211 protein-coding genes and 3 tRNA genes (2 of these 214 cut by a window edge) are annotated in these 229127 nt (G+C 59.7%); 107 read left to right on the top strand and 107 right to left on the bottom strand.

Annotated elements, in window-relative coordinates:
• Positions 1 to 852, bottom strand: partial view of an anion permease gene (locus IPK79_06880; protein MBK8190160.1) — the 5' portion only. The gene continues 621 nt to the left of window position 1, outside the view; only the first 852 of its 1473 coding nucleotides appear in the window; it begins with the start codon at positions 850 to 852; its stop codon lies beyond the left edge, outside the window.
• Between the two features lie 145 nt (positions 853 to 997).
• On the opposite strand from IPK79_06880, the gene IPK79_06875 reads away from it, so the two are divergent.
• The 3 genes from IPK79_06875 (at position 998) to IPK79_06865 (ending at position 4727) form a co-directional block, all read left to right on the top strand.
• On the top strand, positions 998 to 1378 hold the full coding sequence (locus tag IPK79_06875) for a hypothetical protein (GenBank protein ID MBK8190159.1): 381 nt from the start codon (positions 998 to 1000) through the stop codon (positions 1376 to 1378).
• Between the two features lie 39 nt (positions 1379 to 1417).
• Positions 1418 to 4093, top strand: a complete 2676-nt coding sequence (gene recJ, locus IPK79_06870) for a single-stranded-DNA-specific exonuclease RecJ (GenBank protein MBK8190158.1) — start codon at positions 1418 to 1420, stop codon at positions 4091 to 4093.
• 91 nt (positions 4094 to 4184) lie between these two features.
• Positions 4185 to 4727 (top strand): adenine phosphoribosyltransferase, encoded by a 543-nt coding sequence (locus IPK79_06865; protein ID MBK8190157.1) that lies wholly within the window; start codon positions 4185 to 4187, stop codon positions 4725 to 4727.
• A gap of 3 nt (positions 4728 to 4730) precedes the next feature.
• Here the strand turns inward: IPK79_06865 and IPK79_06860 are convergent, their stop codons facing one another.
• On the bottom strand, positions 4731 to 4940 hold the full coding sequence (locus IPK79_06860) for a hypothetical protein (GenBank protein MBK8190156.1): 210 nt from the start codon (positions 4938 to 4940) through the stop codon (positions 4731 to 4733).
• 100 nt (positions 4941 to 5040) lie between these two features.
• Here IPK79_06860 and IPK79_06855 point away from each other — a divergent pair, with 100 nt between their 5' ends.
• Positions 5041 to 5901, top strand: coding sequence for a hypothetical protein (locus IPK79_06855; protein ID MBK8190155.1), 861 nt, complete (start codon positions 5041 to 5043; stop codon positions 5899 to 5901).
• Between the two features lie 14 nt (positions 5902 to 5915).
• Here the strand turns inward: IPK79_06855 and IPK79_06850 are convergent, their stop codons facing one another.
• The 7 genes from IPK79_06850 to rpmE all read right to left on the bottom strand — a co-directional run bounded on the left by IPK79_06850 (position 5916) and on the right by rpmE (position 15346).
• Complete coding sequence (locus IPK79_06850) at positions 5916 to 8225, bottom strand: pilus assembly protein N-terminal domain-containing protein (GenBank protein MBK8190154.1); 2310 nt, start codon at positions 8223 to 8225, stop codon at positions 5916 to 5918.
• A gap of 96 nt (positions 8226 to 8321) precedes the next feature.
• A complete protein-coding gene (cpaB, locus tag IPK79_06845; GenBank protein MBK8190153.1) occupies positions 8322 to 9359 on the bottom strand; it encodes a Flp pilus assembly protein CpaB in 1038 nt (345 codons plus the stop codon).
• Between the two features lie 78 nt (positions 9360 to 9437).
• Positions 9438 to 12020, bottom strand: coding sequence for a hypothetical protein (locus IPK79_06840; protein MBK8190152.1), 2583 nt, complete (start codon positions 12018 to 12020; stop codon positions 9438 to 9440).
• Between the two features lie 10 nt (positions 12021 to 12030).
• Positions 12031 to 12408, bottom strand: a complete 378-nt coding sequence (locus tag IPK79_06835) for a hypothetical protein (GenBank protein ID MBK8190151.1) — start codon at positions 12406 to 12408, stop codon at positions 12031 to 12033.
• 184 nt (positions 12409 to 12592) lie between these two features.
• The gene (locus tag IPK79_06830) at positions 12593 to 13660 is read right to left on the bottom strand and encodes a class I SAM-dependent methyltransferase (protein ID MBK8190150.1); all 1068 of its coding nucleotides are present in this window, start codon (positions 13658 to 13660) and stop codon (positions 12593 to 12595) included.
• A gap of 98 nt (positions 13661 to 13758) precedes the next feature.
• On the bottom strand, positions 13759 to 14847 hold the full coding sequence (gene prfA / locus IPK79_06825; protein MBK8190149.1) for a peptide chain release factor 1: 1089 nt from the start codon (positions 14845 to 14847) through the stop codon (positions 13759 to 13761).
• A gap of 76 nt (positions 14848 to 14923) precedes the next feature.
• A complete protein-coding gene (rpmE, locus tag IPK79_06820; protein MBK8190148.1) occupies positions 14924 to 15346 on the bottom strand; it encodes a 50S ribosomal protein L31 in 423 nt (140 codons plus the stop codon).
• 172 nt (positions 15347 to 15518) lie between these two features.
• Between rpmE and IPK79_06815 the strand changes: the two genes are divergently transcribed.
• Entirely contained in the window at positions 15519 to 15974 is a 456-nt protein-coding gene (locus tag IPK79_06815; protein MBK8190147.1) for a hypothetical protein, read from the top strand.
• A gap of 89 nt (positions 15975 to 16063) precedes the next feature.
• Positions 16064 to 17455: an asparagine--tRNA ligase gene (asnS, locus tag IPK79_06810; GenBank protein MBK8190146.1), complete on the top strand. Its 1392-nt coding sequence runs from the start codon at positions 16064 to 16066 to the stop codon at positions 17453 to 17455.
• Here asnS and IPK79_06805 read toward each other — a convergent pair.
• Positions 17452 to 17907, bottom strand: coding sequence for a hypothetical protein (locus IPK79_06805; protein ID MBK8190145.1), 456 nt, complete (start codon positions 17905 to 17907; stop codon positions 17452 to 17454). The two genes, asnS and IPK79_06805, sit on opposite strands and share 4 nt — an antisense overlap.
• 140 nt (positions 17908 to 18047) lie before the next feature.
• On the opposite strand from IPK79_06805, the gene IPK79_06800 reads away from it, so the two are divergent.
• Entirely contained in the window at positions 18048 to 18548 is a 501-nt protein-coding gene (locus IPK79_06800; GenBank protein MBK8190144.1) for a hypothetical protein, read from the top strand.
• Here the strand turns inward: IPK79_06800 and pyrE are convergent.
• On the bottom strand, positions 18484 to 19053 hold the full coding sequence (gene pyrE / locus IPK79_06795) for an orotate phosphoribosyltransferase (protein ID MBK8190143.1): 570 nt from the start codon (positions 19051 to 19053) through the stop codon (positions 18484 to 18486). The genes IPK79_06800 and pyrE overlap by 65 nt on opposite strands.
• Complete coding sequence (locus IPK79_06790) at positions 19016 to 21871, bottom strand: tetratricopeptide repeat protein (GenBank protein MBK8190142.1); 2856 nt, start codon at positions 21869 to 21871, stop codon at positions 19016 to 19018. Before IPK79_06790 ends, pyrE begins: the two co-directional genes overlap by 38 nt.
• A 121-nt stretch (positions 21872 to 21992) precedes the next feature.
• On the opposite strand from IPK79_06790, the gene rsmG reads away from it, so the two are divergent.
• From rsmG to IPK79_06765, 5 genes are all read left to right on the top strand, one after another.
• Positions 21993 to 22691 carry a 16S rRNA (guanine(527)-N(7))-methyltransferase RsmG gene (gene rsmG / locus IPK79_06785; protein MBK8190141.1) on the top strand — a complete coding sequence of 233 codons (699 nt, stop codon included), beginning with the start codon at positions 21993 to 21995 and terminating at the stop codon, positions 22689 to 22691.
• Between the two features lie 135 nt (positions 22692 to 22826).
• Positions 22827 to 23111 (top strand): hypothetical protein, encoded by a 285-nt coding sequence (locus IPK79_06780; protein ID MBK8190140.1) that lies wholly within the window; start codon positions 22827 to 22829, stop codon positions 23109 to 23111.
• A 144-nt stretch (positions 23112 to 23255) separates the two neighbouring features.
• Entirely contained in the window at positions 23256 to 25583 is a 2328-nt protein-coding gene (locus IPK79_06775; protein MBK8190139.1) for a HAMP domain-containing protein, read from the top strand.
• Between the two features lie 137 nt (positions 25584 to 25720).
• Positions 25721 to 27577, top strand: a complete 1857-nt coding sequence (locus IPK79_06770; protein ID MBK8190138.1) for a ShlB/FhaC/HecB family hemolysin secretion/activation protein — start codon at positions 25721 to 25723, stop codon at positions 27575 to 27577.
• A 30-nt stretch (positions 27578 to 27607) separates the two neighbouring features.
• Complete coding sequence (locus IPK79_06765) at positions 27608 to 27850, top strand: hypothetical protein (protein MBK8190137.1); 243 nt, start codon at positions 27608 to 27610, stop codon at positions 27848 to 27850.
• Here the strand turns inward: IPK79_06765 and IPK79_06760 are convergent.
• Both IPK79_06760 and IPK79_06755 read right to left on the bottom strand, forming a co-directional pair.
• Complete coding sequence (locus IPK79_06760) at positions 27847 to 28887, bottom strand: WYL domain-containing protein (GenBank protein MBK8190136.1); 1041 nt, start codon at positions 28885 to 28887, stop codon at positions 27847 to 27849. The two genes, IPK79_06765 and IPK79_06760, sit on opposite strands and share 4 nt — an antisense overlap.
• Positions 28877 to 29890: a WYL domain-containing protein gene (locus IPK79_06755; protein MBK8190135.1), complete on the bottom strand. Its 1014-nt coding sequence runs from the start codon at positions 29888 to 29890 to the stop codon at positions 28877 to 28879. Before IPK79_06755 ends, IPK79_06760 begins: the two co-directional genes overlap by 11 nt.
• Positions 29891 to 30071: 181 nt before the next feature.
• Here IPK79_06755 and IPK79_06750 point away from each other — a divergent pair, with 181 nt between their 5' ends.
• The 8 genes from IPK79_06750 (at position 30072) to IPK79_06715 (ending at position 37712) form a co-directional block, all read left to right on the top strand.
• Positions 30072 to 30767, top strand: a complete 696-nt coding sequence (locus tag IPK79_06750) for a biotin--[acetyl-CoA-carboxylase] ligase (GenBank protein MBK8190134.1) — start codon at positions 30072 to 30074, stop codon at positions 30765 to 30767.
• Between the two features lie 87 nt (positions 30768 to 30854).
• Positions 30855 to 32204, top strand: coding sequence for a hypothetical protein (locus tag IPK79_06745; protein MBK8190133.1), 1350 nt, complete (start codon positions 30855 to 30857; stop codon positions 32202 to 32204).
• Positions 32150 to 33427 carry a glycosyltransferase family 4 protein gene (locus IPK79_06740; GenBank protein MBK8190132.1) on the top strand — a complete coding sequence of 426 codons (1278 nt, stop codon included), beginning with the start codon at positions 32150 to 32152 and terminating at the stop codon, positions 33425 to 33427. The genes IPK79_06745 and IPK79_06740 overlap by 55 nt, the downstream gene beginning before the upstream one ends.
• Positions 33393 to 34145, top strand: a complete 753-nt coding sequence (locus IPK79_06735; GenBank protein ID MBK8190131.1) for a WecB/TagA/CpsF family glycosyltransferase — start codon at positions 33393 to 33395, stop codon at positions 34143 to 34145. The genes IPK79_06740 and IPK79_06735 overlap by 35 nt, the downstream gene beginning before the upstream one ends.
• A 71-nt stretch (positions 34146 to 34216) precedes the next feature.
• Complete coding sequence (locus IPK79_06730) at positions 34217 to 34624, top strand: hypothetical protein (GenBank protein ID MBK8190130.1); 408 nt, start codon at positions 34217 to 34219, stop codon at positions 34622 to 34624.
• A gap of 65 nt (positions 34625 to 34689) precedes the next feature.
• A complete protein-coding gene (locus tag IPK79_06725; GenBank protein ID MBK8190129.1) occupies positions 34690 to 36054 on the top strand; it encodes an ATP-dependent endonuclease in 1365 nt (454 codons plus the stop codon).
• Positions 36051 to 36953, top strand: coding sequence for an aminotransferase class IV (locus IPK79_06720; protein ID MBK8190128.1), 903 nt, complete (start codon positions 36051 to 36053; stop codon positions 36951 to 36953). The genes IPK79_06725 and IPK79_06720 overlap by 4 nt, the downstream gene beginning before the upstream one ends.
• Before the next feature lie 21 nt (positions 36954 to 36974).
• Positions 36975 to 37712 carry a class I SAM-dependent methyltransferase gene (locus IPK79_06715; GenBank protein MBK8190127.1) on the top strand — a complete coding sequence of 246 codons (738 nt, stop codon included), beginning with the start codon at positions 36975 to 36977 and terminating at the stop codon, positions 37710 to 37712.
• Between the two features lie 33 nt (positions 37713 to 37745).
• Here the strand turns inward: IPK79_06715 and IPK79_06710 are convergent, their stop codons facing one another.
• Together IPK79_06710 and trxA are read right to left on the bottom strand one after the other, a co-directional pair.
• Positions 37746 to 37946, bottom strand: coding sequence for a hypothetical protein (locus IPK79_06710; protein ID MBK8190126.1), 201 nt, complete (start codon positions 37944 to 37946; stop codon positions 37746 to 37748).
• 998 nt (positions 37947 to 38944) lie between these two features.
• Positions 38945 to 39274 (bottom strand): thioredoxin, encoded by a 330-nt coding sequence (gene trxA / locus IPK79_06705; protein MBK8190125.1) that lies wholly within the window; start codon positions 39272 to 39274, stop codon positions 38945 to 38947.
• 83 nt (positions 39275 to 39357) lie between these two features.
• On the opposite strand from trxA, the gene IPK79_06700 reads away from it, so the two are divergent.
• From IPK79_06700 to IPK79_06690, 3 genes are all read left to right on the top strand, one after another.
• The gene (locus IPK79_06700; protein MBK8190124.1) at positions 39358 to 40569 is read left to right on the top strand and encodes an LptF/LptG family permease; all 1212 of its coding nucleotides are present in this window, start codon (positions 39358 to 39360) and stop codon (positions 40567 to 40569) included.
• Between the two features lie 124 nt (positions 40570 to 40693).
• Entirely contained in the window at positions 40694 to 41089 is a 396-nt protein-coding gene (locus tag IPK79_06695; protein MBK8190123.1) for an Hpt domain-containing protein, read from the top strand.
• Positions 41090 to 41109: 20 nt separating this feature from the next.
• A complete protein-coding gene (locus tag IPK79_06690; protein MBK8190122.1) occupies positions 41110 to 41508 on the top strand; it encodes a response regulator in 399 nt (132 codons plus the stop codon).
• Positions 41509 to 41551: 43 nt separating this feature from the next.
• Here the strand turns inward: IPK79_06690 and IPK79_06685 are convergent, their stop codons facing one another.
• On the bottom strand, positions 41552 to 42421 hold the full coding sequence (locus tag IPK79_06685) for a peptidylprolyl isomerase (GenBank protein ID MBK8190121.1): 870 nt from the start codon (positions 42419 to 42421) through the stop codon (positions 41552 to 41554).
• 316 nt (positions 42422 to 42737) lie between these two features.
• Here IPK79_06685 and IPK79_06680 point away from each other — a divergent pair, with 316 nt between their 5' ends.
• Positions 42738 to 43712 carry a DnaJ domain-containing protein gene (locus IPK79_06680; GenBank protein MBK8190120.1) on the top strand — a complete coding sequence of 325 codons (975 nt, stop codon included), beginning with the start codon at positions 42738 to 42740 and terminating at the stop codon, positions 43710 to 43712.
• A gap of 31 nt (positions 43713 to 43743) precedes the next feature.
• Here the strand turns inward: IPK79_06680 and IPK79_06675 are convergent, their stop codons facing one another.
• Together IPK79_06675 and IPK79_06670 are read right to left on the bottom strand one after the other, a co-directional pair.
• Complete coding sequence (locus IPK79_06675; protein MBK8190119.1) at positions 43744 to 44844, bottom strand: acyltransferase; 1101 nt, start codon at positions 44842 to 44844, stop codon at positions 43744 to 43746.
• Positions 44845 to 44927: 83 nt separating this feature from the next.
• Entirely contained in the window at positions 44928 to 46610 is a 1683-nt protein-coding gene (locus IPK79_06670) for a putative transporter (GenBank protein ID MBK8190118.1), read from the bottom strand.
• A 430-nt stretch (positions 46611 to 47040) separates the two neighbouring features.
• On the opposite strand from IPK79_06670, the gene IPK79_06665 reads away from it, so the two are divergent.
• Positions 47041 to 49164 (top strand): ShlB/FhaC/HecB family hemolysin secretion/activation protein, encoded by a 2124-nt coding sequence (locus IPK79_06665; protein ID MBK8190117.1) that lies wholly within the window; start codon positions 47041 to 47043, stop codon positions 49162 to 49164.
• Positions 49165 to 49388: 224 nt separating this feature from the next.
• Here IPK79_06665 and IPK79_06660 read toward each other — a convergent pair.
• Together IPK79_06660 and IPK79_06655 are read right to left on the bottom strand one after the other, a co-directional pair.
• Positions 49389 to 49462: transfer RNA gene (locus IPK79_06660), tRNA-Arg, on the bottom strand.
• A 121-nt stretch (positions 49463 to 49583) separates the two neighbouring features.
• Complete coding sequence (locus IPK79_06655; GenBank protein ID MBK8190116.1) at positions 49584 to 51140, bottom strand: hypothetical protein; 1557 nt, start codon at positions 51138 to 51140, stop codon at positions 49584 to 49586.
• A 353-nt stretch (positions 51141 to 51493) separates the two neighbouring features.
• On the opposite strand from IPK79_06655, the gene IPK79_06650 reads away from it, so the two are divergent.
• Positions 51494 to 52825: a tetratricopeptide repeat protein gene (locus tag IPK79_06650; GenBank protein MBK8190115.1), complete on the top strand. Its 1332-nt coding sequence runs from the start codon at positions 51494 to 51496 to the stop codon at positions 52823 to 52825.
• A 42-nt stretch (positions 52826 to 52867) separates the two neighbouring features.
• Here IPK79_06650 and IPK79_06645 read toward each other — a convergent pair whose 3' ends face one another.
• Together IPK79_06645 and IPK79_06640 are read right to left on the bottom strand one after the other, a co-directional pair.
• Positions 52868 to 53752 (bottom strand): carbohydrate ABC transporter permease, encoded by an 885-nt coding sequence (locus IPK79_06645; protein MBK8190114.1) that lies wholly within the window; start codon positions 53750 to 53752, stop codon positions 52868 to 52870.
• The gene (locus IPK79_06640) at positions 53749 to 54657 is read right to left on the bottom strand and encodes a sugar ABC transporter permease (GenBank protein MBK8190113.1); all 909 of its coding nucleotides are present in this window, start codon (positions 54655 to 54657) and stop codon (positions 53749 to 53751) included. Before IPK79_06640 ends, IPK79_06645 begins: the two co-directional genes overlap by 4 nt.
• 303 nt (positions 54658 to 54960) lie before the next feature.
• On the opposite strand from IPK79_06640, the gene IPK79_06635 reads away from it, so the two are divergent.
• Entirely contained in the window at positions 54961 to 55455 is a 495-nt protein-coding gene (locus tag IPK79_06635; protein ID MBK8190112.1) for a hypothetical protein, read from the top strand.
• A gap of 9 nt (positions 55456 to 55464) precedes the next feature.
• On the opposite strand, the gene IPK79_06630 is transcribed toward IPK79_06635, so the two are convergent.
• The 4 genes from IPK79_06630 to IPK79_06615 all read right to left on the bottom strand — a co-directional run bounded on the left by IPK79_06630 (position 55465) and on the right by IPK79_06615 (position 59157).
• Positions 55465 to 57120 carry a radical SAM protein gene (locus tag IPK79_06630; protein ID MBK8190111.1) on the bottom strand — a complete coding sequence of 552 codons (1656 nt, stop codon included), beginning with the start codon at positions 57118 to 57120 and terminating at the stop codon, positions 55465 to 55467.
• Between the two features lie 119 nt (positions 57121 to 57239).
• Entirely contained in the window at positions 57240 to 57710 is a 471-nt protein-coding gene (locus tag IPK79_06625; GenBank protein ID MBK8190110.1) for a hypothetical protein, read from the bottom strand.
• 65 nt (positions 57711 to 57775) lie between these two features.
• Positions 57776 to 58534: a L,D-transpeptidase gene (locus tag IPK79_06620; protein MBK8190109.1), complete on the bottom strand. Its 759-nt coding sequence runs from the start codon at positions 58532 to 58534 to the stop codon at positions 57776 to 57778.
• 71 nt (positions 58535 to 58605) lie between these two features.
• Positions 58606 to 59157 carry a hypothetical protein gene (locus IPK79_06615; GenBank protein MBK8190108.1) on the bottom strand — a complete coding sequence of 184 codons (552 nt, stop codon included), beginning with the start codon at positions 59155 to 59157 and terminating at the stop codon, positions 58606 to 58608.
• A 288-nt stretch (positions 59158 to 59445) separates the two neighbouring features.
• Here IPK79_06615 and IPK79_06610 point away from each other — a divergent pair, with 288 nt between their 5' ends.
• The gene (locus IPK79_06610) at positions 59446 to 59883 is read left to right on the top strand and encodes a heavy metal-responsive transcriptional regulator (protein MBK8190107.1); all 438 of its coding nucleotides are present in this window, start codon (positions 59446 to 59448) and stop codon (positions 59881 to 59883) included.
• 337 nt (positions 59884 to 60220) lie between these two features.
• Here the strand turns inward: IPK79_06610 and IPK79_06605 are convergent, their stop codons facing one another.
• Positions 60221 to 60724 (bottom strand): cell division protein SepF, encoded by a 504-nt coding sequence (locus tag IPK79_06605; protein MBK8190106.1) that lies wholly within the window; start codon positions 60722 to 60724, stop codon positions 60221 to 60223.
• Between the two features lie 63 nt (positions 60725 to 60787).
• Complete coding sequence (locus IPK79_06600; protein ID MBK8190105.1) at positions 60788 to 61507, bottom strand: YggS family pyridoxal phosphate-dependent enzyme; 720 nt, start codon at positions 61505 to 61507, stop codon at positions 60788 to 60790.
• Positions 61508 to 61687: 180 nt separating this feature from the next.
• On the opposite strand from IPK79_06600, the gene eno reads away from it, so the two are divergent.
• The 3 genes from eno to IPK79_06585 all read left to right on the top strand — a co-directional run bounded on the left by eno (position 61688) and on the right by IPK79_06585 (position 64157).
• Entirely contained in the window at positions 61688 to 63016 is a 1329-nt protein-coding gene (eno, locus tag IPK79_06595; GenBank protein ID MBK8190104.1) for a phosphopyruvate hydratase, read from the top strand.
• A 138-nt stretch (positions 63017 to 63154) separates the two neighbouring features.
• Entirely contained in the window at positions 63155 to 63649 is a 495-nt protein-coding gene (gene raiA / locus IPK79_06590; GenBank protein MBK8190103.1) for a ribosome-associated translation inhibitor RaiA, read from the top strand.
• A gap of 145 nt (positions 63650 to 63794) precedes the next feature.
• Positions 63795 to 64157 (top strand): DUF4870 domain-containing protein, encoded by a 363-nt coding sequence (locus tag IPK79_06585; GenBank protein ID MBK8190102.1) that lies wholly within the window; start codon positions 63795 to 63797, stop codon positions 64155 to 64157.
• A 23-nt stretch (positions 64158 to 64180) separates the two neighbouring features.
• On the opposite strand, the gene IPK79_06580 is transcribed toward IPK79_06585, so the two are convergent.
• On the bottom strand, positions 64181 to 65965 hold the full coding sequence (locus tag IPK79_06580; GenBank protein ID MBK8190101.1) for a VWA domain-containing protein: 1785 nt from the start codon (positions 65963 to 65965) through the stop codon (positions 64181 to 64183).
• A gap of 321 nt (positions 65966 to 66286) precedes the next feature.
• Here IPK79_06580 and IPK79_06575 point away from each other — a divergent pair, with 321 nt between their 5' ends.
• From IPK79_06575 to IPK79_06565, 3 genes are all read left to right on the top strand, one after another.
• Positions 66287 to 67564, top strand: coding sequence for a hypothetical protein (locus IPK79_06575; protein ID MBK8190100.1), 1278 nt, complete (start codon positions 66287 to 66289; stop codon positions 67562 to 67564).
• A 116-nt stretch (positions 67565 to 67680) separates the two neighbouring features.
• Positions 67681 to 68121, top strand: a complete 441-nt coding sequence (locus IPK79_06570) for a hypothetical protein (protein MBK8190099.1) — start codon at positions 67681 to 67683, stop codon at positions 68119 to 68121.
• A gap of 448 nt (positions 68122 to 68569) precedes the next feature.
• Complete coding sequence (locus tag IPK79_06565) at positions 68570 to 70609, top strand: tetratricopeptide repeat protein (GenBank protein ID MBK8190098.1); 2040 nt, start codon at positions 68570 to 68572, stop codon at positions 70607 to 70609.
• A 571-nt stretch (positions 70610 to 71180) separates the two neighbouring features.
• On the opposite strand, the gene IPK79_06560 is transcribed toward IPK79_06565, so the two are convergent.
• From IPK79_06560 to IPK79_06550, 3 genes are all read right to left on the bottom strand, one after another.
• On the bottom strand, positions 71181 to 72344 hold the full coding sequence (locus IPK79_06560; GenBank protein MBK8190097.1) for an endonuclease/exonuclease/phosphatase family protein: 1164 nt from the start codon (positions 72342 to 72344) through the stop codon (positions 71181 to 71183).
• The gene (locus IPK79_06555; GenBank protein ID MBK8190096.1) at positions 72335 to 73387 is read right to left on the bottom strand and encodes a glycosyltransferase family 4 protein; all 1053 of its coding nucleotides are present in this window, start codon (positions 73385 to 73387) and stop codon (positions 72335 to 72337) included. Before IPK79_06555 ends, IPK79_06560 begins: the two co-directional genes overlap by 10 nt.
• 71 nt (positions 73388 to 73458) lie before the next feature.
• Positions 73459 to 75162: a glycosyltransferase family 39 protein gene (locus IPK79_06550; GenBank protein ID MBK8190095.1), complete on the bottom strand. Its 1704-nt coding sequence runs from the start codon at positions 75160 to 75162 to the stop codon at positions 73459 to 73461.
• Between the two features lie 341 nt (positions 75163 to 75503).
• On the opposite strand from IPK79_06550, the gene groES reads away from it, so the two are divergent.
• Together groES and groL are read left to right on the top strand one after the other, a co-directional pair.
• Positions 75504 to 75815 carry a co-chaperone GroES gene (groES, locus tag IPK79_06545; GenBank protein MBK8190094.1) on the top strand — a complete coding sequence of 104 codons (312 nt, stop codon included), beginning with the start codon at positions 75504 to 75506 and terminating at the stop codon, positions 75813 to 75815.
• Between the two features lie 62 nt (positions 75816 to 75877).
• Positions 75878 to 77509: a chaperonin GroEL gene (groL, locus tag IPK79_06540; GenBank protein ID MBK8190093.1), complete on the top strand. Its 1632-nt coding sequence runs from the start codon at positions 75878 to 75880 to the stop codon at positions 77507 to 77509.
• Positions 77510 to 77581: 72 nt separating this feature from the next.
• Here groL and IPK79_06535 read toward each other — a convergent pair whose 3' ends face one another.
• The 3 genes from IPK79_06535 to IPK79_06525 all read right to left on the bottom strand — a co-directional run bounded on the left by IPK79_06535 (position 77582) and on the right by IPK79_06525 (position 79854).
• A complete protein-coding gene (locus IPK79_06535; GenBank protein MBK8190092.1) occupies positions 77582 to 77926 on the bottom strand; it encodes a hypothetical protein in 345 nt (114 codons plus the stop codon).
• 136 nt (positions 77927 to 78062) lie between these two features.
• Positions 78063 to 78926, bottom strand: a complete 864-nt coding sequence (locus IPK79_06530) for a type III pantothenate kinase (GenBank protein ID MBK8190091.1) — start codon at positions 78924 to 78926, stop codon at positions 78063 to 78065.
• A gap of 4 nt (positions 78927 to 78930) precedes the next feature.
• Positions 78931 to 79854, bottom strand: a complete 924-nt coding sequence (locus IPK79_06525; GenBank protein MBK8190090.1) for a tetratricopeptide repeat protein — start codon at positions 79852 to 79854, stop codon at positions 78931 to 78933.
• Between the two features lie 132 nt (positions 79855 to 79986).
• Between IPK79_06525 and recG the strand changes: the two genes are divergently transcribed.
• The 6 genes from recG (at position 79987) to IPK79_06495 (ending at position 85128) form a co-directional block, all read left to right on the top strand.
• Positions 79987 to 82470 carry an ATP-dependent DNA helicase RecG gene (gene recG, locus IPK79_06520; GenBank protein ID MBK8190089.1) on the top strand — a complete coding sequence of 828 codons (2484 nt, stop codon included), beginning with the start codon at positions 79987 to 79989 and terminating at the stop codon, positions 82468 to 82470.
• A 210-nt stretch (positions 82471 to 82680) separates the two neighbouring features.
• Positions 82681 to 83172 carry a hypothetical protein gene (locus tag IPK79_06515; protein MBK8190088.1) on the top strand — a complete coding sequence of 164 codons (492 nt, stop codon included), beginning with the start codon at positions 82681 to 82683 and terminating at the stop codon, positions 83170 to 83172.
• On the top strand, positions 83150 to 83467 hold the full coding sequence (locus IPK79_06510; GenBank protein ID MBK8190087.1) for a hypothetical protein: 318 nt from the start codon (positions 83150 to 83152) through the stop codon (positions 83465 to 83467). The genes IPK79_06515 and IPK79_06510 overlap by 23 nt, the downstream gene beginning before the upstream one ends.
• 73 nt (positions 83468 to 83540) lie before the next feature.
• The gene (locus IPK79_06505; GenBank protein ID MBK8190086.1) at positions 83541 to 83687 is read left to right on the top strand and encodes a transposase; all 147 of its coding nucleotides are present in this window, start codon (positions 83541 to 83543) and stop codon (positions 83685 to 83687) included.
• Between the two features lie 136 nt (positions 83688 to 83823).
• Entirely contained in the window at positions 83824 to 84654 is an 831-nt protein-coding gene (locus IPK79_06500; GenBank protein MBK8190085.1) for an IS3 family transposase, read from the top strand.
• A gap of 204 nt (positions 84655 to 84858) precedes the next feature.
• The gene (locus IPK79_06495; protein ID MBK8190084.1) at positions 84859 to 85128 is read left to right on the top strand and encodes a hypothetical protein; all 270 of its coding nucleotides are present in this window, start codon (positions 84859 to 84861) and stop codon (positions 85126 to 85128) included.
• A 6-nt stretch (positions 85129 to 85134) separates the two neighbouring features.
• Here the strand turns inward: IPK79_06495 and IPK79_06490 are convergent, their stop codons facing one another.
• Positions 85135 to 87786 carry a valine--tRNA ligase gene (locus IPK79_06490; GenBank protein ID MBK8190083.1) on the bottom strand — a complete coding sequence of 884 codons (2652 nt, stop codon included), beginning with the start codon at positions 87784 to 87786 and terminating at the stop codon, positions 85135 to 85137.
• Between the two features lie 227 nt (positions 87787 to 88013).
• On the opposite strand from IPK79_06490, the gene IPK79_06485 reads away from it, so the two are divergent.
• On the top strand, positions 88014 to 88703 hold the full coding sequence (locus IPK79_06485; GenBank protein MBK8190082.1) for a LysM peptidoglycan-binding domain-containing protein: 690 nt from the start codon (positions 88014 to 88016) through the stop codon (positions 88701 to 88703).
• 20 nt (positions 88704 to 88723) lie between these two features.
• On the opposite strand, the gene IPK79_06480 is transcribed toward IPK79_06485, so the two are convergent.
• From IPK79_06480 to IPK79_06460, 5 genes are all read right to left on the bottom strand, one after another.
• On the bottom strand, positions 88724 to 89215 hold the full coding sequence (locus IPK79_06480) for a type II secretion system protein (GenBank protein ID MBK8190081.1): 492 nt from the start codon (positions 89213 to 89215) through the stop codon (positions 88724 to 88726).
• Positions 89212 to 89877 (bottom strand): hypothetical protein, encoded by a 666-nt coding sequence (locus IPK79_06475; protein MBK8190080.1) that lies wholly within the window; start codon positions 89875 to 89877, stop codon positions 89212 to 89214. The genes IPK79_06480 and IPK79_06475 overlap by 4 nt, the downstream gene beginning before the upstream one ends.
• Positions 89878 to 90003: 126 nt before the next feature.
• On the bottom strand, positions 90004 to 91086 hold the full coding sequence (gene rpoD / locus IPK79_06470) for an RNA polymerase sigma factor RpoD (GenBank protein MBK8190079.1): 1083 nt from the start codon (positions 91084 to 91086) through the stop codon (positions 90004 to 90006).
• Between the two features lie 54 nt (positions 91087 to 91140).
• Entirely contained in the window at positions 91141 to 93294 is a 2154-nt protein-coding gene (dnaG, locus tag IPK79_06465; GenBank protein ID MBK8190078.1) for a DNA primase, read from the bottom strand.
• Entirely contained in the window at positions 93291 to 94340 is a 1050-nt protein-coding gene (locus IPK79_06460; protein ID MBK8190077.1) for a deoxyguanosinetriphosphate triphosphohydrolase, read from the bottom strand. The genes dnaG and IPK79_06460 overlap by 4 nt, the downstream gene beginning before the upstream one ends.
• A 339-nt stretch (positions 94341 to 94679) precedes the next feature.
• Here IPK79_06460 and IPK79_06455 point away from each other — a divergent pair, with 339 nt between their 5' ends.
• Positions 94680 to 94874 (top strand): hypothetical protein, encoded by a 195-nt coding sequence (locus IPK79_06455; protein MBK8190076.1) that lies wholly within the window; start codon positions 94680 to 94682, stop codon positions 94872 to 94874.
• Positions 94875 to 94926: 52 nt separating this feature from the next.
• Here the strand turns inward: IPK79_06455 and IPK79_06450 are convergent, their stop codons facing one another.
• Together IPK79_06450 and IPK79_06445 are read right to left on the bottom strand one after the other, a co-directional pair.
• Complete coding sequence (locus IPK79_06450; protein ID MBK8190075.1) at positions 94927 to 96393, bottom strand: tetratricopeptide repeat protein; 1467 nt, start codon at positions 96391 to 96393, stop codon at positions 94927 to 94929.
• Between the two features lie 83 nt (positions 96394 to 96476).
• On the bottom strand, positions 96477 to 97694 hold the full coding sequence (locus tag IPK79_06445) for a peptidoglycan DD-metalloendopeptidase family protein (GenBank protein ID MBK8190074.1): 1218 nt from the start codon (positions 97692 to 97694) through the stop codon (positions 96477 to 96479).
• A gap of 341 nt (positions 97695 to 98035) precedes the next feature.
• On the opposite strand from IPK79_06445, the gene IPK79_06440 reads away from it, so the two are divergent.
• From IPK79_06440 to IPK79_06415, 6 genes are all read left to right on the top strand, one after another.
• A complete protein-coding gene (locus tag IPK79_06440; protein MBK8190073.1) occupies positions 98036 to 98191 on the top strand; it encodes a hypothetical protein in 156 nt (51 codons plus the stop codon).
• Positions 98192 to 98269: 78 nt separating this feature from the next.
• Positions 98270 to 98746: a hypothetical protein gene (locus IPK79_06435; GenBank protein MBK8190072.1), complete on the top strand. Its 477-nt coding sequence runs from the start codon at positions 98270 to 98272 to the stop codon at positions 98744 to 98746.
• A gap of 163 nt (positions 98747 to 98909) precedes the next feature.
• Positions 98910 to 99740, top strand: a complete 831-nt coding sequence (locus IPK79_06430) for a hypothetical protein (protein ID MBK8190071.1) — start codon at positions 98910 to 98912, stop codon at positions 99738 to 99740.
• Between the two features lie 58 nt (positions 99741 to 99798).
• Positions 99799 to 101454, top strand: coding sequence for a leucyl aminopeptidase family protein (locus tag IPK79_06425; protein ID MBK8190070.1), 1656 nt, complete (start codon positions 99799 to 99801; stop codon positions 101452 to 101454).
• A gap of 101 nt (positions 101455 to 101555) precedes the next feature.
• Positions 101556 to 102803, top strand: coding sequence for an AI-2E family transporter (locus IPK79_06420; GenBank protein MBK8190069.1), 1248 nt, complete (start codon positions 101556 to 101558; stop codon positions 102801 to 102803).
• On the top strand, positions 102800 to 104569 hold the full coding sequence (locus IPK79_06415; protein ID MBK8190068.1) for an AI-2E family transporter: 1770 nt from the start codon (positions 102800 to 102802) through the stop codon (positions 104567 to 104569). Before IPK79_06420 ends, IPK79_06415 begins: the two co-directional genes overlap by 4 nt.
• Here IPK79_06415 and IPK79_06410 read toward each other — a convergent pair.
• Positions 104474 to 105712 carry a YkgJ family cysteine cluster protein gene (locus IPK79_06410; GenBank protein ID MBK8190067.1) on the bottom strand — a complete coding sequence of 413 codons (1239 nt, stop codon included), beginning with the start codon at positions 105710 to 105712 and terminating at the stop codon, positions 104474 to 104476. The genes IPK79_06415 and IPK79_06410 overlap by 96 nt on opposite strands.
• Here IPK79_06410 and IPK79_06405 point away from each other — a divergent pair.
• Positions 105711 to 106499, top strand: coding sequence for a prolipoprotein diacylglyceryl transferase (locus IPK79_06405; GenBank protein MBK8190066.1), 789 nt, complete (start codon positions 105711 to 105713; stop codon positions 106497 to 106499). The genes IPK79_06410 and IPK79_06405 overlap by 2 nt on opposite strands.
• Positions 106496 to 107632, top strand: a complete 1137-nt coding sequence (locus IPK79_06400; protein ID MBK8190065.1) for a ribulose 1,5-bisphosphate carboxylase large subunit — start codon at positions 106496 to 106498, stop codon at positions 107630 to 107632. The genes IPK79_06405 and IPK79_06400 overlap by 4 nt, the downstream gene beginning before the upstream one ends.
• A gap of 49 nt (positions 107633 to 107681) precedes the next feature.
• Here the strand turns inward: IPK79_06400 and IPK79_06395 are convergent, their stop codons facing one another.
• Positions 107682 to 108296 (bottom strand): TetR/AcrR family transcriptional regulator, encoded by a 615-nt coding sequence (locus IPK79_06395; protein MBK8190064.1) that lies wholly within the window; start codon positions 108294 to 108296, stop codon positions 107682 to 107684.
• Positions 108297 to 108533: 237 nt separating this feature from the next.
• Between IPK79_06395 and IPK79_06390 the strand changes: the two genes are divergently transcribed.
• Complete coding sequence (locus IPK79_06390; protein MBK8190063.1) at positions 108534 to 109016, top strand: hypothetical protein; 483 nt, start codon at positions 108534 to 108536, stop codon at positions 109014 to 109016.
• A gap of 142 nt (positions 109017 to 109158) precedes the next feature.
• Positions 109159 to 110079: a hypothetical protein gene (locus IPK79_06385; GenBank protein MBK8190062.1), complete on the top strand. Its 921-nt coding sequence runs from the start codon at positions 109159 to 109161 to the stop codon at positions 110077 to 110079.
• A gap of 215 nt (positions 110080 to 110294) precedes the next feature.
• Here IPK79_06385 and IPK79_06380 read toward each other — a convergent pair whose 3' ends face one another.
• From IPK79_06380 to IPK79_06365, 4 genes are all read right to left on the bottom strand, one after another.
• Entirely contained in the window at positions 110295 to 110969 is a 675-nt protein-coding gene (locus IPK79_06380; GenBank protein ID MBK8190061.1) for an aspartate/glutamate racemase family protein, read from the bottom strand.
• Between the two features lie 123 nt (positions 110970 to 111092).
• Positions 111093 to 111350: a hypothetical protein gene (locus tag IPK79_06375; GenBank protein ID MBK8190060.1), complete on the bottom strand. Its 258-nt coding sequence runs from the start codon at positions 111348 to 111350 to the stop codon at positions 111093 to 111095.
• 19 nt (positions 111351 to 111369) lie between these two features.
• Positions 111370 to 112257 (bottom strand): hypothetical protein, encoded by an 888-nt coding sequence (locus IPK79_06370; GenBank protein MBK8190059.1) that lies wholly within the window; start codon positions 112255 to 112257, stop codon positions 111370 to 111372.
• Between the two features lie 151 nt (positions 112258 to 112408).
• Complete coding sequence (locus IPK79_06365) at positions 112409 to 112849, bottom strand: hypothetical protein (protein ID MBK8190058.1); 441 nt, start codon at positions 112847 to 112849, stop codon at positions 112409 to 112411.
• Between the two features lie 307 nt (positions 112850 to 113156).
• On the opposite strand from IPK79_06365, the gene IPK79_06360 reads away from it, so the two are divergent.
• On the top strand, positions 113157 to 113891 hold the full coding sequence (locus IPK79_06360) for a hypothetical protein (protein ID MBK8190057.1): 735 nt from the start codon (positions 113157 to 113159) through the stop codon (positions 113889 to 113891).
• Positions 113892 to 114056: 165 nt separating this feature from the next.
• Here the strand turns inward: IPK79_06360 and IPK79_06355 are convergent, their stop codons facing one another.
• The 3 genes from IPK79_06355 to IPK79_06345 all read right to left on the bottom strand — a co-directional run bounded on the left by IPK79_06355 (position 114057) and on the right by IPK79_06345 (position 117244).
• Entirely contained in the window at positions 114057 to 115040 is a 984-nt protein-coding gene (locus IPK79_06355; protein MBK8190056.1) for a hypothetical protein, read from the bottom strand.
• Between the two features lie 187 nt (positions 115041 to 115227).
• A complete protein-coding gene (locus IPK79_06350; protein MBK8190055.1) occupies positions 115228 to 115890 on the bottom strand; it encodes a hypothetical protein in 663 nt (220 codons plus the stop codon).
• A 223-nt stretch (positions 115891 to 116113) separates the two neighbouring features.
• The gene (locus tag IPK79_06345) at positions 116114 to 117244 is read right to left on the bottom strand and encodes a hypothetical protein (GenBank protein ID MBK8190054.1); all 1131 of its coding nucleotides are present in this window, start codon (positions 117242 to 117244) and stop codon (positions 116114 to 116116) included.
• A gap of 30 nt (positions 117245 to 117274) precedes the next feature.
• Here IPK79_06345 and IPK79_06340 point away from each other — a divergent pair, with 30 nt between their 5' ends.
• The 4 genes from IPK79_06340 to creD all read left to right on the top strand — a co-directional run bounded on the left by IPK79_06340 (position 117275) and on the right by creD (position 120140).
• Positions 117275 to 117427, top strand: coding sequence for a hypothetical protein (locus IPK79_06340; protein MBK8190053.1), 153 nt, complete (start codon positions 117275 to 117277; stop codon positions 117425 to 117427).
• Between the two features lie 182 nt (positions 117428 to 117609).
• Entirely contained in the window at positions 117610 to 118158 is a 549-nt protein-coding gene (locus IPK79_06335) for an ACT domain-containing protein (protein ID MBK8190052.1), read from the top strand.
• Positions 118159 to 118193: 35 nt separating this feature from the next.
• Complete coding sequence (gene def / locus IPK79_06330; GenBank protein MBK8190051.1) at positions 118194 to 118754, top strand: peptide deformylase; 561 nt, start codon at positions 118194 to 118196, stop codon at positions 118752 to 118754.
• Positions 118755 to 118766: 12 nt separating this feature from the next.
• Positions 118767 to 120140: a cell envelope integrity protein CreD gene (gene creD, locus IPK79_06325; GenBank protein MBK8190050.1), complete on the top strand. Its 1374-nt coding sequence runs from the start codon at positions 118767 to 118769 to the stop codon at positions 120138 to 120140.
• Between the two features lie 129 nt (positions 120141 to 120269).
• Here the strand turns inward: creD and IPK79_06320 are convergent, their stop codons facing one another.
• Together IPK79_06320 and IPK79_06315 are read right to left on the bottom strand one after the other, a co-directional pair.
• Entirely contained in the window at positions 120270 to 121250 is a 981-nt protein-coding gene (locus tag IPK79_06320; GenBank protein ID MBK8190049.1) for a 2-oxoacid:ferredoxin oxidoreductase subunit beta, read from the bottom strand.
• On the bottom strand, positions 121240 to 123105 hold the full coding sequence (locus tag IPK79_06315) for a 2-oxoacid:acceptor oxidoreductase subunit alpha (GenBank protein MBK8190048.1): 1866 nt from the start codon (positions 123103 to 123105) through the stop codon (positions 121240 to 121242). The genes IPK79_06320 and IPK79_06315 overlap by 11 nt, the downstream gene beginning before the upstream one ends.
• Positions 123106 to 123357: 252 nt before the next feature.
• On the opposite strand from IPK79_06315, the gene IPK79_06310 reads away from it, so the two are divergent.
• Entirely contained in the window at positions 123358 to 124647 is a 1290-nt protein-coding gene (locus IPK79_06310; GenBank protein ID MBK8190047.1) for a hypothetical protein, read from the top strand.
• Here IPK79_06310 and IPK79_06305 read toward each other — a convergent pair.
• Together IPK79_06305 and IPK79_06300 are read right to left on the bottom strand one after the other, a co-directional pair.
• On the bottom strand, positions 124644 to 125981 hold the full coding sequence (locus tag IPK79_06305; GenBank protein ID MBK8190046.1) for a dihydroorotase: 1338 nt from the start codon (positions 125979 to 125981) through the stop codon (positions 124644 to 124646). The two genes, IPK79_06310 and IPK79_06305, sit on opposite strands and share 4 nt — an antisense overlap.
• Positions 125982 to 126027: 46 nt before the next feature.
• Entirely contained in the window at positions 126028 to 126984 is a 957-nt protein-coding gene (locus tag IPK79_06300; GenBank protein ID MBK8190045.1) for an aspartate carbamoyltransferase catalytic subunit, read from the bottom strand.
• A 317-nt stretch (positions 126985 to 127301) separates the two neighbouring features.
• On the opposite strand from IPK79_06300, the gene IPK79_06295 reads away from it, so the two are divergent.
• Positions 127302 to 127718: a hypothetical protein gene (locus IPK79_06295; GenBank protein MBK8190044.1), complete on the top strand. Its 417-nt coding sequence runs from the start codon at positions 127302 to 127304 to the stop codon at positions 127716 to 127718.
• 94 nt (positions 127719 to 127812) lie between these two features.
• Here IPK79_06295 and IPK79_06290 read toward each other — a convergent pair whose 3' ends face one another.
• Complete coding sequence (locus tag IPK79_06290) at positions 127813 to 128631, bottom strand: hypothetical protein (GenBank protein MBK8190043.1); 819 nt, start codon at positions 128629 to 128631, stop codon at positions 127813 to 127815.
• Positions 128632 to 128935: 304 nt separating this feature from the next.
• Between IPK79_06290 and IPK79_06285 the strand changes: the two genes are divergently transcribed.
• Entirely contained in the window at positions 128936 to 129916 is a 981-nt protein-coding gene (locus IPK79_06285) for a hypothetical protein (protein MBK8190042.1), read from the top strand.
• Positions 129917 to 130039: 123 nt separating this feature from the next.
• Here the strand turns inward: IPK79_06285 and IPK79_06280 are convergent, their stop codons facing one another.
• The 4 genes from IPK79_06280 to IPK79_06265 form a co-directional block, all read right to left on the bottom strand.
• On the bottom strand, positions 130040 to 130525 hold the full coding sequence (locus tag IPK79_06280) for a hypothetical protein (GenBank protein MBK8190041.1): 486 nt from the start codon (positions 130523 to 130525) through the stop codon (positions 130040 to 130042).
• Between the two features lie 134 nt (positions 130526 to 130659).
• The gene (locus IPK79_06275) at positions 130660 to 132591 is read right to left on the bottom strand and encodes an arginine--tRNA ligase (protein ID MBK8190040.1); all 1932 of its coding nucleotides are present in this window, start codon (positions 132589 to 132591) and stop codon (positions 130660 to 130662) included.
• 21 nt (positions 132592 to 132612) lie between these two features.
• Entirely contained in the window at positions 132613 to 133050 is a 438-nt protein-coding gene (locus IPK79_06270; protein ID MBK8190039.1) for a BlaI/MecI/CopY family transcriptional regulator, read from the bottom strand.
• Between the two features lie 268 nt (positions 133051 to 133318).
• Positions 133319 to 134206, bottom strand: a complete 888-nt coding sequence (locus tag IPK79_06265; GenBank protein MBK8190038.1) for an ABC transporter substrate-binding protein — start codon at positions 134204 to 134206, stop codon at positions 133319 to 133321.
• 129 nt (positions 134207 to 134335) lie between these two features.
• Between IPK79_06265 and IPK79_06260 the strand changes: the two genes are divergently transcribed.
• Positions 134336 to 135808, top strand: coding sequence for a cytochrome c biogenesis protein ResB (locus tag IPK79_06260; protein MBK8190037.1), 1473 nt, complete (start codon positions 134336 to 134338; stop codon positions 135806 to 135808).
• A gap of 106 nt (positions 135809 to 135914) precedes the next feature.
• A complete protein-coding gene (gene ccsA, locus IPK79_06255; GenBank protein MBK8190036.1) occupies positions 135915 to 136814 on the top strand; it encodes a cytochrome c biogenesis protein CcsA in 900 nt (299 codons plus the stop codon).
• A 433-nt stretch (positions 136815 to 137247) separates the two neighbouring features.
• On the opposite strand, the gene IPK79_06250 is transcribed toward ccsA, so the two are convergent.
• Positions 137248 to 137730: a PaaI family thioesterase gene (locus IPK79_06250; GenBank protein MBK8190035.1), complete on the bottom strand. Its 483-nt coding sequence runs from the start codon at positions 137728 to 137730 to the stop codon at positions 137248 to 137250.
• A 182-nt stretch (positions 137731 to 137912) separates the two neighbouring features.
• On the opposite strand from IPK79_06250, the gene glmU reads away from it, so the two are divergent.
• The 6 genes from glmU to pyk all read left to right on the top strand — a co-directional run bounded on the left by glmU (position 137913) and on the right by pyk (position 144483).
• A complete protein-coding gene (gene glmU / locus IPK79_06245; protein ID MBK8190034.1) occupies positions 137913 to 139361 on the top strand; it encodes a bifunctional UDP-N-acetylglucosamine diphosphorylase/glucosamine-1-phosphate N-acetyltransferase GlmU in 1449 nt (482 codons plus the stop codon).
• Between the two features lie 107 nt (positions 139362 to 139468).
• Positions 139469 to 140266, top strand: a complete 798-nt coding sequence (surE, locus tag IPK79_06240; GenBank protein ID MBK8190033.1) for a 5'/3'-nucleotidase SurE — start codon at positions 139469 to 139471, stop codon at positions 140264 to 140266.
• 131 nt (positions 140267 to 140397) lie between these two features.
• Positions 140398 to 141312 carry a dihydroorotate dehydrogenase electron transfer subunit gene (locus IPK79_06235; protein MBK8190032.1) on the top strand — a complete coding sequence of 305 codons (915 nt, stop codon included), beginning with the start codon at positions 140398 to 140400 and terminating at the stop codon, positions 141310 to 141312.
• Positions 141309 to 142259, top strand: a complete 951-nt coding sequence (locus tag IPK79_06230) for a dihydroorotate dehydrogenase (GenBank protein ID MBK8190031.1) — start codon at positions 141309 to 141311, stop codon at positions 142257 to 142259. Before IPK79_06235 ends, IPK79_06230 begins: the two co-directional genes overlap by 4 nt.
• A gap of 121 nt (positions 142260 to 142380) precedes the next feature.
• Positions 142381 to 142977: a hypothetical protein gene (locus IPK79_06225; protein ID MBK8190030.1), complete on the top strand. Its 597-nt coding sequence runs from the start codon at positions 142381 to 142383 to the stop codon at positions 142975 to 142977.
• 9 nt (positions 142978 to 142986) lie between these two features.
• Complete coding sequence (gene pyk / locus IPK79_06220) at positions 142987 to 144483, top strand: pyruvate kinase (GenBank protein ID MBK8190029.1); 1497 nt, start codon at positions 142987 to 142989, stop codon at positions 144481 to 144483.
• Positions 144484 to 144657: 174 nt separating this feature from the next.
• Here pyk and IPK79_06215 read toward each other — a convergent pair whose 3' ends face one another.
• From IPK79_06215 to IPK79_06170, 10 genes are all read right to left on the bottom strand, one after another.
• Positions 144658 to 144861, bottom strand: a complete 204-nt coding sequence (locus tag IPK79_06215; GenBank protein MBK8190028.1) for a hypothetical protein — start codon at positions 144859 to 144861, stop codon at positions 144658 to 144660.
• Between the two features lie 745 nt (positions 144862 to 145606).
• Positions 145607 to 146002 carry a hypothetical protein gene (locus tag IPK79_06210; protein MBK8190027.1) on the bottom strand — a complete coding sequence of 132 codons (396 nt, stop codon included), beginning with the start codon at positions 146000 to 146002 and terminating at the stop codon, positions 145607 to 145609.
• A 140-nt stretch (positions 146003 to 146142) separates the two neighbouring features.
• On the bottom strand, positions 146143 to 146481 hold the full coding sequence (gene fliE / locus IPK79_06205; protein MBK8190026.1) for a flagellar hook-basal body complex protein FliE: 339 nt from the start codon (positions 146479 to 146481) through the stop codon (positions 146143 to 146145).
• A gap of 21 nt (positions 146482 to 146502) precedes the next feature.
• Positions 146503 to 147141, bottom strand: a complete 639-nt coding sequence (locus IPK79_06200) for a lytic transglycosylase domain-containing protein (protein ID MBK8190025.1) — start codon at positions 147139 to 147141, stop codon at positions 146503 to 146505.
• A gap of 20 nt (positions 147142 to 147161) precedes the next feature.
• The gene (gene flgC, locus IPK79_06195) at positions 147162 to 147608 is read right to left on the bottom strand and encodes a flagellar basal body rod protein FlgC (protein MBK8190024.1); all 447 of its coding nucleotides are present in this window, start codon (positions 147606 to 147608) and stop codon (positions 147162 to 147164) included.
• 7 nt (positions 147609 to 147615) lie between these two features.
• Positions 147616 to 147972 (bottom strand): hypothetical protein, encoded by a 357-nt coding sequence (locus IPK79_06190; protein ID MBK8190023.1) that lies wholly within the window; start codon positions 147970 to 147972, stop codon positions 147616 to 147618.
• 28 nt (positions 147973 to 148000) lie between these two features.
• Positions 148001 to 148708, bottom strand: a complete 708-nt coding sequence (locus IPK79_06185; protein MBK8190022.1) for a flagellar hook basal-body protein — start codon at positions 148706 to 148708, stop codon at positions 148001 to 148003.
• Positions 148709 to 149009: 301 nt separating this feature from the next.
• Positions 149010 to 149714 (bottom strand): flagellar hook basal-body protein, encoded by a 705-nt coding sequence (locus tag IPK79_06180; GenBank protein MBK8190021.1) that lies wholly within the window; start codon positions 149712 to 149714, stop codon positions 149010 to 149012.
• Between the two features lie 183 nt (positions 149715 to 149897).
• Positions 149898 to 152321, bottom strand: coding sequence for a DEAD/DEAH box helicase (locus IPK79_06175; protein ID MBK8190020.1), 2424 nt, complete (start codon positions 152319 to 152321; stop codon positions 149898 to 149900).
• Positions 152318 to 153220 carry a purine-nucleoside phosphorylase gene (locus tag IPK79_06170; protein ID MBK8190019.1) on the bottom strand — a complete coding sequence of 301 codons (903 nt, stop codon included), beginning with the start codon at positions 153218 to 153220 and terminating at the stop codon, positions 152318 to 152320. Before IPK79_06170 ends, IPK79_06175 begins: the two co-directional genes overlap by 4 nt.
• 102 nt (positions 153221 to 153322) lie before the next feature.
• Between IPK79_06170 and IPK79_06165 the strand changes: the two genes are divergently transcribed.
• The 4 genes from IPK79_06165 (at position 153323) to IPK79_06150 (ending at position 159321) form a co-directional block, all read left to right on the top strand.
• Positions 153323 to 154630 (top strand): thymidine phosphorylase, encoded by a 1308-nt coding sequence (locus tag IPK79_06165; protein ID MBK8190018.1) that lies wholly within the window; start codon positions 153323 to 153325, stop codon positions 154628 to 154630.
• Positions 154631 to 154749: 119 nt separating this feature from the next.
• Positions 154750 to 155970: an alpha/beta fold hydrolase gene (locus tag IPK79_06160; GenBank protein MBK8190017.1), complete on the top strand. Its 1221-nt coding sequence runs from the start codon at positions 154750 to 154752 to the stop codon at positions 155968 to 155970.
• Between the two features lie 100 nt (positions 155971 to 156070).
• Positions 156071 to 158314, top strand: a complete 2244-nt coding sequence (locus IPK79_06155) for a bifunctional (p)ppGpp synthetase/guanosine-3',5'-bis(diphosphate) 3'-pyrophosphohydrolase (GenBank protein MBK8190016.1) — start codon at positions 156071 to 156073, stop codon at positions 158312 to 158314.
• A gap of 317 nt (positions 158315 to 158631) precedes the next feature.
• Positions 158632 to 159321 carry an aminopeptidase P family protein gene (locus IPK79_06150; protein ID MBK8190015.1) on the top strand — a complete coding sequence of 230 codons (690 nt, stop codon included), beginning with the start codon at positions 158632 to 158634 and terminating at the stop codon, positions 159319 to 159321.
• Between the two features lie 298 nt (positions 159322 to 159619).
• Here IPK79_06150 and IPK79_06145 read toward each other — a convergent pair whose 3' ends face one another.
• Positions 159620 to 160849, bottom strand: coding sequence for a methyltransferase domain-containing protein (locus tag IPK79_06145; GenBank protein MBK8190014.1), 1230 nt, complete (start codon positions 160847 to 160849; stop codon positions 159620 to 159622).
• Positions 160850 to 160895: 46 nt separating this feature from the next.
• Positions 160896 to 161936: a GNAT family N-acetyltransferase gene (locus tag IPK79_06140; protein MBK8190013.1), complete on the bottom strand. Its 1041-nt coding sequence runs from the start codon at positions 161934 to 161936 to the stop codon at positions 160896 to 160898.
• A 5-nt stretch (positions 161937 to 161941) separates the two neighbouring features.
• Between IPK79_06140 and IPK79_06135 the strand changes: the two genes are divergently transcribed.
• Positions 161942 to 164131 (top strand): hypothetical protein, encoded by a 2190-nt coding sequence (locus tag IPK79_06135; protein ID MBK8190012.1) that lies wholly within the window; start codon positions 161942 to 161944, stop codon positions 164129 to 164131.
• A 26-nt stretch (positions 164132 to 164157) separates the two neighbouring features.
• On the opposite strand, the gene IPK79_06130 is transcribed toward IPK79_06135, so the two are convergent.
• Positions 164158 to 164970 carry a DUF881 domain-containing protein gene (locus IPK79_06130; GenBank protein ID MBK8190011.1) on the bottom strand — a complete coding sequence of 271 codons (813 nt, stop codon included), beginning with the start codon at positions 164968 to 164970 and terminating at the stop codon, positions 164158 to 164160.
• 137 nt (positions 164971 to 165107) lie between these two features.
• Here IPK79_06130 and IPK79_06125 point away from each other — a divergent pair, with 137 nt between their 5' ends.
• A complete protein-coding gene (locus IPK79_06125) occupies positions 165108 to 166028 on the top strand; it encodes an HDOD domain-containing protein (protein ID MBK8190010.1) in 921 nt (306 codons plus the stop codon).
• A 4-nt stretch (positions 166029 to 166032) separates the two neighbouring features.
• On the top strand, positions 166033 to 166536 hold the full coding sequence (locus tag IPK79_06120; GenBank protein MBK8190009.1) for a chemotaxis protein CheD: 504 nt from the start codon (positions 166033 to 166035) through the stop codon (positions 166534 to 166536).
• Between the two features lie 22 nt (positions 166537 to 166558).
• On the opposite strand, the gene IPK79_06115 is transcribed toward IPK79_06120, so the two are convergent.
• The 3 genes from IPK79_06115 to glgX all read right to left on the bottom strand — a co-directional run bounded on the left by IPK79_06115 (position 166559) and on the right by glgX (position 170859).
• Positions 166559 to 167422 (bottom strand): shikimate dehydrogenase, encoded by an 864-nt coding sequence (locus tag IPK79_06115; protein MBK8190008.1) that lies wholly within the window; start codon positions 167420 to 167422, stop codon positions 166559 to 166561.
• Positions 167419 to 168636 (bottom strand): aminotransferase class I/II-fold pyridoxal phosphate-dependent enzyme, encoded by a 1218-nt coding sequence (locus IPK79_06110; GenBank protein ID MBK8190007.1) that lies wholly within the window; start codon positions 168634 to 168636, stop codon positions 167419 to 167421. The genes IPK79_06115 and IPK79_06110 overlap by 4 nt, the downstream gene beginning before the upstream one ends.
• Before the next feature lie 90 nt (positions 168637 to 168726).
• Positions 168727 to 170859, bottom strand: coding sequence for a glycogen debranching protein GlgX (gene glgX / locus IPK79_06105; GenBank protein ID MBK8190006.1), 2133 nt, complete (start codon positions 170857 to 170859; stop codon positions 168727 to 168729).
• A 317-nt stretch (positions 170860 to 171176) separates the two neighbouring features.
• Between glgX and IPK79_06100 the strand changes: the two genes are divergently transcribed.
• A complete protein-coding gene (locus IPK79_06100) occupies positions 171177 to 171506 on the top strand; it encodes a hypothetical protein (protein MBK8190005.1) in 330 nt (109 codons plus the stop codon).
• Positions 171507 to 171584: 78 nt separating this feature from the next.
• Here IPK79_06100 and IPK79_06095 read toward each other — a convergent pair whose 3' ends face one another.
• Complete coding sequence (locus IPK79_06095; GenBank protein ID MBK8190004.1) at positions 171585 to 173852, bottom strand: aconitate hydratase; 2268 nt, start codon at positions 173850 to 173852, stop codon at positions 171585 to 171587.
• Positions 173853 to 173936: 84 nt separating this feature from the next.
• Positions 173937 to 174497, bottom strand: coding sequence for a hypothetical protein (locus IPK79_06090; GenBank protein ID MBK8190003.1), 561 nt, complete (start codon positions 174495 to 174497; stop codon positions 173937 to 173939).
• Between the two features lie 210 nt (positions 174498 to 174707).
• Between IPK79_06090 and IPK79_06085 the strand changes: the two genes are divergently transcribed.
• On the top strand, positions 174708 to 175547 hold the full coding sequence (locus IPK79_06085; GenBank protein ID MBK8190002.1) for a methyltransferase: 840 nt from the start codon (positions 174708 to 174710) through the stop codon (positions 175545 to 175547).
• A 30-nt stretch (positions 175548 to 175577) separates the two neighbouring features.
• Here IPK79_06085 and IPK79_06080 read toward each other — a convergent pair whose 3' ends face one another.
• Both IPK79_06080 and IPK79_06075 read right to left on the bottom strand, forming a co-directional pair.
• Positions 175578 to 175835 carry a hypothetical protein gene (locus tag IPK79_06080; protein ID MBK8190001.1) on the bottom strand — a complete coding sequence of 86 codons (258 nt, stop codon included), beginning with the start codon at positions 175833 to 175835 and terminating at the stop codon, positions 175578 to 175580.
• A gap of 57 nt (positions 175836 to 175892) precedes the next feature.
• Positions 175893 to 175966, bottom strand: a tRNA-Met gene (locus IPK79_06075).
• Between the two features lie 238 nt (positions 175967 to 176204).
• Between IPK79_06075 and IPK79_06070 the strand changes: the two genes are divergently transcribed.
• Entirely contained in the window at positions 176205 to 176606 is a 402-nt protein-coding gene (locus IPK79_06070) for a hypothetical protein (protein ID MBK8190000.1), read from the top strand.
• A gap of 353 nt (positions 176607 to 176959) precedes the next feature.
• On the top strand, positions 176960 to 177883 hold the full coding sequence (locus IPK79_06065; GenBank protein MBK8189999.1) for a filamentous hemagglutinin N-terminal domain-containing protein: 924 nt from the start codon (positions 176960 to 176962) through the stop codon (positions 177881 to 177883).
• On the opposite strand, the gene IPK79_06060 is transcribed toward IPK79_06065, so the two are convergent.
• Complete coding sequence (locus tag IPK79_06060; GenBank protein MBK8189998.1) at positions 177855 to 179141, bottom strand: MFS transporter; 1287 nt, start codon at positions 179139 to 179141, stop codon at positions 177855 to 177857. The genes IPK79_06065 and IPK79_06060 overlap by 29 nt on opposite strands.
• On the opposite strand from IPK79_06060, the gene IPK79_06055 reads away from it, so the two are divergent.
• Together IPK79_06055 and IPK79_06050 are read left to right on the top strand one after the other, a co-directional pair.
• Entirely contained in the window at positions 179140 to 179373 is a 234-nt protein-coding gene (locus IPK79_06055; GenBank protein MBK8189997.1) for a hypothetical protein, read from the top strand. The genes IPK79_06060 and IPK79_06055 overlap by 2 nt on opposite strands.
• A gap of 356 nt (positions 179374 to 179729) precedes the next feature.
• Positions 179730 to 181376, top strand: a complete 1647-nt coding sequence (locus IPK79_06050; GenBank protein MBK8189996.1) for a hypothetical protein — start codon at positions 179730 to 179732, stop codon at positions 181374 to 181376.
• 197 nt (positions 181377 to 181573) lie between these two features.
• Here IPK79_06050 and IPK79_06045 read toward each other — a convergent pair.
• Positions 181574 to 181648, bottom strand: a tRNA-Val gene (locus IPK79_06045).
• Between the two features lie 84 nt (positions 181649 to 181732).
• Entirely contained in the window at positions 181733 to 182317 is a 585-nt protein-coding gene (locus IPK79_06040) for a DUF4112 domain-containing protein (protein MBK8189995.1), read from the bottom strand.
• A gap of 28 nt (positions 182318 to 182345) precedes the next feature.
• On the opposite strand from IPK79_06040, the gene IPK79_06035 reads away from it, so the two are divergent.
• From IPK79_06035 to rmuC, 4 genes are read left to right on the top strand one after another with little or no spacing between them, the layout of a single operon-like run.
• Positions 182346 to 182735 (top strand): hypothetical protein, encoded by a 390-nt coding sequence (locus tag IPK79_06035; protein MBK8189994.1) that lies wholly within the window; start codon positions 182346 to 182348, stop codon positions 182733 to 182735.
• Positions 182736 to 182740: 5 nt separating this feature from the next.
• Complete coding sequence (locus tag IPK79_06030) at positions 182741 to 184624, top strand: penicillin-binding protein 2 (GenBank protein ID MBK8189993.1); 1884 nt, start codon at positions 182741 to 182743, stop codon at positions 184622 to 184624.
• A 20-nt stretch (positions 184625 to 184644) separates the two neighbouring features.
• Entirely contained in the window at positions 184645 to 186192 is a 1548-nt protein-coding gene (locus tag IPK79_06025) for a UDP-N-acetylmuramoyl-L-alanyl-D-glutamate--2,6-diaminopimelate ligase (protein ID MBK8189992.1), read from the top strand.
• Between the two features lie 35 nt (positions 186193 to 186227).
• Positions 186228 to 187508 (top strand): DNA recombination protein RmuC, encoded by a 1281-nt coding sequence (gene rmuC / locus IPK79_06020; GenBank protein MBK8189991.1) that lies wholly within the window; start codon positions 186228 to 186230, stop codon positions 187506 to 187508.
• Between the two features lie 13 nt (positions 187509 to 187521).
• Here rmuC and IPK79_06015 read toward each other — a convergent pair whose 3' ends face one another.
• Genes IPK79_06015 through purE form a run of 3 tightly spaced genes read right to left on the bottom strand, consistent with a single transcriptional unit; the run spans position 187522 to position 190048 of the window.
• Positions 187522 to 188322, bottom strand: coding sequence for a M24 family metallopeptidase (locus IPK79_06015; GenBank protein ID MBK8189990.1), 801 nt, complete (start codon positions 188320 to 188322; stop codon positions 187522 to 187524).
• Positions 188319 to 189542: a 5-(carboxyamino)imidazole ribonucleotide synthase gene (locus IPK79_06010; protein ID MBK8189989.1), complete on the bottom strand. Its 1224-nt coding sequence runs from the start codon at positions 189540 to 189542 to the stop codon at positions 188319 to 188321. Before IPK79_06010 ends, IPK79_06015 begins: the two co-directional genes overlap by 4 nt.
• Complete coding sequence (purE, locus tag IPK79_06005; protein ID MBK8189988.1) at positions 189542 to 190048, bottom strand: 5-(carboxyamino)imidazole ribonucleotide mutase; 507 nt, start codon at positions 190046 to 190048, stop codon at positions 189542 to 189544. Before purE ends, IPK79_06010 begins: the two co-directional genes overlap by 1 nt.
• 532 nt (positions 190049 to 190580) lie before the next feature.
• Here purE and IPK79_06000 point away from each other — a divergent pair.
• Positions 190581 to 191444: a WecB/TagA/CpsF family glycosyltransferase gene (locus tag IPK79_06000; GenBank protein ID MBK8189987.1), complete on the top strand. Its 864-nt coding sequence runs from the start codon at positions 190581 to 190583 to the stop codon at positions 191442 to 191444.
• 10 nt (positions 191445 to 191454) lie between these two features.
• Here IPK79_06000 and IPK79_05995 read toward each other — a convergent pair whose 3' ends face one another.
• Positions 191455 to 192687, bottom strand: a complete 1233-nt coding sequence (locus tag IPK79_05995) for an MFS transporter (GenBank protein ID MBK8189986.1) — start codon at positions 192685 to 192687, stop codon at positions 191455 to 191457.
• Between the two features lie 154 nt (positions 192688 to 192841).
• On the opposite strand from IPK79_05995, the gene IPK79_05990 reads away from it, so the two are divergent.
• The gene (locus IPK79_05990) at positions 192842 to 193408 is read left to right on the top strand and encodes a DUF366 family protein (protein MBK8189985.1); all 567 of its coding nucleotides are present in this window, start codon (positions 192842 to 192844) and stop codon (positions 193406 to 193408) included.
• A 2-nt stretch (positions 193409 to 193410) separates the two neighbouring features.
• Positions 193411 to 194115: a hypothetical protein gene (locus IPK79_05985; GenBank protein ID MBK8189984.1), complete on the top strand. Its 705-nt coding sequence runs from the start codon at positions 193411 to 193413 to the stop codon at positions 194113 to 194115.
• Here the strand turns inward: IPK79_05985 and mqnC are convergent.
• Together mqnC and IPK79_05975 are read right to left on the bottom strand one after the other, a co-directional pair.
• On the bottom strand, positions 194112 to 195206 hold the full coding sequence (gene mqnC, locus IPK79_05980; protein ID MBK8189983.1) for a dehypoxanthine futalosine cyclase: 1095 nt from the start codon (positions 195204 to 195206) through the stop codon (positions 194112 to 194114). The genes IPK79_05985 and mqnC overlap by 4 nt on opposite strands.
• A gap of 124 nt (positions 195207 to 195330) precedes the next feature.
• Entirely contained in the window at positions 195331 to 195651 is a 321-nt protein-coding gene (locus IPK79_05975) for a hypothetical protein (protein MBK8189982.1), read from the bottom strand.
• 286 nt (positions 195652 to 195937) lie between these two features.
• Between IPK79_05975 and ruvX the strand changes: the two genes are divergently transcribed.
• Entirely contained in the window at positions 195938 to 196399 is a 462-nt protein-coding gene (gene ruvX / locus IPK79_05970) for a Holliday junction resolvase RuvX (protein MBK8189981.1), read from the top strand.
• On the opposite strand, the gene IPK79_05965 is transcribed toward ruvX, so the two are convergent.
• From IPK79_05965 to IPK79_05955, 3 genes are all read right to left on the bottom strand, one after another.
• Complete coding sequence (locus IPK79_05965; GenBank protein MBK8189980.1) at positions 196392 to 197156, bottom strand: SIMPL domain-containing protein; 765 nt, start codon at positions 197154 to 197156, stop codon at positions 196392 to 196394. The genes ruvX and IPK79_05965 overlap by 8 nt on opposite strands.
• Positions 197157 to 197302: 146 nt before the next feature.
• Positions 197303 to 198202, bottom strand: a complete 900-nt coding sequence (locus tag IPK79_05960) for an enhanced serine sensitivity protein SseB C-terminal domain-containing protein (protein MBK8189979.1) — start codon at positions 198200 to 198202, stop codon at positions 197303 to 197305.
• Positions 198203 to 198354: 152 nt separating this feature from the next.
• On the bottom strand, positions 198355 to 198957 hold the full coding sequence (locus IPK79_05955; GenBank protein MBK8189978.1) for a TlpA family protein disulfide reductase: 603 nt from the start codon (positions 198955 to 198957) through the stop codon (positions 198355 to 198357).
• Between the two features lie 81 nt (positions 198958 to 199038).
• Between IPK79_05955 and IPK79_05950 the strand changes: the two genes are divergently transcribed.
• The 3 genes from IPK79_05950 to IPK79_05940 all read left to right on the top strand — a co-directional run bounded on the left by IPK79_05950 (position 199039) and on the right by IPK79_05940 (position 200668).
• Positions 199039 to 199551 carry a DoxX family membrane protein gene (locus tag IPK79_05950; GenBank protein ID MBK8189977.1) on the top strand — a complete coding sequence of 171 codons (513 nt, stop codon included), beginning with the start codon at positions 199039 to 199041 and terminating at the stop codon, positions 199549 to 199551.
• Between the two features lie 353 nt (positions 199552 to 199904).
• Positions 199905 to 200234 carry a hypothetical protein gene (locus IPK79_05945; GenBank protein ID MBK8189976.1) on the top strand — a complete coding sequence of 110 codons (330 nt, stop codon included), beginning with the start codon at positions 199905 to 199907 and terminating at the stop codon, positions 200232 to 200234.
• Positions 200235 to 200302: 68 nt separating this feature from the next.
• Positions 200303 to 200668, top strand: a complete 366-nt coding sequence (locus IPK79_05940; GenBank protein MBK8189975.1) for a hypothetical protein — start codon at positions 200303 to 200305, stop codon at positions 200666 to 200668.
• 109 nt (positions 200669 to 200777) lie between these two features.
• On the opposite strand, the gene recR is transcribed toward IPK79_05940, so the two are convergent.
• From recR to IPK79_05925, 3 genes are all read right to left on the bottom strand, one after another.
• Positions 200778 to 201395, bottom strand: a complete 618-nt coding sequence (recR, locus tag IPK79_05935) for a recombination protein RecR (protein ID MBK8189974.1) — start codon at positions 201393 to 201395, stop codon at positions 200778 to 200780.
• A gap of 29 nt (positions 201396 to 201424) precedes the next feature.
• Positions 201425 to 201742: a YbaB/EbfC family nucleoid-associated protein gene (locus IPK79_05930; protein MBK8189973.1), complete on the bottom strand. Its 318-nt coding sequence runs from the start codon at positions 201740 to 201742 to the stop codon at positions 201425 to 201427.
• 112 nt (positions 201743 to 201854) lie between these two features.
• A complete protein-coding gene (locus tag IPK79_05925; GenBank protein ID MBK8189972.1) occupies positions 201855 to 202892 on the bottom strand; it encodes a hypothetical protein in 1038 nt (345 codons plus the stop codon).
• Between the two features lie 139 nt (positions 202893 to 203031).
• On the opposite strand from IPK79_05925, the gene IPK79_05920 reads away from it, so the two are divergent.
• Positions 203032 to 203736, top strand: a complete 705-nt coding sequence (locus IPK79_05920) for a hypothetical protein (GenBank protein ID MBK8189971.1) — start codon at positions 203032 to 203034, stop codon at positions 203734 to 203736.
• A gap of 21 nt (positions 203737 to 203757) precedes the next feature.
• On the opposite strand, the gene IPK79_05915 is transcribed toward IPK79_05920, so the two are convergent.
• Entirely contained in the window at positions 203758 to 205965 is a 2208-nt protein-coding gene (locus tag IPK79_05915) for a transglycosylase SLT domain-containing protein (protein MBK8189970.1), read from the bottom strand.
• 202 nt (positions 205966 to 206167) lie between these two features.
• On the opposite strand from IPK79_05915, the gene IPK79_05910 reads away from it, so the two are divergent.
• Both IPK79_05910 and IPK79_05905 read left to right on the top strand, forming a co-directional pair.
• Positions 206168 to 206689: a hypothetical protein gene (locus IPK79_05910; GenBank protein MBK8189969.1), complete on the top strand. Its 522-nt coding sequence runs from the start codon at positions 206168 to 206170 to the stop codon at positions 206687 to 206689.
• 4 nt (positions 206690 to 206693) lie between these two features.
• Positions 206694 to 209486 carry a PilZ domain-containing protein gene (locus IPK79_05905; GenBank protein ID MBK8189968.1) on the top strand — a complete coding sequence of 931 codons (2793 nt, stop codon included), beginning with the start codon at positions 206694 to 206696 and terminating at the stop codon, positions 209484 to 209486.
• Here the strand turns inward: IPK79_05905 and IPK79_05900 are convergent.
• From IPK79_05900 to IPK79_05890, 3 genes are all read right to left on the bottom strand, one after another.
• On the bottom strand, positions 209483 to 209812 hold the full coding sequence (locus IPK79_05900) for a hypothetical protein (GenBank protein ID MBK8189967.1): 330 nt from the start codon (positions 209810 to 209812) through the stop codon (positions 209483 to 209485). The genes IPK79_05905 and IPK79_05900 overlap by 4 nt on opposite strands.
• A 658-nt stretch (positions 209813 to 210470) precedes the next feature.
• Positions 210471 to 210980, bottom strand: coding sequence for a hypothetical protein (locus IPK79_05895; GenBank protein ID MBK8189966.1), 510 nt, complete (start codon positions 210978 to 210980; stop codon positions 210471 to 210473).
• 424 nt (positions 210981 to 211404) lie between these two features.
• Positions 211405 to 211683: a hypothetical protein gene (locus IPK79_05890; GenBank protein ID MBK8189965.1), complete on the bottom strand. Its 279-nt coding sequence runs from the start codon at positions 211681 to 211683 to the stop codon at positions 211405 to 211407.
• A 1002-nt stretch (positions 211684 to 212685) separates the two neighbouring features.
• On the opposite strand from IPK79_05890, the gene IPK79_05885 reads away from it, so the two are divergent.
• From IPK79_05885 to IPK79_05875, 3 genes are all read left to right on the top strand, one after another.
• A complete protein-coding gene (locus IPK79_05885) occupies positions 212686 to 214668 on the top strand; it encodes a glycogen/starch synthase (protein MBK8189964.1) in 1983 nt (660 codons plus the stop codon).
• Between the two features lie 180 nt (positions 214669 to 214848).
• A complete protein-coding gene (locus IPK79_05880) occupies positions 214849 to 216207 on the top strand; it encodes a UDP-glucose/GDP-mannose dehydrogenase family protein (GenBank protein MBK8189963.1) in 1359 nt (452 codons plus the stop codon).
• A gap of 30 nt (positions 216208 to 216237) precedes the next feature.
• A complete protein-coding gene (locus tag IPK79_05875) occupies positions 216238 to 217197 on the top strand; it encodes an SDR family oxidoreductase (GenBank protein ID MBK8189962.1) in 960 nt (319 codons plus the stop codon).
• Positions 217198 to 217202: 5 nt separating this feature from the next.
• On the opposite strand, the gene IPK79_05870 is transcribed toward IPK79_05875, so the two are convergent.
• Positions 217203 to 217904, bottom strand: a complete 702-nt coding sequence (locus tag IPK79_05870) for a hypothetical protein (GenBank protein MBK8189961.1) — start codon at positions 217902 to 217904, stop codon at positions 217203 to 217205.
• A 42-nt stretch (positions 217905 to 217946) separates the two neighbouring features.
• On the bottom strand, positions 217947 to 218189 hold the full coding sequence (locus IPK79_05865; GenBank protein MBK8189960.1) for a hypothetical protein: 243 nt from the start codon (positions 218187 to 218189) through the stop codon (positions 217947 to 217949).
• Positions 218190 to 218894: 705 nt separating this feature from the next.
• Between IPK79_05865 and IPK79_05860 the strand changes: the two genes are divergently transcribed.
• The 5 genes from IPK79_05860 (at position 218895) to rbfA (ending at position 224259) form a co-directional block, all read left to right on the top strand.
• Positions 218895 to 219437: a hypothetical protein gene (locus tag IPK79_05860; GenBank protein ID MBK8189959.1), complete on the top strand. Its 543-nt coding sequence runs from the start codon at positions 218895 to 218897 to the stop codon at positions 219435 to 219437.
• Between the two features lie 40 nt (positions 219438 to 219477).
• Positions 219478 to 220821 carry a transcription termination/antitermination protein NusA gene (nusA, locus tag IPK79_05855; protein ID MBK8189958.1) on the top strand — a complete coding sequence of 448 codons (1344 nt, stop codon included), beginning with the start codon at positions 219478 to 219480 and terminating at the stop codon, positions 220819 to 220821.
• A 65-nt stretch (positions 220822 to 220886) separates the two neighbouring features.
• Positions 220887 to 221162 (top strand): YlxR family protein, encoded by a 276-nt coding sequence (locus tag IPK79_05850; protein MBK8189957.1) that lies wholly within the window; start codon positions 220887 to 220889, stop codon positions 221160 to 221162.
• Between the two features lie 14 nt (positions 221163 to 221176).
• Entirely contained in the window at positions 221177 to 223861 is a 2685-nt protein-coding gene (gene infB, locus IPK79_05845) for a translation initiation factor IF-2 (GenBank protein MBK8189956.1), read from the top strand.
• A 20-nt stretch (positions 223862 to 223881) separates the two neighbouring features.
• Positions 223882 to 224259, top strand: a complete 378-nt coding sequence (rbfA, locus tag IPK79_05840; GenBank protein ID MBK8189955.1) for a 30S ribosome-binding factor RbfA — start codon at positions 223882 to 223884, stop codon at positions 224257 to 224259.
• Positions 224260 to 224337: 78 nt separating this feature from the next.
• Here rbfA and IPK79_05835 read toward each other — a convergent pair whose 3' ends face one another.
• Entirely contained in the window at positions 224338 to 225843 is a 1506-nt protein-coding gene (locus IPK79_05835) for a hypothetical protein (GenBank protein MBK8189954.1), read from the bottom strand.
• Positions 225844 to 226019: 176 nt separating this feature from the next.
• Between IPK79_05835 and IPK79_05830 the strand changes: the two genes are divergently transcribed.
• Complete coding sequence (locus IPK79_05830) at positions 226020 to 227177, top strand: KamA family radical SAM protein (GenBank protein ID MBK8189953.1); 1158 nt, start codon at positions 226020 to 226022, stop codon at positions 227175 to 227177.
• 30 nt (positions 227178 to 227207) lie between these two features.
• Here IPK79_05830 and IPK79_05825 read toward each other — a convergent pair whose 3' ends face one another.
• A complete protein-coding gene (locus tag IPK79_05825; protein ID MBK8189952.1) occupies positions 227208 to 228257 on the bottom strand; it encodes a hypothetical protein in 1050 nt (349 codons plus the stop codon).
• The gene (locus IPK79_05820) at positions 228238 to 228465 is read right to left on the bottom strand and encodes a hypothetical protein (protein ID MBK8189951.1); all 228 of its coding nucleotides are present in this window, start codon (positions 228463 to 228465) and stop codon (positions 228238 to 228240) included. The genes IPK79_05825 and IPK79_05820 overlap by 20 nt, the downstream gene beginning before the upstream one ends.
• 153 nt (positions 228466 to 228618) lie before the next feature.
• Here IPK79_05820 and IPK79_05815 point away from each other — a divergent pair, with 153 nt between their 5' ends.
• Positions 228619 to 229127 carry the beginning of an ATP-dependent helicase gene (locus IPK79_05815; GenBank protein ID MBK8189950.1) on the top strand. It continues 3760 nt past the right edge of the window, so 509 of the gene's 4269 nt are visible here — the first part of the coding sequence; the start codon lies at positions 228619 to 228621; the stop codon falls past the right edge of the window.

Below are 229127 nucleotides of genomic sequence, written 5' to 3'. Positions count from 1 at the left end.
CGCCTCGCTGAGCGCATCCAGAGCCGGGTCCAGATTCGCCACATCAATAGGAAAGAACAGCCGCAAAACGCCATAACCCGCCACGCCCAAGGCCAGCGCCAGGGGCGCGCCAATCGCGGCCAGCTCCCAGAAGCCAATCGAGGCGCCGCTTGCCTGATGCAGAATCGCATCGGCGATTAAGGCGCGATTTCCGCCCAGATAGGTCGCAATCCCGCCAATGACCGCGCCCCATGCCATCGCCACCAGCAAAAACGCCGGATAGCGCGAACCGGGACGAATCTGGGCGATGTCATCGGCCAGACTCAGGACGATGGGGAACATCACGGCGACGACAACATGTTCTTGCACCACAAAGCTGGCCAGCAGGCCCATCGCAAAAATCAGGGCAGGCAAGCGCGCCGGGGTCGATCCCGCGCGGTGAATCAGACTCAGCGCCAGGACCTCGGACAGTCGCGTCTCTTTAACCGCCGTCCCCAGCATAAAAGCGCCAATCAGAAACAGCACCGCATGGTGCGTAAAGGCCGCCCCAATCACTTCCGGGCGACTCACGCCCAGCAGCAGCAGGGCCCCGACCACCAGCGCACTGGTGATATGCGGCGGGGTCAGATTGGTCATCCACAGCAGCACCGCGACGCTAAAGACCGACAGCGCCCCCCAGCCCGCCGCGCTCAAGCCCGCCGGCGGATGAAACAAGCCAAAAGCCAGCAGCGCCAAGCCAATCACGATCGCTGCCAGCGGCTGGGCCTTCAGGGTATCCAGAATCCGCGCGGGGAGCTGACGCGCACAGGCGCCTGTCTGGCCTGCGAGCGTCCGCCAGAGCGGCGCGCCGGGAGCGGAGAGGATATGGGTCATAAGAGACTCCTTTAAAAAAGGAAACAGGCGATAACGAAAACCGCCTCCCGGCGATTGGCGCGAGGGAGGCGGCGGTGGCAGTCTGAAGAAGCTGGAAGACTACGACGGTCGGCGATTCCCATCACGCGCGGGCGAGGCCATACACATGGCCGACATCATCGTCATCATAGAGGTCTCAAAACAAAGCTGCGACAAGATGTCATCCTTCCAGAAGGCTACAAAACGCCTGCAAACACGCCGGATTCCCGATCGGTCCGCGCAGGTGACGCCTGCCGGGGATCGCAATTCCAGAGTGATCGAGATTGTAGTACGCGCGGGCCATCTGTCAAGCCATGGAAAACGACGCAAGCCGGAGCCGGGCGGCCCTTCTCGACACGGGCTTCTTATGAACAAAAACGCGCAGCAGGTCCGAATTGATCGCCGTGCCGGAGGCAACAGCCGCCCCGGGCCGTCATGTAACTGTTACATGCCACGCAGACAGCCGTTTCGTGCGGATTGGGCTACAATAAGCGCGTGGCATCGTTAAGGATGAGAGAGCGTCTGTGACAACGCGCGGGATACTGTTATGACGGCGCGCGCGCACTGGCGTTTTCGCGGAGGCGAGGCGCCGCACCTCAGCCCGGCGCTGATTAAGGCGGCGGGCGATTCGCGCATTCTGGCGCGCCTGCTGTTGAATCGCGGGCTTCAGACGCCGCAAGCCATGCGCGCGTTTCTGGACATGGACGCCTACGCGCCAACGGATCCCGCGCAACTGCCCGACTTTGCGCCCGCGCTGGCGCGCCTGCGGCAGGCCATCGACGGGGGCGAGGCGATTCTGGTCTTTGGCGACTTCGACGTCGACGGCCAGACGGGAACCGCCATTTTTACGGACACGCTGCGTCATCTGGGGGCGAATTTCAGCGCGTACATTCCCGATCGCGCCAGCGAAGGCCACGGGCTCAACGCCACGGCCCTGTGTCGGCTCGTGAGCGCGCGCGGCCTCAAGCTGGTGGTGACAACCGACACTGGCATTACCAATTTCAAGGAAGTCAGCCTGTTACGAGGTCTTGGCGTCGACACGATCGTCACCGATCACCACGATCCGCCGGAGCAGATCCCGCCCGCCGTTGCCAACGTGAATCCGAAGCTGTTGCAGGACGCGCAGCACCCGCTTTATCACATGTGCGGCGCAGGCGTGGCGTACAAGCTTTGTCAGGCGCTGCTGTCGTCATACGAACAGGCCGATTTCGCCGAAACCCTGCTGGATTTAGCCGCTCTCGGCACCGTCGTCGATATGATGCCGCTGCTTCAGGAAAACCGCTGGCTCGTCTGGCGCGGCCTGCAAGTGATGAACGCCAATCGCCGTCCCGGCATCGCCGCGCTGCTGGCGCAAGCCGGGGCGTCCCCTGAGGCGAGCGTCACCAGCGAGACGCTCGGCTTTACCATTGGCCCGCGTCTCAACGCCGTCGGACGTCTGGAGCGCGCCGATGAAGCCGTCGAGCTGCTGACGTCTGCGGATCCCGAACGCTGTCGTATCATTGCGGCGCGCTTTGAGGCGCTCAACCGCAAGCGTCAGGAGTTATGCGAGCGTACCGTTCTGGACGCCGAGCGCTATGTGGTTTCCCATGGGGCGCTCGATGGTCAGCGCGCGCTGATTCTGGCGAACGCCGACTGGCATCCGGGGATTATCGGGCTGGCGGCCACGCGGCTGAAAGAGAAGTTCAGCGTCCCGGTGTTCCTGCTGATTCCAGACGCCGCCAAGCGCGAAGCCCGCTGCTCGGCGCGCAGTATCGACGGATTTCCGCTGATGGAGCGCCTGTCAGAGTTGAGTCATTACTTCCTGCACGCGGGCGGTCATGCGGGCGCCGGCGGCTTCGCCCTGCCGCTGGATCGGCTGGAGGCCTTCAAAAACGACCTCTACGCACTGGCTGCGCGTACGATTACCGACGAGATGCTACGCCCGACGCTGGAAGTCGACGAGCGGCTCGACTGGGAGCATCTGACGCCGGGGCTGATCACGATCATTGATCGGATGCGTCCCTTCGGGCAAGCCAATCCTTCGCCCCTGTTTCTGGTAGAAAACATCGCCATCGCCGGGCAAAAGACGCTGGGCGAGTCAGGCGACCACCTCAAGCTGATTCTCGCTCCGAGCGACGCGCCAAGCCGGACCGGCCCCCCTGCGCCCAATCAACAGAACCGCATCGAAGGCCTGATCTGGGGATTCGGACGCAGCGGCGCGGGCGCGCGTCTGGACGCCAGTCATCCATGGTCGCTGGTGGCCTCAGCCGAGCAGAACGACTGGCGCGGCCAGCAGCGGCTTCAGTTGATTATCCGCGACTATGCGCCCGCCGGATCCACCGATGCGCGCGCCCAGCGCAGCCAGAGCGCAGCCATTGCGCCGAACGCCGAGGGACCGCCCGCGCAGCGCAATGGCCATGAACGCAACGCCTCTTCGCAAAGCCCGGCTGTGACGGCCCCTGCTCGCGCTCAGACGGAAAAAATGAGCGCACAAGAGGAGGAAGGCCCCACAATCTGGCTGGATCACCGCAGCCGCGAGGGCGTCGAAAGCTTCGTCGGGCAATTGATGCTGCCCCTACAGGAGGGCCGCTCCGTTGCGCTCTACCACGAAGGCCGCGCGCCTCAGATTCCCTTTCTGGACGAGGGCATTCTCTGCGGGCGTGAGACGCTGCGGGCCGCCCAGGAGCTGGTATTCTGGGACTTACCGCCCGATCCGGCGACGTTTCGCCACGTGATGGAGAGCGTTCAGCCGTCGATGGTCCATCTGGTGGGCGGAAAATATCAATCTGCGCCGGTGTTTCCACCCGCGCGGGATCTGGCGCGGCTGACGGCGATGGCGATTCGGCATCTGGCCGGCGAGCGTCCGGGCGACCCCATTGCCCTTTCGACGCCGGAACTCGCTCAACGCCTCGCCACGACCCCGGCGGTGATTGTCGGCGCGGTTGCGTTGCTGGCGCGCCTGAATCAGCTTGTCGTCGCGCCCTTGGGCGAAGACGGGCCAAAAACGCTGTCGTTACAAGCCCTCCCGACGCTGGACCCGGCGAGTATCCCGGAGGGAGATACGCTGACATCGTTGCTGGAGTATCACGCCTTGCGTCACAGCCTCTCTCAGGTCAGTCGTTACCGACACTGGCTGCTCAGCGCGCCGATGGAAGCCATCAAGACGCTGGGACCGCTGGCGCCCGACCTGTTTTCGCTCGCCGCGCGCGAGCCCGCCCAGACCGTCAGCGCGGCGCGGGCGTGACCCATCGCCTTGCGCGTCGTACAATCGGCTTGTCTTCCCCACCTCCCGGATAGAAGGATCCCTCGTTATGGCCACCACCACGCAGATTCCGATGCCGCGTCAAGAGATCTCCGTCTCGCAGATTCAGGCCGCCATCCGTGACGTCCCGGATTTCCCCAAGCCGGGCATTATTTTCAAGGACATCACCACGGTTTTGCGCGATCCACGGCTGTTTCGCCAGACGATTGACTATTTTCACTACTATCTGGGCGATAAACCCGTCGACTACGTGGTTGGCATCGAGTCGCGCGGCTTTATTCTGGGTTGCGCGCTGGCGTATTCGCTGGGCGCGGGCTTTGTGCCGATCCGCAAGGTTGGCAAGCTGCCGGGGCTGGTCGAGCGCCATGAGTACGATCTGGAATACGGCTCAGACACGGTCGAAATTCACAAAGACGCCATCGAACCCGGTTCGCGCGTAGTCTTAATCGACGATCTCCTCGCCACCGGCGGCACGGCATCGGCCGCGGCGACCCTGCTGACCCGTCTGGACGCGCGGCTGACGGCGACTCTGTTCATGGTCGAGTTGGGCTTTCTCAACGGGCGCGCCAAGCTGCCCGCCGGGCTCGACGCGCATGCGATGATTGTCTATCCCTAGGGCTCAACGCTCGTCTATACGGGCGATCACGCCCTTCAGCCAGCAGGATTTTCGCTTACACGCACGCGTTTTCAGAAGAAAATCGCCTGAAAATCTTACTGAAACAGAAAAATCGTCTTCCCGCGAGCCTGAAACTGCCTTGAGAAAGGCGCGTTTAGCCTTTCTGACGAAACGCGCCCGGTAATCCCTCGCGTTAAAAATGGCTTTTTTCAAGCCCAGAGCGGCTTCTGAAAAATCGTAAATATTGATCTCTATGCTTTTTAAAAACATGCGCTAAGGTGAGGATAGCGTTCTTCAACCGAGGCGTTTTTCCATGACAGACCGGGTTTCTCGGCCTCAGGCCCTGTTTTTTACGCTGATGGACAACCTCGCGTTATTCGAGGAAGTCATTGACGCGGCGCTGTCCTCGGGCAAAACCTGGATCGGACTGTGGGGCGTGCATTTTCTGACGCGATACGACGCCTTTATCCAGAAATGGCTACGCTGGCCGCTTTACGATCCCGCGACGCAGGCGCGCCCCAAGCCGATGGCCGACGTCTTGCGGCGCATGCTGACGATTCTGGAGCGCCCGATCGCTGAACTGAGCGCATATGCAACGCCCCCGCTGCGCCCTGCGCCCCGATGCCCCGTCGCGCCCGCGGGTCGCTCGTCGAATACGCCAGAGGGGCTTTTGTCATCTTCGTTTTCATTTTCTCCAGAACCTAAAATAACAGCGCCGCGCTTTCCCCGACGATTTCTGCTTGCGTTTGCCCGTCGCCGGCTGGCGGAACTGGAGGGGACATCAGCTGAAGCGCCGGTTCAGAAAACGTCCAGCGCGTTAGAGCGCACGCAAACCCTTTCGCCAACAGGCGAAAGCAATAGAGACGATCGCTTTGTCATCCGGCCCGCGTGGCGCGCCGCCGATCTCCCGCCGGATTATCAGTGGTCGTCTTATACCCCATGGGGGGAAGGCCTGATGCTGGCGCGGCGCTGCCGTTTTGGCCGCCGCCTGAAAGAAAGGCCCGCGCAGTTTTCCGATGCGCGCCTTGATGCCATCCTCGCGCGTCAATGGCGAGCGATGCCGCCCTGGGTGACGTATGAGGGCAAGCCCCCGCCACGGTTTCGCTGCGATCTGCCGGGCTATGACGCCCCGCAGGTCCCGTCGTCTCGGCGCCAGGCGCGCGGGTCTCCTTGAGACGAGGCTGTTTCTTAAGGACGCAAGGTCCGAAGGCCTCTCATATCAGGGCTCATAGCGCTGCTATCGGGCTTAATCACCACTTCCGGCTGGAGGATGACGACCATCTCATGGTCGCGCCGGTCGGTGTACTTGCTGCGGAAAAACGCGCCGATAAAGGGAATCGAGCCCACGCCGGGCAGATGGCTGGCCGACTCGGTTTCTTCCTGATTGAACAGGCCGGCCATCACGAAGCTCTCGCCGTTCATCAGCTCGACGGTCGTCTGAAAGCGCCGCGTCGCGAAGGCGGGCACCGAAACCGCGTTGGTCGTAATCGCGTTGGCATTGTCCACCGTGCTGACCTCGGGGGCGATCTGGAGGTGAATCTTGCCGTCGTCGTCCACCGTGGCAATGAGGTTCAGTCGGATGCCAAACTCGTGATATTCAATGCTAATCTGGCCATTGGTCCCGGTGACCGGGATGGGAATCTCGCCCCCGGCCAGAAAACTGGCCTTTTCGCCGCTAAGCATCACCAGCGTTGGTTCCGCCAGCGAGCGGGCCTTGCGTTTTTCCACCAGCGCGCTGATGGCCAGCGAATGCTTCTGCTTCAGCGTGAGAAACTGCGTCACCCCGTCGCCGAAGACAGGATTCACGCCGCTGGCGAACTTGACGGTTCCCGAGCGGGCTTTTTCCGCCGCGTTTTCGAGAATCAGGCTGCCGGAGTCTTCGGGATCGAGCGTGGCCACGGTCTTACCCGCCGCCGGCGACTGCGAGCCGCTGAAGCTGCCCAGCGTCACATCGTTATAGTTGCCCAGATAGTTGCTGCCCAACTGCTTGAGCGCCGCGCGGTTCACGTCCAGCACCTTCACCCGGCACAGGATTTGCGGGCGCTGGGACACTTCCATCATGCTGACCACATTGCCCGAGGCGTCGGTGACAATCGAGCCCTGCAGGATATTGATGTCCATGTTGTCGTTAAACGCTTCGGCGCCCTGGAAATCGGCCTTGCCCGTCTGGCGGATCGCGTTGCCGCCGGGGCCGGTCAGCACCGTCAGGCCAGGTTTGCCGTAGAAGACGCTGGTCAGATTGATAGCGCGGCTGATAACGTTCGCGCTTCGGACCTTTCCGGTCAGAATAACCTTCTCCGCGCCGCCCAGACCGGGGGCGACATCCATACGAATATTCGGATCGATATCGCGGAGCTTGAGCCGCACAGCCTCCGCCTTGGTGGAAGGCTCTCCCTGAATGCGAATCAGGTTAATAATGTTCGGGACTTGCCCCGGAGCAGCCGATCCCGGGCTCATGCTGTTGGCGTCCTTATCGCCCGCCGCGCCGGAAGCGCCGCCAGCAGCCGCCGAAACCCCGCCGCTTTTGCCGGTGAAGTAGGCTTTCGCGATTTCCACAGCCAGTTGCGCCTGTTCGCGCGACGCGGCGGCGCCGGTCAGAATGACGGAATCTTCAGCCGCCATGGGCATCACGACGATTTGCGGGTCAATCATGCGAATCTGGCGCGAGAGCGTGGTCACGTCCCGCTGAACCGTGATGTCTACGACGCTATAGCGATCCGCATGGGCGTCATCCCAGATAAGCAGGTTGGCGACGCCGACCTTCGAGCCGACAATCTGCACCTGCTTGGGCGACAGGACCACCACCGAGGCGACATCCGGGTTGCTGAGCGAGACTCGGCTCGCAGGATATTGCAGATTCACGATGCGGGCCTTGCCCAGGGTGACTTCCAGCGACTGGGCGGCCACGCGGGCTTCGGCTTTGGCGACGACCGGCGTCGACACGGCTTTGGGCGCACGCTTGATGGTCGACGCAGACGCAATCACCGATGCAGGCAAAGGCATCGGCGGGATCACGGACAGCGCATTGTCAGAAGCCGCCGCGCTCGCGGGGATTTCAGGCCGGGCCACAGGAGCGGGCAAGGCCAACTGAAACAGGTTGAGCGCCTCTTGCGGCTCGGGGATGGCGCGCGCCTCCGGGGCGGCGGCAACGCTCAGCGGCGGGCGGTTCTTGGCCACGCGCCAGGCGACGTCATCCGCCAGGACCTGCTCGGGATTATCCAGAAAGGAGAACGCCGGCTTGGGCGCGGCCTTCTCGGGCGCAGCTACGAGGGGAGCGGCAGGCGACGCCGGGGGCGGCGTGATTTTGGACGCTGTGGGAATCATCACGGGCGCACTGGCGGGCGCACGCTTGCTTGGGGGCATAGGGGCTGGCGTCTGGGCGGGATGCAGCAAGGATTGGGCCTTTTCGCCCCACATCACGGGCATGGGGCCCCCGACGAGCGCGCCAATCATCAGCCCGCTCAAGCTCACGGCGATTCCGCCTCTGAAGTTCATCACGTCGTTTCCTCCACCCGTTTGCTCGTTAGAATGCGCTTGCCAGCGTCTCGCTATCCAGAATGCCACTCTCAGAGAGGTGTCCAGCGCCCGGCGCCGCTAGAAGTTCACCGTCGACTTACTGCCACCCTGAATCAGCTCGACAGTCCGGCCCGAACTCCCCGGACGCGGGGTTGCGGGCGTTACGGGATCCGCCGATCTCGCAGCAGGTCTGGCAAAAGGCCACGCGCCAGGAGCCGGGGCGCCGGCGCCGAGAATCAACTGACGGCTTTCCGCGCTGCCCAGCGTTGTGGTTTTGGTATCGCCTTCGCCGCGCAGCGTCAGGTGAATCTCGCTGGCTTCTTCCAGCAGCGCGGCCTGTTCGGCTTGCGACGGGCTCAGGGCCAGCGTGACGCTGGAGGTGGTCTTGGCCCGCTTCTCAGCATCCTTCTGGGATTTCTCGCGCTGGCGCTGCTCGCGCTCGATATCTCGGGCCGATTTCTTGGCTTCCTGTCCGGGTTTAGCCTTCGGGTCGCGCTCGGCGTCCAGCAGCGCAGGCGGTTTTTCGGCCTGCGGCTCGGCGTTGTTAATCATGGTTTGGGCCGTGGCCAGCACCAGGACGTTTTGCAATACTGTGCGAGACAGGCGCAGCTTATCAGTCGGGGCATCCTCTTCCTGAGAACGCAACTGGAACGTGGCGATGACGTCGACATGATCGCCGGGCTTGACGAAACCCGCCACGCTCTTGACCTCGTTGACGCTAATCGACACGGCCCGCAAGCCATTGGGAATCATCACCGGCAGGCCGCCGCGCGATTTATCGCCCGCCAGCTTCTGACGGTAGACAATCTCGCCGGGGATAAGGTCGCCGCGAATCGTACGGCCGATCAGCTCGCCGGGGCGGGTAAAATACGAACCGGGCGACAGGTAGCGCTTGGGAAAGGCCAGCCGCTTGAGCTGAACCCCGTTCAGGGCCGTGCCCGCCGGGATGTACTGCGCCGCAACCATCACGCCTTCGGTCTCAACGACCGCCGTCTTCTTGCGATCAGCGCCCTTGACGGCGTTGTTAAACACCACCGCCGTGATAATCGCCATCACAATCGCCCCTGCCAGAAACAGAGCGCCTGTTTTACCGGGGCCGCCGGGTTTGCTCGCCATCGTTTCGCCGCCCTGACGCGTTCACGCGCCGCCGATTTGAACTCCCTTCCACTCTATCCATCGACGGGGGCGATGGGATCATCCAAGGCGAGGATCTTGCGCGATTCCCTCCAGAAGCAGCGTCCGCAGCGCATGAGGCGCAAAGGACTGGGGTTTCGCAAGGTCTACCGGCGAGACATCGGCCAGCGGCTCATGATTCAAATCCGCCCAGCGAGCGCGCTCATAGCGAAGCCCCACGTTCAGGAGCAGCGTTTGCGGGGCCGACGTCACATTCAACAGACGAAGCGCCAGAACGCGCGGGCTCGATGCGGCCATCACGCACGCCATATTCACAATGGCCGGGTTGTCCCAGCTCAGCAGCGAACGGGACACAGCCGCTGGCGGGCGCGTCAAGCTCGCAGCGCCGCCTTGCCAGCCATTCACAACGCCATAGAAGCGCGTCGCCGCCTCATAAGCCCAAGGGACAGGATCGTCCGCCGTTGGGGTCGGGGCCCAGGCATAGGTCAGCGTCATTGCGCCGTTCGACGCCTCGGGCGTTGGCAGGGGCGGGCCCGCATGCGCGCCCCGCGCGCCGGTGTCGTCTCTGGAAAGGCGTTCAAAGGTTCGAAACAGAGTCAGATTCAGGCGGGATTGGGCAATTTCATACTCGCAGCCGCCTTTTACAAGCCAGCACTGACCATTAGCCAGAATAAAGCGCTGAATCGGCCCGGTATGCGTGGGAAGTTCACGGCCTTTTTCGGCTGGCGGCTGCGCCTGCAAGCAATAAGCCGGGTCATACGAGCGGCTCACCGCGCTCAGATGGCTTTCTGCCGTCACCGTTGTCAGCGGCGCGCCTGTCTCAAAGCTGGCCTGAAACGTGGCGTCGCGCCAATCGGCCGCGTCGGGCGTTACCACGATGTCGGTTTGCATAACAAGCCAAGGACTTTGGGTCGTCAGCGTCAGGCGAGTTCGCCGAAAGGGAAGCGCCCCGCTGGTCAGAACCAGCGATGCACAGAAAGCATCCTGTTCAGTCACAGCCTGCCAATCCGAAGAATCCGGCCAGAAAACAGGCGGCGCATCTGGGCGCGGGCGATAGTTATAGGCGTCGCCGCGCTGCGGTTGAGCAACCCAGCGAATCAGATCACGATAGAGCTTCTGAGTTTGCCTGTCCAGAACATCAATGCGCCCATCCTCTCTTACAGAGAGTCTCAAAAAGGCATTTTCGATAGCATTTCGCTCGCCGTCAGTGGGTTTCAGGATGCGGGCGTCACCCGGGGGCTTTCGCGCAAGCGTTTTCGGGAGAACCGTGGCCGAAAAGGGAGGGAGATCCTCAGCCCAAATGGCTCCAGTCGCCCGGCGCACAAGGCGATGCGCCTGCGGGACGTCGCAGAAGTCGCTGCGGTAAGCGTCTCGCAAGGCGTCTGGCTCGATTTCGCAGTCAGAAAGACCTGCCTGCGCAGCCTCTCCCTCGGCGCTTACGCGAACCGGGCCGGTGTAGGGACGGTCGCCCGTGTTGACGATCAGCCAGCAATCGGCTGGAACTCCCTGCAAGGCAATGCGATCCAGGGCGCGAGCGTCGCGAATCGCCACAGCGTCAAGCAATTGATGGGCCTGCTCGTAGCGATGGGCATTCTCACGATGAACCGCGTCAATCGAGCAGCCGCCAATGCCATCATGCGCCTGATTCAGCAGCAGGAGCTCCCAGGCTTTGGCGATTTCAGCGTGATAGAAGGGGGCGGCGCAATCCGGCGGCGTCAACAACTGGGTGATGGCGGCCAACGGCTCGGCAATACGCGCAAGACGATGTTCCAGCAGGCGATTCTCGCGCTTAAGCGCCATTCGCGCCGAGTAGACGCCGGGGAGAATGAAACTGGCCGCGCAATCGCGCAGCTCGCCGCTGATCACGGGGCCGTCGTCCCGGACAGCCTGAGGGGGCAGGCGTTCAAACCAGTCGGCGGGATGAATCGTCTCCAGCGGGCCGAGCGTCTCGTTCAAGAGCTGCCAGTGAGCCGCAGAGGGCGGGCCCAGATGATCCCCCCCCAATGGAATCAGCGCAGGATAGGGCGCTGCGGCGGCGGCGAGCTTGCTTTTAAGAGCCCGCAAGGCGTCTACGCGCTCGGATTGCGTCAGGAGCGGGTCGTGAAGCATATTCTGGAAATAACCATCGGTGAGATGCAGCGTCTGGACACGGGCGCCCGACGGCGATTCCCACCAGAACAGCGCCGAAGAGGGATTCACCCCGCGCCAGAGCATGGCAGAATCCAGCCCGAAACCTTGCAGGATCGTCGGCATATCGCCGCTATGGCCGAAGGTATCGGGCAGGTAGCCGGTAAAGCGCCGACAGCCCCACGTCCGGGCTTCCTGCAAGCCGCGTTGCAGGTTACGAATCAGGCTTTCGCCGCTGACCAGGAAGGAATCAGGGGCCACAAACCACGGACCGACGCTCAGGCGGCCGTCATGAATGCGCGAGGACAGGCGTTCCCGTTGATGGGGACGCAGTTCAAGGTAATCGGCCAGCAGACAGGTCTGTCCATCCAGCGTAAAGGCGGGCAGATCGCCCGCGTCGAGGCGGTCCAGCACGGCGTCAACAACGTCGGCCAGGCGCACCTGATACTCGCGAAAGGGCGCGTACCATTCGCGATCCCAATGGGTATGAAGATACGTCAGCGTCGCAGGCGGCATAGAAGCGCCCCTAGTCGATTTTCAGGTAGATATTACCTACGACGGCTTTGTAGCGTCTTAAATCGTCTTCATGCGAGGCCAGCATCGCTTCCAGTTGCTTCTTTTCGCGAAGCAGGTGCTTCACTTGCGAAGCCAGCAGCTGATTATCGCGCTGCAATTCACGCGCGCGCAGGAATTTATCGAGAAATTCGTCATCGCGCAGGCGGGCCAGAATGTTATCAGAGATGCGACGGGCAAGATCATCTGAAACCACGCGCGCGCCGGGCGAAACAGGCGCAGGCGTCGCAGCGGCGGGCGCCATCGCGGGCCCGATGGTCTTCTCTAAAGCTGCAATCTCTTGCTCGAGGTTCAATTCGTCCGTCCAGCCGTCAAACGTTCGATGCGCCAAGGCATGCGCGCTCCTGTCTCTCTGAAAACCAACTGTCGCGCCGCTCTCTGGCATGCAGCGTCTCTATCCGCCGAGCCGGCCGCCCTGAACGCGACGCCCCTGAAGGGCCAGCGTCATTATACGGGGAGCCCGGCGGCGACGTCCGGCATCGTTGCGCAGTTGCAACAATTCTTATCGCGTCTTGTTACCGAGGGGCGGGCGCGGCGCAAAGCAACGCGGTGAGAGGCGGCTCCAGCGCAATCGCCTCGCTGGCGGCGAATCCCAGCACCGAAAGCCAGGCGTCGCACTGGGCTTGGGTCAGGACGTCGCCCTCGTCGGTGCTGACCAGCATATTCACGCCGAAAATCAGGGGCCAGCCGGGCTGGGCGCGCTGGACGTCCGCCAGAGACTCGACAATAATCAGCGAGCCGCCGGGCGCAAGGGCTTGTGCGGCCTTCTTGAGCGCTTCTTGCGCGGCGCTGGGGCCGATTGCATGGCAAAGATTGGCGAGAATCACCACATCGTAAGCCATCGGGTCAAACGAGAGTTCTTCGAGATCGCCGGCGACAGTCGTAACGCGATCGGACAGGCCGTGTTGGGCCATATAGCGCGCTGCAACCTCAATCACGCGGCGAAAATCCACCAGCGTCGCCACGCTTGCCGGAAACGCCCGTAACAGCGCAGCCGACCAATGCCCGGTGCCGCAGCCGATATCGAGAATCCGCAGGCCGTTTGCGCCCGGCGCAGGCGTCAACTCTCGTTGCGAGAGCGCTTGGGCCAGTTGTTCCGCAGACGCCTCGTGCAGGATAGCCATACCGCTGACCAGCTCAGCAAATTGCTCTTCCACCACCGTCAGCGCTTGCGCGCGACCGCTTGGACGCCCACGGCGCAAGACTTCTGTCAGGGCGCCCCAGGCGTCTGACAGGCGCCGGCCGTGAACAATCAAGCCGCCGAGATAATGCGGCGCGCCCTGAACGAGATACGGGGCATACGCCGCCGGGATCGTATAGGCATCCGGCGATTGCGGCGATTTCTGCAGAAGCCCGGCCCCCACCAGTCCATCCAGAAAAATCCGCATGGCCCTGAGATCGGCTCCTACCGCCTTGCTCAGCGCCGGGGCCGCGTCGCAGCCCTGCGCAATGCGGGTAAAGATGTCCAGCTCGATGGCGGAAAACAGCAGGCGGCCCTGCGTAAAGCCAAAAATCGTCTGATACAGCGCCGCGCAGGGATCCACGCCATCCAGAACAGGCGAAGCAGGCGATGAAACGGACATAGACAGGACTCCCGGTTGATAATCAGCGCAGAGTGAGAACAGAAGGACATCCAGAGCAGAGATAAGGCGCTAGCCAGAAGGCAAGCAGCCGACAGGCCCTAGCCAGACGATTGCAGGGCCAGCTTTTCGAGTTTTGCCTTTTGATCGGCCAGCGTCAATTGTTCGATCAGATCATCGAGCGCGCCCTCGATAACCGGGCTCAGCGAGAAGTTTTGGCCGATCCGGTGGTCTGTTAGACGGTCCTGTGGATAATTATACGTTCGAATGCGCTCGCTACGGTCGCCAGTGCCGACTTGAGAGCGTCGCAAATCGGATACTTCCTTGTTTTGGCGCTGCATTTCGAGATCAAAGAGTTTCGCTTTTAGCAGCTGCATGGCCAATTCCCGGTTCTGATGCTGGCTACGCTCCTGCGTACAATGAATTTGAATGCCGCTGGGCTTGTGAAACAGGCGGACGGCGGTTTCAACCTTGTTGACGTTTTGCCCGCCCGCGCCGCCACTGCGGATGGTCATGATCTCAATATCGCCGGGGTTGATATCGATCGACACGTCGTCGATTTCCGGCATGACGGCCACGGTGGCGGTGCTGGTATGGACGCGGCCCTGAGATTCCGTCACCGGGACGCGTTGCACGCGGTGAACGCCAGATTCGTACTTCAGGCGGCGATAGACCTGATCACCGCTGATTTGAATAAACGCCTCGCTCACGCCGCCGAGATCGCTGTCAGAAACGTTCATGATCTTGGCCTTCCAGCCGCAGCGATCGGCGTAGCGCAGGTACATGCGCATCAGGTCGGCGGCGAAGATGTTGGCCTCGTCGCCCCCGGCGCTGCCGCGAATCTCAAGCATGATGTTGCGATCGTCGTTAGGGTCGCGCGGCAGGAGCATCAGGCGCAGGGCTTCCTGCTGGGCGAGGCGCTCGTCGGCGAGGCGTTCGAGTTCTGCGTTGAGGAAGTCGCGCATCTCGTCGTCAGTTTCGCCGCGCAGCAGGTCTTGCGAGTCCTGCCAGTCACGGTCGATGCGCTTCCAGTTGGCAAAAGCGGCCATGGTTTCTTCGAGAGCGGCGCGCTGCTTGGCGAGTTCTCGCAAGCGATTAGGGTTTGCCAGCACCTCGGGCTGCGAAAGCTGCTCCCCCAGGGATTCATACGTGCGCTGAAGGTCTTCCAATTTCTCGAAAAGGGTTTCCATGACGATCAGATACCCGCGTCAAACGGCGAGAAGCCGATCGGCGCTTTCAAAACGACAGGCGGGCGCGGCAAACGGCCTACTCGGCGGCGGGCGCTTCTGGCGCAGCGGCTTCAGGCGCAGGGGCGGCTTGCGGCTCAGGCGCAGGAGCCTCGGCGGCGGCAGGTTTTGCCCCCGGATTAGCCGCAGCGCGCGGCTTTGGCTGAGACGCGGCCATGGCCTGGGCGCGACGCTTCTGCTGGCGCTCCATGGCCTCGGCCTTTTCTTTGGCTTTCTTTTTGGCGTCGAGCCTGGTGGCAGGGGCCACATCGGCGTAGCGCTTGTTGAAGCGCTCCACGCGGCCTTCGGTGTCCACAATCTTTTGCTGGCCCGTATAGAACGGGTGGCAGTTTTCGCAAATCTCAACAGAAATGGCTTGCAGCGTCGTACCGGTCAGCAGGCGGTGTCCGCACACGCAGACGGCTTCAACGACGTTGTACTGGGGATGGGTTTTCTCTTTCATGGGGGGAGGCGTCTCCAGTGGGCGGGGAAAGGCGACGGGCGCGCAGGGCGCTCTCAGGCCGCCGACGATGAATCGCCATTTTAGGGCCCTCAAGGGCGAAAATCAAGCGCGATGACTGTCGCATTCTCCTTGAGTATACTCACAAGGAGACCCTTCGTCTGGAGTCCTGTATATGATGACTTTCGCGCGGTTTCGCCTCGCGTTCGCCCTGTTGCTGCTGCTGGTGGCGGCGATGGCGGGCCGTTTCGCGCCGGGACGCGCCTGGGGGCAGGTTCCGGGGGACACCGCGCCCGAGGACGCGGACAAACAGCCCGCCGCCATCACCGACGGGCCGCCGGGCGTTTCCGCGCCCAACCCGGCGCTATCGCCGAATCGCGCCTATACGTTTTACCTCAGCGGCGATCGCATCTGTCGGCGCTGTTATTGGCGGATGATACCGCCTGACGCCATTGAACTGCGCAACGCGACGGGCGTCAGCGCTTGCTATGCGGCGCGCGAGATACTGGGCGTGGACCGGCATCCGGTTTGGCGGCGGCTCGTGGGCAAGGGCATTCGCGGAACGGGTCTGGCCGGACGCGCGATTGTCCCGCAGGCCTTCGACGACGAGGCGCATCTGGACTACCCGTAACGCCTTGAAGACGCGCAAGCGCGCTATCGCAGTCCGGAGAGGGCTATAATAAGAGATTACATTCCCCCGAGCAAGGATCCCCGCCTGTGATGACCGATTCAGACGCCTCGATTTCTTCAGACGCTTCACTCTCTTCAGACGCCTCGATTTCTTCAGGCCCGATTGCCGCCGCCGACGGCGGGCCTCTGGCCCTGCGGCCCACGATTGAACGCATTGCGCAATACGACGGCCAGCGCGTGACACTCTATGGCTGGCTGTATAACAAGCGCTCCAGCGGCAAACTGCACTTTTTACAGGTGCGCGACGGCACCGGGGTGATTCAGTGCGTGATGTTTCGCGGCGACGTGGCGCCGGCGCTCTTTGAAGCCGCCGATCGCGTCTCGCAGGAGTCCTCGGTGCGCGTGAGCGGCGTGGTTCGAGCCGATACGCGCTCAGCGCTGGGATACGAGCTGTCGGTCAGCGATTTTGAAGTGTTGGGCGCGGCTCAGGAATACCCCATCACGCCGAAAGATCATGGCGTGGCCTTTCTCATGGATCATCGTCACCTGTGGCTGCGATCCAGCCGTCAGCATGCGATTCTACGCATCCGCGCCGAAATTATCGCGGCGATTCGCGATTATTTTGACGGCCAGGGCTTTACGCTAGTGGATTCTCCTATTTTCACGCCCAACGCCTGCGAAGGGTCTTCCAATCTGTTTGAAACCCAGTATTTTGACGGCAAGGCCTACCTCACCCAGAGCGGGCAACTTTACGCCGAAGCCGCCGCCGCCGCGGTCGGGCGCGCGTACTGCTTCGGGCCGACGTTTCGGGCTGAGAAATCCAAAACGCGCCGTCACCTGACGGAATTCTGGATGGTGGAGCCGGAAGTGGCCTTTCTGGATCTGGCGGGCGACATGGATCTGGCTGAAGACTTCGTCTGCGCCATTGTTCAGCGCGTGTTGAAACGCCGGCGGCCTGAACTGCTCGCCCTGGAGCGGGACATCACCAAGCTCGAAGCCATCCAGAAGCCGTTTCCCCGGATTTGCTATGATGAAGCGCTGGCGATTCTCAAGACCGAAGGCCATGATGTCCCGTGGGGAGAGGATTTTGGCGGCGACGAAGAAACCGTCATCTCACAGCGCTTTGATCGCCCGGTCCTGATTCACCGCTATCCGCGCGAGGTGAAGGCGTTTTATATGAAAGCCGACCCCGAAAATCCCAAGCTGGCGCTGAATGTGGATATGATCGCCCCGGAAGGCTACGGCGAAATCATTGGCGGGGGGCAGCGCGAGGACGATTTCGACGTCCTGCTGCGCGGGATTCACGCCCATGAGTTGCCGCAAGAGGCGTTTGGCTGGTATCTGGACCTGCGCCGTTACGGGACGTTTCCGCATGCGGGCTTTGGCCTTGGCGTTGAACGCACCGTGGCCTGGATCTGCGGGTTGCATCACGTCCGCGAGACGATTCCCTTCCCGCGTCTGATGGACCGGCTGAGCCCCTAGGCGACGGGCGGCGGGGCCGTCAGCTTTTCAAGCAGATCGTCTGGCAGGCGGCGCAGAGGTTTCCAGCGACTGTCGAGAATCACGCAAGTGGTGAGAGCTTCCATCACCACGCGCGAAGGCGCGGCGATCGGCGGCGCTTCTGGCGCGCGGCCTGTGTCCTGCTGGCGAAACGTCTGCGAGAACAGGAGTTTTCGGCCCTCAATCGCCAGCGTCGTTTCCAGCGCCAGAACGTCCGCCATGCGCGCGGGCGAGCGAAACGCGAATTGCTGGGCCACCACCGGATACACGAGCCCGTCCGGCTCTCCGGGCTTTGAGAGCAGGACGCCGCGACGCTTGAGATAGGCCACGCGAGCCATTTCCAGCCATTTGGTGTAAGCGCCGTGCCACATCACGCCATAGCAATCGGTATCGAAAATCTGGACGTCGAGCAGCAGGCAGTCGGCGGCGGTCACGGGCGAAGGTCCTGAAGACAACGAAAAGAGCACAGACGGCGGCAGCCGGGGATTCGAGAGAATCCGAAACAGAGCGACGCCAAGGCCGGATTCTAACAAAAAAGTGAAAAGCGTGGCCGGTGGCCCAAGCGGGCGCTATAATGGAAACAGTCAACCGGGCTGGGCAATCGCGACGCGTCGTGGCAGCCGTCCGCCGGTTTCTCCGTAGCGTCTGCGAGAAGATGGAAGCGTTTCGGATGGATACGTTCGGTATTATTCAGCATTTCTTCACGCGCATGGAATGCAATTTCTGTCAGGAAGCGTTCGAGCCCGAAGACGTCGAGCTGGTGGGCGAAGGCGATGGCATGTACATCGTCAGCGTGCATTGCCACCACTGCGGACGCCATAACGGCGTGGCCGCCGTGGGCGTGGAATCTGCGCCGCACTCGCGGGCCATTCAGGATGCCAAGCGCTTTAAAGACCCGGAATTCACCGACGACGATCGCCAACGCCTCGCCCAGTCGCCGGTGATCGACGAAGACGCCGTATTAGAAGCGCATGAATTCATTCAATCGATGGGCGCCGACTGGCAGCGCTTCATCCCCGAAGAAATTCGTCAACGCTATACAACGCCTGACACGGAATCGATTCCGCCTCAATAGCCTCGCGACCGCCGTCGCCGCGATCAATCAGGGCGTAGACGCCCGTGATTTTGATATCGGGCAGGCTGCGGCGCAGGGTTTCGATGCCTTGCAGGACGGATCGCCCCGTGGTGATAACGTCTTCGACAATCGCCACGCGCATCCACGGGTCGATGGGGCCTTCGACCAGACGATCCGCGCCATGGCCCTTGCCCTGTTTGCGAATCAGGAAGCCGTGCATGGGATTGCCCGCCTGAGCGCTGCGCGCCGTAATCGCGCTGACCATGGGGGCGGCGCCCAGCACCACGCCGCCAACGGCGTCCAAGTGTAGCGGTTCAAGCTGTTCGTAGAGCAATTGGCCGATGAGATGCGCCCCGCGCCCGTGGAGCGTGACCAGACGGCAGTCTAGGTAAAACGAGGCGCGCTTGCCAGAGGCCAGAATAAAGTCGCCGCGCCGGAAAGCCAGCCGCTTGAGCAGCTCGAAGAGTTCATCCCGTTGGGTCTGAAGAAGGGCGCTGGATAGCATAAAGGGTCTCCTTGATTTGCTGATCGAGATAAGACAGACTGTCGGCGGACACTTCGCCGGGATCGATGCTGGCGCGGGCCGACTGATAATGCACCAGCGCGCGCTCGGCCTCGCCTGAGGCCAGATACAGCCGCGCCAGCTTGAGGTAGACGTTGGCCTTCCACAGCGAGTTCTCTTCGCGGATGGCGTTGGCCAGCGCCTGACGGTAGCACTCTTCGGCGCTGGCGGTTTCGCCCAGGCGCAATTGGGCCATGGCCATCAGCATCAGGGTCTGGTGCGCGCCTTCAGCGTTTTCGGCGCGGCGATCGAACTCCAGCGCGGCTTTAAACGAGGCCAGCGCCTCTTGCGGACGCTCGCGCTCCAGTTGCAGCGCGCCGATGTTGGTCAGCGTCGCGGCGCACGACAGCGCCGAGCCCATTTCGCGGTCCAGCGACAGGCATTGCTCATAGTACGTGAGGGCGTTATCGGGCATGGCGAGGTCGTCGTAAAGCTGCGCGATCTTGAAATAGCGCTCGGCATAGGCCGCCTGGCGCTCGCGGGCGGTTTCCGGGGCGGGTTGCAGGTCAAGCGCCTTGAAGTAGGCCGCCAGCGCCTCGTGCGGACGCCCTTGCAGGGCCAGCAAATCGCCGGTCTGATCGTAAATGCGGATGCGGGTCTCTGCGCTAGCGGCGTCTGCCCCCGGCGCGTCTGCGGCCTCGGGCGCCGCATCCAGAGCCGTCAGGGCCTTTTCGAGAGCCTCCAGCGCCTCGCGCGGGCGAAAGGTTTCGACGCAAAAGCGCGCCCAGCGTTGATGCAGATTCACCCGCGCCGACGGCGGAATCTCATGCGCATGGGAAAGCGCCGCCCGCAGGCAGGCTTCGGCGTCTTGCGAGCGCCCGGCGCTCTGGCGACACTCCGCAAGCGCCAGCAGGGACTCGACCACGGCGGGCTGATCGCGCCGCGTCACAGCATCGGCAAGGCGTTGCTGAATCTCCCGCGCCGGGGCGTCGGCGGCCAGAGGGGCGGACGGCGGCGGGAGGTCAGGGCCCGCGCCGGATGAAACGGCGTCATCGGTAAAAGCAGGCGTCTCGGCGCGCGTCGGCAGGGGAGGCGCATTAGAGCGAGAGGGCGTTTCTTCTGGCGTTTTTTCCCATGATTTCGATTCTCTGGGCGGGGCCGCTTCCAGCGGCGGCAGACTGGCGGCGGCCAGCGCATCGCGAAAGCGCGGCGTCGCCCCAGAGGGCGCCAGCCCGGAATCAAGCGCGGCGGCATCCGTCGAAGCGGGCGCGGAAGCGGCCTGAAAGGACAGCGGGGCTGATGTTGCAACGGCAGGCGGCGTCTTGACGACAACGGCAGGAGATTCTGTGCGAAAGATAGCGCTCTGCGCGTCGCGCGCCGCGCCGGTTCGCCGCTGACGGGCCAGCGTCGCGTGGCGGGCGGCCTCTTCCGCCAGAATCCGGGTTTTGACGGGATAGGCGCGGCGACTCTGCGGTAAATCGCGCTCGCGCAGATAAAAAGCCTCCAGCGCGCGACGCAACTGGATTTGCTCCGCTTCCGGGATCAGCGGCATCAGGAGTTTGCGCGCCTGGCGGTAAAACTCGTAACTCGGCAGAAAGGTCGATGGCGGCTCATGGCGCTTTCGGATATGCGCCATCACCGCCTGCGGCGAGAAAATCCGCTTCATGAGCGGCGTCAGCAGCGAATGATCGAGCATGGCGGCGGCGGCCTCGCGATCTTCGGGCAGCAGACCCGGAAACATCGCGCCGAGCACGACAATATCGACCGGATGGCGGATCAACGCCAGCGCATGGGTAAGTTTTCGTTCGCCGGGACTGAGACGGCGGTAAATAAAATGGATAATCGGCTCCACGGGGGAAGCCGCCTCCAGCCCGTCGAGATCGTCAACGCCCGCAGGCGTGGCGGCGGCGGCGCGATCGTCGAGAAAGGCGGTCAGTTCCTGCAAAAAGGCCGCATGGCGCTCGGGGTCGCTGGCCAGCTTCTTTTGCAGGTAAAAGGCGAGCTTCAGCAGCCACGGACGGCCCTGGGTCTTGCGGCACAGCGCCATCATGCGGCGCTCTCCCAAGGGCGGGAAGGACGATTCGGCAATCAGCGCCTGCACTTCTTTGAGCGACAGGCCCGCCAGTTGCAGGTGCGTCATGGCCGGGCCGCGCGCGCGGATATCGGCATACGGCATCCGCTCGCCGCACAGGATGACCTTGAGATTGGGAAAGGACAACAGGTAGTTGAGCGTCTCTTTCAGCGGCTGCGACATCAACTGATGTTCGCTGTTGACCAGGTACTCGATGTTATCGATCACGATGAGCAGCGGCACGTCGTTGACCCGATCGATGAGACGCTCCAGATGCATGAAGGGATCCGGCGGCGCGCCCGTGGGCGTCAGGATGCGCCCTTCTTCCGGGGCCGACAGGCTCAAGGCGGAACATAGCGTGGTGATGGACTGGATGAGAAAGCCGATGACTTCTTCGAAATCGGTATGGACGTTGACGTCAAACCAGAGCAATTGCTCGCGCCCGCCGCCCATTAACTCGACAATGCCGCGAATCAGGCTGGTTTTGCCGCAGCCTTGCGGGCCGCTGACCATGGCGAGCTTCTTGGCGGGATCGTTCAGGCTTTCGGCGAGCTGGATAATCAGCGGCGCGCGGTTGGCGAACACATGGTGGTCGTAGCGCACGCAGCGCTTGGTGACCGCCAGCGGCGAAAGCGTGTCGCGGCGATCGCGCAGACGCAGCGCGCCAGGATTCGATCGCCGATCGGCGACAAACGTCCCGGACTTCAGGCGTTCGAGAACCGCCTGACTGATATAGGGCGCAAGCGTCATGAGGTCTCTTTCCTGAGATGTCTTTCGCGAGATGGCTTTTGCGAGATGTCTTTCCCGACCCGCGGCGGCGGGCGACTGTGGGACAATAGCGCTGTCTAGAGATTGTACACCGAAACCCGCCATGCCCGACCCTTGCGATGACGCCCCGCCGCCGCCCCTGAACTGGGACGAGTGGCTTGACGCGGCGCGCGCGCTCAACGCCGCCCCGGACAATTTCGATGCGTTTCAGGCTGACTGCCAGCGACTCTATCACGCCCTGATTGAGGCCAATCGGACGATGAATCTGACGCGGCTGACCGCGCCGGAGGATTTTCTGCGCCGCCATGCGCTGGATTCGCTGACGGTTCTGCCGTTTATCCCGCACGGGGCGCGCGTGGCCGACGTGGGCAGCGGCGCGGGATTCCCAGCGTTGCCGCTGGCGCTGGCGCGACCCGATCTGAGCGTCGTCGCCATTGAGGCCACCGGCAAGAAATGCCGCTTTATCGAGGCCATGCGCGAGGCGCTCGCGCTGGAATCGCGCCTGACGGTGGTCAACGCCCGCAGCGAAGACCTCACGCGCCATCCCGATTTTGCCGGACGATTTGACGTCGTGACCGCTCGCGCAGTGGCCGCCCTGCCCAAGCTCGCGCCCTGGACGCTGCCGCTGTTGAAGCCCGGCGGGAGGCTGCTTGCCATTAAAGGCCGCCCCACGGCCCGCCAGGAGCTAACGGCCGCCAAAGACGCGCTGCGACGTTTTGCAGGCGTCCGCGCGCAGATTCACGAGCCGCCGCACGACTGGACGGCGCAGACGGCGGTGATTATCCTGGAAACGCCCCTGTAAGACGCCACTTGAAAGACAGCGCACAAACGCGCAATCTTTCAAATTGCTATCAAAATAGCACTTGTCAAGTGGCATATGTTTTATATATAATAAAAGCAGTATGCAGCAGTCGGCTTTCAACTACAGGAGACGATCATGATGCGTTCCTCCCGTTGGGTAATGGCCCTGTCGCTCGGGGCGCTTTCGCTTTGCGCGTGTCTGATAATAGCAGGCGCCCACGCCGCCGAGCGCCAGTTTGTCCCCTTGCCGCAAACGCTGGGCGACGATACCACGGCCTTCAACATGCTCGAGGTCGGCGACCCTCAGAAATCGCCCGCCATTCGCTCGTCTGAAGCCGCAAACGAAGCGAGCGAAGCCTCTCCTTCACAGATTAAGCGCATCCGCTGCAACCTGAGCGGGCGCTACCGAACCTGCTTTTAACGGCGGTTCTCGCCGCTCAAACCTGAGAATTCTCGTCTAAATGCCGGGACGGGATAAGCCATTGGCGCCAATTTCCTTCATTCAAACGGGGCGCCGCGTCTTGCTGGCTTGCTTTAATCAAAGCAACAGGAGGGCCGCCCCCGTATGTCGCATCTGCGGATTTTGGAGCTGTTTCATGGCGCTTGCCGACGCTTGCGCCTGGGATCGATTAAGTCGCGCATTATTGTATCAATGGCGCTTTCCACCGTGGTGGCGGGCGGGCTGATCGGCGGCATCAGCGCATGGCGCAGCGAAGCCTTTATGCGGGATCAGGTCGCCCGCAACATGGAATTGGCCACGCATAACGAAGCGTCGGACATCAACGAAGCGCTTCAGCGCGTGGAAAGCGCCACGCAGACGCTGAGCGCGTATCTGGCCGCCACGATGCCGGGACCCGGCGGCGCGATTGTAGGGTATCAGGACCAGGCCGCCCCGGTGCTGTATCACGCGGTGCGCCAGCTTCCGGGCGCGATGAGCGTGTATTTTTACCCCAATATCGCTTTGTACAAAGGCATTTATGGCGCTTGGTACGTCGACGAGAATCATGGCAAAAACCCGGCGCGCTTTGAGCGCAATCGCGATATGGGCGTCATGAGCGACTTCGTGGCGTCTGACCCCGCCATGGCGTATTACTTCGCCCCGCTTGAGAAAGGCGCCGGGCTGTGGAGCGCGCCCTACGAAGACAAAGACCTGAAACTCCAGATGGTCACCTACTCCGCGCCCATTCGCCGTAACGGGCGCTCGATGGGCATCGTGGGGATGGATATTTCGTTTGACAATCTGATTGCCATGGTTCGCCGGATTCGCCTCTATGAGACGGGATACGGCATGTTGGTCAGTGGCGACGGCGCGATTCTGGCCAGCCGCCAGTACGCGATGGGAGAAAAACTGGCCGCCGCCAGCAAAGGCGCGTACCGCGATCTTGCCGCGCTGATTCAGCGTCAGGACGCGGGCCTGAGCGAAATAACGATAAACGGTCAAGCCCAGATGACGGCCTTCACGCGACTGCCGTCGGGTTATGTTTTGATTACACAGGCCCCTAAAGCCGAAGCTTTTGCCCAGATGTACGCCCTGCTCTATCTTATTGCGGGACTGACGCTGGGGTGTCTGATCCTCTCGGTGATTCTGGCCGTGGGCGTCGGCATCAAGCTCGCTGCGCCGACGCAGCGGATGATTGACTACATCCAGCGCCTGGCGGGCTACGATCTCACGCTGGAGATCCCGCAAGACGCCTCGCAGTCGGAAATCGGCGAATTAAATCGCTCGGTGCGCCAATTTTCGGGCCAACTGCGCCGGGCGATGAGCGAAATCCAGCGCAACGCGGCCTCGCTGTCCGGCGCCGCGCAACGCCTGCTGCAATCGTCAGATTCGCTGGTGGAGAATGCCGACGGAGTCTCGCGCCTCTCGGACGAAACCAGCCAGTCGACCCGGATTCTCACCGACAGCCTGCAATCCATCGCCAGTTCGGCGCGCGACTCCAGCGATCATATTCGGCAAGTGATGGAATCCAGCGAAGCGATTCGCGGCAACGCCCAGCAGATGGACGGGGCCGTGCAGACCATTACGCAAACGCTGCAGAGCGTCGCGCTGAGCGCGGGCGACATGACCGACGTGGTGACCTCGGTCGCCGCTTCTGCCCAGGAGATTAACGCGTCGCTGGGCGACGTCTCCGCCTGCGCGGATCAAGGCATGGCCATCGTGCGCGAAGCGCGACAGGACGCCCAGACCACCGAAACGATCGTCAGCGAACTGTCGGGGGCCGTCGCCTCGATCGATGAAGTCATCGGCATGATTGGCGATATCGCGCGCAAAACCCATCTGCTGGCGCTCAACGCCTCGATCGAAGCCAGTCGCGCGGGCGACAGCGGGCGCGGATTCGCCGTGGTCGCCAATGAAGTCAAGCTGCTGGCCGGACAATCGGAGAGCGCCACCGGCGAGATTCAGGACAAGATTGAGCAGATGCGCGAGATTACGCTCAAGGCCGCCCAGACGCTGCAACGCATTGTAGGATCCATTGACGACGTGTATCAGGCCAACGAGAATATCGCCAGCGCCGTGCAGCGGCAAAGCGCCACGGCGCGCGAAGTAAGCGGCCATATGGGCAAGGCGGCCGGAATCGCCCGCAACGTCTCGGGCCGCGTCAGCGACGCTTCCGGCGCGATGCAGTCGATTGCCTCGGATGCGCGCAACACGGCCAGCCGCATTCAGGACATGGCGACCTTTATGACATCGATTTTGCAAGGGGCGGGACAAATTCGCGACAACAGCCAGCACGCAGCGGCGGAAGCGAAGAAGGTCTCCGGCGGCATCTCGATGGTGACCCGTTCGGCGGGCGACTCGTCTCAAAGCGCCAGCGCCGTCGCGGTGATTTCCAACGATCTGGAACAGTTGTCGCAACAACTGACGCAAATGGCGGGCCAATTCAAAGTGTAACGCCTGCGCGACGTAATCTCCTGCAATCGGAGCATGCGCCCGCGCCTGCCACAAGCGTATTCTGAGACATTCCCGCAATGCGCCGGCTTACGGCCACACCAGTCTCCTCGTACATGAGTCAGAAAGGAAATCCGCCCGTGCCCCACGTGACGCTGTTGAGTCCCCGTCTTTTCGCTATTTCTGCGTTTTTAGGGTTGCTGGCGGCCAGCGTGTGCGGCAACGCGCGCGCAATGCAACCTAACCTGCCCGACGCCCCGCGTCCGCAAACCGGCGGCGAGTGGGCCCAGGTGTATACGCCGGTGGATGAAAGCTTTTCCGCACTCGGGCCGCAGACCTTTCTGGACCCGATTGATATTAAATGGGAAGGCGACAGCGCCTTTATCGACAAGCCCCTGCTCGACACGCTAAAAGCGGGACAAACCCCGTCCTTCTCAACTATCGCGGCCTCTGGTGCGGACGCCCGACAAACCGAAGCGATGCAAGCCGCCGCCCAGCCGTTTGTGGGCAAACCGCTGAGTCTGGAAGACTATCAAGCGCTGGCCAAAGCCATGGGGCAGGCCTGCGAGCAGCGCCATCGCCTGTGCAAAATCTTCTTCGCCGCAGACGGCGACGCGCTGGAAGCGGTCGCCAAACCGCTGATGCTGGACAAAATCTCGGTCAATCATTCCCGGTATTTTCGGGCGGGGGCCATTCGCTATCAGTTGGGCCTGCGCCCCGGCGATCCGGTGAATCTCGCCAAAATTGAAAAGCGCCTGCGGCTGATTCAGGACAACCCGGATATCCATCTTCAGGCGCAGCTCAAGCCGGGGCCGACCCCGGAAACGGTGACGCTGGATCTCGACGCTGACAATCATCTGCCCGCGCACCTGACCGGCTACTGGAACAATCTGGACCAGTACTATTACGGGACGCATCAAGGCATCGTCGGCATTACCGCCGGGCTTAACAATACGCTGGGCCTCAACGACTCGACCCTGGTCGGCGTCATTCCCGGGGGACGCGCAAGCGGCGTGTTTTTGCAGTATCAGGCGCCGTTGAACGCTCACGGCACAAGGCTGATGGTAAATTTCTCCAAAATGAAAGCCGATCCCGCCGGAGAAGACTACGAGGCCTTTCGCCAGACCGGTTCGGCGTGGACGCTCTCTCCTGGCATTTCGCAAGTGCTGTACAACGGCAAAACAGCTCGCTGGAGCGCAGACCTGAATCTGGACATCCAGCAGTTCAAGACGCTGGTTAAAAAGAGCATCCCCATCGAGAAAGAGCAGCTTCGCACCCTGCGCGCCGGCTTGCAGTTCGATCAGGTCAGCGAGCAGCAGGAGCTGTCGATTCGCAACGAGGTCAGCGTCGGGCTGGATATTCTGGGGGGCACGCCCAGTTCGTATCCCAATCTGGGCAATCCGGGCGGCGGAAGCCAGTTCTTTAAATATCTGGGCGCGTTCTATTATTTACGGAACCTGCCGCATGCGATGTCAGCCGTGCTGAACGGCACCGTGCAGTGGAGCCCCGACACCCTGCCCTCTCCACATTTGGGGGCCATCGGCGGTACGTACTACGGACGGGGATATCGCGAAGCGCTGATTTCGGGCGATACGCTGATGTTTGTCAGCGGCGAGCTGCGTTTTCCGTGCCCGCTGATTCCCAGAAAGTGGAAACTGCCGTATTCGGACGCGTCGTTGCGCGATAAAATCCAACTGCTGACGTTTGCCGACTATGGATATGCCAAAATCAACGATCGCACGCTGGCCGACGACCCGACCAATTATCTGGTGAGCGTGGGCGTGGGCATTCGCGCCGAAATCACGCGCTTTCTGGACGGCTGGATCTCGGCATCCCGCTGGCCAAGCAGGAATCGTCTCACTTTTCGCCGCGCATTCACTTTGCGCTTCAGGCAACGCCTTTTTAGCGAACGCATTTTCAGACAGGGTGGAATCTTGCTTTCCTTAAAAACGTTTTTATACTCTCAAGCAGACAAGCAGTTAGCACGGGCTTGCTGAGGGAGACGACTTGAGGGAGGTTACGCTGCGATGAGTTTACAGTTTGGCAAACTTCCGGGTTCGCCCGCCAACGTGGCGGCGCCCGCGTTCGCCGCCGTGCAACTGACTCGCCCCACCGGCGCAGGCAACCCCTTTATGGCCGCAATGGATAGCGCAGCCCCGCAATTCATGGCCACCTATGGCGTCAATCGCCCGCTGAGCAAGCCCATGTTTGTGGGCTATCATGGCGATAAGGCGGTCATTGGCGGCAGTCGCCTCTTTGTCTTGTGTTAATCGGCCTCGTCCGGCGCGTCCGGGGGTAAGACGTCTGTCACCGGGCCCAGCGCGGCCAGCAGGCGCGCCACTCGCTCGGCCATAAACCGGCGCGCATCGGCGGGAGAGAGGACTTCGCACAGGTCGCCGTATTTAAACAAACGGCGCAGGAGCGCAGGCACATCGTCGGTACGCGCGCGCACCAGCAGCGTATCGGGATGCGCGTCGTCAGGGCGCACGGTTTCGTCTTTATAAGGCCGGTAGGTCTTGCTCAGGCGCCCGCTCAGGCGAAACATGACGGTAGTGAGGCGCACCCGCCGCTCGCACTTGAGCGGGAGCTGGCGGACCTCCAGGATTTTATCGAGATTCAGCTTGATTTTTTCGTAGTGGTTGCGGTCATAGGCCATTAAATACAGGCGCCCGTTCTCGTGAAGCGTCTGAAAGGGTTCGACGAGCAATTGCAGCGGTTCGGCGGCGTCGGAGGCGTAGGTAATCGACAGAACCTGAGCGTCTTTGCAGAGTTCGCGGAATTTGGCGGCCAGCGCGCGCCGCCGTTGAAGGCTTTCTTCGCGGCAGGCTTCCTGCGGTTCGCAGAGCAATTGGGTTTGATGCGCCTCGCTCAACGACCAGGCGATTTTACAGAGCGCCTGATAATAGCGTAAATACAGGGTTTCATCTGGCAGGGCGGAAAGCAGGGCGAGCAGGCGCTGAGCGGCGGCTAATTCCGCTTCGGAAACCGGGATGGGAAAGGGGCTGCGCTGGAGCGCGTATTGAAAGGCGTCTCGCACGTTGGGTCGCGGAATCTGGCAGCCGACGCGGCGCAGCGTGTTGACGTATTTTGTAATCGTCTCGCCGTTATAAGCCTGGCCGACGGACGCATTGGCAATCAGCTCGCGGTTAATGTCTTCCAGCGACAGCGATCGCTGGCGCATCAGCAGCAAGAGGATAAACAGGACGCGATAGGCGGAAACATTATATTTACGGGTTTCGCCGGCATCTGCCGAGATCTCCTCCTTTTGAGGGCCGTTTTGCGGGCACCCACTGGGGTCATCGGCCATGCGCGGCGTCCCCTTTCGCTGCGTCGTCCTGATACAGGCGCGCCATGGCCGACAGCGTGCGGTGCGCCGACTGGCGAAAATCGTCGGGCTCCAGCACCTTAAAGGGACGCGCCAACTGAAACAGGCGTTGCAGCACCGCAAAGCGGTCGCGCGTCTCCAGGGTGACCTCCCAGCGTGGGGGCGAGGCGTCGGCGCAATATTGGCAATGCCCGCCCAAAGCTTCGACTTCAGGGGGTTCAAGATGCGGATCGGCCTCAATATGAAGGCGAATCAGGGTTTTGGCGCCCCGCTGGCTGGCCAGTTGCGCGTATAAGGCCGGTTGCTCGGTGGTCTCGAAGTCTTCGATGCGATCCACCCGCAGCATCAGTAGATGCGGCGCGCCCAGCTTGGCGCCGCTAAGATACATCACGCCCCCGCGATAAAAGAGATCTTCTGGCAGGAAATAGAAGCGCTGCAAGCCGTTGACCGGCGACTGATACTGAAGAAACAGCAGCTCATTTCGCTGAAGCGCCGTGTAAAGGGCTTCCAGCGCGTCGAGCTGCGCTTCGTAGTCCCGGCTGCGCGACAAATGAAACAGCGCTTCCAGCGCCTGGGGAATATCCGGCGTGGAAGAAAACAGGATGACCTTTTTAAAGAAGCGATCCAGATGCAGGATTTCCGGGTACTGGAGATGGCTTTCGGCAAAGCGCTTGGCGTCGATCAGGGTTTGAATTTCTTCAGGCGCATAGCGTGCGCCGAAAGGATGCGTGCGCAGGCGGTATCGGTAGCCGCTGGAAGCCACGGGCCGGGCAATATCGCAGCCCAGCTTGCGCAACGTATTAAGATACAGCCAGATGGAGTCTTCTGACAGCGTACGCCCAATGACCGGATCTTCGAGAAACCGCGCGTTGAGTTCCTCGACGCTCAGGGGGGCTTCGCTCAGCCATTGCAGCAGCTTAAAAATGCGGTACGCAGTGGCGTTTAACGAAGAAGCCTTGAGTTTTTGGTCCGCAGAAGATGTCACGGATTCCCTAACCGGGCGACAAAACGGGCGCCCAGACGACACGCGTTCTGACGATAAAAGAGAGAACTATCCAAAAAATAAGAAGAGAGAAACACGGTTTGGCAAGAGTCTATTTTACTGTACGAGGCGCAAACGGCTTTGCAAACCCCTTTATGTTCGGTTTTAGCGGCGAGCGCATGCAATGGCCCCCATCAGCAGCCGCACGATTGACGCGCGGGCGTGCGTTGAGCATGCTGGGGGGATGCAGTGGTATGGCTACGACACGATTGATTCCACCAACGACGAGGCCAAACGGCTGCTTCAGGCGGGGGCGCTGACGCGCACGTCGGTGATCACGGCGCGCGGACAAACGGCAGGGCGTGGATCGCAGGGGCGTCTCTGGCTCTCGGAGCACGATGCCGGGCTCTATATGAGCGTGGTTCACTTGCCAGTCGGCGGCCAGAGGCTGCCGCTCAGTGATATGTTCACCCGCTCGGCGGGCGCGGCCTGCGCAGAAGCGCTGATTGCAGCGTATGGGCTTGCGATACGCATCAAGCCGATTAATGATCTGTATCTGGCAGGCGGTAAATTGGGCGGGATTCTGACAGAAAGCGTCATTCAGGGGGATCGCGCCCTGGCCGTGATTACCGGCGTGGGCCTGAATCTACGCGCAACCGCGCGACCGCTGGGGCCCCACGCGTGGGCGCCGGCGACCAGTCTGGAAGCGACCATGGACGCAGAAGCCTTTGGCGCGCTGGATCCCATGGCGCTGGCGCGGCTGTTGGCGGAGGCCATTGACGCGCAGCATCAGCGGGTGTTCGCCGGGGACGAGGCCGCCGTTCTGGCGCGATGGCGCGCCTTAACCCTAGACGCTCCTCCCTCGGATAGGGGAATTTAAAGCCGCCAAGGCCCGATGCGCCCCCGCGCAGCGCTATACTGGAATCGCCGCGCGTATAGGGCGGCGACGAGACTGGGAAGCGGTGGGATGATCGAGCTGACCCGCTGGCGGGACGCCTTTTTACTGGTACTCATTGCGCTGTATTTTCTGCTGAATTACGGCTTTATGCTCGTGCGCATCGGTCCGGTTCCGGTGGGGGAACTGGCGCTGGCCGCGTCACTGTTGATGATTAATCATCGTAAGACGCTGCCCCGCTTTATTCGCAGTCCGCTGATGATTCCGTTTCTGGCGTGGCTGGCGATTGGCGGCTTTCATGTGGCGATGGGCCTGTTTGAGGATCCGTTCTGGACCATTCGCGACGCGTCGAACGTGATTGAATCGCTGTTTTTGTACGTGGGTTTTGCGTTTGCGGGCAATAAAGCTTCGCTGGAGCGTCTGAATCGCTGGCTGCCTCGAATTTTTCTGATCATCGCCGTCTATAGCCTTACGTATCCCTTCCGCAACGCGCTAATGCCGTTTTCGCCGGTGATTTCCAACGCGTCGGGGCGCGAAATCCCCCTGCTGTTTTTGTTTACCAATTCGGGCATGCTGCTGACGGTCGGCGCCGCGTATTATCTCAAGCGCCACTTTGACGAAGGCCCCGGTCGTTTTCTGGCGTTTGGCGTGGGGGCGATTACGCTGGCCTTATTGCTGTTTCCTTCGCGCACGCTGTATCTGCAACTGGGCTTTTTGCTGGCGTATTTCGTCATGACGGGCGGATGGCGTCAGTTTCGCAAGCTCGCGCTGATAACCGCCTTGCCGATCGTCCTGATGGCAGTCATTCTGGGCTCCGGCATCCCGATTTACGGGCGCTTTGGGGATGATTTCACGATGTCGGACTATGTCGCGCTGTTTATGGAGATTTTCGGCCATTCAAACCCGGAAGCCTCCATCAGCAGCGGCAATGAGCTGCGCCTGCTCTGGTGGGGCCAGATATTACTGGAATCGACGCAATCGTGGGCGTATACCCTGTGGGGACGCGGCTTTGGCTTTCCGCTGGTGGATTTCTCAATTGCAGGCGGCGTTCAGGTCCGAGAGCCGCACAACGACTTTATCAGCGTGTTTGCGCGCATGGGCGTCTTCGGCCTGATTAGTTTTCTGATGATGCAGGCCTATATTGTTGGCATCGCCATGCGTGTCACGCGCTATTACCAGCGGGTGCGGCACTGGGGGCCCATTACCCTGTGTTTTCTCTTTCTGCTGGTGGATACATTGCTGACAAGTCTGGGCGAACCGCCGTTTTCGCTGTCGTTTTTCGCGATTCCCTATTATTTCATCGCAGGCGTGGCGCTTCGACTGAATCACGTCCGCGAACAAGCGCGAGAAGCGGCCCGACGCCTGCCATGGCATCCACCTGCGCCGTTATCGGCGCCCAAACGTCAGGCGATCGCGCCATGAAAATTCTGATGGCGCACAATTACTACCAGCAGCGCGGCGGCGAAGACGCTGTCTTTGAGGCCGAGCGCGACCTGTTGCGCGCGCGCGGCCACGAGGTCCTTGAGCTGACGTTCCATAATGAGGCGATTGATTCGCGCGCAGCGGCCCTGTCGGCAGGCGCGAAAGGCTTTTACAACCCGCAGGCCGCGCGCCAGACGCGCCGCATCATTCGCGACGAGCGCCCGGACGTGATGCACGTTCACAACTGGTTTCCGCTGGCGTCGCCCTCGATTTTCAGCGCCGCGCATGGCGAAGGCGTGCCGGTGGTGGCGACCCTGCATAACTTTCGGCTGATTTGCCCCAAGGCGCAGTTGTTTCGCGAGGGGCGTCCGTGCGAAGCATGCGTCAAACAGCCGTTGGCGCTCAGTGGGATTCTGCACGGCTGCTACCGGGATTCTCGTCTCCAAAGCGCCGCAGTGGCGGGCATCAACGCCTGGCACGGCGTTATCGGCACATGGCAACATCACGTCGATGCGTTTATTGCGCTGACCGACTTCGCTCGTCAGAAGCTCTTGAGCGGGGCCATGGGGCTGACGCCGTCGCAAGTCGTGGTTAAACCTAATTTCTGCGGCGATCCCGGCGATAATGACGCGCCGCGAGAGGATTTCTTTCTGTTTGTCGGGCGTCTGTCCCCCGAAAAAGGGATAGAGACGCTCTTGCAGGCGTTTGCCCAAACGGGGCTGCCGTTACGCCTGGTCGGAACCGGCCCGCTGAGCGCGCGCGCAGCTCAGGCGGCGGCGCAATTTCCCAATATCGTCTATGAAGGCTTTCTGCCGCCCGCAGACGTCCGCCAGCGGATGATGCGCGCCCGCGCGCTGACGTTTCCCAGCCTCTGGTATGAGGGGTTTCCCCTGACGCTGGTCGAGGCGCTGGCTTGCGGCGCGCCGGCGCTCGTTTCGCAGATGGGCGGCCTGCCAGAAATCGTCGCGCACGAGGCGCAAGGCCTGTTGATTCCGCCAGGCGACGCGGACGCGCTCGCCGACGCCACGCTGAGAATCGCGGCGGATGCCGGGCTGCGGCAACGACTCTCTCACAACGCCCGACAGAAATATCTGAATCAGTACACTGCGGAGGTAACGTATGAGCACTTACGAGGGATCTACGCGCGCGTTTGCGACGCCCGGCGAGACAGGCGGCTTCAGTTCGCCGATGAGACTCCCCAAACGTCGCCTGCTGGGCGCTGATATCACTGAGGCGTCTTTTGAAGACGTGGTTAATGCCATTATCGCGCTGGGGCGCTCCAAAGAGTCCGCCTATGTCTGCGTTTCCAGCGTCCATATGATTATGGAGGCGGAATCTGACCCCGAGTTCAAGCGCCTGCTGAATCAGGCCGCCATTGCCACGCCGGACGGGCGGCCCGTCTCGGTGTTTATGAATCTGCTGTACGGTTGTCATCAGGAGCAAATCGCCGGACACGACCTGATGATTCGCACCCTGAAAGCCGCCGGTGAAGCCGGGCTGTCGGTGTATTTCTACGGATCCACGCCGCCGGTGCTATCGCATCTGGGCGAGAAAATCCGGCGCGAGTATCCCGGCGTGGTCATTGCGGGGCTGGAATCGCCGCCGTTTCGCCCGCTCTCGCCGCAAGAGCATGAGGACACGCTGGCCCGCATCAATGCCAGCGGCGCCCATATCGTGATGGTTGCGCTGGGGTGTCCCAAGCAGGAACGCTGGATGGCGGAGCGCTACGGCAAAATCCCCGCCGTGATGATAGGGCTGGGCGCGGCGTTCCCGTTTTTCAGCGGGGATGTCAAACGCGCCCCGCGCTGGGTTCAGCATTTGTGTCTGGAATGGGCGTTCCGCATGACGCGCGAACCACGGCTGTTTCTGCGCTATCTGCATACGAATCCGCGTTTTTTATGGGGAATTCTGAAACAAAGCGTCGCCTTACGGCTCAAATAAGCGGCGCATGGCCGCAGCATTCAAATTAAAATCAAAACTCAAATCTGCATGAGGGCCTCTATAACCGCCTCATGACGCAGTGCGCAAGCCCGCTCAAAATCTTAATAATCACCCCCCTTGTCAAATATAAAAACGCGATCCATAATAACATCCCCGCCAAGCCAGTCTTTCTCTCAATCCAATTGCTGACTGGCATTCAGCCTGATACGCCCGGCGATGAACACATGAATTCCCTGAATAATCTTCCTGTATTTTCAGGAGGAGATTGTATGATGGCGACCACTATTAACTCCCATTTTGCGACGCCCCGTTTTGGCAACGGCTCTCCAGAAGAGGCCGTACGCGCCAGCCAACTCATCCTCGTTGATCCCGACTCCGGTCGCGATGTGGGGGTGATCAAGGCCCGATCCGGCGGTGGGTTAACGTTTACGGACGCAAGCGATCCAAACACTCATCACCTGCTAAGCTATTTCGCGTAAACAGGCGCGTAGCGGGCCGCTTCCTGCTACAATGGACTGAGTTGCGCCTCGGCAAGACGCGCAACATGCTGTTGAGTTGGATTCCGCGCCCGTTGACGCTTGATGACGCCCCGGCGACCGCCGCCTCGCGCCTGGACTCCTGTCCAGATATTGCAGACCGCTGCCGCGCGCCGTCGCTCTTGCGCGTCATGAGCCATGCCAATCGTCTGCTGGGCTTTAAGCCGCCTGCGCAACGCATCCCGGATGCGCATATTCGCCTTATTGCGCCCACGCTGACGCCCACGCGGCGCGGCGAAGCGGATTGCAGCCAGTGGCCGCCCGCCCTGCGCGACGAAACGGCGCAACGGCTCTGGCGGCTCGCGCTGGGGACGCCCCACGAGAGCGCGCCAGACACGGCGGATCAGGCCCTGACCCTCCTACTCCTCGCGCAGGAAACCCGTCAATTTGACCCGCGCGCCTGGGCGGCGCAGGAAATCGCGCAATTGGCCGACGGGGCGTCCTTCAGCGCGGTGCATAGCGGGCGTTATCTTGCCGAAAATTTCGATCGTGCCTCGCTGAGCGCCATTTTACAGGCCCACGGCTATCATGCGCCGTATCTCGAAGCCTTTAACGATCCGGCCATCGGCTGGCTGGCCGCGCGATGGCTGAGCTATCCCCTGCCCTGGCGCGCCTTGCTGGAGGCGCTGACCTCAGACGATCGCGCGCGCGCGGCGCTGGCGCCGTTTTCGCGATTAATCTGGCTTCTGGACATGATCACTCGAGACGCGCCGATTGAAAAAATCACGTGGGACGAGGCGCTTCAGCGCGCCGACGCCGCGCAGGACACTGGCGCAAACGAGACGCCGTCGTTCGTGCGACCCGTCCGCAAACTGATACTGGTAGAAGGGGTCACCGAGACGCTGGTATTACCGGCGTTTGCCCGAGCGCTGGGCCTGTCGCTTTCAGGCGCCGGGGCGTTTATGATGGCCGCAGGCGGCAAGAAGCCGCTGGCAAGGCTGTACGAAGAATACGCCCCGATTACAGCAGGCCCTATTGCCGCCCTGCTCGATAACGACGCCCGCGACGGCGCGCAGGCGCTTCAGAACGCCCTCCGGCCTCAGGATACCCTGATTATTCTATCCCCCGGCGAAATGGAGGACGCCTACCCGCTGGCGCTGATGCTGCGCGCCCTGAATCAGGAATTAACGCCTTCTCGCCCGCTGAGCGAAAGCGACTGGCAGGCCGCGCAGGCGGAATGGCGACAAGAGAAAGGGCGTTCGCCGCGAACGGTCGAGACGCTTCAGGCCCTGTGGAAACGCTATGGCCTGGAAGGCGGAACCTTTGACAAGGCGCGCTTTGCCCAAGCCATTGCAGCCGCCATCACAGGCCCTCAGGACGTTCCCGGTGACGTACGCCGGCTGTTCTCGGCTCTGGGACTTCTCGGCGCATGAGCAACCCGCGCGCGCTGCCGGACGCGCTACCAGAAGAATGGATCGACGCGACCGGCCCTGTCGAGAGCGGCAAGCTGCCGCCCGGCGTGTGGCAAAGCCTGCTGGCGGGCTATTGCGCCTTTACGACCTTTCGCTGGCCGCTCAGCGAGGCGCGGCTCACGCGGCACGTCACGCGCCTCATCGCGCACGGCGACGCGATGGGCATAACAGCGCCTGCGCTGGCCACGCCACACATACGCAACACGCTGACTGATCTCGCACAGCGCCAAGGCGAGGCGATTTCTCTGGCGTTTCGGCTGACGCTTGCCCCCGACGCGTCGCAGGCCGGAGCGCTTTGGCAAGGCGGCGGGCCCTGGCCTGCGCGCCTGCTGATCTCTCTCAGATCGATTTCTGGCAGGCAGCGCGCGCCGCTCAACGAACACGCTCAGGGCGCGTCGCTTCAGATTGTCGGCTATGAGAAGGCGTTTCCTGCGCTCAAGCATGGGGCGCTGGCGGAAGCGATGCTGCTGCGCCAGAGCGCGCGCCGCGCGGGGTTTGATGACGCGCTCTGGCGCAATCAACGCGGCCTGCTGAGCGAGTCGAGCGTGGCAAACGTGTTCTGGATCCGCGATGGCGCGCTCTGGACGCCGGATCCGCAGGGCGACGGCTGTCTGGCGGGCATCACGCGCGCAGAGGTTTTGCAAATCGCGACGGCAAACGGCGTCGAAGTCGTCGAGCAGGCCTTGGCGACAGATGACCTGAGGACTGTATCAGGCGGGTTTCTGACCAATGCCGTCCAGGGGCTGTGGCCCATTGCGCGCGCGCAGGAAACCGTCATGCCGTGGCCTCCTGCGGCGCGCGCGCTGTTGACGGGGCTTCAGGCGGAGTATAATGCGCTGGATTCCCTGTCATCGTCCTGAGCATGCGGAGACTTTTTTGCCATGAGCGACGTTCGCCCCGCAGAGGCGCAAACCGAGGCGCTGGCCTCGCTGGCGGCGGCTGAGCGCTATAATCGCTGGATTTTTCGCTCATTTGAGCGCTATTTGGGCGAGCGCACGCTGGAGGTGGGCTGCGGGGTGGGCAACTTTACGCGCCTGCTGCTGGAGCGCGCTTCTCACGTGACCGCTCTGGACATCGCCCCGGAGTACGTCGCGCAGACGCTGGCGCGCGTGACGCCGCCGCCGGGCAAATCGCTGGAAGCGCTCACGGTCAATTTGTTTTCGCGCGAGGACGACGAGCCCCACGCGTGGCATCCGCCCTTGTTTGACAGCATCGTGATGCTCAACGTGCTGGAGCATCTGCGCCACGACCGGCTGGCCGTCTCGCGGCTGCGCGATCGCCTCAAACCCGGCGGACGATTGATTATTTTTGTCCCCGCGCTGCGGTTTTTATACAGCCGCTTTGATCGCAGCATTCGCCACTACCGACGCTATGACCGGCGCCGGCTGATGGAGACGCTCACCTCGCAAGGGCTGGAAGTGCTGGAAACCCGCGCCTTTAATCTGGCGGGCGCGCCTGCATGGTGGCTGCAATTTAAATTACTGGGCAAGACCCGCATGGAAGCGGGCCCGGTGAAGCTATTTGACCGTTTGACGCCAATCTTCCAGTGGATGGAAGATCGCATTGCCCCGCCCATTGGCCTGTCGTTACTGGCCATCGCGCGGCGCCCGGCGGAATGAAGCGATACGAATCAGCCGAGAGATGACGAGCCGCTAGCCTGCTGATGGGGAGGTTTTAAGGATGTATTCCTCCCACAGTTCCAGGGCCATGCGCCATTTATCGGCGAGGGTTTCGACTTTAAACGTAGCCGCGCGTTTGGGAGCGGTGCGGATATTGAGCAGAAAGCGCGCGATATCCTGATCGGGCGACAGGGCGTCGTCACAAGCGTTTAATTCGGGTCTATGGCTAGTCATCGCGCATGGATCTCCTTTGCGTGGGTCTTGGGTCTTAATCGGGTTGTGTGTGGGAGTGTCCGTGAGAAACGGCGAGCCTGTGTCAGCGTCGAACGGGCTCTCGTTCAGTGGATCGATGATGGGTGTCAGCGTCAGAAAAAACGATTTACTAGAAATCAGGCGATTGAGCGAAATGACGCCAAACAGGAACGAAGCGAGGCAGGAATCCCCCTGGAGATCCGGGCCCGGGAATCCGGCCCGGATCTCTCAGTAGCTGACGGCTGGGGCGTCCGCGGTAAAGCGGCGCGCGAGCGCGAGGGGGAAGCCTGTGAAAAGCGTTCCTTTTTTTAATCTGATTGTTTAATCGGCGTCAGGAGAATTGGGGAGGTCAAACTCTTCCATCTCGCTTTCAACGAGATGCGAGGGGCGTCCGCGACGCGAGGCTTTGGCGCTGTTGTATTTGGCGTTGGATTGAATCATGGAGCAGGATCCTCCTCTGGTTATACGTGATTCAGGGTCCGGGGAAGGCGTCCGGGCCAGTGGCCGGAGGCAGAAGAGCCAAAACAGAACAGGAGATAGAGTCAAACGGTTGACGCGCGCTGCAAAATCCGACAGGGGTCACGCGCTATCAACACGCAAGCCAGTGGTTATACGGGGAATCTCCTTACGAAACGCGCCGCTCACGCGAACGCCGCATGACAAGGGAAACGCGAAAATGCCGACCTTATAGCTGGGGGCTTTTGCTTAACGCCAGATTGTTTGAGCCAGACCCCGGAGCCGGATTTTGACAGGCGCCGGATGGCCTTTTCCTTTGAATGGAATACAGGTGATGAAATACAGGCCCTCACAAGGCCATGGACAATCAGTGTCCTCACTGATACCAGTATGGCCTTTTTTTGCGTCGGCGTCAAGGAAGATCCTCATATTTTCAAGGCCAGGGCGTTTTTCAGCCAAAACGCAATCTCGCCTCCTGCGCAGGCGGAAGGCGAGAAAGGCGCAATGGCGTTTAAATCGGGACGCTACTGGGCGATCAGCCGATTAAGGATTTCAACCAGGTCGGATTTTTTCTGGACGCCGACGTGTTGCTCTACTGCCAGCCCCTTCTGGAAAAACAGCAGGCTGGGGATGCCGCTAATGCGGTATTGCTGAGCGATAGCAGCGTTTTCGTCGGTATTGACTTTGCAAATTTTGGCCTTGCCCTGGAATTCCGCCGCGAGCTCGTCGATAACCGGGGCCAGGGAACGGCACGGGCCGCACCAGGGAGCCCAGAAATCTACCAACACGGGCAGTTCAGATGACTTCACTTCCGACTCAAACGTAGCGTCGGTTACTTCCAGAACCTGCGACATAGGCTGTCTCCTTCCACTCTATGGCTTTATGCGCGCTTTATCTTATCATAAAGGCGTCGATGTTTCTGAAAGGTCGCCGCACTGTGTCCTCTCCGCTTTCTTCCCGCCTTGCGCGCGCGCTGCCCGCGACCACGCTGGATCGGTATATTCTGGGGCAGGCGGTGGATTATTTTATTCTGGCGCTGGTGGTCTTCACGCTGATTGTCTTTTTCTCGGATCAGGTGATGGATTTTCTGGGGCAGATGGGCAAGTTTAACGTACCGTGGACGACGGCGTTCGCCCTTTTAGGACTGAATCTGCCCAATAGCGTCGGGTTTATTTTGCCGGCCAGCGCGTTTATGGCGGTCATGATGACCTATAACGCGCTTAATAATCAGTTTGAGCTGATCGCCATGCGGATGAACGGCATCAGCCTGCGCCGGCTGCTGCTTCCGGCGCTGGTGATTGGCTTGCTGGCCTCGGCGCTTGCCTACTGGCTGGGAGATTTCGTCGCGCCGACGGCCAATCGGCTCTCGCTGCAACTCAAGAGCGCCGTCATCAGCCAGGCCACGCTGCCTTCCGGTAAAAGCAGCCTGACGTTTCCGCTTTACGACGATCAGCATCATCTGCAAAAACTGGTATTTATCAGCCGCTATCAGGATCGCGCGCTTCAGGCCAGTACGATCATCGACTTGTCGCAACGCGGGGTGCTGCAAGTGACGCAAGCAAAATCAGGACAGATTGATCCGCCTGACAACTGGGTGTTTAACAGCGCCAATACTTACACGGTCTTTAAAAATCGCGACGTGCTGGCCTTTAATCATCAAGGCGTCCTGCGGGTGCGCAATCTGCTGCGCGGCGAAGGGGCCAGCGCCGCCAAGACGCCGGCGTCTGAGCAGGCGCGCATTGCGGATCCGATGAACGCGGATTCCAATCTGCATAATTTCGCGAGCCTGTTTCAGCGCGTACAACGGCGCGAAGAAGCCGGGCGGCGCGTCAGCAACAAAACCTATGTCAATCTGTGGGAAAAAATCACGCTGCCGCTCAGTTGCCTGGCCTTGGTGATTTGCGCCGTACCGCTGGCGTTGACCTCTCCGCGACGGCTGGGGAACCGAGGATTCCTCTTCTCGCTGGGCGCGCTGTTTCTGCTGTATGTCCTGCGCGCGCTGTTTATTAATCTGGGATTACTGGACAAGCTGACGCTGGGCGGGCTGTTGTCGCCGTCGATGGCCATGTTGCTGGCCTGCTGGCTGCCGATTGCCATCATTGCCGGGCTCGGCCTTGCGCTGCTGGCGAGAAAATCGCGCGTCCTCTGACGTGAGGAGAATATGGCGCCTTTGCATCAGAAACGCGGACGATTCTGGCGCCTGAAGTTTTACGCGCATGCGCCGATAGCTTCCATACGTCCCACAGGGCCGGGGCAACGTTGGGAGACGCGGCATGACCGTTTTAAGCGAAAACCCCACTCTGGATCTCCGCTCGCTGCTGTTGCAGCTGGACGGCGATTTGGACGCCGCGCGCGCGTTATTGACGATGTTTTTAGAGGACGCGCGCCTTATTCTGGCCGAGTTGCGCGTGTTGGGCGATAGCGCCGAAGAGCGGCGGCACTTTGAGATAAAAATCCACGGGCTGAAAGGGGCCTGCGCCAACATCGGCGCCGAACGGATGCGCGCGCGATGCCTGGCGTTGGAAATGCTGGCGCGCAGTCAGGCGCAAGGCGGCCTCGGCGCAATGGAAGACGCCGCCAGCGCTCTGGAAGCCGGACTCTCGGAAGTGGAGTCGAGCTTTGCCGCCGTGTGCGGGATGGCCAACGCGTGGCTAAAACCTGTTTATTAAGCGCAGGAGACCTCTCCCCTATGGCTCTCGACCGTGTGCGCCGCGTGCTGATTGTGGACGATGTGCCGTTTTGTCAGGCCGCGCTGAAAAAATGCCTGCTGACGGCGGGCTATGACGTCGCCTGTTGCGTATCGGGGACCGAAGCCTTGCGCTTGCTGATGCGCGAGCCGGGCATCACGGCCGTATTATGCGATTTGATGATGCCGCAAATGGATGGCGTGGACCTCTTGCGACGCGCCATGATTCTGAGATGGGCGCAAGGTCTGGAGCCCCTGCCGTTTATTCTGCTGACCGCCTCATGTGACACGCATCGCCTGCGACAGGCCGAGAAGGCGGGCTTTTTAAGCGTCATTCACAAACCGGCCAGCCGCGAACGCCTGCTGCAAGCCCTGAACGACAGCGTGAAGCAGAGCGCCTGAGGGGACGTCGCCCGGCGGCAAAACCTTCAAAAAAGCGCGCGCGTTATTCAAATAGCCAGTTCATGGCCCGCGTGGTGCCGTGCTGAACGCTTTTCCACGGGCGTAAATACCAGACGGTTTTCTTATTTTTAGCAGATGCTGAGCGCGCGTAAGCCGTGGCCGCCGCGTCAGAGGTTGCGCGCGCATCGACCGGCGGCGTCAGACGGCTGGCGGAGCCGCTGGAAAGCGTAATCAGGCGCACGCCGTAGAGGCGATCGCCTTTCTGGATTTTATCCAGCGCATCCAGCCCGGAGATCACACGGCCAAAAATGGCGTATTTACCGTCGAGGCTGGGCTGCGGGGCCAGCGTAATATAGAACTGACTGGTGGCGGAATCCGGCGCTGCGCCGCGCGCCATCGCGACAACGCCCTTGGCGTCGTGAGAAAGCTTGTTGTTGACCTCCAGCGCAATACGTTTATCAGAACCGCCGTAGCCGGTGCCGGTCGGGTCGCCGGTTTGCGCGACAAAGCCGGGCACGACGCGGTGAAACACCATATTATGGTTATAGAAGCCGCTTTCGGCCAGGGCCTTGAAGTTGGCCACCGTTTTTGGGGCGGCGTCTTCGTAGAGGGCGATGGCGATATCGCCGCGCTGGGTTTCAATCACGGCGCCGTCGTGGGCGATGGGCGAGCGGGCGATTTTTTCGCGTTCGCGATCGGCCAGCTGCTGGGCTTTTTGGGCGTTGCGCGCTTTTTTGCGCTGCTCGGCTTCGGCCCGTTTCTGAGCGGCGCGCTGAGCGCGGGCCTGACGCTTCTGCGCGCGGATTTCTTCGGGCGAGGGCTTGACGACCTGAGTGGAAGAAGGGCTATTCCACCACGACAAGGGGTTATACCAATGCGTATCACTGGTAGAGTCGGCGCGGACCGGGGCCATCGCGCCGATCAGCGCCAGCGCAAGCAACGTGACGCAACGCATCGCCATCGGGCGGGGAGAAACGGCGGATGACACGCGCCGGGGGAAGCGACCAAAGCCTGAAGTCATAAAAGGAATCCCAACCTCCTCGGGTTATCAAGCGTGGATGTGCGGCGTGGATAGGCGACGCGCCTGTCGTCTGAGCGAGTCCGGCGGACGCGCCTGCCAATGGACGCTCATTCTACCGGAAAGGCTTTGGACGGGGCAAGCCGATGCCGGGCCGCGCTATAATCACAGCAAGATGTCACCGCGTTTTGTCCAGCCGGGAGGCCATTGAATGGGCGTCCAGTACAAGGATTACTACAAAATTTTGGGCGTGCCGCGCACGGCAAGCGAAAAGGAAATCAAGTCGGCCTACCGCAAGCTCGCGCGACAGTATCACCCGGACGTGAATCCGGACGCCGAAGAGAAATTCAAGGACATTAACGAGGCCTACGAGGCGCTGGGCGACGCCGGCAAGCGGAAACTCTATGACAATCTGGGCGCCGACTGGCGTCACGGGGCCCGCTTCGATCCGCCGCCCGGATTTTCGGGATTCGGCGGCAGCCGCGGCGCACAACAACGCGTCAATATGGAAGATCTGGGTTCGTTCTTTGGCGGCGGGGGCGGCGGCAGCGGGTTTTCGGACTTCTTTGACTTGTTATTCGGACAAATGGGCGGCATGGGCGGCGGCGGGTTTCATTCAGCCCAGGCGCAAGATCACGCCGCGCGCGGCGCCCGTTCACAGGCAAGGGCGCATACCGCCGCCCAGCCGCCCTCCCTTGAGCCGCAACCGCTGGAGCTCACGCTGGAAGAAGTCGCGCGCGGCGTCGACAAGAAGGTGCGCTTGGCGCATTCCGGCAAAACCGTCACCGTCGCAATTCCCAGAGGCGTCGCATCCGGCGCCCGCATTCGTCTGGCAGGCGAAGGCCCTCAGCGATCGGACGCCTTTCTGAAAGTCGCGTATCGCCCTCACGCGCGCTTTAGCGTCGAAGGGGCCCATTTGACGCTGGAAGCGGCGGTTTCCGCGCCGGATCTGGTGTTGGGCGGCGAAATCGAGGTCGCCTTGCTCAACGGCGATCGCGTGACGCTGACCGTACCGCCGGGCGCGCAACCGGGGCAGTTGCTGCGATTGAAAGGTCAGGGCCTTCCCGCCAAAACCGGCGTCGGCGACTTAAGAGTGAGGCTGAAGGCGGCGATTCCGTCGCCGCAAACGCTCAGCGAAGAAGCGCGCGGGCATTATGAAGCGCTTCAACGTCTGCAAAAAGCCTGAGGCGACTTCTTTTAATCCGCGACATGATGATTTACTGCGCTGCCAGCCGCCGCCCGCGAAGCGCGGGGAAGCCTTGATCCCACTGCGCGCGCAGCCATTCGCGGCTGGGACGCTCGACCAGCGCATAGAGCGCATGGGCGCCCATCAGACTGAGGGCGACAAAGCCCGCCAGAATGGCGTATCGGTAGGAGACGACCGCAGGCCATTGAGCCGACTTGGCCGCCAGCCAATACGCCGCCAGAATCAGTAGTGAATGCGTCATATACAGCGAGTAAGAGGTTTCGCCCAGATAACGCATCACGGCGTTGTCAAAGAGGGCGCGCATCACGCCGCCGCAACGCGAAAGCGAGAGCAGAAACAGGGCCATGACCGGCAGCAGGGCCAAGCCGTGAACGCGTCCGGCCAAGGCAATCAGCGCGATGAAGGCCGCGCCGCACGCCCAGTTCCAGGGCATACGCGAGGGCGAACGCCGCTCTATGTCGAAAAGCCGGTAAATGCAGCAGCCGATCAAAAACTCGCCTGAGACGCGCGCCAGTCCCCAGCCGACTTCCCAGCGCGTCGGATCGGCTTGCGTCCAGACAGCAAGAGCAATTAACAGCGCGAAAATCGCCATCATCAATACGCCGGCGGCCACGCGTCCGCGTACGCGCACAAACGCCAGCGCAAACAGCGGAAATAACAGATACGCAAACCATTCCGCGCTAATCGACCACGAGGGGAAGTTGCAACTGGTGCGGCTCAGCACGCCCCACGCATGGATGTTCAGCGCGTTATACAGGACCGCTGTCGCATCACAGGTCGCGCCATTGTAAGACGACTGTCTCAAGGCGCCTTTGACGGCATACAGCGCAACATAGACGGCCAGCATCACGTAATGAGCGGGCAGAATACGGGCCATGCGCAGCCACAGAAAGCGAAGCGTCGCGCCCCACTGAAACGATGTGAAATCCCGCTCGTGAACCAGCGCAATGACAAAGCCGCTTAATAAAAAGAACAAATCGACGCCCAGATAGCCATGCGCGAAAAAGACCGGCACGGCGTCGCCGGCCCAGAGCGGACGCATCAGGTGGTATAAAACCACCCAGAGAGCGGCAAAGCCGCGAATCCCCGTCAACGTATGGATTTTAGACATGGGCGCGTGCCTCTCTGGTTGCTGCGCGTTGGACTGTCTATTCTACTCTTGATGCGCGTTCGCGTGCGCGCGAAAACCGGGGCCTAGCCGTTGAGGAACACCAGCACCATGACTTGCGCGGCAATAATCCGCAGAATCATCACCAACGGATACACCGTCGAGTAGGAGACATTGGGAGCATCTGAGCGGACGGCGGCGGTCGCAAAGGCAAGAGCAGGGGGATCGGTCATACTGCCGGCCAGTAATCCGCACAGGATGGTGTAATTCAGCTTGAAGAAGCCGCGGCCAATCAAGCCGACAATCAGCAGGGGCGCCAGCGTGATAATCGACGCCATGGCCATCCAGTACAGCCCGTCGCCGTGCGTCAGCGTTGAGACGAAGCGATCGCCGCCGTGAATGCCGACGCAAGCCAAAAAGAGAATAATGCCCAATTCACGCAGAATAAAATTCGAGCTGGGGTGCAAGTACCAGTTGAGGCGGCCAACATTGCCGATTTTGCTGAGGAGCAGGGCGACAATCAGCGGGCCGCCCGCCATCCCGAGCTTGACCGGAGCCGGAATACTGGGCAGAAACATGGGATAACTGCCCAACACCACGCCCAGCGCAATACCGACGAAAATCGGCACGACTTGCGGGAAGTTCAGTTCGCGCAGCGAATTGCCCAGTTCCTTGGCGCAGATATCCAAGGCATGAGGCTCTCCCACCACCAGCAGAATATCGCCGAACTGCACATGCAGATCCGGGCGCGGCGTCAATTGAACATCGCCGCGGGTCACGCGCGTGACCTGCACGTTATGGCGTTGCAGGAGGTTTAATTCGCCAATGGTTTGGGCGGCGGCGGCGCGACGGGTCACCACGATGGGGCGCGCAATGAGCTCCGTCGGCAGCGTTTTGAGATCCGTTTCGGTCTCCTGACCAACCAGAATCACGAATTTTTTGAGATCCTCCTGGGCGCCGACCGCATGCAGCACGTCGCCCAGTTCCAGGCGGGTGTCGTCGGTCACGAGTTCGACGTGCGCGCCGTGCAAAATACGCGAAATCACCAGATTCAAGTCGGTGATGAAAGGCAGTTCGGCGATCGTCAACCCGGCGACATTGGAATTGGTGACTTCAACGTTGAGGTTTTGCAGGGTTTTAGCGGATTTACGCTGTTCGCGGATAAAGCGCTGGGCGTCTCGCAGAGGATTGATGCGAAACATGAAGCGTATGAGCAGCATCGTCAGGATAATGCCCATAATGCCAAACGGATAGGCCACGGCATAGGCCATCCCGGGCATTTTAAGCTGAAGGGGAGTCAGGGCGGTCGAGGCCTCGGTCAAGGCCTGTTGCGCCGCCGCCAGACTCGGCGTGTTGGTTGTCGCGCCGGAAAACAGCCCCACGGCCGCCGGCAGCGGCACGCCGCCATAGAGGCTGATTAAAAGCGTGATGCCGACGCCCAGCAAAACGACCGCAGCCGCCAGCGAGTTGAGCAGCAGACCATGCTTTTTAAAAGCTTCGAGAAACCCGGGGCCGACCTGCATCCCGATGGTGTAGACAAAGAGGATCAGGCCGAATTCGCGCACGAATTCCAGCACTTCTTTTGGAAGCCCAATGCCCAGATGGCCAAACAGCAGGCCCGAAAACAAAACGCCCGCCGTGCCCAGACCGACGCCGCCAATACGAATGCTCCCCAACGCCAGTCCCAGGGCGGTGACCAGACAAAGCACGAGCACCGAGTGCGCGACCGTAACGTTATTGCTATCAATCAGGGCGACCAGCCAGTCCATGGAGCATCCATCCTTCTATAAATCTGGTTTTACAAGCTGTATTTTCGGGTGATGGGCGATCTAACTTTCATGCGACGTTTTAATAATTGATCCTGTGAATACCGTAGAGCCCGCTTGGGGGCGTGACGAAATGCGCCCTTGCAGCATCCTCAAGAGCTTCGCGTTCAATGTACCATAAGGGCGGATCGAGCCGCTATCGCGCCCGGTTTTTTATCGCGCCCCGGCGTCCGCGCATCCCCCTTATCTGAAGGATTTTGAAGGCGAGCGTAGCGGGCCTTTAAGGTTTCGTGCTAGCCTATAAACAAAGTCCGCTTCGGCGGCCGTTATGTCCAAGACAGCATTCTTGAGTCGGTGTTTAGGAGAATGACAGCTTTCTCTGGACGCGCATCCAGTACGTAAGTCTGTCTTTCCGGGTTATTTGGAGAGCGCTATGCGAACAATTGCAACCACATCGCCTTTTTCTCTGGCCTTGTCCCTGTGCGTCGCCGGCGTCATCGCCGTATTTGCCTCAGGCAACGTCGCTTACGCGGATATTCAGCCGGACCCGGCCTTTCGCAACTTGCCCACAGGCGTTCCCAATCCGGGCCTGCCCGCCAACCCTGGCCTGCAGTCGGATCCCGACGATCTGACCCTGCCCGAGGCGCAACGCAAAGACAGGAAGAATAGCCTCGATCAAAAAACCGACGTTGAACAGGTGAAACTCGACGTACCGGAGCCAGCCAGCGCCAAAGTCGGCAAAAGCCCGGTCTTTCATGTGAATGAGATTACCGTTGAAGGGGTCAGCATTTTCAAAGCGGCCGAAATCGATGCCATGACCGCCGAATACAAGGGCAAAGACCTGACGCTGGAGGATCTCAACAAACTGGTCGAAGATCTCAACCAGTTGTATCGCTCCAAAGGCTATCTCACCAGCCAGGCCTATATTCCGCCGCAAGACATCGTGGGCGGCAAGGTGCTGATTCAAGTGCAGGAAGGCAAGATTGGCGCCATTAAAATCGCGGGCAATCGCTTCTATCGCACGTGGGCCATTGAGCGCAATCTGCCGCAAGAGCCCGGCGACGTGCTGAACATCCGCGATCTGGAGAAATCCCTCAATCGCATCAACCAGCAGGAAAACTTCCGCCTGAAGGCCGTGCTGTCGCCCGGCGAACAGGCAGGCCAAACCGATCTGCGCCTGGACGTCGCCGAGCGTCAACCGTGGCAAATCGCGCTGACCACCGATAACCAGGGCCGTCCGTACATCGGCTTCTACCGCTACGGCGTCGAGCTGACCAATCAGAACCTGCTCGGCATCGGCGACAAGCTTTTCGCTAAATGGATTGGCGCGCGCGGCGACGGCACCAATGTGGTGATGGCGGGCTATACGCTGCCCTTATCGCGCTTTGGCACCGAAGTGTCGTATAACTTCGCCTACAGCAAAGTCAATGTCTTGCTGCCCATCGGCGATCCGCCGGAAATCGAAGGAACTTCGCAAAGCCACAGCGTAATCTTCAGCCAGCCACTGAACGCCAATCGCAACGTGGTGGTGGACGCCGGGTTTAACTTCAAGAACATCTACTCGTTCTTCAATAACGACCGTACCAATCACGACGGCATCTACTCGGCCCAGTTCGGGATGAATGTGGACAAGGTGGACCGGCTGGGACGGACGTTTATGCGCGGACAATTCACCTTCGCGCCGGATTGGGGCGGCAAGTATAACCGCAAGTTCTCCAAGTATGAAGTGATGTTTACGCGTCTGACGCGTCTACCGCTCAATAACCTGCTAATTATGCGCGCCAACGCTCAATTTTCGCCGGATGCGCTGCCCTCGGCCGAGCAATTCCAGATTGGCGGCAACGCCAGCGTTCGCGGCTACACCGAAGGCTTGATTACCGGCGATCGCGGCTGGAGCTTCACGCTGGAGGATCGTTTCCCGATTCCCCTGCTGCGTCGCGTCTCGCCGTTTCTGGCAGACCGCATTCAGGGCGCCCTGTTTTTCGACCTCGGCCAAGCCTGGCTGGATGAAAGCAATCTGGCCTACGTCCCGGCGCTGTCGCATCAACCCGGACGCACCCTGCTGGTCGGCGGCGGGGTGGGCCTGCGCGCCCGTATCAGCCGTTACGCCCAGGGCTTTGTGGACTTAGGCTTTGGCATGGTCGATCGTCAGCATCTCTCGGCGCTGGAAACCGCCGATCCGACGCTGCGCGTGCATTTCGGCATCCGTTCTGAGCTGCTGCCCGATGTGGTGCGCTTTGATGACAACTCTGCAGCGAAAGCGGACGCCAAATCGGAGTCCAAGGAAGCTAAAAAAGATCGGGAAAAAACCCGCAAGGACAAAAAAGACAAAGACGCCGACAAGAAGCAGCAAGCGCTTCTTGAACCATCGTCCAGCGGACCGGTTCTGGCCAGCGCTGATCAGGGCGACGATGAAGACGACGGCGGCTCGTCCTTTGACGGCTCGTCTGACGATCGCTCTTACGGAGACGCTTCGCACGAAGGCGACGACAGCGATTCGCAGGATGTGTCGTCCTCGACGCGCCTGCTGCCGCGCCTGACCCCCGTCCATAAGTAGGGATTGCTTCCGGGAGAAGGCCCACGCCGTCCCAACGAACCGTTCGCGGTTCCTCAGGATGGGGTCTCTCTCGCCAGTGTTCCCCTCGGTTCCAACGCTCCTGACGCGATGATTCAAGCGCTCAGGAGCGTTGCCGTTAGAACGCCCCGTCACACAGGCGTTCTGAGGGTGGTGGACAAGGGGCAGGCATATTGGATCTGTCCACTCTGCGCGAGGCTGAAATGCGGCCCTGGAGGGACTCGAACCCCCGACATTCTCCTTAGGAGTGAGACGTTCTATCCACCTGAACTACAGGGCCTTACGGGTAAATTTACTGTACGCCCGCCCAAAGATCCAGCGCGCGCCCTTGCAAAGAGGCAAGGACGCGCGCAGAAACGATTTGAGGGTTTTTACAGGGCCGAAGCGGCTGATAAATACGCCTAGCGACGCACCCGGACGGTGTAGGTGAGAACGCGCTCACCGTCGGGCGGCACGGGCAGGGCGAAATCAACCGTATGCGCGTCAGTTTTGGTGAAAGGCGCGCTGTTGGCGCGGATCGTCCAATCGCCAAAGAGGTGATCGACAACATGGATCGTCGCCGACGTTTTCTTGTGGTTACGGATTTTCACCTCATAGGTCTCTTCAATCGCGTGGGTCTCCTCGTGAAAGGTGATGCGTTTTTTCTCGCCCACGAGATCGAAGGCATCGCCCAGGTACAGCTCAATTTCTTCGTTAACGGCGGTGTGATCGATGCGATCTTCGCCCACAAACTGGATCGAGCCGGAAGAGTCGGCCTTATTCACGCGGATGCGGCCTTTGGGCAGCGGCATGCCCAAATGGTTCTCCTGCGAGTTTTTAAACTGAATGAGCGTATTGATTTTTTTCGATTCGGCGCTGTCCCAGCCGCGTCCGGGGCGGCCGTAGTAGCCCACCGAGCCATAATCGCCATCCGCCCAGCCGTTGTTAGACCAGCCGCGATAGCGCGCAGCGTCGGGATCGTAGATGTATTTTTTGCGGATGGGAATCGCGGCGGCAGACGCCAGCGTCACTTGCTTGGTTTCGCGATTCATGACCGAGGTGCGCGCATTCAGCGTATAGAGGTGGTACTCAAAGAAGGCTTCCTGCTGAAAGGGCTGGGCATCGGCGGCTTCCATTTTCATCATCTGACGCACAGCGCCCGCGTAGGCGGGGACGGCTTGCGGCGAGACGCGTCGCACATCGCCGGCAACGAGTTTAAGGCGCGCATTCTGGTAATTCGCCCCGGACTGGTTATCGAGGGTCACCCAGCCCGTGAGATCCAGATGGTTATCGTCGTCGCTGAGGACGGCGACGTAATCGCACAGCCAGTTAATGCCATCGGTGAGATAGGAGACTTCGGACTGATGCGTGCCCCCCTTGTCGCTGTCCAGCGACCACAACAGCGTGGGACGCGCGTAGAGGCCTTCTGGCAGGGTATCGATGAGGATCTCGTTCAGATCGGTCAGCAGCACGCCTTCCGGGGTTTGAATGGCGAAGGCGTCGCTGGAGCCTGTCCCGACCGATCCGCCGTTATAACCGCCGTTGCGAAACACCGTGGTCGCCGGATTCAGCAAGATGCCTTCGCGGACTTTGCCTTCTTTCGTAAAGCGGATTTTATGGCCTACCATACGATCCAGAATGTTCTGACGGCTGATCAGGTCATAGCGAAAGTTCTGCTCTCGCACGCGAACGGCCTGCGGCGCTGTCAGCGATTTAAAATGAACGCTGGTGGCATCCATCAGGGCTGCCACGTTGTCCATCGTCACGTCGTTCAGCCCGGCTTTGAGGGCAATCGGGCGATAGTCTTTAACAAGGGCGAAATTCTGGTTGTAGACCGTAAGTTCAGGATTCTCAGCGCGCGCAACCCCCAGACCCAAGGTCAGCGGGGCGGCCAGCAGCAAAGACAACGCGCCTGCCGTCAGACGGCGCGGACGCAGCGACAACAAGCGGGAGAAACGCGTAAACGCGACGGGAGTCATCAAGACGGGCATCCTTATGGTTAGGCGACAAGGGGCGCACGACGTTGCGACATCGAGTGTGAAATCGCAATCGCATGCGCTTGTGACGTTGTGACGTTCAACGCCTTAAAAAGATTCGCGCGCCTTCCGTTTGGCCGCGCGTCTGAAAAGCGCTGTGTAACAATATCTTAGCAAAGACTTCAGTTTGCAAGCGCGCGTCCGATAGGGATAAAGCCTCGGACAGTCGCTTTATCGCCGGTTTTACACCGTCAGCATGGCTGGCGTTCTCATAAACCGCGTCGTATGCGGGCCTGTCTGTAGCGTTTGTGAGCGATGCTTGCGCCAGACGTCGCCAGGTTAAGGTTCTGAGGGGTATGCCCATGTTGAACTTCTTGAGGAAGTCGTTTTCCAACTCGCAACCCGCATATCGCATCGCGATTGCGCAATTTCTTGCGTCTGATTCGGTTCGCGATCGGCATTTGGCCGCCGCGCTCAAAACAGGCATCGAACACGCGGCAGCCGTGCTGGGACTGCCCGAAATCGACGTCAAGCTGATTTCCACCCGACTGTTGGCCAACGACCACGCCAACGCCGAACGCCTTGGGCGACAGGCCCAGGCCAGCCTCATGGTCTGGGGAAGCGATACCGGCGATTACGCCAGTTTTTCGGTGCTGAATTTACAGGAAAAGCGCGAGCCCGCCCACGCCTGCCTGTCAATGACGGGGCAGGAAAGCGGCACGGTACTGATCGCGCCGGAATGCAAAAATACGTTTGGCACGGCCTATTTTCTGGAGAATCTGGAATTTATCGCCGCGCTGACGCTGGGGCATCTTTACGACGGTCAGGGCGAACGTCCGCATTGTATTCAGGCGCTGGCCAAGGCCATGGCGATGATTCCGCCGGATCTGCCGCCGGTTGACGGATTGGCGCAGACGTATTTTCGGCTGGGATGGATTTATCAATCCCGCTTTGAAAACGAGCCCATTGCCCTGCGCTATTACAACCGCGCCCTGGATTTAGACCCGGCCATGGCCACCGCGTACAACAACCGGGGCGTGTTGCGCCTCACTTGCAACGATCCGGTGGGGGCGCTCACCGATCTCGATCAGGCCCTTAAGCTGAATCCACGGCTGATGGGCGCGCTGATGGGACGCGGGGCGCTGTACAATCAGCTCCAGAAACTGGAATTGGCCATCGCCGATTACGATGCGTTTTTAGAACATTCGCCGCACTCGATTTTTAATATTGCCGCCTATTTTGGCCGAGGCAGCGCTTACGCCCGACTAGGCCAGTACGAAGAGGCGATTGTCGACTTTGAAAAAGCCCTGTCGCTGGACCCAGACGATGCCATTAAAGCAGCCCTGCTGTACAGCCTGGCGAATTGTCTGAAGAACAAGGCGCTCCAGAGCCGCATGGGCGACCCGCCACGCGAGGAAGAGTCCGCGCTGAGCGACGAAGACAGCCTGTCTCAGGCGATTCGGCATTTTCAGTCGTCGATGGCGCTGTTTCAGGACGAGGACGATCGGGCCAACACGCTGGTGGAGATTGCCAGTATCTATGGCGAACAGGGCGACGCTCTGCGCGCCGTCGAGCTGATCGATCTGGCGCTGTTACGCCTGCAAAGCTTTCCCAACCGGCAGCGCGCGCATCATTTGCGGCGCCAGATCACGCTGTCGATGGGCGATGCGATATCTCAAGCGTCCTGAGGCGTTCAGAAACGGCCTTCTCCGATGCCGTGCCATGATTCTTTATCCCTTGACGGCCCCGGCATTGGCGCCTGAGACGAAAGCCCGCTGAGTCAACGCGAAAAGTCCCAGCACCGGCAGCATCGACAGGACGGCGCCAGCGGCGATCAGACGCCAGTTAGCGCTAAAGGCCCCTTGCAGATACGCCAGCCCAACCGGCAGGGTAAACGACGCCTGTTTGGACACTAAAATACTGGGCCACAGAAACTCACCCCAACTCGCCATGAAACAGAACACGGCCAGAGTGGCCAGCGCCGGGCGAATCATGGGCAGCAGCACCAGGCGCAGCGTCTGCCAACTGTTGCAGCCATCGAGAGCGGCGGATTCCTCAAGATCGCGCGGCAGACTGGCCAGCGCCTGACGCACGAAAAAGATGCCAAAGCCGCTGATGGCAAACGGCGCGCTGAGCCCCAGCCACGTTTGCAGCCGGTGATCAGACAAGCCTGGCCATAAGGGGGCGCTGTCGCTCAAGCCCAGTTTCAGGGTGAGCAGATACAACGGGATCATCATCACTTGAAACGGGATCATCATCGTCGCCAGCACGGCGGCAAAGACCATTGAGCGGCCCGCAAAGCGCATGCGCGCCAGTGGATAGGCGCACAAGACGCTCAGGGTCAAATTCATCACCACTGTCAGCGCGGAGATGACAAGGCTGTTGATTAAAAACGCGCCCATATCCGCCCGGCGCCACACTTCTGCAAAATTCTCCAGCGTGGGACGCTTCGGCAACAGGCTTACGGCGCCAAAGATAGTTTCATCGCCGGAGCGCAGCGCCGTACTCAGCAGCCATAAAAACGGCCCTATCGCCAAGGCCGCCAGTATCAGCAGGATTACGGTATGGAGCGCCGTCAGCAGCGCTTTTTTGCCACGGACCCGTTTGGCCGTCATGAGCGGTCTTCCCATGCGAGTTGCGCCAGCGTCAGCAGCGTGAGGGCGGCCATTAGCGCCAAGCCCGCCGCCGCAGCCACGCCCAGATCCAGATTCTCAAACGCCCGTTCGTAAATATAATAGGCCAGCGTCCGCGTGGCGCCGAGCGGCCCGCCACGGGTCATGACATACATCTCGGTGAAGGCCTTCAGGCTGCCGATGGCGCTGACAATCACCACCAGCGCGACCGTCGGGCGCAAGTGCGGCAACGTCACCGCCCAGTGGCGTCGCAAGGGTCCTGCCCCATCAATCGCCGCCGCATCGTACAGCTCTTGCGGCGCGCTCTGCAATTGGGCGAGATACATCATCATGTAGTATCCCAGCCCTTTCCACACCACGACCATCATGACGGCCAACAGGGCCACGTCGGGATTCGACAGCCAATCCACCGCAGGCAAGCCCAACGCGCGCAGTCCTTGATTTATCAGCCCATCGCTGACATACAGCCGCTTCCAGGCGAGCCCCACGACCACCATGGACAAAATTACCGGAATATATAACGCGGCGCGAATCCAGCTCATCCCGCGCGGCGGATGATGCGCCAGCACGGCCAGAGCAATGGGCAGCGTCGCCATGGCGGGCACAACGCCCAGCGTAAAGACAAGCGTCACCCACGCCGATTGCCAGAAAGCCCCCGATCGCGCCAAGGCCTGATAATTCGCCAATCCAGCAAAGGCCGGACGCTGCAGATCGCCGCCATAGTCGAGCAGACTGATGCGAATCGTCTCCAGCAAGGGCCAGCCGAAAAACAGGGCCATCAAGGCCAGCGGCGCCGCCAGAAACGCATAAGGCGTCCACCAGCGCCGCGCGCGCGGCGTCAGCGTTGACGCACTGGAAGCAGAAGAAGAAGCAGAACGAGAAGACATCTGGGCGCGCATCCCACACAATGACCCACGCCCGCGCGACCTGAGGCGGGACGAGCATCAATTAACAAAATTTTACACCAATCGACGAATTCCCGCGCAATTTCAGGCCTTTCGCCGGAAGTGAGAGGCCAAGCGCCTTTCAGAGCGCCTACAATGCCCATTCTCAGATGTTTTGGGGGCAATTTTTTACATAATTTAGTTTTTATTTATATAGAAATTATACCCCATGGTCCTGGTCCTTTATGGCATTTGGAGAGCCTGTCCTTTCCCATTTTTTAATCTCTTTTAACGAGAAGACGCCCCATGGACACTCCCGGCATTCATAAACCTATTTTCTCGATGCCGCCCCCGGCGACGGTCTCGCATCAACACGCGCAGCAGCACCAGGCGACGCAATCGCAGCAGCAAACGCAGACGCAACTGACTTCGCAGGCACAGCTGCATGCGGGCACGCCGCAAACCCAGGCGCCGGTACAAACGCAGCGATTGGGGCAAGTCGCGTCTTTTTATAACACGGCGCATCCGGCGCAAACCAATGCCGGACAACCCACCGAGCATGCGCGCGCGGCAATTGCTTTTGACCTGGTTCGGCGCATTCTCAAGGGCGAGGCCACAGCGCCGAGCGAAAAAATTGCCGAGATGGGGGCTTTGTACGAGTACTTCAAGAAATACGTCAAACCCGAGCATGAAAAAGACCATGACCTGACCGAGGAAGATTTCAAAGGTTTGTTCGGAATTCTCGGCTGGCGATGGTTTTCACGAGAAGAAGAGGATGAGAACGCTCAGGGGCGCGTCTAACAGCCACAACTAGGCGTTTGACTGACCTTCGCGATACAGGATGTCGTTTGGCACGCCTAACGACACGACCTGCCACGGCAGCGTTTCTTCTGGCGGGCGCTGGCGCAGCGCGTACCAATCGATCGACGGGGTTTCGCCCGGCGCGCCGTCTTTCATCGCGCGGCGAATATGCCCCAGCGATCCACCGTAGGCGGCATAACGCAATAAGAAGCCGGAAAGTCGCCTGTCGCCCCGCGACAGTAAGGCTTGGGCGGCGTCCCAGCGGGCGCTGCTGGGACGAAAAGCGGCGGAGCCCACCAGCCCTCGACGCAAGCGTTCAAAGCGCTTCTCGACCTGCGGCGTATCGAGTCGCGGAGCCCACTGAAACGGCGTTGCGCCCTTGGGGACGAAAGAGCTGCACCCGAAGACCAGATCGAGCCGGGGATTGTCGCGACGCAACTGACGAATCAGGCGGATGGTGTCTTCGATATCGTCATCGGTTTCATCGGGAAGACCCACCATGCCATACAGTTTGAGGGCAGGTAGCCCGGCGCGCGCGCAAATCTCGGCCGCACGAGCAATTTCCTCTTCGCTGAGGCGCTTATTGATGCGCTGTCGCAGACGTTGCGAGCCGGTTTCGATGGCAATCGTCAACTGGCGTTGTTTACCGCGAACAAACGTCTCAACCATTGCAGGAGTAAGCGTATCGGCGCGCAACGAGGCCGCCGACAGGGTCAGATCAGGATGCGCATTCATTTGGTGGTTGAGAAACTCGCACAACGCTTCAAACTCAGGATGATTGGCAATTAATGCGCCCAACAGCCCGATTTTAGGCGTGTGGCGCAGACCCGTTTCGACAGCGCGCATCAGGGCCCCGGCGTCGCTGGCGCGCGGCGGCAGCGTGGCGTAACTGGCCATACAAAAGCGGCAGCGGTGGGCGCATCCGCGCATTACTTCCACCAGAAACACACTGGAAAAGTAAGACTCCGGCGTCAGAATGGGACTAAACGCCACATCTGCAAACGCTGCGGACAGCGAACGCTTGGCGACCACAGGCGGGACATCATCAAAGCGCGGCGTGATCGCCGTGACGGGACCGTCCGGCGCGGCGTACGTCACCTCGTAGAGCGCAGGCGCGTACAGACCGGGGACCGTCTGGGCCAAGCGACGTAAAAGCCCCTGACGATCGCCGCCCGCGCGGGCAGCCTCGCGATGCCATGCGTCGATCAAGTCGCCGATTGCCTCTTCCCCATCGCCAATGAGGTAAAAGTCGATGAAGTCGGCGTAAGGCTCTCCGTTGGTCATCGCCACCGGTCCGCCTGCGAACACCAGGGGATGCGACGCATCGCGATCACAGGCGCGCAGCGGGATGCCGCATAATTCCAGGGTTTTGAGAATGTTGAGAATATCGAGTTCAAACGAGAACGAAAAGCCCAATAAGGCCGTCTGCGGGTGAAGGCGTCGTCCGGCCCGCAGGGCGTCCATCGTCACGCGTTGCGCCGCAACATCGGGCCGCTGATCGAGCAGACGAAACAGCGTCAGATATCCCAGACTGGCCATTGCCACGCCATAATCGGCCGGATAGGCCAAGGCGACGCCAACCGCGTCCGGCCGGGGCGGCGCAGGCGTATAGAGAAACGTTTCGTGCGCGCCCGCTAACGGATCACGCACCGTGGCGCGAGGCATCCAAGAAGCTTCCTTTTTGGCTCACATTCGAGCGAGCCGCCAGAAGGCTATCATAACGCCGATACCGGCGCAGCGAAAGTCAAAGCGGCGTTTTGGCAAGCCCGGGCTTGTTGCTAACTTTAAATAATAGCGTTTTGATAAGTGATTTCCCCTTCGTCATGAAGCACAGCAAGCGTCCCTATTTCCCAAGTTCCGGGAGTCTTTTCGCGGCCTTTTAAAATCGTCACGTCATCTTGAGGGTCTTTGATGATCGAAAGTATTTTGGGTGTAGCGAACTCGTCAGAAGGAAGGATGAAGGTAAGCCGATCAGGTTTACCATCAGAACTATTTACTCCAACTTTTTGGAAAGGGGGCATATCAGGCTCAGGATTTTGATAAGTTTCTGTCAGCGAAAACGTTAAATTACATGCAGGAGCCCCAGAGACTTTGTCAATCAGGGCGTCTGTTTCTCCAAACCTTGATTGGCGCTGCCAGCATAAAGGCGTGGTTCGAGGCCGATCATTCTCATCTTTTCCCCCCAAGAACTGCCCGTTACGCGAGCTAATATTCTTTCCAGTCGTATCAATCGTTAAGAAGGACACATCTCCCATTACCCAACCCCCTTACAGCTCTTTTAAGACCCAAAACAGAGTGTAAGCATATTAAAACGAACCGCTTAAAATTTGTGCGCGTCTTGAACCGAGGCGGCTTTGGGTTTATCCGCCTCCCGGCTGGCGATAAAGCCGATGATCGTGGGCGGCAGGCTGGGGCGACGCAAGGCATAGGCAATCAACAGCGGATTGGTTTGCGCGTCTGGGTATTGGCGACGTACGCGCTCTTGAATGGCGTCTGCGTTGGGCATCCCGCGTTGAAGCGCGTCCGGGTAAACGCGAAGCGTGAGGAGAATACCATCTCGCTGAATAACCGCCGGATCATACGCAATACTGACCGGCGATCCGAGATCGATGGCCGCAAAAACCGCTTCGGCATCGGGAATACGCATGCGAATACAGCCGTGCGAACTATATTTGCCCACCGAGGCGGGATTATTGGTCCCATGAATGCCAAATTCGCCTTTAGCGTCGCGGTGGAAGCCAATCCAGCGAGTCCCCAGCGGGTTGGCGCTTCCGGCCTTGATCACCATTTTTTGCACGCCCGCATACGGGTTTTCCCACGCGGGGTTGACGACTTTTCGAATGACCTGGAATTCGCCCGTTGGCGTCGGGAAATTGAGACGACCCACGCCCACAGGGAATGTCCGCAGAAGGCGTTCGCCCTGCAGTATCGAGAGGGTCCGCGCAGCAAGATTAATGGCGATTCTGTGGGGAGGCGGCGTCGCAGAAGGCGGGTCTGCCTGTGCGAAAACGCTGGCCAGACTCGCGCAGAGTCCGACCAGCGTCATCAAAAGTACACGGAACGGGAGACGAAAGCGCATCAGGTCGTCGATAACGCCGTCTTAACGGCAAAATTCAACAGAACAGTCGCTGGTCTCGCGCCCATTGGATGTTACCAATAGCCCCGAACGTTGCCGTTGTCAGCGCCAGCGCCACGGCGGACGGGCGGCGGAGGCTCATCATCCACAAACGTCGGGACGACGATTTTGGCGTTGATGATATCCATCAGCGCCTGGCTTTTGCCGATGCCGCCGCGGTTCTGGGATTCCAGAGACGTGACGGTGTAGGCCACTTTGCCATTGTCGCCGTAGACGTTGCCCAGCTCGGAGCTGACGAATTCATAGACGCGCTCAGAGTTGGCAGGAACGACGAAGTTGATTTTAAAGGCGGGAATATCGACATTCACCGCATGGGCGGCGTCATTGACGAATTTCAGCGCGATACGGTCCTGGTCCTGGAGAAAGACCTTGTTGCTGAAATCCAGTTCGCCAGCGCCTTCGCTCACGACAATCGCGCGACGATCCAGGTAGGGGAACTTCAGCGAATCGTATTCCGCCAAGGTTTCTCCGCTGGAGAGGTTTTCGGCATTGGCCGCCAGCGGCAGCGCCATGGTAACAGCGGCGCCCAGCGCCAGTGACCAGAGTAAAATAGCTTTCGGGTTCATTGAACAGTCCTCAATCCTGATAACAGCTTGATACTACAGACCTGACGCCGGGGGCGTCGTTCTCGCTTTGACGGCGCTATCCGAACGACGCCTCCAAACGAGCCCATATTCTATACGATCTGAGGCGAAAATAAAATGCGTAGCTTTCTCGAAGCCCAATTTCTCGTCTGCGCGAAGGGGAATTTTCTCAAAAAGGCTTGACTCCGGACGCGGGTACGGACTGTAAGATGAAGTCAGATACGCGATGTGAACACGTCATCAAGAGGCTCTCGATTCCACATGGATTTTATGACCTCCGGTGAACTGGCCAAACAGGCGTCCGTCAATGTGGAAACATTGCGTTACTACGAACGCGAACAGCTACTGCCCGCACCAAGCCGCACCGAAGCGGGTTACCGCATGTATGGCGCTCAAGATCTCACGCGGGTGCGCTTTATCCGCCGGGCCCAGGATTTGGGGTTTTCGCTTGCGGAAATTCGGGATCTGCTGGCCCTGCGGCACGATGCGTCTCAATCGGTCGGCGTGGTCAAGCAGTTGGCCGAACATAAAATCCAGACCATCAACGAAAAAATCCAGTCGCTGGAGGCGATGAAGGCAGCGCTCACACAGTTAGCGCAAGCATGCCCCGGCGATCACGGCCTTGTCGAAGACTGTCCCATTTTAAAATGCCTCGATAGCCCTCACCCAAGCCAACAGGAGATATCTTCATGCTCAAAAAACTCATGACCCTTGGTTTACTGGCCGCTTTGGTCGCCGGCGCCGGCCTGACCGGAGCCACAGCCTTTGCGCAAGGCTGCAAATGCAATCCTTGTCATTGCGGCAAGCCCTGTCCCTGCAAATAGCGGCAATTTGTCATAAAAAACGCTTGGAGCCTGCCCCTTCTCTCCCATAAGACAGAGAAGGGGCTTTGGCTTAAAGGCTTAAACGCGAAAACGTCTCAAGCAGAAAAGCGTCCTAAACGCGACCGCCCGGCTTCTTACAGAAAGCCGGGCGGTCGAACGGAACGTATCGAAGCGGATAGAGCGGCGTCGCATTCAAAAACGACTTGAAAGACCCGGCGGCTCTAGCGCCCCTGATTCCAGAAGGCGTCGTTGACATTCAGCCCTGCATGAGCTGACGCGTCTTTGTGCTGCGCCTCACTGGTAATAACAACGTTGCTGGGCGTAAACATAAATACGCCGTCGCCGATGCGCTGCTGATTGCCGTCAATGGCGTGGGTGGCGCCGGAGAGAAAATCCACCACGCGCTGTGATTGCGCGGTATCCAGCATATGGAGGTTCAGCAGCACGGAGCGACGCGAGCGCAGATGCTCAATGATATCGAGCGCCTCTTCAAACGCGCGCGGCTCAATGACGACGACCTGCTGCTGCAACGACCCGCCAGCGGGGTGGTCCACCACGCGCAGATTTTTGCGGGGCTTTTTATCGACAGGCGCTTCAAACTCGCTTCGCGCAGGTCGATAAGCCCGAGGTTCGGCCTCGTACTCCTCTTCATATTGAAACAGCTCGTCTTCAAACGGGTCGCCGGAAACCCAGTTTTTAAGCTTATGCATGAGTCCCGTATTCATGGGCGGTCTGGACGCCTCCTAACTCTATCCTTCGTAAACAGGGGGTATCTAACGGTGGAGCGATTACAGGGCGCGGACCCTCTCTTCCCCAAATAGGAACGAGCCCACGCGCACTATTGTAGCACCACACGCCAAAGCGTGTATATAGTCCTGACTCATTCCCATCGACAAGCGCGCAGGCGTCCGCGCGAAGGCGTCTGAGAGCGCCATGCGCAGGTCATAAAGTTTTGTAAATATTTTAATGGATTCTTCGGCCTCGGCGCGTAGAGGCGTCATGGCCATCAGGCCTTCTACCCGAACGCCGGGCAAGCGTCGAATAAGCGACAGGGCCTCCGGCAAGGCCTCCGGCGCGAAGCCATATTTTTGAGGTTCTTGCGCCACATTGATCTGCAGGAGAATCGCCTGGACGCAGTTCCGCGACGCATTGGCGTCCGAAAGGCGCTGTGCCAGATCCGTCGTGTCAATGCTGTGAATCAGATGAAAGCGGCCCACGGTTTTGGCGACTTTATTACCCTGTAAATGACCAATCAGGTGCCAGCGCAGAGACCCAGGCGCGCCGCTGCCGACGCTCTGGGCCGTCTCGCCATTCAGCGCCTCCATTTTGGCCAGGGCGTCCTGTACGCGGTTTTCGCCCACGTCGCGCACGCCCAAGGCCCATGCGCGCCGAATCTGCGCCAGACTGGCGCCCTTGGTCACGGCGAGCAGGGTCGCGCCGCGCGCATCGCATTGCTGTCGCAGCGCCGCAAGCCTGTGTTCAAAGTCATCCTGAGTCAGCGCGTTCATCTCACCGATTGTACCCAAACGACAACAGGCTCGCATAGCCGCGCGCCTCCAACGTCGCGGCCGGGGCGCGACAATTGACGCTCCCGTAGGGCTATGCTTGAATGAGGGCTCATGACTGGCCCGTTCGCTGTCGCGATAAGGCGCATGTCCGTTTTGACGCAGGAGGTTTGACTACTCGCCATGTCGACTTACATTGAGCTGATTTGCGCCCGCGAAATTCTGGATTCGCGCGGCAATCCTACCGTAGAGGCCGAAGTGATCCTCTCTGACGGCGCCATTGGAACCGCTTGCGTCCCTTCCGGAGCCAGCACCGGCTCGCGCGAAGCGCTGGAACTGCGCGATGACGACGCCTCGCGTTACAACGGTAAAGGCGTCCTGCAAGCCGTTGAAAACGTCAATGACCTCATCTTCAAGGAATTGGTCGATCAGGACGCCACGCAGCAATCTGAAATCGATCAACTGATGATTCAACTCGACGGCACCGACAACAAGGGCCGCCTGGGCGCCAATGCGATGCTGGCTGTCAGCCTGGCCTGCGCGCGCGCTGCGGCCAATGCGCTGGACATGCCGCTGTATCGCTATCTTGGCGGCATTTCGGCCTCAGCCCTGCCTGTCCCGATGATGAACATCCTCAATGGCGGCGCGCACGCCGACAATAACGTGGACATTCAGGAATTCATGATTGCTCCGGTCGGCGCAGTCTCATTCTCCGACGCCTTGCGCTGGGGCGCCGAAACCTTCCACGCCCTGAAAAGCGTGTTGCGCAGCAAAGGCTACAATACGGGTCTCGGCGATGAAGGCGGCTTTGCGCCAGACCTGCGCAGCAACGGCGAAGCGGTCGATTTGATTCTGACCGCCATTGAAAAAGTAGGCTTTAATACCAACGAGCACATCAAACTGGCGCTGGACGTCGCCAGCACCGAGCTCTACAAAGATGGCCGCTACGGCCTGCAAGGCGAAGGGAAATCGTTGACGCCGGAGCAAATGGTGGACTATCTGGCGGATTTATCCCGGCAGTATCCGATTATTTCGATTGAAGACGGCATGTCGGAAGGCGACTGGGACGGCTGGAAGCTTCTCACCGACCGCCTTGGAGCGGGCGTTCAACTCGTCGGCGACGACTTGTTTGTCACCAACAAGGCGATTCTGGCCGAAGGCATTGAAAAAGGCGTCGGCAACAGTATTCTGATTAAGGTCAATCAGATTGGCACGCTCAGCGAGACGATGGCCACCATTAATCTAGCCCATCAGTCTGGCTATACCACGATGATCAGCCATCGCTCGGGCGAAACCGAAGACACGTTCATCGCGGATCTCGCCGTGGCGGTGAATTCCGGGCAAATTAAAACAGGCTCGGCCAGCCGCTCGGAGCGCATCGCCAAATATAACCAGTTGCTGCGCATCGAGCAAGAGCTGGGGCCCACGGCGCGCTATGCCGGCTTTAGCGCCTTTAAAGCCCTGCGCCAGAGCGCTGGCGCGGCGCGCAATCTCGAAGCGATGTCGATCTAGACCCTTGCAACTCTTGGGCAGGCAGGCGCGCCTTTAAGACATAAGCGCCTGTCTGCCTGTCATCTGCGTCTGGCTTTAAGTGTTTTTGGCTAAATCCCGACTCTTCCTGTTTTTCCCGCCTGTGATGGAGGTTCTCTCATGAAAATTATTGTCAGCGGTCGCAATATCGATCTGACCCGCGGCATCAAGGATCATGTCATCGAAAAAATGCGCCGCCTGTCCGAGCATTTCGATTTTATTCAGGAGATTCACGTTTTTCTAAGCGTTGAGAAGAACCCCAGCATCAAAGAAAACCAGAAAGCCGAAGCGACCGTCCATGTAAACGGCGCCATTGTGCGCGTCGGGGCCGCCAAATCGGATTTATACGCCGGCATTGACGAGCTGCTGCATAAAATTGAACGCGCGCTGCGCAAGCATAAAACGCGACTGATGCGCGACGTCAAGCAACGCGCGGGCACTATCCGCAAACCCGCCGAAGGCGCCGCCACGCCGGAAGCCCCCGCCACAGAAGAAAGCGGCGAAACGCCCGACGATTCCGAACTGTTTTTGACTTATCAGGACGCCTTCGCCGACGACGAAGAGGAAGAGGGCGAGGCCGTTACAGCGCCCGCCGCCGCCCTCCCGCGGCAATAATCCTGGAGCAGCCTGATCTCAGCAACGCCGCGCTTTCAACGCGCGGCGTTGTTTCTCCTCTTCCCATAATCGTGGAACCCGATTATGATGAGGGCGTTTGCTGCCGCAGGTCGGCGGATTTAGTTTAGAGAGAGACAAGCACGCGATGAATCAGGACGAAAAACTCTGGAGCGGTCTCAGTTACGTCGGGTTACTCATTTGCGCCATCCCGACAATTGTCATCCTGCTCATTAAAAAAGACGAATCGGCGACGGTTAAATTCCATGCGCTTCAGGCCCTGGGATTTTTTCTGGCCTCGTTTGTCATCAATACAGGGCTCAATATCCTGAATATGATGGTAGGACAACTGTTAGGACCGGTGGCGCTCCTGGTAGGCGCGGTCGCCATTCTCGTCAGCCTGGCGCTTTTGGGCTATTGGATTTTCCTGACCATCAAGGCGTTTATGGGCGATGATATTCAAGTGCCCGTGTTGAGCGACTTCATCCATAAATACTTGATGAAAGCGTAGCCAACGCCTGCCAACGCCGATTTTCAATCCCCGCTTTTGACGGGTAAGTGATAGCGTCTGGCCATGCTATTGAGCACGAGCCGTTCAATTTGAAACGCGATCTGGTCGAAAATCGGCTGTAAGTCCGTGACCGATTGCGCCAGGAAGAATTGACCATTGGGCGTTTTCTGCGCCATGTCGGTCATCAACGCGTCATCGGCTTCAATCAGGCCGACGGTAAACATCGTAATAGTTTTGCCGCCGGAGCCCGAATAACACGCAGGGTTGCCGACGGTCGGACAGCCGCCAACCTGCTTGGCGAAATCTCTCACGTTGGTAGGCGTACTGCCTGAATTCACGTACCCGTCACTAATGACAATCATCAGGCGATTGTCATATTGGCGCGAGTACAGCATACTGGCAGCTCTTTTTAAGCCCTCCAGCATAGGGGTCCCCTGGTCGGCAATGATCTCTCCAACGCCTTGGCGATTAATCATGGCCGAGCGCAAACGCATATTCACAAATTTCAGGGTATTCACAGGGCCAGGCGGATTAACCGCTTTTTCCATGGAAACTTCCGTAACCGCTGGTGGCGAAGTGGCAGCGAAACTCACCATACCCATTTCCATATTGGAAACCAGGAATTGATTCTGTTCCAATTTCACCAGCAGCGACAACAGAGCATTGCGCAACGCCTCTAAGCGCGACATATTGTTATTAATCAAATTCAGCCAATCCGCTTGAGAGGCGCGGGCCCCCCCTGCGCCGCAAAACGCAGCGATCGCCGCCCGACGTTGAACGGGGGTAATGGTCGGTTCATTCCACATCACATAGGTGTCTGTTAAAGCGCCGTCGGCAAAATATTTTGCTGTATCAGGATTAAAACTGCCATTCCCGGGATCTAGCGCATCAACATCATTACAACCACTGGGGAAAGTCAACGCGGCATTCACCAGGGGCGCTCCGCCCGGCTGAATATAATGCTCCGCATATGGCGTGTCTGGATTGTCCGGCTGAGAAAACGGCAGCATATAAGTTAAATCGAGCGCGCTATCGTCAAAGATATCGTTAATGCGAATCGCCGCATCCGGGACGTTGGCGCCAATCGGGTAGCGATTTTTGAGCCAAGGGGCTGACGTTTTTCTGGACGTACTAACCCAGCCTTTACTACGGTCTCTTTCGATTGACCAGCGCATTGACCCGGATCGATCCATGACAATCGCGATACCGGTTTGATTGAGGGCGACATCGCCACAATCCACGCCGCCTGTACCGCAATTGCTGCGATAGAAATACGTGGGCAGCGTTAAGACGGGATTGGCGTCCCCCGGATTTTGGTACAGACGCAGCGTCGCCTGCTGCACAAAGTTTCCGGTGGGGGCGATCACTTCAGCGGCGTCAGCAGCAACCGCCTGGTTCGCCCAATCGGTTAATTGTCCGGTCGTGTCTTCGAGGTGCGACAAGTCGCGCACCACCCAGTCATACGTAATGGGCTGATTATAAGCGCGGCTGGTCTCGCCATAATATTGCCGACGCGGCGTGACGACCGTTTCACCCGGCGTGGTAAAGAGCGTTGAAGCATCGAAACTGACGCTGTGATCGCCTGCCAGCGAGCGTTCCATAATGGAGTTGGCAGCCAGAACCAGCTTGGAAGAGCGCGAGGAGACCCCTGAGATATTTGCGCTATTACTGACGCTGACGTTATTGGCGTCGTTTGAGCCGCCCATTGTGGTGATAATGGGCACCATCGCCAGCGAAACGAACAGCATCACCACAGCAGTCTCAACAAGCGAGAAGCCTGAGCAGCGGGAGCGGCGGGCAATCAGCATGTTCGTTACCTCTTATTGGAAGGCGTATCGAAGGCTCGAATTCTCAAGGGCTCACTGTATTGAGCCTTTTGACCGTATTCCGTCGGGAGGGAGATTACGGATGAGATGACGGAAGGGAATCAGTCGTGACAGTCAGAATCTGTTACGAGTCGTCGCATGTATCGTCGCAAGGACAGAAAACTTGAGGATTCATCCAGGGATGTAACGGTTTTGTGATAAAATCTCCCCCAGATTTACCAGATATTCAATGTTTCCTGCCGTTGGCCGATACCGGACCCGAGCCTTTTCCCTCACGATAAAAAAGGAAGCTGAGGAACGCGTATGATGGGTTGGTCAAAGCTCGAAACAGCGCCGCACGGTCGCCCGCAATCCCATAAAGCCCACGGGGCGAGAGGTCAGGGGGCGACGATTGCAATCGCCGTCGTCACGCTGGTGGCGATTGTGTCGATGGCGCTGGCGCTGAACCAGGGGGCCTTTTATAACGCGCGGCGGATGGTGTCCAACCGCCAATCGTTGCAGTTATATTATGTAGCTCAAGCTGGCATTCAGGAAGCGTTGGCGACCCGCTTTGTTCCGCGCACCAACTACCTTAATTTTTTGCGCTACAGCGGTCAGAACAACAATACGCCGCCCTTATACGGGCTTTCTGGCAAGGTTTTTCGCAATCCGGCCAACGCGGTCAACAGCGAGTTAATCGGCTATTACCGCTATTTTGTTCTGGGTGGCGATCCGACAGCGGACGCGACCACCGGCGCAATCCGCACTGATTACCTCACCGCCAACAGCCAGATTCGCCAACCGTTCAGCATGCTGAGCAAAGGCTCCATCTGCGTTTCCGACACTGGAGAAGTTGGCGTGGGCGTCATTCGCGTCCAGATGACCGATGGCGACAACCCACGGCCTTACTGCACAGACAACCGGTTTCGTATCGACGAGCTGACGCTGAGCGCCAGCGCCGACCTCAGCCGCACCGTCAACGTTTCCTCGGATGTTATCACAGCCTACGACATTCATAAAACTGATACGGCGGTTCCTTTGGGGCGCTCGATGTTCGCTCCCGGCCTTAATAATGGCAATCCCGTCAGCACTATTAACTTTGAGACGGTCTGGTCTGCGACAGGCTCAGGAGGAACGGCCGAACCGTTTAACGAATTAGCTGTGCGCCCCACGCGCGTGGCGTTCTACACCATGGCCCAGGGCGTCCCGGACACCAACAAGAATATCCCCATCACCGGTGCGAATACCACGGTGGGGGCGTTGATTAATCCGCGCTCGGTGATCAAGGTCTTCTTTAACGGCGGGGTCGATTACCGCACGTTGTACATTGATCCCAAGCTCAACCAGACCATCGACGCCAATTGCGTGGCGACGCCAGCCAATTGCCATGTGCGCGTTCGGGATCAGTTTGGCACGCTCTTCACCAATTCCACGCTTTTCCCGAATTTCCCCGGAGAAACGCAATTTCTGCTGCTCCCGCCCCTGGGCACCGGATCGGTGATGAATTCGACGCGCACCTACACCATTACGCTCGAAAATATTGTAGACTGGCAGGGCAACCGTCTGCCCCAGCCTTACACCATCACCTTCACCACCAATTAGGACGCGCGTGCGCGCGTCTTGGGCCGGTTGCGCACAAGACGCGCAAAACAGGCTATTATCTAATTCAATATGTACGGGTTTGCGAGCCGCCGTCGCCTTAAGACGGCCCGAGCATCATGAGCGCCAAAAATGAGCCTCAAGTCGTCGCGCGCCAGTTTTTTCAGGCGTTGATGCAGAACCAATGTCATTTTTGCTGGTCGCTTTTTTCCAAAAAATCCCAGGAAAAATTTCTGGAATGGAGCGTCAGCGATATTTATGCGCGTCATCCACAAGCCGCTACCCTGGCCAAACTGGGTCCGCCCGAAGTGCGCCTGTTGTTTGAAAACAACGACGGCAGCCTGATGAAGACCTTCTGGAAGCGCTTCTTTTATAACAGCGGCGCAAACGATTTCTTTCGCTTTGGGTATTTTCATACCCGTAAAATCGAAGGGTCCCGCGCCTCGGTGGATGTGATTTGCAAATACCCCGACGGTCATGAAACCACCACCCGCCTGACCATGCAAAAAGAACGCAGCGGCTGGAAACTGGCCTATGTGGAATCGGATCTGCCCTTTTAGGCCGCTCGCCGGGCCGTGACGAAAAAGAAACAGGCGCCGCAACGCATTCCCGTCGAGACGCCACTATTTTTAGGGGGATTTCTTTGAGGAGGGGAGAGAAAGGTAATTCTGTATATTTCATATCGGCGAAGCATATTAAAAATACATCTTTAAGCGCGGAAATTTTACAAATCTTTCTATAAAGCAACATCTCCACACAATCGCTTCTGGTGAAGCGACTATTTTACGTTACAAAGGCGATAAGCCTTTCAGATAAGCGCTTGAGGCCCTCTTACCACTAAAGCATTTTGTTTGAGGTGCGCTCCTGTTGGAACCTTCGCCAAAGTCCTCCGTCTATGCTGACTTCTGGAGAGCGAGGCCCGCAAAAGGCCCTTTAGGCGTAGTCTTGAATGTTTTCTTGATACGGACTAACATCTCCTTAATGTGCAGTTGATATGAGATGATAGACATGACCTTTTTTGTTTTCGATTCCGCTCCACGCCGTATGCTGGCAGCCACGTTACCGGTGGCAATGCTGTCCGGGCTGATGTTACTGGCGGTGACGCCTTCCGCCGACGCTCAAGTGCGTTTGCGCGGCTATATCGCGCAATCGACCCGTAAAGCGACCCGTTTGTTTGAAACAGGACGCTGGGAAGAAGCCGAAAAAATTTATGCCCGCGACGTACGCAGCAATCCCAACAGCAGCAATAACCGCGCTTATCTGGGGATTGTTCAGGCAGAACTCTTTAAATTAGGCGCCGCCGAAGAAAGCGCGCGCAAGGCGCTGGCCAAAGATCCGAAGAATCCGTACGCCCATATTGCCCTTGGCGTGGTGTACCGCAATCAGACGGCGTCTTCGGACATGACCTACCGCGCACAGCGAGAAGAACTGCTGAATAAGGCCGCCAATGAGTTCAAGACGGCGCTGCGCTATGACGCCAATAACCCCGACGCCTATAACCGCCTGGGAGAGGTTTATCGGACCCAAGGCCGTTTAGAAGAGGCTTCGGACGCCTTCGAAAAGGCGGCCCAACTGGATCGCAACTTCTCGGAAGCCGTCGCCAATCGCGGCACCATTCTGAAAGCCCAGGGACGGCCCGAAGAGGCGATTCGTGAATACCGGCGCGCAATTCAGCTCAACTCTAAAAATTACAAGGCGCATTACTATCTTGGCGAAGCGCTGGCCGATCAAGGCCGGTACCACGACGCCTATCAGGCGCTCAACACCTCGCTGTCTCAGAACCGTAACAGCGAGATGGTTTATGCCAAGATGGGCGACGTCCTGCTGAAACAGGGCAATGAATCGGCCGCTATCGCCAAATACCGCGAAGCGATCCGGGTCAAACCCGAATACGTCGGCGCTTACCAGAAGCTCGCGCAACTGTTTGACACGCGTGGAGACGGCGAACTGGCCGTATCTGAGCTTCGCAGCGCGCTGAACGCAAACCCCAATCTGGATGCGCTGAAACTCGACGCAGCTCGTCTCTCTCTTGCCGTGGACAAGCCGGATCAGGCCCTTCGTTACTATCAGGACGTGCTGGCCAAAGATCCCGCCAATCCGGACGCCTTACAGGGGCTGGCGCAAACCTACCTCGTGACCGCGCAGGATTCCGCCGGCCAAGGCATGTTGGGAGGATCGGATAAATACGTCGACGCTGAAGAGGCCATTGGCAAAGCGCTTCAGGCGAATCCAAACGATTTGTCGTTGCACTTGGCTATGTTGCAGGTCAGTCGGCTTTCCGGTAAGCCGGAACTCGCCCAGCAAGAGCTGGAAGCGATGACGCGCATCGCCCCGCGCAACGACTCTGAACGCATTGCCCAAGGCGAAGCGCTGTTTGCGCTGGGGCGTTATCAGGAGTCGGATCCGTTGTTCCGCGAATTGCTGACGCGCAACCAGAATAACCCGGCCCAGCAACTCAAAATCGCCGATGCGCTTAAAATCAATGGCGATTTGGATACTGCCGCCGAGGCCTACAAAATGGTGTTGACGCGTAATCCGCAGAATTTGAAAGCGCAACGCGGGCTGCATCGTCTCGATCAGCAGCGCGCCGCCGCCGACAAAAACCTGAATCTGGCGCAGTCTTTCAAAAGCGTGTTTTCCAAGGCGAAAAAACGTACGGCCAAAGATTACTATCTGGAATCCGTGAGCCTGTACCCCCGTCAGCCGGAAGTGCGTCTGGCTCTGGCCAAGATTTACCAGAACGAAGACGATTACGGCAAGGCGATTCTGGAATATCAGGCCTACGTCAATTTGCGCCCTGACATGGAAGCAGGCGAACGCGAGCGTTATTTGTCGAAAATCAGCCATTTGCAGCAAAAGCTGGCTGAACGCCAAGGACGCTCAATGACGCCGACCGCCGCCCGTTATGGCGCGGTTTCTCCTGCCGCCGCGTCTTCTTCCATGCCGCCTTACTCGGGCGCCGGGGTGACGCAAACCATGCCGCCTTTACGTCAACAAGGCGCGGCCTCTTCTACCTCGTATCAAGCCGCTCCTTACAGCGGTCGATAAAACCCGTCCTCCTCAATCCTGCTTTCGCGCCGTCTTCTTGCTCAGTTGCAAGGGGCGGCGCGTTTTTTCGCCCTTGTTTTGGGCCCTGCGTTTGAAGACTTGCGCTGCGCCTCAAACCGCCGTATAAACGATTTTTGTAGCAAATTACGCGCTACGGACTCTAAGAGCGCTCTATGCCAGACATCAGATTGAATTACGGTCATGCTCGCCCTCACGCGACAGCGCCTCGCTTTGGCGGCGCGTACCAGTTTTTCGTGCGACGTTGCGGAAACGTCTCCCCGCTGCCCGGCAAAGCGCTTTCTACTCCCGAGCATCTCCAGACGTTGCAAACGCTGTTGGGGATCCATGCCACGCTCAGAGAAGGCGTAGATGTCGCCAGGCCCTTGCCTGGCAGCAACGACGCGCCGCGCCTTCTCACACTGTCCATCGACCAGCGCGTGGTTGGCCTCACAGGCGCGCACGTCCATTTATTTTTACGACGCGCGCATCGCGCCCTCTGTCAACAACTCGGCCTTAACGACACAACGCCGCTTTATACGCTGCAGGCAGCGTGTGGGAGAATTTCTCACGATCACTTTTTCGAGCCTTTATTGACAGCATGGACAGGCCTGCTCGCAGCCGAAGGCCTGACGCCGGAACCCATTCGCGTCGACTGGATTTTGTCCGGCGATGAAATGGGACGCGCCACGACCCAAACGCCCAAGTGATCGGATCCGACAGGCGGCGTTAATGATCGGGCGACTACCGCCAGCCGATCGCTGACCAGAACGTGATCGATAGGAACGCCCAGGATCGGCGTCGCCCAGGCCGGAAGAAAGGGCCAGACAGGCCATGACGCCTGAACGCCCCGCCTTTCCTGGGAATCGCGCAGGCCGGACTGCGATAAAAAGGCTTGAAACAGGCAAGACCACGGCGTCATATTCAAGTCGCCCACCAACAGCCACGCCGGACGGTAGCGCTCTCGCTGAGCGGCAATACGGCTCAAAATGGCGCGCTCGCGCGCAAACGATTCGGGTATGGCTGGAATCGGGAGATGTGTGACCACCAGCGTCACGGGCTCAGAGCCGATTTTGGTCTCAAACTGTACCCATGTCTGATTAGCCGTTGGGGCGTTCAAGAAGTCATAGCGGACCTGACGCAACGGCCGCTTGCTAAAGACCCCGATTTGCGCGCGACCTACGAGGCGGTATGGCCAGGACTTCAGCTCTGGCGCGTCTGTAAAAGCCTTCTCCCAGGAGGCAGGGAATTCGGACAAGGCCACAATATCGGGTTGACGCTCGCGGATGTACGCCAGCGCGAGGTCCATGCGCTGATTACGCACCCCTTGCGCATTGAGGTGAAGTATCGACAGCGTTGGGCCTGATGAAGGCGCTACCGGACGGGCGGCCGGGGTAGGCGTTTGCCAATAAGCTGGCAACGGCGCGTAAGGGGCCAGACGAATCAGGTTCAGCGCAAAACAGCCGAGCGTCAGCGCAGCGATGATCCAGCCCAGAAACGTGGAGGGGCGGCGAAACAGCGTTATCAGCAGCGCCAGGGCCTGACATGCGGCCATTTGCGCAACGAAGTGATTCGCCAGATCGTACGGCCATTGTGGCGGGGCAAATCGTCCGGTCAGCGTGAGGGCGCACAGCGCCAGCATCAGCATACCCATCAAAAAACCAATCACGCCGCCAATCGAGCGGCCCAGAAACTTGATGACAAGTCCGGCAAGCGCTACGGGAGAAATCATCCACATGAAACCAAGTCCTCTTGGGTCAACGCCTGCGCTGCCGCCAGATACTCGGCGCAGATTCTTCGAATATCAAACCGCGTTTCAGCCCTCGCGCGCGCAACCTCGGACAGGGCAGCCGTCATCGGGATCGCCGCAGCAATCGCTTCGACATAACCCGCGATCGGCGCCTGCGGCATCCGCGACGGATTCTGATGGTCGAGATAGGTAAACGGGATTCGCTCTGAAACCAAAACGCCAGCCATTTGCGAGCCTGCGCCGACCAACTCGGCCAGCCCGCCATGGTCGACTCCGATAATGGGCAATCCGCACGCCATGGCTTCAATGGCCACATTGGGACAGGCGTCCCAATAAGAGAGATTGAGCATGGCATCACAGCCGCGCAGCATTGGGGCGAGCGCGTCGAATGGACGCTTGCCCCAGATTGTAAAATCGCGGCCTTCCAGCAAGCCTTTTTGATGCGCGATTTCTCGCGCCCAGCCAAAACAGCGCTCATCTGCGCCGCCCAATACATGGAGGTGAACCGGCTTGTCTAATTGTTGGCGACGCAATGCGGCCAGAATTTTCATGGCATCGTGCAAGCGGTGATACGGCTGAAAGCTATGCGACATCAATAAATTGAAACTGTCCTTGAAATCATCGGCAATCGCCGAATCCACAGGCCCTTCAGGTGAAAACGCATCGAGATCCACGCCGTTGTAGATTACAACGCCCTGCGGCGCAGCGGCATCGACAAACGCATGCGTCAAGCGGCGCGAAAATTCGCTCTGATAAATCACGCCGTGAGCCTCGGCCAGATTCTGGCGGATTCTGGCATTCTTACGATCATTGCGGCGACGCGAGGCGCGCGCATCCAGCCACGGCAGGGGCAGTCCGCGCAAAACAGAATGACGCTGACACCAACACCCGTTCATCCGCGCCAGAATGCGGGTTTGTCCGCGCCGTACGCGCTCGGCGACATGCGCGGGCAGGGGCTCAAAAGACAATTGAATCCACGCATCAGGCGCATCGTCGCTAAACGCGTCGCGCGCCAGCAACGCCGTACGCAAGCGGTTTAAAAAAATCCCGGGACCTTGCTGCGCGCCAACCGCGCACCCGATTCGAAAACCCGCGTCGCAACTCATGGGGCCCGGCGAGTGGCGCGTGGGTCGAAACGTTCGTAGAGCGAAAGCTGGACGCCTTCAAAGCGCTGCTGATCGCCGGGCAGAAACTGCTGAGCGGTCAGCGCGCGATCAATAAACAGTTGCGCACTGGGCGCGCTGTCGCTGTACACCACCCAGATACGGCTCGACTGGGCCATGGCGGCTTTCACGCGGCTTTCGACGGCCTGACGGTCAGCCATCGTAAACATACTGCGAGCCGGCAGGCCCAGTAACGGCGTTGGAGCCGGCAGATAGAACGCCATGCCCATCACCGGCGGGCCGCTGGGATTTACGAGTACGGTTTCTCTTCCCCCGGCATGATGGTGGACAATATACGAGGCCGCCTCCCGATAATCGCCGCCCGTCAGGCCGTGCGTCAGCGTAATCCAGAGACTGTTGAGGAGCATCCAGCCAAGGAGCCCGGTCAGAATAGCAGGCTGAATCAATCGCTCGCGAGTCTTGATGTTGACGATAACGCACGCAATCAGCAGATAAAACGCGGGCGCGGCCAGCATCCCATAACGGCGGACGCTGAGCAGGTTGGCGTTCAGCGTGACGTCATACGCCAGCATAAAGCCTTCGATACAGGCGATCCAGACCAGGCAGCACAACGTCAGGCGCGAAATTGTCCAGCGACTGCGCCGGACGTAGAACATCACGCCCATGCCATAGATCAGCAGAATGGGCAACGCGACGCGCAGCCAAGGGCTTTTAGGCGCAATATACTCGCACAACATGCGCCAGATGATTTCCGGCGCTTGAATCCAGTCCCAGCGCCCGCCCGTAAAATGGCCTTCCTGAGAAATCCAGTGCGCTTGCGCTTTGAGAACCGACAACCAGGGATAAACGCACGCGGCCGCCAGCGCGACAGAAATCATCAGCGCAAGCAGGGTCCTGGGCGCGCGCCATGCGCGGATCACGCCGTATAGAAGCATAAAGACGCAAAACGGCGCGAAGAAATAATGGGTATACAGGCCCGCCACACACAGAAGCGTCCACCCAAGCCAGCGCAATAGCTGCCGCGGGGCGAACGCGCGCATAGAAGCGTCGTCAAGGGCCTCATCCAGCGTCTTTACCAGTAAACCAAGAGCCGCAAGCGCGATGAGCGTCAACAAGGCGTAGGGGCGCGCATCCTGCGCATGAAAGACCTGATACCCGGACAGCGCCATCATCGCTGCGGCAATCACGCCCACCGGCGCGCTATGCAGGCGACGCCCCAGCAAAAACAGGAGCGGGACGCATCCGGCGCTCGCAAGCAGCGACGGCAGCCTCAACGCCAGCGGCGTCAATCCCCAGGCGTCAACCGTGAGGCGAATAAGCCAGAAATACAGGGGCGGATGATTGTTCATCATCAGCGCGCGCAGCGTCGGCGCCAGCTCCATCGCCTCACCGCGACGCGTAAAATACTGGCTGATATAATCGCCCGCCGTCTGGGGCGCGGTCGGATCCATGCCATGACCGAGCTGCGCCAGCGTTTCGGGCCGGATGACGCTGCCCATGGCATGCGCGATAGTAAACAGTTCATCGCCCCACAGACTGCGCGATTCAATGCCGATGAGCCGCAGCACAATGGCGAGCAGCGTTAAAAGCGCAACTCCCGTCAACGGCTGCATAAAGACCGACAGAACGCGTCGCCAGCCGTGGCCGGCGAAACGGATGCCATTTGCGCGTGAATCGCCCATCGAAGATCGTTCTGGCTACTGTTCTGGCTGCCGACAAGGAGAAAACAAGATCTATGCTCATCTTACAACGCTCTGCGTGAATGGGGGCTACCTAGCGCGACATTGTGACGTTCCAGGGCGATGAGATACAGGGGGGTCTATCGCAAGCGGGGCATTCTTAATTCATTATTATTTTTGCCCTCAGGACGTAGACAAGCGGACCGGAACTTCACTAGGATAGCGCTTACTTCAGGCCTTCCGACGCCGGAACGCCTGAACGCCCCTTGTCGTGTCGTGTTGCGTCGCCACAGGGCGAAAGCCCCCGTCGCCGCATGAAGCTCATTTATGAGGAGAACTCCCCCATGTCACAAACGCAAACCCAAGTTCGCATCAAACCGCTCGGCGATCGCGTCGTGCTGGAAGTGCTGGAAGGCAATCAGCAGACCCCGGGCGGGATTTATATTCCTGATTCAGCGAAAGAAAAGCCGACCGAAGGCCGTATCGTCGCCGTCGGCCCGGGTCGCGTACTCGATAACGGTCAACGCGAGCCGATGAACGTAGAAGTAGGCCAGCGCGTGCTGTTCGCCCGCTACGGCGGCTCCGAAGTCAAAATCGACGGTCAGGAATACAAAATCCTGTCGGAGAAAGACATTCTGGGCGTTATTCAGGAGTAAGTCCGGCGTTTCGCCCTATCCCCCAATTTTGTTTGTTATCCCCCAATCAGGAGATTGCTGAAATGGCAAAGAAAATCGCATTTGATGAAGAAGCGCGTCGCGCGCTCGAAACCGGCATCGACGCTGTCGCCGACGCCGTCAAGGTGACGCTGGGCCCCAAAGGCCGCAACGTCGTTCTGGAGAAAAAGTTCGGCTCGCCACAAATCGTCAATGACGGCGTGACCATCGCCAAGGAAATCGAACTGGAAAACCACCAGCAAAACGCTGGCGCCCAGTTGATTCGCGAAGTCGCCTCCAAAACCAACGACGTGGCCGGAGACGGCACCACCACCGCCGCCGTGCTGGCTCAGGCGATGGTGCGCGAAGGCTTGCGCAACGTGGTCGCGGGTAACAACCCGATGGGCATTAAGCGCGGTATGGACAAGGCCTGCGCCTTTGTCGTCGAAGAAATCCACAAACAATCGCGCAAAGTGGAAAAGAAAGAAGAAATCGCGCAAGTCGCCACGATTTCGGCGGGTAACGACCGCAGCGTGGGCGAACTGATTGCCGAAGCAATGGATAAAGTAGGCAAAGACGGCGTCATCACCGTTGAAGAGTCCAAGTCGATGGGCACCCAACTCAAACTGGTCGAAGGGATGCAGTTCGACAAAGGCTACATCAGCCCCTACTTCGTCAACGATCCTGAGCGCATGGAAGCCGCGCTGGACGACTGCTTCGTGCTGTGCGTCAACAAAAAAATCAATCTGGTCAGCGATTTGGTCCCGATTCTGGAGCAAGTGGCCCGCGAAGGTCGCGGCATCCTGCTGGTGGCTGAAGACGTCGAAGGCGAAGCGCTTGCGACGTTGGTCGTCAACAATATGCGCAAAGTCTTGCGCGCCGTCGCCGTCAAAGCCCCCGGGTTTGGCGATCGCCGCAAAGCGATGCTCGAAGACATCGCGATCCTCACCGGCGGTCAGCTCTTTACCGAAGAAACCGGTACGCGTCTGGAAAACCTCACCATTCGCGAACTGGGCCGCGCCCGCCGCGTGACGGTGACCAAAGACAACACGACGATTGTCGTCGACGAGGCCACGCGCCAGGACGTCGAAGCGCGCGTCAAATTAATTAAGCGCCAAATCGAGGACAGTGACAGCGAGTACGACAAAGAGAAGCTGCAAGAGCGTCTGGCGAAGCTCTCGGGCGGCGTTGCCGTGATTGAAGTTGGCGCGGCGACCGAAACCGAGCTGAAAGACAAAAAACTGCGCCTCGAAGACGCCCTGAACGCCACGCGCGCCGCCATCGAAGAAGGCATCGTGGCTGGCGGCGGCACGACGTTGCTCAAAATTCAGCCCAAGCTGGTTGAGTTCCTCAACACGCTGAAAGGCGAAGAGCGCGTCGGCGGCGAAATCCTGTGCAAGTCGCTGGAATCGCCCTGCTGCCAAATTGCTAACAACGCCGGCGTTCATGGCGACGTCATTGTCGAAAAAGTGAAGGAGCAAGGCCCCACGGTCGGCTACGACGCTTACACCAATGAATACGTTGACATGTTCCAGGCCGGGATCGTCGATCCGGCGAAAGTCACCCGCAGCGCCCTGCAGAATGCCTCCAGCATCGCCGGGCTGTTGTTGACGACCGAAGCGCTGATCACCGACATCCCCGAAGAAAAAGCCGCGCGTCCCGGCATGGGCGGCGGTATGGGCGACATGGACTACTAGAAAACGTCCCGCGTCGTCTTCTTACCCATAAAACCACCGGCTGGCCTTTTTCAAGGTCAGCCGGTTGGTTTTTCAGCCGTAAATATGGGGCTGACGACAGTCATAACTGTCCATAAATCCATGAACAGCGCTGACGAAGTCAAGCGCATGGCCACGATTTAAGAGCGCTCGATGTCCTGGAGTAATTTCAGGACGGGAAAAGGATAACTCTCCGGCTGGCTTACCTTCTCTCGACAGAACAGCTTTAAAGTCAGGTTTATTTACACCTCCGCCCAAAATCATTTGAACATCCCAACCTGCGCGATCTAATGAGCCCTGAACAGGCATTAAGTACCGCTTTTGGATGACAGCTCCCCGATTTTCAATCACGCTTAACGAACCAAAACGCATGCCAAGTGAAACTGAAGGTAGATTCATGGAAATCTCTCCTTAAGTTGAATTGTCTGTATACCCAGCCTCCACGCAGAATGCGCGTCCCCAGTCCTCCTCCTCAAGGACGCCCGAGCGGGGGGTTTATTCTAGCAATATTTTCGGCGGCTGACAATTACAAGCGTTAAAAAGCGCTCAGGGCGGCAATTGCCGCCAGCCCGCGCAATGTTAAATGCGGATCAATAACATCGAATGTCGGCGCGTCGGCGCTGTCGCTTAATTCGTGATAAGCAAGGGCCATACCGCCGGTAGCGACTCGAAAAAAATCAATGGCGGGCCATTCTGTCCTTAGAGCATCCACAATGCCGCGCGTCAGACCCCGGTAACCATAAGCCAAGCCGCTTTGCAGGCAATCTCGCGTCGACAAACCCGCCGCGCGAGCCGCAGATTGCATGGAAACGGGCTGAAGCCGCGCGGTTTTAGGCGGCAGACAATCCCAGAAAGTTCTCAGACCAGGGGCAATGGCCCCGCCGAGAAAGCGCCCTGAAGCGTCAAGCAGATCAAACGTGGCGGCCGTCCCAAAATCGGCCACCAGCGCCGCGCGATTGGGATAAAGGGCGCGGGCGGCGCATAGATTCACCAGCCGGTCGGGGCCCAGTTGCTCGGGAGCGTAAGCGCCGATGTCCACCGCAACGCGCGTGACGCCGGGAACAATGCCCAGCGAGACCAGAGGCGACGAGGTATCGCAAAACGGCTGGGTGAGCGCGAGAATCATCGACAACAGCGCTTCTTGACGCGTCGGCGAAACGCTGCAATAAACGACGCCTTTAAGCCGCGCGCCACTTGCGGAGGCTTGCTTTAAAGCCGCGCGCAGACGTTCGCCAGTCTGCAACAGGGCGTCGTCACCCGAAGACAAAGCATGATCCGCGTGCCATGCGCTCAGCAGCGATTGTCCGCAAAACAAGCCAAAGCTCGCAGACGTATTGCCAATATCCACTGCCAGCGTTACGTCGGCATTCGATGCGGGAGGCGGGTCGCCTGGACCCATACGGCTATCCTCCCAGACGGATACGCGTCACCGTGTTGGTATCCTGCTCGGAGACGTATAACTGATTATGCGGCGAATCCAGCAAGAGATAGTAAGGTTTTTTAAGACCTGACACCATCACGCTGGCGCGCCCATCGGCGCTGATGCGCACGATATTGGCGCCTAAATAATTGGCAACGTAAAATTCGTTAAGCGCAGAATTGTAAACCAGTCCCACCGGACCTTTGAGCAAATCGCTCTGGGTAAAGACGCTCTTGGCGCCGTCGGGCGCGATGCGAAAGATCTGGTTTTTGGAGTAGTTAGCGACAAACAGACTGCCATCGCGTCCCATTGCCAGACCCGTCGGCCCAAAGAAGCCTTGCGCAAAGCGTTCAAGACCCACTTTGGCAGGCGTTTTGGCGGCAGGCGGCTTCTGAGCAGACGCCTGCGTTTGGGGACGCCAGGTTTTCAAGGCGGCTTCTAACTGCGGAATCTTCGTTTGCGCCGTGCCGTAGTGGGAATCGTTCGGAGGGATTTGCCGCAGGGTTTCGGCGGCTTCTGCAAAACGCGACTGTTGTTCATAACTCAGCGCCAACGAAAACCGCGCCTGCTGATCGCCGGGATTCAGTTGCAAGGTACGCTGAAAGGCGGTCGTGGCCTGGGCGTATTGCCGTTGTTTAAAATAGAGCGTGCCCAGGTTATAGAAGGAATCCGCGTAATTGGGATCGGCGGCGGCGGCTTGCTCAAAGAGCGAAATCCCGCCGGGCGTGTCGCCTTTCCCGACACGATCGAGCGCCTGATTATACAGACGAGCGGCATCGACATTTTGAGCGTATACGGCGGTGGGCGCGGCGATGTTGATCCATGCGGCCATGACCAGCATCAGGGAAACGCGCAGCATCCAGGCGCAAACGCGCGAGGCGGACGGACAGAAAAGCGAAAAGCGCATCAGGCGTAAAATCCTCATTGAACGGATGGCGGCCCAAGGGACGCGTTCCTATTATATAATGACCCGCAGCGCGCACGCGTTCACGCCGACCCAATGACGTTGCGCAGGAAATCAAAAGGAGCCGCCGCCCCTATGTCTCGCGAAGAAGCGTCGCTCCTGACCGGCGAGCTCCGGCAAGCCATCGACTATGAGCGTCGCTATCAATACGTCGACGTTCAGGGCCGTCGCAAACCTTTTTCGCGCTTCATTCAGGAATCGCTCAGCCGTCTGGAAGCGCATCTGCGCCGATTAGTGGACGATGGGGCGCTGTTTCTGGCGCTGGAAACCCTGACACAGAAATTTCGCCAGTACGCAGCCATGGATTTGAGCCAGCGGATGGGAGTCGTCGAACGCCTGGAACAGTTTCTGGCGTTAATGGCGCAAACGCTGGCGGCCCCGCAGCGCCCGGCGCAACGTTACGCCAACGCAAGCCCGCCCGAAGGCGACGCCGCACAGACCGATCCGATGAGCGCGCCGGTTCAGTTTTTGCGCGGCGTGGGGCCGCGTCTGGCCAAGTTATTGGCGCAAGTGGGCGTTGAGACCATCGCCGATCTCCTCTATTATTTTCCGCGCCATTATGTGGACTATCAAAACCGGGCTGCGATCCACGAATTGACGCCGGGGCAGGACGTGACAGTCATCGGCGCGGTGGTGTCGGCAAATGCGCGCATGGCCAAAAGCGGAAACGTCGCCATTTTGACGCTGACCGTGACCGATGGCACGGGGCGCCTGACGGCCGCCTGGTTCTATGCCAAAACCCAGCGCGGGGCGCTGGAGCAGTTTAAGGCGCGCTTTGTAAAAGGCGCCGACGTCATGCTCTCGGGGCGCGTGAAATTAGACGGCTATAATCGCTGCTTTGCGCTGGAAAAGCCGCAAGCGGAAATTCTCAGTTATGAGGACGCAGGCGGCGAAGGCGACGCCCCGCCGCCCTTGAACGCCGGGCGTATTGTCCCGATTTACCCGCTGACGCAGGGCCTGAATCTGTCGTTTTTGCGTCGCGCCATTCATCAGGCGCTGGGCGAATTTTCGCAAGCGATTATCGATCCCTTGCCCGAGACAATTCGCAGTCGCTATGAGCTGGTCGGACTCCGCGAAGCCCTCGCACAGATTCATTTCCCGGAGTCGCTGGCGCAGCATCAGGCAGCTCGTAAACGGCTGGTGTTCGACGAGTTGTTTTGGCTTCAGTGCCGCTTAGCCTTACTGCGCGCACAATACAAGCGAACGGCGCGCGGTCTGGCGCTGGCCCGGCGCGAAGGCGGCTACTGCGATCGCCTGCTGGCGATGCTGCCCTTTTCGCTGACGGGCGCGCAAACGCGCGTGTTTTCGGAAATCCAGGCGGATCTCGCCAGTCCAGAGCCGATGTATCGCCTGCTGCAAGGGGACGTTGGCAGCGGTAAGACCATTGTCGCTTTGCTCACGCTGCTGATCGCCGTTGAAAATGGCTATCAGGGCGCGCTGATGGCCCCCACAGAGATTCTCGCCGAGCAGCATTACCGCAAATTTGTAGAATGGTTACTGCCGCTGGGTCTGCGCGTCGGCCTGCTGACCGGCGCAGCTACGGCGCCGCAGCGTCGCGAAGTGCGACAAGGCCTTCTGAATGGGCAGATTCATATCGCCGTCGGCACCCATGCGCTGATTCAGCGCGATGTGGATTTTCACGCGCTGGGAGTAATTGTGGTGGATGAACAGCACCGTTTTGGCGTGCGTCAACGCACCTTGCTGAAAAACAAGGGCGAGCATCCTGATATGCTGACGATGACGGCAACGCCGATTCCCCGCACGCTGGCGATGACGCTGCACGGGGATCTGGACGTCTCCCTGCTCGACGAATTGCCGCCGGGGCGCACGCCCATCGTGACCTCTCTGCTTACGCGCTCCAAGGCCCGTCAAGCGTATGAATTAATTCGACATGAAGTCTCAAAAGGCCGCCAGGCCTATATTGTCTTCCCCCTTATCGAGGAATCGGAGGCGCTGGAAGCCAAGGCCGCCGTCAGCGAGGCGCAACGACTTCAGCGAGACGTCTTCCCGGATCTGCGCGTGGGATTAATGCACGGCAAAATGCCCTCCGATGAGAAAGACGCCGTGATGGCGGCCTTCACCGGCGGCCAGCTGGACATTCTGGTCAGCACGACCGTGGTGGAGGTGGGCGTAGACGTCCCCAACGCAACCGTGATGCTGATCGAAAACGCGGATCGCTTTGGTCTGGCGCAGTTACATCAATTGCGCGGTCGCGTTGGGCGCGGACAAAGCGCGTCCTATTGCGTGCTCATCAGCGATTCGCGCTCCGACGACAGCCTGCAACGTTTGACGCTGCTATGCGAGTCGCAAAACGGCTTTGAGATTGCCGAGCGCGATCTTGCCCTGCGCGGACCGGGAGAATTCCTCGGCACGCGGCAAAGCGGCCTGCCGGATTTCGCGCTGGCGGATCTGGTCCAGGACCATGCCATTCTGGAAATGGCGCGCGAAGCCGCATTTGAATTGACAGCGTCTCCCGAGGCCCTGAACGCCAATGCGCGCCTTAAATCGCTGGTCTTTGAAAAAACCGATCACGCTTTCGCCGCCCTCGGCGCGGGCTAACGCGCGTCCAGACGCCTCTGGAGACCCAGAGCTTCGCGATGGCGCCAGTGTCGTTACAAAAATTCAGCTTAAAAATCCGCGCCTCGCGCGGGATTTTCTGTTGCCATGGCTTAAACCCCATGAGAACGACGCATCAAACACAACTAAGATGTTTTATTGCATGCAGGTGGGTTTCCATTTGGCAGGGTTTCAACCGCAAGGATTTTTATCATGGCGTTAGCAATGACGTATATGCAATCTGCTCGACCTGCAACGGGTTTTGACGAACACCGCAAATGGGGACACGCAGCCGCCAATGGCCTCCGGGAGCAAGCCGGCACGTTAGACACAGATAAAAACGGCGCCGTTTCTATCGCAGAGTCCCAGCCGTTGCGCCAGGCGTTGGGCGTGGACTCGCAAGACGCGTGGGGATCCATCTGGAAAACCGTTGACCTGGACCAGGACGGTAAGCAAGCCCCGCGCGAAGTCGCCCAATTTTTAGCGAAGGTTGAAACGCATTTAGCCGGAACGCCTCAAGGCAACAATCCGTTTGATGGGGTCATCACCCCTCGGGAATTCTCGAATTTTGGGAGTTTTCTGAATACGGCCGTCATTCCACAGGGGGTGAACGGCTTGAATTTTCTGGGGCAACAAATTACGCGGGAAGGAACGATCGGCATGCCCTCTAACCCTTCTGGGTATGCGGGCAATATTTTTTTCTAAACCATTTGAAGATGCAGAATCTTTAAAAGAAGCCAAGACCACTTTAGAAAAAAGCAAGATGATAAACGACATTTCGGCAGGTAATTTTGATAACAGTAATTGGCAGGCATTGGATACAATGCCTGCCTCCGCTCATTTACTGGATAAACCTTTTATTGAGCATCTTTTCCAAGAGAACCCTCCGATCAATCAGAAGAATGCTTTGAAAAAATCCGGGGAGCAATGGGCTCTAATGCTGGGCAGCGCTGGCACGCGTACCAATGATGGAACCATTAAACAAGACGTCGTGGATTGACCTGAGCCCAGAAATGGGGACCGTTCAAAAGTAGAGGATTTTGTTCTTCAATCTTTTGAAAGGAGTGTTTGGAATGAAAACGAGCCGATTCACGGAAGAGCAGGTTATTACTGCATTACGGACACAGGAAAGCGGTCAGAAGACGGTCGAAGGTGTCTGTCGGGAGCTTGGCATCTCGCAAGCCACGTTCTACAAGTGGAAAAGAAGTACGGAAACTTGAGCATCTTGGAAGCCAGGCGTTTACGGGTTCTGGAAGTAGAGAATTCCCGACTGAAAAGGCTGTTGAGTGAGCGCACACTGGAACTGGATGCGCTGCAGGACGTGCTAAAAAAGCTTTAGGGCCTTCCCGTCGTCGGATTCTGTTTCATTGCCTGCGCGCGGACAAATACAAGCTGTCGAAACGTCAATGCGCCCGGCTATCGCGCGTGCGTCGGCACGGCTTACGCTCTGTGGCAGACGCCAGGAATGAATCCCTGCGTCAGGCAATCCTGCGTCTTTCCAATCGTTTCGCGAGGTTCGGCTATCGCCGGATTCACGCCATACTGGTGAAGCAGGAAGGTTGGACAATCAACGTGAAGCGGGTGCGGCGGATCCGGAGCGAGGAAGGCCTACAAGTCAGAAAGAAAACGAAGAAACGCAGGCGAGGCCAAGGCGTTCAGTCGCCCGAACAGGCCGTTGCGCCAAATCACGTGTGGACGGTTGATTTTGTGCAGGACCGCCTGACTTCTGGCGGCCGTGTCCGGCTATTGACGGTGCTGGATGAATTTACGCGCCAGTCCCTGTGCATTCGCGTGGAACGTTCTCTCAGGGGCGAGGATGTGCGCCTGACATTGCAGACGTTGTTTAGGGATTACGGGATTCCCCGGTATCTACGCAGCGACAACGGGTCGGAATTTGTCGCCCGTTGCCTGCAAAGCTGGCTACAGACGCAGCACACGCAGTCGCTCTTTATTGAGCCTGGGAGCCCGTGGCAAAACGGCAAGTGCGAAAGTTTCAACGGCCGTTTGCGGGATGAATGCCTGAACATGGAAGCCTTCGATACGTTGAGCGAGGCTCAGGTCGTGATTGAAGCATGGCGCGGGCATTACAACACCGAGCGTCCTCACAGCGCCTTGCAATACCGAACGCCTGAAGTTTTTATTCTCGACTGGCAGGGTGAGCAGGCGGCTTTACGTCTGATCGCCTGAAAAAATCCAGCATTCCAAACCCGCTGAAACCACAGCGGGCGAATTTATCGTGGAAATGGAAAGGTGTTGAAAAGCGGTTGAAAAGCGCTGGCGCTTTCCAACCGCTTTTCAACACCAGTTTTTGGCGTTCGACGACGATTTTAAAAATTGGAACTCAGGACGCCGACCTGAAAACGTGCTAAAATCCTAAAATTCGACTTTTGGATGGTTCCGGGTACGGGGCTCGGTCACCGCCGGGCCCAGGGCAAAGCGACTCACGTACGGGTCCGCACGGCACGGCAATTGTTACGGGGCATGCTCCACACATGGGAAATCCAGCAAGCTCCCGCCAGCCAGCAATGGCTCAACAAATGGCAAAACGATCCCAAATATGGCGCAGAAAGCCGCGAAATCTTACAACTGGCCCCGCAAATGCTGGCGGCGCAAGGGACATCGCCGCAGGCCTTAAATGACCCAGATTACAAGATCCGATAGAACGGGCTAAGCGCTGAGGCTGGCAAGTTGCTCTTCCAGCAGCTTGGCCTGATTTTTGACCTCGCTCAGGCGCGCCTTGTTTTTATCGACGACCGCCTGCGGGGCGCGCTCCAGAAATTCAAAATTGCCGAGCATCTGATACAGCGCATCCTGCTCGTCTTTGAGCGCTTCGAGCTTTTTGCCAAGCCGGGTTAATTCTTGCGCGACATCAATTAAGCCTTCCAGCGGAACCAGAATACGCGCGGCGCCAACGACATTGGCCGCCGCATGGGACGGGCGCTCGCTGAGCGCGGCTGACATCGTCAACGATTCCAGCTTAAGGAAGTGGTCCAGAATATCGCGGTTATCCGCCAGCGCCTGGCGCTCGCGCGCATCCGGCGCTTCAATCATCAGGCGGATGGCAGCCGCTGGCGGCAGATTATATTGCTGGCGAATATTACGCGCCGCGCGCACCACGGCCAGCGTCAGTTCCACGTCGTCGGTGACGCGCGCGTCAATCCAGTCGCCGTCTGCTTGCGGATACGGCGCAATGGAGACCGATTCGGTCGGCGTATGCGGCAGTTTGCGCCAGATTGCTTCCGAAATAAACGGCATCACCGGGTGAATCAGTCGCAGCAGGCCATTCAGCAACGTCAGCAGAATACGTCTGGCATTGGTCGCGCGCGCAGGATCTCGCAATTGGGTTTTTGCGTATTCCACATACCAGTCGCAAAAACCATTCCAGATGAATTCATACAGCAAGGCGGCCAGTTCGCCGAACTTGTACTCCTCCAGCAATTGATTGGCCTCGGCGACGGCGCGGTGATAGCGACTCAGAATCCAGCGATCCATGCCAGAGAGCGCGGCGCGGTCGATAGGCGCGTCATCAACGCCTTCCAGATTCATCAACGTAAAGCGCGCGGCATTCCAGAGCTTGTTGGCGAATACTTTGCCCAGCTCCAGCTTGTCCGGGGCCAGCTTAATATCTTGCGCGCCATAGGTCACCAGACTCAGCAAGCCGAAGCGAAACCCGTCGCATCCGTATTGCTCGATGGCTTTGACCGGATCGACGGTATTGCCCTTCGATTTGCTCATTTTCTGGCCTTTTTCGTCGCGAATCAGGCCATGGATGTAGACGGTATGAAAAGGCGAACGGCCCGTGAGGGCGTGCGCGAACATCGTCATCCGCGCCACCCAGAAAAAGATGATGTCAAAGCCCGTCACCAGCACATCAGTCGGGTAATAGGTCTGGTAATCCGGCGCCGCTTCGTTGGGCCATCCCATGGTGGAAAACGGCCATAAACCTGACGAAAACCACGTGTCCAGAACGTCTTCGTCTTGCCGGATATCGCTTGAGCCGCAATGGCCGCAGACATCCGGGTCTTCGATGGCGACTGTCGTCTGGGCGCAAGAAGCGCAATGCCACGCCGGAATCTGATGCCCCCACCAGAGTTGACGCGAGATGCACCAGTCCTGGATATTCGTCATCCAGCGCAGGTAATCGCGCGTCCAGCGCTCGGGGATAAAGCGGATCTCGCCGCGTTCCAGCGCAGCCAGGGCATCTTGAGCCAGCGGCGCGGTTTTGACGAACCATTGAGTCGACAACAACGGCTCGATCACGGCGCCGGAGCGCTGCGCGCGGCCAACCCGATGCCGATGCGGCAGCTTGCGCGCCAGATAGCCGCCCGTTTGCAACAGCTCTTCCGTGAGCCGACGCGCCTCATCGCGATCAAGTCCGCGCACCGGTTCAGGAATAAAGGGCAGATCGCGCAGCGCGCCTTTTTCGTCGATAACGTTGACCGGCTCCAATTGATGCCGCACGCCAATACGATAGTCATTGGGGTCGTGGGCGGGCGTAATTTTCAGTGCGCCGGTGCCGAAGGCCATATCCACATAATCATCGGCGATAATCGGAATGGTTTTACCGGTCAGCGGCAGCAAGACCTGCTTGCCTATCAACTCCTGATAGCGGGGATCCTCAGGATGAACCGCGACAGCGGCGTCGCCGTAAAGGGTTTCGGGTCGCGTGGTAGCGACGATCAGCTTCTTGCCCGAGGCGCCGACCACCGGATAGGCGACTTCCCACAGAAAACTATCCTCGTCGGCATACTCCGTTTCAATATCCGAAATGGCCGACTGACTGACGGGATCCCAATTGACGATGTATTCGCCGCGATAAATGAGACCGCGCTGATACAGCGCGTAAAACGCCTGACGCACGGCGCGGCTGCACCCCTCGTCCAGCGTAAAGCGCTCGCGACTCCAGTCGGGCGAAACGCCCAGCCGGCGCAATTGTCCGGTAATGCCTCCCTTGCAGGAGTTCGCCCACTGCCAGACCCGCGCAAGAAAAGCCTCGCGCCCCAGCCCTTGACGCGTCAGACCTTCCGCTTTGAGCTGACGCTCGACGACGCTTTGCGTGGCAATGCCCGCATGATCGGTTCCCGGCATCCAGAGCGCGCGACAGCCTTGCATCCGGCGCCAGCGCGTCAGCGCGTCCTGCAGGACATTATCGAGCGCATGCCCCATATGCAGCGCTCCCGTAACGTTCGGCGGCGGAATCACAATACTGAAGGGCCGGGCCTGCGGATCCGCGACGTCGGGCTTGAATAAACCGGCGTTCTCCCAATAGGCGTAGAGTTCGGCTTCGACTGAGCGCGGATCATAGGTTTTATCGAGCATAACGGGCTCCAGAGGCTGGCAGAGGACGACGGAGGGGTTGCGTTGCGATTGGTTGCATTTTTGCGGCAAGGCGAGAGCGCGATGCGCAAGTCGTGGTATAAAGAAAAAGAACAGGGTCGCGACAATGCGTCTGCGCCCCGTCTATAGAGAGCTGACACGGCAGAAATTGCTGAGATTATATCAGAATGACGTCATAAAGGGGTTGAATGACCGCCATGGGGACACAGATGCCTATTAATTCTGAACACGAAGAAACGTCGGCGCCCAGCGCCACTTCGGCCCAGCCACGAGAAAAAGCGCCCGGCGTGTACGTTCGCGCTAATGAATATCAACCCCAGGAGCTGGATATGCTGTGGTCCGGTTCCCGTCATTTCGTCAAAGAAGATCGCTCGCCCATTGTTTTCACGGTGGTGGGCGTTCTCGTCGGGGCAATTATCACCAGCGCGCTGTTCTTCCTGTTTACCAGCAAGCCCCGCATCAGCGCTGGCGGCGGCGCGCTCACCCAGCCCGTGATTAGCGAAACAGGCGTCGCGCCGAAAGTCTACGAGCCGATTACGGTCAGCGTCAACGGCGGCCAGCGCGCTTCTTCGGCCGACAATGGCGATTCTCCCGCCGCCACGCGCGTGCTGCGTCAAGATGCGCTCGCCCCTTCTGGCGGCAACAGCGCGGAGTCGTCCTCTAATGCCTCGTCAGAGGTTTCGGCGTCGTCCTCCGACGCGTCCAGCGCTCAAGGCGAGCCCTCACGCGCGTCTTCTTATGAAGTACAATCGGGCGACACGTTAGAGCGCATTGCGCGCCGTTTTTACGGGTCCGGCGCGCCGGATATGGTCGCAAAAATCCAGCGGGCCAACGCCATGTCGAGCCCCGACAAGCTGCAAATCGGCCAGCAATTGGCAATTCCTCCCAAAACCTATTAAGCGTCTAAGCGCGGCTGATTCTATCGATCCGGCGCCGTCGCTTCGAGTTTCAGGCAATAGGCGCCTGCCGGATGCGTCCAATTCGGCAGCGGGCGGTACGCGCCTCTATAAAAGCCGCCTTTTGCGTCTGGATCCGTGTTCTGAAGGCTTTCCGTCTCAAACGAGGCGCATAGCTGATACGTATTGACGCCGGTTACCCGATAGCCAATCGTCCTTTTAGGCCCTTTATCGGACGGGTCTTGCCAGTTTTCCGCACGAAAAGCGTCGCTGTAGTCAGCTTCTTCGCGCAGGGCGGGCAATTCGGCAGGCAACGGCAAGCGGCGCTTGTTTTCGTAGAACGTCTGTATGCCGGTCTCAAGGACTTGCATCCGCCGCAAGCGCAACTCATCCAGTCGGATTTTCCGCTGATACGCCGGCCCGCCGCTGATCGTCACGCCGGCGGCGATAGCAATCAGGGCGAGGACGGAAAAGCCCAGCGTCAGGGTTTTTCCCAAGGAGCCCGGTCCCTTCACGGCTTGACTCCTTTTAAGAGCGGATCGCGCTGTACCAGACGATCATCTTGGCGCATCTCGAGCAGATAGTACGAGAAGGCGCCCATCGCAATGGAGAGAATCACCAGCGCTTTCAGCAGAAAGCGACTGGTCAGCTCGCCTTCGAGAAAATTCGTGAGAATAGCGATCAGGTCGCCCAACGTCACCACGGCCGCAACAAACAGAATCAGATAAATCATGAGTTTGCGAATGAGCGATTCTCGCTTCTGCGGAAAAGCGCGCAATTGTTGTTGAAGCCAGGCATTCAACCAGAAGAACACTGGCGCCGTCACTGCCAGCTGGGCGATGGTCGCGCTCATGGAGCCCAAGGCTTCATGATAAGGCTGGACGTCCGGAACCAGTCGATCGATGAGATGAAACAACAGGGCGCCCAAGGCGTAGCTGCTCATCGACAGCGTGGTCAGAATCAGCAGATAGACGAAAATATCGCGTAACGCATGGTGCGCGCTCAGCCGAGGAACGGGGATCAGGAGGCCGCGCGCGTCGACGCCCGCATATTGATTCAGCGTTTTCTCCACCACTTCAGCGCCCCAGCCCGCTGCAATCAGGGTCTGGGCAATCGCCGCCTTATCGGCCCCGGCGGCAAGCGCCGTTTCCACGTAATGCTGTAGATCCTTTGCCATGCGTTGAGTGTCCCGCCTGCGTGAAACATCCCAAAATACCGGTCAGCCCCGCCCCGCGAAAATTTTGCGAAGGCAGGGCTGACAACAGCGAGTTATTTTATCATAGTGAACGACGAGGGCGAGCGGCTACTCGATATACTCTTTCAGCCGACGGCTGCGGTTAGGGTGCCGCAATTTCCGCAAGGCCTTGGCCTCGATCTGGCGAATGCGTTCGCGGGTCACGCCGAACAACTGGCCGACCTCTTCCAGCGTGCGTTGACGACCATCATCCAGACCAAAGCGCAACCGCAGCACGTCACGCTCGCGGGGCGACAGCGAGCTGAGCACCTCGGTCAGGTCTTCGCGCAAGAGCTCTTGGGCCACGGTGTTGGCGGGCGCCTCGGCTTCGCGATCTTCGATGAAGTCGCCCAGACGGGAGTCTTCTTCTTTACCAATGGGCGTTTCCAGCGACAGGGGCTCTTGGGCGACCTTAATAATATCGCGCAGCTTGGGCACGCTGATGCCCATGGCCTGAGCCAGTTCCTCTTCGCTGGGCTTACGGCTGAGGTCCTGCGCCAGCTTGCGGGTGACCTTTTTCAGCTTGTTGATGGTTTCCACCATATGCACCGGAATCCGAATGGTGCGCGCCTGATCCGCAATCGCGCGGGTAATCGCCTGACGGATCCACCACGTCGCATAGGTTGAGAATTTATACCCACGCTCGTGATCAAACTTCTCGGCCGCGCGAATCAAGCCCAGATTGCCTTCCTGAATCAGATCCAGAAAGAGCATGCCGCGCCCGACGTATTTCTTGGCGATACTGACCACCAGACGCAGGTTGGCTTGCACCAGCTTGCGTTTGGCGTCGGCGCCTTCCGGGCCACCGCTGACAATCTTGCGGGCCAGTTCGATTTCTTCTTCGGCGGAGAGCAGATGAATGCGACCAATTTCGCGCAGGTACATCCGCACCGGATCATCAATCGCCCCGGCCGAGGCTTCTGCGAACTCGGGCTCTTCGACTTCGGCGTCTTCGCGCAACACGGGCGCGGCAAACGTCGAACCGGCGGTCATGGCCCCGGTCATGCGCGAGGTGCGCTCCAGCAGGGCGACCCCGCCTTCGCCGCCGCCACCGCCGAACAGCGAGCCGATGTTGTCGGACTCCCCATCGCTGGAGAGAATCTCATCGATGCTGTTGCGACCGCCGGAGCCGCGTTCCTGCTGCTCAATCATTTCCAGCAGGGAGTCTTCGCTATTGGAACGACGTTTTTTCATGCAGACGGGTTCCTATATCTCTTGATGACTATAACCGGAGGACTTTACGCGCGTCACCTGGTCGCGGAATTCATAGAGGGCTTCGAGCAAGGGGGTTTGGGGAGCGTCTGGGATTTGTCGGGCTTGCTGTTCCCGTTCCCGGGTTTGATCGGCCAGAGCGCGCAGGGCTTGCAAGCGCTGCCGTTCGTCCAGGGCTGTTTGACACTTCTGGGCTTCCTGCCGCGCCACATGTGCGGCCTCTGAAGGAGAAAGGGCCGCCAGCCCCAACTGTTCCGACAGGGCGTCGGCATAAAAAACGACGTCCGTAAACGCGTTTTCCAGCTCGCTCAAAACGGCCGGCTCATCCTGAAACCGTCCGTTCAGCGCTTCGTTGACCGCCTGAATCACCCGTTCGACGCTCTCTCCATGGACATCGTCGCCCGACAGGGATGCGCCTTGCAACACGCCCGCCAGAGACTGGAGGGTATTATCCTCAAAGACGCAAGTTTCAACAATAGGGCGTATCATTTTATAACTTTCGGGGCTGAGGAACAGCAGAGACAGGAGAGTTCTTTCAGCGGCCTGATGTCTGGGAAGAGGCCTGCCGTCTGACAAAGAGGGAGCGCCGGGCGTCAAACCCGTTCGGTTATGGAAACGCCGCTGACGTTCAGAAATTGCGCCTGTAGATACAAATTGTTTCTTTCCCGCTTTTTCGCCGCCTTTTTCGTCAACAAACTTGTCGCGAAACGCCCCGCGCGCCGACCGGCCCTCATATGAAGCGCTTTCGCCTGTCTCACGCCCATGAAGGCGCAACCAGCGACGAATCTCCAGCGTGAGGTCTTCGGGACGCACTCCGATACGATGAGCGTAACGCGCAACGTATTCCTGACGTTTCACCGGCTGACTGACGGCGGCCAGGGTCGGCGTCAAGCGCGCGGCAGCCTTGATGCGACCTTCGGGCTCCATCAGATTCAGCCCATGAAGGGCGCGCAGGCACTGAAAATCCAGCGCAGCCGGCGCCGCCTGCAAGATATCGCCAAACGCGTCGCGGGCCTGATCGCCGCGCGCCCGTAAAAAGTCGTCGGGATCTTTTCCCTCGGGAATCTGCGCCACGCGAATCGTCAGTTCGCTGGCCGCCGGGATGCCTTCCAGAGTGGCAATCGCCGCCAACGCGGCCTTTTGTCCGGCTTCATCGGCGTCAAACGCCAGATACAGACGCTCCACGCCCCAACGCATCAGGAGCTTGACGTGCTGCTCGGTCAGCGCCGTGCCGCAGACGCCCACCGCCTGCGTTAACCCGCACTGGTGCGCGCGAATGACGTCAAAATAACCTTCCATCAAAATGACGTCGCGTTGTTGGCGAATCGTCTCACGAGCGGCAAACAAGCCGTAAAGCAGGCGGCTTTTTTGATACAGCGCCGTTTCCGGCGAATTGAGATACTTGGGCTTGTCTTCCGGGGCAAGCGCACGGGCGCCAAAAGCGACGATACGCCCCGCGTCGTCATGAATCGGAATCGTGAGACGGTTTCGAAAGCGATCATAATAGCCGCCGCCCGTCGCCCCCCCCGCAGCATGGGCCGGACGTTCGCCATCAGCCTGTCGCGGGCTGGCCAGTCCGGCATCCACCAACAAGTCAGGATTGGCGCGAACAAAGGATTGCGACTCCAGCAAGCGGCGCGTGAGGTTTTCCCAACCCGGCGGCGCAAACCCCAGACCAAAACGCTGAAGAATCTCCTTGGGGAAACCGCGCTCGTCGCAGTAGCAACGCGCCATCGCCCCTGAAGGCTCCGCGAACTGGGCCTCAAAATACGCCTGCGCCTCCTGATTCAGCGTCAACAGACGCTGAGACAGATCGCGACGCCGATCGGCCTCTTGCGCGGCGACCCCGTCCTGTTCGATATCGACGCCCTGGGCCTCGGCCAGCTCGCGAATCACCTCGCCAAAGGTCTTGCGCTCGATTTTCATCAGGAAGCTCAGCGCATCGCCCCCTTCGCCGCAGCTAAAGCATTTGAAAAGCCCTTTCTCGCGGCTGACGTTCATCGACGGATGTTTGTCCGGGTGAAACGGGCACAGGCCCAGATAATTACGACCTGCGCGTTTCAGCGGCAAATGGCGCGAGATGATCTCGACGATATCAAGCTGGCCTTTGACCAGCGTCACGGCCTCCTGAAACGGTACGCGCGTCATGAGCGCAGCCTCTCGTCGACGGGAGCGGCAGAGGCGGACGTTGGCAGGCGATGCGCCAAATACAATTCCAGGGCGTAGCGATCCGTCATACCGGCAACGTAGTCTCGCACGCGCCAGTGCGCCGGCGTGAGCGCGCCATCGGCCTCGTATCGCGGAATATGATCGCTGATTTGCTCAGAATGCGCCAGATAATGATCCACCAAGCCGCTCAACAGGCGCTGAACACGGGTTTTCTGCTCGCGCTGCGCCGCGCCCAGATAAATATGGGTAAACATCCAGGCCCGAAGCGCCATCATGGCTTCATATCGCTCGTCGCTTAGCGCAATTTCGCGGCGATTGAGCGAAAATCGGCGGCGGGTTTCGCACACCAGATCGAGGACGAGCGCATCGAGCCGTTCACGGCGCGTCGGCCCCAGCGCGCGACGCACGTCGACGGGCAGATCCTCTTCGCGCATCATGTCGGCGCGCACGGCGTCTTCGACATCATGATGAAGATACGCGATTCGATCGGCGATCTTCACCAGCGCAGCTTCCAGCGTCGCAGGGGCGGCGTCCTGCGACTGGGCAGCCATCCCGTCAAAGACTTCGCGCGACAAATTGAGCGGTTCGAGATGCGACACAATCCGCAGACTCTGACGCTCATGACGGAACCCATCGCCAGCAAGCTTCTCGCCAAAAAGCTCGTCGAGAACGGCCTCGCCGCTATGACCATACGGCGGATGCCCTAGATCATGCCCCAGAGCAACGGCTTCTGTGAGATCCTCGTTCAGCTGGAGGGCGCGGGCCAGCGTGCGCGCGATTTGCGCCACTTCCAGCGTGTGGGTCAGGCGCGTACGCGTATGATCGCCCATAGGCGAGATAAACACCTGGGTTTTATGCTTCAGGCGACGAAAGGCCTTGCTGTGCAAAATACGGTCGCGGTCGCGCTGAAAACACGTGCGAATCGGGCAAGGGGCTTCTGGACGACCTCGACCGCCAGAATCGCGGCTCAAGGCCGCAAACGGATGCAGGGCGTCGGCTTCGCGCGCTTCAATAGAGACGCGTATCGCTTGAGAGGCGCGTATCGCTTGCGCCTCGACGCACGCGACGTCGTTTTGCGAAGCGGGCCCCACATGCAGCCCAATGCCCGAATCGTCCACCCGACCTCTCTCTTGTAATCATTGCTGACGCACGCTCAGAATTTAACCGTACCATAACGCGACCCGCCCGCCCACTGAGCCGCGCGCGCCGCCCTGGACCTGAAGCCTCAAGAGTCGGCGATGGCGCGCATCGCCGCCGTGGAACAACGCGTTAAAAAGCATTAAAGTTTTGGGGGAATTGATCCGACATAAGCGCTAGACCTCTTGCAGGGCGCCCCGTCCTCTGGGAACAAAGGAGTTTTGGTCTTGGGCAACAAGCAGCGTGATTGGGAAGATCCTTTTGTGATGATCGAGGAGATCGCCACCGGCCATTTAAACCATTGGGAAGCGGATCTCGACGGCGTCTGCGGCGCCGAGGCGCATGAGGCGCTGTCGCGCTTTTATGCGCGCGTAAACAAGCGTCGATCGCCCGCCCGCGCTTCGAAGTATTTTCGGGACTAGCTCAGGACCAGACAGTTTAGAAGCCCGGTATCTGCACAACGAAGCCGTCCGGTTAGGGCGCCGCCAATAGATTCTGAATGCGACGCACTTCGGCGGATTCCGCCTTATGCGGCTCGCGCGCCAGATAAACGTTCAGAGCGGCGCGCGCCTCAGGCTTCTGCTTGAGCTTGGCCAGCACCCAGGCTTTTTCGCGATACAGCTTGGCGTCGTTGGGATCGAGTTTCAGGGCCGTGCCCAGATCTGTGAGCGCGGCGTCGTCCTGACGCAATTCCTGATAGATGACAGCGCGGTTGTAGTAGCCAAAGGGCGCGCGCGTATCGAGGGCGATGCCGTCGGAAATCACTTTCAGCGCCTTGTTAAACCACTCGGCGGCTTTTGGCGGCAGTGGCGCGCCAACGCCTTCGGTCTTCTTGGCCTGCTCGACAAGCGCTTTCCCCTTGGCGAAATAGGCGTTCCCAAGATTCACCAGCGATAGATTGTCGCCTTTGGCGCCCGCCAGCGATTCCTGTTTGGCGATTTGCTCATCGAGACGCGCATCCACGCGTTCGGCAAATTGGGGGTCTTCTTCAGGAGAAGGCGGCAGGCTGGTAATATCGGCCAACTCCCCGTACAAACGCGCCAGCGTATTGACGTCGCGTCTGGACAGCGAAAAACGCAACTGATTCTGACCGAACATTACGTCGTCGAGATTGTCACTGTGGCCCAGCAGACCCAACGCATGGCCCATTTCGTGCAACATAACGGCTTCGATATGCCGGGCGCCCTGCGGCCGTCCGCGGATATCAAACGTCGCCATGCGAATCTCCATGGCGCGCAACTGGCGATCGCGAATTTCGGGGATCGTGACGCCCGCATGATAGGACGTGCCGGTCTCGGTGCTTTGCCCCTTGCCGTCAATCGTATTCACCCACAGGACGCGAATATCGGCTTCCTCAAGCGAATCGGTCATTTCATAGCGCAGGCGATTATTGAGGGCCTGCATCCAGATGTTTAGCGCTTTCGATACGCTGGCGACAAACGCGGGTTGAAAATTACGCACGCCCGCAGGGCTGCGATCGATATAGACCAACACCGGCTGTTGCAACGTCGACCAGCGCACCAGACGACCATTTTCGGCAATCTCGCCCAGATAATCGTCGCCATTCACCGGGGGTAAATCCGTCAGCGCGTCTGGACCTGAGGCGATGGCGCGTTTTGAGGATTTGGCGTTCGGGCGTTTGCTTTGAGAGACCGGCGCGCGGGTCGTCAGCGGCGATTCGAGTTTCAAGAGGGCCTGCCGCGCCAGACGCGCCGCCTGCGAATCGGGCGCATCCGCCAGAATACGTTGATACTGAAGCTGGGCTTCTCGTTTGCGCCGCGTCTTAACAAAGGCGTCCGCCAGATAATAGCGAATCAGCGGCTGATTGGGATTCAGCGCCAACGACTGGCGAAACGCCTGAATAGCCAACGCGTACCGCTGATGATGCCAGGCAAACAGTCCTTGCTCGGCGTCCGAACCGATGGCAGCCCCCGCCTGCAAGGCGACCCACGTCCCGCTGGCCAGCAGAAGCGCAAAAAGACCGAGGCCCGCGCGCCTCGCATTGAAACGCCTGCGCCAGACGCTCAGCGCAAGTACCCCAGCGGATTAACGGGACGGCCGTTTTCGCGAATCTCAAAATGCAAGTGCGGACCGGTCGAGTAACCGGTCGAGCCCACTGCGCCGACCACCTGGCCTTTATCGACCGCCGCGCCGCCGCCCACCGAAATGCGCGACAAGTGGCCATACAGCGTCACCAGATTCGCCCCGCGGCCGCTGCCATGGTTAATCATTACCACTTTACCGTAGCCGCCGCGCCAGCCGCTGAACAGCACGTTGCCGCTATCGGCAGAGCGTACAGGGGTTCCCATCGGACGAGAAATATCCAGCCCCGTGTGCATTTTAGACGTACGAAAAATGGGGTGAATACGATAGCCAAAGTATGATGTGATTTTCCCCATGAGAGGCCACGAGAAAATCCCCGTGCTTTTGACTGACGCGCCTTTACGCGAGGCAGCCAGCGCGGTCAGGCGACGAATTTCGCTTTCGAGATGGCGCGATTCGGACAGTAGCTGATTTTCAGCGTCTTCATAATAGCGCGCATCCTGAAAATAACGCGCCCGCAACTGCTTATCATGTACCAGACGGTTATGGATCGTATCCTGAAGGCCCTGAATATTCTCAATCGTCTGGCTAATATAGCTGCGCTGATTGGCGAGCTGCTGACGCTGCTGACGCAGGCGATCGGTTTGTCGTTTCAAGGAACTCAGCACTTTTTTATCGTGCTGAACCAGACGTTTTTTGTAATACAGACGATCCATCAACGTCGAAAGATTACGAGAATCCAGAATCATTTCCATCATATTGACGCGACTGCCGGTATAAATGGCGCGCAGACGCTGACCGGCGTCCGTACTGAGGCGGGCGGTGCGGCCCATGCTCTGATCAATATTCGACGACAGGTCGCCAATCAGCGAGCGCGTTTTGACAAAGCGATCCTGCTGAAAATACAAGTCACGTCGTGCGCGATCGAGCTTCATTTGATTGGTGACGATCTGCGAGGTCATTTGCCGCGCAGCATTGAGCTTCTGACGTTTCATCTGGCGCAAAGCCCGACGGCGCACATCAATCGATCGGCTCTTCGAGCGCAGCCCCTGAATGCCCGGATCGCCGGGCGCAGCCCATACGGGCGATTCCCCGATCGTGGGCGCAAGGGTCGTCGGCCCCGCCAATAACAGAACAGCCGCCAACGCCGCCGCCATCCAGTACTGAGGCTGACACCGACTCTCAAAAACTCGCCGCATACGCCGCAATCTCGCCCGCTATCCTTATCTTACCGCGCCCTACCAGCGAACCCCGGCCAATACGAAGAATGTTACGGAAACCGCCAGCGCCAGCAGCGCAATCCAGCGGGCGTTGTGTCGAAAAAACGCGATCATCGCTGAAGACTCCAGAACATACCGTCGACATCGTCGCAACTCCGTCGGCGACGCTTACCAGTGTATGCGCAAACGCGTCGTCAGGCAAGGAACGCGTCTGCGCAGACGTCTCGCCCGAGCGGCCCGCCGACGGCGATCCGATTGCCCTAAAGCTTTCCAGAGTTTCGCCGATACCGCTTATGTCCCCCTCAACAGGAGTTCGCCCGATGCGCGCCTCGCAACGACAACCTGCCCGAAACACGGTCTTTGCGATTCATTTTGTAATTAAAGGCGCTGAAAAACGCCGCGCGCTGGCGCAAACTCGGGCCAGGGCGCTTCAACGCGAGCTGGGCGTTATCCCCCGACTGGTGTGCGTTAAATAGATTGGCCCGACCCGCTTCCCGATTCGCACCGCGCACGGGTAAGATAGCATTCATAGCGTTGGCAGGAGACGCGGTCGGGTGACGGCCATGCGGTTTTCAGATTTGTCGGGCCAAAAACATCGCAGGCATCGCGCCGCCCGCGGCTCGACGCTGTTAATTACGCTGCTGCTGACAGCGACGCTCAGTCTGGAAGTAATCGTGCTGAGCGTGACGCTGACGCGCGGCCTGGGCGAAGAAGCTGTGCTGGCTCAGGCCCACGTCATCGCCCGCCAGAACGCAGAACTTGCTTTCACCCGCAGCGCTGAGCGGTTACGGGCTTTTCTGGCCAGCGCGTCGCCGCAAGAAGCTGATATCGCGTTTTCTCGCGGCGGGCGGAAGTCATGGCAAGGGGCTTCGCTGTCCCAGATTGCGCCAGACGCGCGCCTGTCCGCCGACACCCCTGCGCGGGTCAGCGTCTGGCTGGAGCGACGGCGCGGATCGTATTACCTGCTGGCCTGCGAAAGCCGTCTGGAGAAAACGCGTCTTCTGATGCGGCGATGGGTATCACTGCCCTAAGGAAGACTTCTTGAGAGACGCCTCTTGAAAGGAGCTTTATTACGCCGGCGGGTGCGGCACATCGCAACAAATCGCAGGGTCCGGTTTTTCTTCTGGCAAGAGGACCCATTGCCATGTCTCAAGCCGACGCTTTATCCCTGCTATCCATGGAGTTTAGGATGCGATGAGCCTGTCGTCGCCCGCGTGGCGTCCGCTTGCGTATGGCCCCCCCGGCGCATTCTCGACGCCGATGACGATGCCAATGTCGTCTGCGCAGACGGTCTCACTGGACCCGACGCCTCCCGCCATTCGCGCCGCGCTCGCGATGATGGCGCAAATCCGCCATCTGCCGCAGGACGAGCCCTACATGCGCGCATTGGGCGTGGATATTATTTTTCAGGACGGCGCACAAGCCCTGCAAACGCTTATGGCGCGCGGATGCCGCATCGCTTACGGCGATATGGGCGACAGCAAAGCCCATGCCGAATGGCGGGCGGAAGAGAACAAGGTCATCATCAATCAGAAATATCAGGGCGATGAGTCGCCGCATATGCTGCGGGCGATTTCAGAAGCGCTGTATCACGAAACCGGCCATGTGGCGCGCCAAGGCGACGGACAGGCGTCCCTGCAAGAAGAAATCAACTGTCTGGCGCTGAATACCCTGGCGCATCGCTATCACATGGCAACTGTCCCGGGCTATGCGCAGAGTTGCTCACAATCGCGGCTGATTACCGACGGCGTCGCCCTTTACGAAAAGCTGTTTTTTGACGCCGACCCCAGCAAGCGGGCGCTCGTTGCGCGCATCATCGAGAAATACGGCGATCTCCCGCCCGAGACGATCGATCATCGCATCCCGTTTCTCCCTGCGGGCGTGCCGCTGGCGGATCGCGTCCTGCGAACGATTCAATACCGCAGGGCGAGCGCCTTTATGCCCAATAATTTTCCGGCGGCTCCTCCATTTATGAATCCACAACCCGGATCCTCTCCCGCTCCTTCATACTCGCAACTAGCCTAGCGCCGCACAGCGCGTTACAATAGCAGGCGCACCCCGACAGCCAAAGGAGAGAGACGCAATGGGTTCGCCTGACATGACGTTTACCGTGACCACAGGCCCGTGGGAGACGCTGAGCGCCGACGCGCTGGTCATTCCCGTCTGGAAAACCGTTGAACCGGCCCAGAAGCCGGACGCCAAAGCAAAATCAGGCAAGAAATCCACAGATTCGGCCAGCGCGTTTCAACTGCCACGCGCTCTGGGCGCACTGGATAAAGCCCTGCAAGGAATGATCAGCGCCACGGCGGCGGAAGAGAAGTTTTCCGGCGCATGCGGCGCCACGCTGACGTTTCGTAAAACGCCCGGCGATCGTCTGCCCGCCCGACGCGTCACGCTGGTCGGACTGGGCGAAGTCGACAAGCTGACGCTCGGCAAGCTGGAATCCGCCGTAATCAAAGCGATAAACCCCCATCTGGAATTAAAGAATCTGGAGACCCTGGCCATCGGCGCGCCGGATTTGACAGCCGCTTCCAAATCCCTGCCTTTTAACGCCGATCAGGCGCTGATGCAGCTCGTTGACGCAGCGTTTTCGGCGACCTATCGGTCGGAAGAAGCCAAAGAGCCGGGGCCGGCGCCTCAAAATGTGTCACTGGTGCTGACGTCTGCGCCCAAGGCGTCCGATCGTCAGGCGCTGGCCGAAGGCATTGCGCTGGCCAAGGCGCGCAGCCGGGTCAAGGATCTCGTCAATCGCCCGTCGAATTTGAAATCCACGCAAACGCTGGTTGATGAGGCGCTGGCCTTGGGCAAGCGCCCCGGCGTCACTGTGGCCATTGAATCGGATCCCGCCTGGATTGAGCGGGAAATGCCCTGCTTTTTTGAGGTCGCGCGCGGCTCGCTCGTCAGCGATCCCCCGCGCTGGATCCGCGTTTCTTATCGCCCCGGCGCCGCTCAAATCAAAGGCAAAGGGAAAGAGAAAGCGAACGCAGAAGTTGTTAAGACGGCCGGCGGCGACCCGCCACAACTGGCGCTGGTGGGGAAGAGCGTTATTTTTGATACGGGCGGTTATCAAGTCAAACCCGGCAACGGGATGTGTACAATGAAAGGCGATATGACCGGCGGCGCCAGCGTGCTGGCCGCCATCGGCGCTCTGGCGGACCTTCAGGCCCCGGTCACAGTGACGGCGTATCTGCCAGCAACGCCCAATAAAATCGACAGCGGCGCGATGATTCCAGACGCCATCGTCTCGACCAGCTGCGGTAAAAAGGTGGAAATCCGCCACACGGACGCAGAAGGCCGCCTGACGCTGATTGACGCCGTGACGCTGGCCGCACGCGAAAAACCGACGCGCATGGTCACAATCGCCACGCTCACCGGTTCGGCGTCGCAGGCCGTGGGGATGCGGATGGCGCTGATGACCAATGACGCCGCCAACAGCTCAGGCTTCGGCGATCAGGTCGCGCGGGCCGCCGCCGCCGTGGGCGATCCGGTTCAGCGCCTGATAGTAGATGAGAGTGATTTTGACGACATCAAGAGCAAGCTCGACGGCGCGGATATCCGCAACACCCAAAAAACCACCGGACGCGGCGCGCAGACCGCCGCCGCCTTTGTCATGAGCGGCGCGCCAGACGGGTTGCCGCTGGCGCATTTCGACATCGCCGGCGCGGATATGACGCCCGACGAAAAAGCCACCGGCATCGGCGTCAAAACCCTGGTGCGTCTGGCGCTTGATCTCGCCTAAAAACCGCCGCCCCTGCGACGATTGCGAAACGGCCCCTGACTCAGGCCTGGGGGCAGGTGTTAGAATAGAGGCCTCGCAGTAGCCAGAGGCTTATCATTTAAATGCCTTTCTCTTCCAACGAGCCCGCCGCCGACGGCTCTCGCGCCTCTCAGGACGCGCTGATTCGCTTACTGACGATTGTCTCCACCGTACTGGTTCTGGCAGCAGGTCTCGCCATCCTGAATGTCTTCTGGTCGCTGGCGATCATGCTGGGATTCTGCACCTTTTTAACCAGCCTGCTCCTCGGTCCCGTGTCTTTTCTCGAAAAAGCCGTTAACCGTCTGGGGATTCGCCGTCTGTGGGGGCGTGCGCTGGCCGTTGGACTCACGTACGCCGCCTTTTTCACGCTGGTGGCTCTGGCGGCGGTGCGCTTAACCCCGGTGCTGGGTCAGCAAATCGGCGATTTCGCCCATGCTCTGCCCAAATATGTCTTACAGGCGGAAACCCTCTTGATTGACTGGTCCGACCGGACCTTCGGATCATCGGCCGTCAAGAGCCTGTTTCGAGGCGACATCGAAGATGCGCGACAGGCGGGGGTTGTCTCTCACACGACGCGCGCGCCAGAAGCCCGCATCTCTTCCGAAGAAAAAAAGGTCATTCAGGCCTCAGTCATTCGCGCGACCCTCACGCAAACCTCCAATCTGGCCGAAAAAACTCTCTCAGAAAGTCTGGGAGGCTTGTCCAATGTGCTCACCGGAACCCTGAACGGCCTCATGTATACCATTGCCGGGCTTTTACTGGTGTTTTACCTACTGATGGACGCCCCGCGCCTGCGCCCATGGCTGGAATCACACGCATCAGGGGAGCGTCTCACGGCTCTTCGGTTCTGGCTGGAAAGCCTGCCAGCAGTGATTCAAGGCTTTATCAAGGGGCAGGTGCTGCTGGGGATGGCGACTGGCGCCTACATGTTTATCATTTACTCTTTATTTGGGGTAAAGTACGCCTTTTTTCTGGCAGTTTTTCTCGCCGTGTGCGAGATTTTACCCGTCGTTGGCACCTGGATAGGACTTTTACCGGCATTTATCGTCATGCTCTTTGGTGAGAATCCAATGGTCACCCCTTGGGTCTGGCTATGTTCTTATGGCTGGCAGACGATTAAAGATAATATTCTGGCGCCCCGGGTCGTGGGGCAGGTCATGGGGCTGCATCCGGTTGCCGTGATTCTCTCGCTGGTGATTTGCGCCAAACTCGCAGGGCTGTTCGGCGTTCTGGCCGCAATTCCGCTGGCAGGCATTCTGAATGTCGCCCTGCAAGGACGCCCGCTGGCTGACAAACTGGTAGAAGAATCGGAAAGCGCCCCTGCCTCATGACCGCCCCCCGTTTTCTGGAAAGCGCTCCTGTCCTGCGTCGCAATCTGATCCTGCTGTGCCTGACGCTGATCCTTGCGGTTGCCGTCGTCACGATGACGTTTTTGGGAGATCTGCTCTCTCTGCTGGCGGGCACGTTATTGGTCAGCTACCTGTTGCTTGATTTGGCAGGCGCGCTGGAGCGGCTGTACGTGCGCGCGTTTCCGGCGGGATGCGTCCGGCGTCGCTTGCCCGCATCGTTTGCGCGCGTTCCATTGCCGGGGATCAATCATCGATTTCTGGCGGTGTCGAGTTCTATTTTTTCTTTGATCGCCCTGCTGGCGGTCGCTGCCCATATTGCGCTTCCCGCAATCAGTCAGGAAGTGGGCGGATTCGTGAAGTCGCTGCCCGGCTATTATCAGGCGCTGGACAAGCAACTGGAGTCGCTGGGCAAAGCCCAGTGGGGCGATCGGGTCATTCAGCGGCTGATGTCGCTGCCTCAAAGCGCGCGAAGCGCTTCTATCAGTACGCCGCTTCGAGTGATCGTCACGCCGCCTGCGGCGACGGCGATCCCGCCGTCGCCCGTCACGAAAACCGTTGTTGTAACGCCGTTACCCGTCTCGGTTGACGCCACGCGCCGCCCCAAAACCAACGCAACAGCAGAAGAAGCAGCGCATGCGTCAGAGGGCCCGCAGACGGCGAGAACATCAGACGCGTTCAATGCCCAATCGGCGCCGGACCTCCGCGAAGAAACCCCCGCTCAGGAGTCTCAGGACCCGCTCGCGTCAACGGCTGAAATCGCCGCGGATGCCAAACAGGCGGACTTTCAACAGCCGCCAGAACCGCAAGCCGGTCATGCCCACCCCGTCCCCATTGGACCGCCTGCGCCGGCGACGCCCCTGAAGACGCCGACGCGCCACACGCCCTCCACCACGCAACCCGTCTTGGCGCCGACGCCGGTGACGGTGACCGTCCAGACATCGGCGGCGGCGCTTCCCGCCAAAGTCACGGTTGCGCCGGTCGTCTCCGCGCCCTCGATGACGATTGACCGATCCGTCTCCAGCGCCGCGCCTGCCGCGCGCCCCACGGCGCTGAATCAACTGCTTGACGTCTTCCGTCGGTTCGTTATCAACCCCGGATCATTTAACGTGATGGACCTGCTCGGCGCGTCGCTGACCGGGCTGGTCTACACGCTGACCGGTCTGGCCCTGCTGTTTTACTTTTTGATGGACGGCAAACGGCTTGCTGAGGGGGCCTTCAAGCTCACGCCGGAATCTGTCCGACCGCAAGTGATGGATCTGCTGACGCGCGCCCATCGGCAATTTCACGCGCTGGTGCGCATTCAGGCGTTCACGGCGGTCATTACGGGCCTTTTGCTGTATAGCTGTTTTACATTCGTACTCAAACTCCCCTATACCGGATTTTTAAGCGCCTTTTTTGGCGCCGCAGCCTTATTTCCGGCGTTGGGACCCTGGTTCGGCGCCCTGCCCAGCTCGCTGGTGCTGTTATTTGACGGTCGCTGGCTATCCTTTGCGCTGACGTTAACCGGTCTGGGCGGCTTCTTCCTGTACAAGCAGCGGCGCATTATTCCAAAATTATTCGGGCCGCGCAGCGATATTCATCCGATTGTCAGCATCCTGACGCAATTGGCCTGCGTGCGCCTGTTTGGAGCTGTCCCCGGCTTATTAACCGCTTTACCCCTGTCCTGCCTGATGATGGCCGCCTACCGGATGCTCTGCGAACGGCGACGGCTCCAGAACGCCATGGCGGCCCGGGGCCTGGGCGGATAGAATCAGGTCCAGCAATGCGCCTTTGGCGGGAATCCACCGAAACCGCTGAGGGAAGGCGGGTTGATGCCCCGTATAATAGCGCTCCACGAGCCGAATCGCCAGACGCGTTTCTGCCACGCCGGGCGAAGGCTTGTCCTGGATGAGCGTCAGCAGGCGCGCATACCAGCGAATCAGCGCCAGCGCAACCACGGCCATTAACAGGATGCTTTGCAGCGAGTGACCGTAAGCGATAAAGGCGTATCGCCTCAAAAAAGCGGCCAAAAAGGCGTTCACCAACGGGTCCAGCGCGGACGCATCCCAAGCGATACAGGAGAGGCCTTTTAATGACGCTGGCGACCGGCCCAGAACTTTTGGATCTGCGTAATTGCCTTCGACCAACAGGGCCCAGAGGCTTAAAGCGCCGTAGGGACGACGGACCATCAGCCAGACAAGAACGTTTTGCAGCCAGGCAGGCGACGCGCCGCCCGGAGGCGCGATTTTCAGTTTCTCCAGAGAGTTTCCCGGAGATTTTCGGGCCCGAAGGGCAGCGAGTAGCTTCTGAGCGCCTCTCAAAGCGTCTTCGCAGCTTCGGGCGGGCTCGCTGAAAAGTTCTGCCACGGCCTCGCGATACGCCTCAAAGGCGCGCCAATCGATCCGGCAAAAAGCATCCACGCGAACGCGGCGGGGAAACGCTCCCTCCAGCGCCTCCCAAGACATGCCAGCGGCGGGAATCACGCCGTCGCGCTGTTGCGCCAAGCTGTCGGCGATGCTTTTGCAGGAGATGGAATAATCGAAGCCCAGCGACGCGTCCGGCAGCGCAATGGCGGCGAACGGGTAGCGCATGCAGGCGGACGGTTTGAGTTCTGCGCCTTCGCGCGCCTGAATTTCGCAGCGGCCGTCGTCGCGCAGGAAAACGCAGTAGCCTTGCGGGGTATGCGGCAGCAAATCGTTGTCCGCATCCAGCGGGAGTATCTGCGCCTCATGCGTCCGCAGACGCGATTGCGCCCATGGCAGCGCCTGCAGGCGCGCGGACTTGTCCTTTTCAATCGGGACGCTGACTTGCGAGCAGCACTCGCCGCATTGCGAGCACGCAAAGGCAAGCGGACGCCTTTGGGATAAAATGGGCGCGTTGGTCGGGTCTTCTGGCAAGGGGGGCGATTCCATGCATCCCATCCTGTTTTCCGTCTTCGGTTGGCAGATTCCGTCGTTCGGCGCGATGATGGCGCTGGGATTTCTTGCGGCGTTTTTCTGGCTGGCGCGACGGCTCCGGCAGGCAGGCCTGTCCCCGGATTTCTTCTGGGAGGCCGCGCCGCTCATGATCCTGGCGGCGGTCGTCGGCGCGCGCGCGTTCTATTTTATCTTCTTTCCCGACGTCTTTTTCCGCGATCCGCTCGGCGCCATTCTCAGCCGGGGCGGATTGGTCTGGTATGGCGGCATGATCGGCCTGATTTTAGCGGTATGGGCGCTTTGCCGGTGGAAACGCGCGCCGTTTTACGTCTTCACCGACGCGATGTCGCCGCCGGCGGCCTTAGGGCTTGCCATCGGGCGCGTGGGCTGCTTTTTGGCGGGCTGTTGTTATGGCGGGCCCTGCGCCTTGCCTTGGGCTGTGGCCTATCCCACGGGGCATCCGACGCATGGCGCGCATGTGCATCCGGCTCCGCTGTATGAGAGCGCTCTGACGCTGATTCTGGCATGGGGCCTGACGGCGCTGGGCCGTCGCTGGCGCGCGCCGGGCGTCGTCTCCTGGAGTTTTGTGCTGGGATACGGCCTGATTCGCTTTGTGACGGAAAGCGTTCGCGGCGACCGCTTAATCTGGCTGCCTGAACTTAATCTCAGCGCATCTCAGGCCATCAGCCTCATCGGCGCGGCGTTGGGCGTCGCGATGCTGGTTCACATCGCCCGGCGCGCCCCTGCTGCCGCGTCAGGCGCGTCTCAGGCGGCCCGCGTATGACGACGCTGAGCGGCGAGCGTTTTCAGGTAGCCTATCGCCTTGCGACGACCTCGCTGGGGGCGGCCCGGGCGTGGACGCGCGCGATTTGCCTGGAGCAGACGGTTGAATTCCCCGCCGACCTGCTGCCCGCCGACTGGATCGCCCAGGAGCTGGTAGGCCGCGAAGAATCGTTGACGCCCGCAGGCGAAGGCGCGTTTATCGCAACCGTCAGTTATCCCATCGAAACCGTGGGCGGCGAGTTGCCGCAGTTACTCAACGTCCTGTTAGGCAATATCAGCCTTCAGCCCGGCGTACGCGCGTTGCGCATGGACGCCCCCGAGTCGTTGCTGAATGCGTTTCGAGGCCCTCGCCTGGGATGCGGCGGGCTTCGCGCGCTGCTCGGCGTGTGGGATCGTCCGCTTCTGTTTACCGCCGTCAAGCCGATGGGCCTCAGCGCTTCTGAACTGGCCGACCGCGTCTATCAAATGGCGCTCGGCGGCGTGGACGTTATTAAGGACGATCATGGCCTCGCCAATCAAGCGTTTGCCCCCTACCGCGAGCGCGTGGCGCGTTGCGCCGAAGCCGTTCAGAAAGCCAATCGCCTCACCGGCGCGCAGGCGCTATATGCGCCCAATATTACCGGCCCGTTCGATCAATTGCGCGAGCGCGCGCAGTGGGCGAAGTCGATGGGCGCGGGCGGCATTTTAATTTGCCCAGCCCTGAGCGGATTTGACGCCATGCGCGCCTTGGCCGACGATGACGCGCTATCGCTGGCCATCTTTAGCCATCCGGCTTTTTTGGGGAATTTTTTAACGAGCGCGGAAAGCGGCATCGCGCACGGGGCCTTGCTAGGCCAGATTATGCGGTTGGCGGGCGCCGATGCGGTGGTGTACCCGAATTTCGGCGGACGTTTTTCCTTTACGCGGGCGCAATGCGAAGAGATTGCCCGCGAGGCCGCCGCGCCCATGGGCGCCCTGAAGCCCATCTTCCCGTGCCCCGGCGGCGGCATGACGCTGGATCGCATCCCCGAACTCAAGGCGATGTATGGGCGCGACGTGATGTTTCTGGTCGGCGGCGATATTGTCCGCCACAGCCCCGACCTGACGGCCAACTGCCGCTATTTCCGTTCTGTGGTGGAGTCCGGGGCCTTGTGACGGGCGCCCGGAGCTCACGAGGCGCGTCAGCCTTAAGGCCTGGAAACGGTTATTTACGAATCACCTTCAACCCAGCCAGAATCAGATCCAGCGAATCTTCCACATAAGCGGCCCCGGCGGCCTGATTGATAAAGGGTGGCGGCGGGGCTGAAAGCATCATCGTCGTGATGAAGAGGAATCCGGACAGGCGCTTGTAGTCTTTTTGCGCGAGGATCTCGCCGCGATCGGCCGCCTGACGCAACATCCCCTCGATAATCTGGGGAATTTTACTCATTTGATGATGAAAAATGGGCGTTCGCAATTTTTGCATCACCGGAAAAGCGGCGGTATTTTGCCCCGAAGCGAGGCGTTGCTGAGAGGCCCGGCTCTGAAGCGAGCGACTATACTCCACCAGCATGCCTTTCAGCGCGTCCATCGCCACCAGATGCGTCTGCGCCGCCACCAGCGCCATCTTCTCGTTCTCCTGCGAAAAGAACGACAGGATAACCCCGTTCAGAATATCCTCCTTGGAGCGGAATTCCAGATACACGCTGGCCTTGCTAATTCCGGCCTCCTGGGCGATATCTTCCACCGTGGTGCGGTCATACCCCAAGGTCTTGAACAACAGATCCGCCGCCCCGAGGATCAGGGCGCGTTTATCTTCATGAACCTTTTTTCGACCCATTCTTTAAATAAAAACTCCCATGTAATCCGATTGCGATCCATTACGCTGATATCAGATGCGCGCGAGGATGACAAACCGACCCGTGGACGCGAGCAGAATCAAGTCCGATAAACGATTTTCGTCTGGGCAGGGTATCATAAAATGCGATGCCCATCGTCTGAGCCCGTCGCTCCGCGAGTCTATCGCTATGATAAACGATTTTCGTCTGCGCGGGCTCGACTAAAACGAGGGAATGGCATGCCGCCGGCTCCAAACAAAACGGCTTTCTGGCTCGTCTATCTCACGTTACTGGCGACGCAACTGCCCATTCTGATTTACGCGTGGCGCGAGCGCCAAAAACAGCGACGATTAGCCGAATCGTGGAGTGAGTTTTTCTTCCCTTCCGCCCCAGCAGCCATGCCGCTGTTTCCGCTGGTGATGCAGGCCTTGACGCCTCTTGCGCTGATGCCTGCGGCGATGATGTCCATGAGCTTGACGCCTGCCCCCGAACCGCCTCAAATCGCCTATTTTGAGGCTCAGATTGTCGCCAGAGCCGCCGAAGAGCGCGGCATGACGCCCGCGACCCTGAGCCAAGCGATGCATCGCGTCCTTAAAGAACGACATTTAGCAGTGCTTCAGCCTTATTCCCCTACGACAATGACCGCCGTGCGCCCGGATCTCGACATGACATCCTCCCTTGTCAGCGCCATCGAGGCTTCTCGCGGACAAGTGGGCAGATAACAAGATTTTTAGATAAAAAGGCAATTATTGTCTAATAATTGTTTTTAAATTAATAAGGCCTGTCACCCCCTGTAGCCAGGTCCTGCGAGTTCCGAGGCGCGCATCCATGCGTATGCGTTAGAGAGGAGAAGGAGTTTCTACGATGACCACAGTTTCCGGCGGCGGATTTTCAGCAGTCCCTGACGCTCGCGGCGGCGACCCAGAGGCGTACGCGCAACAATACGCTTCGTCCAGGAATATTTCCATCGATCAGGCCCGCGCCGAGCTGCGCAGCAAGTATGGCGATCCAAAACCCCCAGGCTCCCAGGGAAGCCAAGCCCCCCAACTCACCCCGGATGCAGTCGCCCAGCAATACGCCACTCAAAATAACGTCTCGTTAGAAGCGGCAAAAACGCAGCTTCGCTCCATGTGCGGCGAGCCCAACGCGGCTCAGGCGGCGCACGGTCCTATGGGCATCGCCAGACAATACGCCGACAAGCAAAATGTCAGCATGGCGGAGGCCATGGCTAAAATGGACGCTGTTCTGGGCAAGGCGTCATCGGACAATAATTTTACCAGTACGCTCTTCTCCCCCAGGAATGAAACCGAGTCCACATCCAGCGCCACGAACGCAAGCGACAGCGCCAGCAGCGAGACCGAAGCGCTTGAGGCCAACGACACGGCTACACAACAAACCGTTACCGGCTCAGACGGCGGCAAGCAAGTCTCGATACGCGACTCTCAAAATAACATATTTCGTCAGGACTATTACAACCCGCAAGGCGAAATGACGGGCCAGAATTTTATCAACCCCGACGGCGGCCGGCAAATAATTAACTTTGATCCCAACAACACGACCGCCCGCCGTCAGGATTTCTTCAGCCCGGACGGCAAACTGACCAACCAGACCTATACCAATCCCGACGGTGGTAAACAACGTATTGAATTCGGCCCGGACGGAAAAATGTCGGAGCAGAAGTTTTATTCGCCCGACGGAACGCTCACCCATCGGGTTGCGTATAGCGCCGATGGAACGCACAAAACCTATGACGCCTCTGGCAATGAGATAGCCGATCGCTGGTAAGTCGCGCATCCACCACCCATTCTCTGGCAACCGGGACGACAGTCGGACGGCGGCGCTTTCAAAACGGGCGTCGCCGTTTGGCGCAGGGGCATTCTCACAGAGACAGGTAAATGGGGCCTCAGGATAAAAGCCACGCCTGTAAGAAAATATGACAACACTTTCAACGTTAAAAACGTGTATTTACCACATTTTTTGTCTGTCCCTGACAACATTTATCAATTATCACTTACAGTCGGCGCGCTGCCCGCAAATTGGACAGTTTGATAAGCCAGGGCTTCGATAGAGTCAATATAGCGATCCAGAAACGGCTTATCTCGCTCTAAAGCAATTGGAATTTCCGTACAGCCTAAAATAACGGCAGCGCATCCCTGTTCGAGCAGCCCGCGCGCGCCCGGAGCCAGAGCGCGATAAGGCGATTTCAGATCCCCGCTTTTAACCGCATGAATCCCTTCCATTACGCGCGCCTGCGTCTTTTTATCAGGAAGGTGAAGCGTGTAGCCTTCCGACAAAATTCGGACGGCATAAATACCAGAGGCCAGCGTTCCGTTCGTCGCTAGCAGCCCCACCGGACATTTCGTCAGTCGCCTGCGTCTTAAGCGCTCCATGACCGCCTCAACGATATGCAGCAAAGGAATATTCACCTGTCGCTGAATGTCAGCGAACCATCTATGAGCCGTGTTACAAGGCATGACAATAAAGTTGGCCTGCATTCGCTCCAATGCCTTGGCGCTTGCAATGAGCGAAGGTAAGGGGCTTTCTTTGCCGCTCAAAATAGCGGCGGAACGATCCGGGATTTGAGGCGTTGAGATAACCACCATCGGAATGTGATCCTGATCCCGTTTCGCGGGCGTCAGTTCAATCACTCTGGAAATAAACGTTGCCGTCGCCATAGGCCCCATCCCGCCAAGAATCCCTGCGGTTTTAAATTCAGAAGACAGTTCGCGCCGCTTCAACCAGCATCACCTATTGATGGAACGTCTCTTCTATTTTAGCCCATCAAAACAGGCTGCTCCCTACAACACCCGATTAAACCGCTCGCCGAGACCGGCTTGCGTGGGGCGGGATTCGACGCAGGCCTGAATCCGCGCTTTGCGCAGCTCCAGTTCGCGTTGACGCGCGCGCCACTGACGGCGCGACTGCGGCAGCGTCAGCAGCGTCTTGACGCGCCGATACGCGCGCAATCCCCAAATGTAAAACGGGTTTTTGACGCCCAGCGCATCGGCGACAAAGGTCGCCCGCATCAGCGGATCCATCCCGACAGGCGCGCTCATGAAACAGCCCTCGCGTGAATTACAACGAATCCAGCGCTTTTTTGTCGCCGTCGACCGATTCTTTCAACAGCTTTTTGACGATATCCTGCTGCGCGTCGAGCTGCTTGACGGTGGTTTCCAGGTTTTTAATCTTGTTGGTGAGAATCGTATCGGCATTCACCAGAATCCGGTTGGAAACGTGCTGAAACGATTGCAGCACCGCGCCCGCCGCGCCGTTCATAATGGAGCCTGCGGCGGCGCCCGCAATGCCGAATGGCCCGAAAAACGGCCCCAGCGTGGTCAGAATCCCGCCAATGCCGCTCATAATGCCCGCAGCCGGCATCGCCCAGTTTCGGCCAAATCCGGCGCCCGCAGCCGTTCCCGCCGCCAGGCCGCCAGCGGTGGCGATATCGCCAATGGAGCCCGCGCCGCCGGCAATCACGCCGCCAATGCCATTCACGCCCAGACTGCTGCTCCAGTCTGAACCGACGCCCATTGCGCCGAGCATGGCCAACGGCCCGCCATTACCGGATAACGGAGCCGCACCGCCCGCAAAAACGCCGCCAATCGGCGCCGCGCCGCCCGCCGCAGGAAAACCCATGCTGCTTGCCATCGGCGCCAAGCCGAAGGCCGCCTGACCGCCGGGCAAAATGCCTGTGCCTCCCGTAATCGGGCTGAAGAACGACGTGCCGGGAATATTCATCGCCTCGCTGCCGAAACTCGGATTAAAGGAGGCCGAGCCCAACATGCGCGCGATATTCATAAACATGCTGGAGAATTTCCCCATCCCGCTGCCGCCCATCGCGGGGCCGGACACGGTGAGATCGCGCAGACGGTCGAAGGTCTCAAACATCTGAGCCTTAGCCTCGCTGCTGGCCTTGCCGTAGCGGTTGAGGATGACGATTTCAGAGTCGTTTTTGTAACTCATGGGCGGTCCTCGCTTGGCGGTATCCGGGAGGAGAAACTGGAGGAGAAACGAGAGAGGAGGAAGAGGGAGAGTAAAAAGAGCAAGAAGAAGAAGAAGAAGAAGAAGAAGAAGAAGAAAAGCGTCTCACCCGCCGCGCCGGAAAATCCCGGCCTCAGGCAAACGTCTTAAACGTGAGATCGACGTTCTTGTCGATGACCTTTTTGACGGCTTCAATCTCCGTGCGGACCGCTTCCTGCTGCGTATCCACGCGTCTTAATTGCAACTCCAGCGATTTATCCAGCGACTGAATGGCGTTGATGCGCATCTGAAGCTTAATCGCCTCAGGCGCATCCGGGTCGAGCGTGGTGGCCGTGTTAAACAGGTCGTTGGTCATGTTGGCCAGCTGCATGCGCGACTGGTTAATTTGCTGACCCGTCAGTTCCAGATCGTTCTTGCGAGCGGTCAGCATCAGATAGCGCGATTGACTGGCAGCAAGGCCCATAGCGGCGCCAAACCTCCGTGGAAACAATTCCTCGTAGGACGTATCGGCAAATAAGCGCGCCCACTGCGCCGGATCCCCCGTTTGAAGGACGCCCGCGAAGCGACGGCTCACGCGCCGCAAAAGCTTCTCAGGGAAAGCTTCTTCTCTGTATCTCGACCAAAAACCCGTAAGTGACGATTGCAAATGGTATTGAGAGTGTACCGATCACGCGCCGCTTTGCATGGCGCAGAGCAATTGTTTTACTTATCGTAATATAAACAGATAAAAATCCGGCGCGCGCAAGACCCGCCAAACGCCCGCCGAGGGGATGCCCGAATAGGACAGCCCCCTTACAATAAGAAGCAACGATCCCTGCCGCGTCCTCCCCTCCCGCTCACGCGACGGCGGCAGACGGATTTCAACCCACAGGAGCGCTCTTATGGCCGGTAAATCCCCCTCCAAGTCCCCCGCCAAGGCGGGCAAAAAGCCCAGCAAAAGCGCGGGCGCGCGACGCCCCAAGGTGAAAAAATCCACCTCGGCCCCCGCGTTGGGGCAAGCGGTGGACGCGCTCAAAAAAGGCTTTTTAATGGGTCTTGGCGCCACGGCGCAAACCGCCGAAAAACTGAAAGACCTGGTTGCGCCCGTCGTCGAGGAAATCGGCGATAGCGAGGCGCGTCGAACCACCGGCGATCTCGCGCGGGTGCTGCTCAACGAAAAAACCCATTTCGAAGCCCGGCTCAAATCGCTGGTCGAAGGCTTTGTCCGGGCCACGGTCAAATCGCTGAATCTGGTCACGCGCGACGAGCTGGACGCCGTGCGGCGCGAATTGCAACGCGCCGCAGTGAAGCCGGTGTCTCCTCGACCTGCGCCGCGTTCAGCCCCGCGAGCGGGCGGCGGCGGCGGACGTCCGACCACGCGCCCCGGCTCAGCCCCTCGCGCAGCAGGCGCGCGCCCTGCGGGGGGAGCGACGGCGGATCGCCCCACGCGAGACGCCGCCAATAAACCCGGCTCCGCGCGCCCTAAAGCGGGTGGACGTCCAGGCGCGTCTCGCGGCGCGGCCAAACCAGCGGCAGCCCGCCCTAAAACCGGCGGCGGCCCCTCGTCGATTGGCGCGCGCAAGCCCCGGCCCGGCAAGCCTTCCGGCGGCGGCCCGCGACGCGGCCCCAAGCCCTGACGCCGCTATCCGGCGGCGATTTCCAAGCCCACTGCATAAAAGAAAGGGGATTCCGTCGGGAATCCCCTTTTGTGGTGATGAATGTGGACTATGGCATATCCGAAGGGAGGTGAGATTTGATCGCAGGGACTTTACAAAGGCGTGAGGGCCTGCGGGTTGCCCCCATCAGCGTTTGCCGATGATGGCGTTCCAGATGTCTTCCAGGCGGCGGGACATTCTGGTCAGCAGATCGCTGCCGTTGCCCGCCGCGCCCGCGCTATACGCCACGTGCGGGGCGGAGACGTCGGTAAAGGGCTTGGCGGCGGTTTCGGCCTTGAAGTAGTCGTCCAGCAGTTTTTTCAAGCCGTCGGCGTTGAGCTTGCCTTTGGGCGCCTTACCGCCGTTAGCGGTATCAGTGGCCTTGCTTAGCGCGGCGCGCACGTCGGCTTCGCTTTTGCCCTGCGACAGCGCCTTGAGAACCTCGCCGTAAGGCTTTTTACGCCCGCCGCCGTGTTGTTTCTCCAGCGCTTCTACCAGCGCCTTGCGGTGATGACGCAGGCTGCGGCTCGCCTGGAGCGCGTCCAGCGTCGAAACGACGCCTTGTTCGTACGATTTGGCGGCGGTCTGCGTGGTTTTAAATTCCCCGACCATCGTCGAGAGCTGCTCTTTACCGATGGTCTTGGGATCTTTATGTTCAAGCAGATTTTTGAGCTTTTTATCGATTTTATCGGACGACTTATTTTTCTTGATGGCGTTGCGCAGTTTATTGGCCAATTCGCGGCGTCTGCCATTTTTCTTGCCGTCTTTGGCCTCCGTTTTCAAGACGTCTTTCAGATCGCTTGAGACCACATCGAGCCGCTTGCCGGCTTCGGTTTCCAGCAGGTTGAAGCCATGGCTTTTGCCCCGTTCGCTCAGCGCTTTTTCGTAGGCTTCCATCGAGATGCTTTCCAGCTTGTGGTCTTTAATGCGCCGGAAGAAGCTGACGTTGCCATCGATAGTGAGGCGGCCCACCTGGCCTTTTTTCGTGGCGTCAATGACCTGGGTTTCCACGTCTTTGACGCTGCTAAAGACGGTTTCTTTGGCTTGTTCGGCAACTTGCTTGCCTAAGGGCTTCGCCGATTTGCCGGATTTTTTTCCGACGATACGAAATGCGTTCACCAATACGGACATGCGCAAATTCCCCCTTCTTCTGGCGTCGGGCCCCTCGCCGCGACGCTTGCTCTGTTTCCCTCGTGATGCTTTCTTAAAGCGTGTCAATCCATTTTGATGCTAGCGGGCGGGCGCCATTGTTTACAATTCAACACAAACGCCCCCACACGCCGCGTGGCGCTGAGGGCGTTTGATAGCAGAAGCGGGATTAAGCCCAGGTTTTGAGGGTTTCCTGAAGGGTTTCCAGCGTTTTGAACGCGCCTTCGGCATCTTTCGGCTTTTTCTGGAGATCGCCGACCTTATCCTTAAGCTTGCCAATATGCTTGGCTTTGACGCGACGCCCTTTGATGTGACGTTTAATCAGATCGTTCACCTTTTCGAGGGCCTCTTTAATCGGGCCGCCTTCGCCGAATTTATCTTTCACGTCATTCAAGGCCGTGCGCACTTTACCCAGGACGCCAAATTTTCCGTCGACGCGAAGCGTTTCGGCCAGCGTATGCGATGTCTGGGCTTTTTGAAGCGTCCCGTCTGCGGCGACGTATGGTTTACCCTGAATATCTGAGGGCGCGATTTTTTTGACCCTGATTTTACCTTTATGCGTGCGCTCAGCGCGCAGGAGTTGTTTCGCGCCGCCTTCCGAGGCGGTGGTCTGCAAGATCACCTGATCGCCGACGCCAAAGGTCTTGTTATCGCGCAGGGCATCTTTGATCCCCTTGGTGCTATCAGCAGGCGCCAGATTGATTTCCGCGCTGTTACGGGCGCGTTTGATGCGGCCTGTCAGTTGCTTGAAGGCTTTTTTATTTTTTTGGGGCTTGATTTTTTTGGGCGATTTCAACACCACGACCGCGCTCTGAATCGCAAAACTGGACATCCGGCGCAACTCCTTCAATCAACGGGCTGGGGAAACGGAATACAAAAAAAGAAGAGACATGAAAAGAACAGAGAAAAAGAGAGATAAAGAGACAAAGAGAGAGAGAAAGACACCGCCTGAAAAACAAGCCTCCCCAAAAAGAGGGAATCCTCAGGCGTCTGAGCTAACAACGCTCGTAACGGGTCTAAATTGCCTCTTTGGGCGATGCCGCAGGTAACAATTTCTAAAGCACGCGCGCCTGCTGATAAAACGGCTTAAATACCGGCGATTGCGCAAAGGGCGAGGCGCCGCGCGTCATGGCTGGCGCAGGCGGCGCGCCGTTACGATACCCCACCCCGGCGCGGTAGCCCGAAACCGTATAGAGCAAGGCCAGCAAGGGCGTAATCCATTTAAGACCGGCGAAAACCCCCGCCACGGCGAAATCATCGGCGTGCAGGGCGACATCCGTCGCCTCGATATGGCGCTGATCGTTTAATCCGCGCCAGAGCGACGCGACGCCCTCCGTGCGTACCCGCCCAACGGTTGCGCGCAAGCCGCCGATCGGGCCCTCTTCCAGCATCGGCCCCAGCAGATTTTTACCGATAAAGTTCGCGATGGCCGAGCCGCCCAGCACGCCAACAGCCGTAATGCCGCCAATCAGCGCTCCCAGACGCGCCCCGCGGTGATGCCGCAGCGGCGTTCGCTCCAGCGCGCTGAGCGCCGCCCCGGCCCCAATATTACACAGCACGATATTGGCCAGATACTGAAACGACGCTTCCTGCGCCTGATTTTTCAGACGGCGGCGACAGTTTTCGCCCGTCATCGCGTTGCCAACCACGCCCCCCGCCAGCCCGCCCAGTACGGGCAGCAATCCCAGCAGCGACAGGTCTTTAATCTCGCCGAGAATCTCTTTACCCGTAACGCCCTGCGGACGCGGGATAATGCGATCCATCCAGTCGCGCCCCTGTTGCGGCGTGGCGCCTGCCGCCAGAAGGTCGGTGCGCAGGCGATGCACTTGCCGGGGAGACAGCATCCGCCGCTGGGCCAGCGCCAGGAGTTCGCGCGTTGAGGCCGACGCAGACGCCGGTAATTCCCGCTGAACCTGGGCGATGCCTGCCTTTAACCCCTGAAGCGAAGCGGGCGCAATAAAGCGCTTGGCGCCGATGAGCGCCGCAATCACGGTTCCGGCCATCGCCGCGCCGTCGCGGATCATCGCCGCCGAGCGACAGGGCTGCGGTGCGCGCCGGGCGTCTTCTATCGCCGCAGCCGCGCCCAGAACCGGCAAGGCCCACGGCACGGCGCGCGTCAGGCCATAGACCAGACGCGGTTGATCCAGCCAGAGCGCGGCTGAAGCCAGCGGCGACACGCCACTCATGACCGGGAACAGGCCCTGTCAGGAAATCTCATGCGCATCGCCCTGCCGGGTCTGTCTTTGACGGGCCTTTCTTTGCCGGATAATTCTCTTTCGCCGGATATTTCTCTTTTGCCGGGTATTTCTCTCATGGTGAGAACGTCCGCTGCTCGCCTCTCGGTCAAAAATGAGAATCATTCTCATTAATGATATGAGAATCATTATCAACAAGCGCGCGGATTTGTAAAGCCATGGCGATTCGGCTCTGGCTATCGCCCTTTTCGCCCATTTACGCTCTTTTGAGGCGTCGGGCCGACGCGCGAGGGGCGCTGTGGTACAATATCGCCGCAGCGGCGCGCCATAAGCGAATGCCGCCGGAGGAGACCGCGATGAAAAAATACACCCTCACCGGCATTGGCCCCGACAAGCCCGGCATCGTCGCCGGGATGACCGCCGCGCTGGCCGACTGCGGCGGCAATATCGAAGACAGCGCAATGACCATTCTCGCCAACCAGTTTGCGCTGATTCTCATTGGCGCCTTCCCTGACAAAGCGACGCTGGAGGGCTTGCGCGAAGCCTTTGCGCCGGTGGCGGCGGCGCTGGATATGACGCTCGATATCCGCGAACTGCATGAGACGGCGGCCGGGGCCCCGGCGCACGCGCCTGGCGAGAATACCTATATTCTGTCGGTCGCCGGGCGGGATCGCACCGGCATTACGGCGGCCATCACGCGTATTCTGGCGGCGCATCAGGTCAATATCACCGATCTCAACGCGCGCCTGATGGAAAACGAAGACGGCCCGGTCTATATCATGATGGTGGAAGCCGTCCTGCCCGCCGGTCTGGACGTCGACGCCTTCGAGCGCGAACTGGCGGCCATGGGCGAGTCGCTCCATGTGGAAATCAGCTACCATCCGGTGGAAGTCGTTGCGCTGTAGGGCGCAGCGCGGGCTTATAAGGCGATTCTGACTCCGTGGCCATCGTTAAGGTTTACCAGTACCCGCACGCATCGTTGCGCGAGCCCTGTCATGCGGTGAACGCGCTGGGTGGGGCCGTGGAAACCGTCGTGCGCGATCTGGTGGATACCATGTACGCTTTTGGCGGCGCAGTAGGCCTGTCAGCCCCGCAAATCGGCTCGCGACTGCGGGTGATTGCGATGGACGTGGCGGCCAAATCCACGCGCGATCAGCTTCGCGTGATGATTAACCCGGTGATTGAAGTCTCCTCGCGCAATAAGCTCGTACGCGAAGGCTGTCTGAGTTTTCCTGAGTATCTGGCCAACGTCAAGCGGGCCACGCGGCTGACGGTACGCTATCTGGACGCCGACGGCGCCGAGGTGACGCACGAGGCGCGCGATCTGGAAGCCATCGCCATTCAGCACGAGATTGATCATCTGGACGGCGTGCTGATGATTGACCGGGTCAACTCGCTGAAAACCGACCTGCTGCGCCGTTACGCCGGCGCGCCGCTTCCCGCAGCCCCTTCTGACGTAACCGCGCCCGTTTCCCTTCCTCCCGAATTCCATCCATCATAAGGAGTCCTTGTCATGACTGATGGCCCAACGCCCTCGGAGTCCTCTGCTGAACTGTCGTCGCAAGCCCCTGCGGCCAAGCGCAAGGCCCGATCCGTCATCTGGAAAGTCCTGCTGATTGGCGCTCTCATCCTGATGATGCTGATTCCGCTGGCGCTGATCGCGTCGATCATTGACGAGCGTAAAAACACCCGCGACAAGGTCGTGGATGAGATTGCCCAGACCTGGGCCGGAGAACAGCGCCTGACGGGCCCGGTGCTCGTGGCGCCTTACCTCAGCACAATCGCCAGTAAAGATGACAAAGGGCGCAAGAAGACCCAGTCCATTCGCAAGCTTGCCTACCTGCTGCCCGAGCAGTACGAGGTGCGGGCGCATTTGATGCCGCAGGTCCGCTACCGCAGCATCTATCAAAGCGTCGTCTACCGCAGCCAGATTGAGATTCAGGGGCGCTTTAACCCGCGCGCCCTCGACGAGCTGCGCCTGCCGCCGAACAGCGTTCTGTGGTCGCAGGCGTTTGTGACGTTGGGCATTCCCAGCGTCAAGGGCCTGGAAACCCGCCCGGATCTTCAGTGGCGCGGCAAAGCGGTTGAGTTTCTGCCAGGCGTCAATGGCGCAGACTTCGCCGGCGGAGGGTTATACGCGCCGGTAGCCGTTTCAGCCGACGCGGGCGATATGCCATTTAAGGCCACGCTGTCGCTCAAGGGCAGCCAATCGTTCTGGATGTCGCCTATCGGCAAGCAAAGCCGCCTGATCGTCACGGGAGATTGGCCTTCTCCCAGCTTTGTAGGCGACACGCTTCCCACGACCCGCGCCGTAAAAGGAAAGACGTTTCAAGCCTCTTGGGAAATCCCTTATTTTGCGCGCAGTTACGGACAGGCCTTCACCCTGAGCGGCAATATGGAGGTGTTTTTATATAACTCTAACGTGGGCGTGCGTTTGTTGACGCCGATTGACGCGTATCGCCAGGCGGATCGCGCCGTCAAATATGGCGTTCTGTTTCTGGCGCTGACATTTTCCACGTATTTCCTGTTTGAAGTGGTGTGTAAACGGCGCATTCACCCACTGCAATACCTGCTGATCGGGCTGGCGCTGACGCTGTTCTACCTGCTGCTGATCGCTGGATCGGAGGTCATTCACTTTGGCTGGGCTTATTTAATCGCCAGCGTTGCCATTATCGCGCTGATTACGCTGTATTCCAAAGCGATTCTGGGCGCCAGCAAGCGCGAGGCGCCGCTGATTATCGGCGGGCTGCTGACCGCGCTCTACGCCTACCTGTACATCCTGTTGCGGCTGGAAGACTGGTCGTTGCTGTTTGGGGCGCTGGGCCTGCTGGCGGCCTTGGCGGCGATTATGTTCGTGACCCGTCACATCGACTGGTATAACGAGTAGGCGCGCATTTTTCAGGGCTAAAGAACGCCCGAAAGAACGCTCTCTCAAAGCCCTTCACGCTGAAAACCCCCTGCCATCGATGCGATTCACTCGCAGGCAGGGGGTTTCAGCAATAAGAAGGCGTTGTCTTTAGACGATGAAATCCTGCCAGCCGCTGGCGAGATCGGTCACCGGGTTCATCTGATCGTCGTAATACGGCAGATCGATGGGGGCCGAGGTCGTCAGAATGGGCAGGTTATTGCGCAAGAGATCCGTGTAGGTCGGCATGTGAATCTGAAAGTAAACGCCCAGCCCCACGCGGTCTTCCTGCTGGTAGATTTTCTCAAAGGCGGCCAGGCGCTTGGCGTTGACCTCTTCGCGGTCCATGGGGTTCTTGACCACGCCGTCGTAGCCCTCGTCTTCCATCGAGTAGACGCGCGGCGTCTGTTGACCGCGCAACTCAATCTCCTCATCGAAGAATTCTTTGGTGCGCAGATCGTTATACGTCGGACACGGCTGCAAGACATCCACCAGCGCCATGCCCTTGTGGTAGATGGCTTTCTGGATGGTCGCCTTGAGATGTTTGGCGTCATAGGCGTAACTGCGGGCGATAAAGGTATAACCGCAGGCCAGCGCCAGCGCAAACGGGTTGATGGCCTGATTGATATTGGGCAGGGGCAGCGATTTGGGCTGATCCCCCTGAGGCAACGTTGGCGACGCCTGGCCTTTGGTGAGGCCATACACTTCGTTGTCGAAGATGATATAGGTCAGATCAACGTTACGGCGGCCCGCATGGACGAAGTGTTCCGCCCCGATGCCGTAGCCGTCGCCGTCGCCGCCAGCCGCCACCACGGTAAGCTTGGGATTGGCCAGCTTGGCGCCGATGGCATAGGGCAAGACGCGTCCGTGCAGGGTATGCGCGCCATAGACGTTGACGTAATGGCTGGATTTACCGGAACAGCCAATGCCAGAAAGCAGGTAGACTTCCCACGGCGGCATTTTCATTTCGGCCAGGGCTTGTTGCAGGGCGTTGACGATGCCAAAGTCCCCGCAGCCGGGACACCAGTCGGGATGCTTGTCGGACTTGAGCTGAGAAGCCCGAAGCGGCTGATTGAGAAGCTTAGTGACCATAGGTCAGCACCACCCTTTCCGTGCGTTGTTGCAATACCTGCTGAACCGCGTCGACCACTTCAGTCTGCGAGATGGGGCGGCCCGTATATTTGAGAATCTTATGCGCCAGCTGAATGCCGGTGCGCATGGCGATCAACTGCGCCAACTGGCCCTGATGGTTGGATTCCATACACACGGGCAGCGCCGCAGCCTTGATAATGGCGGCGACCCCGTCGGCGGGGAAAGGCGACATCAGCCGCACGTGCAGGTAGTTCATGGTGATGCCGCGCTCGTCTTTCAGCACCGGCATGGCGTCCAGCACCGCGCCTTTGGTCGAGCCCCAGCCCACCAGCGTGATATCTGCCTTTTCGGGGCCGTAGAGCATAAACTGACGGTCGACGGGAATTTCGCGCGCAGCGAGATCCAGCTTGCGCATGCGTTTGTCGTGCATCGCAAGGCGAATCGCAGGGTCTTCGGTGATATGGCCGATCTCCGTATGCTCATCGCCCGTCGTCCAGAAGATAGCGCCCGGCGTGCCGGGGAAGACGCGCGGCGAGACGCCGTCTTCGGTAATCTTGAAACGCGGGTAGTGGGCAATCGAAGCGTCCATATCGTCCGGATTCGACTGAGGACCGACAATCTGGCCCCGGTCAATCTTCAGGCCATTCTCGTCAAAGACGGGAATGCTCTCGGTGCCGTTGGCGATGGCTTTATCGGGCACGACAATCACGGGGGTCTGGTAGCGGTCGGCGTAATTGAAGGAGTCAAAGGCGTCTTCAAAGCACTCGTTCATATCGCCAGGCGCCATGACGATTTTGGGGAATTCGCCGTGGCCGGCATGCACCACGCACAGCAAATCCGCCTGTTCGCTTCGGGTGGGAAGCCCGGTAGACGGCCCGCCCCGCTGATAGTTAAAAATGACGACCGGCACTTCGTTAATCCCGGCCCAGCCGATGCCTTCGGCCATCAGCGAAAAGCCGGGCCCTGAGGTCGAGGTCGACACCCGGATCCCGGTAGTCGCCGCGCCATTGGCCATATTCACCGCCGCCAGCTCGTCTTCGCACTGGATGACGACCATGCCGTATTCGGGGTGATTTTCCAGATAGATACACTCATCGACCGCAGGGGTAATCGAATAGTAGGTCAGGATGCGGCATCCGGCCTTGAGCTTGCCCAGACCGACGGCGGCGGCGCCGTTCATCAGCATCCGCGAGGTCTTGGCAGGCGGATTCGGCTGGGCGGCGATGCGATGGGCGAACGATCCCGCGACATTCAGGGCCTCTACGGCCTGATAGGCCTTGTTGACGGCCAGCATATTGAGGGCGACCAGCTTGGCGCGGCGTCCGGTAAACAGGCCCGCCAGCGCTTCTTCAACAGAGGCCATGGCCACGCCATACAGCGCCAGCGAGGCCGAAACCGCGATAACGTTTTTCATGATGACGAATTTAGCAGGGCTGGAACCGGTTTCTTGCGCGATGGCGGCGATAATGGCGTCGTACTCGATGGGCAGGCGCAGCGCCGAAGGCGGCAAGCCATTGAGCTTATCGGGGTCGGTGAGCTTGGGGTCGTAAATCAGCGCGCCGTCTGCCAACAGCTCATGGGCATGAATCTCAGCCGTGGTTTTTTCAAACGTGGCGAGCAGGTCGATGGGGTCGACGTTGGAATGAACCGGCGTATGCCGCGCCCGCACCAGAAAGTAGCTGTGCGCGCCCTTGATATTGGAGTGATACTCGCGTTTACCGTAGATCCAGTATCCGGCCACCGCCATGGCGCGGGCGAACAGGTTGGCGGAGGAGTCCACCCCCGTGCCTTGCGGGCCGCCGATCATCCAGTTGATTTCCGTGCAAAGCGCGTCCAGAGTCGCGGGAGCGGTCATGAGAATCTCTCCTCAGAGGGGGTAAACAGGGAAAGGCTGCTAAAATTTCGACATCTTCTATGAACCGTCGGGCATTCTAGCATAACAAGGCGGATCGGCAAGCGCCAATTCCCGTTTTTGCGCGGCTTTGCGCGTATTTTGGCAAGCCCGGGCTCCCGGCGGGTTTCGTTTAGTCAACCGGTATTTGCCGGACCGATCCTGATAGAATCAGGCCGTCTAGCGTTCCACTGCGATTCCCTGAACAGCCGCCCTATGCAATTCCAGCCTTTTGGTCCGATTCCCATCGCCGCGCCGCCGCCTCACCCGAAGGTTGCGCGATTTGGCGAGCGCAATCCCCGAGAAGCGCGCACCCCAGAAGAAAAACCGTTTCTGACGCGTCTGCTATCGGCCCCAGAAGGTCAGGACCCTGACCCAGGCAGGCGGCCATCGCTCACGCTGGCAGGCATGTGGGGACGAGACGCGCTGCAAGGCGTCCGGACGCCAGAAGACCTGTTCTCCAAAGCGGATTTCCGTATCAGTGGCAGCGTTCTGGTAGACGGGGAGAACGGGGAGAAGCTGGCGTTTATCGCAGCGCGCAAAGACACAGGCGACATCACGCTCACCCTGACAAGCGCCTTTCCCAGTCCGGCGCAGAACCGCCTAAGCCCGACCCTCCGGCTGATATTCAAGCCAAAGGGTCTCATTGCGCGCTATATCGCCCCGGACCAGCTGAACGCGCCGCCCCTGAGCGGGACGGCCCTGCGTCGCGCTGAAGCCCTCAGCGAAGCGCTCTTTTCCGCGCTGATCGAGGCGGCGGGTCACACGCGCTTTTATGCCGTCTCGCAGACGCCGCGCCCCTCTCGCGCGGTGACGCCGGCCGCTCCAGACGCAGAACCCCTTGCCGCAGAACTGTTACCCGGACTGCAGTGGATGAGGCCGCAGGCCAGCGTTGAAATAGGCGTCTCCAGCCTCACGCGTCAGACCAGACGGCCCATGAATGGCAGAAACGGCTGTGAGGTATGGCGCACGCAGATCGTGGATCGGACAGGACGCCCGCTGGGACCGGCTGAGCTGGAGCTGGCGGAAGTACGGCATCCGGGAAGCGGGCGGCGCGCCGGTCTGGTGACGCTCAGGCTTTGGCCAGACGGGCCAGATAACCCCGGCAACGGGAATTCGCGACAAGACGGGGCGCGCCTGATTCTAGTCGCTTACCTGCCTGCAAACGCGCCGAAGACGATTGCGCATGGGCTCCAAGCGCCGCCGCTATTAGCCTTAGGCGAATCGATGGCGCTTCTTGCTCAGACCAGCGCGAGCGATCGGCCTCACGCAGTCCAAGACCCGCAGGCCGCACAAGCGTACCCAGCGATGATAGCCTGTGCTCAGGCTATGTTTAACGCCATTCAGGGTCAACAGGGCCTGAAGGCCCCCGCGCCGACGCGAAAGCCGTTATGCCCGACGCCTGAGCCGCCAAAGCCCCCCGTCTGGAAGCGATTTAAAGACTGGATGATGCAGGGAACAGCGCGCCAGGCCGTGATCGCCGACGCTGCCGGAGAGGACGCCTAGCAGGCGGCGGCGCTCATGACGGGACGCGCGTCCATCAGGCAGCGGCCAGCGGCGAAGGTCATCATGGGGCGGCCTTCCAGCGCCATGCCTTTGAAGCAGGAGTTGCGCGAACGACTCTTGAAAGCAGCGGGATCCACGCGCCAGCGAGCGTCTGAGTCAATCACGGCCACGTCGGCCCTTGCCCCGACGCGCAGATCGCCCGCCGAGAGATTGAGCAGGCGGGCAGGGGCCAGCGTCATCAATTCAATCAGGCGCAGGGGCGGCGCAATGCCGGTTTTGACCAGATGCGTCAGAAGAACGCCGACGGCGGTTTCCAGACCGACGACGCCATTGGGGGCTTCATCCAGCGACAGGGCCTTTTCATCGGGGGTGTGGGGGGCGTGATCGGTTGCGATGGCGTCAATCGTGCCGTCCAGAAGACCAGCAATCAGCGCCTGGCGGTCTTCTTCAGCGCGTAAAGGCGGGCACATCTTGAAATCGGGGTCGTAGCCCTGCAAAGCCGCGTCGGTGAGGGTGAGATGATGAGGCGTGGCTTCCGCCGTGACGCGCAGGCCCTCGCGCTTGGCCTGGCGCACCAGCGCAACGGCTTCGCGGGTCGAGAGATGGCAAATATGCAGGTGGCCGCCCGTCTGGCGGGCCAGCTCGATATCGCGCGCGACAATGACGCTTTCTGCGGTGTTGGGATGGCCTTTGACGCCCAGCAGGGTGGAGAAGTAGCCCTCATTCATACAACCGCCGCCCACCAGCGAATAATCTTCGGCGTGGCACATGATGGGCACGTTGAGCATCTGCGAATACGACAGCGCCAGACGCATAACATTGGCATTCATGATACAGCGGCCGTCATCGGTAAAGCCGACCGCGCCCTGTTCATACAGGCTGCGCATCTCGGTGATGGCTTCTCCGGCAAGGCCCTTGGTCGCCGCCGGAACCGGATGAATGGTAATCGGAACGGCCCGCGCCGCTTGATTCACATAGGCAAGCGTGGGCAGATCGTCCAGCGTGGGGGTGGTGTTGGGCATAATGCACACGGTCGTAAAGCCGCCTGCAATGGCCGCCGCTGCGCCACTGGCCGTGGTTTCCTTATCGGGGCGACCGGGATCGCGGAAGTGAACGTGAATATCCACCAGCCCCGGCGTCACCCAGTGCCGAGGCGCTAGCTCGATGACGGTTTCCACGCCCTCACAAGAGAGATCCGGGCCTATCGCGGCGATTTCGCCGTCGCGCAGCAGGACGTCGCACACGGCGTCAAGTCCGCTGGCTGGATTCAGGACGCGGCCGCCGCGCAGCAGCGTCGAGACGGGTGGGGGGGCTTCGCAAAGCAGGGCGGTCATCGCAAGCGGGGTCCTTTCTACTACCGGGCTGAGAGCAACCTCGCGCCTAGGCGAGATTATCGCCGAAGGCGGCGCGATCGGCGGGCGTGGCGAGCGTCAGATACAACAGGGCCATGCGGATGGCCACGCCGCTGGTGACCTGATTGGTAATGAGGGACACGGCGCGGTCGTCGGCCAGATCGCTGGCGATTTCCACGCCGCGATTCATGGGGCCGGGATGCATGAGCAGCACATCTGGCTTGCAATAGCGCCGGACGCGATCCGCCGTCACGCCGTAAAAAGCGGCGTATTCACCCATGGAGGGGATCAGGCCCGAGGTCTGGCGCTCAAGTTGCAGGCGCAGGCACATCACAATGTCGGCCCCTTCGAGCGCGGGGGCCAATTGGGTATGGGCCTTGCAGCCCAGGCGCTCGATATCCGGCGGCAGCAAGGTGGAAGGGCCTGCCACATGAACCTCTGCGCCATAGAGATTCAGCAGGTGGATGTTGCTGCGCGCCACCCGGCTATGGGCCACGTCGCCAACAATGACGATCTTGCGCCCGCACAAGTCGGGCACGCGCTGAAGAATGCTATAAAGGTCCAGAAGGCCCTGGGTTGGATGATCATGGGCGCCGTCGCCCGCGTTAATCAGGGCCAGGCGTGCGCCGAAGTGGCGGGCGAGCTGCTGGCAGATTCCGGCGCGGTTATGGCGAATCACGAGGCAATCAACGCCCATCGCCAGAAGGGTTTCCGCCGTGTCGAGGATGGACTCGCCCTTCTTGACCGAAGACGTGGACACCGAGAAGTTGCTGATATCGGCGCTGAGGTACTTGGCGGCCAGCTCAAAGCTGGTGCGCGTGCGCGTGGAGTTCTCGTAGAACATATTGACGACGACTTTTCCGCGCAGCGTCGGGACTTTCTTGACCGGGCGCGACAGGATGCCGGCGAAGGTGCGGGCGGTTTTGAGCGCCTCCTGAACGTCGTCATACGTCAGGGCCGTCGAATCGATGACGTGACGATGCATCCAGCCGCCGCTGACTGCGGGCGTCGGCGTGGGAGACGGGGGGGGAGAAGCGGCGTGAGGAGAAAAAGCGCTGGTCATAGTGGCTCGGAATCCTTCAAAAAAACGCGGGCCGGTTTTATTATGGCGCAAACATCGCCCGCGCGGGCAATCGCATGAATTGAGGCGCGTTGATGCGATCAGGCCTTGGACCTCACACATGCATCTCCCCGCGAGCGCCTGACGCAACGCCGCGTGTTTGTTTCATAATCCGGGTCTGGGTTTGGTTGATACCCCCATTTGACATTCAAAATAATCCCGTGGAAAAGGTCGCCGTTTTAATGAACGTCTCACGCTCAGCCGTCCGATTTGCAGCCGCCCCGGCGCGTCCCGCGCCGTCCGCCGGGGCCCCTCCGCCCCGCCCACTCACGGGCGACGATCGGCGTTTTTTGAAGCAACTTCAGTCTGCGGTCCAGGAAACGGCCAGCATCCCCCCGACGATTCAGCGCGACGTCACCACGGTGATCGACCAGGCGCTGGCGAGCGGAAACAACCTTCCGCCGGCGCTGAAACTGGACCTGATCGAGATGGTCAGCGCGCATCAGACGGTTCAGCGCGCGCCTGGACTCCTTCGGCCTGAATTCAATATGGCGCCGCTCCTGTTTCAACTGGCGAAGCTTCTGGCGGACCAGGCGGATCAGGACGCGGCGGCTGTTCCCTCGCCGATCCCGTCTGCTCGCTTCACCGTCGACGCTTAGGACAGAAACTCCTCTGGGATGGCGAAACGCGCCTGCGCCAATAGGGGCGCGGCGCGTCCCTCGTCTTGATATTAGAGAGCGTCCGGGCCCGGCCTTAGGGCGGATGACGGGCGTCTTCGGCCTGACGGCGCGGCGTCGGGTTACCCAGTTCGGGCTTTAATTGCCGCAAGAGGCGGCGATCCCGATCGCTGATGGAAAACAAGCGCTCGGTCAAGGGTTTTTCAGGCTGATCAGACGAATCGGATGGCGGCTCTGGGCCTGCAGCGCGCATCAGGGCCGGTAACAGCGTCGGTTTTGAGCGCGGCTGCAAGGCGCGGGCGATATCGTCGAGGCGTTCAGGGGCAATCGCCGGGTCGTCCCACCAGCCCGCATAATTGGGCATGCCCCACGCCGGATTGCTGAGCAGAATTCGCTGGCGCTGCAAGAGTTCAATCAGCCGCAGGCGCGGAAAGTGCGGGGATTTTCCGCGTGAGGCGCGCGGATTGGGAGGCGGATCGCCCCACTGAGCGCTGAAGAAGCGGTCGTCGGCGCGATCGTCTGGAAACCCGCGTCCGCAAGGCCGCTGCCCGGACAGGGCCGCTTCGATGTCGCGCGCCGCGCGCCCGGCGGACAGGTTCGGCGGGTGCGTCGCGTCTTTCGGCTCTTGCAGCATCGCCAGCAGACGATTCACCAGCGCCAGCGCGCCCTCGGACGTGTCTTTGTCCGCCGGCTCAGGCTTTTGGGCCGATTGTTGGCGGATATGGCGGTCCATCAGCACCGGAAAGCAGTAGCGACTGAAATAACTCGCCCAGGCGCGGACTTTCTCCTGAGAATCTGCGTACAGCGCGTCCATCAGGGCGCCGAAGAGCCCCAGATTCGTCAGCAGCGCCATCAAAAACGGCGCATACCGAAAGGAAGGCGAACGCGCCCACATGATCGATCAGTTCCCCCTTGGAAAATTTTGTCACACCGCATAAACTATATAAAAAGTATAGCTTTTATCGCACTTTTTGCCTAGTGTTTGGGAGGATTTATGAAGAAATATGTCGACTTATCAAGCGAGGAGAGAGCGAATTGGCGTCTGAGTGCGGGAAGAGGGCGATGAGGTGAGCCTGAGACGGCGCACTCGAGCCGAAGAAGGGATGCAGGCGCCCACAATAGCCCTCGGATATATCACAAGAATGCTTCAGCGGTTTTTATAGGGAAGACAGCCCGCATTTCACAATAGGGATTTCCCCATGGATATTGGCAACGTTTTTTCTCAAAGGCATGCTTCTTCCGCGCCCGTCAGATTTGGCGGGATTTATGCCAACTTTAACCCGGATAACGTCGATGCGTATTTAAAGGGCTTTCATAAAAATCCAAAGGAGCACACGCTCAAACCTTTTGCCACCCGAATTTTTAGAGAACTTCCGACCACTTTAGCGGTTTCAAAATTAATAGGACAAAGCCCTGCGGATATTCATATTCTGGGGTGCTCGGATGGCTCAGAAGCCTATGCCTACGCCATCACCTTGAAAGAATCCATGGGGAAAAAAGCTCAAGGCAACGTTAAAATCACGGGGATTGATTACACGCCTTATCTGGTTGAACTTGCCAAAACCGGCTATCTCGTTTGTACGGATCAGGAAAAGATCTGGGCAAATGACACGCAAAGAGCGCCTCATAATCCTCTGGCCCAAAATGGCTGGAATCAGTATTTAGAGGCTTCTGAAGCGCCCGATAACTTTGATGCCTTAGTCAAGCAATATCCCAATCTTTCCCAAATTACCCGCGACCCCGTCTCCAATATCGCCATTGGAAACGGCATGAATTGGTATAAAATTCGTCCTCATGGGCTTCCCGACATACACTTTGAAGTTGCGGATATGCGCGATTATGTCAAGCGTGCGCCAGCAGGAAGCAAGAGGCAAGTCTATGTGGCCGCGAACGCTTTAGGATATATTGCGCAACAGTATGGGCCTAAAGGCTTTGTACGAGTCCTGCAAGACATTCAGAATAATAACAGGGGCAAAGAAACCTATGTGGTGGTTGGCCAAGTGGAACATCAGGTATTTAAACAAGCGCCTCAACTCGTTGAGTTTATGAAAGCCCTCGGCTATGAACCTGTTTCTCAGGAGCAACTAAAAAGCCTGGGCGCGACTCAAATTGACAAGGCGTATGGCAACATCTGGAAAGTGAATACGACGATTCCCGTTAAGCTGACTTTCGACAGCTAATGGTTTAAAAAGAGTCGAGCGCGTCTTGTCCCGCCGAGCGAGGCGTCTCAAGACGAGCGTATCCCGGCGACGATAGCCACAACCCGCTGGGTTCGTGACGTAAGCGCGGATGGAGACGCGCCTTTACTGCCGGACATCCGGGCCATCGAGAAACGCAGCGCGCAGCTTGAGCCCGCCATCAAACCCGCTCGCGCCAAAGACTTTCATAATATACTGCTCAAGCGGGTTAGTCCCCCTCGCCGTCAGGTCAGACGCCTGCTCCAGGCGTTCTTGCGGGGTGACGCGCCCGTCCTGATTTAAATCCAGACAGGCCACGCCAAGCCCGACCTCGATGGGAGAGACATGGCCATTGTGGTCAAAATCATAACGGGAAAAATCACTGGGTAAGCCGCTTTTTTTGATTTCCTCGGCATAGCCGCTGCCGTACGCCTTCAAGTTGGCGATCGTCTCGTCCCATTTGCCTTGCTGCGGGATCGGCGCGGAATAAGAGAATTCCTCATTCTTTTGGTACGCCATTGCTGGATTGTGCGACTGAAGCCGTTGCAGCTCCAAAAACCCCCGCGCCGTATCTATCCCCAATTGACGCGCATTTGACGTTCCATTACCCATTCCACAAACCCCCTATTTCTGGCAATTCCCACCGGACGGCCCACGCCGATTTATTTACCTAATCGCATAAAAACAACGCGCCTGCATTCCGCGCGCGTGGCGGATCGAATTGTTACAAATCGGGGGGCGGGGCGTTACATCGACTCGGGGGCGCTGACGCCGAGCAGGCTCAAGGCTTGCGCCAGCGTGTTGCGCAGCGCCAGAATCAAGCCCAGACGCGCGCGGGTGAGCGATTCATCTGGCGTCAGCACGCGGCAGACGTTGTAAAACGAGTGGAAATCTGCCGCCAGCTCCAGCGCGTAGCGGGCGATCAGGTGCGGGGCGCGCAGGCGGGCGGCGTCGATGACCAGCGCCTCAAAGCGGTCAAGGCGTAGAATCAGCTCGCGCACAGCGGCCAGCGCCTGCGGGGTTTCGAGCGCGTCGAACAGCGGGCTTAAGGCGTCGTGAGAGGGGGCCTCGCACAAGGCCTTGAGGGCTTCAGCGCTGATAAAGGCGGGCGTCGGCTCGGCGGCGGTCTGCGGCGGCGTCAGCGCATTACGCAGAATGCCCGCACAGCGCGCATGCGCATACTGCGCATAAAACACGGGGTTGTCCTGGGTGGCGGATTGAGCCAGATCGACATCGAAATCGAGCGTCGTGTCGGCGGATTTACTGACCATCCAGAAGCGCACGGCGTCGACGCCGACTTCTTCGACCACGTCGGAGAGGGTCAACATGCGCCGTCGCTTGCCCATGCGGGTTTTTTCGCCGTCGACCAGCAGATTGACCAATTGGCCCAGCAGCACCTCAAAGCGCGGATCGTCGGGCGCGTTGAGATGACCCAGCGCGGTGAGCGCGGCGCGCATGCGGGCAATATAGCCGTGATGATCGGCGCCCCAGATGTTGATAAAACGCGTGTACTGGGCCTTGCCCGCGTCGTCCTCGCGACGGAATTTCTGGTCGTGATAGGCGACATCGGCGGCCAGATACGTGTATTGACCGTCGGATTTAATCAGCACGCGGTCTTTTTCGTCGCCCAGCTCGCTGGATTGCAGCCAGAGCGCGCCTTCTTTCTCGTAGCAAAAGCGATTACGCCGCAGCGTGTTGAGAATCGCCTCGACCAGACCGCGCGCGCGCAGCATGTCTTTTTCGGAGAACCAGGCCTCAAAGGACACGCCCATTCGCGCCAGCAGGGCTTGCTGCTCGGCGAGCATCGCGGTTTTGGCGAACTGGCCAAAGGGCTCCAACAGCGCTTTATCGTCCAGAGTCACTTCCAGACGGCCGGTCTCGGCGTTGAGCGCCGCCGCGTCTTGCAGGCGCGCCCAGGCGGCAAGGGTCAGGGCCTGAGGAGAGGCTTCCTCAGCGCCTTTTTCGGAGGGTTCTACCAGAAATTTCAGCGCCAGCGCGCCGACGTAATCGCCGGGATAGGGGTAGGCAAAGGGCAGGCCGTCGCCGCAATCTGCGCCCAGCGCCTGCAAGGGGGCCGCGCAGATCTGGCCGTCGCGATGCAGTTGGTCCACGCAGCGCAGCAGCAGCGACAGCGCGATATTGTCCATCTGCACGCCGGCGTCGTTAATATAGAATTCGGGCGTGACGACAGCGCCGCAATGACGAAACACGCGCGCCAGCGAGTCGCCCAGCGCCGCCCAGCGCCCATGGCCGATGTGCAGCGGGCCGGTCGGGTTGGCGGAGACGTATTCGAGCAGGACGGTTTCGCCCGCCATCGCCTGATTCGCGCCGGGAGCAGGGGTTTTGAGGATGTCTGCCAGCGCCGCAAGCAGCAACCCCGGCTGAAGACGGAAGTTCAGGAAACTGCCCGCGACCTCGACCTGCCACGATTCCGAGCGCAGGTAAGACGACAGCGTCTGAGCGATGCGCGGCGGGGGCTGAGCGGCCAGACGCGCCAACGGCGAGGCGTTGACGGCATAGTCGCCATGGGCGGCCACGCGCGGACGTTCCAGCTTGAGAACAGAGCCGCCCGCTTCGAGATCGGCCAGCGCGTCGATGGCCTCTGCGCCCAGCCCCCAGTCGGCGGCGGCCTGACGCCACGCGGTGGTGAGGGCGTGCGCCAGCGCGCGTTTAATCATGCGGCCCCGGGCGTCGCGCGATCACGACGCGGACGGGCGAACCAGTTCCTGACGGACCGATTCGAGCTGCTGCAACGCCGCTTGACGTTGCTTGAGAATAGACTTGTCGCCGTGGCCGTTGGGGGCGTCGGGCTCAATTTTCAGCAGGCAGTCGATCAGGCCGTTGACGTCGTTCTGGAAGTACTGGCGCAGCACTTTTTCGATGGCTTTGCGGCCCGCTTCGTTGCGCTTGACGCGCGAGCGGTAGAAGAATTTTTTGCCGTCCTTTTCGCGCTCGGCGAGATCTTTATCGACCAGGCGATCGAGGACGGTTTTAACGGTGGTGTACGCCCATTTTTTGGCGGGCGATTTAATGCGCTCCTGCACCTCGCCAACATAGATCTTCTCTGTGCCGCTGTTTTCGAGATCCCATACGGCATTCAGGATGATGTTTTCCAGATCGCCCTGCTTCAAATCCATCCGAGATGCGTCCTCCAAACCAATATGATGAATTGCATCCGCGTTCTTAATCGAGAATTCGCTATCGTTTAGCCCTTGTTTCCAGAGCGTGAAGCGGGCCTGATTCTCTTTCTCCCTTCCTTCTGCGCGGCGGCCGACGGGGAAATGGCCGACGCGGCGAAGGCGGATGCTGAATGCGCTTCAGTATAGTGAAAATCAGGGAGAACGGTCAATTCTTGAATAAGAAACGTTGCGTAACGTTTGTTGGCGCGGCGAACCGAAAACGGGCCTACGCGCAGGCGCAGGGACCGCAAGACGCCGTGTTTTCGATTGCAACGAATTCCGGGTCAATCTTTGCGGGCAGAACGCCGGCGCCGAATCCCATATACAACAGTAAACGGGCGGCGCGGCGGATCTCGGCGCCCGTATGCAGCGTCATGTCGTTGACATACATGCCGACAAACTGATCGGCGTCCTCGCGGCGCAGGCCGCGCGCAAAGCTCAGCGCGTAGTCGAGCGCCTCTTCGCGGTGATCCAGCGCGTACTGGATGCTGCGCTTGAGGGCGCGGCCGGTTTTGAGAATCACGTCCTCGCCCAGATCGCGGCGGATGGCGTTAGCCCCCAGCGGCAGCGGCAGATTGACGGCGTCGAACCACCATTCGCCCAGATCCACGATTTTTTTGAGTCCCAGCGACGGGTAGGTGAGTTGGCCTTCATGGATAATCAGCCCGGCGGCGACTTCGCCTGAGGCGACCGCGTCCTGAATCTGATCAAACGGCATCGTGCGGGTGACAAGAGACGGATCCCAGAGCTTGAGGGCCAGGTAGGCGGTGGTCCGCTCGCCGGGCACAGCGATGGGTTTTCCGGCCAGATCGGCCTTGCTCAGCGGTTCGCGCGCAATCAGCACGGGGCCGTATTTGTCGCCGATGCTCGCGCCCACGTCGAGCAAGACGTATTGCGTATGCACATACGCGTACGCGTGATAAGACAAGGCCGTCAGCTCATACGTCCCGGCTTCGGCCTCGCGGTTGAGGGTTTCGATGTCGGTGAGCGTGTGCTCAAAGCGCAGGCCTTCGGTGTCCACCTTGTCATGGGCCAACGCATAGAACATAAAGGCGTCGTCGGCATCCGGGCTGTGGGCCACGCGGATCAGCGTGGAATCGGCGGCGGGGGTCATCGCGGGGAAATCCTCATCACTTATCAAAAAGAAGACGGCCTTGGCCGACAGCTTATCGCAAACCCCCTCGCAACGGCTAGCCGAATGCAACGCATTGAAACCCGAGCCCCCCATCAGCGATGATAAGGCGTGATGACATGGCTTTGGCGTTGGCTTTTGGCTTTGGGTCGGGCGGCATGGCGGGCGACGGCCCCGGCGCGCGCGCCGTCCTTCGGCATTGCGGCGCTGATCTCGCTGGCGGCGGCCATCGCGCTGGGCGCGGCGATTCCCCAGGAGTCGCTGACCCCAGTCGGCGAGCTGCGCGCGCGCTTTGGCGAGGCGTATCCATTGATGCGCGCGTTGGGGCTGTTCTCGTTGTACAGCGCGCCGTGGTTTCTGCTGCTGGAAGGGCTGCTGTTCGCCAGTCTGGCGCTGGGCTCGTGGCAATGGCTGGCGCCCGCATGGCGCGCAGCCCTGAAGCCCGCCTTTCTTGACGCGACGGCCATGGCGGCGCATCCGCAGGCGGTTTTTCTGGCAGGGGCGTCTGGCGCGCAGGCGCGCGGCGTACTGAAAGAGACATTACAGCGGCGGGGCTATCGCGTGGTCGACGACGACGGCGACAGGCTTTACGCCACGCGGCATGCGTGGGCGCGGCTGGGTCCATTTTCGGCGCATCTGGGCGTAATGACCCTGTTGATTGCCTCTGTTTATGGCGCCTTTACCGGCTTTGCCCTTCAAAAAACCCTGACGCCGGGAGAGGCGTTCGCCCTGCAACGCGACGCCGACGCGTTCTTACCCGCCATGCCCGCCCCGTTCTGGCGCGGCGCCGTTCCGCCCTGGCGGCTTCACTTAACGGGGTTTCGGGTGATTCAAAACCCGGTTTCTGCTGCGGCGCCTTCGCCAACGCCGCGCCAATATGAAAGCGACATGGTCTTGCAGGACAGCGATAACCGCATGCGGGCGCGCGGGACCGCCTCGGTGAATCATCCGCTGCGCGTGGGGGGACTGTCGATTTATCAGTCGGGCTTTGCGCCGACCGGGCGCCTGAATCTGACCGTCAACGGCGCGGCGCGTTCTGCGCAGACGTCTCAGCGCTTGTTGGGGCGACCCGCAGCCTTCATGCCGGTTCTCAACGGCGGAGAAGCCGTCTTGCTGGTGATTTTCCCGGCGATGACGCAAGCGACGCCGCAGGAGGAGGCGAAACCCGATCCCTCACGCATTCAGGCCGTGCTGATTCGCGCGGATGGGCAATTGACCTCAGACGCGAATCCGTCGTCCGGCGCTGCGCCACAGACGCTGGGCATCGGGCAGACCGTTCGCCTGAGTCGCGTGACGCTGCGCTACGACGGCCCGCAGTGGGCCAGCGCGCTGCTGATTCGCCATGCGCCGGAAACCCCGCTGGCCTTTGCGGCCTTTGCCCTGATTGCCCTCGGCGCGCTGTCGTGTCTCTTCACCCAGCGTCAATGCTGGCTGGCGCCCGACGCAGACGGGCGGTTCCGGGCGCTGGCGCTGGCGCATCGGCCGTTGCCCGGATTTGCGCGCGAACGCGAGGCAATCTACCGGGAGTTGGCCGACGCAGGCGTTTCCGCAGAATCTGCCTCCCCCTCGCCTGTGCGGCGCTAGAATAATCACACGTTCGAGAGAAACCCCGGCTGAAATCGCGTCAGCCAATCGCCCCCTTGCCCGGCGCGCGCCCGTTTGCCCGCCGCAATACTGGAGAACCCGCCCGATGGTCGCCATCCCGCTCACGCCTGCCGCCGCCGAACCCGCGTTTCTGGGCGGCGCGCTGGCCTGTCTCGGCGTCGGCCTGCTCACGGCGATTGCCGCCGGGGTCTGCGCCGTTGGCGCGCGCCGCCGGCTGGATCGTCTCGCCTGGCTCGCCTATGCGCTGGGGGCCTTCAGCGCGCTGGCGACGCTGGTGGCGCGTTCGCTTGCGGCTGGCGCGCTGGCGCTCTCCAATATGTATGAATCGCTGCTGGGGGTGACGCTGGCCCTGCTGGTTGCGGCCCTGCTGATGCGCCGGTTCTGGACGCCCCGCCCAGGGAAGCCTGTTGAGACGGGAGAAGCCGACGGCGAACCGGGCCCCATGGCCTTGTGGGCGCAGATGATCGGCCTGCTGGCGTTGGGCGCCCTCAGCTATGCGGCGACGCTGCCGCGCGAGATTGCGCCGCTGATGCCCGCCTTGCAAAGCTATTGGCGGGCGATTCACGTCCCGGCGGTTCTAACGGCTTACGCCCTGTTGACGCTCGCCTTTGCCAGCGCGGCGGGGTATCTGATTCAGGACGCGCGTCGCGCCCGGCCTGAAACGCTGGCGCTCTGGGACGAGCTGACCTACCGCTGCGTGGCAATCGCCTTCCCCGTGTTGGCAATTGGCGTAATGCTGGGCGCGCTCTGGGCCAATGAAGCCTGGGGGCGCTACTGGAGCTGGGACCCCAAAGAATCGATGAGTCTGGCGACGCTGCTGACGTACGGGGCGTATCTGCACCTGCGTCTGAACAGCCCGGCTTCGGCGCGCGCGCTCGCATGGACGGCGGTGGCGGGTTTTGCCATGACGCTGCTGACCTATTTCGGCGTCAATGCGTTGGGGGTGGGGCTTCACACGTATGGAAAACTTGGGGGATCGCCCTGAGCTCAGGCGTTTTTATTCCAGCCGACAGCCAGCCGCCGCGCCGAGCAGCTTTTTGCACGGTTTCGCGAGACGTCTGGACCCGAATCCCACCATCTGCCTGTAAAAATTCGGCGATCTGCGCGACAATCGCCGCTTCGCGGGCGGGATCGGCGGCGTTGACGCGCAACCCCGTTCGCCCGTCATCTGTTAAAAACGGCGTGATCTCGCGAGGATAGCGCGCGATTAAAACGCGAAAGGCGGCGTCAAACGGGCCCGGGTCCCGCGCATACAGGCGGGTAACCCCAAAGCGGGGAGAACAGGAAGAAGGGAAGGAATAGGAAGCGGCATCATCCAGTCCGTTTCAAGCGCCTCAGCGCGGGGGCCGGGCGGCAGAGCAACAAAAGGCATGTGTCTCCATGAACGCCCTCAAGCCCGCGGATGCCATGGGCCGGACTTAGCGAGACGGCATGCGATCGAGGCGCATGTAGGTGACTTGGGCAACAGCCACCAGACGATCGGCGTCGTCCAGCAGATCGACGCTCACCGGGCACAGCGTGCGGCCAAAGCGAATCACGCGGGCCTGAGCGCGCACGTCGCTCAGACACGGGGCCAGAAAGCGAATGGACAGATCGGTCGTGGTCAGGACCTGATTCGGGCCGCTGAGCGTCATAATGGCGAAACAGGCGGCGGTGTCGGCGGCGGCGGCCAGCAGACCGCCATGCATGGAGGCGTAAGCGCCGTCCAGCTCAAGACGACGCGGCATGCGGGTTTCGCAATAACCGCTTTCAAAGCCGTAAACCTCAAAGCCCATCGCCTCAATGGCAGGAATGGCATGAATACGCCGCATCAGGGCGTCGCAGAAATCCGGGTCCAGCGCCTGACCGGCGATATAGCCCCGACGTTGGGGATCGGCGGCGGCGTCGCAGGGCGTCGACATGGGCGAGATGCTCTCCTTCTTGTTGAAAACGCACCGTCTATAATACCAGCCTTGCGAATCCCAGCCCTGCGCAAGGCGCACAAGGGGGGCAGGCGGTTTTTGCGGGGAAAGGTTTTTTTTTGCGCGCGTCTTCAGTACGCTGGGCATGTTGACCCTTGTGCGCCCTCATCAGGAGCCTTGCCATGTGCGCTGCGACGCCCCCCCTCCATGTCGTGATTCTGGCCGCCGGAAAAGGCGTGCGCCTTAACAGCGCGCTGGCCAAAGTCATGCATCCCCTGTTTGAAAAGCCCTTGCTGGCCCACGTGCTCGACAGCCTGCTCGCGCTCTCGCCGCAGAGCGTTCAGGTGGTCGTGGGGCATCAACGCGAGGCGGTTCAGGCGTTCTTGAGCGATTATGCGCAGAAGCGCGCGCCGGGCTATGCGATTTCGACCGCAGTCCAGGAGGCGCAACTGGGCACCGGACACGCGCTGATGCAGGCCGCTGCCGCCCCCGACGCGCCGCGCGGCGGTTGTGCGCTGATTCTGTCGGGCGACGTGCCGCTGATTCGTCCGCAAACGCTGACGGCGCTTCTCGCCCAGCATCAGAGCGAGGGGAATCATTTGACGCTGCTGAGCGCCGATCTCCCTGAGCCGACGGGTTACGGGCGCGTCTTGCGACAAGACCGGCGCGTGACGCGGATTGTGGAGGAAAAGGATGCCAGCGAAGCCGAACGCGCGCTGACACGCGTGAATGCAGGCGTCTACGCCATGGATTGGGCCGCTTGCGCGCCGCTGCTTGAGAAATTATCGGCGCAGAACGCGCAGGGCGAATTCTATCTCACGGATCTCGTGGCGCTCGCCAATGCGGCGGACCTGCAAACCGGCGATTGCACGTTGCAAGACCCGGAAGAAATGCTCGGCGTGAATTCGCGCGCCGATCTGGCGGCCTGTTATCGCGCCCTGCGCACGCGCACGGCCACGCACTGGATGCGCGAGGGCGTGACAATCATCGATCCGGCGACAACGCTCATCGGCCCCGACGTGACAATTGGCGCAGATACGACGCTGTATCCCGGCGCGTGCCTGATGGGAGATGTTGTGATTGGCTCTCAATGCGAGATTGGCCCTTACACGACGCTGGGCGGTCGCGTACGCGTGGGCGATCGCGCCCGCGTCATCGCTTCTATCGCGCGCGACGCCGAAATTGGAGCGGATACCAGCGTCGGGCCCTTTGCGCACCTGCGCGACGGCGTGCGCCTGAGCGACCGCGTGCGGGTCGGCAATTTCGTCGAAGTCAAAAACACGGTCATCGGGCCGGATTCCAATGCGGCGCATCTGTGCTATCTGGGCGATGCGCGCATGGGGGCGAACGTCAATATGGGCGCCGGCGCCATCACGGCCAATTACGACCCGATTCGCGATGAAAAGCATCTCACGGTCCTGGAAGACGGCGTCAAGGTCGGCTGCAACGCCGTTCTGGTCGCGCCGGTGACGCTGGGCGAGCGCGCCACAGTGGCAGCCGGATCGGTCATCACCCACGACGTGGCGGCAGGCGATCTGGCCATCGCGCGATCGCGCCAGAGCGTCATCGCGGGCTGGGTGGCGCGGGTGCAGTCGCAGCAGGCCGGGCAGACGAGCGCCTCCGGCGTTTAATCTCCTGCGCCCGCAGGTTGCCGCCGCCGCCGCTTGCACTAAAATGCAAACAACAGGGCAAACAACAGCCAACGCCGGGAAGGATACGATAGCGCATGAGCGAACGCCTGCGGGTTCTGGTCTCCAACGATGATGGGATTCACGCCGAAGGTCTGCGCACGCTGGTGGAATGGCTGGCCAAGCGCTACGACGTGTACGTGTCGGCCCCGGATCGCGAACGCAGCGCCATGGGCCACGCTCTGACGCTGCATAAGCCGTTGCGCGTGGAAGAAGTTTCGTTTCCCGTGCCGGTGGTCAAGGCCTACGCCGTCAGCGGCACGCCGAGCGATTGCGTCAAGATCGCCCTGAACGCCATTCTCGACCAGCGCCCCGATATCGTCGTTTCGGGCATTAACCATGGACCAAATCTGGGCATTGACGTGCTGTATTCGGGGACGGTGAGCGCGGCGCTGGAAGGCGCGATTAACGGGGTGCCGAGCATCGCGGTGTCGCTGACCAACGGTTATGAGCGCCATGCCGACTTTACCGGCAGCGCGGAATTCATCGCGCAATACATTCCCAAAGCGCTGGCCGCCAATCTGCCGCCGCGCACGATTCTCAACATCAACACGCCCGCCGCGCCGCTGCTGGAGATGGCAGGCGTACGCCTCACCGAGCTGGGGCGCCGCATGTATACCGACACCTACGAGCGCCGCGTGGATCCCCGCAAGCAGGTATATTACTGGCTGGCAGGCGAAATTATCGAGACCGGCGAGGCCGAGCGCTCCGATGTGGAGACCATCCGCAACAATATGATTTCGGTGACGCCGGTGCAGTTTGATCTGACCAATTACGAGATTCTCAACGACTCGGGCTGCCGTCATGCGCTGGAGTCGACCGGGCCGGTGTTTCCGCGCGAATTCTGATCAAGCCATTGCGCTTGTTTGATGGCGCGCGCGCCGGACGATTCTGATATAACCAATACAAGCGGGGCTTTTCGCGCGCCCCGCTTGTGACTGGCCTCTGCGGCCTCATCACCCCCAAACGGCGTAATAGTGTGGATAGCGCTGGCGTGACCCAGAATTTGCGTATTCAGGATTTAGACTGTCGGGTAGACGCCCATCGCGAGGCGGGAGCCCATCTGCGGCTGATTACGTTTCGGCCTCAGGGCGATCAGGCGCTGACCGCGCGCGCGTGGCTCCCCGGACAGTTTGTGATGATTGATCCGCCGACGCCGACCTTCCTGCTGCGCCGCCCGATGAGCGTGATGCGCGTCCATGACGACGGCCGCTTCGACGTGTTTTATAAAGTCCACGGCAAGGGCACAGCCCTGATGGCGAGGCTTGCGCCCGGAGACGCCGTGCGCGTTCTGGGACCGCTGGGACGTCATTTCACCATCGAGACGCCTTCTTCTGGGCAGCCTGAGAGCGCCCCCAGAACGCTGCTCGTCGGAGGCGGCATCGGCATTGCGCCACTGGCGATGCTCGCCGATGCGCTGGCGCAGGCGGGTCATCCGACGCCGCTGTGCTGCTATGGCGTACGCGGCGCCGCTGAAATTGGCGTTTTAGAAGAACTCCAGGCGCGTTTTGGCCCGGATCGCCTGCTGATTGCGACAGACGACGGCTCCTATGGGTTTTCCGGCAACGTCTGCGACCTGCTGCAAGCCCACGCGACGCGTCTTGACGGCATCACGCGCGCGGCCATCTGCGGGCCCACGCCGATGATGCGCGCTGTCAGCGCCTGGCTGAGCGCATTTAATCCGGCGATTGCGCAAGAAGTTTCGCTGGAAATCATGATGCCCTGCGGCACAGGCGCATGCGGCGGATGCGTGACGTTTCGCCGCGATGGCGCGCTGCCGGTCAAGACCTGCCTGGAAGGGCCCGTGTTCGATCCCAAGGATATTCTATGGCCGGGCGAAACGGCGTCATGCACGGTCGAGACGCGCGCCGCCACGTGCGGAGACCTGTTATGAGCCAGCAGACACCTGATTTACGCGTGACGCTGGCCGGACTGACGTTCGACACGCCGATTCTGAACGCGTCAGGCTGTTTTTATCCAGACGCGCTGAATGCCATTTTGCCCCTGAAAGGCGCGCTGGGCGCTCTGGTCGTCAAGACCGTGACGCCGCAGCCGCGCGCGGGCAATCCCGGGCCGCGCGCCGTGGAGCTGCCCGGCGTGGGCATGCTCAACAGCATCGGGCTTCAGAATCCGGGGATCGGCGCGTTTCTCGACGACGAGGCCGAGGCGTGGGCCGCTTACGGCCTGCCCGTTTTCTTGAGTATGTCAGCGCCGTCGGTTGAAGCCTTCGCCGAAATGACCGCCCTGCTGGAGTCGCATCCCAATAGCGGGCTTATCACAGCTCTGGAACTGAATTTATCCTGCCCCAACGTCGCCCACGGCGGCGTGGATTTTGGCGCGGCCCCTGAGACCATTCGCGCCGTGGTGTCGCAGACGCGCGCGCAAACCGATAAGCCCGTCTTTGCCAAGCTCACGCCTAACGTCGGCAGTATCGTCCCGCTGGCCGAAGCGGCGGCCCAAGCCGGCGCGGCAGGCGTGAGCGCCGTCAATACGGCGCTGGGCTGCGCGATTGATCTCCGTCGACGGGCGCCGATTCTGGCGCGGGCGACCGGCGGCTACAGCGGGCCGGGCCTGAAGCCCATCGCGCTGCGCTGCGTCTGGGAGATTCATCGGGAATTGCCGGAGTTGGCGATTATTGGCGTCGGCGGCATCGCCAGCGTCGAGGACGCGCTGGAATTTATCATGGCGGGCGCGTCGCTGGTACAGGTGGGGACGGCCTGTTTTCGCTCGCCCGAGATATTCGCCTCGCTGACGCGCGATCTCAGGCGCTATTTGCAGCAAGAAGGCCTTTGCGGCATCGCCGCCTTGACCGGATGCGCTCACGGCGAGAAAATACGGTAAACTGGTTGGCAGACGCTTTTACTGGATAGAGGGCGCTCTCGCTGAGCGGATTGACTTCGGCTGCTTTCAGCCCCCCCCCCGACTGTTTAGACGCACGTAATTCAATGGGATGAAACGCGCTATGGCAAAACGATTTTCTGCATCCGTGTGGCACGCGGGCCTGACGGCTGGCGCGCTGATTGCGCTGACGGCAATGAGCGCCTGCGGCGGCGCGCCTCCCCCGCCTGCGACGCCTTCGCAGCAAGCCCCGGCGACCCAGGGGACGCGCGTGAGCTTAACGGTTCGCAGCGTCGATCAAATGGCGCAACTGGGCAGCAAGCTCAGCGACGGCGGGCAATATCTGCTGGTGGGCGTGACGCTGAAAAACGAGACGGCGGGCGACGTCAAATTCGACCTGAAGGATTTTCTGCTGCGCAAGAAAAACGCCGAGGGCGCCACGACGCCGGTCTATGAGCAGGGCGTCGAGCCGGAGATGGACAAGGCCTTCATCGAGCAATTCGGCAAAGAGTCCGAACAGCGCCTTATCAACCCGGAATCGCCCGTGCATGCGGGCTTTGAGATTGAGAAAGTGCTGATTTACAACATTCCCAAAAACGACGGGCTGGACGGCTGGCAGTTGCGATACGGACCGAGCGACGTGGTGAAGGAGCTTTCGGGCCCGGACGTCAAGGTCACGGACCATCGTATCCCGGCTGAACCCGAGCAGGAAGGACGATAGGCCGCTTTTATGGACCGGTGTCCGGTGAGTGCGCATTTCATTGCGCCGGGTCGCGCTAAAATCATCGCCACGCTGGGCCCCGCCTGCGACGATATGGACGCCATCAAGGCCCTGAAACGGGCCGGGGTCAGCGTGATTCGCCTCAATATGTCCCATGGCGATCATGACAGCCACCGCGAGCGCATCCGTAAGATTCGCCAGGCGTCTGAAGAATTGGGACAGGCCATCGGCATTATCGTCGACCTGCAGGGCCCCAAGCTGCGCATCGGCAAGCTGGAAGGTCAGAAGCCGGTGCAGTTGGCGCCGAATTCAACCATTGGGCTGAAATCGTCCGATAAGCCGGGCAACGCCAAGACCCTGACGACGGATAATCCGCAGTTGCTGGCCGCCTTGCAGCCGGGTTCCGAAGTGCTGCTGAGCGACGGGCTGATTCGCCTGGAAGTGATCGAGAAGAAATCGACGAAAGAAGCGCTTTGCCGCGTGATTCACGGCGGGATGCTGACCGAAAACAAGGGCATTAACGTCCCGCGTCTGCCGATGCACTTTGACGCGCTCACCGAAAAGGACAAGGCCGACGTGTCCTTTGCCATGGCCGAAAAAGTGGATTTTCTGGCGTTGTCGTTCGTTCGCAGCGGACAGGATCTGGCGGATCTCAAGGCGTATATTCGCGAGTATTGCCACTGCGAGCCGCCGCCGATCATCGCCAAGATTGAAAAGCCCCAGGCGCTGGAAGATCTCGACCGGATTCTCGAAGAAGCCTTTGCGCTGATGGTCGCCCGCGGCGATCTCGGCGTCGAGCTGTCGCCAGAACAAGTGCCGGTGGTGCAGAAGCAACTGATTGAAAAGGCGAATCTGGCGGAAAAGCCGATTATTGTCGCCACGCAGATGCTCGAATCGATGATCCATTCCGACTATCCCACGCGCGCTGAAGTGAGCGACGTGGCCAACGCCGTGTTTGACGGAGCCGACGTGCTGATGCTGTCCGGCGAGACGGCCATGGGCGATCATCCGTTGACCGTGGTGGAGATGATGTCGCGGGTGATTGTCGAGTCTGAAAAGCATTATCAATCCCTGCGCAGCGTGGCCCCGAATTATGAGGCCAGTTACGTGCGCTCGCCGCATTTTCATCATGCGATTGCACACGCGGCGTTTTACGCCTCGACCAAGGCCAACGCCTCAGCGCTGGTGGTGTTGTCGCATTCGGGCCGCATGGCCCAGCGTCTTTCCAAGCTCAAGCCCCCGCAGCCCATTATTGCGCTCACCCCGTCGCGCGAAGTCTGCAACCGCATGACGCTGCTGTGGGGCGTCGTGCCGCTGTACGTCCCGTACGGGGCGACATCGACCGAAACGTTTCATCTGGGAGAGTTCGAAATTCTCTGCCGCAAGATTCTCAAGGCCGGCGACGACGTGCTGTACTGCGCTGGCGCCACATCGGTGCCGGGCGCCAGCAATATGCTGCAATTTTTGACGCTGGGCGAAGTGAATCACGCCGTCGGCGAAGTGTAACGCGCGGGGCCGCCGACGCAGTGCGGCGCGCTCGGGGCGACCAGCGGGCTGGGCGCGGCCTGAGCGAACAGGGCGTGCGCCAGCGTCGTTTGAAGCCCCTGCGATCAGAGGTTCCTTCCGGCTGGTCGTGGCGAGCGCGCGCGGGCGCGCCGTCTCAAAGCATGTGGCGAGGCCTTACGCCACGCCTTTTCGGGTTGCAGACGGTCCTGAACGGGCGAGATCCAGTTTGGCCATCATCGCCAGCACGTCCATGCTGCCATAGAGAACGTCGCGGGCGTCGTTGCGCAGGTCGCGCACGGGTTGCGCGTTGCTGAGATCCTGGGCGTATTTACGGCCCAGCCATTTTTCGAGTTCTCCGTAAGGCGATTTGGAAGCCATCAGCCGTCACCCTCTGCTATGTCCATAGAGACGTCCAACAACGCGCCACGCCGCGCAAGGCGTTCGTGCAACAGCGGTGTTGTGGCGTCATTCATCATAAACCCATACAAGCGATACCTGACATATAAATAAAAACTAAAGGGGCTTAAAAGCTGCGCGTTTATGAATGAATATAAAACCGCCCGCTCCCCCAACCCGCATGCGGCCTGAGGGAGCGGGTATTGACATCAATCCGGCGCGGGACGCCGCCCGGAAGGGGGGCGCCCCGCGCCGCTTATTTTCTCATCCTTGACACAAAGTGCTCGACCGCTTGACGGTAAAGGTCGTTTTGCGAGGGATCCCTTGGGAGAAGATCCTCTAGCAGAGGAATCAGGATCGGTTTTTCTCCAGTGGGCTTCACGTAGATCGCAGGTCCATACATGAGCTCAGCGAACATGAGTGTTTGACCTTTCGGTCTTATTTCCCAAGGCTGGAGCTTCGTTGTTACGTTTCCGTTATTCCTCTCCGTGATAGCAAGTCTGAACTCTTGAGCAAGCTGCTGAAGAGACAACTCTGTTACTGGAGTAGAGTCGGAACGCCTGGGAGGCTTTGACGCGCCGAAACGCGCGATGGGCGAGATCATCATAAGGTTCATTCTCCATAGGTGGAGGACAGCAAACGGATTGCCAGACAATCCGCTACAACAATAACAAAATCATAGGCGCATGCAAGCGCCATGGGGTAAAAACGGCGCCCGCGCTTGCTATCAATCCCGATTGAGGAACTGCGGATGCCTATCCCACTTGTCCGCGTCTGAGGTCTTAGAAGATTGGGACGCAGCCGCGATCAGCAAATCGGCAGCCTTAACAAAAATATCGTTGCGCATAAGCAAACATGCCGGATGGGCAATGGGGACGAAATTGCTGGTCAATCGAACGGTCATTGGCGACCTGCGAAAGCCCGTGGCCTCTAGCTCAAAACCGGACTCGGTTTGGACGAGGCAAACCTGTTTTGACCCATCGTCGCTAGCAGCCCGTAAGGGCAACGATTCTTGAGAAGCGTAATAGAGCGCGCGCAACGTGCGGGCCTTTTGCTGAACGGCATTCGGGACGGAAACGTCATCGAGAGGCGACACGCCAAAGCGCGCGACAGAAGCAATCATGGGGAGGCTCTCCACAGGGGACAATATCAGTCAGCAGTCAGTTATGACTGTAGCAAAATCATGCCCTTTTGCCCAGTCATCTCCCCCATGGCGATTATTTGCGCCTGGCTTTGCCTCGCCAGAATGGCCCTGAATACGCGCTAAATCTGGATTTGCAGGATTTTATCGTAAGCCTGCACGACCTTGGTCGTGATCTGCGACGCGATGGTCACAGCGAGTTCGGCCTTGGCGCTGGCGATCATCACGTCGTGGACGTCGTACGTGCCGTTGGTGATGGCTTCCTGCATCATTTTGTCGGGGGCGTTGACGGTAGAATTCAAGCCTTCGACGGTTTTCATCATCACGTTTTTAAACGACGGCCCGCCAGCGCCCGAGACAGAGGGGGCGGCGAAATGCGTGAGGCTGCCTTTGAGCGCGCCGCTCGTCTTAAGCGAGAAGCCGTCGCCCATACTGAGCTGATTGACGTAAGGGGATTTCATCGAAGCGCTCCCAAGCGGCCGTCAGGCCTGTTGCTTCTGGCGCAGGTAGGCGCCCAGAATGTTGCGGACGTATTGCTGGGTTTCGCGGTAGGGCGGCACCCCGCCATGGCGCGCCACGGCGCCGGAACCCGCGTTATAGGCGGCCAGCGCCAGCGGAATATTCCCGTTGAATTCGGATAGTTTGCCCTTGAAGTAGCGAATACCCGCCTCCAGGTTTTGCGCCGGGTCGAAGGCGTTTTGGACGCCGAGGGATTTGGCGGTGGCGGGCATCAGTTGCATCAGGCCGCAGGCGCCGGCGCCGGAGACGGCTTGCGGGTTAAAACCGGATTCTTGCCGCACCAGCGCGGTAATCAGCGCGGAATCGACGCCGTGCTGGTCGCAATATTGCTGAATCAGCGGTTGCAGGGCCTTGGCGCGCTCAGCCATCGTGCCGGTCGGGGCTTGCGCCATACCGGGGAATCCGCCGCCAGCGACGGCGCTGCGTTGTAACTGCGCGCTGAACGCCCCGGCAGGTTTGCCGCTTGCGCCGACGGCGGGCTTTCGGGACCCTTCGACGCTGCGAATCATGGCTTCGATTTGCTGGATGCGGGCGTCGATTGACTCGATGCCGCCGCCGGCCATCAGGCCGCTGATTCCCATAGACGATCCGCTGCTCATCATGATGACGCGCGATTAGCTCCCTATTGGCCCCGGCCGATTTCAAGGGCGCGGTTGGCCATGGCTTTCGCCATGCTGATCACGCCGAGATTGGCCTCGTAGGCGCGCTGGCTGACGGTGGCGTCTGCCATGTCGGTCAGCGGGTTGACGTTGGAATACGTGACGTAGCCGTCTTTATCGGCCTGCGGATGGCCAGGCTGATAGACGCGACGGCCGGGGGTCGGGTCGAGCGCCACGCCCGCCATCTCCACGCCGCCCGGCGAGGCGCTGATGCCGGCCTTCAGCACGCCGTTGCGCATCTGGCCCAGGATGTTTTCAAACGTCGTTTCGTTGTTCTCAACCAGAATCGGGATCTTGCGCTGGTAATAGGGCGTGTTGAGGTTGGCGATGTTATTGGCGTGCGTTTGCAGGCGCGAAGACGAAGCGTCGAGGCCCTGAGAGGCGATATCGAACGAACTGTTAAGCGTCATTTATCCGTTACCTCCCGATCTGGCTGGCCGTGCGCAGGGTGTTGAAGATCGTCGCGGCGCGGCGCGTGGCCATGCTGTAAAAGAGCATGTTTTTCTGCATGAGAATCATTTGTTGCTGGAGATTGACCGGCTCGCCGGAATCGACCATCGACAGGGGCTGGCAGGTTTTTCCCATTTCTTTGCTCAGGCGCGTTTCAAACGGGCTGTTCTGGCTGCTGATGACGTCAGCGAAACTAACGTTTTTGGCCGTATAGCCAGGCGTCTGCGCATTGGCGATATTGCTCGAAACCAGTTGCTGGCTATAGGACAGCCCGCTGAGCGTCTCGGCGATGGGCGCAAATTTGGCGAAGGGTTCAAACGACATGAAACAGGCCTCTCAGGCGTGGGCGGCGTTACTGCTTGAGGTTGACCGACTGGCGATAGATTTCATCGGTGAATTTGGCGATACGCATGTTCGACAGCACGCCTGCATTGAGGCGCAGCACCTGATCGATTTGATACAGGACGTTGACGTTGGCGCGCTCGACCATGCCCTGCTTCAGGGCGACGTTTTCGCCCGTCGGCTGCGGCTCGCCAGAGGCCTCGGTGGGCAAGAGCTTGTTGTAACCCGCCGATTGCAGGCCTTCGGGGTTAGCGAAATTCACGACCTTGATTTTGCCCAGCAGGGTCGGCTCCAGTTTGCCCGGCAGGAGGGCCTTGACCTCGCCGCTGGCGGTGATTTGCAGTTTGTCGTAATTCACCGGCAACTGAATGCCTTCGCCGACCAGATCGCCGTACTGGGTGACCAGATAGCCGTCGCGGTTTTTGCTGAAGCTGCCGTCGCGCGTAAAGGCCGTCACGCCATCGGGCTGGGTGACGGGAATGAAGCCGGGGCCGTCGATGGCGACGTCGAGTTCGCGGTTGCTGACCATCAGCGAGCCTTGCGAGTAGTCTTGACGCTCGACGCCCGCCACTTCGCCGCCGGGGCGAATGTACTGCTCAAAGCGCTTGATCTTGTAACCGGTGGTATTAATGTTGGCGACGTTCTGCGCCACGCGATCCAGCGTCTCGAACTGCCGATTGGCGGCGTCCACGGCCTGGGTCATGATGTTCTGGATCATGGCGTCTTCCCCTCTGCTAGTGACTGCTGCGTGTACGTGCGTCCAAAATGAATCGGATTTGCTCAGAGACCCTGCGAGCCGGGCGCCGCAGGACCTAACGCGACGGCATTCAGGCCCTTAGATTGTGGCGAGCTTTGCGGGATTTGCCGTGGTTTCGGCCAATAGCTTTATAAAATTTAACAATTAGCCGCCCTGCGGCCCGAATGTCCATCAAGCGGAGGGGCGTCGCGCGCCTTCATGGCTCAGCCCTCCCTCAGGCGACGGAGCAGATGGGGCAGGAGAGCAAGCCAATCTCGCGCGATTACGACGGACGGCCCAATTCCTGAATCGTGCGCGAGAGCGTGTCGCTCTGCATGATAAAAAGCTGTCGGTTGGCTTCAAACTGGCGACGCAGCGGCAAGAGGCTGACAAATTCGTTTTGCAGCATCACGTTAGAGTCTTCGACATGGCCCTGACGCACGTCGATGGCGCTTAAGGCCGATCCGTCCTGCTGGACGACGCCGAGGCGGCCGACATCGAGGGTCTTGGTCGAGGCTTCATCGTAGACGCGAATATCGCCGCTGCCGTTAATCAGGATGTCGCGCTCCGGGTTGGCGGGAATGAGCGGAAAGCGAATCGGCGCGCCATTGGCGCCCAGGACCGGGCGCCCGTCGAGCGAGAGCAGAAAGCCGTCTTTATCGAGGCGCATGCGACCGTCGCGCGTCAATTCCACCGCGCCCGACGGCAGGCGTTTCTGGAAATAACCCTGGGTAAACAGCGCTACGTCGAGCGGATTACCGGACTTTCGGATCCGGCCCACCTGCGTATCGACGGCCTTGTCGACCGCATTGGCGCCGAGATATTCGATAAATGAGGTGACCACCGGGGTGCGTCGCTGATAGCCCGGCAGGCCGAAATGCGCGATGTTATCCGTGTGGATGTTCATCAACGTGGTAGTGGCGTTCATCGCGCGGGTGGAGATGCTCATCCCATCGCCCTGATACGTCAGGCGTCCTTCTAAAACCATGGGGGAGGCGTCCTTTCTGATAGATATCGTCCAAACGGCAGGAGGCGCATTTTAGAGTATGGCGAGTTTTCGCCCATTCGCCGGGGGTATCGGCGAGGGCGTTATAAAATTTAACAATTCAGCCGTTTGCGCCCCAGACTTCCCTCACGCGGGGGAGCGGGCGGCAAGACAGGACGGCGGCGTTTAGCCAGCGGGCGCGGGCGGGGCCGCGTTTTCGGGCGCGATGCCGCTTGACGCAGGATCCGCCAGCGGCGGCGGCTCCTCGGCAGGGATTGGCATTTCGACCTCGCGCACCGGGTCGCGCATAATCAGCGGCAGGGCGGCGCGCGAGGCCTGCGCCACACTCAGCGGCATGCCGGGAATCCGGCTGAATTGCCGCAGCAAATCGGCCGTGCGACGCACAATACGTACGAGATCGCCTTCCGCGATGTTGGTCGCCGACGTCACCTGATCCCAGGGCAGGCCCTGCGCCCAAGCCTCAATGAGGCCGCTGGCCACCGGATTGAGCAGAATCGGCGCCTGCACGCGATGTTTTTCCTGAAGGCGGCGCAAGCGCTTGGCCGCCTGAAGCCCAGTGGATAAAGCCGCCTGCGTGGCGGGAGACGTCGGAAAGTGGCTGTAGAGATTCTCGCGGTTGCTGTCAAAGCTCATCGCACAGGCTGCGCCCGCCATTTCAGAAGGCATCAGGCCTTCAAAAGCCCCGTCCTGAATCAGCATGGAGACGAACAGCTCGTTTTCCGCGCGAATCTGTCCGGTGAGTATCCCGGCGGGGGCGGGTTTGTCGCGCTCGTCGAGCTGGCCGATTTCTTTCAGCAGTTCGTACAGGCCCAGAAACCGACGCCAGTAATAGCCATGGTCTTCGTCCAGGCGCTTTTCCATCCCGCGGATTTCGCGTTTGAGCTTCCAGAGTTTAACGTCGAGGCGCTTGTGACGCGCCAGCAGGCCGGAAATATTACAGGGCGCCGCATGCAGCGTGGTTTCCAGATTGGCGAGCTTGCCCTGTTCGCGCGACAACTGGGCGGCGATTTCCGGGGCGTTGCCGTAGCGCTTGATCTGGGTTTTCAGCGTGCGGATCGCCCGATGGCTGTCGTGGACCAGCGCGCGGACTTTCAGGAGATCGCCAAAACTTTTTTCGGTCAGCCCGGCCTCTTCGAGAATGGCGTGATACTGCGCCAATTGCGCGCGCTTGGCATCGGTTTCTTCGCGCAGCGGGGCCATGCGGCGCTCCCACGTAAACTGGCCGAAGCTTTTGGAGATCAGGAACTCGACTTCTTCCAGCCCGTGCCGTTGCAGCAGGTTCAGGACCATGCCATAGGTCGGCGTAAACTGGCTGTTGAGCGGATCGGCCTGACTCGTGGCGAGCAGGGCCGCTTCGGGCGCGCCTTCGTAAGCCGACCCCACGACGACGACGTAGCCGACCTCGTCCATGCCGCGACGGCCCGCGCGACCGGACATTTGCAGGAATTCGCTTGCATTCAGCAGGCGATGGCCGTGATCCGTCCGTTTGGACAGCGTGGTAATGACGGTCGCGCGCGCAGGCATGTTAATCCCTGCGGCCAACGTCTCGGTGGCGAAGACGACTTTAATGAGGCCTTGTTGAAAGAGCCTTTCCACCAAGAGCTTCAGGGCGGGCAGCAGTCCCGCATGATGGCTCGCCACACCGCGTTTGAGGGCATCGAGATGCGCATGCCGGGCCAGAAACGGATACTGGAGCACAAAGCTGTCAACGGCTTCTTCCAGCGCCTGGGCCTCGTCGCGCGTCACCAGTCGCAGGCCATGGGTCTCGCGCAGCGCCTTGTCACAACCGTCGCGACTGAAGGTAAAGAAGATGGCCGGGAGCATGTGACGCTCGGCCATTTCTTCGATCAGCGCGTTGGGTACGTAGGGACGCTGCTTTTTACCGGCGCCGCGACTGCGATCTTCAAACTTCAGTTTACGGTTCATCTGGCCGTCGCGCTCCAGCAGCGGGGCCAGATCTTTTCGGTTGTAATAGAAGAAACGCAGCGGCACGGGCCGAAAATCGCTCATAATGAGCCGCGTGTCGTGATGGGCCTCGTTAATCCAGTCGGTCAGCTCATGGGCGTTGGCCACCGTGGCGCTCAGCGCGATAATCTGGATGAATTCCGGGCAGTAGATGATGCTTTCCTCCCACACGGTGCCGCGTTGCGCGTCATTCATGTAGTGGCATTCATCGAGAATCACGTAGGCCACGCGATCCAGCAGGCGGCTGTCGTCGATCAGGCCATAAAGCATGTTGCGGAAGATTTCAGTCGTCATCACGATAATCGGCGCGTCGCGATTAATGGACGTATCGCCGGTGAGCAGCCCCACGTTTTCGGCGCCGTAGGCCTGGCCGAAGTCGTGGAATTTCTGGTTACTGAGGGCTTTGAGCGGGGTGGTGTAGAAGATGGCGCGACCGGTTTCCATCGCGCGAATCAGCGCGTATTCGGCGATCAGCGTCTTGCCGCTGCCGGTCGGGGCGCAGACCACCACGCTATGGCCTTCGGCGATTTGCGCGATGGCCTCCTGCTGAAAATCATCGAGCGTAAAGGGGAACTGTCGGTCGAAGGCGGCTTGAATGCGCGCTTCCAGAGGGAGTTGGGTCATGGAGAAATTTTCAATCCTTTCGAGTCCATTGCCGCATCGGCTTCTGCGGCCAGTCGCTGAAGAATCGTCAACAGCAGCGCCTGAAAGCGGGGTTTTGCGCGCTCGCCTGCGGCCAGCACGTCTTCATGGGACAACGGCGCATCGCCCAATCCGGCGGCGGCGTTGCAGATACACGAGAGACCCAGCACGCGCATGCCCGCATGACGCGCCACAAGCGCTTCCGGCACCGTGGACATGCCCACGGCGTCGGCGCCCAGCGTCCTGAGCATGCGCACTTCGGCGGGCGTCTCATAGGACGGACCGCTGAGCGCGGCATAGACGCCTTCTTTCAGCGAAACGCCAGTCGCCTGGGCCGCTTCGCGCGCCATTTGGCGCAAAACAGGATCATAGGCGCCGGTCATATCGGGGAAACGCGGGCCAAGCGTCGCGTCGTTGGGACCGCGCAGCGGGTGGACGCCCATCAGGTTGAGGTGATCGACCATCAGCATCAGATCGCCCGGGCCAAAGGCCGGATTCACGCCGCCGGCGGCATTGGTGAGGATCAGCGTCGTGACGCCCAGCGCGCGCAACACGCGTACGGGATACGTGACAGCGGCCATGTCGTGGCCTTCGTAGTAATGATAACGCCCTTGCAGGGCGATGACGCCGAGTCCGCCCGGCGCCGCTATCGCCATCACGCCGCCATGGCCTTCAACGCCCATCGGCGCAAAATGCGGAATGTGCGCAAACGGCAGGCGACGAACATCGGGCAGGGCGTCGGCGACGGCCCCGAGGCCAGAGCCCAGAATCAGCCCGACGCGCGCAGGCGTCTGGCATACGGCGCGAATCGCCGCCGCGCTGTCGGTCAGGCGGCGAGAAAGAGCGATCGCGTCAACGGGAGCGTCCAACAGCAAGACCATCCAAACGGCGAAGGGCGGATCCGGGCGAACGGGTTTGGTTTAAAATCACGATGGGCGAAACGCCCAAGTCAGCCGGAATTGCGGGAAGCGCTAACCACGATGATCAGCGTAATTGATATTATTGACCAAAAACGACGCGGACGGACCCATACCCGCGAAGAGATTTTCGCCCTGTGCGAGGCGATGATGCAGGGCCGCGCCGCTGACTATCAGATCGCCGCATGGTTGATGGCCGCCTGTCTGCGCGGCCTGAACATGGATGAAACCGTCTGGCTGACCGAGGCGTTTGTCGCGTCGGGACGCGCGCTCGATTTTTCCGGGATTGGCGGCGCGCTGGTCGACAAGCACGCCACCGGCGGCGTCGGCGACAAGACCACGCTGGCCCTCGCGCCGATGCTGGCGGCCTGCGGCGCCAAAATCGCCAAGCTTTCAGGGCGCGGGCTGGGCTTTACCGGCGGCACCATTGACAAACTGGAGGCCATTCCCGGCCTGAACGCCTCGCTCACCGCCGATGAAATGCGCGCGCAAGTCCAGCGCATCGGCCTGGCGCTGTCGTGCCAGACAGAGGACCTCGCCCCGGCAGACGGCAAAATGTACGCCCTGCGCGACGTCACCGCGACCGTCGATGATATCCCCCTCATCACGGCCTCGGTCGTGTCCAAGAAAATCGCCGCCGGCGCCTCCGTGATTGCGCTCGATATCAAGGCCGGTCGCGGGGCCTTCGCAGAAACGCGCGAAGAAGCTCAGGCGCTGGCCAAAATGTGCCGCGACGTGGGCGAACGGTTGGGGAAATCGTTTATCACGGTGATTTCGTCGATGGATCAGCCTCTGGGCTATGCCGTTGGCAACGCAATTGAAGTGACCGAGGCGATTCAGACGCTCAAAGGTCAGGGGCCCGCAGATTTAACCGAGTTGTGCCTGACGCTGGGCGCCGTCACGCTGGCCAAAGCGGGACTGGCCCCTTCTGCCGAGGCGGCGCGCGAACGGCTGCAAGCCTCGTTAGCCGACGGCTCGGCCTACGGCAAGTTCGTCGCGATGACGGCAGCCCAGGGCGGCGACGTGGACGCGTTGTCGGATCCCGCGCTGATGCCGCAGCCCGCGCGCGTCAATATGCTGCCGGCCTGGGAATCGGGATACGTCGCCGCCATCGACCCGCTCCTGATCGCCGAAGCCGCCAAACTGGTGGGGGCTGGACGCCAGACCAAGGAATCGCCCATCGACCCCGGCGCGGGCGTGATGTTATTCAAGAAGGTCGGCGATCCCGTGGAAGCGGGCGAGACGCTGGTTGAACTGCATGTAGGCCACGGGGCGGGCGATGCGGATGCGCTGGCGCGCGTGCGCGCGGCCTTTACGTTTTCGTCGACGCCAGTGTCGCCGCCGCCGCTGATTCTGGAAGTGGTTCAGGGATAAGCGTCTGCGGCCAGAGCGCAAGCCAGAGTCAGGGAAGCAATCGCGCGCCTTGAGCGGGTTTTCAAGGGGTGGATGCCTTTTACGTCGCTCCGGGAAGACGCGGGATCACGCGTGCGCTGATGACCATTTCACCCCTCTATTCGCTGCATGACGCGGGCTTGCAAGCCCGCGTCATGCCCGCGATTAAAACGAGACCCCAAACGCGCGTGGTTTCTCAGGCGCCCACGCCGCGTTTTGGCGGCGAGCTCTCGGCAGAAACGCGCGTCAAGCCCTCGTGGGCGGATCGCCTGTTCTACGACCCCTTGGCGCAAGCGTTTGGCTACGTCGCCTTTCATCCGCGCCTGTTTCGCCGCGTGCGCATGGCCATGAATCCCGGGCGATTGCCGGGCATCAGCGAGCGCGAGGCAAAACAACGTTTTGCGCCTATCTCTGATCCGATTGCCTTTGCCAGCGTCGAACCCAACGTCCTGTTATCAGGACGCTGGATGCCAGCCGCCGGCGCCGGGAATCGCGCGATTGTCATGGGCCATGGCTATACCTCGCGCTGGACGAACATGGCCCCGCTGGCCGACGCCTTGAGACGGCGCGGGTATCACGTCTTCCTGTTTGATTTTAGAGGCCATGGCCGCAGTTCAGGCTCGCAAACCACGTTCGGGCTGGAAGAGGGGCGCGACATTGCAGCCGCCGTCGATTACGTGCGCGCGCATTATCCCGCGCAAAGCGAGCGGCTGGTTTATTACGGCCACTCGATGGGCGCCGCCGCCCTGATGGCAGCGCCGTGGGCGATGGCCCCGGGCCGACCCGGCGGGCAAGAGGCCTTGACGCGACTGACCCGCCAACTGGACGCCGTTATTCTGGACAGCCCGTATCATGCGTTATCGGATTTCGTCGCCAGTCAATTGCGCGCGATGATTTCGGCGCGCCCGCGCAGCAGCCTGCTCTTGAAGGCCTGGCCTGCCAAGGCGCTGCGTCATTTCGCCAGGCGTTTTCGCCTGAGCGTGGAAGACGCGCGCGGCCCGTGGCGACGACGCCTACCGGCAGCCGTGGACGCGGTGCGCCCGGCGGCGCTGATGGCCAATAGCCCGGCGCTGATGGCCAAACCCTTGCTGCTGATTCATGGCGGGGCGGACCGCGTGACGGAGTTTCATCAGGGCCTGCGCAATTACGAGCGCATCTGCAGGCACAATCCTCAGGCGCAATTACTGGCGCTGGAAGGAGCCGATCATAACGCCCGCGGGTGGGTCGTCGACGCCAGCGGCAAAAAACGCTATAACGGCATGATGCGCGGCGGGGAAAGCGCGTTTAGTCAGATTTGCGATTTTATCGACGCACAGCGGTAATCTCCCCCGTTCGAGCGCTGCGTCGCAAGGCGGCATCGGGTACAATAAAGCTACGCGCCTGTTGACGCCCTCTTGTTAGCCCCGGCGATGGATGCATCCTGTGTCAGACGCTCTGTACGAATCTGCCGCAAACGAGCCGCTTCGCGAAACGGTTCTGTTTGACGCGCTAATGCAACTGCTGCGCGAGCAGGATCGCCCGGCGGCGGATTTAGCCCGCGTACAGGCGGCTTTTCTATACGCACAGGAAAAGCATGCGGGGCAAAAACGCAAGAATCAGGAAAACTATATCGTGCATCCGGTCAGCGTCGCGCTGATTCTGGCGGAAATTCCCGTAGACGCCGACAGCATCGTCTCGGGTCTGCTGCACGACACGCTGGAAGACACGTCGGCCACGCCTGCTGAGATCCGCGAGCGCTTTGGCGACGAAACCGTGCGACTGGTGGAAGGCGTCACCAAACTCGGCAAATTTGAATTCACTTCTGCCGAGGACCGACAGGCGGAGAACTTCCGGCGCATGTTTCTGGCCATGGCGCACGACGTGCGCGTGGTGATGGTGAAACTGGCCGATCGGCTTCATAACATGCGCACGCTGGATCACATGAAGCCGGAAAAACAGCTTAAAATCGCCGCTGAAACGCTGGAAATTTTCGCGCCGCTGGCCAACCGCATGGGGATGGGGCGCATCCGGGCCGAACTGGAAGATATGTCGCTGAAATTCCTCAAGCCGGACGCCTTTTGCGAGATTGAAACCGAACTGGCCCAGTCGCGCGACGAACGCGAAGGCGCTATTGCCGAAATCATTGATAAAATTCAGACGCAATTAACCGCTATGGGCATTCAACCGATTGTAAAAGGGCGCGTCAAAAATTATTACAGCATCTATAAAAAAATGGCGGTGCAGCAGAAGGCGCTTCAGGACATTTATGATATCAGCGCGCTTCGGGTAATCGTCGCCAGCGAAAAAGAATGCTATGAAACGCTGGGCGTCATTCACAATGCTTTAAAACCGATTCCGGGGCGTTTTAAAGATTACGTCGCCATGCCGAAAAGCAATTTATATCAATCGCTCCACACAACCGTCATCGGCCCGAGCGGGCGCCCGCTGGAAGTGCAGATTCGCACGCAGGACATGCATCGCATTGCCGAATACGGGATTGCCGCGCACTGGAAATACAAGGAAGCCGGCGGGTCTCAGGCCGCCGACAGCGCGATCGACGCCAAACTGTCGTGGCTGCGCCAGATGCTTGAAATGAAGGACGAAGCCCACGACGCCTCCGATTACGTCGAGGCCGTCAAGCTCGATTTATTTCGCGATGAAGTCTTCGTTTTTTCGCCCAAGGGGCGCGTCATCGATCTGCCCAAGGGATCGACGCCGGTGGATTTCGCGTATCGGATTCACACCGAAGTTGGCCACACGTGCACTGGCGCGCTGATCAACGGCAAAATGGCGCCGCTCGATACGCGGTTGAAAAATGGCGATATCGTGGAAATTATTACCAGCAAGAAATCGACGCCGCGCCTGTACTGGATTAATTTTGTTCAGACCCAGACCGCCAAGAGCCGGATTCGCCAATGGTTTAAACGCAACCTGAAAGACGAATACGAGCAACAGGGCCGCCGCGCGCTGGAAGAAACGCTCACGCGGGCCAAGATGGAAGACGCCCTGCGGGACGGCGAGTTATTAACAATTGCCCGCGAATTAAATTATGTCAGCCTGGAAGACCTTTTTGCCGCCATCGGCTTTGGTGAATTAAATCTGACGCGGGTGATAAACCGGCTCAAGAAATCGCAGGCCGTCGCCACGCACGAAGAAGCGCTGAACCGGATCAATCGTTACCAGAGCAAGCGTCACAGCCCGGCAGACAAAGCAAAATCGGCGATTCATGGGCTGAATGGCATGGTGCATCATCTGGCGCGGTGCTGCACGCCGGTGCCGGGCGAAGAGATCACCGGGGTTATTACGCGCGCGCGCGGCGTCATGGTCCACCGTATCGACTGTATTAACCTGAATCAGGTGAATCCGGGGCGTTTGATGGCGCTGGACTGGAGCGACGGCTCCGCCGACCCGAATCAGGCGCATACCGTGCGGCTCGAAGCCCATGCGATCGATCGCGTGGGGATGCTCAAGGACATTCTGGGGAAAATCGCCGATACGCGCACCAATGTTTCTAATGTGCGCGTGCGCGTGCTGCCCAATGATACGGCGCTGGTCGAACTCACGATGGAAGTGGCCAACCTGCCGCATCTGGAAACCGTCATGAACGCCATCCGCCGCCTGCCGGACGTAATGGCCGTCAAGCGCCAGCAATTCCGCGTGGGGAAATCGCCTGACGGCGGCGCTTAAAGAAGGTTGGGTTAAACGCAATCGCCTTTAAGCGCTTCAGGCGGTTTCAATTAGATGAGGTCCGATGCGTCAGAATACGAGCGCAGATCAGCGCTAGCGGTATTTACACGCCAATTCTTGTGGAGTAAGAATGATGTTCCGGCTCGCCGGGCGAAACCCGTGCTAAAATCCTTAAGCTCGACTTTCGGATGTTTCCCGGAGTAGGCCTCAGTCAGCACATGCCCAGCCAAACTTACAGCCTTTTCTCAAGTTCCTCTTCAACGCGGCACGTGCTTCGTCTCCTCAAACGTCTTGTGCGGAAAGGGGAATAATATATTATGACGATCAATCTGAGTGAACACGCTCTAAAGCTTTTAGATGCCCAAAACAAAGCTAGAGAGTTATTTCAAGAAATTGAAAGAAGAACTCTCATCCAAGCCGGTAGAACCGAATTGGAAATAAGCCAATTGATTTTTAAATTAGCAGAAGAACTTTTTCAAGTCCAAAAATATTGGCATAAACGGATCGTTCGGGCTGGTAAAAATACGTTACATCCCTACAAAGAAAATCCCCCTGACAGGATGATTCAAAACAACGATATTGTTTTTATAGATCTTGGCCCTATTTTTGAAAATTGGGAGGCTGACTTTGGGCGAACCTACGTGATGGGGCAAGACCCTCGAAAAATAAAGCTCAAACAAGATGTTGAGTCCGCTTTTCACGTTGCTAAAGAGTATTATCAAAGTAACTCCGATATAAAAGCCAGCGAATTCTACCACTGGATCTGCGAATTGGCGAATAAGTACGGTTGGGAGTACGGTGGTCCTTATGCAGGCCATTTAGTTGGTCAATTCCCACATGAACGAATTCTGGATGATGAAATAAAGCTCTATATCCATCCAGACAATGAATTAAAGTTATCTGAGCAAGATGCTCAAGGAAACCATCGATATTGGATCCTGGAAATCCACTTTGTGGATAAGGCTTTAAAAATCGGCGGCTTCTACGAGGAGTTGCTCAATCTTTAGCTGCTGGCTTGAATAATGCTCTAGGCATTTCAACCCACTTCAAACGGCAGCAGGCGAATGTGTTATGCATGAGGGAAAACTGTTGAAAAGGGTCAGCGCTTTCCAACAGCTCTTCTATAGCGTTTCAAAAGTCCAAAAACCGGGTTTTCAGATGGCTCCTCGCCATCCAAGCCTCTTCTGAGTATATGGAAACCTTCATGAAAGGGCAGGAAACTCTGGTTTGTCTGATCGATCAGGCTTATCCAAGCGATCTGCGCTATACATATAAAGCCGGATTTTAAATCGATCTGCGAAGTCGCTAGCCCAAGGCGCGAATGCGCAGACGACCGTCGTAGACGATGTCCATTTTGAGGCGGTCGCCGCGCTTGACCCGGCGCGTCACCGGCATGGTATAGATCATCTGCGTCCAGTGCGTGTCCGGCGCCCAGGGGGAATTGCCCAGGACGGTGTCCTCGTCCAGCCACGCCTTGAAGTAAGCGCAATAGCCGGTAAAGTTCATATCGTCTTCGGTGACCTCCAGCTCAAACTCGCGGCTGAAGACAGGATTCTCGAACGAGGCGAGATCCACCGACTGCACGCACAACGGCTCGCTAATGGCGCGATAGAGCGCAGGATTGAATTTATCGAGACGCAGCGTCGCCTTATTACACAGAACATCGGCAAAAAGCGTGTAGTCGACGCCGTAGAGATCCTTAAACTCGTTGGCTTCGCGGCGCTTGTCCTGAGCAATCGGCGCGTGAAACGCCACCACGTAAATATCCAGCCGGGCTGGAATTAATTTGCCGCCCGGCGCCAGAAAACGCTTGCGCGCATCGAGCGTAAACTCCAGGACGTTTTCTTCCAGAATGCCATTGCCCAGAATTTCTGAAATAAACACGTCGGGCTTTGGCGTAAATTGAGCCTCGTTCAGCGCGCTGGAAGCGCCTTGTATGAATTCAATCTGGTTAAGGCCGTTATCACGCGCCAGAGCTTCTGCCAGTTCAATAATATCCTGTCGTTTTTCCACGGCATAGACTTTTTGAGCGCCCGCCTGCGCGGCAAAAAAGCTTAAAATGCCAGAACCGCATCCGAGATCCATTGCAATCGACTCGCCGGGGCGAATGGCGCGCTCAATGGCGCGACGATAGGCCGACAGCCGGACAGAATCTTTCATCATGACGTGATGGTTTTCGACGTTAATATGAATTGCGCCGCCCAGTTTTTCTGAAATACCGCTTTCGGGGGTCTGACGCAGTTCAGATTCATCGGTGATCACGACTTTGCAATCGTACAGATTTTGCAAATGTTTGATAATTTTGGGGTGATCCACCGGATCTGGCCAGCCGTCGAGAATATCGCCCATGGTTTTCCAGTCGGTAATGTCCCACAACAGCAGCAGAATATCCGATTGAATGCGCAAGGCCTGACCTTCCGAAAAAATATTGCCCAGCATCACGTGCGTGCTGCCGTCAAATTTAATATAGGTTTCGGGATTAATTTTTACGCGGGTGGCGCGCTGGGTAAAATCGCCGTGAGCGGGTTGCGTCATAAGGAAGGCGTCTCCTGTGGGGTTGGGGAAAGGGGCGAGCGGGCGTTCAGGCGAATCCGGCATAGGCGGCCAGACGCCGACCGTAATAGGAGCGCGCCACGCTTTGGCGATCCAGCCAGGCGTGCGGATAGTGGACGGTCTCCTGAAAGCCCAGCTTACGGTACATTTTAAGCGCGAAATAGTTGTCGGTATCGACCGTGGCCGTCACTTCGGAAATAAAGGCTTCTCCGGCAGAAATCCGCTCGATCATCGCCACCAGCGAGCAGGCGAGCAGGCGAATGCCCATCCCCCGATGTCGCAGCGAGGGCCGAACGCCGATCAGCGGTACATTGGCGTCCATGCCGTCCCCCTGAATCAAAAAGCAAAAGCCTTCGACAGCGCCCGCCCGATTCAGCAGCATGAGAGACGCTTGCGGCATCACGGCGCCCATGCGGCCTTCCTGCAGAAAGGCAACCGCCTGACGCGCGCCCGCCACCGAGCGAAAGCGCGGATCCCAGCGCGCGTCGTTAGAACGCGCAAACGCCTCAGCGATGGCCTCTGCGGCGGCCTCTGCCAGATCCGGGAGCCATGGGCTCAAGCGCAGATCCTCAGGCAGTGGCGCCAAGCTATGGTAATGCTTCGCCAGAATCGGGATTGAAATCTCGTCGGCCAGATTAAAGCGCTGAATGGTCTGTCCCACCGGCATCAGGCCATACCAGGGCGCCAGGGACGCATAGCGATCTTGACAGCCCAACATGGCGTAGCTGACGCAATCCCAGTCGTCGCGCGTTGCGAGCGTTTGCAGCAGGCCGCGCATCAGGGCGTCGAAAGCCGGCTTGAGCGCCTGATGCTCGTCAATCGCAATGAGATTGATTTCGACGGCGCGGTGCGCTTCCACAACGTAGAGCATCCAGCCAACAGGCTCGCCTTCGGCGTCTTGCGCCATGAGGCCGCACAGCGCGCCGCTGGCAATGGAGCGGGCCATGTCTTCAAAGGGGGCGGGCTCGCTGCGCCAATGGTATTGCGCAACGGCGTCAGTCGCAAAGCGCGCGTAAGCGCCGGCCAGCGCCCCGACCGTGCCTTCTGTCAGCGGAATGACGGTGATCATGAAACGTGTTGGGTCATAAACGCCTGCGATTCACGCCCATTGATATCCAAGCCGACGCCGTTTCTCTGCCAAACCCCATCCGGCTGGATTATGATGAGATTCTTCTTATTCTAGCGTTCCTGCGCCCTTGGCGCCAGACACGAATCCCGCAGGCGGCGCAAGCAAGCCGTCTGCCTAAAACGCACGCCCCCCGAAACGCCCCAGATAGCCGCATCATGGAAGCCAGTTCTGATATTTTATCCGCCTATTTCGCCATTCTGGGCGACTTTACCGGCTACGAACGCCGAAAGGCGCAGGAGACAATGGTCGCCCGCGTCTGGCAAGCGCTGGAAAGCGGCGACTCGCTGATTGTCGAAGCCGGAACCGGATCGGGCAAGTCCTTCGGTTATCTGATTCCGGCCTTACTGCATCGGCGACGGCCCATTGTGATTGCGACCGGAACCATCGCCCTGCAAGAACAACTGCTGGATAAAGACCTCCCGTTCCTGACGCAGTCGCAAGCTTTGAAAGCCTATCTCGACGGCGCCGAGCCCAACGTCAAACTCGTCAAGGGACGGCGCAACTACGTCTGTATTCAGAAGCTTCAGGAACTGGAGCGCACGCTGTCGCCCAACGCCGCCGAATCGTTACACGTCTCGCATTTAAAATCCCAACTCGCCATGGGATGGGATGGCGACCGGCAATCGCTGGATATCGCCATCCCGGAAGCCCTCTGGCAGGAGGTTCAATCGGAGTCGGATGATTGCCTGGGCCGCCGTTGCCGCTATTACGCCGAAAATCCCTACCGGCGCGCGCGCGAAGATCTAGCGGAGGCGGATGTCATTATTGCCAATCATTCGCTGTATTTGCAGGATCTGGCCTCGGGACAGGCCTTGCTTCCGGCGCACGACGTGGTGATTTTTGACGAAGCGCACAACTTCAAGCGCTACGCCATGAACGCCTTTACCGATCGCGTCGGCAAGTTCGCCTCCACCAAGCTGCTGGCCAAAATCAGTCGGCGCATTCTGCCGATTCCCGAGTCGTTGAGCGCGGCGGTCGCGCAAAACGAAGCCACGATCCTTCATTTTCTGTTTCGCAGCGCGGCTGATTCCAAACGCACCGTCTCGCGCCTGTCGCCGGATCCCGGGTTCCGCTCGGCGATTGCGGCGCAGACCGCGACCCTGGAAGAAATCCGGCTGTGGCTGGAATCGATGGATCTTCAGCAATTGTCGCTTCTCGAACCGGATGCGCAAAACCCCGGCGGCGCGGGCAAAGACATGCGCGCCGTTCAGCGCGAAAAGCTGCTGAATCAGTTAGCGGGGCTGGCGCTGCGCTGGGAGTGCTTCGCCCTTGAAGACCCCTTCTCGCGCGATCGCGTCAACTGGGTAGAGATTGACCGCGAACGCCTGTATTTTGAACTGCGCTCGACGCCGCTGGATATCGCCGAACGATTGGCCCCGATTCTCTGGGAGGAGAAAACCTCGATTCTCACCAGCGCCACGCTGTCGGTAAACCGGTCGCTGGCGTTCTGCAAGCGCGATCTCGGCTTGCCGCCGGAGACGCGCGATCTGGCCCTGCCCAGTCCGTTCGACTATGCGCGCCAGTGCGTCCTGTATCTGCCCAAATCGATGCCGGACCCCAACGATCCGATGTTCCTGCCGGCCTGCGCCGACGAAATTGAGGCGATTCTGCGCGCGAGCCAAGGCCGCGCCTTTGCGCTGTTTACGGGATATGACGCCATGACGCGCGTGGCCGACGCGCTGATCCCGCGCCTGCCGTATCCCGCGCGCGTACAGGGGGAAATGCCCCGGCACCGGCTGATTGAGTGGTTCAAGACGACGCCCCATAGCGTGCTGTTCGCCACCGCGACGTTCTGGGAGGGCGTGGATATTCCCGGCGAGTCGCTCAGTTGCGTGATTATGGACAAAATCCCGTTTTCGCCGCCCGACGATCCGGTGAATCAGGCGGCCGTGGACCGGATGAAGGCGCGCGGGCTCGACTGGTTTGGCGACTACGTGCTGCCACAGGCGACCATTCGGCTGAAGCAGGGCTTTGGGCGGTTGATTCGCAGCGGCGGCGACCGCGGGCTGGCGGCCATTCTGGATCCGCGCCTGCGAAGCAAGGGCTACGGACGCCAGATTCTGCGCAGCTTGCCGGAGGTGGAGATTATCGACGATCTGGCGCAGACGTCGGTTTTTATGGCGCACTCAGGCTGAAAACGCAGCGGCGACAGGACGACGTTTCAGGCGCGGGCGTCCGGTCCCGGTTTTTCTGGGGGCGTCTGCGATCCGTCGGGGCCTGCGGCGCTCTGAGAGGAATCGCTTTGGGCGGGGACATAGGGCAGAATCCGCACCGGCGCGACGCGCATGTTGATTTCTATTCCGTAAGCCGATAGTTGCTTAAGAGCGCTGGCATGGCGATTCACGCGCTCCAGAAACTCCGATGGCGAGCGATTCTCAGCAATCGCCTGAAGCCGAAAAGGCGGGGCAATCCGTGACTGGTTGATGATTAACACCGGACCCGCGCAATTGATCTCGGTTCCCGCCACAATGCGTTGATCGTTAAGGGCAATGGCGCGCGCGCCAGACGCCCAGAGCTGATTGACCACCGCCAGCATATCGATGTTGTGGATGATGCCGACATTGGGATTTTCTTCGAGGCGATACGGACGATCAGAATCGCGCAGGATGATTTCCACCCCCATGCCCTCGCGCAGGCGAAGCCCCGTATAATCGGCCAGGCGATCCAGCTTGCGGCGCTGACTGAGGCGGTAACTCTGGCTAAGTTTGCGATCCATCTGGTAGGTCAGCAGCTGGATCTCCTGGGCGAGGTCGTCGTTGAGCCGTTCGCGCGCCGCAAGCTGGCGATTGAGGCGAAAGGCATGCGCGGCCTCTTGCGTTGAGTAGCGCGTCGGCAGGCGTTTGGCGCTTTCGATGCGCCAGTACAAGCCCGAAATGACGCCAATGACCGCCATGCATAACGCCAGTGCGAGCGGGAACAGCCGTCTCGAGAGGCGGCGCGCGGTAGAGGCGGCTTGCGAGGGGCTCAGGTTCATTGGATCCGGGCTTTCATCGCCAATCGTCGCAATGCGGCGTCGATGCGTCGGCTGGATGGGGGATTTACGGCCCGCCTCCGTATCCGCCGCCGTTGGCGCAATGGTATAACTAAAGCCAGAATGAGGAAAGCCGAGCGATGGCCTATACCACCCCCCAAAAAATTTCGCTTCAAGAACTGATTGCCAAGGTCCAGAAGCTGCCCCAATTGCCGGAGGCCGCCCTTCGCCTCACCAAGGTGATGGAAGACCCGGACGCGCACGCCGAAGACATGGCGGCTATCATCCGGGTGGACCCGGACATGACCACTCAGGTGCTGCGCCTGTGCAATTCAGCGGCCTATGCCCTGAACCGGCGCATCTCGACCGTCAAGGACGCAGTGGCCATCCTGGGCCTCAATACGCTCAAGAGCATGGTCTACGTCATTATCTCAAAATTTGCGCTGGATCGACCTGTTGAAGGCTATGGGCTTGATCGCGGCGCCTTGTGGCGAAACGCGCTGACCTGCGCCGTCTACGCGCGGCATCTGGCGCCGCGTCATGCGCAAGGCGTGGATCCCGAACTGGCCTTTACCGGCGCCCTGCTGCGCGATATCGGCAAAATTGTCCTTGGCGAATACGTGGGCCGCAGCTATCAGGATATTGAGCGGCTGGCGATGCAGAAACGCATCGATTTTATCGAGGCCGAGCAGGAAGTATTGGGCTTCAACCACTGCATGGTCGGCAAACTCATCGCCGAAAAATGGGGATTGCCCGACACGCTGGTCAAGGTCATTCAATACAAGAACAAGCCGTCGTTACTGGCCAAGCAGCCGCCCGCAATCGGCTCCAAAGTCGACGTTTATAAACTGGTGAGTCTGGTGCACCTGGCCGACTGCTTTACCCGTATGACGGGCTGCGGCCTGGGCAGCGACGGGCTGATGAGCGGCTTTGACGAAACCGCGCTCACCTCGCTCGGCATTCAGTTAAGCGCCCCATTTATTGAGCGCACGCTGGATCAACTGGTCACCCAGGATCATCTGGTGGAAGAGATGATTCAGTCGCTGAAGGGCGGAGCCTGAGGCCATGCCCATTCAACTGACCGAAGACGTGGCCATCGGCGAGATTCGTATCAGCGCCAACAAGGCGATGATGTTTACGATTCCCTCGCTCAGCTCGGCCATCGCCGTGGTGATGTACGACAAAAAGAGCGTCATCGGCGGCGTGGCGCATATTCTGTTGCCCGATAGCACGCAAGTGGGATTGGTGGAAGAAGACGCCATCGGCAAGTACGCCGACACGGCGATTCCCGCTCTGCTGGAAAAACTCGCCGAAGGCGGCGCGGATCGCGCCCAGATCTCGGCGCGAATTGCGGGCGGGGCGCAACTGTTTAACTTCGGCGGCGGCGCGGCCAATAGTCTGAACATCGGCACGCGCAACGCGGTCGCTATTCGCGCGGCGCTCTCGCGCGAAGGCGTCACGATGGAAAAAGCCGACGTCGGCGGCAACAAGGGCCGCAAGCTGAAATTTCACATCGGTCTGGGCAAACTACTGATTACCGTGGCCGGGCAGGAAGAGTACGAAATTTAGACCGACTCAGGCCCGACAAGCCTTAAGCGCGAAGCAGGTCATAGGCCGCCCGGGCCGCCTCTTCATTGACCGTCGCGCCCGTCCAGCGCTCGAAAGCATCAGCGCCTTGGCGCACCAACATCCACAACCCGTCACACGCCTCGATTCCCAGCGACTCGCATTCACGAATCAGGCGCGTGGGACGGCGGCCATACACCACGTCGTATACAAACGACGCATCGGGCAGCGAGGTCAACTGGCTGGCGTTCAACGGCGTCAGCCCGGAATCGCCCATGCCGATGGACGTGGCGTTGATTACCAGTGAATACGACCCCAGCGAGGCGAGATCCGAAAGCGCCATCAGCAAAATGTCGCAGGCCGAATGCGCGCGACGACACAGGTCATCGGCGGCCATCAGCGCATCGTAAGCGCGATCGGGATTACGCACGGCCAGCGTGAGACGCTGGGCCCCGCGTTCGATGAGCGCCGCCAACGCCGCGCGCGACGCGCCCCCAGCGCCCAGCAGCAGGGTATGGCCTTCAACGGCGTATTGCTGCGCGCGCGGAGGCAGGCTGTTCCAGAATCCGGCAATATCGGTATTCAGGCCTTCTCGCGCCCCATCGCGATGAAAGACAATCGTATTCACGGCCTGAATCACCTGCGCATCTGGCGCCACGCGGGTCAGGTGCGGGATAACCGCACGTTTATGGGGAATCGTCACGTTGAGCCCGCGCAAGCCCGATTGCGCCAGCGCAGCCAGCCGCATCGCCAGCGTCTCGGGCGGCGCGTCATAGGCGAGATAGTCGCCGGCCATTCCGGCGCGCTCCAGAAACAGGCGATGCATCGCGGGTGAGAGCGAATGGCCGATCGGATGACCAATCACGCCCAGTTGCCAAGGCGATGTCATGGCGCGACGGCGTTCAAGGCGCGGTCCATTTCGCGCGTCAGATCGTCAATGGCCTCGACGCCCGCTGAGACGCGGATTAAACCCGGGGCCACCCCCATCGCCGTCAGCGCGTCTTCGTCCAGAGTAGGATAAAGCGCCTGACCGCCGCAAATCAGGCTTTCCACGCCTCCCAGACTGACGGCCGTCGTATACGGCGGGCCAATTTCCGCCAGAAACGCGCGGGCCTGCGATAATCCGCCCCGCGTCTCGAAAGCGAGCATCCCGCCGAAGCCTCTTGGCATCTGGCGTTTTACGATTTCATGAGCCGGATGAGACGGCAGCCCGGGATAAAATACGTCACGAACCTGCGGATGTCCCTGCAAAAATCGCGCCAGCGCCATGGCATTCTCGCAATGAGCGCGCATGCGCAGCGGCAGGGTTTTGATGCCTTGATTCAGTTGCCATGCGGCATCCGGCGACAGCGTCGCGCCGATCATCGTCTGATACAGGCGCAAGCGCTGAATCCAGGACGGCTCCTGGCGGGTCGGGCCATCGTCCTTAAGAATAATCGCCCCGCCGATCTCGTTACTATGCCCGCCGATGTACTTGGTCAGGCTGTGCAAGACCGCCTCTGCGCCCAACGCCAGCGGATTCTGGAGATAGGGGCTGGCAAAGGTATTATCCACCACCAGAGGCGCGCCGCCTTCTTTTGCAATTGCGGCCAGGGCCGCCAGATCAAGGACGTCCATCGTCGGATTGGTCGGCGATTCGCAATAAACCAGACGCGTCTGGGGTCGTAAGGCCGCCTGTAAGGCCTGCGGGTCGCGGAAATCTACAAACTCGACCTCGACGCCGAAATCTGCAGCGAGTACCATGGTCAGGAAATGGCGCGTACCAGCGTACACAATGCGGTCACAGAGCAGGTGATCGCCTGCGCGCAGGATCGCCAGACAGAATGTCGAAATGGCGCCCATGCCGCTGGCAAAGCACAGGCCATGGCGGCCGCCTTCCAGCGCGGCGAGTTTCTCTTCGAGCAAGCGTACATTGGGGTTGCCAAAGCGCGCATAGACGTAGCCGTCTTGCTGATTGAGCGGCTGGCGCACGTCTGCAATCCGATACGTGCTGCTGCGATACACCGGCGCGACCACGGCGCCGAACTCATTGGGGGCTTCTTCCAGCACGCGGGTTTCAAAGGCGACGGAGGGGGCGTGATGACCAGAGGGCGCGTCAGACATAGCGAAAGGCTCTCGCAAAAAGGGGATTTCAGTTCACCGGATATCGGCAGGCTATCTCAAAGATGCCGCACGTTCAACGCCGCGCCCGCGCTACTCGCTTGCGACGCGCATCTGAAAAATGCACAGGCTGCGACCGCTGACAACAAAGATTTCGCCGGCAGGCAATTGCGGCACGGCGTCGGGCGGCGGATCCGCCGTATTTTCGATCAAGCGCCACTGCACCCCGTCGCGATGATGCGGCAGCGAGAAGCTCACGGCGTCCGCGCCGCCATTCATCAGAATCAGCAGCGTGTCGCCTTGCAAGGGGCATCCTGCCTCGTCCATCTCGTGAATGGCGTCGCCGTCGAGCAGCGCGCCCAAAAAATGGTTATACGGGTCAAACCACTGACGATCGCTCATTAAATGCCCGGAGGCCGAAAACCAGTAGATATCCCGGTATCCGTTGCGCTGACACTCACGCCCCAGCAAGAATTTCCGCCGGTGCAACACCGGTTGATTCAAGCGCAGGCGCACCATCCGCCGCGTAAATTCGAGAAAAGACTCTTCCTCAGGGGTCAGCGTCCAACGGGTCCAACTAATCTCGTTGTCCTGGCAATAGGCGTTGTTATTGCCCCATTGCGTGCGCGCCATTTCATCGCCGCCGGAAATCATGGGCACGCCCATCGACAGCAGCAGCGTCGCCATCATGTTGCGCATCTGGCGCGCGCGTAGCATCAGGGTTTCCGGGTCGTCGGTCTCGCCTTCCACACCGCAATTCCAGCTCAGGTTATGGTTATCGCCGTCGCGGTTGTCCTCTTGATTGGCTTCATTGTGTTTCATGTTGTAGCTGACGAGATCGGACATCGTGAAGCCGTCGTGACAGGTAATAAAATTAATGCTGGCGTGCGGCAGGCGGCCATCTTCCTGATACAGGTCGCTGCTGCCCGCAAATCGCGTGGCCAGATCGCTCACGCGCCCGCCATCGCCCTTCCAGAAAGAGCGCATGGAATCGCGGTATTTTCCGTTCCACTCGGTCCACAGCACCGGGAAATTCCCGACCTGATAACCGCCGACGCCCAGATCCCACGGCTCTGCAATGAGCTTGGTCTGGGAAATCACGGGATCCTGATGGATGATATCGAAAAACGCGCCCAGCTTGTCGACCTCATGCAGTTCGCGCGCCAGCGAACTGGCGAGATCAAAACGGAAGCCGTCGACATGCATTTCCTGAATCCAGTAGCGCAGGCTGTCCATGATCAATTGCAGGACGCGCGGGTGCTGCATGTTGAGCGTGTTGCCGCAGCCGGTGAAATCCTTGTAATAGCGCGGCTCGGTGTCCGACAGACGGTAATAGGCGGGATTGTCGATGCCACGAAACGATAGCGTCGGCCCCAGATGATTGCCTTCGGCGGTGTGGTTGTAAACCACATCGAGAATCACCTCGATGCCTTCTGAATGAAGGGCGCGCACCATCATTTTGAATTCCCGAATGGCCGCCGCCCAACCGCTTTGCGAGGCGAAGCGCAGGTCGGGGGCGAAATACGAGAGCGTATTATAGCCCCAGTAATTGGTAAGCCCCATGTCTTCGAGAAACTGCTCGTTAATACGATGATGAATCGGCAGCAACTCGACCGCCGTGACGCCCAGCGACTTGAGATGCCGCAGCACAGGGCGCGTCACCAGACCCGCATAGGTTCCGCGCAGTTCTTCGGGGACGTCGGGATGTTGCATCGTCATGCCCTTGACGTGCGCTTCATAGATGACGGTTTTATGCCACGGCGTGCGCGGGGGCCGATCGTCGCCCCAGGTAAAGGCCTGGTCAATCACCGCGCACAAAGGCGCATAGGCGGCGTTGTTGCGCGGATCCAGCGAGATGTCTTCGGCGCGTGAGCCTCGGCGATAGCCAAACATCGCGTCGTGCCACTTCATGGGCCGCGCAATGGCCTTGGCGTAGGGATCAACCAACAGCTTGTTGGGATTAAATCGCAGGCCGCGCTCGGGTTCGTAGGGGCCATAAACCCGGTAGCCGTAGAGCTGTCCCGGCCCCACGTCGGGCAGATAGCCATGCCAGACCTGATCGGTATATTCGGGCAGTTCAATGCGTCGGGATTCGCGCGTAGCGGTCTCTTTGTCAAACAGACAAAGTTCCACGCTATGGGCGTTGGAGGAGAAAATCGCAAAATTGACGCCCAACCCGTCAAACGTCGCGCCCAGCGGATAGGGGCGTCCCGGAAAAACCCGCATACGACAGCTTCGCCTCTCTGTGCTGGTGGCTGCGTCCTAAAACCCACTTTCAGCATACTGCAAAAATCCCCTGCCGGCGAAGGCTTCACGGGGGATCTTTTGGAGAGGAATTTGTCGGTCCAGATCAACAGGGCCGCAACCATTGCGCTGGATTTGGAAGGCGCGCAATCGCGATTTTCGATCTTGAAACTTTTTACCAGACGCGCGCGTAAAGAGAGGAAAGGGGCTCGCGTCGCCCGCAGCAGCGTCATCAGATACCGTGCTATTTCGATTGACGGATTGATTTCCCTACTTGTTAATATTGAGGAGACTCGCCTATGAAACGGCTGGCCTTGGCCTGCGCCTTGTTACTCGCTTTCGGTTTCGCCGCCTCCAGCGGTCAGGCCGACGCCCGGGATCGTCACCGCGAGCGCGAAGAATACCGCGCGCAAAACTGGTGGCGCTATAACGTCGATCCGCCTCCTTATATGGCGTATCGCGGCGATTACCGCAATTATTATGGCGGGCAGCGCCGTCCCTGCAGAACGGGCGGCTGGCGCGGCGGCCCTCCCCCCTGGGCGCAACGCGATCGCTACGATAATGGCTGGCATCGCGGATGGGAAGGGCGTCGCCATCACCCGAACGCTTACCGCCGCGACCGCTGGTAATTTCTGAAAAGAACACTCTCTAACGCCGGGATGACTCGTTTCATTCCGGCGTTATCACAGGCGGGCGTTTTAACGGCGTTAACGCGGCGCGTTAGCCGCATTCATCGCCGAGCCCGCGCGAAACCACGCAATTTGTTCAGCCGTCAGCGAATGACGCACGTTCATGGACTGCTGCGATCCATCTGCCCGCGTGACGCTAATCGACACGGGTTCTCCGGGAGCCAGATCAGCCAGACCCGCGATAGTAATCGCGTCGCCCTTAGAAATCCGCTGATAGTCGGCGGGATTCAGGAAGGTCAGCGGCAAGACGCCCTGCTTTTTGAGGTTGGTTTCGTGAATCCGCGCAAAGCTGCGCGCCAGGACCGCTTTACATCCCAGAAAACGCGGGGTCATGGCGGCATGTTCGCGGCTGCTGCCTTCGCCGTAGTTTTCATCGCCGACAATGACGAAGCCCTGACCGGCGGCCTTATAGGCCAGCGCTTTCAGAGCCCAGGGCGACGCCCCGCGCTCGACGCCGCACACCGTCATCGAGACGGCCTCGGCGGGAACCCCCGTGTCGGCGTCGACCGCGCCCAGCAGCATGTTATGGCTGATGCCGGACAGATGCCCGCGCAACGGCAGCCAGTCTTTTCCGGCGGGAGAAATGTGATCCGTAGTGGTTTGGCCCTGCGTTTTCAGTAAGACGGGCAAGGCGATAAAATCCTGACCGTCCCACGGCGTAAAGGGCGCCAGCAGCTCCAGACGCTGGCTATCCGGCGACACGGCGACCGTCAGCCCCTGGCGATCGACCGGCGGCGGCTCGTATCCGACGCTGCTGAGCGCAAACCCGTCCGGAGGAAGTTCCGGCGCAACGGGAGGGGTCAGCTTGAGGCCGTCGGCCACCTCGTCGGCAAGCGGATTAAACACGGCGGATCCGGCAATTGCCAGCGCCATGACTACATCCGGGCTGGCGATGAACGCCAGCGTATCGGCGCTGCCGTCGTTTCGGCGCGGAAAATTGCGGTTAAAAGACGTCAAAATCGCGTTGGGCTGACCCGGCGTCAAATCCCGACGATCCCAGTTCCCGATGCAGGGTCCGCAGGCGTTGGATAGCGTAACGGCGCCAACAGCTTCAAAATCGGCCAGTTGGCCATCTCGCTCGATGGTCTGGCGCACCTGCTCAGAGCCCGGCGTAATCCACAGGGTGCTGCGCGCGCGCAGCCCTGCGGCGCGCGCCTGACGCGCAATATGGGCCGCCCGCTCCATATCCTCGTAAGAAGAATTCGTGCAGCTGCCGATTAAAGCGGCGCTCAGGCGCTCAGGCCAGCCTTCTTTTTTGATTTCAGCCGCAAAGTCGGAAATAGGACGGGCGCGATCCGGCGTATGCGGGCCGACGACATGCGGCTCCAAGGTAGTGAGATCGATTTCGACGAGCTCATCATAGTAATTTTCGGGATGTTGCAGCACCTCGGCATCGGCGCGCAGGAAAGCGGCATGGGCGTCGGCGAGATCTGCAATCTCGCTGCGGCCGGTCGAGCGCAGATAAGCGCTCATTTTAGCGTCGTAAGGAAAAATCGACGTGGTCGCCCCGAGTTCTGCGCCCATATTGGTGATGGTCGCCTTGCCGGTCGCGCTGATGGCGTCGCATCCGGGGCCGAAGTATTCCACAATCTTGTTGGCGCCGCCCTTGGTGGTCAATAGACCGCACAAGCGCAGAATCACGTCTTTTGGCGTCGTCCAGCCGCTCAGACGCCCGGTAAGACGCACGCCGATCAGCTTGGGCGCGCGGACCTCCCAGGGTAATCCAGCCATGACGTCGGCCACGTCTGCGCCGCCCACGCCAATGGCAATCATGCCAAGGCCGCCCGCATTGGGAGTGTGGCTGTCAGAGCCCAGCATCAGCCCACCGGGAAAGGCGTACTGCTCCAGCACGACCTGGTGAATAATGCCGCTGCCGGGCTTCCAGAATCCCATGCCATATTTGGCCGCCGCTGATCGCAAAAACTCGTAAACCTCGGCATTATCACGCTCAGCGCGCGTGTTATCGACATCGGCGCCCAGTTGCGCGCGAATCAGGTGATCGCAATGCACGGTGGCGGGGACGGCCACCGTCTGACGACCGGCCTGCATGAACTGCAGAATGGCCATCTGAGCGGTCGCGTCCTGCATAGCCACCCGATCCGGCTGAAGCGTCAGCGTCGTCTGGCCGCGAATAATGGACACAGGCGCGCTGGCGGGAATCAAATGGGCGTAAAGAACTTTTTCCGCCGTGGTGAGCGCGTCCCGCCCAAGTATGGCGCGCGCCGCCTGCTGGCGTGCAGACAGGGTTTCATAGACGGTTTTCGCCAGGACCACAGAGGCGCTCATCGCAAGGGACTCCTTTATCTCATCGCAGTTTGTTATGAATCGGGTGATTAGCCTGACGTCTGCCGGATGTCAGCGCAGCAGGCGTCAAGCCGATGCGCGGCGTTCCCAGCGACCGATTAGCCAGGCAATTACCGCGCCGCACAGCGTGGTGGCAACCAGATCATCGATCACGCCGGGCCAGAGGTAATCTCCCGTAAAGCGCCACCAGTTCCAGTTGGGCGCCGAAGCGACCAGCGCGAGCAACGCGCCGGTGAGCGCCGAAAACGCCACGCGTTGTCGAAAGGTCAAAGGCCCCGCCATCAACAGCAAGGCGGTGAGCAAGCCTGCGGCGACGACATCCGTCAGAAACTCCAGGGTGAGATAGCGCGGCATATTGGCTTCAGAGCATCCGGGCGGATAGACCGACGCAAAGACTTTAGGCAGCCCGTGAGCCACCGTTGGAGAGCCGTCGGCGCGCATTCCCGGCATCATGTAAACGCCGTGGACGGGCGCATTGTCGCGCAAGACGCGGGCAACGGCGGCTTCGTCCTTGAATCCGCGCAGTCCCTGCATATGAAAGGGCAGGGCCATCCAGGAGGTCATGAAAACCAGAAACAGCGTCAGGCCGCCTAACAGCGCGCCTTGGAGCAGGAGGGCGGGGGGCATCCTCATGGGGGTCTCCTCTTTTTAGATTAGATTCTCTTGTTAGATTCTTTTGCCGCGGGTTCTCGCGCTTCTTCTCGTTCTTGCGGCCTCTAATCCGGCGGCATTGTACCACAGCCGCGCGCGCAGCGAGCAGAGCCTCCCTGCGGCAATGCAGGAGATTTATGATAAGATGCGCCCTGTCGCCCCGATCTCTGGAGGATCGCTTCACCCATGCATTTGCGCCGCTCGTTTGAAAAACGCGCCCTCAAGCTGCGCTCGTGGCTGTTCGATCGCGACAATCTGACGCTGGATGAGCCGACACTGGCGAAAAAGACCTTACGGCAAGGCGTCTTGTCGCTGGCAGACGACCGTTTGCGCGAATTCTGCGATTTTTACCGCCTGACGCCCGATGAGGCGATGGCCATCCCCAGCATCCGCGATAAAGCGGCGCTTGAAGCCTGCTTCACGCAAACCGGCGATGACGCGGGCCTGATGCGCAATTACCGTGACGCGCGCTTTTTCTATACGGCGCGCATGCAATTGGCCTATAGCCGCTTTCCGGTGGCGGCGAAACTGGCACAGTATTTTAATGGACGTTTTCGGCCTGCTGTTCGATCGCGCCTGAAGGTTCTGGACTATGGCTGCGGCGTTGGCGATTACGGCCTGTCGCTGGCGGTTTTTGGCTATCGCATCACCTTGTGCGATATCGAAGGCGGCAATCTGGACTTTGCCCGCTGGCGCTTTGAGCAGCGAGGACTGACGCATGACGTGATTGCCGTCAGCGAAGACAATCTGTACCCCGATTTGGGCGCACAGGATATTATTCTGGCCGGAGAGGTGCTGGAGCACGTACGCCAGCCGTTGACTGTTTTAGAGCGTTGCTATGAGAGCCTCCCGGCGGGCGGCCTGTTGTGGCTGTCCGGGTATCCTGAGCATGCCCGCGAAGTGGGCGGCGATCACTTACCCGAAGCCGCCGAGCAGCGTGAAGCATGCCTTGGCTTTCTGCAGCAGGCGTTTGGCCCGGCGACGACGCTTCATCTGCCCGGCTGCCTCTACGAAAAACGCGATTAGTCCCGTCGCCCCCGCTCGTTAGGCGCGATGTTACAAGCCCGCTGGCGGCGCCATGCCCACTTGGAGCGACACGCCCGTAATTTCGGTGTCGAGAAGCGCCACGCGCTTGAGGGGACCATTCGCCGTTTTCTCTATCAGCTTGGGGGCCGACGGCTTGGCGTTGCGAATGACAGCCTTTAATTCCTCGTAAAGCGCTTCGGCGTTATCGGGATACAGCACCAGAGGCGCCGAGGCGCGCATCATTACAATTAGCGCTGTTTTCAGCGTCGGCGGCGAAAAAGCTGCCATACCCGCAAGCCTCTCTGGATTGGAGGCCTGAATGTCAGGCCGGATGCCAAAATAAAATGGCATAGGGTGGATTCGAACCACCGACACCACGGGTATGAACCGTGTGCTCTAACCAACTGAGCTACTATGCCAAGCGGGAGTATTATGGTCTTAATGGAGGGCGCTTGTCAACGCGGCGGGCAGTATAATGGGGGTTGAGACGACGCACAGGGCGCGCACTCCCTTTGGGGTAGAGGTTTTTGGCGAGCGGCGCTTGTATACGCGCTCACTGAAGGCATTTATGCCAATGTCTGCGTGGGACGCCTCACGCGTTTGCGGCGTGTCGACTGGATTTGTTTTTATCCCGTTTTTGCAAGAAGGACCCGCCTCATGACGCCTGCCGCCAGCGATGACGACGCCTTACGCTGGTACGACCGCGATCCCGCTTTGCGGCGCGCCATGGCGCAGTTGCGCGACGCCGAAGATCGCTATCAGGCGCAAGTGGCGCTCAATATTATCAAGATTATCGTCGAGCATCAGAGCGGCTTTGAGGGCGTGGTGGAAAACGACGCCGTCGATCATGAAACGCTTCAGCGCATGCTGGCCGATTGCGACACGCCGCAGGCCCGCTCCCGCCGACGTCGCTGGTATGACGTCAATGAAACCCTGCGCTCGGCCATGCGCCTGCTCAAGGATTGTCCGGTCGAAGTTCAGCGGATGATTTTACCGGCGGTGGTGCGCATGATCGAGGAGACGCTGGCCGGTTCGGAAGATCCGTCTCCCATGGCCTGATTCCCCCCTTTCGCTCCCAACCCGATCCGGGCCAAAAGAACGATGTGTCGACACAAAGCTGTTTTAACGCATACAAAAACGGGTATATCAAGAACTGAGGATACGCTTTCGTCCCGTCGACGTCTGCGCGCAGCGCCTTTCAATGAGGCAGGCAGCCCTCACGCAAAGCGCTACGCCCCTTGTCGTTCTGCTCGCCCGTAAAATCCGGCACAGGGCATTTCCTCTCAAATCCGCTCTATGAGGGCTCTTCTAAAGGATTTAAAGAACCAGTCGATACCCATGATACGAATGGGTAATGCGCTGCGCCCATCGCCTTCCATAATTGTCAGCGCCATCGGCGGATTACCTTTCTGATGAAATCGCCCGCATTTCTTAAAAACGCCTTTCAGGGGCTCGCGCCCCAGGCGATTCGGCGCGCGGCGACAGGCGTTACGCTGGCGCTGGCCCTCTTGGGCCTGAGCGCATCGGCAGGCGGATGGGCGATTGCGACAGAGCCGCGCGTGGCCAGCGGGGATGTTCGCGTGACCCATGGCGAGAACGTCTGGAATATTGAAATCCGCTCGGCGCAGGCTATTCTGGAGTGGCGCTCGTTTGACGTGGCGGCAGGCGAAACCGTCAATTTTATTCTGCCCAACGCCAACGCCTCGGTGCTGAATCGGGTGTTGGACGCCAGCAAGCCCGCCTCGATTCAGGGAGCCGTCAACGCCAATGGCGTTATGGTCCTCGTCAGTCGCGCCGGCGTTGTCCTTGAGCCCAGCGCCACCCTTCAGGCTTCCGGTTGCGTGGTGTCGTGGCACGGGCTCTCAAATGCCGCCTTCTTAAGTCATCGCTGGGTATTTTCGCATCCGCTGGACGTCGGCTCCGGCAGCGTGCGCAACCGTGGCGTCATTCAAGCCTTTCAAAAAGGGCAGGTCGACCTGATTGCCGATGACATTGACAACACGGGCATTGTGTTTTCGCCGTCGGGCCGCGTCCGGGCGTCCTCAGGAAAAACCGTCTACGGCTTGAGCGATTCGCCAGAAATCGCCGCAAATCTGCCGTTTGCTATCGAGCCGCATTCGATTGAGGCGGGCGATACGCGCCTGCGCATCAGCAACGCCGGCGTGGTGAATGCGCCTTATGTCGCCATCAGCGGCGTCATCCGCGCCGAGGCTGAAAACCACGCCTCGACAGAGCCGATGCTGGTGACGATTCCGATGCAGGACGACCGCGTCAGCTCGCAGCCCAAGGGCGACAGCCTTGACACGATCACGCTACCCCTGATTGAGGCGCCTTAACGCGCCCGCGACGCAAGGGCGCGTCCAGAATCCACACGATAAGAAGCCCCAGCGCCGATGAGAGCGCCGCCAGCGCAATCAGCAAGTCGTAGCGGTTCCAGTGATCGATAATCCATCCCCCGATGGGCGGGCCCAGAATCGCTGACATGGCCTGAGCGATTAAGATAAGGGGATAAAGCGTGGCCACGCGCGCAAGCCCAAAGCGCGACGCAATCTGGCTGGGGTATACCGAGAACGCAGCGCCAAAGCAAAAGCCGGTAAGCGTCGCGCCCAGATAATACGCCGCCGATTGATGGGCGCCCATCAGCAGAGACAGCGGCGCCAGGGCCAGACACCCCAGCGACAGCGGAATGGAGCGCGCGTGAAAGCGATCGGCAATCAGCCCCCAGACAAAGCGCCCTGCGCAATTCCCAAGCGCCAGAAATAACACGCCTGCCGCCGCCGTGGCGCTGTCGAATCCAAAGGCCAGCCCCATGGGCTTAATAGCGCCAATCAACAGAAACCCCGTAAAGGTATCGGCCAGCATCCCGACAAACAGCGTCCAGAAGGCGGGCTTCTTCAGGGTATCGCCGATTGTTTTCGGAGATTCCGGCGGTTGGGGCGCGCCCTCGGCGAAATGATGGCGCGCAGGGGATTTGGCCGCACGGCGTATCAGCAAGGCGCCCAGCAGCAGGGCCGCCCCGTTGGCGATTGCCAGTATCTCAAAAGCTTTGAGGACATCCATGCCGCGCGTTAACAAGGGCTCCAGCGTCAGCGTCATCAGCATGGGGCCGCCGCCGAAGCCCGCCGCGACCAGCCCGGCGATGGCGCCCTTGCGATTCGGAAACCACTCAATACACGTGGTCAGGGCGGTGACGTAGCCAAAACCGACGCCGACGCCCACCAGCCCGCCAATCGCCGCCAGCGTCGGGAGGTAGTGACCGCCAGACGCAGCAGCCATCGACATCCCCGCAATAAACAGCCCGGCGCTGATCAGCGTTAGCGGCTTGGGTCCCCAGCGCGAGACCAGCGGGCCGACGCCAATCATCGTGAGCGAATAAATCGCAATCAGCGCGCCAAAGACCGTTTGGGCCTGTTGATGCGTCCAGTCGTACTGGCGGATGAGCGCCGGTACAAAGAGGCTCCATCCGTACCCCACGCCCAGCGCCGTCATCACCAGCAAGCCTGCGGCCAGCGTGACGATAGCGGATCCTTTACCCGGCGCGCGGGTCACGGGAGCCTGAGGAGCGTGCAATTGTTCAATAGCGGGCGGCGTCATGGGCCTGATTTTCTGCGAGCGCAACGCCCTTACTGTAGCAAAAACAAAGCGCCCTCGACGAGGGAAGCCTTTTGGGGATGACAAATCTAATGAGAAGAGAGGTCCTGAAAAGTCAGTAGGTATCGCAGCACAAAAGCAGTTAAAAAAGCCTTCTCAGCAGAAGTCTATCGCTACAAACATAATAAAAATGACTGCAGCTATCATCAATCAGTCAATGTTCGAAGTACCTTGAAAATCCATACTAATCCACTAACTTTTACTCGGAATACCCACACAAGCAAGCATGCTCATGAACAATCTTATTTATCAAAATAGAGCAGGTGTACATGGATTACTATCCTGTACATGCGCCGTCTTTCCCTATGGCAAACATTTTCCCGAAAAAGCCAGAACCTGATTCCCAAAGAGTTCTGATATGCGCATACATCACTATTTGACTCGATTTAAGTGTGAAGCCTTTTACTATTCGAAGGTACTCTCCATGGCTTAGACACATACAGACCTTATGTTTTACCTAGGCGGAGAATCATATGTAGGCCAAATCCACAACACTGAATATTTGCCACATTCCCATATTGAAGCTGTCTTATGAATGTGCCCTTTAGATCAAATTTCGCATTAAGTGCTAAACTCTTAAAGAGTGGCAATAATATTGGGCAACTAATTATGAGCAACCCTCAAATCACTTTTAGAAAGAACATGAACATTGGAGATCAGGCGGCAGAGACTGATGAATTCTTAAGCGAATGCTTCATTGAAACACCTGAATACGAAGAGCTCGTAGATTTTTCAAATAACAAGATGATTTTACTTGGCCGAACAGGGTCAGGGAAAACGGCATTATTAAGAAAAATAAAAGAGAGTAGTGACATTTCTATTTGCATTAGACCAGAAACATTTGCACTTGAATACATTTTAAATGTGCCTTTCTTAGACAGGCTTAAAAAAGAAGGAATTAACTTTGACGCATTTTATAAATTTTTGTGGCTTCACGAAATTACATCAAAAATAATAAAAAGCTATTTTTTTGATGAGGGAGAAGGCTTTTCTCTTGAGAGATTTATCAACCACCTATCCCATGGGAGACCCTCAGAAAAAATAAAAAAGATTAAAAACTACCTGAGCAAGTACAATGGAATTTGGTTCTCTGAAGAGTTTCCTGAGAAAGTAACGACAGAAATCCAGGCAGGACTAGATAGCAAAGCTGCCATTATGAATTTCTTAACTTCGAGCGCCGATCTTTCTTCAAGCGAAAGGAGAGAAATACAAACCGCTGCGAGCTCTTACGTAAACAAGGAGCAACTAAAACATCTCGAGAATATTGTCGAGATACTTGCGGCGCATTTTAAAGAAAATTTTCAAAAAAAAATAGTTGTTCTTGTAGATGACTTAGATCAAGATTGGATTGACGAGGATGCCAAGTACAAATTAATTAACGCATTAATGACTTCTATCAGAACTTTCTCAGACATACCAAATTTAAAGATTATTATCGCACTGAGAAGCGATTTGCACTATAAAACCTGCTTGCTTTCAAACCGACAAGTAGAAAAGGATGATGCATTCATCATAAAACTAAACTGGAGCGCATTAAGACTTACAGATATGCTCGACACAAGGATAAACCGTCTTTTCGAAAGACAGTATAGTCGCAGACAAAGTGTAAAATTTAATGATATTTTTAATGTTTCCATCGAGGGGAAAAGCGCACACACATATATATTAGAACGCTCCATGATGCGACCGAGAGATGTTATTGATTTTGTCAACAACTGTATTATAGAAGCTGACAGCTCGTCAAAAATAGAGGCGAAACATATTATCGCAGCCGAAGAAAATTTTCGCTCGCGAAGAATGCAGGCATTGAGCCATGAATGGAAAAATGTTTACCATAATTTGGAAGGTTATTTTATATCTGTAAGCGACATTGGTAATGAATTTACCACTCAAAATCTTCTGAATGAATTTAAAACTATTGAGAGACATATAATGGCAAAATCAACTGACGACGATTACATGCAGGATATATTTTCATCACCACACAAGAGCGACGATTATAAAATCAAAGAACTGATAAAGGTTTTATTTAAAGTAGGGTTCATTGGGAAGTGCGCAAATGACGGGTCAATCCATTTTGAATCCGCACTGAAAACTGATGTAATTGATCTTGACCTAAAAAATGAAACCTTATGGAGTGTCCATCCACTCTTTAGAACTGAATATATTAAGGTCTGATGACATCAAGGCGTTATTGATTTAACCGAAAGGCGATCCACAATTGGTTGGATAGCAGAAGACGGCATACAAAAAACTAAATATGTAATAATTCATGAGGCAAGGGGACTTAAAAAAGGCCTAAACAAAACCCACCGAATGCCACAGAAAATATAGACAACAGGTCCATTAAACGTTCCTACTCCCAGCCAAGTAAGTGGTGGGCGGTACTGGATTCGAACCAGTGACCCCTTCCGTGTGAAGGAAGTGCGCTACCGCTGCGCTAACCGCCCAACGCGTCTTGGCAGGCTCTATCATACTGTGGAGACGGTGAGACGTCACCCCTGTTTTTTTAAAACGATCGCTGAGCAGGCAGCTTACGCCGAACCGGCCTTCACCACGCGCTTTCGGGCTCGCAACGCGCGGAGCAGGAACGGAAAAATCTTCTGGTTCAGCAGAGGCGGCGGGCCTAGCGTAAAGCCCTCAGGATCGCGCACCCAGCGCTCCAACAAGGTCAGGTTCAGTCGGTTGGACTTCACGCCGAAATCCAGCAGGTCGCCCACCACCGGCACAAGGCCCACGGCCTGATCGAGCAATACGTTAAACGCCAGACGACGCAGCAACAAGCTGGGCGCGCGTAAATAAAACGCGACGCCTATCAAGTACAACGAGAGCGCAAAGCTCACCCAGTCGCCCCAAAAAGGAAGCAGACCCAGCAGCGGATCAAGACCAATGCGAATATTAAAGAAAGGCAGACGAATCCCATCGTCCAGCAGCCAGGCAATCCCGCGCGCAGCCCGCAGGCAACGCGGCGGCGGGGTATCGTCAGACGCGGCCAGCACGGTCGAAGGACGATTGAAGCGCTTTGGCATGAATGGGAGCATAGTGACATTATAGAAAGAATCGTTGCCAGCGTCGACTTCCGTCGCGATAATAGAAACAACGCCCAGCGGGCGCGGCACGGAAAGAGAGCCTGGAGCGACATTCGACATGAAGACCCGGCGGCTGCTGATTCAGGGAGATTTTAAACCCTCGCGCGGCGTACGACAGTTGCGACTGGTGTGCGTGGTTCTGGGCGCGGCGTTTCTGGTAGGCGTCTGCGTGGCGATTGCCTTGTATGGAACCGTGGTTCATTATGAAACGGGCATCAACCGCACGATGAAGCGCGCGCGCCAGATGAATGAAGATAACCGCAATCTACAGGCGCGCTTGAATCGCCTGCAATCGTTCCAGAACATCCAGTCGGCCGCCGCACAGGCGCCGACCCTGCACCTGCCGGAAGAAGTCATTGAAGTCGCCGCCCCCGCAGAACCAGCGCCGTTCGTGTTTTCCGCCGCCTTGCTACAACGCCCTCCCGCGCCCAAAACCTATGGATACTAGCGCCGATGCCTTCGCCTTCTCGCCCTAGCGGCAGCCGCGCGCGTCTGGATCGCGCATCTGCGTCCGATGCAGCGGGACGTCGTCGCCAGAGGCGCTTTGCTGCAGCGTTCGTTCTGCTGGCGGCATTGGGCGCGGCGGTCGCATGCCGGCTTTTTTACGTTCAGGTTTGGGATGCCGCCAATCTGGAGCAGAAGGCGCGAAAAGCGCGCAGCTCGTCTGCCAATCTGTATAATCGCGGACGGATTCTGGATCGTAACGGGGTGATTCTGGCGGAAGACACGTTTTTATACGATTTATACGCGCACCCGCGCTATTTTTTCAAAGCCTCGCCTTATCAGGTGGCGGCGGCGCTGGCCCCGGCGCTTGCCATGCCTGCAAATCTTCCATTTGAGCGCGTCGCGGGGCTGCTTTCTCAGCCTGCGGATCAGTTTCCGACGATTCGGCTGGCGCGCGACCTGCCGCGCGCGGTGATCGACCGCATTCAAAGCGCGCGCGTCGTCCTGCCGCTGAAACATCCCAAAACCGGCCTGCCGCTGACCGACGATCAGGGACGCCCGTTAACCCGACGCATCCCCATTCCCGGCATGGATATCGCCAAGAAGCCGGTGCGCAATTATCCGCAAGGCACTTTGGCCGGGCATCTGCTTGGGTATGTTAACGATGAGGCCGATATCAGCGCAGGCGTCGAATGGAGCGCGCGCGATATTCTGAAAAAACCGCCTCAGGGCTTGGGCGTCGCCGAATTGGACGGCAAGGGCGGCGTGATGAATCTGGACAAAGTCAATCTGGAGATGGTTCTGCGAGAACCTAAAGCAGAAGACGCCCATTTAACGATAGATTCACGGATTCAGTTTGTCGCCGAACGCGAGCTGGCCGCTGGCATTGCGCGGAGCAAGGCGTTGCGCGGCGCGGTGATTATGCTGAATCCGCAAACCGGCGAGATTCTGGCCTTCGCCGTCTGGCCCACGTATGACCCCCTGCATTTTGGCAAAACGTCAGCAGAAACCCTTAAAAACTGGGCCGTGACAGACGTCTATCCGCCCGGCTCTACGATGAAAATTATCACGGTCGCCTGCGGACTTGAAACCGGCGTGGTGCGCCCTGATTCTCGCATTCTGGACACGGGGCGCATGAAAATCGGCGGCTGGACCATCGAGAACTACGATTACTACCGACGCCCGCATCCCGGCATGATTGATCTGGTCTCTCTGTTTGAGCACTCCAGCAACATCGGCAGCGCCAAGATCTCGATGATGATGCCCAAAGAACCGCAGTACAATCTGCTGCGCGCCTTTGGCATGGGCAAGCGCACCGGGGTCGATCTCCCCGGCGAATCGCGCGGCATCTTGCTGCCGATTAGCGAATGGTCTGAATCCACGCATGCCAATATCGGCTTTGGGTACGGGCTGGCGGCCACGCCGTTGCAAATGGCCGCAGGCGTGGCGGCGATCGCCAATCACGGCATCTGGAATATGCCCTATATCATCGCCAACCGTCATCAACGCGTACAACGACGCGTAATTTCCGCCCAAACCGCCGACAGCCTGACCGATTTGCTTCGCCAGAGCATCGATCGGCAGAAAACATCGACCGTTCGCCTGGAAGGCGTGTCGGTCGCCGGAAAAACCGGCACGTCCCGCAAGCCGGTCGAAGGCGGGCGCGGATATACCAATCAGCGCTTTACCTCGTTTATTGGGTATTATCCCGCTGAAGCCCCGCGCGCGCTGATGATGGTGGTGATTGACAGTCCCACTATGGCAGAATCGTGGGGAAGTACGGTCGCAGGGCCTATTTTCAAGGCCATCGCCGACGAGACCATGCCATATCTGGGCATTAATCCGGCAAAACTGTCGCAGAAATCCATCGAACGCAAGCTTCCCAAGCTTTAGAGGAAAGGCAAGCCCCTCTCATGAAACTCACCACGCTGACGCGCCCCCTCTCGTCTATTGTGTCGAAGCCTGTCTTGACGTCGATAGGGGACGGCGATCCCGAGATTACCGGCGTAACGGCGGATTCCCGTCGCGTGCGCCCCGGATTCGCCTTTGTGGCGCTGGCGGGTGAACACGCCGATGGGCATCGTTATATTTCCAGCGCGCTCGCGGCGGGCGCTGCCGCTATCATCGCCTCGAGCAGTCGCGCAGCGCAGTTCGAGGCCGCCTGCCGCGACGCTGGAGCCGCGCTGATCACCGCAGACGATGCGGCGTTGGCGCTGGGCGCGCTGTGCAGCCAGTTTTACGGCGAGCCGGGACGCGCCTTGACCCTCGTCGGCGTCACCGGGACCAACGGCAAAACCACTGTGACCCATTTGCTGGAGACCATTCTACGCGACGTCGGGCGACGCGTGGGGCTGGTGGGGACGCTGGGCCAGCGCATGGCGGGCGACGCAGCGGCGGAGCCCGACGCGTATGAATCCACGGGCCACACCACGCCGATGGCTGAAGATCTACAGGCTACGCTGGCGCAGATGCGCGACGCGGGGGCGGATACGGTCGTGATGGAGGTCAGTTCTCATGCGCTGAGCCAGCGCCGCGTGTACGGGTGTCGCTTTCAGTGCGCCATCATTACCAATCTCACGCAGGATCATCTGGATTTTCACCGGACAATGGCCGATTACGCCAGCGCCAAAGCGTTGTTGTTCAGCGGACTGACGCCGCCAGCCGCCGCCGTAATTAATCTGGACGACCCGTGGGCGCAGACGTTTTTAGAGGCCTGCCCACCCGGGATTCATCCGCTGACCTACGCGCTGGAGAATCCTAGCGCGGACGTCCGCGCCGTGGAGGCGACCTATACGATTGATGGCGCGTCGTTCAGAGCCGTCACGCCGCAAGGCGAACGGCTCGTGACGCTGCTAATCGCCGGTCGTTTTAGCGTGTATAACGCGCTGGCGGCCCTGGCAGGCGCGCTGGCGATGGGCGTACCGCTGGCCGCCGCAGCCGATTCTCTGGCAGCCGTGCGCGGGGTGCGCGGACGCTTTGAAGTGGTGGCCAGCGAACCGGCGGTGATTGTCGATTACGCCCACACCCCCGACGGGCTGGAAAACGTGCTGGCGGCGGCCAGGCAAGTCACGCCCAGCGGCGGCCGTTTATGGGTGGTGTTTGGCTGCGGCGGCGATCGCGACGCCACCAAGCGCCCCAAAATGGGCGCGATTGCCGAACGTCTCGCCGATGCGGTGATCGTCACCTCCGATAATCCGCGCAGCGAAGATCCTCAGCAGATTATCAGCGATATCCTCAGCGGCATTCAGACGTTTGACGCCCAGCGCATGGCGGTAAACGCCGATCGGCGATCGGCGATTCGTCAGGCCATCGACGGGGCCGGGCCGCGCGACGTCGTGGTGCTGGCCGGCAAAGGCCACGAAGACTACCAACTTCTGGCCGATGGCGCTATTCACTTTGACGATCGCGAAGAAGCGCAACAGTACCTGGCCAGTCGGCGCGCTGAAGCCAGCCGTCCGTGATAGAACCCTCTCAATAGAAGGAATCGAGGCCGCTGATGCTGATATGGAATTGGGAAACCGCTTTCATCGCCCTCACGCTGGGCGCGCTGGCAGGCGGCGGGCTTTGCTGGATGATTCTCGATCGCCGCTGGACGCGCGCGCGGGCCGCGTCCGATCTTGACACTGAGCGTCAGCGCGGTCTGATCGCTCATCTGGAAGCGGACGCGGCCCGAATCACCGAAGCGCTCAGCCAGCAAGACATTGCGCTACAGACCCGCGCGCGCGAACTGCAGGAAACGCGCGAGCAGGCCCTGACGGCTCAGACGCGCTTGCAGGCGCTTCAGGCGGAAATGACGCCGCTGCGTGAGCAGCTCCGCGAGGCCTTTGAAACCCTCAGTCAAAAAGTCCTGAAAGATCGACTCGCCGATCTCGACGCCGTGGCCGAAAAAGAGCGACGTCAGGAAGTATCCGCCATTGACGCCATGTTAAAACCCCTGAAAGAGCTGGTGGAACGCCAGGATAAAGAAACCCTCTCGCTCAAAACGCAACTGGAGACCTTCTTAGGGGTGAATCGCCAACTCGCCGACGCGCTGAGCAACAGCAAAGGACGCGGCGATTGGGGCGAACTGGAGTTAGCGCGATTGCTGGAAGCCTCCGGCGTCACGTTTGAAGAGCAGGTGAGCGTCGGCGCGCTGCGCCCCGATATTAAAATCCCGCTGACCAACGGACGTTGCCTGTTGATTGACGCCAAAACCCTGCTAGGCGCACTGGAGCGCATGGCCGATCTCAGCGGCGACGAGGCCGCGCTGCAGGAAGAACGCAGCCGTCACGCCCGCGCGCTCGAAGCCGAAATCGGCAAGCTCAGCGCCAAAGCCTATGAAGCCCAGGTGAAAGAAAGCGTCGATTTTGTCGTCCTGTTCGTCCCGCGCGAATCGATGCTGCGCGTCGCCTTGGAAACCCGCCCGGATCTAATGGAAAGCGCCTTTCGTCGCAACGTCATTCTGGCCAGTCCACTGATTCTGATGGCGATTCTCAAGGCCGTGGCCTACGAATGGCGTCAGGTCCGACTGTCGCGCGACGCCGAGGAAATCCGGCAAATTGGCGAAGAATTGCACAAGCGCGCAGTGACGTTTGTGCAGAAGTTCGAACGGCTCGGCGCAGGCCTCAACACCGTGGTCAACGGGTATCAGGACGCCCAGCGCTCGATGTCCAGTCGACTGCTGCCGCAATTGCGTAAATTCGAAACGCTGGGCTGCGCTTCCAAAAATCCGCTCCCCGAAACGCTGGGCGAGGTCGAGCCTTTGGTGCTGGCGGCGGCTCTCACAGCGTCAGAATAAGCGTTTTTCAGCGTCAGCCTTCTGCCAGAGACGGCGAGCAACCCGACGCGCTGATGATTTCAATCCCGTCTGCGCTCACCAGCAAGGTTTCGGCGAAATGCGCCGTCAGCGCGCCATCGGCGCTGACTTGCGTCCAGCCGTCTTCGGCGATGATAAACGCGCCCTCTGCGCCCAGCGTCATCATGGGCATCAGGGTCAGCGCCAGATCGGGCGTCAACGGCAGATCCAGCGCATCGACGCCGGGCCCGTGCGCCAGATTGGGCGCGGGCGGATCCTGATGCAGGCGCTTGCCGATACCCCAACCGCCGCTGTCGACCACCACGCGCAGGTCATACGCATCAGCAGCGTGGCGAATCCACGCCCCGAGGTCGCCAATACGCTTACATCCGGCAGGATTCTCGCGCAAGCGATCAAACACGGCGCGCGTCCCCGTCAACAAGCGCGTCACGTCCGGCGGCGGCGTATCGCCGCCGAGATAGACCGTTCTGGCAGCCTTGCCATGAAACCCTCGAATCTGCGCGCCCACTGCCACGCTCAACAGGTCGCCAGCCTGCAAGGGACGCGCCGGTAAGGGCGGACCGTTGACGATTTCCGCATTCAGAGAGACGCAGCAGGCAAACCCAAAGCCTTCAAAGCTTTTAAACGGGGCGCTGGCGCGGTGTTCGCGCAGCAAGCGATTCACAACGTCTTCCAGATCGCCGGTGGAGGCAAGCATTCCGGCTTGAGCCAGGGCAATCGCGGCGTCACAGGTTTCGCCAGCCGCTTGCGCCGCAGCCATCAATGCCGCGCGATCGCTTCGGTTCAAACGACTCACGGGCAGCGGGATTGCGATGCAGCCGTCGCCGCTGTCGCCGTCAAGGCTTCGCGCGCCGCAAGGGCTTGCGCGACGCATGCGTGCGGGTGCTCTCCGGTGACGACCAGATGGCCCATCTTGCGCCCCGATCGGGCCTCCGGTTTTCCGTAGAGCGTCAGCGCGGCGTCAGGAAAGGCTTTCAGCGCCGTCCAATCAGGCTCTTGCGGGGCGGCGTTTGCGCCGGCAAACCATAAATCGCCCAGCAGATTAACCATCGCCGCTGCGGGCGCTCGCCTGACGACCGGGCCAAAGGCAAGGCCGCAGCCCGCCTGAAGATGACAAGCGAATTGACTGTCCACAAAGCCTTCGCGCGTGAGGTGACCCGAATTATGCACGCGCGGCGCAATTTCGTTAATTAAAAGACGACGATCGCGAGTCACAAACAGCTCCACGCACAGGATGCCGGTGTAATCGAGCGCCGCCATGAGATCGCCAGTCAGTTTGGCGGCGGTTTCTTCCAGATCCGCCAGCGATAGGGCCGGACTCATCGACCAATCGAGGATCCCGGCGCGATGATGATTTTCAATCAGGCCGAAATGCGTGATGTCACAAGCGTCTTGCCCGGGGATGACGCGCCGGGCGGCAATCATCGAGCACTCGGCCATGAAATCGACGCGGCGCTCCAGCACCCACGGGCCACGATCGACACACGTCGCTTGCGATAGCGATCGCATCAAGGCCTCGGCTTGGGCCGCGTCCGACACGGGGTATTGTCCCTTGCCGTCGTAGCCAAAGGCGGCGGTTTTCAGGATGCAAGCATCGCCGCCCAGCGTTGCGAAGGCGCAGGGTAGCTCATCCGGCGCGCCGACGGGCAGAAATGGGGTCAATGGGAAGCCATGGCCCGCCAGAAAGGTTTTTTCACGCAAACGGTGCTGGGCGACAAAAAGCGCCTGTTGGCCGGGAAAAACCAGCTTTTGGGCTGCAAGACGGGTCAACGCGCTGACCGGGATATTTTCAAATTCAAGCGTGGCGACATCTATCTGCGCCGCAAAACGCGCCAGCGCCTCGTTATCGTCATACCCTGCGCGGATGCGTCCGTTTGCGACGCGATCCGCTGGCGCATCGTCTTCCGGCGCGAAGGTGAGGGCGCGCAGCCCGAGCGCGTGCGCCGCTTCGGCCAGCATCATTCCGAGCTGACCCGCGCCCAGAATTCCGACGGTTTGAGGCGATGAGGCGCGCATCACAGGCTTTCCTGAATCATCGCCGTCTCGATGACGGCCTCGGTCTGGCGCTGACGATACGCCCGGTACGCCGCCAGAATTTCCGGTCGCCAGCGGCCCAGGATCGCTGCAGCCATCAATGCTGCGTTAATGGCGCCCGCCTTGCCGATCGCCATCGTCGCCACAGGGACGCCGCCAGGCATCTGAACAATCGACAGGAGCGAATCGACGCCGTGCAGGGCCTGGCTCATCACCGGCACGCCGATAACGGGCAGCGCCGTATGAGACGCCGTCATGCCGGGCAGATGCGCCGCGCCGCCTGCGCCGGCAATAATCACCTGAATACCGCGCGATTCCGCCTCTTCGGCAAATTGGGCCATCGCCTGCGGGGTGCGGTGAGCCGATACGACGCGGCACTCATGGGCAACGTCCAGCGTCTGCAGCGTCTCGCTGGCATGGCGCATGGTCTCCCAGTCGGACTGGCTTCCCATAATAATCGCGACCCACGGTTGCGTTTGGCCAGACATCAGCAGAATCTCCCGTCACGCGCGCTGGTGAGAAAGCGCTCAAAACCCATCAGGCCTATTTTAGCGTGAAAGACGACAGGGATCGCGCATCAAGCGCTCTTGTTATCAGCAGCTATCAACCAAAGCCGTAACCGCCAGGACGCGCGCCATGGGCGGGGCGATCGCCAACGAGTCCCCCCGGAGGCCGTTACGCCGATGATATTACCCAAAAAGCCCGCCCCCGCCGATTCCATAAAAACCGAATATTCATGACTTTACAGGCGCCGCGCAGAGTATTAAGATAACCCTGTTGACGCCGAACGCATGGCAACAGGCGATTTTCGGCGGATGCGCCCCGCATTATCTAGGAGAGTCAGTTTACATCTGTTTCCAGGCGCGCACTGGTCATGGGGTCTCCATTGGCGAGTGAGAGCAGCGGGGTCGGGTGCGTTTAGCTTGCCTTGCGTTAGATTTGGCGTAAGTTGCGCTTGCGTGTTTCGAGGTTAGGACGCCTTCGGGCGATTAGGCGAAAGAACAGGTTAGGAAGCGCCGTATGAGCGTTCAGGAAACAATGATTAGCGCCGTGGGCGCTTATCCCGCATGCGTGAATGTGGAAGGCGTCACTATCGCCGCCTTTCAAAGTGAACAGAGCTTGTTTGAGCGCATTGCCCTGGAGATTCGCAAGCCGCAACAGGCCTTGATTACTTATGTGAATGCGCATGTCCTCAACACCGCCTTTCGTTTGCCCAAGCTCAAACGATTTCTGACGCGCGCTGACGTCGTCTACTGCGACGGCGCGGGCATTCAATGGGCGGCGCGCCTCGCCGGGCAATGGCTTCCGCGACGGCTCCCAGCCGCCGACTGGTTTTTGTCGTTCTTTCGCTTTATGGCCAAAGAGCGCCTTTCCATTTATCTGCTGGGAGGCGAGCCGGGCATCGCTGAAAAAATGCTTGCCCTGCTCAACGCTGTTGCGCCGCGTCATTCCGTGATTGGGTTTCATCATGGGTATTTCGTTAATGACCCTGCGCAGGAGCGCGACGTGATTGACGAGATTAACCGCCTCAAGCCCGACCTGCTGATTGTCGGGCTGGGTACGCCCATTCAGGAATTCTGGGTAGACAAGCGACGCTCTCAGATCGACGTGGGCGCCATTCTACCGCTGGGTGCCGTGATGGATTATTTTACAGGGCGTCAACCCCGGTGCCCGCAGTGGATGGGCGACGCAGGTTTTGAGTGGCTGTATCGCTTTTCGTCAGAGCCTCGCCGCTTAATGGGACGTTATTTAATTGGCAATCCGTGGTTTATGGGCCGCGCGTGTTTACAAGCTGCGCCTCATCGGCTGCGAAGCATTTTTTCGGCAGACGGGCACAACCGCCCCATCCCATTTCGGCTTTTCCGCGCCGAAATGGCGCGATAATCGCTCGGCGCTAGTTCGACGCCTGAGCCGTCGCTCGACTTTGACGCTGATGCGACATCCACAACGCCGTTGCGCCGCTGAGCGCGATGAGGGCAGGGAATGCCAGCGCGCCTCCATAACCTGTCCAAGCGCTGAGCCCCCCGATGATCAGGCTGCCAAGCGCCATGCCAAAATCGCCGAACATCGTAAAGGTCGCCATGGCGCTGGCGCGTTCGCCGTCTTCGAGGCGATCGGCGACCATGGCCATCAATGACGGTTGAACGGCTCCGCCAGTCAGACCGTACGCCAGCGCGCTTAACAACAACCCCCACGAGGTCGGCGTGAACGCCATACACCAGACCGAAACGCCGCTCAAAGCCATCGCCGGAATCAGCACCGCCGCGCGTCCATAGCGATCTGACAGCGCGCCGCTGACAGAACGGGTCACGATAACGCCTGCGGTATAGAGCAGGTACAGGGGCGCCATGGCGTCCATGCCTTTTTCGTGGCCAATCAGGGGGGCGAAGGGCAGCACCGCCCCGTATAACACGCTGACAGAGGCCATCAACGCGCCAGGACCCAGCGCTTTAGGATGAATCCATGTGACGTCAGCATTCTGAACGGGGTTATGAAGTCGTGTCACAGGGTCCGCCTGTGGCTCTGGCGGCAAAGCCAGACATAACAGCAGCGCCGCGATGCCTAAAGCCAGCATCGTCCAGAAGACCAGTCCTATCGAAACCGTCTCCATGAGCCATAATCCGGCCATGGGCCCCAGCGCCAGCGCCAGCATCACGACATTGCTATGGGCGCTGAGGGCTTCGGCGCGCCGCGCTTGCGGCAAAACCTGCAGTAAATACCCATAATAAGCGGCCACAAAAAGTGAGAACGCGGCCCCGTGAATCAGTCGCAGCGCAAACAAGGCGCCATCGGAAAGCGGCAGGAGGTAGCACGGCGCGCAGGCGGCAAAGCAAGCAGCGCCAACGACAATCAGCCTCTTTTTGGAGGCGAGATCCGCCCAGCGGCCCATCAGCGGACGCGTTATCAGAGAAGCCGCCATAAACGCCGAGACCATCACGCCAATGGCGCCGCCGTTCATCCCACGTTGATGCAAATACAAGGGAAGCGTTGGCGTGATGAGATGAAATGCGCTGAAGAACGCCAGCGCAACCAGCGCCATCATTAAGAAAGGCAACGTCCACAACGGCAAGCGACGAGTGTCGCAAGGCCGCAAATCAGAACAGGCAGCGGAAGAAGCGGGCGTCATCAGCGTTCAAAAGAGCAAACACGGGGGATATGCTTATTAATAAAGAAGCGTCACGATTATAACGTGCGCAAACCTCAAACGCGCCCGCGCCCGGTTTTGACGTATACTAATCGTGAATTCATTCCACGAGGCGGCGACCGATGGAATTTCCTCGATGAAAACCCATTTTATGGAAGAACCCCATCCTTACACCGGCGAAGAGCTGGTCAGTCACTGGATTTACCGGAACGCCGGAATTCTGGGGGACGCCGTGGCGGCCTTTATCGGCCCCTGTCACGTGGATATCTCGCGCATGGTCGACCTTGAAGACGTGCTGAACGAAGACTATATTTACTCTAAAAATATGCTGCACTTTATTATTGAACTGTTTGGCATTCCGCTGGAAGAGGGCGTGGTGGCTCAGCGGCTGTTTTCCTCGATTTTACAGGACCGCATCAACGCCGAGCGCGGCGAATTGGCGGTGCGGCGCATCGGCGACGACCTGTTTTACCAGAACACGAAAAAGCTGTCGGTCTCGATCTGCACCATCAGTCCAACATCCTGCCTCATCCACACCGGCCTGAATATCGATCCCGCCGGCGCGCCTGTCGAGGCCGCAGGATTGGGATGCGATTTGGGCATTGAGGATGCGCGCAGTCTGGCCAACGCCTGTATGCGCATTCTGGCCGACGAGTGGCAGGATATTAAACGATCGACATGTAAAGTGAAGGCGGTGCGCTAACCATGGGCTTTCGCAGAATTCTGATTCTCTTTTTCTCCACGATGACCGTTTCGCTGGTGATTTTGCTGGTGCTGTTTAATCTGGTGTTTAAAAACATCGATTTGTCGTTCGATACCAAAACGCCCGAATCTGCGCCGATTCTTGAAGATGAGGGACCGCCTGCGGAATTTAAAGCCGCCAACACCGGCAGCGCGGTGGTCAGAGTACCGGGAAGCCCGGCATTTGTCGCTCCTGCCATTGCGCCCACGACGCAAGTCCAGACGCCCCCGCCGCAATCGGCTCAGGAAGCCGTGGTAGAATCGCCTTCGCATGCGCCGCCGACCTTAGTACAAGTCGAACCGCCCCCTCCTGCGGCCCCCGCGCTCAGGCGACCCATGACCCCGCCTCCGCCGCCGGTTACGCGTACGCTAGAACCCCCCGACCCGGCGTTTGAGCCGCGCCTCCGCCCGCGCGTCGCCCCGCCTGCGCCAACCCCGGTTGCGACCCCGCCTGCGCCCAAGACGCTGTATCAGGTGTATGTCGACGGTTATGGCTCAGACACTGAAGCCCGCGCTGCCGCTGAAACCCTCAAGGGCCGCGGCGTCGAAGCCTTCTCCGGTTTGTCCGGCGGACGTCACGTCGTCAAACTGGGCACCTTCTCCAGTCGCGAGAGCGCAGAAGCCGTCGCCGGCCAAAACGGCGCGAAAATCCGGCCAATTGCGCCCTAACGCGTAAAGCGCTTCAAAACGGCGTATTGCGTATCGCGCTGGGCTGCGTCGCGTCCGCTTGCATGAATCGCTTTGACCATCTCCGCCACGCTTTTTGTGGTGGGCGTCGCTCCAGCTTGCGTGACGACGTTTTCTTCCAGCAGCAGGCCGCCCATGTCGTTGGCCCCCATCGTCAAAGCGACCTGTCCGAGCTTCATGCCCTGCGTGATCCACGACGCGCCGATGTTGGGAATATTGTCCAGCACCAGGCGCGCCAGCGCCGTGACGCGTAAATACGCCAGCCCGTCGGGCGGAGGTTGCGTCAGACGGGCCAAAGCCGTGTTCTCACGTTGAAACGTCCACGGGATAAACGAGATGAAACCGCCGGAGCGATCCTGCAACGCGCGAATCTGAAGCAGATGATCGACAATATGCCAGTCGGACTCCATCATGCCAAACATCATGGTTGCAGAGGTCTTCAGACCCAGCTCGTGCGCGGCTTCCATAACGCCAAGCCAGTCTTCGGTATTGACCTTCTTACGACTCACGCGCCGACGGATATCATCGTGCAGAATTTCGCCTCCGGCGCCGGGCAGCGACGACAAGCCCGCCTCCTGCAAGCGTAATAACGTCTGGCGCAGCGTTTGACCGGTCTGCTCAGCCATAAACGCAATTTCGGTCGGAGAGAACGCGTGCAGCGTCAGCGCGGGAAAATCCCGCCGCAGTTGACGCAGTAAATCCAGATAGTATTCGAAGGGCAGCGCCGGATTAACCCCGCCTTGCAACAGGAGTTGCGTTCCGCCGAGCGTCACCAGCTCCTGGGCCTTGGCGTGGATTTCTTCATACGTCAGCGTATAGGCGTCGGGCGCGTCCGCATGGCGGTAAAAAGCGCAGAAGAGGCAATCGACGTTACAGATATTGGTGTAATTGACGTTGCGGTCGATGATAAACGTATATGGCGCGTCCGGGTCGTGAAAGCGCGCCTTGACGGTTTCGGCCATGGCGGCCAGCGTCAGCAGATCGGTTTCGCGAAACAGCTTCAGGGCCTGATCGCCGTCCACGCGTTGCGAGAAACGCAACGCCGGGGCGTCAGCGGCTGTCGGAAAGGGCATGGCAATCAAACCTCATCAAGCCGTTGGCGTGGCCTATACAACTCGCCCATAGAACGGAACGTTATGAGAACGGATCGTTACGGTAGCAAATCGCAAGCGATAGCTCAAGCGCTTTCAGCGCGGATCAGGGCTTTTCCAATGCCACGCGCCCGACCCGCTCCCCAATGCGTTCCCCAACGCGCTCAATCAGTTCGAGGATCTGGCGGTCGCTGAGAGGATCATCATGGTATTCCATCACGCCCGACTTGGGGAAACGCTTATCGACAAAAACCTGAGATTGCCAGCCCCGAATCCACTGACCGAGATGCGCGGCCACTCGATACGCCACGTATTTCGACGTGGGTGTCGACGCAGCAGGTCGCGAGGCGGCCCAACGCCATGGCATTTCGGGGGAAGGCTGCTGCGCTGAAATATAGAGGCGATCGAGGCCAGAGTGCGCCGTCATTAGTATCTGCTCCCTCTCTGGCGTCGTGAAGACCAGTTGACAGCAGGGTCCGTCGCGCGCGCCGTCACGCAGACAAAGCGCATACAGGCGCGACAGCATGTGATGCTCTGAAGACGCCTTCTGGGGAGCGTTCTGGAGACTGAGGGCACGAAAGGAATTGAGCATTTTCAAGACCGCGGCAACCGTATTACAGATAGTATCGAAAGAGGATACCGGTTTGCTGTAATAACGATCGTGACATAATCAACATGCCCCCATGATGCCCTCAATCGGAAGGCAACCGCTCATGACCGCTGTTTACGCCCGGATTCTAGCCATTGACTACGGTCAACGACGCATTGGTCTTGCGATCAGCGATCCGCTGGGGCATTTCGCCGTGGGGCTCCCGACGCTGGAGCGCAACGCCAGGACCGATCTCTGGACACCGCTGGCGGCGCTGCGGGATCAATACGGCGTTTCGACCATCGTACTCGGCCTGCCGCGCAACATGAACGGCAGCGAAGGCCCTATGGCGCAAAAAGTCCGCGCGTTTGGCGAGGCTTTGCAGACGCATCTAGGCTGCGAGGTTGTTTTCTTCGATGAGCGGCTTACCTCAACGCTGGCGCAGCAGACCTTACGCGCCCAGGGCATTGCGCCGTCCCGTCAGAAAGGATTGGTAGACCAGGCCGCCGCCGCGCGTATTTTACAGGATTATCTCGATGCGCGGGCGCGGCAAACGTCGCCCGAGTCGCCAGACGCCGTCAGTTAGCCAGCTCAAACGTGGCATTGACAACCGCCGTGACTTTTTTCTCGCGCGACGAGGTGTCATTCACCCCGTAATCAGAGACTTCTGTAGAATTGGGGGCCGTGATCTGAAAGACGCCCATATTGGCCGTGCGCAAGCGACCAATGCCGCGCCCGGTGCTTTTGGCCATGCTTTGGGCGCGCTGAAAGGCGTTTTGCGTCGCATCACCCAGCATTTTAACCTTGAGATCGTCGAGCTTGGTGTAATAGAACGACGGGGTTTGTGAATCCACTACCATGTCGCGCGACATCAAAGACGTGGCTTCGCGCGCGGCGCGGTCAATCTTCACCACATCCGCTGAGCGCGAGGTGATGGTTTGCGACAACTCATAACCTTCTATCTGATTGGTGGTATCACCGCGATCGTTGAGTTTATACAGAGCGGTCGTGCCAATTTGCGAGACTTCCATCTCGGCGGCCGTCACGCCGACGCTTTTCAGATACTCGACAATCACGGCGCGATCGCTTTGCAGCGCCTTGAAGGCGCTGGCCGGGGCATTGGCGCGCCGCGCAAAACGGCACGTCCATTCTGCGAAATCCGACTGGATGTTTTTGGCCGCTGCGCCCGTGACGGTCACCACTTCGTAGGGATAGCGCTTCACCTGTACCAGCGCCGAGGCGGCGACCATGGCGGCCACGGTCAGGCCAATCATCAGAAACAGGCCCAGCAGGGCGAGTTGGAATTCCTTGACGCGTTCCAGCGCGTTTTCGGGCGCGGCCACAGGCGTTCTCCTTCTTATAGTATTCTTGTCGCAGTCTGGGTATATCCGTCGTGACGAACCCCTCGGCGTTCCTCGTCGCCCGCCAGAAGCAGAGCGCCCGCAACGCAAAGCGTCCGTGTCGGCCTATTATACCCGCAAGCCCTGAATTAACCTATGGCCTGGCGATTCTCAAAAAACGGCTCAGTCACCGATTGCAGCATCCGTTCAAGATCATCGGATTCATTGAGCAGGAAGAAATCCATATACTGGTTGCGCTCCAGCACTTCGCGCGAGATGGCCAGCGCATCGCCCAGCAATTGCTGCTGCCAGCGTTCTTCTTCGCCCTCGGTCAGGCGGATGGCCATGGCCAGATGCGAAGGGCCCTGCGCAATGGAGACGTCAAACACATAGGCGGATTTTACCCAGCGCTCGCGCTGGCCGAAGCAGCCTTTCAGGCGCTCGGTCAACATTTGCGCCGACAACGTGGTGGGGGCCCAGACGGTAATCTCGGTCTGCGGGGCGACGTTCATGCCAGCCTCAAGCGCGTGGCGACGCGGCGGAGCCAGCCCATCGGCCAGATACGACAGCTCATACGGCGAGAGAGCGGCGCGCGCAGGCCCTGCCGGGTTAATTAAGACGAAATCAAGCCCCTGCTCCATCACTTTGGCGCTAAGCGTGCGGAAGGGGATGCCCACATATCGCATGGGCTCATGAATCCACATCGACAGGGTTTCAGGCGAGGTAAACACGGCCACGCCCGTTTCACCCTCCGGGTTCTGAACCGTCATCAAGCGGTACGAGGCCGGTTTCTCGCCGCCGCCGTCTCTTTCCGGGGACTCAACCGTGGGAACCAGAATCGTGGCGTGGCCGAGCATCTCGTAAAACGGCGCCATTAACGACGAGAATTCCGTCTCGTCGCAAAGAGCCATTTCATCGGCCAGGCGTTCCATGAGCGCTTCCAGCTCGGCGACGCTCGTCGACGGTCGCCGCCGCTTGACCAGCCCCTCTTCTGAGGCGCGGGCGGACGGTTTTTGGGATTTTCGCGACCCAAAGAGATTCCAGAACATCGCGGACTTTCCCCTGCGGCTTGCGGTCGACGACACCTTATAGCTATCGGCGTCTGACGCGCAGACTGAAGCCCGCCCCCCTTATTTTTCTCAAAATCGCCCGAATGACCCAGAGCATTGCGACCCGATTTCAGAAAAATCCCGCGCCCTGTTTAAGGCGTGCGCGACACCGTCGCGATGGCTTTTTCCAGGGCCTGACGCCGCGACGCTTCCAGTTCGCCGATGTGGCGCCACACAATCCGCCCGCTTTTATCCACCAGATAAAACGTCGGGAAACTACTGACGCACAAGCCCTTGATCAAGTCTTTGGAAGGCCGATCCAGAATCGGGTACGTCACGCCGTATTGATCACGAAACGCGATGGCGGTCGAAGCCTCTTCGGCGGCATCTCCCGCATTGACGGCCAGCACCAGCATGCGATCGCCGTATGATTGTTGTAAGGCGCGTAGCGTGGGCACGCTCGCCTTGCAGTGCGGGCACCAGGTCGCAAACAGCTCAATCAACGCCATTTTGACGCGCGGCGTGCGCAGGGCCTCTGATAGAGTAAACGTCTGGCCTTCCAACGTGTTGAGCGTCAGGGGCGGCAGCGCAGCGCCCATCGGCAAAATGCGGCGATTTTCGCGATTCTCGTAGGTTTCGCACGCCGATGCAGAGGTTTGAGCCCGATCCGCCACGCCTTGATACAGCGCGTAGCCGCCCACACCCGCAAGCAACAGAATCGTCAGGGAAATCAACAGGGTGCGAGTTAACATCATCGGGGCGTACGAGTCTCCATGGGTCAAAACGCGCTACGATATTCATTGTATCAAACAGCGCGCCAACGGAGACGCATCCCTTTGACGGCTTCTTTTCTCGCCCGCCTTCAGCCGTTGTCACGGCGGGTCGTCGCGTCGCCCCTGACACAATTGCTCGCGCGAGTGTTTCTGGGCGGTCTGTTCGTGTGGAGCGGCCTTGAAAAGTGCTGGCACTTCGAGGCATTCATGGCCGCAGTTCATGCCTATGGCGTCTTGCCAGCGGATTGGGCCATATTTTACGCGCATGCGCTGCCGTGGGCAGAGATTCTCGCGGGCGCGTATCTCATCGTCGGGCTGTTTACGCGCTGGGCCGCCGGGCTCATCGCGGCGATGATGCTGAGTTTTATCATCGCCATCGCGTGGGTGCTGGCGCGAGGCGGGGCCATTGATTGCGGCTGCTTTGTCGGCGGCCGTCAAGAACCGCTGACGCCGCAAAAATTGCTGGAAGATATTGCCTTGCTGGCCATGAGCCTCTGGCTGATCGTATCGCCCAGCGGGCCCTGGAGTCTGGATCGCCTGCTGCGCCGCAAGAATCAAACGCCGCCCGCTGTCTAACGATTCTCGCCTGATTTGAGAAAGAGACGACAGGACACGCGCCCGCTCAACAGGGCTTAACGCGCGCTCTCGCAAGGGATTAGCCCCCTTTTAGATTTGAATTCTTAAGAAAGTCTAAAAAAAATTTTTAGAAATTGACCCTAAAAAGGCAATTTTAATCTTTAGAATGTTTTTATTTTTGTATAAATCGAACACCTTTCTCCCCGGTTTTCAATCCTCACCCCTTCTTCTTCAGCTTATTTCTTCTCAAGTCTATTTCTTCTCAAGTCTATTTCTTCTCAACCTGATTTTAACGCTTTCACAACGTCCTCCCCGGAATGACCCCGCGAGAGAAACCATAAAGGAGAGTATCAATGGGTTTTGCGGCAAGCCAAGCAAGATTTTTGATCCTGACCGCCCGCAAAAGCGACCTGGAACTCCAGGGGCAGTTCATCAACCAAGCCCGGATGCAGCTGGCCAACATCACCGGCTCTCTGTTCGCCATTAGCGCAAACCTGGAACCCGAATCGCCGCAAGCGATGGCCCTCCAGGCGCGGATCGCCTCTCTGCAGGCGATGGATAAAGCCCTGGAACTTCAGTTGCGTCGGGTCGATACGCAACGCGATGCGGTTCAAACCGAGATCGACGCCGTTCGGAAGGTCATCGGGAAGAATATCGCTTCCACGTTCAAGACCTTCTCATAAGTCGGCGCAGTTCCCCCTCGTTTGTAGCGCGACGATCCCAGATAGAAGTGACGAAAGGATAACGTAGCATGTCAGTTTCTCCCTTTGGACAAGGCGGCGGCTACCCGTACATGACCGGGTTCGGCCCCAGCACGGCGGCCGGCGGATTCTCCCAGCAGTCTTTCGGTTTCCCCGGCATCACCGGTTTCGGGTTCCCCCCTCCGTTTGTCGATCCCCTGTTTTTCTTCACCCCTGCGGCCAGTTCGTTTAACATTAACCGCTTGTTGGGCATTTCCAGCGGTCAATCGGTCCCGATTAACGTCGGCCCGACGCCCTCGACCCTGGGTATTTCGCCCTTCCTCCTCGGATTCGGCTTCTTCGGCGGCGGATCCGGCGGACAAGGCGGCGGCGGCATGTTCGGCGGCGGCGGCTATGGCGGCTACGGCGGATACTAAAACACGTCGTTATTGACTCAATTATTCCCAAAACGCGTCGGAGAAGTCTCTCCGGCGCGTTTGGCCTATATTACGCGATCAGGCTTTTGCCCAAAGTTTTGCCGACGCGTTACGACACCTCGCGTCGACCTTCCAGCGCGCGGCTGATGGTCAGCGGATCCGCGTAATCGAGTTCGCCGCCGGCGGGCAGGCCAAACGCAATGCGGGTCAACAGAATCGCCAGCGGGCGGATCAGTCGCGTCAGGTAAAGCGTCGTCGCATCGCCCTCGATTGAAGGCGGCAACGCCAGAATGATTTCGCGCACCGGCGCAACGCCTGCCGTATCGGGGGTCAGGCGCGCCAACAACTCGCGGATTTTCAAGTCATCCGGGCCAACGCCATCCATGGGAGAAATCAGCCCATGGAGGACATGATAGCGCCCGTGAAACGAGCCCGCGCGCTCCAGAGCCAGCAAATCCTGCGGGTCGGCCACCACGGCGACAATCCCGGCATCGCGCTGAGCGTTGACGCAGATTTCGCACGGCGATTGCGCCGACAGGTTCTGGCAGACGCCGCATTCGCCAATGGCGTTTTTGGCCTCAATCAGCGCATCGGCAAATTGGCGCACTTCGGCCATGGGCTGACGCAGGACGTGAAACGCCAGCCGCTGGGCAGATTTAGGGCCGATGCCCGGCAGCTTCTGAAACGTCTCGACCAGGCGAGCCAGCGGCAACGTGTACAGCGACATAGCGTCCTGAAATTAATTCGGCGTAACGCTTAAAAAGGAAGCTTCATCCCGGGGGGCAAGGGCATCCCGGCGGTGACGTCGTCCATTTTTTCCTTGGTGATTTTTTCGGCCTTGGCGTTTAAATCGCGCAACGCCGTGAGAATCAGATCTTCCAGCGTTTCGCGATCGCCCAGCGCTTCCGCCTGCACCGTCACGCTGCGGAACTCGAGCTTGGCGTTACTGGTAATGACGATGGCGCCACCGCCCGCCGACCCCTGAATTTCCATTTCGCCCATTTCTTCCTGCATGCGCTGCATTTTTTCCTGCATCTTCTGGGCCTGTTTCATCATCTTCTGAATATCAAACATGGCGGGTCTCTCTTTCACTCACACATGAAACGCCGCCATTATAGCGCAAAGACGCAAACGGCCCCGTCTCCAGAGCCGTGCACGCGCGCCGCGTTGTCGCAGACAGGCGCGATTACAGAAACATCAGCAGAATCATCGGAATAATCGGCCAGAGCGAGCGAATCATCGTGCTGCGCGTCACCGGCGCGCCTGCAGAAGTAATGGGGTTTTCCGGATCGGCGGTGGTCACGGCAGCCACGCGATCCAGACGCTCGACCAACGGGGTCTGGGGAGGAGCCAGCCGTTTGAAAATCGTCATTTCCAGCCGCGCCACGCGCGCTTCCGGAGATTCATTGGCAAAACGGCGCCGAAAGGTTTGCATCTCGGCGGCGCTCAGGCGCGCTTCCTCATCGGGAGTCAGCACGCCCGGCAATGCGTCTGGCAAGACGTCCGACGCGCCAGAGTCGGAGCGCGAATAAGCCTCTTGAGCAGAACCCGCGCTGACGCCAGCGGCAGAAGAAGTACCGATGGCTGTCTCGTCGTCTTGCTCGGGCGGCCAATTCGTCCCAAAAATCTTGTTGCGCAGGGCGTCCACGCGATCGCTCGCTTCTCCAGAACGCGCTTGTCCAAACACGCGCGTTTCCAGTCGCGCCAGCCGGGTTTGTAGAGGTTCATGGCCATAGGCGCGGCCCAAGGCCTTATTCTCCAGCAGATCGACCATCGGCAGATCAGAGGCGGCGGCGTTTGGCGAAGCCAACGGCGGCAATGTCGCCTGAGCGCTGGCATTACCTCGATTCATAGTCTCAAAACCCTGTGGTTCTGAGTCTGTATTGGCCCCTGTGTCCGTCTCATTGTCAGAGGCAGAGGAGGCCACAGGCGTCATGGCAGCTTTACGCTGCAAAAGCGCCTCGTGTAAGGCGAGCAAGCGCGCTTCCATTGGCTCACCATCTCGCGCGGCGCCGAAGACGAGCGATTCCAGACGCCCCAGACGCGCTTGAGGCGCTTCGCCCTCATGGCGGGCGGGCAGGAGGGCTTCTTCCATCCAGCCCAGGCGCTGGGCGTCTGGCGGCGAGAGAATCCCTTCGGCGGCATGGGCCGAAACGCCCGCCGTCAAAACGAGTACCGCCCCCAGGGTCAGAATCCAGAATCGCAGATGCGTATCACGTCCCATACAAACCAGACTCCTTAATCGCGACGGCCCACGTTCGCCCACGGCGGACGCTTACCATAAATAAAAAGACGACGGCCCGCGAAAGTGTTCCGCCGCGCGCGTCGACACGCGTTTCTTTAATGTTATGATCACGTTCGTTATGCCGCTTTTTCAAATGAAAACCCTTCGCGGGAAATACCAAATCAAGCCTAACACCTTCGTTGCCTGCCATCTGGAAGTGGAGGAGGCGACGGAAAAAGAATGGCGGGTCTACGTAGGCATCACGCGGCGCGCCGATCGACGCCTGCCGCCCGGCACGCGGATTTTGATCGACCCCGTCAGTTTTCGTCAGGGAGAAGGCGCTTCGAGCCGCCCGGGCGAAACCGGCGCGTTTGAAACCTTCGCGCTGACTGTCCACGAGCCGCTGGTGTATGCGGGGGCAACTGAGACAGTGCATCTCTGCTCGGGTCTGCAACGCGAAACGCACGCAGATCGCCGCCGAACGCTGCGACGCGACGCCTTCTTCCCGATGGCGCTGGGAGAGGATTTTGCGTGGCAAGTGGTCAATGCTTCTCCCAAAGGCCTTGCCTTGTCTTATCAGAGCAACACGCCGGTGCTGTCAATGGCGCTGGGCCGAGAATACAGTTTTCAGGCGCTTCACAAGGGCCAGTCTTACGCCTTTCCGCTGCGCCTGCGGCATATCCATTCCAACTGGGAATCGTTTACGCACACGCTGGGATTTGAAACCGGCATCCTGAACGTCGATCAGGAAACGGTCCTGAACCTGCTCATCGACCCTGCCTACACCATCGCGCTACGCGATTCGGAAGTAGACGCCGGAGAAGGCCGCATCCGCGGAACGTAACGCGTTACCCCGCCACAACGCTTATTGAAGCCGGTATAGTCGCCGGTAATTCCAGTAGGCGCCAAACACTTTTTTAATATAGAGCCGCGTTTGATCGTAGGGGATTTCTTCGACAAACTGATCAGGGTCGCGCGCAAAAACGGCCGATTTCGAAACCCAGCGTTTGACAGCGTTTGGGCCCCCGTTATACGCCCCCACCATCAACATGGGCTGCCCGGGAAATGTCTGATCCAGATGCCCTAGGTACCGGCAGCCAAATCGAATGTTAAGTTCCGGCTGAAACAACGCCATCGTCTGAAAGCCGCCAACGCCCAGCCATCCCGCGACTTCTCCGGCAGTGGCGGGCATCAGCTGCATCAGACCGAGCGCCCGGGAACTGCTCACCGCCATTTCGTTGAAATAGCTCTCTTCCCGGGTCAACGACAGCGCCAGCAACGGATCAATGCGGTTGGAGCGGGCTTCGCGTTCTAGAATCGGCGCAAAATACAGCGGGTATAACAGCTTCATTTCGGCGGCGCTGGGATCAAAAGCCGAGCGGTCGCCCTGACGCGCACGTTCGTCGAGATTCTCTCTTAAGAGACGAATCCCCTGAGCCCGATCGCCTGCGCGATGCAGGCAGGCGCTTTTCAGCAAAATCGCCGCGCGAGAAGGACTTGCCGTCGCTTGCGACGAGGACGTCTGCGCAAGCGCCAGATCATCACAGGCGCCGATCGCCATCAATTCGCCGGCCGCCGAACGCAACGACTCGGGCACACTGTCCATCGACACAGCGTCGCTTCCCGGTTCAGGCGCAGACGGCAACGCACGCCCCGGACGGGTTTGCCAGAGAGGATCGGGGCGACCATGGCGCAGCGCCAACACACGGCCATACGCGCGAAACGCATAATAACTCGCCGGATACGCAGACAGGAGCGAATCGTAAGCATTCAAGGCATCTTGCCTGGCGCCGCGACGCTCCAGCAGTTTGGCGCGCCAGAAAAGCGCTTGCGGCGCCGATTGCGAATGAGGATAAGCCTGAAGATGCCTCTCGCTCTGGGCTAAATACGCCTGCGTCTGACCGCTCCGGATCAGGCGCCACATCAGACGCCATCCGCTTTCCGGCGCGTAGTCGCCTTGCGGGTAACGCGTGAGAATTTCCTGCCAATAGGCAGGCGCGCCCGCCGAATCTAACTCTGCCAGACGCCACAAGACATAATCGCCTCCGGCAGCAGTCGGCGCTTTTTGCGCGTCCTGCAGGCGCAGCTTACTCAGCGCAGCGGCGGCCTGATCAGCAGGGAGAAGACGAACAAGGAGATCGACGCCTTTGGCGCGTTGTTCGGCGTCAAGGGCGACCGCCAGACCGCGAAGCGCCGTCTCGGCGGACTGTGTCGGCTCGCCGGCGTCGCGCAGCGCCATCGCCTGACTCAGCCAGATATCCTGAAAAGGCGCACAGTCAAAAAACCGCATGGCATTTTTAGGAAAAGCCCCATGGCTGGCAAGTCCCAGCGAGATGCGTCGACAATCGTCCGCCGCAGGAGCTTCCAGAGCGCCTTGCAGGGTTGAGGCGATCTCGAAGGCAAAGCGCCCGTCCGGGCTTTTGTCGAGGTACTCGCGCCAGAAGGCGAGTTGGGCTTGCGGCAAAACGCGGCGCGGAGGCGTGGGCGATCCTGAAGCGGCAGCTTCGACGCTCGCCGCCCGTCCCGCAAGTTCGCCCAGATAATACAGGCTGGCAATGCCATAATCGCTTTGACCAAACTGCTGCCGCGTTTTGATGAAAGCCTCGCGAGCCGCCTCTTCTTGACGCGCGCGTAAACGCGATTGTCCCAGCGCGTACAGTGCCGCCCCATGTAAGGGACTAGCCGGGACTTGAGCAATGACGTCTTTCAGGCGCTCTTGCGCGGCGGCCTCTTGCCCTTGCGCGCCCAGCGCCTCCGCCTGATGAAAGAGAATCCAAGGGCTCAAAGCGGGAAGAGCCGACTCTAACTGATTGAATCCGTCCAGCGCCGCTTTGGCGTCGCCCTGGCTTTGCGCGCTCAGGCTTTTACGATACAGCGCGCGCGCCGCGTCTAACGAAAGCGGCTGAGCGGGATTAAACAGGCGGCTGTCTCGTTGCGCCGTGCGCGTGGCGCGCTGAAAGCCATCGATAACCGATTCCACCGCCTCGCTGACGTTCCAGCCCGATTGAACGCCCCACCACGCCAGCGCGACAACGCCCGCAACCAAGGCCGCGCCCGCAAGAGATTTCGCCATGATGCTCCGACTCGCCTTCCCGGCCCCGCGTCGCCTGTTACTCGCCATCGCTGCGCATCCAGCCGCCTGTGATTGTCCGGTGTATCGCCTGATCGTTTACCGTCGAGCCTGCGGCCTTTTCTCTTAAGAGCGGCGCGACGAGCAGCGAACGGGCCCGAGGCAGCATAGCATTCATCGGCCAGCGCGGGCAAGGCATTGGAGGATGGCTCCCATACGGCCGAACTTACGCTATAGTAAGGAGATGCGCAGCAATGTTCGTCCCTTTCCTCCACGCGCCGCCGCCGGTCTCGACTGGCGCGATCGCCTCGGCGCCGTCGGCTTCTATCTCGCCTTTGGCGCGCTGGTCTTCTTCCAGATGGGCAGCGGACTGCCGCTCAATCTCTTTTTTCTGGCCGCTATTTTCTATGGGGCCTTTATTCATCGCGGGCGTCTGAAATGGTCGTATTTCCTGCGCTTTCACTTCCTGCAAGGGTGCATGCTCTTTTTCCTGCTCTACTGGAGTATCTCGCTGATTCTGCTTCTGGGAAAGCTTGTCATCGCCAGCGCAGCCATCTTCCCGGTCTCCTTAGACTTTCGTCAGGCGGTGATGACTGCTCTTATCTACTCCGCGCTGGCATTTCAAGGGATTGTCGCCCTGACGTCTGTTTTTCAGGCGGCGTTGGCGCTGGGCGGAAAAACGCCTCGCATGCCGGTGGTAACGTCGAACGTCGTTTTTTGGGCGTAGTCTCATGATAACCCCGCTGCGCCAGGCATTCCCCGTCAATCGTCTGAATCGACGCCTCTGGCTGAAGACTTTGGCCGTCTCGGCGCTGATTCTAACGCTGACGTGGCTTTCACTGCCGCATCTCGATGGATTATTTTTACGGCGCGCGCTCGGATGGCCGCTGATTCTTCACGCCAGCGTCAGCCTGCTTCTGGCAACCCTGATCATGGGCGCTCACGCCTTGACGCGCCGACATCCGGGAGCCTCTGGACGCTGGATTGCGCCGGCACTCCTGTCGTTTGCGGGCGCGCGATTATTAAGCTGGCGATGGCTGGAGACCCTCCCGCAGGACGGCGCGCTGTGGCATCTGCCCGCCTGGACTCTGGCGCTGGCGGAAACCGTCGGCTGGTGCCTTGCGCTGGCCCCTCTATGGCGTCAAGCCCTTGCCGAAGGCAATCACGCTGCCCCTCTCCACGAGCAGGGCCTTGAAACGCCTATTCTCGAAGCCCTGATTTTTGCCCCCGACACGTTCAGCCCAGCAGATGCGCGCGATCTGTACCGCACCACGCTGGCGTGTCAGCGTATGGGCATTGCGCCTGAACATCTGTGGCTGGTGGATCGCCAGGAGAGACCCGCGATTGCCGCCATCGCCAGAACGCTGAATGCGCAGGTGATGCATCTGCGCCCAGCGCAACCCCTGTTTCCGGCAATTAGCAAACGGCATGGCGGCTTGGTATCTCAGGCAAGCGGCGCGCTGCTGCTTCAGTCGGGACAGATTCCGTCGCCGAGTCTGGCGGCTCAAGCCACCCGGATTCTGAATCGAGCGACGATCGCGATGGCCTCATTTCCCTGCGCGCGCGTGGTTTCAGACGGCCGCCTGCGGAATCTGGGCTTGCGCGAGGCGCTGCAAGGCGTTGGCGCAGGCGCTTTATTAGCGGATTCCGGCGAAGAGTCCGTCTGGCTGTTACGTCTTGACGCGCTGACGTCGCTTCAGAGCCCGGCCGAAGATATCTCCGCCCTCACTGACGCCCTGCGCGCTCAAGGATACGCCGTCACGCACGACGACACAACGCCTGTGCTTAGCCTGCGCGATGCAGGCGGGTCCGACGGGCCACACCGCGCTTTGCGCGAAGATTTAATCTTTTCAAGACGCCTTCGAAACCTCTGGGGGGGCGGGTTTAAAGGCATACTCGACGAAGGCTTTCCCTACGGCGGACAAACGTTGCGGCGGGCGGCGCGCCTGATTTTTCTGCTCAGCCCGGCCGTGGCGCTGCTGGCGGGCGTTTCGCCTCTGACGACGGGTCGTTGGGAGCTGGCAACTTTTTATTTCCCGGCTTGGGTTGCGCTGGCCTTATATGCCCACGCAGGATCGACGAGACATTTACCCGGCCCACAAAGCCAGGCGGCCCAGGTATTGGGAGAAGCCATGGGCGCGCTTAACGCCTGGCGCGCGCTGTTGTTTCCTTCTCATAGCGTCAGACGCCTGTCCTCTGCGCGATTTTGGATCGAGCCAGCGCTCTTGCTGGGCGTGTTGGCGCTGGCCTTAGGCGTAGGGATTCGCCAGACCCTCAGCGAAGCGGACGCCAGCGGCTTACGGGACGTGATGACCCTCTGGGCGTTTTATAACGTCTGCCTGTTGGCATCAGCTCTGTGCGCGAGTCTGGATCGTCCGCGTCGCCGACAATCGCCGCGCGTGAGAGTCTCTGCCATTCCATGCGTGGTTCAATGCGCCGATCGCACGCTGGCCTTTGGCCGCGTGATCAATCTGAGCGAAACCGGGCTGATGGCAGTTTTCAACGACCCCATTCCCTTGCGCGAAGGCTGTCAGGTGACGCTGCTCGATGACGCCTCCGCGTTGGCCGACCCCATGCAGGCGCGGCCCATCCGCAGCAGCCTGGACAGCGCCAATCGCTGTCGCGTCGCCTTTGAGTTTGACAACGTTTCTGAGCCCGCGCATCGCGCCCTTGCCGGTATCTTAGTCCGAGAGGCGAGCGCAGCGTCTGCCGGACCATCGCCGTCCATCAGCGCGCCATGGCGGGTCTGGGCTTATCTGGTATTGGCCAGCGCCTACCGTTGGCGCTTGAGAGAGCGCCCCAGCCGTCGTCAGACGGTGCGCATGCGCAAGGCGCTGACCTGCGAGCTTCAGCGCGATCAACGCGTGTGGCGCGCCGTGGCGCGCGACGTCAGCGAAAACGGAATGGCGGCTGACGCCCAGAATTTTCCGCGTCGCTGGCCCCGTCACGCGGGATTAACAGCGCATGTGACGTGGGAAGACGGCGAAACCGTTTCGTTACCCGCGCGCGTCGCGCGAACCGGCCCGTGGAACGCGGAACAGCAGGAATTAGGCCTCGTTTTTGAGGCTTTATCGCCTGACGACTGGCGTCGCTGGATTGCGCGCCTGTATCCAACGCCCATCGGACGCGTTCGCAGCGCCTTTGACGCCGATGTCATCTGGCCCTGCCGCGTTCGCACGGCAACGCGCGACGGCTTCCAGCGCGCGACGATTGTCCAGGCCAGCCCCGCGCGCATCATTGTCCACTGGCCTGAGAGCGACGCCCCGCTTCTGGCGCAAGGCGAGGTCGTAGAGGTTCAGATACTCAACGGCGGTCCCAGCTTAACCGGCATCACCCAGCACGCCCGCGAAGCGATGGCTCTGGTTGCCCTGACGACGTCCGACTGGCCCACGCTCGCGCATCTGGCCCGCTGGATGTCGCGCGCGCCAGAAAGCGGCCCAGAAAACGCGAGAGACGACTCGCATGAGCCGTCCCTAGATTCTTCACAAGTCGCGCCTGTGGAGGCCGTCGCCCGCCGCAACTAGTTTTCTTCCTTCGGGTCAAGCCGAATGATACCCCATCCCATCGAGACGGCCCTGACTTCACCAAAGGTGAGACCTTCCTTGCCATCCAATTTGCTGATTGTGTCAAATGCCGGGAGGAACACGCCGGCAGCGTATCTCGCGCCCGGATCTGCATGACTGGTCCCCGCCGTCAATTCTTCGCGGCTCAGAGATTTATCCTGGTTGGTATCCAGTTGGCCAAACCGGGTTAGGCTTGGGAAGGCCCCCAATTCGTGCATCTTTCCATCAATTTCTGGCTTTTTGGGAGCATCGCTCGATTGATTATTAGGGCTATAGACGGAATCCAAATTGGGCGCTGAGGGTGTCGTATTCCTTGGCGCGTTATTAGCATTGCTGGAAGCTGCGGGTTTTACGACGGAAGGCGCTTGGGGCGTCTCGTTCGACGGGGTAATATTTGTGGCGTCAACGACAGGAATCGCAGGCGTTGCGGTAGCGGATGGGGTCGCAGCCGTCGAAGCGGGAGAAGTCCCCCACGAGGCCACCGGAAAGGCTTCGGCCGGTTTGGCCCGAGGCGGGGTATGCTGCGCACGGGCAGCGCTCTTGCCTCTTGACGGGCCTGTATACGCTCAGCGCGACGGATCGAGACCATAGTGGATATCTCCTCTTCTCTCTAACGCGCTCCTGCGCGCGATGGGGGTTATTTCAATCGATTCTCAAAAATAGAATCTGTTTTTAATATAAAAACAGTCAAATATTGATAATTGCGCCCAAAACAAAATCTTTTTTATTTCTTTAATATGTCAAACCATCTCTTTTTAACCCAACGTTATCCTGCACGCGCGAGGCAATGACTTTGACTGCCATGAAGACTGCCGACTGACCGACGCTCGCGCATCTGGCACGCTGCATGTCACGCAGTACGCCTGAACGCGCCAAGGACGACCCAAAAGAGCCGTCCATGGTTTTGTCTATGATTAAGACTGTTAAGGCCGTCGATAGCCGCGATTAACCGTGAGCTTGCGGGTTAGGCTTTATTTTTACAGTCCCGAAGTTAATTTCGGCGCGGCTGATACCCTCTTTGCCGTCAAGCCCGCTGAGCGTATCAAACGCCGTCAAGAGCGAGCCTGCGCCATACTTTGTCCATCCATCGGAACTGCTTACCCCGGCCGTCAGTTCCGCACGGCTAAGAGCGTTGTCTTTATTGGTATCTAGTTGGCCAAATCTCGTAATGCCCGCAATACCCTGAGTTATTGAGAGCGTTTCATCAATGGGCTTAGTAGACGAGGCGGGTTTGGGAGTCTCGTTCGACGATACAACAGGCGTGGCGTCAACGGTTCGAGGCACAGGCGTTGCCGTAGCGGATGGGGTCGCAGCCGTCGAAGCGGGAGAAGTCCCCCACGAGGCCACCGGAAAGGCTTCGGCCGGTTTGGCCCGAGGCGGGGTTTGCTGCGCACGGGCAAGCGCTCTTGCCTCTTGACGGGCCTGCATACGCTCAGCGCGACGGATCGAGACCATAGTAGATATCTCCTCTTCTCTCAGGCGCGTTCTTATCGCGCGATGCTCATGCTTTCTCCAGAGCTGAAGAAAACACTCTTATTTGATATAAAAACAATTTATAATTCGCAATTGCCCCCAAAGGTGCATTTATTTTATTTATTTAATATATATTTTTAATTCCATCCTCTCCCCCCAACATACGCCACCCGCTTTGAGGCGAAGACAAACAGCGCTCGAAAGCGAACTTCAAAACGAGCCGCCATCCGGCGAGCCATACGCTTGCAACTGACGCAGCAATCGCAACCGAAGGAAGCAGCCAATCGCACTACTTTTAATATTCGTTTTGGCGTTTCGCGGCAGAACGCACCAAGGACGACTCGCAAAAGCCGTCCTTGGATGATTCACGAATCAATAAAAACGTGGAACATGCCGCACGCCGCGATTAGCCGTAATTGGGCGGGTTCGACGTCGGCAGCATAGAGCCTGATCTGATTTCGTTGAGAGTAAGACCCTCTTTACGATCCAGCCCGCTAAGCGTATCGAACGCCCGGAGGAGCACGCCGGCCCCATATTTAGTCAGGGTATCTGAGCTCTCAACCCCAGCCATCAACTCCTCACGGCTCAGGTTTTTGTTTTTGTCTGTATCCAGTCGGCCAAATGCCGACAGGCCGAGGAAGGCCTCGATCGTAGATAGGGTTTCGTTAACGGGTCTGTCAGTCACAGTCGCGCTCGGCTTATTCTCGGTATTATGAATAGAATGCCAATTCGGCGCGGTGTCTGTGATGTCATCTGTGGCATGACTAGTGGGAGTAGAGGCGGCCGGCCTGGCTGAGGGAGGCGCTTTTGGCGTCTCATTCGACGGGGTAATCTTTGTGGCGTCAGTCACAGGAGTCGCCGGCGTTGCGGTAGCGGATGGGGTCGCAGCCGTCGAAGCGGGAGAAGTCCCCCACGAGGCCACCGGAAAGGCTTCGGCCGGTTTGGCCCGAGGCGGGGTTTGCTGCGCACGGGCAAGCGCTCTTGCATCTTGACGGGCCTGTATACGCTCAGCGCGACGGATCGAGACCATAGTGGATATCTCCTCTTCTCTCTAACGCGTTCCTACGCGTGATAATCATGTCTTTCTCCAGATTTGAAGAAAGAACAGTATATGCAATATAAAAACAATTAAACGCCCAAGATTGCGCAAAAAGAGGATTCTTTTTATTTCTTTAATATATCTTTTTAACACCGCCCCCGGCGAGCCCAAACCGCTGCGCGCCTCGAACCGCAGGCATCCCGCGCTGGAAGCTAGCCTGAAGACGCTCGCCATCAGGCTAGCCATGCGTCTCCGGATGGCGAGCGCCGTTAGTCGAATGGACAAGACAATCGCCGCAGGGCGACGGGTTTTAAACAAACGTCCTCTCTTGACTCTCACGTGATCTCTTGACAGAATACCCCCAACTTAAGGCTTGCTTCACGCAGGGTATACCGTTTTTCAAGCGCCGAAACCCCATGGCCGCCAAGAACCCCGCTCCAGACGCCGTGGGTGAAGCATGCTGTGAGCGCCTCTATTTTGCGAAGAAATCGTATAATAAGGGCTGGGTATATAGATAGTTCGACATTACAGCCAGCGAAGATCGTCAGAATCAGCCAGATTGCTTGCAACGCGCGCCGTGAGAGACGGCTGTTCGGGGCTGCGTCTGCTTACACGCGCACGCCAACCACATGAAAGACCCCCACCGCTATGTCGTCTGTGTCTCTCGCCGCTCCGCGCTTCTCCCAATCTCAACGCCCCTCTCGCCCTGATGGCGTAACGGCAACCGCATCCACGCCTGTCGCGCCCTCAAAAAAAGAGCAGATTGTCTGGCTTAAAGGCCCGTCGCGCGTTCGTTTCGGGTTTGCGCGACCGCAAGCGCAAGAAAGCAGTCCCCCAGAAAACGCCTCTCACAACCCCAGCGCGCGGATTAATGGCGTCTTTGTCACGCCAGAGCCGCGCGAAGCGATGAAGGGGGGACTGGGAGAAGTCTCCTTTACCGTGCCGTCGGCCTTTAAAGATCACAGCGAGCGCGTCGGCGTCTTTACGCTGGAACCGTTTGGATCGATGTCGGCCAAAGACCCCGCATGGAAAGACACGGGCCTCGATCTGAAGCTCACGGATTTCCCCACGCCCGCCATGGAGGCGTGGCTGTCGCATCAGATGCCACAAACGCGGTACGCCACAGCCGCTTCGCTAATGCCCAAGCAGTCCTTCCGGCTAATGCAAAAAATTGAGCCGCAAAATGGGATGACACGCTGGGCCATTGCCAATGACACGTATTTCAAGCCCTACTCCACGCTCTATCCTGAGAATGCGAAGGCGTACGCCGATATCCGCGATCTGGGCGGCAGCAAGACAATTGCGATGTTCAATCGCGCCGCGCGGGCCTTTATGCCCTACCTGTCGGGCAAAAAAGCGTTGCCTGAAGGCGCACGGCTCGACCTGCCGCCCGGCGGGATGGATTTCGTGTGGGCGAACGATGCCCACGTAGCGCCCATTTTGTCGGCCGTAAAAGCGGACCAACCTCAGATGGAGCGCCTCATGATGCTCCATAACGTAGGTTACGACGTCACGTTGCCGACCGACGCCGCCGAAGCCGTGGGTATGGACGTTTCCCATAACGCATCGGCGGATCCGGGGCATTTCTCGCAACTGGCCCAAGGCATCGAAGACGCTCACAAAGTCATTCTGGACGGCAACTACAAAAACACCCTGCTGAACACCAAGCTGATGGACGAAGCCCATTTCATCCCGGCGTTGCGCAAGAGCAATGCAGACGGCCGCGCGTTCGCCATTCACCATTTTCTGGATCCGAAGTTTGACCCGGCCCTTCACCCCGCGCTCACCACCGACGGCTTTACCCAGTTGAAAAACGGTCTGGCGGGTCTGGGCGACTTCAAACGCCAGAACAAGGCCGCTTTGCAGCAGTGGGCGGGGCTCAAGCAGGATCCAGACGCCATTATTTTCGGCTATGCGGCGCGATTCGACCCGTATCAAAAAGGCTTCACCATGTTGATGGACTCCATGAAGGAGCTGCTCGACAAATACCCCAAAGCGCAATTGGCCATCGCCGGTAAGGCAGATGAAGACATTCCCGGACTCAAGCCCCTGATTGAGGAGTTGACGCGCCCAGGTTCGCCCTATGAGGGGCGCGTGTTTCTGCCCAATAAGTTTATGGATCGCCCCAGTACGGTCAAGATCTTTGCGGGCAGCGATTTTACGATCCTGCCCAGTTTGTACGAACCCTATGGCTTGACGCAGTTAGAAGCGCTCAAAATGGGTTCTGTCCCGCTGGTCCAGTCGGTCGACGGCCTGCGCTCGACGCTAAGCGACCCCGCTGTAAATAACGCAGCCGACGGACCGCCCTCTAAAGCATGGGATTACGGCCAGACGGCGGTGATGTTCAAGCTGCCCGACGTGGTCGCCTATCGCCGCACAATGGCGCCGCTGATGCACGGCGAAAAGCTGACAGAGGCTCAGGAAGCCACCATCAAAGACGGCGCCCGCATCTTCCAGCAGGCGTTCGATCGCGCCGTGACGCTGGCCTCCAAACCCGATGAGATGCGACAGGTGCGCGAAAACGGCGTCCGCTACGTCAACACAGAGCACGCCAGCGACGCCATCATCAAGCGATACGAAGATATTTTTGCCGCCGTGCCGGCTCCTGAGCGCTCGAAAACGCCTGCCTGAGGCGATCGCTGTCTTTCAGGACGCGCGCGCAATTCTACGACGCGCATCGTTTTTTACTGTGCAGCGGTTCCATTGTGCTACGATGGACCGGCCCTCAGAGATCGCGTTGCAAGTCGCATGACGCGCCGGGGGCGATGATATTGCGCTTTAATCTCAATTCGATGATATGGAGATGACTCGATGAAACTATGCGTGGTGGGCACCGGCTATGTGGGCCTGGTGACAGGAACGTGTCTGGCAGAAATGGGCAACGACGTGATTTGCGTCGACAACAACGCCGACAAGATTGCGCGGCTGCGCGCCGGCGAAGTGCCGATCTACGAGCCCGGCCTTGAAGAGCTGATTCGCGCCAACGTTCGCGAAGACCGCCTCCAGTTTTCCACCGATTTAGCAGACGCCGTGCGGCGTTCGCAAATCTGCTTTATTGCCGTTGGCACGCCGCAAGGCGACGACGGCTCGGCCGATCTGGCCGCTGTCTTTGGCGTCGGACGCGAAATTGCCGCCGCTATGGATGGTTATAAAATCATCGTCACCAAGAGCACGGTACCGGTGGGCACCGCCGATCGCATTCGCGCCATTGTTGCCGACGCCACCACACAAGAGTTCTCGATGGTCTCCAACCCTGAATTCCTCAAGCAGGGCGCGGCCGTAGATGACTTCCTCAAGCCTGACCGCGTGGTGATTGGCACGGATCCTGGCGATCAGCGCGCCGCCGATCTGATGCGCGAGCTGTATTCGCCCTTCCTGCGCACAGGAAACCCCATCATCATGATGGATATCCGTTCGGCGGAAATGACGAAATACGTCGCCAACGCCTTTCTCGCCACGAAGATCTCGTTTATTAACGAGATGAGCAATCTGTGCGAGCAGGTCGGCGCCGACATCGCCCAGGTGCGCACGGGCATTTGCAGCGATTCGCGCATCGGCGGCCAGTTTCTGTTTCCGGGCATCGGGTATGGCGGATCGTGCTTTCCCAAGGACGTCAAGGCGCTGATTAAAACCGCCCGCGACCACGAGCGGCCGTCGTCGATTCTCGAAGCCGTCGATGAAGTGAACAAAGGCCAGCGTCAGGCGTTTCTCGATAAAGTGCTGGCATATTTCGGCGATGAGCCGCTCACCGGCAAGACGTTCGCCATGTGGGGCCTTGCCTTCAAACCCCGCACCGACGATTTGCGCGAAGCGCCCAGCGTGATGCTGGTCAACGCTCTGGTGGCGCGCGGCGCGAAAATTCAGGCCTTCGACCCCAAAGGCATGGATAACGCTCGCGCCTACTACATGAAAGACGCCATTACTTATTGCGATGCCGCCTACGATGCGCTCAAGGGCGCCGACGCGCTGCTGCTGGTCACCGAGTGGAACGAATTCCGCCGCCCCGACTTCGACAAGATGAAAACGCTGATGAAGCGCGCCATCATCTTTGACGGTCGCAACCAGTACGACGTAGAACGCATGGCCGCCCGCGGCTTTGAATACGTCTGCATGGGCCGCCCGCCGGTCTTATCCGACAAGTTATCCGACAAAGCGCCCGCCGCCGTTTAAGCCGCGCGCCCCAAAAAGGATCCCTGCCCCATGAAAAAACGCATTCTGGTCACCGGCGGCGCCGGTTTTATCGGCTCTCACCTGTGCGAGCGTCTGCTTGCCTCCGGCCATGAAGTCATCTGCATGGATAACTTCTTTACCGGCTCGAAGGCCAACATTGTGCATCTACAGGATCAGCGCTACTTCGAGCTGGTCCGTCACGACGTCATTGAGCCGATGCTGGTAGAAGTCGACGAAATTTATAACCTCGCCTGCCCCGCCTCGCCGGTGCATTATCAGTACAATCCGGTCAAGACGGTCAAAACCAGCGTCATGGGCGCCATCAATATGCTGGGTCTGGCCAAGCGCACCCGCGCCACGATGTTTCAGGCCTCAACGTCGGAAGTCTACGGCGATCCGCAGGTGCATCCGCAGCGCGAAGACTACTGGGGACACGTCAACCCCATCGGCGTGCGCAGTTGCTACGACGAGGGCAAGCGCGTCGCCGAGACCCTGTGCATGGATTACCACCGTCAGAACGGCGTCAAGATCAAGATCGTGCGCATCTTCAACACCTACGGCCCGCGCATGGCGGAAAACGACGGCCGCGTGGTCAGCAACTTCATCGTGCAGGCCCTGCGCGGCGAGCCGATTACCGTCTATGGCGAAGGCCAGCAGACGCGCTCGTTCTGCTATGTGGATGATCTGGTCGAGGGCTTTGTGCGCATGATGGACCGCACGCCTGAAGACTTCGTCGGCCCGGTGAATCTGGGCAATCCCGGAGAATTCACCATTCAGGAGCTGGCCGACAAGGTGCTGAAGCTGACGGGTTCTTCTTCGAAGATTATCCGCAAGCCCCTGCCGCCGGATGATCCGACGCAACGCAAGCCGGATATCTCGCTGGCCCGCCAGCATCTGGACTGGGAACCCGGCATCGCGCTGGAAGACGGCCTGAAGAAGACCATCGCCTATTTTGAGGCGCGCCTCAAGGCCCCCGCCGCCGCGCGCTAAACGACTTAAATCTTATACGCCTTGCCGCTGGGCAAGGGCCCTGCTGGCGCCGTTTCTTGAGACGGCGGGCTTATCGTCTTGGGTTTCACAGGAGTGCGCGCATGCAGCTCGCTGGCGTACCGGATGACGGCTTCTGGCAACTCATCGCCTGCACCCAGCATTCCGGGCGATGGCGCCCACTCAGGCTTGAGCGCCTTGGGAATTTCCAGGGTGAGAAACGGATAAGACAGGCTGCCATACGGCTTGCCGCCCGATTCCTTGTTTCGATAGGGCCTCACAGAAGAAGGCGGATTTTCCGCATCCAGAATCAAGCCATCGCGCTTTGTCCCGCCATAGACGGCCAGCGAGTCGCAGTGCGCTTCGATATCCGGCAGCGAGAGAGCCAGAATAACGCTGGCGTCGCCTTTCTGAGCCCCGAGATACGCGGCGCATGCGCGTCGCTCACCCCCGTTCGGGTCTCGCAAATCGCGCCGAAAGGTCAGCGTACGGGCCTCGCCTTTACTCGCCGACGGGAAGGCCATCACGAATTCCTCGCTGTCCGGCGCGTCGGGCGTGGGTTTGAGTTCATTCAAGGCCAGGCCCGCATCCACAACAACGCTGGACTGTTTTGGGTTGGCGTCCTGAGTCACGCGGCCCACGTAGGGCGCAGGCGTGGTGGTCATGGTCGCGCCATTGACATAGAGGCCATTTACAAACCATTGCGCCATCAAAACCACTCCTGAAGGCACTGGTGCCGATCAGCGCGCGGCTTAATGCGGCTTGGCCGTCCGCTTCTCAATAACGCAAGTACTTATAAATTCCGGGAACGCCTTACCGTTTTCATGGAAATACTTTTGGCCCCCGATTGTTTTGGGGAAAGATAGGGCCACCTCCCCCATCCCATTCTCCGTAAGAACCGATCCATCGGAAAAGGTCTTCATCGTGATTGCTTTTTCGGGATTATGTATCCCGCAATCAATGCGGGAAGTGGACACCACGATTCGATCTGCCATCTAAGCCCAAAGCCTCTTTGATTACCCAGCCTGCCCGGCGCGTCGCGCCCTGAAGCCCCGCCCGCCTGATTTTACTTTCAGGCGGGCGAAGCCAGACGCTTATTGAGAGATTTCAGGGAAACACGCGAATTTGAAATCAGGCAGCGGTTTGCCTGTACTTGTATCAAAATACTGCCCCCCAATATTGTGAGCCGATTGACCCAGACCATTAGTGTCGATCACCACTAGCCCTTTATCGTCACCATGTATATATGTCGTAGTCAGGCGACGACCACCTTCCCCGCATTCCGTAATATGCTCAGTTCGGCCTATAGAGCACCTCTGCTGAGTACCTGTTCCCTTAAAACCCTGATCGTAATTACAAGAGTGAGACCCACTACCAAGCAAGAATGCTTCCATGAATTTAATCCCCCCTAAGTTAACCAACCTACACCAGAATCGCGCATTCAAATGAGAGGCGCGAAAGCGCCGGATCCAAACAGCGATTATTGGTATTAAACAAAATTTCTGCCGTTTGTTGCTAGCGCATAACATAAAGTTTTGTAATAGACGCGTGGTAACAGGACGCGGCCGCCGGCGCGATGGCTTGAAAAGCGCAGGGCCTGTGGTACGATACGATTTCAAACTTCTTGAATATGGATTCAGGGAGTGGGTGAATGGCCCACTTCCTTTTTTAGTCCTTAAAAACCCCAAAGAGGGGCGTCCATGGCAAAGACAACCTCTCATACGCTCAGCGTCGAGCGGCTGACGGCGATCGAAGACGCCGTGGCAGCCTTGGCTGAGCCGTTAATGCCCCACGGCGTCGCTCTGGTCGCCGTAGCACTGGAGAAGGAATTCGGGCGCTGGCGCTTGCAAATCGCCATTGAACAGCCGCCCGCCGGCGTGAGTCTGGACATCTGCCAAGCGGTGAGCGAGGCGCTGGATGCGCGGCTTGACGATCTGCCCGCCTTGGCGGATTTGTCGTATGATCTCGAAGTCAGTTCGCCGGGCGTCGACCGGCTGCTGAAATCCGCCCGCGAATTGCGGTTTTATCGCGGACGCGCCGTGACGCTGCGCGCGCGTCGTCCCGGCAAGCGCGAGCCGCTGCCGGTGACAAGCGGCCTGCTGGGCGATTATGACCCGACCAGCGGCGCGCTCACGATTCTCAACCCCGACGACGCGGAGCGCCCCAGCGCCTGTATCGACTTTAACCCCGCCACGCTGGAGATCCGCCTCAATACGCCGGTGACGCTGCCGGATCCGCTTTAGACAAGTCCCCACCCGAAACCCTGATGGAGCGCCTCTCGCCATGATCAAGATCGGTTCCGCCCTGCTCGAACACGCCGAACAACTCGAACGCGAGCGCGGCATCCCCAAAGACGTCACCGTGGACGCGCTAAAAGAAGCGATGCTCGCCGCTTACAAGCGCTACGCCAAGCTGGTGTCCACAGAAGGCTACGAATGCCGCATCACCGAGCGCTCGGGCGAAATTGGGCTGTATCAGCAACAGCTGGTGGTGGCGCAAATCGACCCGGATCTCATTGAAGCCGGCCTCGAAGACACCCAGATGCTGCTCAGCGAGGCGCGCAAACTCAAGGCTGACGCCGAAGTGGGCGATATCCTGGAGACCGAAGTCACCCCCACGCCGGATGAATTTGGGCGCATCGCCGCGCAATCGGCCAAGCAGGTCATCACCCAGAAAATCCGCGAAGCCGAAAAATTCCTGATTATGCGCGAGTTCGAGGAGAAGAAGAATCAGGTCACGACCGGCATCGTCCAGCGCATCGAAGGGCGCAACGTCATCATCAACATCGGCAAAAGCGAGGCCGTCTTGCCGCCGCGCGAGCAATTGCCGGGCGAATATTACCGCGTGGGCAACAAGCTGCGCGTGTTTGTCGCCGATATTCGCGATTCGGGACGCGTGCCGCAGATTGTCGTTTCGCAGTCGCACCCCGAGATGGTTCGCGAGATTTTCGAGCTGGAAGTGCCGGAAATCGAAGACAACGTGATCGAAATCAAGAACATTGCCCGCGAAGCCGGATTCCGCACCAAGGTTGCCGTGTCGTCCAACGACCCCGAAGTCGACCCACAGGGCGCGTGTATCGGCGCGCGCGGCAGCCGGATTCAGGCCATCGTCAACGAACTCAAGAACGAGAAGATCGACATCATCCGCTGGTCGGACGATCCGGTGGAATTCATCGTCAATGCGCTGGCCCCGGCCCGTATCGCCCACGTCTACGTGGATTACTCGCGCGAAGGGATGAATCAGGCGCTGGTCGTCGCACCAGACGATCAATTGAGCCTGGCCATTGGTCGAGAAGGCCAGAACGTGCGTCTGGCCGCCAAACTCACCGGCTATAAGCTGGACATTAAAGGCGTCTCGGCCATCGAGCAGGAAGGCCTGCCGCTTCATATCTATGAGCAGTACTATGGCGCGCCGCAAAGTCCGGTAGAGGGCGAAAGCGAGGTAACAGAATCGCCAGAAGACGCGCCTGCAGAGGAATCTTCAGAAGCCGCTGTCGAAAACGCCACCCCGTCTCCTGAACAGGATGCGCCTGCGCCCGAAGGCAGCGCAGAAGAAGGCGAGCAAGAAAACAGCGAGCAGGAAGACAGCGCTAAGCAAGAAGCTGACGAGGTCGAAGCGCTATCCTAAGCGCGTCATCGCCCTCAGACGCCTGGGCGCCGACGGACGTCGCTTCTCAGGACGCGTCCGGCAAGATGCGGCTGAGACAATGCGTAGCCTGCCGCGAAAAGCGCCCGCAAGAAGCGCTTCATAAAATCACGGCTCGCAAAACCCCGTTGGCGTTTTCAGTGAACGATCAGCCGCCGATAAACGGTCGCTCTGCTTATGTTTGCCGTCATGATGCGTGCATGAAATCGGCCCTGAAAGGAAAACGCTTACAGAAGGCGTTGAAAAGAGCGATCCCGGATGATATATTAGAAGGTCTTCTTGGCCCCGCGCAGCCGCGCGACGCCGCCCGACCCCGCCTGTAAAGGATTCCCGCCCGGTGACGCCCCCCAAAGTTCGCATCTACGACCTGGCCCGCACGCTGAACCTCTCCAACAAGGATTTAATTACACTGCTGGAGAAGCACTTTAATCTCAACGTCAAAAGCCATTCCAGCTCCATCGATCAGCCGATGGCCGATAAACTGGTCGCCATTGTGAAGCAGGAGGCAGAAGCCGCCAGCCAGCCCCGCGTGCGCGTCACGCGCCTCATCAAGGCCGCCCCCCCGCCGACGTCGGCAGCGCCCGCCCCACAAGCCCCCGACACGACTCCCGCGCCAGCAACAGCGCCGATTGAATCGCAGGCCGCCCCAGCAGCCGCAACTCCCGCCCCAGTCTCATCGACGCCGGAAACGCCGCCAGCGGATACGACGCCTCGCGTTCAACCTGCGAGTCCGCCTGTTATTCAGCCCGCGATTTTGACGCCGCCGCCGCGCCCTGAGATCCGCACGCTACCGCCGCATCAAGGTCGCAAGCCGCTGGAGCCGCCGTTAGACCCCTCGCGCGCGCCACGCCGCCTGGAGCAGGCGCCGCATCCGCTGGCCCCGCCGCGTTCCTCTCACCCGGCCAGCCCGCCCGGCATGGCCCGGCCGCCGTTTCGCCCTGAGGGCCGTCCGCATCCTGCCGCGCCGCCCCGCGCGCCGATGGCGGGCCCATCGCTGGAAGGCGCGCCGCCCCCGGCTGACTTGGGCGCGCCCGGTTCTCCAGATGCCCGTCGCAAGGGAGCCCTCCCCGAGAAGAAGGATGAAAAGCGCGAACGCGAGCGCCATGAACCCCTCGAAAAGCTGATACAGCCCGGCCGCAAAGATGGCAGAATGCATCACAGGGGCTCATCGCCGGAAGAAGCGGTCGATGAGACGCCCAAGGAGGTTGTCATCGACGCACAGCTCACCGTGAGCGAACTGGCCCTGCTTCTCAACGCTCGCGAGACGGATATCATCAAGCACGTCTTTATGAAGGGCGTGATGGTGACCGTGAATCAGACGCTGGACCCGACTTTTGCCAAAAGTATCGCCCGCGAGCTGGGCTATGAGGTCAAAGAAGCGGAAAAGACCAAGGCCGTTCAGACCGAATACAGCTCGACCGACGCGGTTGATAAGCGCGAAAAGCTGGACGTCAGCCAGTACAAGCATTTGAAGACACGTCCTCCGGTTGTTTCGATTATGGGGCACGTCGATCACGGCAAAACCTCGTTGCTGGACGCCATTCGCCAGACGCGGCATAAAATCGTCGACAGCGAAGCGGGCGGCATCACGCAAAGCATTGGGGCCTATACGGTCGAAAAAGACGGTCAGCGCGTGGTGTTTCTGGACACGCCGGGCCACGAAGCCTTTACCGCAATGCGGATGCGCGGGGCGCGGGCGACCGATATCGCCGTGCTGGTCGTTGCCGCCGACGACGGCGTGATGCCGCAGACCATTGAGGCGATCAATCACGCAAAAGCCGCCAAGATTCCCATTATCATCGCCGTCAACAAGATGGACCGGGCGGCGGCTGACGCCGATCGCGTCCTGACCCAGCTCATCGACCACGGGCTGATGGCTGAAGATTGGGGCGGCGATACCCTCGTTGCGCGGGTCAGCGCCATTCAGCAAACCGGTCTGGATGACCTGCTCGACAAAATCCTGCTGGTGTCGGAACTGCTGGAACTCAAGGCCGACGCCACGGTCGCCGCCGAAGGCGTGATTATCGAGGCCCAGCTCGACAAGCAGCGCGGCCCGCTGGTCAATGCCCTGGTGCAGAACGGCTTGTTGCGCGTAGGCGACAATATCCTGATCGGCCCGGTGGGGGGTCGCGTGCGGGCGCTGATCAACGATTACGGCGAGCGCGTGCGCGAGGCGGGTCCGTCGTCGCCGGTCGAGATTCTCGGGATGCCCAGCGTGCCCAATGCGGGCGACTCGTTCCGGGTCATCCGCGATGACAAGGCCTTTCGGCAGATCCTCAGCGAGGAACGCCAGCGCGAGCGCGACAACCGGCTCGAACGCCGCCAGATTATTCCAGGGCTGACCGCGCCGATGGAAGACGATTCGCTGGACGACGTGTCGATGAACTTCATCGTCAAGGCCGACACCCAGGGCTCGACCGAGGCGGTCAACGACGCGTTATCAGCGCTCAATGCCGATGAAATCACCATTAAGATTATCCACAGCGGTACCGGCGATATCTCGGAAGCCGACGTGATGTTAGCCTCAGCCAGTCAGGCGATGATCATTGGCTTTAACGTCCGCGAAGACCAGAACGCCGCGATGGCAGCCGATCGCGCGGGCGTTAAAATCCGTAAGTACGACGTGATTTATCATATCGCCGAAGAGATCGAGAAAGTCATCGTCGGCCAGCTCTCGCCGGAAACCATCGAGGTGGAAAAAGGGCGCGCAGAAGTCCGCGAGCTGTTCACGGCGGGCAAACGCACCATTGCCGGCTGCATGGTGACCGACGGCAAGGTGCAGCGCAACGCCTCGGTTCGGATTTTCCGGGGATCCAAAGAGATCTTCCGCGGCGCGGTGGCCAACCTCAAGCGCTTCAAAGAGGACGTGAAGGAAGTCGCCGCTGGCTATGAGTGCGGCATCACGGTCGATGGTTTTGACGCCTTTGAGGCGGGCGACCAGATGGCGTTTGTTGTCACGGAATTCAAAAAGCGTACCAGTGACAGCATCAAGCGTTCCGGCGCGGCGAACGCTGTTAGTTAGCGAGAAGGCGACGCTCGGTCATGGGACATCAGGAATTCTCTCGCGCTGACCGCGTGCGCAAGGCCATGATGCGCGAAATCAGCGATATTCTGGCCTCGCAGGTTAAAGACCCGCTGATGGTCGACAAGATTCTCTCGGTGACCGACATCGAGCTGGCGCGCGATTTCAGCCATGCGCGCGTGTTTCTGAGCATGCTGGGCAGCGACGACGAAAAGGCCGCCGTGATGGAGGTCATCGACTCCTACACGCCGCGAATCCGCACCGAAGTAGGCCGTCGCCTGCAATTACGCCACACGGCCAAGCTGGTCTTCGCGTTCGACGACTCGCTGGAGCGCGGCGCGCGCGTCAATCAACTGCTGAAGCGCATCGCCGACGGCGACGAGGGACAGAGCGGCTAGCGTCTGCTTTTCAAGCCGATAAAAACCCACCGCCCAAATGCGACGGGCTTAGGGGCTTAAGGTTAAGGACTCGCGCGCCTAACTCGCCGCGACAACCGGCGACGCGGGGCGCACATTGCCGCGACGGCGCCCGGCGGCGGATTTCAGGCGGGCGGATTGGCGCACGGCTTCTTGCGGAGAGCCCGCCGCCGGCAGCCAGTAATCAGACGCTTGCGCCACAGGCGCATCCTCAAAGGCCAGAATCGGATCTGCAAGGCTTGCGGTAGAGGCCGTCGCCGTCCCTGCGGCTGAAAGCGGCGACGCAGCAGCGGGAGCAGCAGAGGAGGAGGACAAAGACGCGCCCTCCGCCGACGTTTCCCAAATGGCTTTGGCCGGAGCCGCAGCGTCGAGCGGGCGGTCTGAAGGCGCATGACTGCGAAGCAACGTCACGCCGCTCAGCGCGCCATCGGCCCCCTGCGTCTGGAGAATCACGCGCGGCGAGGTGGGCCGCACCAGAAAGCGAAACAGCAAGAGCCCGGCCGTCAGGGCAAAGAGCCCAATCCCGCCGAAAAACAGCGCAGCCAGAGCAATCGTCCACCACGGCGCGCGGCTAAGCGAAAATCCGGAAGAGGAGGCCGAACTGGCGGGCGCAGAGGCAGCGGCAGTTTCCAGGCGCTTGCCTTCGGCCGCAGCATCAGAGGTCGCCGCATCAGACGTTGTCGCCGAAACAGCGTCCGGCGCAGGAGCGGGCAGGGCGGGTAACGCGGTTTCAGAATCTTCCGAAGAAGACGCAGCGGGCGAAGCGCTTGAGCCTTGCCGTCCCTGAACAGCAGCGCGTGCAGGCGGCCCCAAGGCCAGCGCACCAAACGATTCAGGAATAATCGCGGCGGCTTTACGCGCAGAAGCCCCGGCTGAAGCCGATGAGCGTGGCCGAAAAACGCCAGCGCCGCGCGGGGCGTTATTCAGGAACGAACGCTCTGGACGCCATTCTGGGAAGTATTGACGGGGAGACGTCGCGCGTTGCGAAGCCCCGTAAGTCGTTGCGCCCCCGGCAGGCCCTCCGAACGAGAAATAGCGCACAGGCGTCGGGGCAAAGCCGGAGGTAATCGTCTCAAACTGGCTCTTGAAAGCTGGATCATTCAGGGTCTGGGGCGTCAGCGCAGTCACGGCCGTCAGAGCGGGCGCCGTCGTCGAGGCCGGGGCTTCGCTGGCAGGCTTTTGAATCACGGAAACGGCGTACTGACGCGCCGATACATTGGGAATGCGGATGCGAAGATCGCCGCTCTGGCCCGCCGCGTTTGCAGGATCCGGCGCAATCTGGCCAATGAGGCGGTTGTGGTTATCGCGCACCACTGGCAAGCCGTTCTGGGCAGCGCGAGGCGACAGACGGGCGCCACGCAGGACGATGGCCATACCGCTGTCGCTCATTTCGGTCTGGTAATCGACCCGCCCGCCCTGGGTATAGAGAATGACCTTAACAGCGTTATCGTCCGACGTTTGCAGGGCGAAGCCGTCGAGTTCGGCCGCCGCCGCAGGGGCCATCGGCGCCGCCCCGAGCAGCAGGGCGAACGACAGGGCAATGAAGAGCGAGTAAGACGATCGCATTCTCTTATTGTACTCGCCCGGCGGCTTTTCCGGTAGCCGGAGTCTGAGAAAACCTCACAAGGCCGTCCAAGCGCCCGCCGTGTCGTCAGCGCGATCGGGATGGGATACAATACGGCGTGCGCCCGTCCCTTGCGCTTGATTCGAGGTTGTCACAGGTTATCGAATGAGGGTCCCCTATGTCCTCCCACCCGCCGGTTTTACATCCACACGACGCACTCAGCGTTACGCCCTGCCCCCCGCTTGAAACGTTCGAAGCTGAAAAGCGCTCGCCACAATGGCACGACTGGAAGTGGCAGTTCCGAAACCGCATCACCACGCTGGACACGCTCAAGCGCTATGTCTGCGTGAGCGGCGAAGAAGAGCGGGCCTTCTCTTCCGGCGGCAAGAATCTGCCCTTTGCCGTCACGCCATACTATCTGGACCTCATTGATCCCACCAATCCCGCTGACCCCTTGCGCAAGACGATTATTCCGCGTCTGGCGGAGTTCACCACGACGCAGAGCGAGCGCATCGACCCGTGCGGCGAAGACGCCCACTCGCCCGTGCCGGGTCTGGTGCATCGCTATCCTGACCGGGTGCTGTTTCTGGTAAATGAGACCTGCTCTGTATATTGTCGCTACTGCACGCGCAGCCGTCTGGTAGGGAGCGGTCGGCATCAGGTGGACTTTGAAGGCGTCTACAACTATCTGGCGCAGCATCCTGAAATCCACGACGTGCTGATTTCCGGCGGCGACCCGCTGGTGATGGCGGATCATAAGCTTGAGGCCATTTTGACGCGGCTGCGGGCCATTCCGCACCTGGATATCATCCGCATCGGGTCGAAAGTGCCCGTGGTGCTGCCGCAGCGCATCACCGATGACTTGCTTGCGATGCTCAAGCAATTTCACCCCTTCTATATGAGCATCCATTTTCTGCACCCGGCGGAGATTACGCCTGCGGTACGCTCGGCCTGCGAGCGCATTGCCGACGCGGGCATCCCGACCTTTAGCCAGACGGTTCTGTTGAAAGGCGTCAACGACGACCCAGCTGTGATGAAGACCCTGATGCGGCAGCTTCTGACGTTGCGGGTTCGCCCTTATTACCTGTATCAGTGCGATCCTGTACAAGGGACGTCTCATTTCCGCACGTCCATTGACGCCGGGCTTGAGATTATGGAGCATTTACGCGGCCACATGACCGGTTATGGGGCGCCCACCTACGTAATTGACGCACCCGGCGGCGGCGGCAAGATTCCGGTGTCGCCGGATTACGTCGTGGCGCGCGAACCGGGCAAAATCACCCTGCGCAATTACCGCGGCGACGAGTACGTCTATTTCGACGGGCCCAACGCCTAGCGCCATTTTTCATGGTTCCCGTGAGCGGGGCTAGCGCGATTTTCCTGCGCCTGCGGCTGTCGCCGCTTGCAAGCGTCCGCCCACGACGCTGCCCTCAATGCGCGCGCCCGGTTTGACGAGGACGCGGCCCGCGCCGCTGGCAAAAATGACGTCGCCTTTCACCACAGAGCCCGCCTCCAGGGCCAGATATTCGACCGACAGGGCGGCGCTTGAAGATGTGCCAGTCGGCTCCGCCGTCTGTCGGGACGATTCCCAGCCGGGCCCTTCGACCAAGGGCGCAGCCGGACGCATGGCGAGATAGGCGTCATAGCTGGGAAATCCGCCGCAAGGCGAGGCGGCGCAACGGCCATTCTGAAAACGAAAGCCTTCCGGGGTCGTCAACGTGGTGGTCTGCGACCCGCTTTGCGCCTGAAATCCTGAAACGCTCGCGGAAGCGCCCTCGCTGCCCAAACGCAGCAACGTCCGGCCGTTGTCCAGCCGAGTGACGGTCGCGCCGCTGACAGTCAGCGGGCTTTGCGAGAGGGGGCTTTTGCCCATGCGAATGCCGCCAACCGTCACGCGCGTCAGCGTCAGGCTGTTGGCGTAAACCGTGAGGATGCCATCGATGGAAGCGTCTTGAATGGTCGCGGCGCCGCTCGCCAAGGCATCGCCTGCAATATGGGAATTGAGGATATCCAGATACTTGACGGCCTGTACGTAACCGTTGATGCGGCTGTTACGCAACACGGCGAATTGGCCCGCAATGACGTTGCCGCTCTGGCAATCATCGAGTTCTACGCGCTGGGCGGCGATGAGATCCGCCGTCACGCAATGCGCGCCGCGAATGCTGCGTCCGGTCATCACCGGGCCGGTGACGGTCGTGCCTTGAAGCGAGACGTCTTTGCCAGACCCAATGGTCCCCACGACTTGCCGCAGGTAGACTTCTTCCGGCGGGGTAGGGGAAGCGGCGCTGGTGCGCGGCGTCACGGCGGAAGGATTCAGCGCTTGCGCGCCATGAGAGCCCATGGTCAGGGCGACTGTCAGGGCAATGGCCAGCAGAAGCGCAGTTTTGACGAGGGCGCTAGCGCTCTTCCACGTCATGAGAAAGCTCAATCACGCTGTAAATCAGGTAACCCGCCATAATCACGCTTTTGGGGTCCTTGGATTTTTGCGCCAGCGTCAGCAAGAGCGTATTGATTTCCGGGTTCTCCTCCTTGAGGCGATGCACCATGGATTTCTTCCAAGCCTCTTCATCCTCTTGCATGGTTTGCAGCAACAGGGCGCAGGTTTCTTCGGACACGACTGGCAACACGCCTGAGTTCTCCCTCTGACCAATAGCGTTTTGCGCAGAGGATACCACACCGCGCGCGTGCGGTCAAAAAAGCGCCGCATGGGGCGCGCGGCGTGGTAGCGCGCCTGATACAATAGAGGCCATGTCCTCCGCGTCGATAGCCCTTATCCCATGACGCCGCCTGAACCTGCGGCCCGCGAGGCATCGCAAGAGGATGCGCCGCCGGATGAGGCGATTTTTGGCGACACGCTTCTCATTGAAGGTCCTATCGCCAGCGGCAGGACCTCGCGCCTGATCGCCCGCGCCGTTTCGCTCATCGAGGCGGGAGAGGGCGAGAAGACGCTCATTCTGGCGAGTAATCCGATGCGTCAGCACGATCTCGCGGATCGCCTCCTGTCGCAATGCGCGTTGCCCATGGGACAGTTGCCCCTGCACACGTTCGCGGGCTTTGTTAGAAACGCCCTGTTTAACGCCTGGCCCGCCGTCGAAGCGCGACTGATGGCAAGCGATCCGCCCGGCGCGCCCCCGTCAGCGCCGCATATTCGCCCGTCTCTCGGCGGGATGGAAGACTCTGAACTGTTGCTCCGCCTGCTCATCGCAGACGGTCGCGCGCGCGACCCGGGGTTTTTCGCGGCCTTCGAGGGGTCGGATCGCGCCTTGCTCAAGCAGCTCGCCCGCCG

The sequence above is a fragment of the Vampirovibrionales bacterium genome, from assembly GCA_016712355.1.
Lineage (GTDB): Bacteria > Cyanobacteriota > Vampirovibrionia > Vampirovibrionales > Vampirovibrionaceae > JADJRF01.
Note: the sequence above shows the minus strand (reverse complement) of the source record. Positions and strands in the feature narration are given on the sequence as shown.

Excerpts from the sequence above, each read along its gene's own strand:
- IPK79_06400 (MBK8190065.1), top strand. The coding sequence starts at position 106,496 with ATGACGACGCTGAGCGGCGAGCGTTTTCAGGTAGCCTATCGCCTTGCG.
- IPK79_06780 (MBK8190140.1), top strand. The coding sequence starts at position 22,827 with ATGATGCGTTCCTCCCGTTGGGTAATGGCCCTGTCGCTCGGGGCGCTT.
- pyk (MBK8190029.1), top strand. The coding sequence starts at position 142,987 with ATGGACCGGTGTCCGGTGAGTGCGCATTTCATTGCGCCGGGTCGCGCT.
- IPK79_05995 (MBK8189986.1), bottom strand. The coding sequence starts at position 192,687 with ATGACGCCCGCTTCTTCCGCTGCCTGTTCTGATTTGCGGCCTTGCGAC.
- IPK79_06190 (MBK8190023.1), bottom strand. The coding sequence starts at position 147,972 with ATGTCGTTTGAACCCTTCGCCAAATTTGCGCCCATCGCCGAGACGCTC.
- IPK79_06080 (MBK8190001.1), bottom strand. The coding sequence starts at position 175,835 with ATGGCAGCTTTTTCGCCGCCGACGCTGAAAACAGCGCTAATTGTAATG.
- IPK79_06445 (MBK8190074.1), bottom strand. The coding sequence starts at position 97,694 with ATGCGGCGAGTTTTTGAGAGTCGGTGTCAGCCTCAGTACTGGATGGCG.
- pyrE (MBK8190143.1), bottom strand. The coding sequence starts at position 19,053 with ATGCTATCCAGCGCCCTTCTTCAGACCCAACGGGATGAACTCTTCGAG.
- rpoD (MBK8190079.1), bottom strand. The coding sequence starts at position 91,086 with ATGATTGAGCAGCAGGAACGCGGCTCCGGCGGTCGCAACAGCATCGAT.
- cpaB (MBK8190153.1), bottom strand. The coding sequence starts at position 9,359 with ATGGCGAGCAAACCCGGCGGCCCCGGTAAAACAGGCGCTCTGTTTCTG.
- rmuC (MBK8189991.1), top strand. The coding sequence starts at position 186,228 with ATGCTGATATGGAATTGGGAAACCGCTTTCATCGCCCTCACGCTGGGC.
- IPK79_06140 (MBK8190013.1), bottom strand. The coding sequence starts at position 161,936 with ATGATCACCGTCATTCCGCTGACAGAAGGCACGGTCGGGGCGCTGGCC.
- IPK79_06670 (MBK8190118.1), bottom strand. The coding sequence starts at position 46,610 with ATGGACTGGCTGGTCGCCCTGATTGATAGCAATAACGTTACGGTCGCG.
- trxA (MBK8190125.1), bottom strand. The coding sequence starts at position 39,274 with ATGTCGCAGGTTCTGGAAGTAACCGACGCTACGTTTGAGTCGGAAGTG.
- IPK79_06605 (MBK8190106.1), bottom strand. The coding sequence starts at position 60,724 with ATGAATACGGGACTCATGCATAAGCTTAAAAACTGGGTTTCCGGCGAC.
- IPK79_06550 (MBK8190095.1), bottom strand. The coding sequence starts at position 75,162 with ATGGGCGATTCACGCGCAAATGGCATCCGTTTCGCCGGCCACGGCTGG.
- IPK79_06090 (MBK8190003.1), bottom strand. The coding sequence starts at position 174,497 with ATGCCCCCCGCCCTCCTGCTCCAAGGCGCGCTGTTAGGCGGCCTGACG.
- fliE (MBK8190026.1), bottom strand. The coding sequence starts at position 146,481 with ATGAAATCCCCTTACGTCAATCAGCTCAGTATGGGCGACGGCTTCTCG.
- IPK79_06360 (MBK8190057.1), top strand. The coding sequence starts at position 113,157 with ATGGCCGGTAAATCCCCCTCCAAGTCCCCCGCCAAGGCGGGCAAAAAG.
- IPK79_05875 (MBK8189962.1), top strand. The coding sequence starts at position 216,238 with ATGAAAAAACGCATTCTGGTCACCGGCGGCGCCGGTTTTATCGGCTCT.
- IPK79_06385 (MBK8190062.1), top strand. The coding sequence starts at position 109,159 with ATGACCACAGTTTCCGGCGGCGGATTTTCAGCAGTCCCTGACGCTCGC.
- IPK79_06695 (MBK8190123.1), top strand. The coding sequence starts at position 40,694 with ATGACCGTTTTAAGCGAAAACCCCACTCTGGATCTCCGCTCGCTGCTG.
- IPK79_06425 (MBK8190070.1), top strand. The coding sequence starts at position 99,799 with ATGGGTTCGCCTGACATGACGTTTACCGTGACCACAGGCCCGTGGGAG.
- IPK79_05850 (MBK8189957.1), top strand. The coding sequence starts at position 220,887 with ATGCGGCTGAGACAATGCGTAGCCTGCCGCGAAAAGCGCCCGCAAGAA.
- IPK79_06060 (MBK8189998.1), bottom strand. The coding sequence starts at position 179,141 with ATGACGCCGCCCGCTATTGAACAATTGCACGCTCCTCAGGCTCCCGTG.
- mqnC (MBK8189983.1), bottom strand. The coding sequence starts at position 195,206 with ATGCCCTTTCCGACAGCCGCTGACGCCCCGGCGTTGCGTTTCTCGCAA.
- dnaG (MBK8190078.1), bottom strand. The coding sequence starts at position 93,294 with ATGACGCGCGTACCGTTTCAGGAGGCCGTGACGCTGGTCAAAGGCCAG.
- recJ (MBK8190158.1), top strand. The coding sequence starts at position 1,418 with ATGACGGCGCGCGCGCACTGGCGTTTTCGCGGAGGCGAGGCGCCGCAC.
- glgX (MBK8190006.1), bottom strand. The coding sequence starts at position 170,859 with ATGCGGGTTTTTCCGGGACGCCCCTATCCGCTGGGCGCGACGTTTGAC.
- IPK79_06355 (MBK8190056.1), bottom strand. The coding sequence starts at position 115,040 with ATGTCCGTATTGGTGAACGCATTTCGTATCGTCGGAAAAAAATCCGGC.
- IPK79_06720 (MBK8190128.1), top strand. The coding sequence starts at position 36,051 with ATGAGCAACCCGCGCGCGCTGCCGGACGCGCTACCAGAAGAATGGATC.
- IPK79_06475 (MBK8190080.1), bottom strand. The coding sequence starts at position 89,877 with ATGGCAAAGGATCTACAGCATTACGTGGAAACGGCGCTTGCCGCCGGG.
- IPK79_06055 (MBK8189997.1), top strand. The coding sequence starts at position 179,140 with ATGGGCCTGATTTTCTGCGAGCGCAACGCCCTTACTGTAGCAAAAACA.
- IPK79_06645 (MBK8190114.1), bottom strand. The coding sequence starts at position 53,752 with ATGACGGCCAAACGGGTCCGTGGCAAAAAAGCGCTGCTGACGGCGCTC.
- IPK79_06170 (MBK8190019.1), bottom strand. The coding sequence starts at position 153,220 with ATGGTCTTGCTGTTGGACGCTCCCGTTGACGCGATCGCTCTTTCTCGC.
- IPK79_06535 (MBK8190092.1), bottom strand. The coding sequence starts at position 77,926 with ATGAATCTACCTTCAGTTTCACTTGGCATGCGTTTTGGTTCGTTAAGC.
- IPK79_06305 (MBK8190046.1), bottom strand. The coding sequence starts at position 125,981 with ATGACCGCCCTGCTTTGCGAAGCCCCCCCACCCGTCTCGACGCTGCTG.
- raiA (MBK8190103.1), top strand. The coding sequence starts at position 63,155 with ATGAAAATTATTGTCAGCGGTCGCAATATCGATCTGACCCGCGGCATC.
- IPK79_05915 (MBK8189970.1), bottom strand. The coding sequence starts at position 205,965 with ATGGCGAAATCTCTTGCGGGCGCGGCCTTGGTTGCGGGCGTTGTCGCG.
- IPK79_06125 (MBK8190010.1), top strand. The coding sequence starts at position 165,108 with ATGGCCTATACCACCCCCCAAAAAATTTCGCTTCAAGAACTGATTGCC.
- ccsA (MBK8190036.1), top strand. The coding sequence starts at position 135,915 with ATGGTCGCCATCCCGCTCACGCCTGCCGCCGCCGAACCCGCGTTTCTG.
- groL (MBK8190093.1), top strand. The coding sequence starts at position 75,878 with ATGGCAAAGAAAATCGCATTTGATGAAGAAGCGCGTCGCGCGCTCGAA.
- IPK79_06630 (MBK8190111.1), bottom strand. The coding sequence starts at position 57,120 with ATGCCTCGCGCCACGGTGCGTGATCCGTTAGCGGGCGCGCACGAAACG.
- IPK79_06085 (MBK8190002.1), top strand. The coding sequence starts at position 174,708 with ATGCATTTGCGCCGCTCGTTTGAAAAACGCGCCCTCAAGCTGCGCTCG.
- IPK79_05830 (MBK8189953.1), top strand. The coding sequence starts at position 226,020 with ATGTCCTCCCACCCGCCGGTTTTACATCCACACGACGCACTCAGCGTT.
- IPK79_06345 (MBK8190054.1), bottom strand. The coding sequence starts at position 117,244 with ATGAGTGGCGTGTCGCCGCTGGCTTCAGCCGCGCTCTGGCTGGATCAA.
- rpmE (MBK8190148.1), bottom strand. The coding sequence starts at position 15,346 with ATGAAAGAGAAAACCCATCCCCAGTACAACGTCGTTGAAGCCGTCTGC.
- IPK79_05865 (MBK8189960.1), bottom strand. The coding sequence starts at position 218,189 with ATGGCAGATCGAATCGTGGTGTCCACTTCCCGCATTGATTGCGGGATA.
- IPK79_05955 (MBK8189978.1), bottom strand. The coding sequence starts at position 198,957 with ATGATGTTAACTCGCACCCTGTTGATTTCCCTGACGATTCTGTTGCTT.
- eno (MBK8190104.1), top strand. The coding sequence starts at position 61,688 with ATGTCGACTTACATTGAGCTGATTTGCGCCCGCGAAATTCTGGATTCG.
- IPK79_06640 (MBK8190113.1), bottom strand. The coding sequence starts at position 54,657 with ATGTCTTCTCGTTCTGCTTCTTCTTCTGCTTCCAGTGCGTCAACGCTG.
- IPK79_06120 (MBK8190009.1), top strand. The coding sequence starts at position 166,033 with ATGCCCATTCAACTGACCGAAGACGTGGCCATCGGCGAGATTCGTATC.
- IPK79_06815 (MBK8190147.1), top strand. The coding sequence starts at position 15,519 with ATGATGACTTTCGCGCGGTTTCGCCTCGCGTTCGCCCTGTTGCTGCTG.
- IPK79_06415 (MBK8190068.1), top strand. The coding sequence starts at position 102,800 with ATGACCGCCCCCCGTTTTCTGGAAAGCGCTCCTGTCCTGCGTCGCAAT.
- IPK79_05930 (MBK8189973.1), bottom strand. The coding sequence starts at position 201,742 with ATGTTTGATATTCAGAAGATGATGAAACAGGCCCAGAAGATGCAGGAA.
- IPK79_06180 (MBK8190021.1), bottom strand. The coding sequence starts at position 149,714 with ATGGTTTTAGAAGGACGCCTGACGTATCAGGGCGATGGGATGAGCATC.
- IPK79_06710 (MBK8190126.1), bottom strand. The coding sequence starts at position 37,946 with ATGACTAGCCATAGACCCGAATTAAACGCTTGTGACGACGCCCTGTCG.
- IPK79_06290 (MBK8190043.1), bottom strand. The coding sequence starts at position 128,631 with ATGTGGGCGCGTTCGCCTTCCTTTCGGTATGCGCCGTTTTTGATGGCG.
- IPK79_06565 (MBK8190098.1), top strand. The coding sequence starts at position 68,570 with ATGACCTTTTTTGTTTTCGATTCCGCTCCACGCCGTATGCTGGCAGCC.
- IPK79_05895 (MBK8189966.1), bottom strand. The coding sequence starts at position 210,980 with ATGGTCTCGATCCGTCGCGCTGAGCGTATGCAGGCCCGTCAAGAGGCA.
- IPK79_05985 (MBK8189984.1), top strand. The coding sequence starts at position 193,411 with ATGGGCTTTCGCAGAATTCTGATTCTCTTTTTCTCCACGATGACCGTT.
- glmU (MBK8190034.1), top strand. The coding sequence starts at position 137,913 with ATGTGCGCTGCGACGCCCCCCCTCCATGTCGTGATTCTGGCCGCCGGA.
- IPK79_06585 (MBK8190102.1), top strand. The coding sequence starts at position 63,795 with ATGAATCAGGACGAAAAACTCTGGAGCGGTCTCAGTTACGTCGGGTTA.
- rbfA (MBK8189955.1), top strand. The coding sequence starts at position 223,882 with ATGGGACATCAGGAATTCTCTCGCGCTGACCGCGTGCGCAAGGCCATG.
- IPK79_06760 (MBK8190136.1), bottom strand. The coding sequence starts at position 28,887 with ATGGCCGATGACCCCAGTGGGTGCCCGCAAAACGGCCCTCAAAAGGAG.
- IPK79_06340 (MBK8190053.1), top strand. The coding sequence starts at position 117,275 with ATGCGCATCGCCCTGCCGGGTCTGTCTTTGACGGGCCTTTCTTTGCCG.
- IPK79_06875 (MBK8190159.1), top strand. The coding sequence starts at position 998 with ATGGCCGACATCATCGTCATCATAGAGGTCTCAAAACAAAGCTGCGAC.
- IPK79_06665 (MBK8190117.1), top strand. The coding sequence starts at position 47,041 with ATGCGAACAATTGCAACCACATCGCCTTTTTCTCTGGCCTTGTCCCTG.
- IPK79_06210 (MBK8190027.1), bottom strand. The coding sequence starts at position 146,002 with ATGATTGCTTCTGTCGCGCGCTTTGGCGTGTCGCCTCTCGATGACGTT.
- IPK79_06295 (MBK8190044.1), top strand. The coding sequence starts at position 127,302 with ATGAACGTCTCACGCTCAGCCGTCCGATTTGCAGCCGCCCCGGCGCGT.
- IPK79_06250 (MBK8190035.1), bottom strand. The coding sequence starts at position 137,730 with ATGTCGACGCCCTGCGACGCCGCCGCCGATCCCCAACGTCGGGGCTAT.
- IPK79_06335 (MBK8190052.1), top strand. The coding sequence starts at position 117,610 with ATGAAAAAATACACCCTCACCGGCATTGGCCCCGACAAGCCCGGCATC.
- IPK79_06685 (MBK8190121.1), bottom strand. The coding sequence starts at position 42,421 with ATGGCCCCGGTCCGCGCCGACTCTACCAGTGATACGCATTGGTATAAC.
- IPK79_06145 (MBK8190014.1), bottom strand. The coding sequence starts at position 160,849 with ATGACGCAACCCGCTCACGGCGATTTTACCCAGCGCGCCACCCGCGTA.
- IPK79_05885 (MBK8189964.1), top strand. The coding sequence starts at position 212,686 with ATGTCGTCTGTGTCTCTCGCCGCTCCGCGCTTCTCCCAATCTCAACGC.
- IPK79_06050 (MBK8189996.1), top strand. The coding sequence starts at position 179,730 with ATGAATGTGCCCTTTAGATCAAATTTCGCATTAAGTGCTAAACTCTTA.
- ruvX (MBK8189981.1), top strand. The coding sequence starts at position 195,938 with ATGACCGCTGTTTACGCCCGGATTCTAGCCATTGACTACGGTCAACGA.
- IPK79_05860 (MBK8189959.1), top strand. The coding sequence starts at position 218,895 with ATGGCAAAGACAACCTCTCATACGCTCAGCGTCGAGCGGCTGACGGCG.
- IPK79_06490 (MBK8190083.1), bottom strand. The coding sequence starts at position 87,786 with ATGCTCGATAAAACCTATGATCCGCGCTCAGTCGAAGCCGAACTCTAC.
- IPK79_06370 (MBK8190059.1), bottom strand. The coding sequence starts at position 112,257 with ATGAGTTACAAAAACGACTCTGAAATCGTCATCCTCAACCGCTACGGC.
- IPK79_06725 (MBK8190129.1), top strand. The coding sequence starts at position 34,690 with ATGCTGTTGAGTTGGATTCCGCGCCCGTTGACGCTTGATGACGCCCCG.
- IPK79_05835 (MBK8189954.1), bottom strand. The coding sequence starts at position 225,843 with ATGCGATCGTCTTACTCGCTCTTCATTGCCCTGTCGTTCGCCCTGCTG.
- IPK79_06390 (MBK8190063.1), top strand. The coding sequence starts at position 108,534 with ATGCCGCCGGCTCCAAACAAAACGGCTTTCTGGCTCGTCTATCTCACG.
- IPK79_06000 (MBK8189987.1), top strand. The coding sequence starts at position 190,581 with ATGAGCGTTCAGGAAACAATGATTAGCGCCGTGGGCGCTTATCCCGCA.
- IPK79_06830 (MBK8190150.1), bottom strand. The coding sequence starts at position 13,660 with ATGTCCGTTTCATCGCCTGCTTCGCCTGTTCTGGATGGCGTGGATCCC.
- IPK79_06265 (MBK8190038.1), bottom strand. The coding sequence starts at position 134,206 with ATGACCCCCGCCGCCGATTCCACGCTGATCCGCGTGGCCCACAGCCCG.
- IPK79_06615 (MBK8190108.1), bottom strand. The coding sequence starts at position 59,157 with ATGAACCCGAAAGCTATTTTACTCTGGTCACTGGCGCTGGGCGCCGCT.
- IPK79_06515 (MBK8190088.1), top strand. The coding sequence starts at position 82,681 with ATGGCGTTAGCAATGACGTATATGCAATCTGCTCGACCTGCAACGGGT.
- recR (MBK8189974.1), bottom strand. The coding sequence starts at position 201,395 with ATGTCGCTGTACACGTTGCCGCTGGCTCGCCTGGTCGAGACGTTTCAG.
- creD (MBK8190050.1), top strand. The coding sequence starts at position 118,767 with ATGACTGATGGCCCAACGCCCTCGGAGTCCTCTGCTGAACTGTCGTCG.
- IPK79_06270 (MBK8190039.1), bottom strand. The coding sequence starts at position 133,050 with ATGGATTTGAAGCAGGGCGATCTGGAAAACATCATCCTGAATGCCGTA.
- IPK79_06095 (MBK8190004.1), bottom strand. The coding sequence starts at position 173,852 with ATGAGCGCCTCTGTGGTCCTGGCGAAAACCGTCTATGAAACCCTGTCT.
- IPK79_06730 (MBK8190130.1), top strand. The coding sequence starts at position 34,217 with ATGACGCAGTGCGCAAGCCCGCTCAAAATCTTAATAATCACCCCCCTT.
- IPK79_06375 (MBK8190060.1), bottom strand. The coding sequence starts at position 111,350 with ATGAGCGCGCCTGTCGGGATGGATCCGCTGATGCGGGCGACCTTTGTC.
- IPK79_06790 (MBK8190142.1), bottom strand. The coding sequence starts at position 21,871 with ATGACGCTTGCGCCCTATATCAGTCAGGCGGTTCTCGAACGCCTGAAG.
- IPK79_06560 (MBK8190097.1), bottom strand. The coding sequence starts at position 72,344 with ATGTGGATGATTTCTCCCGTAGCGCTTGCCGGACTTGTCATCAAGTTT.
- IPK79_06310 (MBK8190047.1), top strand. The coding sequence starts at position 123,358 with ATGCAATTCCAGCCTTTTGGTCCGATTCCCATCGCCGCGCCGCCGCCT.
- IPK79_06740 (MBK8190132.1), top strand. The coding sequence starts at position 32,150 with ATGGCATCCACCTGCGCCGTTATCGGCGCCCAAACGTCAGGCGATCGC.
- IPK79_06570 (MBK8190099.1), top strand. The coding sequence starts at position 67,681 with ATGAGCGCCAAAAATGAGCCTCAAGTCGTCGCGCGCCAGTTTTTTCAG.
- IPK79_05825 (MBK8189952.1), bottom strand. The coding sequence starts at position 228,257 with ATGACGTGGAAGAGCGCTAGCGCCCTCGTCAAAACTGCGCTTCTGCTG.
- IPK79_06525 (MBK8190090.1), bottom strand. The coding sequence starts at position 79,854 with ATGCGCTTTTCGCTTTTCTGTCCGTCCGCCTCGCGCGTTTGCGCCTGG.
- IPK79_06650 (MBK8190115.1), top strand. The coding sequence starts at position 51,494 with ATGCCCATGTTGAACTTCTTGAGGAAGTCGTTTTCCAACTCGCAACCC.
- IPK79_06315 (MBK8190048.1), bottom strand. The coding sequence starts at position 123,105 with ATGACCGCTCCCGCGACTCTGGACGCGCTTTGCACGGAAATCAACTGG.
- IPK79_06855 (MBK8190155.1), top strand. The coding sequence starts at position 5,041 with ATGACAGACCGGGTTTCTCGGCCTCAGGCCCTGTTTTTTACGCTGATG.
- IPK79_06030 (MBK8189993.1), top strand. The coding sequence starts at position 182,741 with ATGCCTTCGCCTTCTCGCCCTAGCGGCAGCCGCGCGCGTCTGGATCGC.
- IPK79_06505 (MBK8190086.1), top strand. The coding sequence starts at position 83,541 with ATGAAAACGAGCCGATTCACGGAAGAGCAGGTTATTACTGCATTACGG.
- IPK79_06320 (MBK8190049.1), bottom strand. The coding sequence starts at position 121,250 with ATGGTCACTAAGCTTCTCAATCAGCCGCTTCGGGCTTCTCAGCTCAAG.
- IPK79_06200 (MBK8190025.1), bottom strand. The coding sequence starts at position 147,141 with ATGATGAGCAGCGGATCGTCTATGGGAATCAGCGGCCTGATGGCCGGC.
- IPK79_06410 (MBK8190067.1), bottom strand. The coding sequence starts at position 105,712 with ATGGAATCGCCCCCCTTGCCAGAAGACCCGACCAACGCGCCCATTTTA.
- IPK79_06350 (MBK8190055.1), bottom strand. The coding sequence starts at position 115,890 with ATGTCCAGTTTTGCGATTCAGAGCGCGGTCGTGGTGTTGAAATCGCCC.
- asnS (MBK8190146.1), top strand. The coding sequence starts at position 16,064 with ATGACCGATTCAGACGCCTCGATTTCTTCAGACGCTTCACTCTCTTCA.
- IPK79_06025 (MBK8189992.1), top strand. The coding sequence starts at position 184,645 with ATGAAACTCACCACGCTGACGCGCCCCCTCTCGTCTATTGTGTCGAAG.
- IPK79_05905 (MBK8189968.1), top strand. The coding sequence starts at position 206,694 with ATGATAACCCCGCTGCGCCAGGCATTCCCCGTCAATCGTCTGAATCGA.
- IPK79_06620 (MBK8190109.1), bottom strand. The coding sequence starts at position 58,534 with ATGCGCTTTCGTCTCCCGTTCCGTGTACTTTTGATGACGCTGGTCGGA.
- IPK79_06225 (MBK8190030.1), top strand. The coding sequence starts at position 142,381 with ATGGCAAAACGATTTTCTGCATCCGTGTGGCACGCGGGCCTGACGGCT.
- IPK79_05990 (MBK8189985.1), top strand. The coding sequence starts at position 192,842 with ATGAAAACCCATTTTATGGAAGAACCCCATCCTTACACCGGCGAAGAG.
- IPK79_06440 (MBK8190073.1), top strand. The coding sequence starts at position 98,036 with ATGCGCGCCTCGCAACGACAACCTGCCCGAAACACGGTCTTTGCGATT.
- IPK79_05960 (MBK8189979.1), bottom strand. The coding sequence starts at position 198,202 with ATGTTCTGGAATCTCTTTGGGTCGCGAAAATCCCAAAAACCGTCCGCC.
- IPK79_06130 (MBK8190011.1), bottom strand. The coding sequence starts at position 164,970 with ATGAACCTGAGCCCCTCGCAAGCCGCCTCTACCGCGCGCCGCCTCTCG.
- IPK79_05975 (MBK8189982.1), bottom strand. The coding sequence starts at position 195,651 with ATGACGGCGCACTCTGGCCTCGATCGCCTCTATATTTCAGCGCAGCAG.
- IPK79_06010 (MBK8189989.1), bottom strand. The coding sequence starts at position 189,542 with ATGCGCGCCTCATCGCCTCAAACCGTCGGAATTCTGGGCGCGGGTCAG.
- rsmG (MBK8190141.1), top strand. The coding sequence starts at position 21,993 with ATGCCCGACCCTTGCGATGACGCCCCGCCGCCGCCCCTGAACTGGGAC.
- IPK79_06405 (MBK8190066.1), top strand. The coding sequence starts at position 105,711 with ATGCATCCCATCCTGTTTTCCGTCTTCGGTTGGCAGATTCCGTCGTTC.
- IPK79_06600 (MBK8190105.1), bottom strand. The coding sequence starts at position 61,507 with ATGAACGCGCTGACTCAGGATGACTTTGAACACAGGCTTGCGGCGCTG.
- IPK79_06150 (MBK8190015.1), top strand. The coding sequence starts at position 158,632 with ATGACGATCAATCTGAGTGAACACGCTCTAAAGCTTTTAGATGCCCAA.
- IPK79_06115 (MBK8190008.1), bottom strand. The coding sequence starts at position 167,422 with ATGACATCGCCTTGGCAACTGGGCGTGATTGGTCATCCGATCGGCCAT.
- IPK79_05940 (MBK8189975.1), top strand. The coding sequence starts at position 200,303 with ATGTCAGTTTCTCCCTTTGGACAAGGCGGCGGCTACCCGTACATGACC.
- IPK79_06715 (MBK8190127.1), top strand. The coding sequence starts at position 36,975 with ATGAGCGACGTTCGCCCCGCAGAGGCGCAAACCGAGGCGCTGGCCTCG.
- IPK79_06675 (MBK8190119.1), bottom strand. The coding sequence starts at position 44,844 with ATGTCTAAAATCCATACGTTGACGGGGATTCGCGGCTTTGCCGCTCTC.
- IPK79_06690 (MBK8190122.1), top strand. The coding sequence starts at position 41,110 with ATGGCTCTCGACCGTGTGCGCCGCGTGCTGATTGTGGACGATGTGCCG.
- IPK79_06865 (MBK8190157.1), top strand. The coding sequence starts at position 4,185 with ATGCCGCGTCAAGAGATCTCCGTCTCGCAGATTCAGGCCGCCATCCGT.
- IPK79_06655 (MBK8190116.1), bottom strand. The coding sequence starts at position 51,140 with ATGACTCCCGTCGCGTTTACGCGTTTCTCCCGCTTGTTGTCGCTGCGT.
- IPK79_06100 (MBK8190005.1), top strand. The coding sequence starts at position 171,177 with ATGAAACGGCTGGCCTTGGCCTGCGCCTTGTTACTCGCTTTCGGTTTC.
- IPK79_06610 (MBK8190107.1), top strand. The coding sequence starts at position 59,446 with ATGACCTCCGGTGAACTGGCCAAACAGGCGTCCGTCAATGTGGAAACA.
- IPK79_06735 (MBK8190131.1), top strand. The coding sequence starts at position 33,393 with ATGAGACTCCCCAAACGTCGCCTGCTGGGCGCTGATATCACTGAGGCG.
- IPK79_06750 (MBK8190134.1), top strand. The coding sequence starts at position 30,072 with ATGGCCCCCATCAGCAGCCGCACGATTGACGCGCGGGCGTGCGTTGAG.
- recG (MBK8190089.1), top strand. The coding sequence starts at position 79,987 with ATGTCTCGCGAAGAAGCGTCGCTCCTGACCGGCGAGCTCCGGCAAGCC.
- IPK79_06035 (MBK8189994.1), top strand. The coding sequence starts at position 182,346 with ATGAAGACCCGGCGGCTGCTGATTCAGGGAGATTTTAAACCCTCGCGC.
- IPK79_06580 (MBK8190101.1), bottom strand. The coding sequence starts at position 65,965 with ATGCTGATTGCCCGCCGCTCCCGCTGCTCAGGCTTCTCGCTTGTTGAG.
- IPK79_06495 (MBK8190084.1), top strand. The coding sequence starts at position 84,859 with ATGGTTCCGGGTACGGGGCTCGGTCACCGCCGGGCCCAGGGCAAAGCG.
- IPK79_06065 (MBK8189999.1), top strand. The coding sequence starts at position 176,960 with ATGAAATCGCCCGCATTTCTTAAAAACGCCTTTCAGGGGCTCGCGCCC.
- IPK79_06230 (MBK8190031.1), top strand. The coding sequence starts at position 141,309 with ATGAGCCAGCAGACACCTGATTTACGCGTGACGCTGGCCGGACTGACG.
- IPK79_06530 (MBK8190091.1), bottom strand. The coding sequence starts at position 78,926 with ATGGGTCCAGGCGACCCGCCTCCCGCATCGAATGCCGACGTAACGCTG.
- IPK79_06285 (MBK8190042.1), top strand. The coding sequence starts at position 128,936 with ATGGATATTGGCAACGTTTTTTCTCAAAGGCATGCTTCTTCCGCGCCC.
- flgC (MBK8190024.1), bottom strand. The coding sequence starts at position 147,608 with ATGACGCTTAACAGTTCGTTCGATATCGCCTCTCAGGGCCTCGACGCT.
- IPK79_05920 (MBK8189971.1), top strand. The coding sequence starts at position 203,032 with ATGCCGCTTTTTCAAATGAAAACCCTTCGCGGGAAATACCAAATCAAG.
- IPK79_05945 (MBK8189976.1), top strand. The coding sequence starts at position 199,905 with ATGGGTTTTGCGGCAAGCCAAGCAAGATTTTTGATCCTGACCGCCCGC.
- IPK79_06430 (MBK8190071.1), top strand. The coding sequence starts at position 98,910 with ATGAGCCTGTCGTCGCCCGCGTGGCGTCCGCTTGCGTATGGCCCCCCC.
- prfA (MBK8190149.1), bottom strand. The coding sequence starts at position 14,847 with ATGGAAACCCTTTTCGAGAAATTGGAAGACCTTCAGCGCACGTATGAA.
- IPK79_06185 (MBK8190022.1), bottom strand. The coding sequence starts at position 148,708 with ATGATCCAGAACATCATGACCCAGGCCGTGGACGCCGCCAATCGGCAG.
- IPK79_06395 (MBK8190064.1), bottom strand. The coding sequence starts at position 108,296 with ATGGGTCGAAAAAAGGTTCATGAAGATAAACGCGCCCTGATCCTCGGG.
- groES (MBK8190094.1), top strand. The coding sequence starts at position 75,504 with ATGTCACAAACGCAAACCCAAGTTCGCATCAAACCGCTCGGCGATCGC.
- IPK79_06280 (MBK8190041.1), bottom strand. The coding sequence starts at position 130,525 with ATGGGTAATGGAACGTCAAATGCGCGTCAATTGGGGATAGATACGGCG.
- IPK79_06680 (MBK8190120.1), top strand. The coding sequence starts at position 42,738 with ATGGGCGTCCAGTACAAGGATTACTACAAAATTTTGGGCGTGCCGCGC.
- IPK79_06775 (MBK8190139.1), top strand. The coding sequence starts at position 23,256 with ATGTCGCATCTGCGGATTTTGGAGCTGTTTCATGGCGCTTGCCGACGC.
- IPK79_06765 (MBK8190137.1), top strand. The coding sequence starts at position 27,608 with ATGAGTTTACAGTTTGGCAAACTTCCGGGTTCGCCCGCCAACGTGGCG.
- IPK79_06575 (MBK8190100.1), top strand. The coding sequence starts at position 66,287 with ATGATGGGTTGGTCAAAGCTCGAAACAGCGCCGCACGGTCGCCCGCAA.
- IPK79_06215 (MBK8190028.1), bottom strand. The coding sequence starts at position 144,861 with ATGGCTTCCAAATCGCCTTACGGAGAACTCGAAAAATGGCTGGGCCGT.
- IPK79_06110 (MBK8190007.1), bottom strand. The coding sequence starts at position 168,636 with ATGTCTGACGCGCCCTCTGGTCATCACGCCCCCTCCGTCGCCTTTGAA.
- IPK79_06420 (MBK8190069.1), top strand. The coding sequence starts at position 101,556 with ATGCCTTTCTCTTCCAACGAGCCCGCCGCCGACGGCTCTCGCGCCTCT.
- IPK79_05910 (MBK8189969.1), top strand. The coding sequence starts at position 206,168 with ATGGCTCCCATACGGCCGAACTTACGCTATAGTAAGGAGATGCGCAGC.
- IPK79_05870 (MBK8189961.1), bottom strand. The coding sequence starts at position 217,904 with ATGGCGCAATGGTTTGTAAATGGCCTCTATGTCAATGGCGCGACCATG.
- IPK79_06380 (MBK8190061.1), bottom strand. The coding sequence starts at position 110,969 with ATGGCGACGGCAACGTTTATTTCCAGAGTGATTGAACTGACGCCCGCG.
- IPK79_06625 (MBK8190110.1), bottom strand. The coding sequence starts at position 57,710 with ATGGGAGATGTGTCCTTCTTAACGATTGATACGACTGGAAAGAATATT.
- IPK79_06275 (MBK8190040.1), bottom strand. The coding sequence starts at position 132,591 with ATGATTAAACGCGCGCTGGCGCACGCCCTCACCACCGCGTGGCGTCAG.
- IPK79_06745 (MBK8190133.1), top strand. The coding sequence starts at position 30,855 with ATGATCGAGCTGACCCGCTGGCGGGACGCCTTTTTACTGGTACTCATT.
- IPK79_06300 (MBK8190045.1), bottom strand. The coding sequence starts at position 126,984 with ATGCATCGTCACGTCATCGATTCGACGGCCCTGACGTATGACGACGTT.
- IPK79_06510 (MBK8190087.1), top strand. The coding sequence starts at position 83,150 with ATGCGGGCAATATTTTTTTCTAAACCATTTGAAGATGCAGAATCTTTA.
- IPK79_06160 (MBK8190017.1), top strand. The coding sequence starts at position 154,750 with ATGACCATTTCACCCCTCTATTCGCTGCATGACGCGGGCTTGCAAGCC.
- IPK79_06840 (MBK8190152.1), bottom strand. The coding sequence starts at position 12,020 with ATGCCGCCTGCGACGCTGACGTATCTTCATACCCATTGGGATCGCGAA.
- IPK79_05880 (MBK8189963.1), top strand. The coding sequence starts at position 214,849 with ATGAAACTATGCGTGGTGGGCACCGGCTATGTGGGCCTGGTGACAGGA.
- IPK79_06175 (MBK8190020.1), bottom strand. The coding sequence starts at position 152,321 with ATGACCCAACTCCCTCTGGAAGCGCGCATTCAAGCCGCCTTCGACCGA.
- IPK79_05925 (MBK8189972.1), bottom strand. The coding sequence starts at position 202,892 with ATGGGACGTGATACGCATCTGCGATTCTGGATTCTGACCCTGGGGGCG.
- nusA (MBK8189958.1), top strand. The coding sequence starts at position 219,478 with ATGATCAAGATCGGTTCCGCCCTGCTCGAACACGCCGAACAACTCGAA.
- IPK79_06070 (MBK8190000.1), top strand. The coding sequence starts at position 176,205 with ATGACGCCTGCCGCCAGCGATGACGACGCCTTACGCTGGTACGACCGC.
- IPK79_06800 (MBK8190144.1), top strand. The coding sequence starts at position 18,048 with ATGGAAACAGTCAACCGGGCTGGGCAATCGCGACGCGTCGTGGCAGCC.
- IPK79_06485 (MBK8190082.1), top strand. The coding sequence starts at position 88,014 with ATGCCTATTAATTCTGAACACGAAGAAACGTCGGCGCCCAGCGCCACT.
- purE (MBK8189988.1), bottom strand. The coding sequence starts at position 190,048 with ATGTCTGGCCAAACGCAACCGTGGGTCGCGATTATTATGGGAAGCCAG.
- IPK79_06635 (MBK8190112.1), top strand. The coding sequence starts at position 54,961 with ATGGACACTCCCGGCATTCATAAACCTATTTTCTCGATGCCGCCCCCG.